This window comes from Chelativorans sp. ZYF759 (assembly GCF_012911015.1).
In the GTDB taxonomy this organism is placed as follows: Bacteria; Pseudomonadota; Alphaproteobacteria; order Rhizobiales; family Rhizobiaceae; genus ZYF759.
The window spans coordinates 1-222387 of the sequence record NZ_WVVV01000003.1; the positions used below are offsets into that span (position 1 = coordinate 1).

At 65.0% G+C, this 222387-nt stretch carries 216 protein-coding genes, 3 tRNA genes and 4 pseudogenes (1 of these 223 only partly in view); 124 read left to right on the forward strand and 99 right to left on the reverse strand.

Annotated elements, in window-relative coordinates; translation table 11 throughout:
• On the reverse strand, window positions 1-190 hold a 190-nt coding region (locus GRZ55_RS23215), incomplete at its 3' end, for a hypothetical protein (protein ID WP_210257243.1).
• Between the two features lie 784 nt (window positions 191-974).
• On the reverse strand, window positions 975-1913 hold the full coding sequence (locus tag GRZ55_RS06110; RefSeq protein WP_169286034.1) for a LysR substrate-binding domain-containing protein: 939 nt from the start codon (window positions 1911-1913) through the stop codon (window positions 975-977).
• Window positions 1914-2024: 111 nt separating this feature from the next.
• Between GRZ55_RS06110 and GRZ55_RS06115 the strand changes: the two genes are divergently transcribed.
• Complete coding sequence (locus GRZ55_RS06115; protein WP_169286035.1) at window positions 2025-3410, forward strand: aminomethyl transferase family protein; 1386 nt, start codon at window positions 2025-2027, stop codon at window positions 3408-3410.
• 2 nt (window positions 3411-3412) lie between these two features.
• On the opposite strand, the gene moaB is transcribed toward GRZ55_RS06115, so the two are convergent.
• The 7 genes from moaB to GRZ55_RS06145 all read right to left on the reverse strand — a co-directional run bounded on the left by moaB (window position 3413) and on the right by GRZ55_RS06145 (window position 8048).
• Window positions 3413-3961, reverse strand: a complete 549-nt coding sequence (gene moaB / locus GRZ55_RS06120) for a molybdenum cofactor biosynthesis protein B (protein WP_169286036.1) — start codon at window positions 3959-3961, stop codon at window positions 3413-3415.
• A 7-nt stretch (window positions 3962-3968) separates the two neighbouring features.
• Window positions 3969-4865 carry a 4-(cytidine 5'-diphospho)-2-C-methyl-D-erythritol kinase gene (locus tag GRZ55_RS06125; RefSeq protein WP_246734564.1) on the reverse strand — a complete coding sequence of 299 codons (897 nt, stop codon included), beginning with the start codon at window positions 4863-4865 and terminating at the stop codon, window positions 3969-3971.
• A complete protein-coding gene (locus tag GRZ55_RS23385) occupies window positions 4852-5037 on the reverse strand; it encodes an NfeD family protein (RefSeq protein ID WP_246734565.1) in 186 nt (61 codons plus the stop codon). Before GRZ55_RS23385 ends, GRZ55_RS06125 begins: the two co-directional genes overlap by 14 nt.
• 73 nt (window positions 5038-5110) lie before the next feature.
• Window positions 5111-5974, reverse strand: coding sequence for a S49 family peptidase (locus GRZ55_RS06130; RefSeq protein WP_169286038.1), 864 nt, complete (start codon window positions 5972-5974; stop codon window positions 5111-5113).
• A gap of 230 nt (window positions 5975-6204) precedes the next feature.
• Window positions 6205-6900 carry a hypothetical protein gene (locus GRZ55_RS06135; protein ID WP_169286039.1) on the reverse strand — a complete coding sequence of 232 codons (696 nt, stop codon included), beginning with the start codon at window positions 6898-6900 and terminating at the stop codon, window positions 6205-6207.
• 122 nt (window positions 6901-7022) lie between these two features.
• Complete coding sequence (locus GRZ55_RS06140; protein WP_169286040.1) at window positions 7023-7817, reverse strand: tRNA1(Val) (adenine(37)-N6)-methyltransferase; 795 nt, start codon at window positions 7815-7817, stop codon at window positions 7023-7025.
• 6 nt (window positions 7818-7823) lie between these two features.
• Window positions 7824-8048, reverse strand: a complete 225-nt coding sequence (locus GRZ55_RS06145; protein WP_169286041.1) for a DUF2007 domain-containing protein — start codon at window positions 8046-8048, stop codon at window positions 7824-7826.
• A gap of 142 nt (window positions 8049-8190) precedes the next feature.
• Here GRZ55_RS06145 and GRZ55_RS06150 point away from each other — a divergent pair, with 142 nt between their 5' ends.
• On the forward strand, window positions 8191-9207 hold the full coding sequence (locus tag GRZ55_RS06150; RefSeq protein WP_169286042.1) for a polyprenyl synthetase family protein: 1017 nt from the start codon (window positions 8191-8193) through the stop codon (window positions 9205-9207).
• A 15-nt stretch (window positions 9208-9222) separates the two neighbouring features.
• Here GRZ55_RS06150 and GRZ55_RS06155 read toward each other — a convergent pair whose 3' ends face one another.
• The 3 genes from GRZ55_RS06155 to GRZ55_RS06165 all read right to left on the reverse strand — a co-directional run bounded on the left by GRZ55_RS06155 (window position 9223) and on the right by GRZ55_RS06165 (window position 11131).
• On the reverse strand, window positions 9223-9765 hold the full coding sequence (locus GRZ55_RS06155) for a nucleoside-diphosphate kinase (RefSeq protein WP_169286043.1): 543 nt from the start codon (window positions 9763-9765) through the stop codon (window positions 9223-9225).
• Between the two features lie 156 nt (window positions 9766-9921).
• Window positions 9922-10326, reverse strand: coding sequence for a nucleoside diphosphate kinase regulator (rnk, locus tag GRZ55_RS06160; RefSeq protein ID WP_169286044.1), 405 nt, complete (start codon window positions 10324-10326; stop codon window positions 9922-9924).
• A 232-nt stretch (window positions 10327-10558) separates the two neighbouring features.
• On the reverse strand, window positions 10559-11131 hold the full coding sequence (locus GRZ55_RS06165; protein ID WP_169286045.1) for a hypothetical protein: 573 nt from the start codon (window positions 11129-11131) through the stop codon (window positions 10559-10561).
• 167 nt (window positions 11132-11298) lie between these two features.
• On the opposite strand from GRZ55_RS06165, the gene GRZ55_RS06170 reads away from it, so the two are divergent.
• Window positions 11299-12318 (forward strand): putative zinc-binding metallopeptidase, encoded by a 1020-nt coding sequence (locus GRZ55_RS06170; RefSeq protein ID WP_169286046.1) that lies wholly within the window; start codon window positions 11299-11301, stop codon window positions 12316-12318.
• Here the strand turns inward: GRZ55_RS06170 and GRZ55_RS06175 are convergent, their stop codons facing one another.
• Complete coding sequence (locus tag GRZ55_RS06175; protein ID WP_169286047.1) at window positions 12319-13239, reverse strand: transglutaminase family protein; 921 nt, start codon at window positions 13237-13239, stop codon at window positions 12319-12321.
• 339 nt (window positions 13240-13578) lie between these two features.
• Here GRZ55_RS06175 and GRZ55_RS06180 point away from each other — a divergent pair, with 339 nt between their 5' ends.
• Window positions 13579-15600 carry a tetratricopeptide repeat protein gene (locus GRZ55_RS06180; protein ID WP_246734568.1) on the forward strand — a complete coding sequence of 674 codons (2022 nt, stop codon included), beginning with the start codon at window positions 13579-13581 and terminating at the stop codon, window positions 15598-15600.
• 6 nt (window positions 15601-15606) lie between these two features.
• On the opposite strand, the gene GRZ55_RS06185 is transcribed toward GRZ55_RS06180, so the two are convergent.
• Window positions 15607-16137 carry a dihydrofolate reductase family protein gene (locus GRZ55_RS06185; protein ID WP_169286049.1) on the reverse strand — a complete coding sequence of 177 codons (531 nt, stop codon included), beginning with the start codon at window positions 16135-16137 and terminating at the stop codon, window positions 15607-15609.
• A 184-nt stretch (window positions 16138-16321) separates the two neighbouring features.
• Here GRZ55_RS06185 and GRZ55_RS06190 point away from each other — a divergent pair, with 184 nt between their 5' ends.
• Entirely contained in the window at window positions 16322-17248 is a 927-nt protein-coding gene (locus GRZ55_RS06190) for a glycine--tRNA ligase subunit alpha (RefSeq protein WP_169286347.1), read from the forward strand.
• 36 nt (window positions 17249-17284) lie between these two features.
• Here the strand turns inward: GRZ55_RS06190 and GRZ55_RS06195 are convergent, their stop codons facing one another.
• Complete coding sequence (locus tag GRZ55_RS06195) at window positions 17285-17992, reverse strand: AprI/Inh family metalloprotease inhibitor (RefSeq protein WP_169286050.1); 708 nt, start codon at window positions 17990-17992, stop codon at window positions 17285-17287.
• Between the two features lie 150 nt (window positions 17993-18142).
• Window positions 18143-19048 (reverse strand): macrolide 2'-phosphotransferase, encoded by a 906-nt coding sequence (locus GRZ55_RS06200; RefSeq protein WP_169286051.1) that lies wholly within the window; start codon window positions 19046-19048, stop codon window positions 18143-18145.
• A 123-nt stretch (window positions 19049-19171) separates the two neighbouring features.
• On the opposite strand from GRZ55_RS06200, the gene GRZ55_RS06205 reads away from it, so the two are divergent.
• Window positions 19172-19744, forward strand: coding sequence for a LemA family protein (locus GRZ55_RS06205; protein WP_169286052.1), 573 nt, complete (start codon window positions 19172-19174; stop codon window positions 19742-19744).
• 155 nt (window positions 19745-19899) lie between these two features.
• On the opposite strand, the gene GRZ55_RS06210 is transcribed toward GRZ55_RS06205, so the two are convergent.
• Together GRZ55_RS06210 and GRZ55_RS06215 are read right to left on the reverse strand one after the other, a co-directional pair.
• The gene (locus GRZ55_RS06210) at window positions 19900-20622 is read right to left on the reverse strand and encodes an outer membrane protein (protein WP_169286053.1); all 723 of its coding nucleotides are present in this window, start codon (window positions 20620-20622) and stop codon (window positions 19900-19902) included.
• A gap of 549 nt (window positions 20623-21171) precedes the next feature.
• The gene (locus GRZ55_RS06215) at window positions 21172-21330 is read right to left on the reverse strand and encodes a hypothetical protein (RefSeq protein WP_169286054.1); all 159 of its coding nucleotides are present in this window, start codon (window positions 21328-21330) and stop codon (window positions 21172-21174) included.
• Between GRZ55_RS06215 and GRZ55_RS06220 the strand changes: the two genes are divergently transcribed.
• Window positions 21320-23248 (forward strand): DUF2207 domain-containing protein, encoded by a 1929-nt coding sequence (locus tag GRZ55_RS06220; RefSeq protein WP_169286055.1) that lies wholly within the window; start codon window positions 21320-21322, stop codon window positions 23246-23248. The two genes, GRZ55_RS06215 and GRZ55_RS06220, sit on opposite strands and share 11 nt — an antisense overlap.
• Window positions 23249-23252: 4 nt before the next feature.
• Here GRZ55_RS06220 and GRZ55_RS06225 read toward each other — a convergent pair whose 3' ends face one another.
• Entirely contained in the window at window positions 23253-23414 is a 162-nt protein-coding gene (locus GRZ55_RS06225; protein ID WP_169286056.1) for a hypothetical protein, read from the reverse strand.
• 210 nt (window positions 23415-23624) lie between these two features.
• Here GRZ55_RS06225 and GRZ55_RS06230 point away from each other — a divergent pair.
• Both GRZ55_RS06230 and GRZ55_RS06235 read left to right on the forward strand, forming a co-directional pair.
• Window positions 23625-24020 (forward strand): annotated as a pseudogene (locus GRZ55_RS06230) (endonuclease domain-containing protein).
• A 41-nt stretch (window positions 24021-24061) separates the two neighbouring features.
• Window positions 24062-26653, forward strand: coding sequence for a glycine--tRNA ligase subunit beta (locus GRZ55_RS06235; protein ID WP_169286057.1), 2592 nt, complete (start codon window positions 24062-24064; stop codon window positions 26651-26653).
• Here GRZ55_RS06235 and GRZ55_RS06240 read toward each other — a convergent pair.
• Window positions 26650-27228 (reverse strand): hypothetical protein, encoded by a 579-nt coding sequence (locus GRZ55_RS06240; protein ID WP_169286058.1) that lies wholly within the window; start codon window positions 27226-27228, stop codon window positions 26650-26652. The genes GRZ55_RS06235 and GRZ55_RS06240 overlap by 4 nt on opposite strands.
• Window positions 27229-27321: 93 nt before the next feature.
• Here GRZ55_RS06240 and GRZ55_RS06245 point away from each other — a divergent pair, with 93 nt between their 5' ends.
• The 3 genes from GRZ55_RS06245 to GRZ55_RS06255 all read left to right on the forward strand — a co-directional run bounded on the left by GRZ55_RS06245 (window position 27322) and on the right by GRZ55_RS06255 (window position 30495).
• Entirely contained in the window at window positions 27322-28344 is a 1023-nt protein-coding gene (locus tag GRZ55_RS06245; protein WP_169286059.1) for an L-threonylcarbamoyladenylate synthase, read from the forward strand.
• Window position 28345: 1 nt separating this feature from the next.
• The gene (locus GRZ55_RS06250; protein WP_246734571.1) at window positions 28346-29761 is read left to right on the forward strand and encodes an FAD-binding oxidoreductase; all 1416 of its coding nucleotides are present in this window, start codon (window positions 28346-28348) and stop codon (window positions 29759-29761) included.
• Window positions 29762-29931: 170 nt separating this feature from the next.
• Complete coding sequence (locus GRZ55_RS06255) at window positions 29932-30495, forward strand: DUF6101 family protein (RefSeq protein ID WP_169286061.1); 564 nt, start codon at window positions 29932-29934, stop codon at window positions 30493-30495.
• Between the two features lie 18 nt (window positions 30496-30513).
• On the opposite strand, the gene GRZ55_RS06260 is transcribed toward GRZ55_RS06255, so the two are convergent.
• Entirely contained in the window at window positions 30514-31113 is a 600-nt protein-coding gene (locus tag GRZ55_RS06260; protein ID WP_169286062.1) for a YdeI family protein, read from the reverse strand.
• Window positions 31114-31120: 7 nt separating this feature from the next.
• Window positions 31121-32071 carry a 4-hydroxybenzoate octaprenyltransferase gene (gene ubiA, locus GRZ55_RS06265; protein WP_169286063.1) on the reverse strand — a complete coding sequence of 317 codons (951 nt, stop codon included), beginning with the start codon at window positions 32069-32071 and terminating at the stop codon, window positions 31121-31123.
• 109 nt (window positions 32072-32180) lie between these two features.
• On the opposite strand from ubiA, the gene GRZ55_RS06270 reads away from it, so the two are divergent.
• The 3 genes from GRZ55_RS06270 to purD all read left to right on the forward strand — a co-directional run bounded on the left by GRZ55_RS06270 (window position 32181) and on the right by purD (window position 34204).
• Complete coding sequence (locus GRZ55_RS06270) at window positions 32181-32426, forward strand: antitoxin (RefSeq protein ID WP_169286064.1); 246 nt, start codon at window positions 32181-32183, stop codon at window positions 32424-32426.
• A complete protein-coding gene (locus GRZ55_RS06275; protein ID WP_169286348.1) occupies window positions 32423-32818 on the forward strand; it encodes a type II toxin-antitoxin system VapC family toxin in 396 nt (131 codons plus the stop codon). Before GRZ55_RS06270 ends, GRZ55_RS06275 begins: the two co-directional genes overlap by 4 nt.
• Window positions 32819-32926: 108 nt before the next feature.
• Window positions 32927-34204 (forward strand): phosphoribosylamine--glycine ligase, encoded by a 1278-nt coding sequence (purD, locus tag GRZ55_RS06280; protein ID WP_169286065.1) that lies wholly within the window; start codon window positions 32927-32929, stop codon window positions 34202-34204.
• 5 nt (window positions 34205-34209) lie between these two features.
• Here the strand turns inward: purD and GRZ55_RS06285 are convergent, their stop codons facing one another.
• The 3 genes from GRZ55_RS06285 to GRZ55_RS06295 all read right to left on the reverse strand — a co-directional run bounded on the left by GRZ55_RS06285 (window position 34210) and on the right by GRZ55_RS06295 (window position 35134).
• Complete coding sequence (locus tag GRZ55_RS06285; RefSeq protein ID WP_169286066.1) at window positions 34210-34557, reverse strand: HigA family addiction module antitoxin; 348 nt, start codon at window positions 34555-34557, stop codon at window positions 34210-34212.
• Entirely contained in the window at window positions 34557-34847 is a 291-nt protein-coding gene (locus GRZ55_RS06290; RefSeq protein WP_169286067.1) for a type II toxin-antitoxin system RelE/ParE family toxin, read from the reverse strand. The genes GRZ55_RS06285 and GRZ55_RS06290 overlap by 1 nt, the downstream gene beginning before the upstream one ends.
• Before the next feature lie 65 nt (window positions 34848-34912).
• Window positions 34913-35134 carry a hypothetical protein gene (locus tag GRZ55_RS06295; RefSeq protein ID WP_169286349.1) on the reverse strand — a complete coding sequence of 74 codons (222 nt, stop codon included), beginning with the start codon at window positions 35132-35134 and terminating at the stop codon, window positions 34913-34915.
• Window positions 35135-35245: 111 nt separating this feature from the next.
• On the opposite strand from GRZ55_RS06295, the gene GRZ55_RS06300 reads away from it, so the two are divergent.
• Both GRZ55_RS06300 and GRZ55_RS06305 read left to right on the forward strand, forming a co-directional pair.
• On the forward strand, window positions 35246-37024 hold the full coding sequence (locus GRZ55_RS06300) for an acyl-CoA dehydrogenase (protein WP_169286068.1): 1779 nt from the start codon (window positions 35246-35248) through the stop codon (window positions 37022-37024).
• Between the two features lie 11 nt (window positions 37025-37035).
• Window positions 37036-37788: a crotonase/enoyl-CoA hydratase family protein gene (locus GRZ55_RS06305; protein WP_169286069.1), complete on the forward strand. Its 753-nt coding sequence runs from the start codon at window positions 37036-37038 to the stop codon at window positions 37786-37788.
• Between the two features lie 74 nt (window positions 37789-37862).
• Here GRZ55_RS06305 and GRZ55_RS06310 read toward each other — a convergent pair whose 3' ends face one another.
• Window positions 37863-38336: a DUF1772 domain-containing protein gene (locus GRZ55_RS06310; RefSeq protein ID WP_169286070.1), complete on the reverse strand. Its 474-nt coding sequence runs from the start codon at window positions 38334-38336 to the stop codon at window positions 37863-37865.
• 141 nt (window positions 38337-38477) lie between these two features.
• Between GRZ55_RS06310 and GRZ55_RS06315 the strand changes: the two genes are divergently transcribed.
• Window positions 38478-39050 carry a TetR/AcrR family transcriptional regulator gene (locus tag GRZ55_RS06315; protein WP_246734580.1) on the forward strand — a complete coding sequence of 191 codons (573 nt, stop codon included), beginning with the start codon at window positions 38478-38480 and terminating at the stop codon, window positions 39048-39050.
• Window positions 39008-39277 carry a hypothetical protein gene (locus GRZ55_RS06320; protein WP_169286031.1) on the forward strand — a complete coding sequence of 90 codons (270 nt, stop codon included), beginning with the start codon at window positions 39008-39010 and terminating at the stop codon, window positions 39275-39277. The genes GRZ55_RS06315 and GRZ55_RS06320 overlap by 43 nt, the downstream gene beginning before the upstream one ends.
• 55 nt (window positions 39278-39332) lie before the next feature.
• Here GRZ55_RS06320 and GRZ55_RS06325 read toward each other — a convergent pair whose 3' ends face one another.
• Window positions 39333-40244 (reverse strand): NAD(P)-dependent oxidoreductase, encoded by a 912-nt coding sequence (locus tag GRZ55_RS06325; RefSeq protein WP_169286072.1) that lies wholly within the window; start codon window positions 40242-40244, stop codon window positions 39333-39335.
• A 392-nt stretch (window positions 40245-40636) separates the two neighbouring features.
• Here GRZ55_RS06325 and GRZ55_RS06330 point away from each other — a divergent pair, with 392 nt between their 5' ends.
• On the forward strand, window positions 40637-41845 hold the full coding sequence (locus GRZ55_RS06330) for an NAD(P)/FAD-dependent oxidoreductase (protein ID WP_169286073.1): 1209 nt from the start codon (window positions 40637-40639) through the stop codon (window positions 41843-41845).
• A gap of 195 nt (window positions 41846-42040) precedes the next feature.
• Here the strand turns inward: GRZ55_RS06330 and pdxH are convergent, their stop codons facing one another.
• Window positions 42041-42655 (reverse strand): pyridoxamine 5'-phosphate oxidase, encoded by a 615-nt coding sequence (pdxH, locus tag GRZ55_RS06335; protein WP_169286074.1) that lies wholly within the window; start codon window positions 42653-42655, stop codon window positions 42041-42043.
• Window positions 42656-42699: 44 nt separating this feature from the next.
• On the opposite strand from pdxH, the gene GRZ55_RS06340 reads away from it, so the two are divergent.
• The 4 genes from GRZ55_RS06340 to GRZ55_RS06355 all read left to right on the forward strand — a co-directional run bounded on the left by GRZ55_RS06340 (window position 42700) and on the right by GRZ55_RS06355 (window position 45756).
• A complete protein-coding gene (locus GRZ55_RS06340) occupies window positions 42700-43152 on the forward strand; it encodes an RT0821/Lpp0805 family surface protein (RefSeq protein WP_169286075.1) in 453 nt (150 codons plus the stop codon).
• Between the two features lie 89 nt (window positions 43153-43241).
• Window positions 43242-44198, forward strand: a complete 957-nt coding sequence (locus tag GRZ55_RS06345; RefSeq protein ID WP_169286076.1) for a DnaJ C-terminal domain-containing protein — start codon at window positions 43242-43244, stop codon at window positions 44196-44198.
• Window positions 44199-44308: 110 nt separating this feature from the next.
• Window positions 44309-45130 (forward strand): enoyl-ACP reductase FabI, encoded by an 822-nt coding sequence (gene fabI, locus GRZ55_RS06350; RefSeq protein ID WP_169286077.1) that lies wholly within the window; start codon window positions 44309-44311, stop codon window positions 45128-45130.
• A gap of 32 nt (window positions 45131-45162) precedes the next feature.
• A complete protein-coding gene (locus GRZ55_RS06355) occupies window positions 45163-45756 on the forward strand; it encodes a histidine phosphatase family protein (protein WP_169286078.1) in 594 nt (197 codons plus the stop codon).
• A 15-nt stretch (window positions 45757-45771) separates the two neighbouring features.
• On the opposite strand, the gene GRZ55_RS06360 is transcribed toward GRZ55_RS06355, so the two are convergent.
• On the reverse strand, window positions 45772-46020 hold the full coding sequence (locus GRZ55_RS06360; protein WP_169286079.1) for a DUF1344 domain-containing protein: 249 nt from the start codon (window positions 46018-46020) through the stop codon (window positions 45772-45774).
• A gap of 172 nt (window positions 46021-46192) precedes the next feature.
• On the opposite strand from GRZ55_RS06360, the gene aroC reads away from it, so the two are divergent.
• Window positions 46193-47290 carry a chorismate synthase gene (gene aroC, locus GRZ55_RS06365; protein WP_169286080.1) on the forward strand — a complete coding sequence of 366 codons (1098 nt, stop codon included), beginning with the start codon at window positions 46193-46195 and terminating at the stop codon, window positions 47288-47290.
• 29 nt (window positions 47291-47319) lie between these two features.
• Window positions 47320-48420 (forward strand): 3,4-dihydroxy-2-butanone-4-phosphate synthase, encoded by a 1101-nt coding sequence (gene ribB, locus GRZ55_RS06370; protein ID WP_169286081.1) that lies wholly within the window; start codon window positions 47320-47322, stop codon window positions 48418-48420.
• Between the two features lie 44 nt (window positions 48421-48464).
• Here the strand turns inward: ribB and GRZ55_RS06375 are convergent, their stop codons facing one another.
• A complete protein-coding gene (locus GRZ55_RS06375) occupies window positions 48465-49685 on the reverse strand; it encodes an MFS transporter (protein ID WP_169286082.1) in 1221 nt (406 codons plus the stop codon).
• Between the two features lie 119 nt (window positions 49686-49804).
• Between GRZ55_RS06375 and GRZ55_RS06380 the strand changes: the two genes are divergently transcribed.
• The 7 genes from GRZ55_RS06380 (at window position 49805) to dxs (ending at window position 55314) form a co-directional block, all read left to right on the forward strand.
• The gene (locus GRZ55_RS06380; protein ID WP_169286350.1) at window positions 49805-50407 is read left to right on the forward strand and encodes a TetR/AcrR family transcriptional regulator; all 603 of its coding nucleotides are present in this window, start codon (window positions 49805-49807) and stop codon (window positions 50405-50407) included.
• Between the two features lie 82 nt (window positions 50408-50489).
• A complete protein-coding gene (locus tag GRZ55_RS06385) occupies window positions 50490-51416 on the forward strand; it encodes a histone deacetylase family protein (protein WP_169286083.1) in 927 nt (308 codons plus the stop codon).
• 2 nt (window positions 51417-51418) lie between these two features.
• Window positions 51419-51670, forward strand: coding sequence for an exodeoxyribonuclease VII small subunit (locus tag GRZ55_RS06390; RefSeq protein ID WP_169286084.1), 252 nt, complete (start codon window positions 51419-51421; stop codon window positions 51668-51670).
• A gap of 72 nt (window positions 51671-51742) precedes the next feature.
• Window positions 51743-51988, forward strand: a complete 246-nt coding sequence (locus tag GRZ55_RS06395; RefSeq protein ID WP_368856595.1) for a type II toxin-antitoxin system Phd/YefM family antitoxin — start codon at window positions 51743-51745, stop codon at window positions 51986-51988.
• Window positions 51985-52377, forward strand: a complete 393-nt coding sequence (locus GRZ55_RS06400) for a type II toxin-antitoxin system VapC family toxin (protein ID WP_169286086.1) — start codon at window positions 51985-51987, stop codon at window positions 52375-52377. Before GRZ55_RS06395 ends, GRZ55_RS06400 begins: the two co-directional genes overlap by 4 nt.
• A gap of 16 nt (window positions 52378-52393) precedes the next feature.
• The gene (locus tag GRZ55_RS06405) at window positions 52394-53311 is read left to right on the forward strand and encodes a pirin family protein (protein WP_169286087.1); all 918 of its coding nucleotides are present in this window, start codon (window positions 52394-52396) and stop codon (window positions 53309-53311) included.
• Between the two features lie 92 nt (window positions 53312-53403).
• Window positions 53404-55314 carry a 1-deoxy-D-xylulose-5-phosphate synthase gene (dxs, locus tag GRZ55_RS06410; protein ID WP_169286088.1) on the forward strand — a complete coding sequence of 637 codons (1911 nt, stop codon included), beginning with the start codon at window positions 53404-53406 and terminating at the stop codon, window positions 55312-55314.
• 13 nt (window positions 55315-55327) lie between these two features.
• On the opposite strand, the gene GRZ55_RS06415 is transcribed toward dxs, so the two are convergent.
• Both GRZ55_RS06415 and GRZ55_RS06420 read right to left on the reverse strand, forming a co-directional pair.
• Complete coding sequence (locus GRZ55_RS06415; RefSeq protein WP_210257260.1) at window positions 55328-55825, reverse strand: type II toxin-antitoxin system YhaV family toxin; 498 nt, start codon at window positions 55823-55825, stop codon at window positions 55328-55330.
• Complete coding sequence (locus GRZ55_RS06420; protein WP_169286089.1) at window positions 55818-56144, reverse strand: type II toxin-antitoxin system PrlF family antitoxin; 327 nt, start codon at window positions 56142-56144, stop codon at window positions 55818-55820. The genes GRZ55_RS06415 and GRZ55_RS06420 overlap by 8 nt, the downstream gene beginning before the upstream one ends.
• Before the next feature lie 105 nt (window positions 56145-56249).
• Here GRZ55_RS06420 and GRZ55_RS06425 point away from each other — a divergent pair, with 105 nt between their 5' ends.
• Window positions 56250-57008 (forward strand): TlyA family RNA methyltransferase, encoded by a 759-nt coding sequence (locus GRZ55_RS06425; RefSeq protein WP_169286090.1) that lies wholly within the window; start codon window positions 56250-56252, stop codon window positions 57006-57008.
• Window positions 57005-58246, forward strand: coding sequence for a class I SAM-dependent RNA methyltransferase (locus tag GRZ55_RS06430; RefSeq protein WP_169286091.1), 1242 nt, complete (start codon window positions 57005-57007; stop codon window positions 58244-58246). The genes GRZ55_RS06425 and GRZ55_RS06430 overlap by 4 nt, the downstream gene beginning before the upstream one ends.
• Before the next feature lie 18 nt (window positions 58247-58264).
• On the opposite strand, the gene GRZ55_RS06435 is transcribed toward GRZ55_RS06430, so the two are convergent.
• Both GRZ55_RS06435 and GRZ55_RS06440 read right to left on the reverse strand, forming a co-directional pair.
• Entirely contained in the window at window positions 58265-58945 is a 681-nt protein-coding gene (locus GRZ55_RS06435; RefSeq protein WP_169286092.1) for a DUF502 domain-containing protein, read from the reverse strand.
• Between the two features lie 84 nt (window positions 58946-59029).
• Window positions 59030-59737, reverse strand: coding sequence for an NAD-dependent deacylase (locus tag GRZ55_RS06440; protein WP_169286093.1), 708 nt, complete (start codon window positions 59735-59737; stop codon window positions 59030-59032).
• 130 nt (window positions 59738-59867) lie between these two features.
• Between GRZ55_RS06440 and GRZ55_RS06445 the strand changes: the two are divergent.
• A pseudogene (locus GRZ55_RS06445) lies at window positions 59868-60044 on the forward strand (antitoxin Xre/MbcA/ParS toxin-binding domain-containing protein); the annotation flags it as partial.
• A gap of 211 nt (window positions 60045-60255) precedes the next feature.
• On the forward strand, window positions 60256-60684 hold the full coding sequence (locus GRZ55_RS06450) for a VOC family protein (protein ID WP_169286094.1): 429 nt from the start codon (window positions 60256-60258) through the stop codon (window positions 60682-60684).
• Between the two features lie 9 nt (window positions 60685-60693).
• On the opposite strand, the gene tldD is transcribed toward GRZ55_RS06450, so the two are convergent.
• Both tldD and GRZ55_RS06460 read right to left on the reverse strand, forming a co-directional pair.
• Window positions 60694-62109: a metalloprotease TldD gene (gene tldD, locus GRZ55_RS06455; RefSeq protein ID WP_210257245.1), complete on the reverse strand. Its 1416-nt coding sequence runs from the start codon at window positions 62107-62109 to the stop codon at window positions 60694-60696.
• Window positions 62110-62221: 112 nt separating this feature from the next.
• Window positions 62222-62662: an invasion associated locus B family protein gene (locus GRZ55_RS06460; RefSeq protein ID WP_246734582.1), complete on the reverse strand. Its 441-nt coding sequence runs from the start codon at window positions 62660-62662 to the stop codon at window positions 62222-62224.
• Between the two features lie 401 nt (window positions 62663-63063).
• Between GRZ55_RS06460 and coxB the strand changes: the two genes are divergently transcribed.
• The 11 genes from coxB to rnhA all read left to right on the forward strand — a co-directional run bounded on the left by coxB (window position 63064) and on the right by rnhA (window position 72239).
• Window positions 63064-63945 (forward strand): cytochrome c oxidase subunit II, encoded by an 882-nt coding sequence (gene coxB, locus GRZ55_RS06465; protein WP_169286096.1) that lies wholly within the window; start codon window positions 63064-63066, stop codon window positions 63943-63945.
• Window positions 63946-63985: 40 nt separating this feature from the next.
• The gene (gene ctaD / locus GRZ55_RS06470; RefSeq protein WP_169286097.1) at window positions 63986-65635 is read left to right on the forward strand and encodes a cytochrome c oxidase subunit I; all 1650 of its coding nucleotides are present in this window, start codon (window positions 63986-63988) and stop codon (window positions 65633-65635) included.
• An 83-nt stretch (window positions 65636-65718) separates the two neighbouring features.
• Window positions 65719-66663: a heme o synthase gene (locus GRZ55_RS06475; RefSeq protein ID WP_169286098.1), complete on the forward strand. Its 945-nt coding sequence runs from the start codon at window positions 65719-65721 to the stop codon at window positions 66661-66663.
• A 1-nt stretch (window position 66664) separates the two neighbouring features.
• The gene (locus GRZ55_RS06480) at window positions 66665-66820 is read left to right on the forward strand and encodes a hypothetical protein (protein ID WP_169286099.1); all 156 of its coding nucleotides are present in this window, start codon (window positions 66665-66667) and stop codon (window positions 66818-66820) included.
• 8 nt (window positions 66821-66828) lie between these two features.
• A complete protein-coding gene (locus GRZ55_RS06485) occupies window positions 66829-67443 on the forward strand; it encodes a cytochrome c oxidase assembly protein (protein WP_169286100.1) in 615 nt (204 codons plus the stop codon).
• 2 nt (window positions 67444-67445) lie between these two features.
• On the forward strand, window positions 67446-68324 hold the full coding sequence (locus GRZ55_RS06490) for a cytochrome c oxidase subunit 3 (RefSeq protein ID WP_169286101.1): 879 nt from the start codon (window positions 67446-67448) through the stop codon (window positions 68322-68324).
• A 106-nt stretch (window positions 68325-68430) separates the two neighbouring features.
• A complete protein-coding gene (locus GRZ55_RS06495; RefSeq protein WP_169286102.1) occupies window positions 68431-68814 on the forward strand; it encodes a DUF983 domain-containing protein in 384 nt (127 codons plus the stop codon).
• Window positions 68814-69572 carry an SURF1 family protein gene (locus GRZ55_RS06500; RefSeq protein WP_169286103.1) on the forward strand — a complete coding sequence of 253 codons (759 nt, stop codon included), beginning with the start codon at window positions 68814-68816 and terminating at the stop codon, window positions 69570-69572. The genes GRZ55_RS06495 and GRZ55_RS06500 overlap by 1 nt, the downstream gene beginning before the upstream one ends.
• Window positions 69573-69770: 198 nt before the next feature.
• Window positions 69771-70799 (forward strand): 4-hydroxy-3-methylbut-2-enyl diphosphate reductase, encoded by a 1029-nt coding sequence (gene ispH, locus GRZ55_RS06505; RefSeq protein WP_169286353.1) that lies wholly within the window; start codon window positions 69771-69773, stop codon window positions 70797-70799.
• 10 nt (window positions 70800-70809) lie between these two features.
• Entirely contained in the window at window positions 70810-71787 is a 978-nt protein-coding gene (locus GRZ55_RS06510) for a homoserine kinase (RefSeq protein WP_169286104.1), read from the forward strand.
• Window positions 71784-72239, forward strand: coding sequence for a ribonuclease HI (rnhA, locus tag GRZ55_RS06515; RefSeq protein ID WP_169286105.1), 456 nt, complete (start codon window positions 71784-71786; stop codon window positions 72237-72239). The genes GRZ55_RS06510 and rnhA overlap by 4 nt, the downstream gene beginning before the upstream one ends.
• Here rnhA and GRZ55_RS06520 read toward each other — a convergent pair whose 3' ends face one another.
• Window positions 72240-72725 carry a peroxiredoxin gene (locus tag GRZ55_RS06520; RefSeq protein WP_169286106.1) on the reverse strand — a complete coding sequence of 162 codons (486 nt, stop codon included), beginning with the start codon at window positions 72723-72725 and terminating at the stop codon, window positions 72240-72242.
• A gap of 74 nt (window positions 72726-72799) precedes the next feature.
• Window positions 72800-73585: a protein-disulfide reductase DsbD domain-containing protein gene (locus GRZ55_RS06525; RefSeq protein WP_169286107.1), complete on the reverse strand. Its 786-nt coding sequence runs from the start codon at window positions 73583-73585 to the stop codon at window positions 72800-72802.
• A 159-nt stretch (window positions 73586-73744) separates the two neighbouring features.
• Between GRZ55_RS06525 and GRZ55_RS06530 the strand changes: the two genes are divergently transcribed.
• Window positions 73745-74344, forward strand: coding sequence for a YqgE/AlgH family protein (locus GRZ55_RS06530; protein WP_169286108.1), 600 nt, complete (start codon window positions 73745-73747; stop codon window positions 74342-74344).
• On the opposite strand, the gene GRZ55_RS06535 is transcribed toward GRZ55_RS06530, so the two are convergent.
• The 4 genes from GRZ55_RS06535 to thrC are packed head-to-tail and all read right to left on the reverse strand — an operon-like array spanning window position 74335 to window position 80538.
• On the reverse strand, window positions 74335-77190 hold the full coding sequence (locus GRZ55_RS06535) for an EAL domain-containing protein (protein WP_246734583.1): 2856 nt from the start codon (window positions 77188-77190) through the stop codon (window positions 74335-74337). The genes GRZ55_RS06530 and GRZ55_RS06535 overlap by 10 nt on opposite strands.
• A gap of 37 nt (window positions 77191-77227) precedes the next feature.
• On the reverse strand, window positions 77228-77821 hold the full coding sequence (locus tag GRZ55_RS06540) for a GNAT family N-acetyltransferase (protein ID WP_169286110.1): 594 nt from the start codon (window positions 77819-77821) through the stop codon (window positions 77228-77230).
• Window positions 77822-77826: 5 nt separating this feature from the next.
• A complete protein-coding gene (locus GRZ55_RS06545; protein ID WP_169286111.1) occupies window positions 77827-79119 on the reverse strand; it encodes a pitrilysin family protein in 1293 nt (430 codons plus the stop codon).
• Window positions 79120-80538: a threonine synthase gene (gene thrC / locus GRZ55_RS06550; protein ID WP_169286112.1), complete on the reverse strand. Its 1419-nt coding sequence runs from the start codon at window positions 80536-80538 to the stop codon at window positions 79120-79122.
• Window positions 80539-80657: 119 nt separating this feature from the next.
• Here thrC and GRZ55_RS06555 point away from each other — a divergent pair, with 119 nt between their 5' ends.
• Window positions 80658-81227 carry a hypothetical protein gene (locus GRZ55_RS06555; protein ID WP_169286113.1) on the forward strand — a complete coding sequence of 190 codons (570 nt, stop codon included), beginning with the start codon at window positions 80658-80660 and terminating at the stop codon, window positions 81225-81227.
• A 13-nt stretch (window positions 81228-81240) separates the two neighbouring features.
• Here the strand turns inward: GRZ55_RS06555 and GRZ55_RS06560 are convergent, their stop codons facing one another.
• Window positions 81241-81930 carry an HAD family phosphatase gene (locus GRZ55_RS06560; protein ID WP_169286114.1) on the reverse strand — a complete coding sequence of 230 codons (690 nt, stop codon included), beginning with the start codon at window positions 81928-81930 and terminating at the stop codon, window positions 81241-81243.
• 141 nt (window positions 81931-82071) lie between these two features.
• Between GRZ55_RS06560 and GRZ55_RS06565 the strand changes: the two genes are divergently transcribed.
• From GRZ55_RS06565 to GRZ55_RS06575, 3 genes are all read left to right on the forward strand, one after another.
• The gene (locus tag GRZ55_RS06565; RefSeq protein WP_169286115.1) at window positions 82072-83202 is read left to right on the forward strand and encodes a site-specific DNA-methyltransferase; all 1131 of its coding nucleotides are present in this window, start codon (window positions 82072-82074) and stop codon (window positions 83200-83202) included.
• A 108-nt stretch (window positions 83203-83310) separates the two neighbouring features.
• Window positions 83311-83715 (forward strand): YciI family protein, encoded by a 405-nt coding sequence (locus GRZ55_RS06570; RefSeq protein ID WP_169286116.1) that lies wholly within the window; start codon window positions 83311-83313, stop codon window positions 83713-83715.
• A 172-nt stretch (window positions 83716-83887) separates the two neighbouring features.
• On the forward strand, window positions 83888-85378 hold the full coding sequence (locus tag GRZ55_RS06575) for a peroxidase family protein (RefSeq protein ID WP_169286117.1): 1491 nt from the start codon (window positions 83888-83890) through the stop codon (window positions 85376-85378).
• Between the two features lie 40 nt (window positions 85379-85418).
• Here the strand turns inward: GRZ55_RS06575 and GRZ55_RS06580 are convergent, their stop codons facing one another.
• Together GRZ55_RS06580 and mutY are read right to left on the reverse strand one after the other, a co-directional pair.
• Window positions 85419-86033, reverse strand: a complete 615-nt coding sequence (locus GRZ55_RS06580; RefSeq protein ID WP_169286118.1) for an HAD family phosphatase — start codon at window positions 86031-86033, stop codon at window positions 85419-85421.
• Window positions 86030-87157 (reverse strand): A/G-specific adenine glycosylase, encoded by a 1128-nt coding sequence (gene mutY / locus GRZ55_RS06585; protein ID WP_169286119.1) that lies wholly within the window; start codon window positions 87155-87157, stop codon window positions 86030-86032. Before mutY ends, GRZ55_RS06580 begins: the two co-directional genes overlap by 4 nt.
• A gap of 47 nt (window positions 87158-87204) precedes the next feature.
• Between mutY and GRZ55_RS06590 the strand changes: the two genes are divergently transcribed.
• The 4 genes from GRZ55_RS06590 (at window position 87205) to GRZ55_RS06605 (ending at window position 92492) form a co-directional block, all read left to right on the forward strand.
• On the forward strand, window positions 87205-87702 hold the full coding sequence (locus tag GRZ55_RS06590; protein ID WP_169286120.1) for a DUF721 domain-containing protein: 498 nt from the start codon (window positions 87205-87207) through the stop codon (window positions 87700-87702).
• A gap of 142 nt (window positions 87703-87844) precedes the next feature.
• Entirely contained in the window at window positions 87845-88537 is a 693-nt protein-coding gene (locus GRZ55_RS06595; RefSeq protein ID WP_169286121.1) for a DsbA family protein, read from the forward strand.
• 57 nt (window positions 88538-88594) lie between these two features.
• A complete protein-coding gene (gene smc / locus GRZ55_RS06600) occupies window positions 88595-92053 on the forward strand; it encodes a chromosome segregation protein SMC (protein WP_169286122.1) in 3459 nt (1152 codons plus the stop codon).
• 40 nt (window positions 92054-92093) lie between these two features.
• The gene (locus GRZ55_RS06605; protein WP_169286123.1) at window positions 92094-92492 is read left to right on the forward strand and encodes a hypothetical protein; all 399 of its coding nucleotides are present in this window, start codon (window positions 92094-92096) and stop codon (window positions 92490-92492) included.
• Between the two features lie 3 nt (window positions 92493-92495).
• On the opposite strand, the gene GRZ55_RS06610 is transcribed toward GRZ55_RS06605, so the two are convergent.
• Window positions 92496-92837, reverse strand: a complete 342-nt coding sequence (locus tag GRZ55_RS06610) for a VOC family protein (protein ID WP_169286124.1) — start codon at window positions 92835-92837, stop codon at window positions 92496-92498.
• Between the two features lie 189 nt (window positions 92838-93026).
• On the opposite strand from GRZ55_RS06610, the gene GRZ55_RS06615 reads away from it, so the two are divergent.
• The 3 genes from GRZ55_RS06615 to GRZ55_RS06625 all read left to right on the forward strand — a co-directional run bounded on the left by GRZ55_RS06615 (window position 93027) and on the right by GRZ55_RS06625 (window position 95551).
• A complete protein-coding gene (locus tag GRZ55_RS06615; protein WP_169286125.1) occupies window positions 93027-94160 on the forward strand; it encodes a sensor histidine kinase in 1134 nt (377 codons plus the stop codon).
• A gap of 168 nt (window positions 94161-94328) precedes the next feature.
• On the forward strand, window positions 94329-94982 hold the full coding sequence (locus tag GRZ55_RS06620; protein ID WP_169286126.1) for an FMN-dependent NADH-azoreductase: 654 nt from the start codon (window positions 94329-94331) through the stop codon (window positions 94980-94982).
• Window positions 94983-95026: 44 nt separating this feature from the next.
• The gene (locus GRZ55_RS06625) at window positions 95027-95551 is read left to right on the forward strand and encodes a MarR family winged helix-turn-helix transcriptional regulator (RefSeq protein WP_169286127.1); all 525 of its coding nucleotides are present in this window, start codon (window positions 95027-95029) and stop codon (window positions 95549-95551) included.
• Window positions 95552-95574: 23 nt separating this feature from the next.
• Here GRZ55_RS06625 and GRZ55_RS06630 read toward each other — a convergent pair whose 3' ends face one another.
• Complete coding sequence (locus GRZ55_RS06630) at window positions 95575-97209, reverse strand: alpha-D-glucose phosphate-specific phosphoglucomutase (protein WP_169286128.1); 1635 nt, start codon at window positions 97207-97209, stop codon at window positions 95575-95577.
• A gap of 45 nt (window positions 97210-97254) precedes the next feature.
• Entirely contained in the window at window positions 97255-97869 is a 615-nt protein-coding gene (locus tag GRZ55_RS06635; protein WP_210257246.1) for a hypothetical protein, read from the reverse strand.
• Between the two features lie 113 nt (window positions 97870-97982).
• Here GRZ55_RS06635 and ppdK point away from each other — a divergent pair, with 113 nt between their 5' ends.
• The 7 genes from ppdK to GRZ55_RS06670 all read left to right on the forward strand — a co-directional run bounded on the left by ppdK (window position 97983) and on the right by GRZ55_RS06670 (window position 109573).
• Window positions 97983-100646, forward strand: a complete 2664-nt coding sequence (gene ppdK / locus GRZ55_RS06640) for a pyruvate, phosphate dikinase (protein ID WP_169286129.1) — start codon at window positions 97983-97985, stop codon at window positions 100644-100646.
• Between the two features lie 146 nt (window positions 100647-100792).
• Window positions 100793-104920, forward strand: a complete 4128-nt coding sequence (locus GRZ55_RS06645; RefSeq protein ID WP_169286130.1) for a HigA family addiction module antitoxin — start codon at window positions 100793-100795, stop codon at window positions 104918-104920.
• Window positions 104921-105258: 338 nt separating this feature from the next.
• Window positions 105259-105945 carry a hypothetical protein gene (locus GRZ55_RS06650; RefSeq protein ID WP_169286131.1) on the forward strand — a complete coding sequence of 229 codons (687 nt, stop codon included), beginning with the start codon at window positions 105259-105261 and terminating at the stop codon, window positions 105943-105945.
• Between the two features lie 72 nt (window positions 105946-106017).
• Window positions 106018-107646: a long-chain-fatty-acid--CoA ligase gene (locus GRZ55_RS06655; RefSeq protein WP_169286132.1), complete on the forward strand. Its 1629-nt coding sequence runs from the start codon at window positions 106018-106020 to the stop codon at window positions 107644-107646.
• Between the two features lie 194 nt (window positions 107647-107840).
• Entirely contained in the window at window positions 107841-108533 is a 693-nt protein-coding gene (locus GRZ55_RS06660; protein ID WP_169286133.1) for a metal-binding protein ZinT, read from the forward strand.
• Between the two features lie 19 nt (window positions 108534-108552).
• Entirely contained in the window at window positions 108553-108744 is a 192-nt protein-coding gene (locus GRZ55_RS06665) for a hypothetical protein (protein ID WP_169286134.1), read from the forward strand.
• A 40-nt stretch (window positions 108745-108784) separates the two neighbouring features.
• The gene (locus tag GRZ55_RS06670) at window positions 108785-109573 is read left to right on the forward strand and encodes a DUF1499 domain-containing protein (RefSeq protein WP_169286135.1); all 789 of its coding nucleotides are present in this window, start codon (window positions 108785-108787) and stop codon (window positions 109571-109573) included.
• Window positions 109574-109575: 2 nt separating this feature from the next.
• Here GRZ55_RS06670 and GRZ55_RS06675 read toward each other — a convergent pair whose 3' ends face one another.
• Window positions 109576-110481, reverse strand: coding sequence for an MBL fold metallo-hydrolase (locus GRZ55_RS06675; protein WP_169286136.1), 906 nt, complete (start codon window positions 110479-110481; stop codon window positions 109576-109578).
• 208 nt (window positions 110482-110689) lie between these two features.
• Here GRZ55_RS06675 and GRZ55_RS06680 point away from each other — a divergent pair, with 208 nt between their 5' ends.
• Window positions 110690-111349, forward strand: coding sequence for a TetR/AcrR family transcriptional regulator (locus GRZ55_RS06680; RefSeq protein ID WP_210257247.1), 660 nt, complete (start codon window positions 110690-110692; stop codon window positions 111347-111349).
• Between the two features lie 6 nt (window positions 111350-111355).
• Here the strand turns inward: GRZ55_RS06680 and GRZ55_RS06685 are convergent, their stop codons facing one another.
• Window positions 111356-112363: an alpha/beta fold hydrolase gene (locus GRZ55_RS06685; RefSeq protein WP_169286138.1), complete on the reverse strand. Its 1008-nt coding sequence runs from the start codon at window positions 112361-112363 to the stop codon at window positions 111356-111358.
• 422 nt (window positions 112364-112785) lie between these two features.
• On the opposite strand from GRZ55_RS06685, the gene GRZ55_RS06690 reads away from it, so the two are divergent.
• Together GRZ55_RS06690 and GRZ55_RS06695 are read left to right on the forward strand one after the other, a co-directional pair.
• Window positions 112786-112860 (forward strand) — tRNA-Gln (locus GRZ55_RS06690).
• Between the two features lie 189 nt (window positions 112861-113049).
• The gene (locus GRZ55_RS06695; protein WP_169286139.1) at window positions 113050-113418 is read left to right on the forward strand and encodes a hypothetical protein; all 369 of its coding nucleotides are present in this window, start codon (window positions 113050-113052) and stop codon (window positions 113416-113418) included.
• A 9-nt stretch (window positions 113419-113427) separates the two neighbouring features.
• Here the strand turns inward: GRZ55_RS06695 and GRZ55_RS23750 are convergent.
• From GRZ55_RS23750 to GRZ55_RS06725, 6 genes and pseudogenes are all read right to left on the reverse strand, one after another.
• Window positions 113428-114426 (reverse strand): annotated as a pseudogene (locus tag GRZ55_RS23750) (recombinase family protein); the annotation flags it as partial.
• Window positions 114427-114483: 57 nt separating this feature from the next.
• Window positions 114484-114747: a hypothetical protein gene (locus tag GRZ55_RS06710; RefSeq protein ID WP_169286140.1), complete on the reverse strand. Its 264-nt coding sequence runs from the start codon at window positions 114745-114747 to the stop codon at window positions 114484-114486.
• A gap of 527 nt (window positions 114748-115274) precedes the next feature.
• Window positions 115275-115724, reverse strand: a complete 450-nt coding sequence (locus GRZ55_RS23755) for a glyoxalase superfamily protein (protein WP_368856590.1) — start codon at window positions 115722-115724, stop codon at window positions 115275-115277.
• A gap of 493 nt (window positions 115725-116217) precedes the next feature.
• Window positions 116218-118266 carry an AAA family ATPase gene (locus GRZ55_RS06715; protein WP_169286141.1) on the reverse strand — a complete coding sequence of 683 codons (2049 nt, stop codon included), beginning with the start codon at window positions 118264-118266 and terminating at the stop codon, window positions 116218-116220.
• Complete coding sequence (locus GRZ55_RS06720; protein WP_169286142.1) at window positions 118263-118601, reverse strand: hypothetical protein; 339 nt, start codon at window positions 118599-118601, stop codon at window positions 118263-118265. The genes GRZ55_RS06715 and GRZ55_RS06720 overlap by 4 nt, the downstream gene beginning before the upstream one ends.
• 240 nt (window positions 118602-118841) lie before the next feature.
• The gene (locus tag GRZ55_RS06725; RefSeq protein ID WP_169286143.1) at window positions 118842-119657 is read right to left on the reverse strand and encodes a hypothetical protein; all 816 of its coding nucleotides are present in this window, start codon (window positions 119655-119657) and stop codon (window positions 118842-118844) included.
• Window positions 119658-120162: 505 nt separating this feature from the next.
• Here GRZ55_RS06725 and GRZ55_RS06730 point away from each other — a divergent pair.
• On the forward strand, window positions 120163-121128 hold the full coding sequence (locus GRZ55_RS06730) for an HNH endonuclease (RefSeq protein ID WP_246734574.1): 966 nt from the start codon (window positions 120163-120165) through the stop codon (window positions 121126-121128).
• Between the two features lie 328 nt (window positions 121129-121456).
• On the opposite strand, the gene GRZ55_RS06735 is transcribed toward GRZ55_RS06730, so the two are convergent.
• The 5 genes from GRZ55_RS06735 to GRZ55_RS06755 form a co-directional block, all read right to left on the reverse strand.
• Window positions 121457-127324, reverse strand: a complete 5868-nt coding sequence (locus GRZ55_RS06735) for a DEAD/DEAH box helicase (RefSeq protein ID WP_169286144.1) — start codon at window positions 127322-127324, stop codon at window positions 121457-121459.
• 7 nt (window positions 127325-127331) lie between these two features.
• Window positions 127332-129491 carry a hypothetical protein gene (locus tag GRZ55_RS06740; RefSeq protein WP_169286145.1) on the reverse strand — a complete coding sequence of 720 codons (2160 nt, stop codon included), beginning with the start codon at window positions 129489-129491 and terminating at the stop codon, window positions 127332-127334.
• Complete coding sequence (locus GRZ55_RS06745) at window positions 129461-132022, reverse strand: hypothetical protein (RefSeq protein ID WP_169286146.1); 2562 nt, start codon at window positions 132020-132022, stop codon at window positions 129461-129463. The genes GRZ55_RS06740 and GRZ55_RS06745 overlap by 31 nt, the downstream gene beginning before the upstream one ends.
• An 85-nt stretch (window positions 132023-132107) precedes the next feature.
• The gene (locus tag GRZ55_RS06750) at window positions 132108-132449 is read right to left on the reverse strand and encodes a hypothetical protein (RefSeq protein ID WP_306785594.1); all 342 of its coding nucleotides are present in this window, start codon (window positions 132447-132449) and stop codon (window positions 132108-132110) included.
• Between the two features lie 31 nt (window positions 132450-132480).
• Window positions 132481-134328: a DNA cytosine methyltransferase gene (locus GRZ55_RS06755; protein ID WP_169286147.1), complete on the reverse strand. Its 1848-nt coding sequence runs from the start codon at window positions 134326-134328 to the stop codon at window positions 132481-132483.
• 582 nt (window positions 134329-134910) lie between these two features.
• Here GRZ55_RS06755 and GRZ55_RS06760 point away from each other — a divergent pair.
• From GRZ55_RS06760 to GRZ55_RS06770, 3 genes are all read left to right on the forward strand, one after another.
• Window positions 134911-134987 (forward strand) — tRNA-Pro (locus GRZ55_RS06760).
• A 120-nt stretch (window positions 134988-135107) separates the two neighbouring features.
• Window positions 135108-135260 (forward strand): hypothetical protein, encoded by a 153-nt coding sequence (locus tag GRZ55_RS06765; protein ID WP_169286148.1) that lies wholly within the window; start codon window positions 135108-135110, stop codon window positions 135258-135260.
• A gap of 285 nt (window positions 135261-135545) precedes the next feature.
• A complete protein-coding gene (locus tag GRZ55_RS06770; protein ID WP_210257248.1) occupies window positions 135546-135809 on the forward strand; it encodes a hypothetical protein in 264 nt (87 codons plus the stop codon).
• A 176-nt stretch (window positions 135810-135985) separates the two neighbouring features.
• On the opposite strand, the gene GRZ55_RS06775 is transcribed toward GRZ55_RS06770, so the two are convergent.
• From GRZ55_RS06775 to betI, 8 genes are all read right to left on the reverse strand, one after another.
• The gene (locus tag GRZ55_RS06775; RefSeq protein ID WP_169286149.1) at window positions 135986-136393 is read right to left on the reverse strand and encodes a hypothetical protein; all 408 of its coding nucleotides are present in this window, start codon (window positions 136391-136393) and stop codon (window positions 135986-135988) included.
• Between the two features lie 103 nt (window positions 136394-136496).
• Window positions 136497-136573, reverse strand: a tRNA-His gene (locus tag GRZ55_RS06780).
• An 89-nt stretch (window positions 136574-136662) separates the two neighbouring features.
• On the reverse strand, window positions 136663-138126 hold the full coding sequence (betB, locus tag GRZ55_RS06785; RefSeq protein WP_169286150.1) for a betaine-aldehyde dehydrogenase: 1464 nt from the start codon (window positions 138124-138126) through the stop codon (window positions 136663-136665).
• 47 nt (window positions 138127-138173) lie between these two features.
• The gene (locus GRZ55_RS06790; RefSeq protein ID WP_169286151.1) at window positions 138174-138320 is read right to left on the reverse strand and encodes a hypothetical protein; all 147 of its coding nucleotides are present in this window, start codon (window positions 138318-138320) and stop codon (window positions 138174-138176) included.
• 71 nt (window positions 138321-138391) lie between these two features.
• Window positions 138392-140041 (reverse strand): choline dehydrogenase, encoded by a 1650-nt coding sequence (betA, locus tag GRZ55_RS06795; RefSeq protein WP_210257261.1) that lies wholly within the window; start codon window positions 140039-140041, stop codon window positions 138392-138394.
• A complete protein-coding gene (locus GRZ55_RS06800; protein ID WP_169286153.1) occupies window positions 140041-140679 on the reverse strand; it encodes a glutathione S-transferase family protein in 639 nt (212 codons plus the stop codon). The genes betA and GRZ55_RS06800 overlap by 1 nt, the downstream gene beginning before the upstream one ends.
• Window positions 140676-142208 carry a choline-sulfatase gene (gene betC, locus GRZ55_RS06805; RefSeq protein WP_169286154.1) on the reverse strand — a complete coding sequence of 511 codons (1533 nt, stop codon included), beginning with the start codon at window positions 142206-142208 and terminating at the stop codon, window positions 140676-140678. Before betC ends, GRZ55_RS06800 begins: the two co-directional genes overlap by 4 nt.
• Window positions 142205-142798, reverse strand: a complete 594-nt coding sequence (gene betI, locus GRZ55_RS06810; RefSeq protein WP_169286155.1) for a transcriptional regulator BetI — start codon at window positions 142796-142798, stop codon at window positions 142205-142207. The genes betC and betI overlap by 4 nt, the downstream gene beginning before the upstream one ends.
• A gap of 181 nt (window positions 142799-142979) precedes the next feature.
• On the opposite strand from betI, the gene GRZ55_RS06815 reads away from it, so the two are divergent.
• Both GRZ55_RS06815 and GRZ55_RS06820 read left to right on the forward strand, forming a co-directional pair.
• Entirely contained in the window at window positions 142980-144011 is a 1032-nt protein-coding gene (locus GRZ55_RS06815) for an asparaginase (RefSeq protein WP_169286156.1), read from the forward strand.
• Window positions 144012-144055: 44 nt separating this feature from the next.
• Window positions 144056-144538, forward strand: coding sequence for a GreA/GreB family elongation factor (locus GRZ55_RS06820; RefSeq protein ID WP_169286157.1), 483 nt, complete (start codon window positions 144056-144058; stop codon window positions 144536-144538).
• Window positions 144539-144558: 20 nt separating this feature from the next.
• Here GRZ55_RS06820 and GRZ55_RS06825 read toward each other — a convergent pair whose 3' ends face one another.
• Window positions 144559-145959, reverse strand: a complete 1401-nt coding sequence (locus tag GRZ55_RS06825; RefSeq protein WP_246734575.1) for a methylmalonyl-CoA mutase family protein — start codon at window positions 145957-145959, stop codon at window positions 144559-144561.
• 156 nt (window positions 145960-146115) lie between these two features.
• Between GRZ55_RS06825 and GRZ55_RS06830 the strand changes: the two genes are divergently transcribed.
• On the forward strand, window positions 146116-147645 hold the full coding sequence (locus GRZ55_RS06830; protein ID WP_169286159.1) for a helicase HerA-like C-terminal domain-containing protein: 1530 nt from the start codon (window positions 146116-146118) through the stop codon (window positions 147643-147645).
• Window positions 147646-147670: 25 nt separating this feature from the next.
• Here GRZ55_RS06830 and GRZ55_RS06835 read toward each other — a convergent pair whose 3' ends face one another.
• Together GRZ55_RS06835 and GRZ55_RS06840 are read right to left on the reverse strand one after the other, a co-directional pair.
• Entirely contained in the window at window positions 147671-148423 is a 753-nt protein-coding gene (locus tag GRZ55_RS06835; protein ID WP_169286160.1) for a L,D-transpeptidase, read from the reverse strand.
• A gap of 179 nt (window positions 148424-148602) precedes the next feature.
• The gene (locus GRZ55_RS06840) at window positions 148603-149265 is read right to left on the reverse strand and encodes a haloacid dehalogenase type II (protein ID WP_169286161.1); all 663 of its coding nucleotides are present in this window, start codon (window positions 149263-149265) and stop codon (window positions 148603-148605) included.
• Between the two features lie 156 nt (window positions 149266-149421).
• Between GRZ55_RS06840 and GRZ55_RS06845 the strand changes: the two genes are divergently transcribed.
• From GRZ55_RS06845 to GRZ55_RS06860, 4 genes are all read left to right on the forward strand, one after another.
• Entirely contained in the window at window positions 149422-150288 is an 867-nt protein-coding gene (locus GRZ55_RS06845; protein ID WP_169286162.1) for a branched-chain amino acid aminotransferase, read from the forward strand.
• Window positions 150289-150394: 106 nt separating this feature from the next.
• On the forward strand, window positions 150395-150994 hold the full coding sequence (locus GRZ55_RS06850) for a superoxide dismutase (RefSeq protein WP_169286163.1): 600 nt from the start codon (window positions 150395-150397) through the stop codon (window positions 150992-150994).
• A gap of 125 nt (window positions 150995-151119) precedes the next feature.
• Window positions 151120-151596, forward strand: a complete 477-nt coding sequence (locus tag GRZ55_RS06855; protein ID WP_169286164.1) for a cytochrome c — start codon at window positions 151120-151122, stop codon at window positions 151594-151596.
• Between the two features lie 12 nt (window positions 151597-151608).
• On the forward strand, window positions 151609-152523 hold the full coding sequence (locus GRZ55_RS06860; protein WP_169286165.1) for a cytochrome c: 915 nt from the start codon (window positions 151609-151611) through the stop codon (window positions 152521-152523).
• Here GRZ55_RS06860 and GRZ55_RS06865 read toward each other — a convergent pair.
• Both GRZ55_RS06865 and msrB read right to left on the reverse strand, forming a co-directional pair.
• Window positions 152498-154606, reverse strand: a complete 2109-nt coding sequence (locus tag GRZ55_RS06865; protein ID WP_169286166.1) for a S9 family peptidase — start codon at window positions 154604-154606, stop codon at window positions 152498-152500. The genes GRZ55_RS06860 and GRZ55_RS06865 overlap by 26 nt on opposite strands.
• Before the next feature lie 147 nt (window positions 154607-154753).
• Window positions 154754-155161 carry a peptide-methionine (R)-S-oxide reductase MsrB gene (gene msrB / locus GRZ55_RS06870; RefSeq protein WP_169286167.1) on the reverse strand — a complete coding sequence of 136 codons (408 nt, stop codon included), beginning with the start codon at window positions 155159-155161 and terminating at the stop codon, window positions 154754-154756.
• A gap of 200 nt (window positions 155162-155361) precedes the next feature.
• On the opposite strand from msrB, the gene GRZ55_RS06875 reads away from it, so the two are divergent.
• The 8 genes from GRZ55_RS06875 to GRZ55_RS06910 all read left to right on the forward strand — a co-directional run bounded on the left by GRZ55_RS06875 (window position 155362) and on the right by GRZ55_RS06910 (window position 162010).
• The gene (locus GRZ55_RS06875; protein ID WP_169286168.1) at window positions 155362-157707 is read left to right on the forward strand and encodes a putative monovalent cation/H+ antiporter subunit A; all 2346 of its coding nucleotides are present in this window, start codon (window positions 155362-155364) and stop codon (window positions 157705-157707) included.
• Window positions 157704-158123, forward strand: a complete 420-nt coding sequence (locus GRZ55_RS06880; RefSeq protein ID WP_169286169.1) for a Na+/H+ antiporter subunit B — start codon at window positions 157704-157706, stop codon at window positions 158121-158123. The genes GRZ55_RS06875 and GRZ55_RS06880 overlap by 4 nt, the downstream gene beginning before the upstream one ends.
• On the forward strand, window positions 158123-158503 hold the full coding sequence (locus GRZ55_RS06885; RefSeq protein WP_169286170.1) for a Na+/H+ antiporter subunit C: 381 nt from the start codon (window positions 158123-158125) through the stop codon (window positions 158501-158503). The genes GRZ55_RS06880 and GRZ55_RS06885 overlap by 1 nt, the downstream gene beginning before the upstream one ends.
• 13 nt (window positions 158504-158516) lie before the next feature.
• Window positions 158517-160118: a Na+/H+ antiporter subunit D gene (locus tag GRZ55_RS06890; protein WP_169286171.1), complete on the forward strand. Its 1602-nt coding sequence runs from the start codon at window positions 158517-158519 to the stop codon at window positions 160116-160118.
• Window positions 160115-160588 carry a Na+/H+ antiporter subunit E gene (locus GRZ55_RS06895; RefSeq protein ID WP_169286172.1) on the forward strand — a complete coding sequence of 158 codons (474 nt, stop codon included), beginning with the start codon at window positions 160115-160117 and terminating at the stop codon, window positions 160586-160588. Before GRZ55_RS06890 ends, GRZ55_RS06895 begins: the two co-directional genes overlap by 4 nt.
• Window positions 160585-160917, forward strand: a complete 333-nt coding sequence (locus GRZ55_RS06900) for a cation:proton antiporter (RefSeq protein WP_169286173.1) — start codon at window positions 160585-160587, stop codon at window positions 160915-160917. The genes GRZ55_RS06895 and GRZ55_RS06900 overlap by 4 nt, the downstream gene beginning before the upstream one ends.
• Window positions 160914-161279 (forward strand): monovalent cation/H(+) antiporter subunit G, encoded by a 366-nt coding sequence (gene mnhG, locus GRZ55_RS06905; RefSeq protein WP_210257249.1) that lies wholly within the window; start codon window positions 160914-160916, stop codon window positions 161277-161279. Before GRZ55_RS06900 ends, mnhG begins: the two co-directional genes overlap by 4 nt.
• Before the next feature lie 308 nt (window positions 161280-161587).
• A complete protein-coding gene (locus tag GRZ55_RS06910; RefSeq protein ID WP_169286174.1) occupies window positions 161588-162010 on the forward strand; it encodes a MucR family transcriptional regulator in 423 nt (140 codons plus the stop codon).
• Window positions 162011-162087: 77 nt separating this feature from the next.
• Here the strand turns inward: GRZ55_RS06910 and GRZ55_RS06915 are convergent, their stop codons facing one another.
• Window positions 162088-162372: a cytoplasmic protein gene (locus GRZ55_RS06915; RefSeq protein ID WP_169286175.1), complete on the reverse strand. Its 285-nt coding sequence runs from the start codon at window positions 162370-162372 to the stop codon at window positions 162088-162090.
• A gap of 325 nt (window positions 162373-162697) precedes the next feature.
• Between GRZ55_RS06915 and GRZ55_RS06920 the strand changes: the two genes are divergently transcribed.
• Complete coding sequence (locus tag GRZ55_RS06920) at window positions 162698-163006, forward strand: helix-turn-helix domain-containing protein (protein WP_169286176.1); 309 nt, start codon at window positions 162698-162700, stop codon at window positions 163004-163006.
• 31 nt (window positions 163007-163037) lie between these two features.
• A complete protein-coding gene (locus tag GRZ55_RS06925) occupies window positions 163038-163844 on the forward strand; it encodes a DUF6456 domain-containing protein (protein WP_169286177.1) in 807 nt (268 codons plus the stop codon).
• Window positions 163845-163850: 6 nt separating this feature from the next.
• Here GRZ55_RS06925 and GRZ55_RS06930 read toward each other — a convergent pair whose 3' ends face one another.
• Together GRZ55_RS06930 and GRZ55_RS06935 are read right to left on the reverse strand one after the other, a co-directional pair.
• Window positions 163851-164282, reverse strand: a complete 432-nt coding sequence (locus GRZ55_RS06930; protein ID WP_169286178.1) for a SufE family protein — start codon at window positions 164280-164282, stop codon at window positions 163851-163853.
• A 62-nt stretch (window positions 164283-164344) separates the two neighbouring features.
• On the reverse strand, window positions 164345-164722 hold the full coding sequence (locus GRZ55_RS06935) for a DUF5330 domain-containing protein (protein ID WP_169286179.1): 378 nt from the start codon (window positions 164720-164722) through the stop codon (window positions 164345-164347).
• 435 nt (window positions 164723-165157) lie between these two features.
• Here GRZ55_RS06935 and GRZ55_RS06940 point away from each other — a divergent pair, with 435 nt between their 5' ends.
• Genes GRZ55_RS06940 through GRZ55_RS06950 form a run of 3 tightly spaced genes read left to right on the forward strand, consistent with a single transcriptional unit; the run spans window position 165158 to window position 168087 of the window.
• Entirely contained in the window at window positions 165158-166954 is a 1797-nt protein-coding gene (locus GRZ55_RS06940) for a HAMP domain-containing sensor histidine kinase (protein WP_169286180.1), read from the forward strand.
• Window positions 166929-167708: a peptidoglycan-binding protein gene (locus tag GRZ55_RS06945; RefSeq protein WP_169286181.1), complete on the forward strand. Its 780-nt coding sequence runs from the start codon at window positions 166929-166931 to the stop codon at window positions 167706-167708. Before GRZ55_RS06940 ends, GRZ55_RS06945 begins: the two co-directional genes overlap by 26 nt.
• 34 nt (window positions 167709-167742) lie before the next feature.
• Window positions 167743-168087: a DUF1491 family protein gene (locus GRZ55_RS06950; RefSeq protein WP_169286182.1), complete on the forward strand. Its 345-nt coding sequence runs from the start codon at window positions 167743-167745 to the stop codon at window positions 168085-168087.
• On the opposite strand, the gene GRZ55_RS06955 is transcribed toward GRZ55_RS06950, so the two are convergent.
• Window positions 168074-169081, reverse strand: coding sequence for a hypothetical protein (locus GRZ55_RS06955; RefSeq protein ID WP_169286183.1), 1008 nt, complete (start codon window positions 169079-169081; stop codon window positions 168074-168076). The genes GRZ55_RS06950 and GRZ55_RS06955 overlap by 14 nt on opposite strands.
• A gap of 169 nt (window positions 169082-169250) precedes the next feature.
• Between GRZ55_RS06955 and GRZ55_RS06960 the strand changes: the two genes are divergently transcribed.
• Window positions 169251-169427 carry a hypothetical protein gene (locus tag GRZ55_RS06960; protein ID WP_169286184.1) on the forward strand — a complete coding sequence of 59 codons (177 nt, stop codon included), beginning with the start codon at window positions 169251-169253 and terminating at the stop codon, window positions 169425-169427.
• Here GRZ55_RS06960 and GRZ55_RS06965 read toward each other — a convergent pair.
• From GRZ55_RS06965 to GRZ55_RS06980, 4 genes are all read right to left on the reverse strand, one after another.
• The gene (locus GRZ55_RS06965) at window positions 169421-169960 is read right to left on the reverse strand and encodes a DUF1254 domain-containing protein (protein ID WP_368856591.1); all 540 of its coding nucleotides are present in this window, start codon (window positions 169958-169960) and stop codon (window positions 169421-169423) included. The two genes, GRZ55_RS06960 and GRZ55_RS06965, sit on opposite strands and share 7 nt — an antisense overlap.
• On the reverse strand, window positions 169953-170525 hold the full coding sequence (locus tag GRZ55_RS06970) for a DUF1214 domain-containing protein (RefSeq protein ID WP_169286186.1): 573 nt from the start codon (window positions 170523-170525) through the stop codon (window positions 169953-169955). Before GRZ55_RS06970 ends, GRZ55_RS06965 begins: the two co-directional genes overlap by 8 nt.
• Window positions 170526-170622: 97 nt before the next feature.
• Window positions 170623-172761 carry a transglycosylase domain-containing protein gene (locus tag GRZ55_RS06975; RefSeq protein ID WP_169286187.1) on the reverse strand — a complete coding sequence of 713 codons (2139 nt, stop codon included), beginning with the start codon at window positions 172759-172761 and terminating at the stop codon, window positions 170623-170625.
• A gap of 257 nt (window positions 172762-173018) precedes the next feature.
• A complete protein-coding gene (locus tag GRZ55_RS06980; RefSeq protein WP_169286188.1) occupies window positions 173019-173492 on the reverse strand; it encodes a hypothetical protein in 474 nt (157 codons plus the stop codon).
• Window positions 173493-173712: 220 nt separating this feature from the next.
• Between GRZ55_RS06980 and GRZ55_RS06985 the strand changes: the two genes are divergently transcribed.
• A complete protein-coding gene (locus GRZ55_RS06985; RefSeq protein ID WP_169286189.1) occupies window positions 173713-174639 on the forward strand; it encodes a manganese catalase family protein in 927 nt (308 codons plus the stop codon).
• Between the two features lie 171 nt (window positions 174640-174810).
• Window positions 174811-175590, forward strand: coding sequence for an alpha/beta fold hydrolase (locus GRZ55_RS06990; protein WP_169286190.1), 780 nt, complete (start codon window positions 174811-174813; stop codon window positions 175588-175590).
• Window positions 175591-175722: 132 nt separating this feature from the next.
• Here the strand turns inward: GRZ55_RS06990 and GRZ55_RS06995 are convergent, their stop codons facing one another.
• The 3 genes from GRZ55_RS06995 to GRZ55_RS07005 all read right to left on the reverse strand — a co-directional run bounded on the left by GRZ55_RS06995 (window position 175723) and on the right by GRZ55_RS07005 (window position 177718).
• Window positions 175723-176025: a hypothetical protein gene (locus GRZ55_RS06995; RefSeq protein ID WP_210257250.1), complete on the reverse strand. Its 303-nt coding sequence runs from the start codon at window positions 176023-176025 to the stop codon at window positions 175723-175725.
• Between the two features lie 212 nt (window positions 176026-176237).
• Window positions 176238-177035: a DUF1828 domain-containing protein gene (locus tag GRZ55_RS07000; protein WP_169286191.1), complete on the reverse strand. Its 798-nt coding sequence runs from the start codon at window positions 177033-177035 to the stop codon at window positions 176238-176240.
• Window positions 177026-177718, reverse strand: a complete 693-nt coding sequence (locus GRZ55_RS07005; protein WP_169286192.1) for a hypothetical protein — start codon at window positions 177716-177718, stop codon at window positions 177026-177028. The genes GRZ55_RS07000 and GRZ55_RS07005 overlap by 10 nt, the downstream gene beginning before the upstream one ends.
• Window positions 177719-177794: 76 nt before the next feature.
• On the opposite strand from GRZ55_RS07005, the gene GRZ55_RS23390 reads away from it, so the two are divergent.
• From GRZ55_RS23390 to GRZ55_RS07080, 16 genes are all read left to right on the forward strand, one after another.
• On the forward strand, window positions 177795-178520 hold the full coding sequence (locus GRZ55_RS23390; RefSeq protein ID WP_246734576.1) for a hypothetical protein: 726 nt from the start codon (window positions 177795-177797) through the stop codon (window positions 178518-178520).
• Entirely contained in the window at window positions 178465-181503 is a 3039-nt protein-coding gene (locus tag GRZ55_RS07010; protein ID WP_246734585.1) for a glycoside hydrolase TIM-barrel-like domain-containing protein, read from the forward strand. The genes GRZ55_RS23390 and GRZ55_RS07010 overlap by 56 nt, the downstream gene beginning before the upstream one ends.
• A gap of 24 nt (window positions 181504-181527) precedes the next feature.
• Window positions 181528-181734, forward strand: coding sequence for a hypothetical protein (locus GRZ55_RS07015; protein WP_169286194.1), 207 nt, complete (start codon window positions 181528-181530; stop codon window positions 181732-181734).
• 184 nt (window positions 181735-181918) lie between these two features.
• A complete protein-coding gene (locus GRZ55_RS07020; RefSeq protein ID WP_169286195.1) occupies window positions 181919-182218 on the forward strand; it encodes a hypothetical protein in 300 nt (99 codons plus the stop codon).
• 85 nt (window positions 182219-182303) lie between these two features.
• Window positions 182304-182969: a response regulator transcription factor gene (locus GRZ55_RS07025; RefSeq protein ID WP_169286196.1), complete on the forward strand. Its 666-nt coding sequence runs from the start codon at window positions 182304-182306 to the stop codon at window positions 182967-182969.
• Window positions 182970-183009: 40 nt separating this feature from the next.
• Entirely contained in the window at window positions 183010-184407 is a 1398-nt protein-coding gene (locus GRZ55_RS07030; protein WP_169286197.1) for an ATP-binding protein, read from the forward strand.
• 96 nt (window positions 184408-184503) lie between these two features.
• The gene (locus GRZ55_RS07035) at window positions 184504-184962 is read left to right on the forward strand and encodes a hypothetical protein (protein WP_210257251.1); all 459 of its coding nucleotides are present in this window, start codon (window positions 184504-184506) and stop codon (window positions 184960-184962) included.
• A gap of 94 nt (window positions 184963-185056) precedes the next feature.
• A complete protein-coding gene (gene ccmI, locus GRZ55_RS07040) occupies window positions 185057-186190 on the forward strand; it encodes a c-type cytochrome biogenesis protein CcmI (protein ID WP_169286199.1) in 1134 nt (377 codons plus the stop codon).
• Window positions 186187-186672 carry a cytochrome c maturation protein CcmE gene (gene ccmE / locus GRZ55_RS07045; protein WP_169286200.1) on the forward strand — a complete coding sequence of 162 codons (486 nt, stop codon included), beginning with the start codon at window positions 186187-186189 and terminating at the stop codon, window positions 186670-186672. The genes ccmI and ccmE overlap by 4 nt, the downstream gene beginning before the upstream one ends.
• A 4-nt stretch (window positions 186673-186676) precedes the next feature.
• Complete coding sequence (locus GRZ55_RS07050; protein ID WP_169286201.1) at window positions 186677-188668, forward strand: heme lyase CcmF/NrfE family subunit; 1992 nt, start codon at window positions 186677-186679, stop codon at window positions 188666-188668.
• Window positions 188665-189138 (forward strand): cytochrome c-type biogenesis protein, encoded by a 474-nt coding sequence (locus GRZ55_RS07055; RefSeq protein ID WP_169286202.1) that lies wholly within the window; start codon window positions 188665-188667, stop codon window positions 189136-189138. The genes GRZ55_RS07050 and GRZ55_RS07055 overlap by 4 nt, the downstream gene beginning before the upstream one ends.
• Before the next feature lie 121 nt (window positions 189139-189259).
• The gene (locus GRZ55_RS07060; RefSeq protein WP_169286203.1) at window positions 189260-190864 is read left to right on the forward strand and encodes a Do family serine endopeptidase; all 1605 of its coding nucleotides are present in this window, start codon (window positions 189260-189262) and stop codon (window positions 190862-190864) included.
• Window positions 190865-190979: 115 nt separating this feature from the next.
• The gene (locus tag GRZ55_RS07065; RefSeq protein ID WP_169286204.1) at window positions 190980-191654 is read left to right on the forward strand and encodes a response regulator transcription factor; all 675 of its coding nucleotides are present in this window, start codon (window positions 190980-190982) and stop codon (window positions 191652-191654) included.
• Window positions 191654-193069, forward strand: coding sequence for a HAMP domain-containing sensor histidine kinase (locus GRZ55_RS07070; protein WP_169286205.1), 1416 nt, complete (start codon window positions 191654-191656; stop codon window positions 193067-193069). Before GRZ55_RS07065 ends, GRZ55_RS07070 begins: the two co-directional genes overlap by 1 nt.
• Window positions 193069-196020 (forward strand): bifunctional [glutamine synthetase] adenylyltransferase/[glutamine synthetase]-adenylyl-L-tyrosine phosphorylase, encoded by a 2952-nt coding sequence (locus tag GRZ55_RS07075; RefSeq protein WP_169286206.1) that lies wholly within the window; start codon window positions 193069-193071, stop codon window positions 196018-196020. The genes GRZ55_RS07070 and GRZ55_RS07075 overlap by 1 nt, the downstream gene beginning before the upstream one ends.
• Before the next feature lie 70 nt (window positions 196021-196090).
• Entirely contained in the window at window positions 196091-196450 is a 360-nt protein-coding gene (locus GRZ55_RS07080) for a hypothetical protein (RefSeq protein WP_169286207.1), read from the forward strand.
• Between the two features lie 12 nt (window positions 196451-196462).
• Here the strand turns inward: GRZ55_RS07080 and GRZ55_RS07085 are convergent, their stop codons facing one another.
• Both GRZ55_RS07085 and pepN read right to left on the reverse strand, forming a co-directional pair.
• Window positions 196463-198802 (reverse strand): PAS domain-containing sensor histidine kinase, encoded by a 2340-nt coding sequence (locus GRZ55_RS07085; RefSeq protein WP_169286208.1) that lies wholly within the window; start codon window positions 198800-198802, stop codon window positions 196463-196465.
• 126 nt (window positions 198803-198928) lie between these two features.
• Complete coding sequence (pepN, locus tag GRZ55_RS07090) at window positions 198929-201574, reverse strand: aminopeptidase N (RefSeq protein ID WP_169286357.1); 2646 nt, start codon at window positions 201572-201574, stop codon at window positions 198929-198931.
• A gap of 119 nt (window positions 201575-201693) precedes the next feature.
• On the opposite strand from pepN, the gene GRZ55_RS07095 reads away from it, so the two are divergent.
• The 4 genes from GRZ55_RS07095 (at window position 201694) to GRZ55_RS07110 (ending at window position 205696) form a co-directional block, all read left to right on the forward strand.
• Window positions 201694-204003 carry a xanthine dehydrogenase family protein molybdopterin-binding subunit gene (locus GRZ55_RS07095; RefSeq protein WP_169286209.1) on the forward strand — a complete coding sequence of 770 codons (2310 nt, stop codon included), beginning with the start codon at window positions 201694-201696 and terminating at the stop codon, window positions 204001-204003.
• A gap of 36 nt (window positions 204004-204039) precedes the next feature.
• Complete coding sequence (locus GRZ55_RS07100; protein ID WP_169286210.1) at window positions 204040-204993, forward strand: DMT family transporter; 954 nt, start codon at window positions 204040-204042, stop codon at window positions 204991-204993.
• Between the two features lie 63 nt (window positions 204994-205056).
• Window positions 205057-205380, forward strand: a complete 324-nt coding sequence (locus tag GRZ55_RS07105) for a type II toxin-antitoxin system RelE/ParE family toxin (protein WP_169286211.1) — start codon at window positions 205057-205059, stop codon at window positions 205378-205380.
• A 1-nt stretch (window position 205381) separates the two neighbouring features.
• Window positions 205382-205696, forward strand: a complete 315-nt coding sequence (locus GRZ55_RS07110; RefSeq protein WP_169286212.1) for a DNA-binding protein — start codon at window positions 205382-205384, stop codon at window positions 205694-205696.
• A gap of 50 nt (window positions 205697-205746) precedes the next feature.
• Here the strand turns inward: GRZ55_RS07110 and GRZ55_RS07115 are convergent, their stop codons facing one another.
• A complete protein-coding gene (locus tag GRZ55_RS07115; RefSeq protein WP_169286213.1) occupies window positions 205747-206550 on the reverse strand; it encodes a helix-turn-helix domain-containing protein in 804 nt (267 codons plus the stop codon).
• Window positions 206551-206676: 126 nt separating this feature from the next.
• Here GRZ55_RS07115 and GRZ55_RS07120 point away from each other — a divergent pair, with 126 nt between their 5' ends.
• The gene (locus GRZ55_RS07120) at window positions 206677-207075 is read left to right on the forward strand and encodes a hypothetical protein (RefSeq protein WP_169286214.1); all 399 of its coding nucleotides are present in this window, start codon (window positions 206677-206679) and stop codon (window positions 207073-207075) included.
• Here GRZ55_RS07120 and GRZ55_RS07125 read toward each other — a convergent pair.
• Window positions 207064-207882, reverse strand: a complete 819-nt coding sequence (locus GRZ55_RS07125; protein WP_169286215.1) for a uracil-DNA glycosylase family protein — start codon at window positions 207880-207882, stop codon at window positions 207064-207066. The two genes, GRZ55_RS07120 and GRZ55_RS07125, sit on opposite strands and share 12 nt — an antisense overlap.
• A 176-nt stretch (window positions 207883-208058) precedes the next feature.
• Between GRZ55_RS07125 and GRZ55_RS07130 the strand changes: the two genes are divergently transcribed.
• Window positions 208059-209774: an electron transfer flavoprotein-ubiquinone oxidoreductase gene (locus GRZ55_RS07130; RefSeq protein ID WP_169286216.1), complete on the forward strand. Its 1716-nt coding sequence runs from the start codon at window positions 208059-208061 to the stop codon at window positions 209772-209774.
• A gap of 99 nt (window positions 209775-209873) precedes the next feature.
• Here GRZ55_RS07130 and GRZ55_RS07135 read toward each other — a convergent pair whose 3' ends face one another.
• From GRZ55_RS07135 to GRZ55_RS07150, 4 genes are all read right to left on the reverse strand, one after another.
• The gene (locus GRZ55_RS07135) at window positions 209874-210887 is read right to left on the reverse strand and encodes an endonuclease/exonuclease/phosphatase family protein (RefSeq protein WP_368856592.1); all 1014 of its coding nucleotides are present in this window, start codon (window positions 210885-210887) and stop codon (window positions 209874-209876) included.
• 32 nt (window positions 210888-210919) lie between these two features.
• Window positions 210920-212419 (reverse strand): AMP nucleosidase, encoded by a 1500-nt coding sequence (locus tag GRZ55_RS07140; RefSeq protein ID WP_169286217.1) that lies wholly within the window; start codon window positions 212417-212419, stop codon window positions 210920-210922.
• Window positions 212420-212473: 54 nt separating this feature from the next.
• Complete coding sequence (locus GRZ55_RS07145; protein ID WP_169286032.1) at window positions 212474-212659, reverse strand: hypothetical protein; 186 nt, start codon at window positions 212657-212659, stop codon at window positions 212474-212476.
• 304 nt (window positions 212660-212963) lie between these two features.
• Window positions 212964-213305: a DUF2147 domain-containing protein gene (locus GRZ55_RS07150; protein ID WP_169286218.1), complete on the reverse strand. Its 342-nt coding sequence runs from the start codon at window positions 213303-213305 to the stop codon at window positions 212964-212966.
• Between the two features lie 359 nt (window positions 213306-213664).
• On the opposite strand from GRZ55_RS07150, the gene GRZ55_RS07155 reads away from it, so the two are divergent.
• Entirely contained in the window at window positions 213665-213922 is a 258-nt protein-coding gene (locus GRZ55_RS07155) for a sel1 repeat family protein (RefSeq protein WP_169286359.1), read from the forward strand.
• Between the two features lie 119 nt (window positions 213923-214041).
• Here GRZ55_RS07155 and GRZ55_RS07160 read toward each other — a convergent pair whose 3' ends face one another.
• Window positions 214042-215991 carry an acetyl/propionyl/methylcrotonyl-CoA carboxylase subunit alpha gene (locus GRZ55_RS07160; RefSeq protein WP_169286219.1) on the reverse strand — a complete coding sequence of 650 codons (1950 nt, stop codon included), beginning with the start codon at window positions 215989-215991 and terminating at the stop codon, window positions 214042-214044.
• A gap of 205 nt (window positions 215992-216196) precedes the next feature.
• On the opposite strand from GRZ55_RS07160, the gene GRZ55_RS07165 reads away from it, so the two are divergent.
• The 4 genes from GRZ55_RS07165 (at window position 216197) to GRZ55_RS07180 (ending at window position 219822) form a co-directional block, all read left to right on the forward strand.
• Window positions 216197-217873, forward strand: coding sequence for a pilus assembly protein (locus GRZ55_RS07165; RefSeq protein WP_169286220.1), 1677 nt, complete (start codon window positions 216197-216199; stop codon window positions 217871-217873).
• A gap of 64 nt (window positions 217874-217937) precedes the next feature.
• A complete protein-coding gene (locus GRZ55_RS07170) occupies window positions 217938-218525 on the forward strand; it encodes a DUF922 domain-containing Zn-dependent protease (RefSeq protein WP_169286221.1) in 588 nt (195 codons plus the stop codon).
• Between the two features lie 158 nt (window positions 218526-218683).
• Window positions 218684-219397: a cytochrome c biogenesis CcdA family protein gene (locus GRZ55_RS07175; protein WP_169286222.1), complete on the forward strand. Its 714-nt coding sequence runs from the start codon at window positions 218684-218686 to the stop codon at window positions 219395-219397.
• 14 nt (window positions 219398-219411) lie between these two features.
• The gene (locus tag GRZ55_RS07180; RefSeq protein WP_210257252.1) at window positions 219412-219822 is read left to right on the forward strand and encodes a thioredoxin family protein; all 411 of its coding nucleotides are present in this window, start codon (window positions 219412-219414) and stop codon (window positions 219820-219822) included.
• Window positions 219823-219837: 15 nt separating this feature from the next.
• Here GRZ55_RS07180 and GRZ55_RS07185 read toward each other — a convergent pair.
• From GRZ55_RS07185 to GRZ55_RS07200, 5 genes and pseudogenes are all read right to left on the reverse strand, one after another.
• Window positions 219838-220733 (reverse strand): annotated as a pseudogene (locus GRZ55_RS07185) (HNH endonuclease).
• A 65-nt stretch (window positions 220734-220798) separates the two neighbouring features.
• A complete protein-coding gene (locus GRZ55_RS07190; protein ID WP_169286223.1) occupies window positions 220799-221260 on the reverse strand; it encodes a DUF2019 domain-containing protein in 462 nt (153 codons plus the stop codon).
• The gene (locus GRZ55_RS23220) at window positions 221241-221477 is read right to left on the reverse strand and encodes a hypothetical protein (protein WP_210257253.1); all 237 of its coding nucleotides are present in this window, start codon (window positions 221475-221477) and stop codon (window positions 221241-221243) included. Before GRZ55_RS23220 ends, GRZ55_RS07190 begins: the two co-directional genes overlap by 20 nt.
• A 120-nt stretch (window positions 221478-221597) precedes the next feature.
• Window positions 221598-222269 (reverse strand): spermidine synthase, encoded by a 672-nt coding sequence (locus GRZ55_RS07195; protein WP_169286224.1) that lies wholly within the window; start codon window positions 222267-222269, stop codon window positions 221598-221600.
• Between the two features lie 34 nt (window positions 222270-222303).
• Window positions 222304-222387, reverse strand: the 3' end of a protein-coding gene (locus GRZ55_RS07200; RefSeq protein WP_169286225.1) for a carboxyl transferase domain-containing protein. Its footprint extends 1524 nt past the window's final position; the window shows 84 of its 1608 coding nt (coding positions 1525-1608); its start codon lies off the right edge, out of view; the stop codon is at window positions 222304-222306.

The following is a 222387-nucleotide window of genomic DNA, read 5'->3' on the forward strand; positions in this document are numbered from 1 at the left end:
CTGCCTCGCCGTTCGCCATGCTCACGGCTCGTTGTCGGCCACCGTTCGTCGCTTTGATCGACAAATCGTTGCCGATCAATCGGCCTGCGGCCGACCGCTCCTCACCCCACAAGGGGAGAAGGGAGTCGCGCTGCGTCAGCGCCGAGACTGATGAGGGGTAAGCCCCGCGCGGCATGTGCCGTTCAGACATGGATCCTAGGGTCTGCGCGACGGCCTTCGGCCTGCTTCGCCCTAGGATGACGAGGGTGGGGTGGCGGGCCGTCGAGGGGAGCGGCGGGTGAGGGGTGGGCGACTCCCCCCGCGCTTCGTCATCCTCGGGCTTGACCCGAGGATCCATGCCGGAACGGGGGAAGAGATGGCGGCTGGGGTCAGAAGCCCCGGGYGGCATGTGCCGTTCAGGCATGGATCCTAGGGTCTTCGCGACGGCCTGCGGCCTGCTTCGCCATAGGATGACGAGGGKGGGGGCGGACCGYCGAGGKGAGCGGCGGGTGAGGGGTGGGCGACTCCCCCCGCGCTTCGTCATCCTCGGGCTTGACCCGAGGATCCATGCCGGAACGGGGGATGGATGGCGGCTGGGGTCAGAAGCCCCGCGCCTCACCGACACTCAGGCATGGATCCCAGGGTCTTCGCGACGGCCTGCGGCCTGCTTCGCCATAGGATGACGACGCGTGGGGGCGGGTCGTCGAGGGGAGCGGCGGGTGAGGGGTGGGCGACTCCCCCCGCGCTTCGTCATCCTCGGGCTTGACCCGAGGATCCATGCCGGAACGGGGCAAGAGATGGCGGCTCGGGTCAGAAGCCCCGCGCCTCACCGACACTCAGGCATGGATCCTAGGGTCTTCGCGACGGCCTGCGGCCTGCTTCGCCCTAGGATGACGAAGGCGGGGTGGGCGATTCACATCCACCGTCCCGGTTGGATCCCGGGTTCGCTACGCGTCGCGGGATGACGGTGGTGCGTGTTTCGGTCGCGGTATCGGTTACTGGTCCGTCCTGTCGCGAAACGCGCCGGGCTTTTCGGGTGCGTCGGCCGGGACCTGGAGGAAGTTCTGCAGCGCCGCGTAGCGCGCCGTTCGCGGGGCGCCGGGTGGGCGGGCAAGGCCGACGGTGGCGACCGGCACGTCGCCCGAAAGCTCAAGCATGGCGATGTCCTGGCCCTCATAGGTCGTGGTGGTTGCCGGTCGCTGGATGAGGACCCCATAGCCGAGCCCGCGGCCGACGAGGCAGCGGACCAGCTCGAAACTGGTGGTGGTGTGGCCGATCCGTGGTTGCAGTGCCAGCGCGCCGAAAATCTCTTCCGTGTTGGGACGCGAGGGATGGACGTCGAGCAGGATCAGCGGCTCGTCGATCAGTTCGGAGAGATGCACGCGGCCGCGCCCGGCGAGCCGATGGTTGCTGGCGACCATCGCATAGGGGCGGAAGCTGGCGACCGCGTCGAAGGCGAGCTCGGCGGAGACATGGGCGCCGTAGATCAGCGCCGCATCGAGCCGCCCCTGCAGGAGCAGGTCGGAGAGAAGCGGCGCATCGGCCTCCGTCAGCTCGAGTTCCAGCTGCGGATGGAGGCGCTGGAATTCCTGCATGATGGACGGCAGGAAAAAGGGCGTCAGCGTCGAATAGCAGCCGATGGTGAAGCGGCCGGCGAGGCTGGTGGCCGCGTGGGCAGCTTCCGCCGCCAGCGTCTCGGCGGTGGAGACGGTCTGCCGCGCCAGGGAAAGCAGGCGCATGCCGGACGGCGTGAGCGTGACGCCCTTGCCCTTGCGCCGCACGAAGAGCTGCAGGGAAAGACGATGCTCAAGCTCGTCGAGCGCCAGCGCCAGCGCCGAGGCGCTGACATTGCAGCTGACAGCCGCGGCCGACAGCGTGCCTTCGGCGGCGATCGCCTCGAAATATTCGAGCTGGCGCAGGGTAAAGGGGAGCATCCCGGTTTTCCTTGGGTGGTAGCTGCTAAAAACACGTTTTACATGAATGACGCGCCGACCGAAACTGGCCCGAGCCTCATTCGAGGAATGACAGTCAGGGAGGAGATCGACATGGTCGCAAATCTGGAACAGGCGATTGAAGAAGCTGGCAGCCCCGTCAGGCTGCTGTGGGAATCGCAGTCGCCGCCGGCAGTGGTGCCGCGTGTGGTGCAGGAATTTTCCAACTGGCGCGACGAGCAGCTGGCCTGGCGCCGCACGGCGGTGCTTTACGACCAGTCGCACCACATGGCGGACCTCAACATCAAGGGCCCGGACGCGCACCGGCTGATCGGCGATCTGGCGATCAACAGCGTGGCGAAATTCCCCGTCGACACGGCCAAGCAGTTCGTCGCCGTCAATCATGACGGCTACATCATCGGCGACAACATCCTCTTCCACCTGGAAGAGGACGAGTATCAGGCCGTGGGCATCCCGCCCTCGATCAACTGGCTGCATTTCCACGCCGAGACCGGCGGCTATGACGTGCGCGTGTGGCGCGACGACAATTCGCTGGTGCGCAAGGGCGATCCGGTGGTCTATCGCTACCAGATCCAGGGACCGGGCGCGATGGAGGTGATCCGCGAGGTCACCGGCGAGGAGCCGCCGAAGCTGAAATTCTTCCACATGACCCGCTTCACCATCGCCGGAAAGACGGTGCGGGCGCTGCGCCACGGCATGGCGGGCGAGCCGGGCTTCGAGATCTGGGGCCCGTGGGAAGACAATGACGCGGTCCATTCGGCGATCCTGGAAGCCGGCCGCAAGCACGGGCTGACCCAGGTCGGCGGCCGCGCCTACCACACCAACGCGCTGGAATCGGGCTGGCTGCCGCGCCCGCTGCCGGCGATCTATACGGGCGAGGCCATGAAGCCCTATCGCGAATGGCTGAAGGCCAATGCCTACGAGACGGTCTCGCCGCTCGGCGGCAGCTTCCACTCGGACAGTATCGAGGACTACTACTTCACCCCGTTCGAGCTCGACTATGGCCGCATCATCGGCTTCGACCATGATTTCGTGGGCCGCGCGGCGCTGGAGAAGATGGCATCCGACGGCACGTCGGGGCGGCGCAAGAAGGTGACCTTCGTGTGGAACGGCGACGATACGGCGGACGCCTTCGGCTCGATCTTCAAGCCGGGGCCGGGCGCCAAGTTCATGAACCTGCCGATGGCGCTCTACGACACCTTCCATTTCGACCGCATCGAGGTGGACGGCCGCACGGTGGGCCTGTCGAGCTGGACCGGCTATTCGGCCAACGAGCGCGCGATGCTGTCGCTGGGCGTGATCGAGGCCGAATTCGCCGAGCCCGGCACGGAGGTGACGCTGGTCTGGGGAGAGGACACGCCATCTTCCAAGCTGCAGGTCGAAGACCATGTGCAGGTGAAGATCCGGGCGACCGTGCAGCCGGCCCCGCTGGTGGAAAAGGCGCGCACGGAGTACCGGTCGAACGCCGGGCTCAAATAGGCCTAACCCTTGCCGCGCCTCAGATGCTCGTCGAGGCGCGGCATGATCTCCACGAAATTGCACGGCATGTGGCGGTAGTCGAGCTGCGGCTTGAGGATTTCGTCCCAGGCGTCCTTGCAGGCGCCGGGCGAGCCCGGCAGCACGAAGACATAGGTGGCGTTCATGACCCCGCCGGTGGCGCGCGACTGGATCGTCGAGGTGCCGATCTTGTCGTAGGAGATGCGGTGGAAGACTTCCGAGAAGCCGTCCATGCGCTTTTCGAAGAGCGGCTCCAGCGCCTCGGGCGTGACGTCGCGGCCGGTGAAGCCGGTGCCGCCGGTGGTGATCACGACATCGATGTCGTCGCGCTTCGTCCAAGCTGAGACGATCTCGCGGATCGCCTCCACATCGTCGGTGACGATGTCGCGCGCGGCGAGCACGTGGCCGGCCTGTGCGATGCGGGCGGCGAGCGTCGCGCCGGATTTGTCGTCGTCGAGCGACCGCGTGTCGGAGACGGTCAGGACGGCGATGTTGACGGGAACGAAGGCGCGGGTCTCGTCGATGCGGCTCATGGTGTCCTCACGGGCTCGGCGTCGTTTGCGTGGCGGTGACGAACCAGCCGGGATGGGCGGCGGATATCGCCTTGGCGGCACGCGCGGCCGCGGCCGCATCCTCGAACAGGCCGAAACAGGTGGCGCCCGATCCCGACATACGGGCGAAGGCGGCGCCGGCTTCCTCAAGCGCGGCCAGCGCCTCGCCGATGGCGGGCGCGATGGTCGTGGCCGCCGCTTCGAGGTCGTTGCGGGTCAGGGCGAGCCAGTCGAGCAGTGACGTCCGCGAAAGGCTGCGGGGCAGCGCGGGCAGGGGGGCGCAATCGCGCCGGGCCAACGCGGCGAAGACGGCCGGCGTGGCGACTTCGACGCCGGGATTCACCAGCACCATGTCCAGCGCCGGCATGGCGTTGACGGGTTCCAGGCGTTCGCCGATGCCGGAGGCCCGCAGCGGGCGGGCGGCAAGGCACATGGGGAGATCGGCGCCGAGCGACAGGGCCGCGTCGCGCAGCCGCGTCTCGCCCAGGTCGAGCTGCCAGTGCCGGTCGAGCGCGCGCAGGGTTGCCGCGGCATCGCTCGAGCCGCCGCCGATGCCGGAGGCGGGGGGCAGGTTCTTGTCGAGCATGATGCGGACCGGCGGGCAGGCGGAAGACGCCAGCCCGCGCAGGAGGTCGCGGGCGCGCAGAACGAGATTGTCGGCACCGGCGGGGATCAGGTGGGCATAGGGACCGATCGTCGAAAATCCATCGATCGGAGCTTCCTCCACGCCGACGCGATCGCCGAAGCGGGTGAAGGTGACGGCGCTGTCGATCAGGTGGTAGCCATCGGCACGTCGCCCCGTGACATGCAGGGCGAGGTTGATCTTGGCGGGCGCCGCCTCGACGGTCGCGACGAAGGCTTCAGCCTCCGCGTCAGTCGCGTTCAAGTCTGTAGACGCCCGTCTCGGGATCCTTGACCAGCGTGCCCTGCGCGCCGGTGCGCGCCTGCTGCTCGTCGCGGCGCACCCGCGCGGTGACACGCTCGGCTTCCTTGAGGAAGGAGCGGTAGCCTGCATAGGCCGCGAGGCCGACAAGGGCGAAGAAAACCAGCTGTGGCAATATCTCTCCTCCGGAACGGGGAAGCCCGAAAAATCAAGATAAGGCTTTCCGCGTCCCTTTCAAAGGCCTCGTTCTACAATCCGTATCGCGCCCACAATGCGCGCTCCTCTGCGGCCGAAATGAGGCCTTCGGCGGCTGCTCCGGCCATCTGCGCGCCAATGCCTTCCACCCCCGGCTGGCCCGACGGGCGGCCGAGAAAGTTCTTCGGATGGGTGATGAGCTTCATCTGCACCTTGTCGCCGAACCGGGCGCGCAGGACCGAGCGCATGTCGCCGAGCGCGTCGACCAGGCCGAGTTCGAGGCCGCGCTTGCCGCTCCAGAACAGGCCGGTGAAGAGGTCGGGATTGTCGGAGAGCTTCGTGCCGCGCCGTTCCTTGACCATATTGATGAAGGTCTCGTGCACCTCGAGCTGCAGCCTCTTGAGATGCTCGACATCCTCCTTGCGCTCGGGCTTGAAGGGATCGAGCACCGCCTTGTTCTGGCCGGCCGTGTGGATGCGCCGCTCCACGCCGAGCTTCTTGATCGCCTCCTGGAACCCGAAGGAGGAGGAGACGACGCCGATCGAGCCGACGATGGAGGAGGGGTCGGCGATGATCTCGTCGCCGGCAATGGCGATCATGTAGCCGCCGGAGGCCGCCAGATCCTCGACGAAGACCAGGACGCGCTTCTTCTTCTCCACCGCCAGGTCGCGGATGCGCTTGTAGATCAGCCGCGACTGGACCGGCGAGCCGCCGGGCGAATTGATGGAGATGGCGACGGCGGGCGCTCCAGAAAACGAAAACGCCTTCTCGATCAGCGTCGCGGTGCCCGCAAGCGAGAGCGCCGGCCGGAGCGGCGAGGATTGTGCCATGATGGTGCCGGAAAGGCGCAGGACGGGCACGATCGGCGCCTCGGCGCGCAGGGACTTGGGCAGGATCGGATTGAGGAAGCGTCTCAAGAGGGGGAAATCTCCATTAGGCGGGTGCCAGTGATGTAGGCGTTCCGGGAGCAAACGCAATGATCACGCGCCCGGTTGCCTCCAGGCACGAACAGGGACGCCTGGGCAGAGACAATTGCCTCGGCTTCCTTGGTGAAGGAATTTTTGGCGTCGCCATGCGGCGCGAGCAGCGGCAGGATTTGCTCGATCCCCGTGGCCCCGAAGAGTGCCGTCAGCCCATCCCCCGGAACTTAGTAATGCGGTGGCAATTGCACCACCGATTCCATTCCGTGCAGGACTCCCGCGATATGCATGGCGATATGTGCCCCAATGGGCGCCAGCGGACTGCGCGTCAGCACGAAGCTCAATGTAAGTAGAGAATTTCCGAAGACCGGCGCCAGCAGTGACAGCCCCTGGAATTCCGCGAAGCCGAAATGATACGCGCCCGCGATCAACGCGCTGGCCACGATACCAAGCAGGCCACGCAAAGCCAAATCGGTCCGCGAACTGCGGGCGTTGCCCAAGGCTCCGACAAAAAGCACGGGCAGCACGTTCAGGAAGAGCGCATCGACCAATCCATACACCACGCCGAACCAGAGCAATGCCCACGCCAGTTCCACACCGGCGGGAGCCTCCGACCCCGGCTGCCCCACGACGTTCTGGACCACATAGAAGCCAAAGAAAGCTGCGCCGACCAAGCCCAGCGCCCACCTGTTTGCAAAGAGCGACGGTCGAACACCGGACGTGCGGAAGAAATATGCCACGAAGGCCCCGACGATCAGCACATACGGGATCAGGAACAGGCCGCGTTCGAGTTGCAGCCAGGTCGAGAAGACGGCTGGGACGGCGAAGCCGACCGCGGCCGCGATGGCAATCCAATACACGGATGCGGAAGCGTCAACTGGCCTAGGGTCGCCGGAGGTTGCCGGGAAAGATATCTGCGCCATGGCCGAACCTCCAGAGATTTGAACTCGACCTACTAAGCAAAAGGCGGTCTCCGCGCCTTGATGGATGTCAAGTCAGGCTGCCGATACGCCGAATGCTTCTGCCATATTCGAGGAGGAAGACGTCAGTCCCCGAAAAGCGCGGCACGGCCAGATCCGATCGCCTCGGCTTCCTCGGTGAAGCGATTGTCTTCCTCGCGGTGCAGCACGAGCGGCGGCAGGGTTGAAAGTCCCGCGCTGGCGCCGCGCCTTCCCCGCGCTACGAAGCGGATCGCGGGTTTGTCGGCGCGGGGCAGGATGGGCCTGATCTCGATGGCGCCGAAAGTCGGGGACAGGGCCGAGACGACCTCGTCCAGCGATTGCGGGCGGGCGATGATGGCGACGCCGCCGCCCGGCTTCACGGTCGAGGCTGCCGTGGCGAGCCAGTCGCCGAGCAGCGCGGCGTCTTCCATCATGTGGGCCCGGCGGCGCAGGGCATCGGGGGAGGGCCGGTCGCTGGCGGGATTGAATGGCGGGTTGAGGATGACGAAGTCGAAGGCAGCGTCGGCCAGGCCCGCCGCGCGCCGCGCATCGCCAGCCAGTCGAACATCGGCCTCCAGCACCGCGCAGCGGGCGGCAAGAGGGGCGTTTTGCGGCAGGGCCAGCGTGGCGCGGGCGCAATGAAGCATTTCCGGCGCGTTCTCGACCAGAACGATTTCGGCTTGGCCGCAGCGCGCGGCGACGGCGAGGCCGGCCGCGCCAGCGCCGGCGCCCAGATCGGCCACACGCCCTGAAAAACCGTCGGGGACGGCGGCCGCCAGCAGCAGCGCGTCGGTCCCCGCGCGGTGGCCCTTGCGGGCGGGCTGGACGAGAAAGAACCGGCCCCGATGGAATGCATCCGTGGTGTAGGCCGCGTCGCCGGCTTCACTGCCCGTGACCATGACGCGTCAGGACTTGTTGAGCTCGTCGGCGATGCCGGCATCGATCAGGATGCGGCGCGCCTGGTCGGCCTCGTCATCGGCGACCAGCACACGGCGCGGCAGGACGCCGATGGAGCCTTCCAATATGCTCATGTTCTGGTCGGCCACCATGAAGTCGATGCCGGCGTCGCGCATCAGGGCTTCGACGAAGGAGATGAGCACAAGGTCGTTGGTTCGCACGATTTCGATCATGGCTGGAGGCTTGCAGGTCACGGCTGCAAAGTAAATGGCGGTGAACCGCGCCAATTCGCCCCCTTGCCCAAGACCGGCCCGCCACCCTACATTCAGGCCGCATCCGGAAGTGCCGCAAAGACCATTGTTCAGGAGAAACCGCGTGGGCGTTGTCGTCAATCTTAAGGGTAAGGACCCTTCCAAGGGCTCTATCGACAGGTTGATCGCGCTGACGCGGGACGACATGGGCAAGGTCAACGAGCTGATCCTGTCCAAGGCCGGCTCCAATGTCGAACTGATCCCGCAGATCGCCAATCACCTGATCTCGTCCGGCGGCAAGCGCCTGCGCCCGATGCTGACGCTGGCTGCCGCGCGCATGTTCGGTTATGGCGGCGAAGGCCATGTGAAGCTCGCGGCAAGCGTCGAGTTCATGCACACGGCGACGCTGCTGCATGACGACGTGGTCGACGAAAGCGATCTGCGGCGCGGCCGGCGCACCGCGCGCATGATCTGGGGCAACCAGGCAAGCGTGCTGGTCGGCGACTATCTGCTGGGCCAGGCCTTCCAGATGATGGTCGAGGTCGGCTCGCTCGAGGCGCTCGACATTCTCGCCAGCGCGGCCTCGGTGATCGCCGAGGGCGAGGTCATGCAGCTTGGCGTTTCCAAGAATCTGGATACGACCGAGGATGACTACCTGGCCGTCATCAAGGCCAAGACGGCCGCACTCTTTTCGGCCGCGGGCGAGGTCGGGCCGGTGATCGCCGGTGCCAGCGCCAGCGACAAGGCGGCGCTGCGCTCCTACGGGACCAATCTGGGCCTCGCCTTCCAGCTCGTCGACGACGCGCTCGACTATGGCGGCAAGGCCAGCGAACTGGGCAAGAATGTCGGCGACGATTTCCGCGAGGGCAAGGTGACCCTGCCGGTCATCCTGTCCTATCGCCGCGGCTCCGCCGAGGAACGCGCCTTCTGGAAGGCGGCCATCGAGGACAACCAGGCCGACGATGCCGCACTGGAGCAGGCCGTGAAGCTGATGCACCGGCACAACTCGATCGCCGACACGATCGCCCGCGCCCGCCATTTCGGCGAGATCGCGCGCGACGCGCTGGCGCCCTTGCCCAAGACGCCTGAAAAGGAAGGTCTGCTCGACGTCATCGATTTCTGCATCAGCCGGGTGAACTGAGGGCAGCGACTGCCCTCAGGCGGCGGACGGGCCCGGGTCGTCACCATCATCCGTCCGCTCGATCAGGGGCATCTTGCGGATGTAGGGCATGCCTCCGCCAACAACCCTCAACCGCGCCCGGCGCGCAGCCGGCGTATCGGCATCGGCCCTTGAGGCCAGTTCCGCCCGCTCCGCCTCCGGCTGGTAGAGAATCTTCTCCAGAACCAGACGTTCATGTCGGCCACCGGCTGTTTCCACCTCGATCGCCTGGTTCTCGGCAAGGCCCAGCAGGGCCAGGCCGCGCGGTGCGGTGATCGGCAGGAACATCCCGACCGGTGCGTCCATCGGCGCGTGCGACAGCACCCGCGTCTCGGCCTCGCCTGCGTCGACGCGGAACCGCAGCCGGCTGCGCAGCGTGGCGACATGTGGCGGGATGTCGTCGCGCATCATGACGATGGCTGTGTCGAGCTTCCGGCGCAGGAGCCGGCCGATGGGTGCGCCCGGATCGGCGAGGCGGTCGAGCATGATTTCGAGAATGGTGAAGTCCTTGGTCGTGAGGATAGAGCTGTCGCATGACATCGCAGTTTCTCCGTCGCTCCCTGAGGGGAGCGCTACGTTTCGAGAAAGGTGGAACCGTCCCCTGGCCGCGAAGGGCACAGGGGATCAGGATCCTGCGATGAGGCAGCCTCCAAACAGCGCAAGGCGCGAGATGGCGGTCATGGCAGCGGGGCCGCTCTATGCGGCGTGGCCGACACTTTCCACCGTCAGGCGGTGAACCCGCCCGTCACGCGCTTCCCAGGTGATGGTCTGGCCGGGCGACAGCCCGATCAGGGCCGCCCCGATGGGCGTCATGATCGAGATCCTGCCGGCTTCGATGTCGGCCTCGCCGGGATAGACGAGCGTGACCGTGCGGGCATCGCCAGCATCGGTGACGTAGCTGAGCGTAGAGCCCATCCGAACGACGTCGTCACGCACCTTGGCGTCGGGCACGAGCCGTGCACGATCGAGTTCGCGCAGCAACTCCTCGGCGACCTCGGGCTGGCGGTCGACCGCGGCCTCCGCGAGGCGTGCGAGCTTTTCGTGCTCCGTCTGCCCGATCACGATGGCGGGCTTGCGAGTCTTCGATTTGGTGAGGACCATGACGATCCCTTTTCGTTGCGGTGCCGGCCGAGCGGCACTTGAGTTCTTCGATGGATGGATGTGTCGCTGTGGCACCGGCATCGCCCGAAAGGGGCCGGCAATCGTCCCTCGACCGGGACGCGACGCGACCGGCCAAGGCTAACTGCCCGCGATGGGGCAGACCTTCAGCATTCTCTTCAGAAAGGGCGCGGTGGCGATCATGTTCAAGAGGTGGGCGGTTCGCCGGCCAAAGTCAAGGCGCGGGGCGGAACAAGTCGCCGGGATCGCGCATCGGCACGGCGGCGCTTTCCATCATTCGCAGGAGACATCCGGCGATGCCGTCCACGGTGATGCCGCATTCGACCTGCAGCTGGCAGCCCTGATCCTTCTGCAGGATCGCGCGCGCGCCGGCCAGCCCGTTGACCTCCAGCAGATGCTCCACCGTCTTGACGCGCAGCCGCACCGGATGCGCCGTGTAGGAAGAGATCAGCCCGCGCAGTTCCGGCCCGACCCGCTTTGCGCGGATCGGCTTGGCCAGCGGGGCGAGAGCCGTGGCGACGTCGCGGACATAGTGCCGCTCGGCCCGGCCCTTCAGGGTACAGCCGGCTGCGACCAGCTCCTCGGCGCAGCAACCCACCAGAAACGAGCCGAAGGTCGCCGCGTTGCCAACCAGCGCGAGCATCTCCGCCCGGTCGGCACCCGCCTGCACCAGCGCGCGCGTGGTGATCGCCATCGATTGCGGATAGCCGGTCCGCACCGTGGACCACAGATGCTGGACGAAATCCGCGGCGGGAGGATAGGGATTGATCGAGACTTCGGCATTCATGCCGCTCTTCTAGAGGTCCTTCACGAGAAGGGCATTAAACTATGTCACTGATGGTTAAATTTGCAGATGTCCCGGGTCGAGACTGAGGTGGTTTGCCGGGGAAACTGGTCGGCAACCTTTGGCCGTCCCGTCCGTTGAACGGTGCACCCGATCAAGGAAATCCCGACATGCGCATCTTCCAGTGCAGCAATTGCGGCGAGGCCGTGTATTTCGACAACACGGTCTGCGTCCATTGCGGCTCGCCCCAGGCCTACGAGCCGCTGGCCTTCGCCATGCGGGCCATCGGCCCGCAGGATCGGCTGTGCGCCAACGCCACCAGCCACGATGCCTGCAACTGGCTTGCGGCGGAAGGCGAGGAACTGTGCGTGGCCTGCCGCCACAATGTCACCATCCCCGACCTTTCGTCGGAGGAAAACCGGCTGAACTGGCGGCGTATCGAGGACGCCAAGCGGCATCTCTTCTATTCGATCCTGCGCTGGCGGCTGCCGGTACCGACACGGCTGGAGGATCCCGAGCGCGGCCTTGCCTTCGAGTTCCTGTCGGATGTCGTGCAACCGGACGGGACGGTGGAGACGGTGCTGACGGGCCATGCCAGCGGGCTCATCACGATCAACATCGCGGAAGGCGACGATGTCGAGCGCGAGCGCCGCCGCACCGCCATGGGCGAGCCCTATCGCACGCTGCTGGGCCATTTCCGCCATGAGATCGGCCATTATTACTGGGACCGGCTGGTGCGGGAGGGCGACAGGCTGGAGGAATGCCGCGCCGTCTTCGGCGACGAGCGCGAGGACTATGGCGTCGCGCTGAAGCGCCATCACGAGCAGGGCCCGCCCGCCGACTGGCGCGAACACCACATCAGCTCCTATGCCACCGCCCACCCCTGGGAGGATTTCGCCGAAACCTTCGCTCATTTCTTCCACATCGTCGACACGCTGGAAACGGCCCGCGCCTGGGGCATTCACCTCAACCTGTCGGCGACGGTGACGGAGGCAGGTTTCGATCCTTACCGCATGCGCGACGTCGACCAGATGCTCAAGGCCTGGGTGCCGATGAGCATGGCGATCAACGCCATCAACCGTTCGATGGGGCAGCCCGACCTCTATCCCTTCGTGATGCCGCCGCCCGTCGTGGCGAAGCTGAGCTTCATCGCGCAGATCGTGGTCCGCGGCGTCACCGTGGACCGCTGATCACATCAGCCGCAGCACGCCGTCGCGCGAGCCGAGATCGAGCGGCGAACGTCCGGGCGGACCGAGCCTGACAGGAGGCCGGGCCTTCGGCCGCGCCGGGGCGGCGAGGGCGGTCGCTGGGACCTCGTCAGCCCAGACGTGGAAGCTCTCCAGCTGATGCGGGCCGAAACTGTGCAGGAGCGGCACATCCATCGCGTCGCGTCCGCGCGCCACGACGATGCGCCCGATGCGCGGCGTGTTGTGGCGGGCGTCGAAAGCATACCAGCGCCCCCCGAGATAGGCTTCGAACCAGGCCGAGAAATCCATGGGCGAGGGGTCGGGCTCGACGCCGATATCGCCCAGATAGCCGTTCACGTAGCGCGCCGGAATGTTCATGCAGCGGCAGAAGGCGATGGCCAGATGGGCGAAGTCGCGGCACACGCCGACGCGCTCCTCATGGGCCTCGATCGCGGTGCGGGTGGAACGTGCATAGCCATAGGAGAAGGCAAGGCGCTGGTGCACGTAGTCGCAGATCGCCTGCACGCGCGCCCAGCCGGGTTCCGTCGAGCCGAACAGGCGCCATGCCAGCCCCCAGAGCAGATCGGTCTCGCAATAGCGGCTGCCGGTGAGATAGCGCAGGCACTCGTCGGGAAGGTGTTCGGGACGGACCTCGCCGGCCTCGGGCGCGATGTCATCGGGCCGGCCGGAATCGGCCACGATCGCTTCCTGGGTGATCGAGAACTCGCCGGGGGGCGCGACCATGCGCAGGCAGCTGTTGCCGTGATGATCGATGAAGGCGCGGCGCGGCACGTCGGGCGAGGTCTCGGCCACCTTCTGCCACTTCAAATCAACGGCGCGCTCCGGGTGAACGTTCATCATGGTGTAAAGGTGGGTCGGTCGCGGGACCGCGATCGTCATGTGATAGCCCACTCGGATCAGCATGATCATTCCTCCCGCAATTTTTCCGAATGAAAGACAAACGTGTTCGCGCCTCCAGTGTTCCCCGGTCGCAATCGTATTTTACCCGGCAAAATCAGGCGATTAACAAATGTAAACCGCCGCTCCTTTCGGCCCTGGCGGTGATCAGCAGCGCGGATGCCGTCTCCCGCCGCAGCGCGGGGATGCGTTGCGGTTGCGCAACATGTCGGCGGTTCGCCCTTTCGTGACCGCGGCCGCATTGATGCGTCTTCGCAAAAAGGCCATGCTTGCGTGACTTAAGGCGAGCAGTGAGTCCGGCCCTGCTCGGCCGGTGGACCTGAAGGGATGGATATGCGGCAATTCTTGGCAGGCGCATCCGCGCTGTTCGGCATTCTGGTGGCGGTTGGCCTGACCGGCACCCCAGCTATCGCGCAGGAACGCCCGGAGCCGGTTCGCGTCAGCTCGTTTGCGGGTGCCTATCTGGCGGCCCGCATCGCCGAGACAGACAACGATCTCGACAGTGCCATCGCCTATTACGAGCGGGCGCTGAATTTCGATCCGGACAATCGCGGACTGCAGCAGAGCCTGATGCTGGCGCTGATATCGACCGGCCAGTTCGAGCGCGCGCTGCCGCATGCGGAAAGCCTGCGCGACGTGCCCGAGGTGGCGCGCTTCTCGCGCCTGGCGCTGGCCGTGGATGCCCTGCACGATGAGGATTACGCGGCCGCGCTCGACCTCCTCGAACTGCCCATGCAGTCGGACCTCGACCGCCTCATCACCGGCGTGGCGAAGGCCTGGGCGATCGCCGGGCAGGGCGGCGGCGAGGCCGCGCTGGAACATCTCGACGGCCTGTCCGGTCCGGAATGGTATGGCGTGTTCATCTCCTACCATGCCGGTTTGATCGCCGAATGGGCGGGCATGGAAGAAGAGGCGCAGGCTGCCTATGCGGCGACGGCCGAGAACGTCGCCGCCGGTTCCGCCGCGCCCGAGACCTTCCTGCGGGCGCTGGAGGCCCAGGCCCGGTTCCAGCAGCGCGCGGGCGACACCGACGCCGCACGCGAGACGCTGGACCTGGCCGACGAGTTCGTGGCCGGTCGCGTGCAGTTCGAAGTGCTGCGCGAGAAGGTCGAGAACGGCGACGACGTGGACCCGCTCGTCGGCGGGGTGACCGAAGGCGTTTCCGAAATCCTGCTCAACCTGGCCAGCGCGCTCAACCGCGGCGGCGGCGAGTCCTTCGTGCGGCTTTACCTTCAATATGCGCTCGCGCTGCACCCGCAGAGCGACAGCGTGCTCATGCAACTGGCCTCGGCCGCCGAGCAGCAGCGCAACCCAGAGCGGGCGATCGCCTATTACGAGCGCGTGCCAGCCGACTCGGCACTGCACCGGCTGGCCCGGATGCAGAAGGGCCTCAACCTCGCCGACCTCGACCGCCACGAGGAGGCCGAGGACATGCTCAAGGCCATCCTCGAGGAAGATCCCGACGACGTGCGCGCCTATCTCGCACTTGGCGGCGTCTACCACTCGCAGGAGAATTACCAGGCAGGTGCCGAACTCTACGATCGCGCCGTGGCGCGCATCGACGAGCCGAAGCCCGAGCACTGGAACATCTTCTACCAGCGCGGCATCGCCCTCGAGCGTCTGAAGGAATGGGAGCGTGCCGAGCCGAATTTCAAGCAGGCCCTGGAGCTCTATCCCGATCACCCGCAGGTGCTGAACTATCTCGGCTATTCCTGGGTCGACATGAACATGAACCTGGAAGAGGGCCTCGACCTCATCAAGCGCGCCGTCGAGCTGCGCCCCTCCGACGGCTACATCGTGGATTCGCTGGGCTGGGCCTATTACCGGCTGGAGCGCTACGAGGACGCGGTGCGCGAACTGGAGCGCGCCGTCAGCCTGATGCCCTACGACCCGATCCTCAACGACCATCTGGGCGACGCCTATTGGCGCGTCGGGCGCCGGCTCGAAGCCACCTATCAGTGGCGTCATGCGCGCGATCTGGAGCCCGAAGAGGATCTTCTGGAACAGATCCGCGAAAAACTGCTCAAGGGCCTGCCCGAAGAGGGCGAGGACGACAACCAGAGGGCCGATGCAGAGGCCGAGGCCGGCGAGGTGCTGGTGGCGGCTGTCTCCCCGATGGATCACCAGACGATGGAGGATTCCGCACAGGAGCCGCTCGGCCCCGAAGTGGCCTCGACCGCGGCGGTAACGGGCGAGGGGCGTTTCCACGAGGTCCGGCCCGGGCAGAGCCTGTGGTCGATCGCCGTCGAGGTGCTGGGTTCCGGGCACCGGGCGAACGAGATCATCGAGCTCAACCCCGAGCTGCGCGCCAATCCCAACCAGCTTCTGCCGGGCCAGCGGCTACGCGTGCCGGCTTCGGTGGACTAAGAGGGCTCAGGCGGGGACGCAGGTCAGCCTGATCGCGTGCTCGCCGATCCGATCGCTGGCGACGAGGCGCAGTGGAGGGCGTGCTGCGGCGAAGAACGGCGTGCCGCCGCCGAGCACGACAGGGTGAAAGTAGAGGCGATATTCATCGATCAGTCCCAGCTCGGCCAGGCTTTGCGCCAGCATCGGGCCTCCCACCTGAATCTCGCCCGCATGTTCATTTTTCAGGCGGCGGACGGCCGCTTCGACGTCATTGGCGACGATGGTGGAATTCGGGCCGACCGTTTCCAGTGAGCGGGAGACGACCCATTTGGGCTGGCGCCGCCAGGCCTGGGCGAACACATGCAGGTCCGGGCCCCATTGCGGATCGTCCTCGTCCCAATAGCGCATGATTTCATAGAGGCGGCGGCCGTAGAGGCTTCCGCTCAGACCGCCCACTTGCTCGGTCCAGTGCCTGAAGAGTACGGGTTCGGGCGCGAATTTGTCGTGGTCCACATAGCCATCCAGCGACAGATTCATTGAGAACACCAGCTTCGCCATATCAAAAATTCCCTGCCGAGGTGCCGAGAAACGCCGCCGCAAGCTTCGCGCGTCATAGGAGGGTGATCATCTCCCCCCCCAACGCCTCCAACTTGACGCCTGCCGGCCGTCATCCTAGGACGGCGCGACTTCGAGCCTCAAGCTCAGAAAGGCGTCTTCCGTGACATCGACCCTGCCTCCCCACATGCAGCCGCAGCGCTCCTTCCAGGCGCTGATCCTCACGCTCAACAGCTATTGGGCAGACAAGGGCTGCGTCATCCTGCAGCCCTATGACATGGAAGTGGGCGCGGGCACCTTTCATCCGGCGACGACCCTGCGCGCGCTGGGGCCGAGGCCCTGGAACGCGGCCTATGTGCAGCCTTCGCGCCGCCCCAAGGACGGGCGCTATGGCGAGAACCCGAACCGGCTGCAGCATTACTACCAGTATCAGGTGATCCTGAAGCCCAATCCGCCGGACCTGCAGGAGCTCTATCTGGGGTCGCTCGACGCCATCGGCCTCGACCCGCTGACCCACGACATCCGTTTTGTCGAGGACGACTGGGAAAGCCCGACGCTGGGTGCCTGGGGGCTCGGCTGGGAGTGCTGGTGCGACGGCATGGAGGTCTCGCAGTTCACCTATTTCCAGCAGGTGTGCGGCATCGAATGCGCGCCGGTGGCCGGCGAACTGACCTACGGGCTGGAGCGGCTGGCCATGTATGTGCAGGGCGTCGACAATGTCTACGACCTGAACTTCAACGGCCGCGAGGGGGCCGAGAAGGTCACCTATGGCGACGTCTTCCTGCAGGCAGAGCAGGAATATTCGCGCCACAATTTCGAGTTCGCCGACACCGAGATCCTGTTCCGGCATTTCGAGGACGCCGAGCGCGAGTGCCAGGCCCTGCTGAACGCCGGCGCATCGGGCGAGGTGGGTGGCCTGCATCTGTGCGTCTTTCCGGCCTACGACCAGTGCATCAAGGCGAGCCACGTCTTCAACCTGCTCGACGCGCGCGGCGTCATCTCGGTGACGGAGCGCCAGAGCTACATCCTGCGCGTGCGCAACCTGGCCAAGGCCTGCGGCGAGGCGTTCCTGCTGACGGATGCGGGCGGCCGGGGCTTCGAGGTCGCGGCCTGACCTGCATCGCCTGACAGGCCCGGCCGGCGGCCGGGCTCAGCAGCGGTTGGTGAACAGGATACCGGCGCCGCCCGACTCGCTCGGCCAGAGCTTGGTGATGTAGGCGTCGGGCACGCCGTTGCGGCCCGGAATGCGGCAGCGCAGCCCGGCCGAGCTGTTGAAGCAGGCATCGATGGAGAAGCACTGACCGGCCTGGAGCTGATAGGCGACCGGGCTGTTGGGGTCGAGGCCGGAACGGGCGTTCACCAGCGCGACGGCCCTGCCTTGCGCAGGATAGCGTGCCGGCGCGCCGATATCGGCCGCTTCCGCGCAGCGGTTCGTTCCCTGGATGACGATGCAGCCCGTCCCGAAGACGGGTGGAGCGGCGGGACGGGCGATGGCCTGGCCCGAGCGCGGCGTCAGCCTTACGGCGCCGCCATCGGCCAGGCGTCCCGTCAGCGTGTTGCCGTCCGCGATCAGCGTGGCAAACGCCCGTCCTGACATATCGTGCAGTTCGATGCGGCCGTCGCCGACCGACCAGCCACTGAGGAAGGCGAGCTGGCCGAGACACATCATGCTGGAAGCACCGAGCCTGCCGCCCATGCCGGCCCCTGCGCGCAATTCGATGGTGCATGGTCCGGCCATGCTGCCGGTGTCGGCCTGCCAAGAGCCGACGAAGCGCGAGGCGTCGTTCTGTCCCCATTGGGCCAGCGCCGCCACCGCCGAGAAGAAGAGCACCACGAGAACGGTGAGAAGTCGAGTCATGTCCAGCCCCCCCGAAACTACATTCGATTAGCGGAAGTCCGAAGTAGCGGCAACGGGAATTATTGACCGGGCAAGCACCGCGTCCCCAACCCTCAAGCAGAGCGACGCTCTGGTTACCTGGCGTGCCTGGAAAAGCAGGGGCGCAGCGGCCTAGGCGGCGCCGAGCTGGGCCTGTGCGGCCGCGCGATGGCCGGCGTCGCCGGTCTCGAGCGCATAGATGCCGTAGGTGACGGCGCTGGCGCGAGTGAGCTTGACGCAATGCTCGGCCATGCGCGGCCAGGTGCGCCCGCCGGCTGCCGCATAGGCCTCGATCAGCGCCGGCAGCGCATCTTCCCCGAAGGCACGGACATGGCCCGCCAGATCGACGGCCGGGTCGGCCACGCGTGCTTCGGTCCAGTCGATGATGCCGGTCGCGCGGCCGTCGGTTTCGACCATCACATGGCCGGCATAGAGATCGCCATGGATGAGTGTGCAGACATCCGGCCAGTAGCTTTCGTCTTCCACCCAGCCCCGGAGCTCGGTCAAAAGCCCCGGCGCCACATCGAATTCGGCTGCCACCCGCGCCAGGTCGTCACGCCATTTCTGGCGCAAGGCGGCGGGCGTGAACACGGGCAGGTCGGCCGCCCTGGCAGTCTCGGGCTCGATGGCGTGTAGGGCGGCGATGGCGGCGCCGAGCGTGCGCGGGTAGAGCGGCGAGTTCCGGTCGAAATGCCAGGTGACCTCGTAGGTCTCGGGATCGAAGGTCAGGCCGGGCTCGCCCGGCAGCATCGGATAGGCGATGAGATCCTCGGCGAAGACCCGCCAATCCGGCACGGCCACGGGCAGTTGGGGCCCGATCAGCGCCAGTGCCCGCGCCTCGATGCGCGCCCGCGCCATGACGTCGGCCCGGCGCGGCAGGCGCAGCACCCAGCGGGTTCCATCCTGCGCCGTGGCGAAGCCGACGCGGAAGTCGAGTCCGATCTCGGTGAAGCCGATCTGGTCAGCCTGGACGCGGATGCCGTGAGCGGCCGCGATCTCGGCGACCTCTTGGTTGGACAGGTTTGTTGTTTCGGACATGAGGGGCTTGCCTGGGTTCGGGCATGGGTTTCAACAGGAAGTCGGACCCCCCAGTCAAGTGCGGGCTAGGAAACCACGTGCGAAGCGGTAATGTCTGCCGGGTCGGAAACGGGGGGCACACGGATGGAATTCGGCGTCGGAACGATCGTCCTGCTTCTGGTCGTGGTCGGCCTGCTGGTCTACGGCATCATTCTCTATAACGGGCTGGTGCGCGCCGCGCAGATGGTCAAGGAAGCCTGGAGCGGCATAGACGTGCAGCTCAAGCGCCGCGCCGATCTCATCCCGAACCTGGTGTCGACCGTGAAAGGTTATGCCGCGCATGAGCGGGCTGCCCTGGAAGAGGTCACGGAACTGCGCAACCGCGCCCAGAGCCTGCCGCGCGACGACGTCGCCGCGCGGGCCGATACGGAAGGCCGGCTGTCGCAGGCCCTGACGCGGCTTTTTGCGGTGGCGGAGGCCTATCCCGATCTCAAGGCCAACCAGAACTTCCTCGAACTGCAAAAGGCGCTGTCGGCGACCGAGGACGAGATCCAGTATGCGCGGCGTTACTACAATGGGGCGGTGCGCAATCTGAACGTGATGGTCGAGAGCGTGCCGTCCAACATCGTGGCGTCGAGCTTCGGCTTCCGTTCGGCGCCTTATTTCCAGATCGAGGAAGCGGGCGATCGCGCCGTGCCCAGCGCGGCGTTTTCCTGAGAGATCGTTCAACCGCCCGCGCTGGCGTTCTGGGCAAAGCTGGCCCGGCTCCGGATCGGTTTCCGCGACTGGATGCACCAGTCTGGACGGAAAATGCAAAAGAGCCCGTCGTGCAAGACGACGGGCTCCAAAATCTGTAAGCAGGCGTCCTGTGATCAGAACCGGACGTTCAAGCCGACGCGGACGGCATGCGCGTCGTAGCGCACGGTGTCGCGATGGACGGCATCGGTGAAGCCAATCTCTTTCTTGCCAAGATCAGTGTAAAGGTACTCGAGCTTCACGCTGAGGGTATCGGTGAGAGCCTGTTCCACGCCGGCGCCGACGGCATAGCCCAAATGCATCTCGCTGCCATTTTCCCGATAGTCGAAGATGTCGCCCGGGCCATCAAATTCGTAGTGTACCCGAGTCCGGCCATATGCAAGACCACCCGTCGCGTAGACAAGAGTGCGATCCATGGCATAGCCGATACGGCCGCGTACGGTTCCGAACCATTCAATCCCGGCCTTGGTGCGGGTTTCGATGTCGAAGGGTCCCCCACCGAAGTCGATCGTCTGGGTCAGTTCGACCGCATTGCTGGTCCGACCTACGTATTGCAGGTCTGCTTCGACGCCCAGAACCAGATTGTTGATCTGATGATTGTAGCCGATCTGGCCGCCGCCCATGAAGCCGCTGTTCCTGATTCGCATGGCGAGGTCATCGTCCATCCAGCCATCACTGCCGCCATCGCCTTCAATGTGGACGCCGAAGGTGCCCCACTTGTAGCCGGCATTGACGCCCGCATAAATGCCGCTCCAGGAGTATGCGTGAGCAGCAAAAGGCGCATCGTTTGTCGGTTCGTATATTGTCACATCGGCGGCGGAAGCAATGGAAGCCGTCATTGCGAGAATTATTACTTGTGTAGAGATACGAATAATTTTGGGTGCCCTCTTCGGAGTAGGCTGATCTATGCGGGTATTAATTTGAGTGCCGCAATCTGTTTTTACCGAAATATTTGGGAATAATTTCGATGTGGCATATAGGCAACAGTATTGCTGGATGGGTGGGCGGGGGATTTCAAGGTCTCACAGTCTTGCAAACCGCCTGCGCACCATCTCGGATGCCCTGGATGGCAACGCGACCCGAGCTGCAGCATCCATGCGCCGGCGGAGGCGATGGTTCTCGCGAAGTACTGTCCATGGTCTTGAGGGGCTGGCTGTCGAGGGCGCCGGCCGACGCGCTTGCTTCGCGACCTCGCTGCTCCCGGGACGCGGTTGCGGTGATGTTGTTGATGGCACCGCCGCACGCCCGTGCCGCGCCGCGGGCAGCCGGACGGAGAGGGTCGCGTCAACCACCTCGCGCAGGACCGCCATTCGCGCCCGCTCGACTGGCTTCGGCCCCGACGACAACGGCGCTATCAACGCCCATTTGCCCCGGCTTACGTCGCTTGCCTAGCGCGCGGCATCGCGGGCATAGACTTGCAGGGTGGCATCAGTCCAAGGCATCGTGCTCTCCATCAAATCTTCGCGAATCCGGCGGAAGAACAAGCTGCCGCTATCACCACTCGATTTCTTCAGGTCAGGCTCCGAGATCATGCCGATGAGAACCATTCGCCTCCTCCTGGTTTTCATTCTCGCCGGCCTGGCCGGCGTGGGAAGCGCCCGGGCGGCGGAAGAGATCCGCGCCTATCATGCCGACATCGCGATCGGGGCGGATGGCACGCTGGAGGTGGTCGAGCGCATCCGGGTCAATGTGGAGGGCCGCGAGATAAGGCGCGGCATCTTCCGCGACATTCCGCTGCGCTTCGAGGACGCGGATGGCCGGCTGCGCGAGGCGGGGCTCGATATCACCTCGGTAACCCGCAACGGCGCGGCCGAGCCCTACACCACCGAGCGCGGCTCCGGCATGCTGCGGGTGCGCATCGGCGATGCCGACGTGCTGATCCCGCACGGCGAGCACATTTACGAGATCGCCTACCGCAGCGACCGCCAGATCCGCTTCTTCGAGGACCATGACGAACTCTACTGGAACGTCACCGGCAATGGCTGGGACTTCCCGATCCTCGAAGCGAGCGCCGAGGTTCGGCTGCCGGGCAATGCCGCGGCAAGCGACGTCACCTATTTCACGGGTGCGCTGGGCTCGACCGAGCAGGCGGCATCCGCGCAACGCCTGGACGGCGGCAACCGGGTGCGCGTGACGGCCGAGCGGCCGCTCGGGCCACGCGAGGGCCTGACCGTCGTCGTGGCCATGCAGAAGGGGGTAGTGGCGGAACCGTCGGCAGCGCAGGAGCGCGCCTGGTGGCTGCGCGACAATGCCGGCATGCTGGCGGGGATCGGCGGGCTTCTGCTGGTGCTCGCCTATTATGGCTGGGCCTGGAGCCGGGTCGGCCGCGACCCGCCGGCCGGCGTCATGGTGCCGCGCTGGGACCCGCCGGACGGCATCTCGCCGGCGCTGACAAACTATATCGACAGGCGCGGCTTTCGCGGCCACGGCTGGGAGGCGCTGTCGGCCGCCGTGCTCAATCTGGCCGTCAGGGGCCTGGTGGAACTCGACGATCTCGGCAGCGACCTGACCATCCGGCGAACCGGGGCACCCGTGCGCAGGGATTTGCCGGTCGGCGAGGCGGCGCTGATCGCCCATCTCGGCGGGGCCGGCGACACGCTGACCGTCGACAAGGCCAATGGCACCCGCGTCCAGACGATGGGCACGGCCTTCCGCAATGCCATCGAGAAGGAGCATTCCAGCCGCTTCTACCGGCACAATTGGGGTTATGTGGTGGGTGGCCTGGTGCTCTCGGCGGTGAGCATCGGGCTCATGCTTGTTGGCGGTGGCTTCGACGAGGAATCGATAGGCCTGATGATCGGGATGACCATCCCTGCGGTCGTGCTCTCGGTGTTCGCGATTTCGCTGGGCAAGCAGATGACACAGGCCTCCACGCTGGGCGCGCGGATCGCGTCAATCGTGGCGCTGGCCTTTGCGGGTTTCGTGTGCCTGACGCTCTTCGGCGGTTTCCTGATCGGCTATCTGATGACCAGTCCCGACCTGTCCTTGCCCATCGCCGTGGGTGGCCTCGTGATGACGAATTTCGTCTTCTTCCGCCTGATGGGCGCGCCGACGCCGATCGGCCGCAAGATGATGGATGGCATTGCCGGGCTGAGGCAGTACCTGACCTTCGCCGAGAAGGACCGCATGAACATGCAGGGCGCGCCCGAAATGTCGCCCGCCCATTACGAGCGCCTGCTGCCCTATGCGGTGGCGCTGGGTGTGGAGAAACCGTGGAGCCAGGCATTCCAGACCTGGCTGGCCGCGGCGGTGGCAGCGGGAGCGGTGGCCGCCTATACCGCCCCCGCCTGGTATCGGGGATCGGGTCTGCGGGCCGACACGATCGGCAGCCGGCTGGGCGCGCTGCCGGCCTCGATGGCTTCGAGCTTCACCGCTTCGCTGCCGGCGCCGAAGAGTTCGTCTTCCGGTTTTTCGGGAGGTTCGTCCGGCGGCGGCGGCGGTGGCGGCGGAGGCGGCGGCTGGTAGGGGATCAGGCCGCCTCGATCATCTCCGCCATCATGGCGACCGGGCTCGAGGCCGGCTTCATCGTCTCCAGCGCGCGGCGCACGCCCTGCAATTCATCGGCAAAGGCCATGTGGGCTGCAAGGCATGCCGACAGGGCGATGATGTGGAGGACGGCTGCGGGTTTCATCGGTCTTCTCGCGGTCCCTTGTTGGCGAAAAGTGTTCGTGAGACCCGTTATGCGCGCGCGGCCCTGAACCGGCCGTGGCCGGCCCGTTCATGCGGCGTTTAGGCGGAGAGGTGACAGGGGGCGGCGGAGGCGGCATCCTTCACGCAGGAGGGTGGGAGAATGCCCAAGCTCGACAAATTTCGCCTTGCCACCGCGTAGCGTCTGCGTTCCTTGATGACCGAAGAAGAACGCATCCTTTGGCATCACCTCTGGCGCATCCCTGTCGAGGGCACGCATTTTCGCAAGCAGGCACCGATTGGGCGGTACGTGGCCGACTTCGCCTCTCACCGCCTGAAGCTGGTGATCGAACTCGACGGTTCCCATCACGGCGACGAGGAGAACCTGGCCGGCGACGCCAAACGGGATCGCTGGCTGGAGAGCCAAGGCTAGCGGGTTCTGCGTTTCTGGAACCACGAGGTCAAAAAGGAACTGGATTCGGTGCTCGATACGATTTATGCCGCCGTGCGCGACCGGAGCGCCCACCTCCCCCTGGATGGGGGAGGTCGCCGCGAAGCGGCGGGAGGGGGTGTTCCGCGGTCGAAGAACGACACCCCACCCCGGCGCTGACGCGCCGACCCTCCCCATCAAGGGGAGGGTGAGGAGCCCCAATGCCCGACCTTCTTCTCGAACTCCGCAGCGAAGAAATTCCCGCCCGCATGCAGCGCAAGGCAGCCGGCGACCTGAAGAAGATGGTCACCGACGGGCTGGTGGAAGCGGGGCTGACCTATGAGGCGGCGAGCGAATACTGGACGCCGCGCCGGCTGGCGCTCGACATCCGCGGCGTGACCGCGCGGTCGAAGGACGTGCGCGAGGAGATCAAGGGCCCGCCGACAAAAGCGCCCGAACAGGCGATCCAGGGTTTTGTGCGCAAGACGGGGCTGGCCTCGATCGAGGACGCGCAGATCCAGAGCGATCCCAAGAAGGGCGATTTCTACGTGGCGGTGATCGAGAAGCCGGGCCGCGGGGCGGAAGAGATCGTGGCCGAGATCATGCCGGCCATCATCCGCGACTTTCCCTGGCCGAAATCGATGCGCTGGGGCGCGGCCTCGGCGAAGCCGGGAAGCCTGCGCTGGGTGCGGCCGCTGCAATCGATCCTGTGCACCTTCGGGCCGGAGACCGAGGAACCGGTGGTGGTCGATTTCGAGGTCGACGGGATCCGTGCGGGCAATGTGACCTATGGCCATCGCTTCCACGCACCGGCCGAAATCACCGTGCGCCGCTTCGACGACTATGTTGCCAAGCTGGAGGCGGCGAAGGTGATCCTCGACGCCGAACGGCGCAAGCGCATCATCTTCGATGACGCCAAGAACCTGGCCTTCGCATCGGGGCTGGAGCTGGTGGAGGACGAGGGGCTGCTGGAAGAGGTCGCGGGGCTGGTCGAATGGCCGGTCGTGCTGCTCGGCGAATTCGAGCGGGAATTCCTCGACATTCCCGACGAGGTGATCCGGCTGACCATCCGGGCGAACCAGAAATGTTTTGTGACGCGGCCGCTGCACCCCTCATCCGGCCCTTCGGGCCACCTTCTCCCACAAGGGGAGAAGGAAGGGCGCGGCGGCGCGGCCGGCTTCCCCTCTCCCCTTGTGGGAGAGGGTGGATCGGCGCGCAGCGCCGAGACGGGTGAGGGGTCCCTCGGCCTCACCAACCGTTTTGTCATCACCTCCAACATCGAGGCGACCGATGGCGGAACGGTGATCGCGCATGGCAATGGCAAGGTGGTGCGGGCCAGGCTGTCGGATGCCGTGCATTTCTGGAAGACAGACCAGGCGGACCTGCCCGACCGGGGCAAGCTGATGGCGTCGGCGGAAAAGCTCGGGCTGGATCTTAAAAAGCCGCTCGACCAGCGCATGGCCCGCCTCGACCAGCTGGGCGTGACCTTCCATGCCAAGCTTGGCACGCAGGGCGAGCGCGTGGAGCGCATCATGCGGCTGGCGGGCGAGATTGCGCCGCTGGTCGGCGCCGATCCGATTGAGGCGCGCCGCGCGGCCCTGCTCGCCAAGGCCGATCTGCAGACCGAGATGGTGGGCGAGTTCCCCGAGCTCCAGGGCGCGATGGGCCGCAAATATGCTTTGCTGCAGGGCGAGGACCCGGCGGTGGCGGCGGCCATCGAGGAGCATTACCGGCCGCTGGGACCATCGGATGTCGTGCCGACGGAGCCGGTGTCCATCGCCGTGGCGCTGGCCGACAAGCTCGACACGCTGGTGGGCTTTTGGGCCATCGACGAGAAGCCGACGGGGTCGAAGGATCCCTATGCGCTGCGGCGGGCGGCGCTGGGGGTGATCCGGATTGTGGTGGAGAATGGGGTAAGGCTCAGGATTGGTGAAGCAGCATATACGGCATATGCCAGCAAGCTTGAGCAGTGGGCTGTTTCGTACCTCGCTCGTTATCGAATCAAACCCGACAATCCGAAGGTGACCGCACTGACCGATTTCATGGCAAATGGTCAGTTTGCAGGTTTGCAGGCGGTCCTAAACAAGGCAAATGCAGGACACCTGCTTTTGGCCGACCCTTCGACCCTCGAGAATCCGCGCGACACGCTCTATCAGGAACTCGTATCGACGATCCGACTATCGTCTGACCTCCTCTCCTTCTTCCTCGACCGCCTGAAGGTGTATCTCCGCGACAAGGGTGCAAGGCACGATCTGATCGACGCGGTGCTGGCGAGTGGGGCTCACCTCCCCCTTGATGGGGGAGGTCGCGCCGAAGGCGCAGGAGGGGGTGAAGGCCACCCCACCCCGGCGCTCCGCGCCGACCCTCCCCATCAAGGGGAGGGTGGGGGTAACGACGACCTGCTCCTCATCGTCCGCCGCGTTCAGGCGCTGTCGGAGCTGCTCGACACCGAGAACGGCAAGAATCTGGTGGCCGGCACCAAGCGCGCGGCCAACATCCTGGCGGCCGAGGAGAAGAAGGGCACGGCGATTGCCGAAGCCGTCGATCCCGCGCTGTTCAGCGATGCAGCCGAGACGCGGCTGTTCGAGGCGGTGAATCAGGCCGAGAACAAAGCCGGCCAAGCGATTCAAAACCAAGACTTTTCGGCCGCCATGGTCGCGCTTGCAGCTTTGCGTGAACCCGTTGATTCATTCTTCGAGGATGTTCTCGTGAATGATGAGGATCAGGCGGTGCGTGCCAACCGGCTGGCGCTGCTCGCGCGCATCCGGGCGGCCACCGGCCAGGTCGCGGATTTCTCGAAGATCGCCGGCTAGAGACGCCGGTCGACCGGCGGCGCCGGTTCCGGACGGGACGAAGCCGACGGGCTTGAGGAGCCGCGTGCGGAACCACCGTTGCTGACGGGAGGCGCGGCTGAAGTCCGGCTGGGCTCAGACGGCCTTTCGGGTGGCGATGCTTGCTGCTGCGCGGGCGCAGCGGCGGCCGGCGCGGCCTGCATGCCCGGGAAGGCCATTCCGACAAGGCCGCCGCGAATGACCATCGGCGAGAGTTCGCGGGCGACCTGACGCGGGGCGGTGTCGATGGGTTTCGTTTCGGGTCCGATGGAAGCGATGCTGCGGGGCGAGGTCGCATCATCCGGGGCCGGCGGCATGGCGGTGATCGAGGTGCTGACCGAGACGTAGCGCGGCGCGGCGATGACCCGGGGCTCCTCGCTTCCATTGCTGGCGGTGATGGTCGCGTCGACCGGCAGGGCAATTTCGCGTGCCTCGTCCATGACCAGGAAGGACGGGCCGCTGCCGGTCTCGATGGGGGCGGGGCTGAGGAAGGATCCGGCGGCGGCGCCCGACAGGATCGTGCCCGTCAGGAGCGTTCCAGCAAGAATGCGCAACACGATATCTGTCTCCGAACATTTCCCGGCCGGCGACCGTCCGCCCACCTTCGACACTGGAAAAATTGGCAAAGCCTAGCGGCTGCGGGTTAACGAATGCTATGGAACGCCGCCGCCCGCCGGGCGGCCCGCAACGAGGGTTCCGTGGCCGATATCCTGAAGACTGATGACGCGCTGGACGCAGCCCTCGCCATCCTGGCGCGCGGCGGCATCGTGGCCGTGCCGACGGAAACCGTCTACGGGCTGGCCGGCGACGCCACGAATGGCGCGGCGGTGGCGCGCATCTTCGAGGCCAAGCGCCGGCCGCATTTCAACCCGCTGATCGCCCATGTGGCCGACATGGCAATGGCCGAGCGGCTGGCGGAATTCGATCCCGTCTCGCGCCAGCTGGCGGCGGCCTTCTGGCCGGGGCCGCTGACGCTGGTGCTGCGGCTCAAGGCGAATTCGCCCATCCACCCGCTGGTCACGGCCGGCCTGCCGACCGTGGCGCTCAGGATGCCCGGCGGTTTCGCGCATGAGCTGATCGCCGCCTTCGGCCGGCCGCTGGCCGCCCCCAGCGCCAATTCATCGGGGCGCATCACGGCCACGACGGCCGAGGCGGTTGCCGCCGACCTGGGCGACAGGCTGGAACTGATCGTCGATGGCGGGGCGACGCCGGTGGGTCTGGAATCGACCATCGTGAAGGCGGAAGCTTCCGGCGTGCGCGTGCTTCGGCCAGGCGGCATCGCAGCGGACGCGATCGAGACGGCGGCGGGCGTGAGGCTGCTGCGCGAGGCGACACACGGCATCCAGGCGCCCGGCATGCTCGCCTCGCATTACGCGCCGGGTGCGGCGGTGAGGCCGAACGCGCAGGACGTTCGCGAAGGCGAGGCGCTGCTGGCCTTCGGGCCGGAGCGGATCGAAGGCGCGGCGCGGGCGGTCGCGGTCATGAACCTGTCGGCGAGGGGTGATCTGCGCGAGGCGGCCGCCCATCTCTTCTCCTATCTGGCCGAACTCGACCGTTCGGGCGCGGCCACCATCGCCGTCGAACCCGTGCCCAGCGAGGGCCTGGGCGAGGCGATCAACGACCGGCTGGCACGGGCGGCAGCCCCGCGTGACGGAACGGATGCGGGGGACTAGCATGGCGGAGATGGACAGCCTCCTTTCCCGTTTCGCGGCCATTGTCGGCGACAACAACGCGCTGAGCGAGCCGGACGATATCAGCCCCTACCTCGCCGAACCACGCGACCTGTTTCACGGGCGCGCCGCGATGGTGCTGCGGCCGGGGACGACGGCGGAAGTGGCGGCCATTCTCAAGCTTGCCAGCGAGACCGGCACGCCTGTGGTGCCGCAGGGCGGGAACACGGGTCTCGTCGGCGGGCAGATCCCGGACCGGGCAGGGCGGGCGGTGATCGTGTCGCTGTCGCGCATGAATGCCATCCGGGAGATCGACGTCGCTTCCCGGACGGCGACGGTGGAGGCCGGCGTGGTGCTGCAGCGCCTCCAGGAGGCGGCCGACGAGGCGGGGCTTCTCTTCCCGCTCTCGCTGGGCGCGCAGGGCTCGTGCCAGATCGGCGGCAATCTGTCTTCCAATGCGGGCGGCACCGGCGCGCTGGTCCATGGCAGCGCGCGCGACCTCTGCCTGGGGCTGGAGGTGGTGCTGCCGACCGGCGAGGTGCTGGACGATCTGCGCAAGCTCAAGAAGGACAATACCGGCTACGATCTCAAGAACCTGTTTGTCGGCGCGGAAGGCACGCTCGGCATCATCACGGCGGCGGTCGTGAAGCTGGTGCCGAAGCCCAGGGGAAGGGAACTGGCGTGGATCGGGCTGGAGAACCCGAAAGCCGCGCTGGAGCTTTTCGGCCGCGCGCAGGAGCGGGCGGGCGCGGCGTTGACGGCGTTCGAACTGGCGGGCCGCAACGCGCTGGAATTCGTGTTGCGCCACCGCGACGGCGCGGCCGATCCGCTGGCCTCGCGCCATCCCTGGTACGTGCTGGCGGAGATATCGTCGGGGCGTTCGCCCGAGGATGCGCGGACGCTGATGGAGGAAATACTGGGCGACGGGCTGGAGCGCGGGCTGCTTGCCGACGCGGCCCTGGCGCAAAGCCTCGCCCAGCAGGCGGCCTTCTGGCATCTGCGCGAGGAGATGTCCTGGGCCCAGAAGCCCGAGGGCGCCTCGATCAAGCACGACATCTCGGTGCCGGTGGCCGCGATCCCCGATTTCATCGAGAAGGCGGGCGAGGCGGTGGCGCATGTCTCGGCCGAAGCGCGCGTCGTGTGTTTCGGGCACATGGGCGACGGCAATCTGCACTACAACGTCTCGCAGCCCGTGGGCGCGGAGCGGGACAGCTTCCTGGCGCTCTACCGCGACATGAACGACGCGGTGCACGCCGTGGTGCGCGCGTTCGAAGGCTCGTTCTCGGCCGAGCACGGCATCGGCTCGATGAAGCGCGACGAACTTGCCCGCACCGCGCCGCCCGTCGCGCTCGACCTGATGCGGCGGGTGAAGACGGCGTTCGACCCCGCGGGGATCATGAACCCCGGCAAGGTGATCTGAGCTTCAGGTCGCATTTCGATAACCATCTGGAAAATCCAGCAAAATTTAACCGAACTTCTTAAGCGCGGCGGTAAGGGTCGGCGCCTAGTCTCACCCCCATAACGAGGCGGAAAAATCCGCCCGCGAGAGACCTGACAGGGCTCTCAGGAGAGACAGGAAGGCGCAGACCTATGAATGCAGGGCTCAAACCCGTGTGGGCCGGCCGCAACATGCGGCTTGATCCGTTCCGGCTGCCGCAGGCGGTCAGTTATGCCACCCGCGACGATTTCGGCGACGTCACCTTCATGATCGACAAGCGGGGCGCGACGGTGAAGCGGATGCTGTCGGGCAGCCGGCTCCCGGCGACGGTGATCCTGCCCGCCAACGCCTTCAAGGGCGTGGCCGCGCGTGCCATCGAGGACGAGGACGGCGCGGTGACGGTCACCCTCGAACTCATGCATCACGACCCCATGCTGAGCGTGCCGCTGCTGGTTGCCGACGATCTCGACGACGTGGCCGCCGACTGGCGCACCTGGGCGGAAGCCTATCGCCTGCCGATGCTGCTGGTGGAGGCCGACGGCGTGGCCCGCCCGCTCGAGGAAAGCCTGGGCGAGGTCAAGGTCGCCAAACCGGTTCAGCGCCGCAAGGGCCGCCTGACGCTTGGCCGTCGCCCCCGCTTCCTGGCGCGGCGCAAGACCGGCAAGCTCGGCCTGCGGCTGATGGTGGACGGCGAGGAGATCATCGCCCGGCGGTGATCTCGGAGACGCGCGCGGCTATTTCAGCTTCTGCGGATAGATCGTCTCGCCGCGCGCGAGCATGGCGACGAAGTCGGCGACCTTCTTCCGGCGTCCGGCTTCGGTCTTCATGTTGTGAAGGCGGAAGGCGAGCGCGAAACGGTTCTGGGCCGAGAGCATTTCCAGCATCGCGCTTGCTGCAGGCTCGGCCTCGATCGCGGCGATGAGGTCGTCCGGAAGAACCATGTCCTTGCCGCTGGCATAGGCCCGCTCCCAGCGCCCGTCCGCCTTGGCGGCCTCGACATGGGCAAGCCCGTGTCCCGTCATCCGGCCTTCCTCGATCAGCCGTGCGACATTGTCGACATTGATCCTGCTCCAGATGCTTTTGCGGCCGCGTGGCGTATAGCGCTGGAGGAAGCTCTTTTCGTCGAAGCCCTTGCGGATGCCGTCGATCCAGCCCCAGCACAAAACGACGTCGATCGCCTCCTTGGCGGTGATAGATTTCAGCCCTGACCCGACCTTGTGGATCTTGATCCAGATTTCGTCGGCCTTGTCGTGGTTTTCGCCGAGCCAGCGGTAGAAGGTGTCGGCATCGACGAATTCGCGGATCTTTGCGGGGTCGACGAAGACTGGGGCCATGGGGATCCTATGGAAGGAAGGCGCCGACCAGCAGCCCGCCGAAGATCAGCCAGCCCACGATCGAGTTCGACTGGAAAAGCTTCAGGCACTGATCGCCGTCGTCGATGTCCAGGACGCGGATCTGATAGCCCATGTGGAGAGCGGCGGCCGCCAGACCGACATAGGCGAGCGCCGGCACGCCGGCTGACCAGAAGGCGAGCGCGAAGAGAACGAGGGCGCCCGTGTAGAGCAGGGCGAGCGCAGGTTTCGTCTTCTCGCCGAAGAGCCGCGCCGTGGAGCGCACGCCGACCAGCGCGTCGTCCTCCTTGTCCTGATGGGCATAGATCGTGTCGTAGCCGATGACCCACAGGATCGAGCCGACATAGAGCAGGGCGGGCGCCATCGCGAGGCTGCCGAAATGGCCGGCCCAGCCCATCCATGCGCCCCAGGAGAAGGCAAAGCCGAGAAAGAGCTGCGGCCAGTCGGTGAATCGTTTTGCAAATGGGTAGATCGCCACGGTCAGAAGCGAGGCCACCCCGACGCCGATTGCGAACCAGTTGAACTGCAGGAGGACGACGAGGCCGACGAGGCATTGCGCCAAGAGGAAGGCCCAGGCCTGGCGGCGCGTGGCCTGGCCGGAGGGAAGCGGCCGCGAGCGCGTCCGCGCGACCTTCTCGTCGATGTCCTGGTCGACGATGTCGTTATAGGTGCAGCCCGCGCCCCGCATGGCGATGGCGCCGATCATGAACAGGGTAAGGTGGAAGGGGAGTTGCCAGGAGAGCATCCCGGCGGGTGCGGCAACGGCAAGGGCTGCCGACCACCAGCATGGCCACATCAACAGCCACCAGCCGATTGGCCGGTCCCAGCGGGCGAGCTGCGCGAAGGGCCAGAGCCCGCGTGGCAGGGCGCGGTAGACCCAATGCCCGGTCGGGGCATCCGCCACGCGCCCGCGCGCCTCTTTCGACTGGATGGTGTCCATGAGGATTCAAGTGGCAGGGGTCAGTGGGGACGTCAAGGCTCCACGAGACTTTGCCAATGCTGGGATTGAGTGCTATATATCAAAGATATGCAGCATCTGGAGATGTGCGATGACGGACACCGCGAAAGTCTTCTGGTCCGGCCGCTCGCAGGCCGTACGCCTTCCACGCGACTATCGTTTCGAAGCGGAGGAAGTGCGCATCAGGAGACGCGGCAGGGCCGTGATACTGGAGCCATTGGTCGAGGACTGGGCATGGCTTGACGGACTGGCAGGCGATCTGGATGAGGATTTCGAGAAAGCGGCGAGCGAAGAGATAGAGGCTCAGGCGAGGCCGGACCTGGACTTCTTCCGCTGATGTATCTGCTCGACACCAATGCGGTGATCGCGGCGCTGAAAGGGCACGCCGGCCTGTTGGCGCGCATTCGCGGCCAGAAGACACAGGACGTCTGCGTATCTTCCATCGTTCTCCATGAACTCTACTACGGCGCCTTTCGAAGTGCGCGGCTCGAAGCCAATCTGCAGCGGGTGGATGCTCTTCAGTTCCAGGTCGTCGACTTTGACAGGGAGGACGCGAGAAAGGCTGGGGAGGTTCGTGCCGTGCTGCCGGCATCCGGTTCGCCGATCGGGCCCTACGACGTGCTGATCGCTGGGCAGGCGCTGTCGCGGGAACTGACGCTCGTTTCACGCAATAGGCGTGAGTTTGTCCGCGTGCCGGAATTGCGCCTCGAAGATTGGGAGACGGGTTAGACTTGATTGGCCGTTGTGCATAACCCTGCCGCGGGGCCAAGCTGATTGACCGGGTCGACATCGCGCCTTAACCGGACGACCAGCAAAGCGCTTGGAGACTCCTTTTCCATGAACATCCTTCTCATCGGCTCGGGCGGGCGCGAGCATGCGCTGGCCTGGAAGCTTGCCGCCTCGCCGCAGCTGACGAAGCTCTATTGCGCGCCGGGCAATCCGGGCATCGCGCGCGAGGCCGAATGCGTGGCCCTGGACGTGACCGATCACGCGGCGGTGGCGGCGTTTGCGAAGGCCAATGACATCGGCCTCGTCGTCGTGGGGCCGGAGGCGCCTCTGGTGGCAGGCATGGCCGACGATCTCGAGGCGGAAGGCATCCGCGTCTTCGGGCCGTCGAAGGCGGCAGCGCGGCTCGAGGGCTCGAAGGGTTTCACCAAGGATCTGTGCGCGCGCTTCAACATTCCGACAGGCGCCTATGGGCGCTTTTCCGATGCGGCGGCGGCCAGGGCCTATGTCGAGGCGCAAGGTGCGCCGATCGTGGTCAAGGCCGACGGGCTTGCGGCCGGCAAGGGCGTGACGGTGGCAATGACGGTGGCGGAAGCGCTCGGCGCGATCGACGCCTGTTTCGATGGCGCCTTCGGCGGCGCGGGCGCGGAGGTCGTGGTCGAGGAATTTCTCGATGGCGAGGAAGCGAGTTTCTTCTGCCTGTGCGACGGGACGAGCGCGCTGCCTTTTGGCTCCGCGCAGGACCACAAGCGTGTCGGCGAAGGCGACACGGGCCCCAACACCGGCGGCATGGGCGCCTATTCGCCGGCACCCGTGATGACGCCGGAGATGACCGCCCGGGTGATGGACGAGATCGTCAAGCCGACGCTGGCCGGCATGGCGGAGCTTGGTTGTCCCTTCCAGGGCGTGCTCTTTGTCGGGCTGATGATCACGGCGCAAGGCCCGCAGCTGATCGAATATAATGTGCGCTTCGGCGACCCCGAATGCCAGGTGCTGATGATGCGGCTGAAGGACGATCTGCTGCCGTTGCTCAACGGCGCGGTCGACGGGCAATTGTCCCACATGAGCGCGCGTTGGCGCGATGACGCCGCCCTGACGGTCGTAATGGCCGCCAACGGCTATCCCGGCACGCCGCAGAAGGGTAGCGTCATTTCCGGACTGGAAAAAGCGGCCGGCGAGGGCACGGAAATCTTCCATGCCGGCACGGCGGAGAAGGACGGACAGCTGGTCGCCGCCGGCGGGCGGGTGCTCAATGTCACGGCGCTCGGAAAGACCGTGACCGAGGCGCGTGACCGGGCCTATGAGGCCGTCGACCGCATCGACTGGCCGCAAGGCTTCTGCCGCCGCGACATCGGCTGGCGGGCGGTGGAGCGGGAGAAAGCGCGCTGATCGCCTCAGGCGACTTTCGCGGGATCGGTTGAGCCGCCGGCGGACCCAAAAGGCTTCACTTTGATTTCGCCTTCCCGCTTGCGTGCCGCGGCAATGTCGTGGCTGTTCTGCATGCGCATGAGCGTATCCATGCGCACACCGAACGCCTTTTCGATGCGCAAGGCCATGTCTGGCGAAAGGGCCGAACGCTCGTTCAGGAAGGCCGACAGGGCAGGCCGCGTAACGCCGAGCGCGCGCGCGGCCTCCGTCACGGTCAGTTCCAGCGGCTCGATGATCTCGGATTTTACGAACCCACCCGGATGGGCGGGGGCATGCATCCGATAATGGGCAGGTTCCGCCAATTCAGCCTCCATCAATGATAGTCCTCATAGTCGAGATCGAGGATTTCGAGTTCGTCCTTGTCGATCCGAAAGGTAAGGCGCCAGTTCTTGCTGACGAAGAGGCTCCATGTGCCTTTCCTGTCGCCGGTTAGGCGGTGCGCTTTCCAGTGCGGCACGTCTGCCAACTCGTCCTCGCTCTCCATGTCCTGGAGGAAGGAGATGATTGTCCTGATCTTCACGACATACTGCCTGGGCAATCCGGCGGGATCATCCTGGAGGATGAGCCGCTTTAGGGCCTTGTGCCTGACACTGCGGATCAGCATAGAGAAATGATAATACACGCTTTGCTAGCGTCAAGTGTAGCGTGTCACTTTACGGGAAAATTGTCTCATCTTTCCTCGAACGGGTCGCGCGCCGGCTTGTCCGGCAGCGATCCTTCCGCCGCGCGCTTCCTGTGGTGCGCCATGGAGCATTGGGGCGAGCAGAGCACACCGCGGTCGCACCAATAGGCGGGACCTTCCTCCAGCCTGCCGTAATGCAGGTGGAAACCGGCGGCCCCGAAGGGCAGGCCACACTCGATGCAGCGATGTCGTTCGGGACGGGCAAGCATCATGTGGCTCCGCATCAGGAGGGGCGCGACACATGCCGCAATTGACGTTTACGTCAAAAGAAATTAGCTCTCGGTCAAGTATGTAAGCGACACGACCGGAGGAGCCAAGTCATGTATCGCGCGCCCGTGGCGGATATCGCCTTCACCCTCAAACACGTGGCTGGACTGTCGTCCGCGCTCCATGCGGGCGTGCTCGGCGATCTGTCGGAAGATCTCGCCGATGCGGTTCTGACCGAGGCCGGACGCTTTGCCTCCGAGGAGGTCGCGCCGCTGCACAAGGTCGGCGACGAGGTGGGCGCCAGGCTCGACAAGGCCGTCGTCACCATGCCGCCGGGCTGGAAGGATCTTTATCACCGCTGGGTGGAAGGCGGCTGGAACGGGCTGTCGGCGCCTGAAAGCCATGGCGGCCAGGCCCTGCCGATGATGCTTGGCGTGGCGGCACTCGAGATGTGGAATTCGGCCTCGATGGCCTTCGGCATCGGCCCGACGCTCACCATGGGCGCGGTGGAGGCGATCGAGAAGCACGCCTCGGACGAACTCAAGGCGACCTATCTCGATAAACTCGTCTCGGGCGAGTGGATGGGCACGATGAATCTGACGGAGCCGCAGGCGGGCTCCGACCTGAACGCGTTGCGCGCGCGGGCAGAGCCGGCCGGCGACGGCACCTACCGGATCTTCGGCAGCAAGATCTACATCACCTATGGCGAGCACGATTTCACCGACAACATCGTGCATCTGGTGCTGGCGCGCCTGCCCGATGCGCCGGCCGGCACACGCGGCATTTCGCTGTTCGTGGTGCCGAAATTCCTGGTCAATGAGGACGGCTCGCTCGGCCGTCGCAACGACGTCTTCTGCGCCTCCATGGAGCACAAGCTGGGCATCCACGCTTCGCCGACCTGCACCATGGTCTATGGCGACGGCTTTGTGGACGGCGAGGAGGCTGGCGCGATCGGCTGGCTGGTCGGCGAGGAGAATCGCGGGCTCGCCTGCATGTTCACCATGATGAACAATGCAAGGCTTGCCGTCGGCATCCAGGGCGTGGCCGTGGCCGAGACCGCCTTCCAGCGCGCGCTCGCCTATGCCAATGAGCGCCGCCAGGGCAAGGCACCGGGCTATACGGGCGAGGGCATGGCGCCCATCGTGCACCACCCCGACGTCCAGCGCGATCTCCTGACCATGAAGGCGCTGACCCACATCGCCCGCTCGATCTGCTACGCGACCGCGCACGCGACCGACATGGCGCGGGCGAGCGAAGGCGACGATGCCCGCCATTGGCAGGAACGGGCCAATCTGCTGACGCCGATCGCCAAGGCGTTTTCGACCGATATCGGCGTCGAGGTCGCCTCGCTGGGCGTCCAGGTGCATGGCGGCATGGGCTATGTCGAGGAGACGGGGGCGGCGAGCCTCTACCGCGACGCGCGCATCGCGCCGATCTACGAGGGCACCAACGGCATCCAGGCGATCGACCTCGTGACCCGCAAGCTGCCGCAATCGGGCGGCGACCACGTCAAGGGCTACATTGCCGAACTGCGTGCCGACATCGAGGCTGTGCGGTCGTCGAACCGTGAGGGTTTCGGCGCCACGGCGGACCGCTGCGCGGCCGCGCTCGACGCGCTGGAAGAAGCGACCGGTCACCAGCAGCAGGCGCTGGCCGAGGGCCGGCTGGAGCAGGCACTGGCGGGGGCCACGCCCTATCTGCGCCTCTTCGCGCTGGCGGCGGGCGGTGCCTATCTGGCGCGCGCCGCCCTTGCCGGGGAAGACACGGCGCGCGTGGCGCTCTGCCGCTTCCATGCCGAGAACCTGATCGACGAGACGACGGCGCTGAAGCGCCGGGTGATCGACGGCGCCGACAGCCTGCTTGCCGCCGGCGCGGCGCTGGCCACCGCCTGAGGAGCGCGACCATGAGCGAGCATATCGAGATCACCCGCAAGGGCGCCGTGCAGATCATCCGCATGAACCGTCCCGACAAGAAGAACGCCATCACGCGCGCCATGTATGCGGTCATGGCGAAGGCGCTGGGCAACGGCGACGGCGATGGCGATATCCGCTGTCACGTCATCCTCGGCGTGCCGGGCGCGTTCTCGTCCGGCAACGACATCGCCGATTTCATGGCGGTCGCCACGGGCGGGGAGGGCGGCATGGAGGTCTATGACTTCCTGACGGCACTCGCTTTGGCGCAAAAGCCCATTGTCTCGGGCGTCGACGGCATCGCGGTGGGCATCGGCACCACCATCAATCTGCATTGCGACCTGACGCTGGCCACGCCGCGCACCGAGTTCAAGACGCCCTTCGTGGATCTCGGTCTCGTGCCCGAGGCTGGCTCCAGCCTCATCGCGCCGCGCGTAATCGGGCGCCAGAATGCCTTTGCCCTGTTGGGCCTCGGAGAAGGGTTTTCGGCCGACCGTGCGCGCGAGGTCGGGCTGATCCATGCCGTGGTGGCGGAGGATGAGCTGGAGGCCGAGACGCTGGCGCTTGCCGAGCGCGTCGCGGCCAAGCCGCCGGAAGCGCTGAAGATCGCGCGCGACCTGATGCTGGGCGACCGCCAGGAACTGGTTGCAAGGATCAAGCAAGAGGGCGAGCATTTCCGAGCAAGGTTGAAATCCGACGAGGCGCGCAATGCCTTCATGGCGTTCATGGCGCGCAAGAAGGGCTGACACCCGGTCCGGAATTCGCGTTGCTCGATGAGGCCTTTCGGGTTCCAGGCGACGGCGCGCCTGAATGGATAGACCTACGGCCTGGATGGTCGGTCAAGGACGATGGCGGCCAGCAACAGCGCCAAGGCCGCGATCGAGAACGCCGTGCGCCAAAGATGCCAGTTCCACCATTGCGCCCGCAGTTCGCTCCAGCCTGCCGGGAGCGTTTCGACGGCCCACCCCATCACGAGCGCATTGATGGGTTGATTGAAGAAGCGGGTGGTGATGCCTGCCGCTGCCATGAACAGCAGTGCCGACAGATAGAGCCAAAACACAAACCCCTTGTCACGCGCCGACCAGATCAGGACGACAGTGAGCCCGATCGAAGCGAAACCCAGCGCAGGTAGCAGTACGTTCAGACCACGTACTGCCCCCTGGTGCATTTCGACAAAGGCCGTCGGCGTGAGCAAAGTGGGGTCGTATCCGCGCCAGATGCCAAACACGCTTCCGGCGACCAACGCGAAGATCAGCGCAGCGAGAAACTGGCACAGCATGAGCCGAGGGTTCATATCGTCCTCCACGCCAATTTCCACACTGGCGAGAATTTCACTACATCGATACTGTATCGAAATATGAGCGATGTAAAGCCACAAAGACGGCCCTATAGGTCGCGCGTGCGGAAAGCCCAGGCCGCCGAAACCCGCGAAGCCATGCTTGCGGCAGCGAATGACCTGTTTCTGCGGAAGGGATGGGTGGCGACCACGATTGCCGACATTGCGGCAGCGGCGGGTGTTTCCAAGGAAACGGTCTATGCGGTCTTCGGCAACAAGAAGGCCCTGTTGCGGGAACTGATTGCGCGCGCCGTCCGCGGCACCGACCCCGAGACGCCGCTGGTCCAGCAGGATGGGATCGTCACAATCGCTCAGGAGACGGACCAGGCGCGCCAGATCGAGCTTTTTGCCGCCGGGATTGCGACGGTGCTGGCGCGGGTGGCGCCGCTGATGGATGTGGCGCGCGCCGCGGCTGAAACCGATCAGGCCATGTCCGAACTCTACCAGGAACTCCAGCGCGGGCGGCTGAACAATCTCGAATGGTTCGCCAATGGGCTCGGGCGCAACGGCGCGCTGAGAGGCGACATGGATCCCGGCGCGGCCGGCCGTATCCTCTGGCGGCTTGCAAGCCCCGATCTCTTCCTGCTGATGCGGCGCGTCGAGCGGGCCTCCGAAGAGACCTATGTCGAATGGCTTTCGACAAGCCTGAAGCTCCTGCTTCTCCCACGCTGAACCGCAGAATCCTGGCCGATGCCGAGGCTGTCTTCGATGCCTATGTCGAGGCCGGCGGCAATCTCGGCGACACGGCCGACGTCCATGCCGGCGGCGGCAACAAGGAAATGCTGGGGGCCATGATCGAGCGATGGTCTACGGCCTGTTCTTGCCGGCCGCGCGCCAGAACCTGGTCTTTGGCGGAACCACCGTCGTCGACCGCAGATAGGGTGCCGCTCCGGGCATAGGCAGGCGTTGCGGGAGCCCGGCACTCAATGGCGTCCCGGCACTATCGGACCGGACTTAACGCGTCTGCCGCTCGGCGCCCGGGACATATTGGCGCCAGTTGTGCTGTTCCCTGAAGCCGAGAACCTCCCGGATCTTGCGGTTTGAAATGGGCGCTTCGAAAGCGTCCATGGGCCGCGCGATGGGCGTGTTCGGCGCCCATTTGGCGAGAAACGTCTCGCTGGGTTCGTTTGCGGTGATCTCGTCGTTGACGGCGTTGAACACCTGGAAGCCGAGACCGTCCCTGGCGATGCAAAGGTCGACAATCTGACCGAGATCGCGTGCGTCGATATAGCTCCAGGCATTGCGCTTGCGGGACGGTGGATCGGCCAGAAAAGCCGGGAAACTGGCATATTCTTCGGGTTCGATGACATTGCCGATGCGCAGGGCATAGATGTCGGCGCCCGTACGTTGGGCGAAGGCCCTGCCGGTCTTCTCATTGACGAGCTTGGACAGGCCGTAGCTATCCATGGGATCGATGTCATAATCTTCTTCGAGCGGGAACTGCCGATAATCCTTGTCGCCCTCGGCAAAACACACGCCATAGGTGGTTTCGCTCGACGCAATGACGATCTTGCGGATGCCGAGTTTGGTCGCCGCTTCGATGACATTGTACGTCGAGACGACATTGCTTCTGAATGTCTCATTGTCCGGTCGCAGCAGGACCCGGGGAATGGCTGCGAAATGCACCACGGCATCAACGCGGGCCGGTCCTTTGCCGGTCTCGAAGCCTTCGAAACCAAAATGCATCGAGAGCGCATTGAAGACCTGGCCGCTGTCGGTCAGGTCGGTGACGAGCGTGTTGACGCCCTCCAGATCGAGTGGGTTCAGATCGAGATTGAGGACGCTGTGGCCTTGCGCCAGGAGATAGGCAACGGCGTGGCGCCCGGCCTTTCCGCTCCCGCCCGTGAAGATAATCCGCTTGCTCATGCCTGTCCCCTCGCTGCGTCGATTGGCTGCCGTCACGCTCAATCTCCTTCCTGATCATTTAGGGCAAGAGCGTGCCGAAGGCGAAAATCCCCTGTTCTTTCGCCATGTAATGCCGTCTCGCTACCTTCTTGTGATTGGCGACATCACGCTTGTATGTACGACGCGATTGCGCTGGCTTTGGGGATTCGATCGGCCCAAATGTGCAAATGGATCGGTTCCGCCATGATCCAGCAGGGATTGTTGTCGCTGGCGATTGTGTCCCCTAGCCCTTGCCTGTTCATATTTCTCTCCGATCCGAGTGCCGCGAGATAAAATTGCGATGTTCCAAATGACGACGAGGCTGGCCCTGTTGGTGCGCTACCTTTCATGGGCACGGGCGGGTGCTGCGTTCCATGCAGCTTGAGACCTTCGATACCGTCATCCTCGGTGCGGGCGCGGCGGGCATGATGTGCGCGATCCATGCCGCTGCGCGCGGCGGGCGCGTGCTGGTGGTGGATCATGCGAAGGCGCCGGGCGAGAAGATCCGCATTTCCGGCGGTGGCCGTTGCAATTTCACCAATATCGGGACAGCTGCGAAGAACTTCATCTCGACCAACCCGCATTTCGCCAAATCGGCCCTTGGCCGCTACACGCAACACGATTTCATAGCGCTCGTCGAAAAACACGGCATCGCCTGGCACGAAAAGACGCTGGGCCAGCTCTTCTGCGACGATTCGGCGAAACAGATCGTCTCGATGCTTCTGGACGAGATGAACCAGGCCGGCTGCGAATTGCGCTTGAGAACCACGCTCGACTCCATCGAGCGCGACGAGAGCGGCTTTGTCGTCACGCTCGGCGGCGAGGGGGCGGCGAAGATCCGCTGCCGGCATTTCGTCGTGGCCTGCGGCGGCAAGTCGATTCCGAAAATGGGCGCCACCGGCCTTGGCTACCAGATCGCGGAAAAATTCGCGCTCGCCGTCACCGGGACCCGCCCGGCGCTTGTTCCGCTCACCTTCGGCGAGGACGTGCTCGCCGGTTTCCGGGAGATCGCGGGCGTCGCGGCCGACGCGGTCGTGTCCTGCGGCCGGACGTCGTTCGAGGAGGCGTTGCTGTTCACGCATCGCGGTCTCTCCGGGCCGGCGATCCTGCAGATTTCGTCCTATTGGCGCGAAAGGCAGCCGATCCGCATCGCTTTCCTGCCCGGCGACGACGTCCGTGGCGCGCTTTTATCGGCCAAGCGAGAGAACGGCCGCCGTGCGATCTCGACCGCGCTCGGCGACATCCTGCCCAAACGGCTCGCCGCCTATCTCGCCGAGACTCATGGCTGGACCGGACCGATCGGCGAGGCGAGCGACAGGAAGCTCGCCGCCATCGCCGCGACCCTTCAGAACTGGGAGGTCTTTCCGATCGGCTCGGAAGGCTACCGCACAGCCGAGGTGACGCTCGGTGGCGTCGATACGGCCGGGTTGAACTCGCGGACGATGGAAGCCAAGGCCGTCGATGGGCTCTATTTCATCGGCGAGGTCGTCGATGTCACCGGCTGGCTCGGCGGCTACAATTTCCAGTGGGCGTGGTCGTCCGGCTGGGCGGCGGGCACGGCGATTGCGGAGCGGGCGGCATGAACGACGCACACCGAACATCTCGCCATCGCCATCGGCGGTTGCCTGCTGAAGGCGCCGAGGCCGTCATTCCCGGGCGCTCGAACCGGAAGGTGCCGATCGACTATGACGAGGTGCCTACAAGGGCCGCTGGCGCATCGAGGCCGCCTTTGCAGGCTGAATGACTTCCGCCGCCCGCCTCAGCTTGCGGCCCGGCCCTTACGGGTAGAGCCTGACCTTGCGCCACAGGTCTCCCTCGCGCTCGAAGCGTACGCGGTCGTGGAGCCGGAACGGGCGGTCGTGCCAGAACTCGATTTCGGACGGCACGATGCGGAAGCCCGACCAGTATTCGGGCCGCGGGATCGTGCCGATGGCGTGGCGGGTCGTGTATTCGGCCACCGATTTTTCGAGCGCGAAACGGGTTTCCAGCGGTCGCGACTGTTTCGAGGCCCAGGCCCCGATGCGACTGCCGCGCGGGCGCGATTCGAAATAGGCGTCGGCTTCTTCCTGCGTGACGATCTCGACGGCGCCGCGCAGCCGCACCTGGCGGCGCAGGCTCTTCCAGTGGAAGCACATGGCCGCCTTCATCGACGCAAGGATCTCGCCGCCCTTGACGCTTTCGAAATTGGTGTAGAAGACGAAGCCCTTCTCGTCGAAGCCCTTCAGGAGCACCATGCGGACATTGGGCAAGCCTTCGGGATCGACGGTCGCCAGCGCCACGGCCGACGGGTCGTTGATTTCCTTCTGCTCGGCGTCCGCCAGCCAGTCGCCGAAAAGCCGGATCGGCTCGTCAGCTTCGGTAAAGTCATGATCCGTTAACTGTGTCTCTGTCATTCTGTAACTCTTGTCGGAGTTCGCCTTTTCGGGGAGATTGCCGATTGTGGCGTCCAGTTCAAGTCGTTGACCTTATTCGGCTCCGTCCGCTCCTGCGCGGCGGGTTGCTTTTCCTCGTGATGCTGGCCTGCGCCGGGTGCTCGGCCCGTGGCATCACCCTTGATACGATTGCGCAGGACCGTTCGATCATAACCGGCTCCACGGGCACCCAGGCACGTCCCGACGAACAGGTCGTCGCCGACGAGGCCACGGTGCGCAATGCCGTCACCTCGGCCGATCTCGAGAGCCTGCCCGTCGGGGGCATGCTGGCCTGGAACAACTCGCGGACCGGTTCGCGCGGGCGCGTCACCGAAATCGAGGAATACCGCGAATCGGGACGGCCGTGCCGCCGCTTCCAGACCACACGCGAGAGCTTCGACGGGATATCGCTCTATTCGGGCGAAGCCTGCCTGCTTTCGGGCAGCGAATGGACACTGCTTTATTTCCGTCCCCTGTAGAATCGCTACGGGCACTGGAATCTCGTTCTCCGAAGCCGCATATCTAGGCTGCATTTCCATGTCTCGAACGCGTTCCCGCAAGGTGCAATATGCGCGACCCATATGAAGTGCTGGGCGTTGCGAAAAACGCCTCGGCAAAAGACATCAAGTCGGCCTACCGGAAGCTGGCGAAGAAATATCATCCGGACCAGAACCCGGACGATCCGAAGGCTCAGGAGCGCTTCGCAGAGGCGACGCAGGCCTATGACATCGTCGGCGACGACAACAAGCGCGCGGCGTTCGACCGCGGCGAGATCGACGGCGCGGGCAAGCCGCGATTCACGGGCTTCGAAGGCGCGGCCGGCGACGGGACCTATGGCGGCTTCCGCCGGACCCAGCGCGGCCCGGGCGGCGCCCATTTCGAATTTCGGGGCGCCGGGCCCGGAGACGATCCCTTTGCCGATCCGGGCGACATCTTCGCCGAGATTTTCGGCAATGCCTTCGCGGGCAAGGCCAAGACCGGGCCGCGTCCGGGCGCGGGGGCCGCATCCGGAGCCGGCCGCACCGCGCCCCCCAGGGGCGACGTGACGGCCACGCTCGACGTCACGCTGGAAGAGGTGGCTTCCGCCGCCAAGGTGACGGCCAACCTTCCCAACGGTCGACGCATCGCCGTGAAGCTGCCTTCCTACGTCGAGGACGGACAGACCATCCGGCTGAAAGGGCAGGGCGATGCGACCCCGCTCGGCGGGGCCGGCGACGCCCACGTGACCATACGCTTCAGGCGCCATCCCCGTTTCCGGGTCGAGGGACGCGACCTGCATCTCGGCGTGCAGGTGCCGCTGGCCGACGCCGTGCTGGGCACCAAGATCCCGGTCGAGACGCTCGACGGCAAGGTCGCCGTCACGATACCGGCCTGGACGAGTTCCGACCGCTCGCTGCGAATCAAGGGCAAGGGACTGCCGCTCAAGACCGGCGGGCGCGGCGACCTCTACGCCAATGTGCGCATCATGCTGCCGGAAGGCGACGCCGAACTGGAAGCGCTGATGCGCAAGCGCCGCGACGCATGACTTCCGCAGGCGTCAGCAGTCCCTCTTCGCCGTACCCTTCCGCTTGAAGCCCCGACCTCGCTATGCGATAGGCTTTGCCGCAAAGAACAACGTGTGCGGAGAAATGTCCCATGGCAGCGGGCGAAGGCATCCTGGCGGGCAAACGCGGTCTCATCATGGGACTTGCCAATAACCGGTCGATAGCCTGGGGCATCGCCAAGGCATGCGCGGCGCAAGGCGCGGAACTGGCCTTCACCTATCAGGGCGATGCGCTGCGCAAGCGCGTCGAGCCGCTTGCCGCGGAGCTGGGCGCCGTGGTCTGCGGACATTGCGACGTCACCGACCTGTCGACCATGGACGCCTGCTTCGCCGATCTCGAGGAGCGCTGGGGCCAGATCGACTTCCTGGTCCATGCCATCGGCTTTTCCGACAAGAACGAGCTCGAAGGCCGCTATGTCGAGACCACGCGCGACAATTTCCTGAAGACGATGGACATCTCGGTCTATTCGTTCACGGCCGCCGCCCAGCGCGCCGAAAAGCTGATGCCGCAGGGCGGGTCGATCCTGACCATGACCTATTACGGCGCCGAGAAGGTGATGCCGAACTACAACGTGATGGGCGTCGCCAAGGCCGCGCTGGAAGCCAGCGTGCAGTATCTGGCGGTCGATCTCGGACCGAAGAACATCCGCGTCAACGCGGTTTCGGCCGGACCCATCAAGACACTCGCCGCCTCGGGCATCGGCGACTTCCGCTACATCCTCAAATGGAACGAATACAATGCGCCGCTGAGGCGCACCGTCTCCATCGACGAGGTGGGCGACTCCGCACTCTATCTCGTGTCGCCGCTGTCGCGCGGCGTCACCGGCGAGGTGCTGCATGTCGATTCGGGCTATCACGTCATCGGCATGAAGGCCGTCGACGCGCCCGACATCTCGACCGTCATCAACGAGTGACCAATGGGCGGCCTCTGGCCGCGGGCCGACCAATGCCGCCGCTTGCCTATTTCGTGCGCCATGGCCAGACCGACTGGAACGCGGAGGGCCGCTTCCAGGGTCAGGCAGACACCGACATCAACGAGCTCGGCCGCAGCCAGGCCGCGCGCAACGGCAGATTGCTGGCGCGGCTGGAGCCGGATCTGTCGACATTCGACTTCGTGGCCAGTCCGCTCAGGCGAACCTGCCAGACGATGCGGCTCCTGCGCGCCGCGGCGGGACTGGAGCCGGCCGCATTCCGCACCGATCCGGCCCTGATGGAGCTGCATTTCGGCAGCTGGCAGGGCAGCACATTGTCGGAAATCGAGACGACCGATCCGTCGGCGGGAGAACGCAGGGAGGCCGACAAATGGCACTTTCTGCCCGAAGGCGCGGAGGCGGAAAGCTACGCCATGCTCTGCGCCAGGGTGGAGGGGTGGCTGGCCACGCAGAACGAGCCCGTCATCTGCGTCACCCACGGGGGCGTGCTGCGCTCGATCTTCCGCCTCTACGGCGGATTGGATGACGAGGGGGCGGCCAAGCTCACCATTCCGCAGGACCGCGTACTCGTCCTGCGCGATTCCATGCTCGACTGGCACCAGGCCTGACGCCCGGCCGGCGCGCTATTCCATGATGTCCATGTCGGTGATCTGACGCTGGCCCTCGACCTGGTCGTAGGCGATCAGCACTTCCGATCCGACATCGATCGCTTCCATGTTGAATTCACCGGGCAAGCGATAGGTCGCTCCATTGTCGAGCGTGATCGTCATGGCTTCGGTGTCGATGGCGGTTATCTGACCTTCGTCGCTGGCTGCGGCTGAAATACCGGTCATGGCGAGAAAAGCGGTAAGGGCTGCAACTGCAAGACGCATGAATCCATCCTCTCGATCGATCGCCGCGCTAAAAGCGGCCTGATGTCCCAATCCGCGACGCATAGCACGGTGATTGTGGCAAAACTACCGACCGGATGGGGCGTGGGTTTGACCCGACCGGGAAAGCCCAATAGAAGCGGTCGAAATCCGCCAGCCGGGCAGTTCACTTTTCATGTCGCACAACACTTTCGGCCACCTGTTCCGCGTCACCACCTGGGGCGAGAGCCATGGCGAGGCGATCGGCTGCGTCATCGACGGCTGTCCGCCCGGGATCGGCTTCACGCTCGCCGACATCCAGGCCGATCTCGACCGACGCAGGCCGGGCAAGTCGCGCTTCGTGACCCAGCGCCGCGAGCCGGACACCGTGCGCGTTCTCTCCGGAGTCCTGCCGGGCAACGACGATGAGCTGATAACCACCGGCACGCCGGTCTCGATGATGATCGTCAACGAGGACCAGCGCTCCAAGGATTATGGCGAGATTGCCCGGCAGTACCGCCCGGGCCATGCCGATTTCGCCTACGATGCCAAATACGGCATCCGCGACCATCGCGGCGGCGGCCGCTCCTCCGCGCGCGAGACGGCGATGCGCGTGGCGGCCGGCGCGCTGGCGCGCAAGGTGCTCCCAGGCGTCAGCATCAAGGCCGCGCTCGTCGCCATGGGCGAGAAGGAAATCGACCGGGCCAACTGGAACTGGGATTTCGTCGATTCGCCCGAAAACCCTTTCTTCACGCCGGACCCTGCCTCCGTGCCGGTCTTCTCCGACTATCTGGACGCCATCCGCAAGGCGGGCTCGTCCGTCGGTGCCGTCATCGAGGTGGTGGCCGAAGGCGTACCTGCCGGGCTCGGCGCGCCGATCTACGCCAAGCTCGACCAGGACATCGCGGCGGCCCTCATGTCGATCAACGCGGTCAAGGGCGTGGAGATCGGCGACGGGTTCGCCTCCGCCCGCAACAGCGGCGAGGGCAACGCCGACGAGATCCGCATGGGCAATGACGGCAAACCGATCTTCCTGTCGAACCATGCCGGCGGCATCCTGGGGGGCATTTCGACCGGCCAGCCCATCGTCGCCCGCTTCGCGGTGAAGCCGACATCGTCCATTCTCACGCCGCGCCGGTCGATCGATGCCGAGGGCCGGGACGTCGAGATCGTCACCAAGGGCCGGCACGACCCGTGTGTCGGCATCCGCGCGGTGCCGGTTGCCGAGGCCATGCTGGCCTGCGTGCTGGCCGATCACTATCTGCGGCACCGTGGCCAGACCGGCCGGGCCTGATCCAATCAACAAGATGCTGGAAAACAACCATGCCATATGACCAGAAACGCGTGGTGGACGCGATCCGTGCCTTCGAGCGCGGCGAGATCGTCGTGGTCATGGACGATGACGGGCGCGAGAACGAGGGCGACCTGATCGTCGCCGCGGTGCATTGCACGCCCGAGAAGATGGCCTTCATCGTGCGCCACACCTCCGGCATTGTCTGCACGCCCATGCCGCGCGAGGAGGCCAGGCGCCTCAATCTCGCGCCGATGGTGGCCGAAAACGACGCGCCGCACGCCACCGCCTTCACCGTGAGCGTCGATTTCAAACACGGCACCACGACCGGCATCTCGGCCGAGGACCGCACGCTGACCGTACGCAATCTCGCCAATCCCAATGCCGGTCCGGCGGATTTCGTGCGTCCGGGACACATCTTCCCGCTCGTGGCGCGCGAAGGCGGGGTTCTCATGCGCTCGGGCCACACCGAGGCGGCGGTCGATCTGTGCAAGCTTGCCGACCTGCCGCCCGTCGGCGTGATCTGCGAACTCGTCAATGATGACGGCTCCGTCATGCGCGGGCCCCAGGTCTCCACCTTCGCGGAGACGAACGGTCTCAGGCAGGTCTCTGTCGCCGACCTGATCGCCTACCGGCAGCGCAAGGAAACCCTGGTCGAGCGGCTCGACAGCTTTGCCATCCAGACGCCGGCCGGCAAGGCGACCGCCTATACCTACCGTCTGCCCTGGGACACGATGGACCATCTTGCCATCGTCTTCGGCGACATCCGCGATGGCGTCGACATTCCCGTGCGTCTCCATCCCGAAAGCGTGGTCACCGACGTCTTCGGCACGGAGGAGACGCTGCACGGCATCATGCGCAACATGGCCAAGGCCGAGCGCGGCGTCATCATCTACCTGCGCGAGGGTTCGGTCGGCGTCGGCCACCACGAGCGCAACCGTCCGCAGACGGCCGATGCCGAGGCACATCAGGAGGCGGTCGCGCGCGAGCAGGAATGGCGCGAGATCGGCCTGGGCGCGCAGATCCTGCGCGATCTCGGCATCTCGTCGATCAAGCTTCTTGCGTCCCGCCGGCGCCATTATGTGGGCCTGCAGGGTTTCGGCATCGAGATTGCCGACACCGAGATCATCTAGCGCAGACTGGTCCGGGCAGCGCCCGGACCAGTCCGCATTCGCAGTCATTCGGCCGGCTGGTCCATAGGGAGGGGTGTTGCCCGGGCTCCTCGGGCGAGCGCATTATGGCCCAGGAGAACGGTCGAGAGTGCGGCCGCTCCCGCGGCAATCCCGACGAAGAAGCCGCTGCGTCCGCCGGCCACATCGACGACCCACCCGGTCACGAAGGCACCGAGCGCCATGCCGATGCCGATGCCGGCAACCACCCAGGTGATGCCTTCGGTGAGCATGAAGGCAGGCACGCGTCGCTCGATGAGGCCGAAGGCGGTGATGAAGACCGGGGAGATCGCGAGCCCGCTGAGGAATACCGTGAGGGCAAGCGTCGGGACGGTGTGGCCAAGGAGCGGCAGGAGCGCCGTTGCCGCGACCACGAACGTGGCGATGGCAAGCTGGCGCTGCAGCGGCATCGTCCGGTTGACCGCTCCCATCACCAAGCCGACGACGAAGGAGCCGGCGGCATAGACGCCGATGACCAGGCTCGCCGCGCCCGGGCGACCGATTTCGTCGGTGACCGCGATGACGCTGACTTCCGTCGCCGCGAACATGGCGCCGACGAAGATCAGAGCAAGCGTGACGAGTTGCACAGGGACGAGCCGGAGGGCCGAACCCGTCTCGCCGTAACCGGCCGGCTGAACGGCGGGTTCGGTCGAGCGCTGAAGCAGGAAGCTCGCCGTACCGACGATGAGGAAGAGCGTACTGGCCAGCATTCCGGCTTCTGGAAAGAAGGCGACGCTCAGTCCGACGGACAGCGAGGCGCCAGCGATGTAGATCAGCTCCTCGGCGGCTGATTCATAGGCGAATGCCGTGTTGAGCTCGGGCCGGTCGCGGAAGAGCTCCGACCAGCGCGCGCGCACCATCGCGGGCAGGCTGGGCATTGTCGCGGCCAGGAAAGCGAACAGGAACAGGGTCCAGACAGGCCAACGCTGGTTGGTGGCGGCAAGAAGCGCGAGAAAGGCGACCGCGGAGATGGCGGCGGCCGGAGCCGCCACCACGGTCTGGCCGTACCGGTCGACGAGCCTCGAGATCTGCGGCGCCACGAAGGCGTTGGTCAATCCGAAGGTGGCGGCGACGGCACCCGCCAGCCAGTACTCGCCATGCGTCTGCGACAGCATGGCGACGATACCGATCGGCGCCATGGCGATCGGCAAGCGGCCGATGAAGGCAGCCGCGGCGAAACCCTTGGCGCCCGGAGCACCAAAGACTGCAGCATAGGGATTTTTTGGCATCGGGAAATCCTCGCCTTTTTGCTGGAGGTCACTTAGATACGTTGCGTATGTGAAACGAGATAATGACATACGACGCGTATGTAAATTGGCATACGGAGCGTATGTTGATTGGTGCAGAGATGGCGCACAGGCCGAGAGCCGAGATGATCGCGGAAACGCGGGGCAAGTTGATCGCGGCAGCCCGCAAGGCATTTGGCGAGGTCGGCTATGCCGCGGCCTCGATGGACGACTTCACGGCCGCCGCCGGGCTGACGCGCGGCGCGCTCTATCATCATTTCGGCGACAAGAAGGGCCTGCTCGAAGCGGTGATCGAGCAGATCGACGCCGAGATGGGTGCCCGGCTGGCAGAGATCTCGGCGGCGGCGGCCAATCCCTGGGAGGGGTTCGTGGCCGAGTGCGTGGCCTATGTCGAGATGGCGCTGGAGCCGGAAATCCAGCGCATCCTCCTCCTTGACGGGCCCGCGGTGCTGGGCGACCCATCGACCTGGCCGAACCAGAGCGGCTGCATCGCCTCGCTGACGAGAAGCCTGCGGCGTCTTCTGGACGAGGGCACAATCGCGGATGCCGATGCGGAGGCGATGGCGCGGCTCCTCAACGGCGCCATGCTGGAGGCTTCGCTGTGGATCGCGAACGCCGACGACCAGGAGGAAACGTCGGGCAGGGCGGTCGATGCGCTGCGGGCGCTCCTTGACGGCCTGCTGAAGTCGAAACGCCAGGCGTGAGAGGCCTACAAACTGTTGACCGCCGCAGCAAAGGCGCGGCGGCAGGATGGCCTTGGCCCGGCGAAGTGATTATATCGGTTTCATGGTCACACGCCTCTATTCCCATCCGCTTTTCCTCGAACACCTGACACCGCCGGGCCACCCCGAGCGACCCGATCGCTTGCGCGCCATCGAAAAGGTCCTGTCGGACGACCGTTTCGACCGGCTCGACCGGCATCAGCCGGAGCCCGCCGGCCGCGAGCATCTGGTGCTGGCGCATCCCGAATCCCACGTGGACAAGGTGATGAACGCGATCCCCGACGAAGGCATCGTGCGGGTCGACGCAGACACGTCCGTCAGTCCGATGAGCGGGGAGGCCGCACTTCTGGGCGTCGGTGCAGCTGTCGCGGCCGTGGACGACGTGTTCGAAAAGCGCGCCGACAACGTGTTCGTCGCCGCCCGCCCGCCCGGCCACCACGCCGAGAAGGTGACGGCGATGGGCTTCTGCCTGTTCAACAATGCCGCCATCGCCGCACGTCATGCCCAGAAGCGGCATGGGGCGGATCGTGTCGCCATCATCGACTGGGACGTGCATCACGGCAACGGCACGCAGGACATCTTCTGGGACGATCCGAGCGTGCTCTACTGCTCGACCCACCAGATGCCGCTTTATCCCGGCACGGGCGCCAAGGACGAGACGGGTGCGGGCAACATCGTCAACGCACCTCTTTCGGCAGGTTCCGGGTCGGACACGTTCCGAGATGCCTTCCGCGACCGCGTCATGCGCTCCATCGTGGATTTCCACCCCGACCTCATCATCATCTCGGCCGGCTTCGACGCCCATCACCGCGATCCGCTGGCCGAGATCAATCTGGACGAGGCCGATTTCGACTGGGCGACGGCCGAACTCATGGAACTGGCCAACCGGCTGTGTAACGACAGGCTGGTGAGCCTTCTGGAGGGCGGCTACGACCTGCGCGGCCTTTCGAGCTCGGTCGGCGCCCATGTCGGACGGCTGATGCGAGGATGACCATGGCTGAAAACCCCGACGACGACATCAAGGCGATGAGCTTCGAGCAGGCGCTGGAGGCACTCGAGAAGATCGTCGACGACCTGGAGCGCGGCGACGTGCCGCTCGACCAGTCGATCCGCATCTATGAGCGCGGCGAGGCGCTGAAGGCGCATTGCGACCGACTGCTCAAGTCGGCCGAGGACAAGGTAGAGAAGATCCGCCTGTCGCGCGAAGGCAAGCCCGTCGGCACGGAGCCGCTGGACGGCGAGTAGGCTTCACATTGACGCTTAGCTGCGTGCATCCTACCTTAGCCAAGGCTGGCTAAGGAGGTCGAGTTGAGCACCGTGAACATGCTTGAAGCCAAGACCCAGCTTTCCAAGCTGGTCGAAGCGCTTGAATCGGGCGCCGAGAGCGAGATCATCATTGCGCGAAACGGAAAGCCGGCTGCCAAGCTGGTGCCGCTCGACACGGCGCCGACGCGCGGGCGGCGCCTTGGATTCCTGGCTGGCAAGTTCCCACCCATGGACCTCGAAGGCTTTCAGGCCATGGACGCCGAGGTCGAGGCGATGTTCCTGGGCGAGGAGAAGTGAGGCTCCTGCTCGACACGCATGTGGCGATCTGGATACTGACCGAACCCCATCGCGTGCCGGCCGGCGTCAGCGAAGAGATAGCCAATCCCGCCAATCTGGTATCGGTCTCGGCTGCCGCGATCTGGGAGATCGCGATAAAGCATCCGCTGGAGCGGCCCGACAGTCCGCCCTTCTCGGGAAGCGAGGCCATCGGGCATTTCCAGACGGCGGGGTTTTCGGTGCTTGAGGTGAGCGCGGCGCATGCTGCCTTTGTGGAACGCCTGCCACCGATTCACTCCGATCCCTTCGACAGGTTGATGCTGGCTCAGGCTCTGATCGAAGGCATGCAATTCGTGACACACGATCGCCGCCTGTCGCGCTATGCAGTGCCGGTGCTGACCTGGACATGAGGTCGTAACCCGCACCATGAGCTTCTTTCCCGGAAAAGACCCAGAGCCCGGCGATGCCTTCGCCTGCGATGCGATCCAGACTCTGATCGTGCCGCGCTCTCACGATGTGGGCGGGTTCGAGGTGCGCCGCGCGCTGCCGTCGACCAGGCGGCGCCTCGTCGGTCCGTTCATCTTCTTCGACCGGATGGGGCCGGCGATCCTGCGTGCCGGGCAGGGCTTCGACGTGAAGCCGCACCCACATATCGGGCTGGCCACCGTCACCTATCTCTTCGACGGCAAGGTACGCCACCGCGACTCGCTGGGCACCGAAATGGTGATCGAGCCGGGCGACGTGAATTTGATGACGGCGGGGCGCGGCATCGTCCATTCCGAACGCATGCCGGAAGAGCTGCGCGGCTCCCCGATGGGCATGTCGGGCCTGCAGACCTGGCTGGCGCTGCCGGAGGACAAGGAGGAGATCGCGCCGCTCTTCGAAAACACCGCCCGCGACATGCTGCCCGAATTCGCCGATGACGGCGCCTCGGGGCGGGTCGTGATCGGCGAATTCTCGGGCCTGAAATCGCCGGTCCGGACCGCCTCCGAGACGCTCTATGTCGACATCAGCCTCGCGCCCCGCGGTCGGGTGCGCATTCCCTCCGCGACCGAAGAGCGCGCCATCTACGTGTTGACGGGTGACGTCGATATTGCCGGCGACGTCTTTCCCGCCGACCGCCTGCTCGTCTTCCGCCCCGGCGACGAGATCGTCGTCTCGGCACCGCGCGGCGCGCATCTGATGCTGTTCGGCGGCGCCGCGCTGGGTTCGCGGCGCTACATCTGGTGGAACTTCGTCTCCTCGTCGAAAGAGCGCATCGAGCAGGCCAAGGAGGAGTGGCGCACCGGCCGGTTCGACATTGTTCCGGGCGACGCGGAGGAGTTCATTCCGCTGCCGGAATAGGCCTCGACGCCGGCTCACGGACGCGCGCGCATTTACACAGCGCCGGTGACGCACTATGTCCTGCTCAATCCCGCGCAGAGACAGGCCCAGCCTTGACCAAGCCAGACACACCCCTTCTCGACACGATCAATCTGCCCGCCGACCTCCGCCGACTCGACGAGCGCCAGCTGCCCAAGGTCGCCGAGGAACTTCGGCTGGAACTGATCGATGCCGTCTCTCAGACCGGCGGGCATCTCGGCGCCGGTCTCGGGGTGGTCGAACTGACCGTGGCCCTCCACCATGTCTTCGACACACCCCATGACCGGGTGATCTGGGATGTCGGTCACCAGGCCTATCCGCACAAGATCCTGACCGGCCGACGCGACCGCATCCGCACGTTGCGCCAGGAAGGCGGGCTGTCGGGCTTCACCAAGCGCGACGAGAGCGAATACGATCCCTTCGGTGCCGCGCATTCCTCGACCTCGATCTCGGCCGGTCTCGGCATGGCGGTCGCTCGTGACCTGAAAGGCGAGAAGCGCAACGTGATCGCGGTCATCGGCGACGGTGCCATGTCGGCCGGCATGGCCTATGAGGCGATGAACAATGCCGGCGCGCTCGATGCAAGGCTCATCGTCATCCTCAACGACAACGACATGTCGATCGCGCCGCCATCGGGTGCCATGAGCCATTATCTGGCCCGGCTAGCCTCTGGCGCGACCTATGCCGGCATGCGCGATCTCGGCAAGAAGCTGACGGCGCATCTGGGCAAGCGGGTCGACCGCGCCGTCACCCGCGCCGTCGAGCATGCGCGCGGCTATGTGACCGGCGGCACGCTGTTCGAGGAGCTGGGCTTCTTCCACATCGGTCCCATCGACGGTCACAATCTGGAGCATCTGGTGCCTGTGCTGCGCAATGTGCGCGATCACGGCACGGGACCCGTTCTCATCCACCTGATCACCCAGAAGGGCAAGGGCTACGCGCCAGCCGAAGCCGCCGCCGACAAGTATCACGGCGTGTCGAAATTCGACGTCATCAGCGGGGCGCAGGCGTCGGCCCCTTCCAACGCGCCCGCCTATACCAAGGTCTTCGCCGAGGCGCTGATCGAAGAGGCGCGCGACGATGACAAGATCATCGCCGTCACCGCCGCCATGCCGTCCGGCACCGGGCTCGATCTCTTCGGCGAGGCCTTTCCCGAGCGCACCTTCGATGTCGGCATTGCCGAGCAGCATGCGGTGACCTTCGCCGCCGGACTGGCCACGGAAGGGCTGAAACCCTTCGCGGCGATCTATTCCACCTTCCTCCAGCGCGCCTACGACCAGGTCGTCCACGACGTGGCGATCCAGAAGCTGCCGGTGCGCTTTGCCATCGACCGGGCGGGCTTTGTCGGCGCCGACGGTGCGACCCATTGCGGCGCCTTCGACGTCACCTATCTGGCAAGCCTGCCGGGTTTCGTGGTGATGGCGGCCGCCGACGAGGCAGAACTGAAGCACATGGTGCGCACCGCCGTCGAATATGGCGAGGGACCGCTCTCGTTCCGCTATCCGCGCGGTAACGGCGTGGGCGTGGAGATGCCCCAACGCGGCAAGGCGCTGGAGATCGGCAAGGGGCGCATCCTGCGCGAAGGCACCAAGGTGGCGCTGCTTTCCTTCGGCACGCGTCTGGCCGACTGCCTGGCGGCCGCCGAGGAACTCGAGGCCTCGGGTCTCTCCACGACGGTGGCGGATGCCCGCTTCGCCAAGCCGCTGGACGAGGATCTCGTCGCGCGGCTGGCCCGCGAGCACGAGGTGCTGATCACGGTGGAAGAGGGCGCGATAGGGGGCTTCGCCACCCATGTCCTGCACTATCTCGCCCATGCTGGCCTGCTCGATCACGGGCTCAAGGTCAGACCGCTCGTGCTGCCGGATGTCTTCACCGATCATGGCAAGCCCGAAAAGATGTATGCCGCCGCAGGTCTCGACCGCGCGGGCATCGTGGGCGCGGTCTTTGCCACACTCGGCCGGACACAGAGCGCGGCAACGGCGTGAAATTCAGCTTAGCCTAGATACTGCCTTCGGCATCGGATCGGACCTTCCCAGCGCGGGACCGTGAAGACCTGCTTTGTGCCAGCAAGCCGTTCCAGTCGTCCGGCGGCCGCCCGCGCGCAAGCATCTTTCGGAACACCGCATAGGCATCGGACTTCGCGCCATAGGCGCGTCTTGTTGTCTCGTCATTGACCCAGGCGATCACGATGATCCTCGCGCTTTCCTGGTATCGGAAGAACAACCGGTATTGCTGGAAGAACTTGGCGCGGAACCAATGCCGGTAGTCGCCGCCGAGCGTGTTTCCCATCCGGAAGTCCGGGTGCGTTGGATCGGAAGGGATGATCTCGAAGGCAAGTCGATGAACGGCTGTGAGCAGCTTGGTCGAGGTGCGCTTTCGGTACCCTTCTGGATCCTTTGCCTTCGCCGCTTCCACCTCCGCCAGCAGAGCCTCATACTGATCAAGGAAAAAGGGATGGAGATAGATACTCCACCCGTTGATCCTGATGTCAGTCATCTGTGAGAGGGGCATCGAGATCGATGTCCACCCCTTCGACCAGCTTGCTGCCGCGATCAACAATCTCGCGCGATGCCGGCACCAGCGCGTCTGGCCGGGCCATCATGTCGCGTTCAAGAAAGGCCAGGAAGCGGCCGATGACGGGATCGGCAGCATCGTCGCCATCGGGCTTTGGCGCAATGGTAACGGTCCCGTCCTCCATCTGCCGGAACATGACTTTGCCGTTCCGTTCAAGCCCAAGCGCCTTGCGGATCGCAGAGGGCACAGTCGTCTGGCCACGTTCGGTGATCGTCGCTTCGATTTCCAGCAGCTTGCCCATGGAGCCTGTTCCCATATTGATCAGCGACTAAGGTAATGCGTTTGCATTGTGCCATCAAGATGGTTCTGGCCTTGCCTGGAGGGCCCGATTGCCGCATCAAGCCCCATGTCCACCGACACCACCACCCGCCTCCGCCTCGACGAACTCCTCGTGGAACGAGGCTTGTTTGCGTCGCGCTCGCGTGCACGCGACGCCATCCTGCGCGGCACGGTGAAGGTTGACGGGCGGACTGAGACCAAACCCGGCAGGACCGCCGCGCCCGATGCGAGCATCGAGATCGCCGATCCGGCACTGGACTATGTCTCGCGTGCGGCGCTGAAGCTCGTTCGCGGGCTCGATGCTTTCGGGATCGATGTCAGGGGCACGCAGGCGCTCGACATCGGTGCCTCGACGGGTGGGTTCACCCAGGTGCTGCTTGAGCGCGGCGCGGCGCATGTGACGGCGATCGATGTCGGCCATGGGCAATTGCATCAGCGCGTTGCCGATGACCCGCGGGTGACCGCGATCGAAGGGCTGAATGCGAGGGACCTCGCACCGAGCCATCTGCCTTATGGCGCGCCGGACGTGATCGTGTCCGATGTGAGCTTCATTTCGCTGAAGCTCGCATTGCCCCCGGCGCTCGATCTTGCGGCGCCGGGTGCCAGGGGCGTCTTTCTGGTGAAGCCGCAATTCGAGGCAGGGCGCCAGGCGATCGGCAAGGGTGGCCTGCTGCGCGATCCGGCGGACGCGGAACGCGTGGCGGAAGACATGCGTTCGTGGCTCGACGCCTTTCCCGGCTGGCGCGCCGTGGGCATCGTCGCGTCGCCCATAGAAGGCGGCGACGGCAACCGCGAATTCCTCCTTCATGGCGAGAAGCACCGATGAGTACCCGCCTGACCGTTCAACGTCTCGGCGCCCAGGGCGACGGCATCGCCGACACGCCGCGCGGTCCCGTCTTCGTGCCCTTCGCCCTGCCGGGCGAGACAGTCACCGCCGCGATCAACAAGGACCGCGCCGATCTGATCGCCGTGATCGAGGCCTCGCCGCAGCGCGTCGAGCCCACCTGCCGGCATTTCGGCACCTGCGGCGGCTGCGAATTGCAACACCTGGAAGAGGGCGCCTATCGGACCTTCAAGCGCGAGACGGTCGTCACGGCCCTGCGCCAGCGTTCGCTCGACGTCGATGTCGAAGGCCTGATCGCCTGTCCGCCCGCGTCGCGGCGCCGCGTGACGTGGACTGCACTTCGAACAGAGGCCGGGATGCAACTCGGCTATCGCAAGGCGCTTTCGCACGAGATCGTGGACATCGAGGAGGATCCGATCGCGGTGCCGGCGATCGAGGGCGCGATCGATCTCGTCCGCGAACTGGCGGGTGTCGTCTGCGCCACGCACGATGCCTTCCGTCTGGCCATCAGCGCGACGGCCTCCGGTCTCGACATCGCCGTGTCCGGGGCAGGCGAGATGTCCGCGGCCAGGCGCCAGAAAGCCACGCAATTCGCCATCGCCAAGCGGCTCGCGCGCCTCTCCTTCGAGGGCGAGATCGTCGTGGAGCCACAAAAGCCGCAGATCCTGATCGACGATATTGCGGTCAATCTGCCGCCCGGCGGATTCCTCCAGGCGGTTGAAGTGGCGGAACTGGCGATGGCCGACCTGGTGACCGCGCATCTTCGCAAGGCCAAGAAGGTGGCGGATCTGTTTGCCGGCATCGGCACGTTCGCGCTCCGGCTCGCGCGCCACTCGTCGGTTCACGCCGTCGAGGGCGAGGCGGCTGCCCTGGCCGCGCTCGACCGCGCCTTTCGCCATGCCGCGGGCCTGAAGACGATCACCAGCGAGCGGCGCGATCTCGCCCGACGGCCCCTGACCTGGAAGGAGCTGAATGGCTTCGACGGTCTCGTCTTCGATCCGCCACGCGCCGGTGCGGAAGACCAGGCGCGCCAGATCGCCCGGAGCGACATCCGCTATGTTGCGGCCGTGTCGTGCAATCCGGCCACGCTCGCCCGCGATCTTTCCATCCTCGTGGAAGGCGGGTACCGCCTGATTTCCGTCACGCCGATCGATCAGTTCCTCTGGTCGCACCATGTCGAGGCGGTAGCGCTTCTGGAAAAGCCAAAGAAGCGGCGTTAGCCAGCGCGCGCCATGCCGTCACTTCATCTCGGCGTCCTGGGGCCGGGTCTCTTCGTCGATCCACTTGATCGGGATCGTGTCGGGTGACATGGCGCCGCCGGAGACGATGAAGGCCATCGCCTCATTCTTGGTCCAGTCGAGCCATGTGAGCCGGCTGGTGGGCACGATCTCCACATATCCGGACGTGGGGTTGGGTGTCGTGGGCACGTAAACGGCCGCCAGCTCGGGCTGGTCGTCGGTCGCGGCAAACACCTTTGTCACCAGGCCGACGGTGCGCATATGCGTGCCGGGAAACTCGATCAGCACGACACGGTTGCCGGAAGGCGTGCCGTTACCGCCGCCGATCGAGCGGACCAGCGTCTGGGTCGCGCCGTAGATCGTGCGCACGACAGGTACGGCCTCCACGATGCGGTCCATGATCTTCAGCATGCGCCGGCCGATCACGACATTCGTTGCGCGACCGACCACGTAGAGAATGATCAGCGCCATGACGAGGGCGATCGCCGACTGGAACCATCCGGCGGCCAGCAGATCGGAGAATTGCGGCGACGTCGGGCGCATCGCGCGGGCGAGCGCCAGCGTCGCCGGTCGCCCGAGCCAGATCAGGATGTCGAAGATGAACCATACGATCCAGACGGTGACCCCGAGGGGTATCACGGTCAGGACGCCCGCGATGATGTGTCTGCTGAAGGATTGCATCCGAGCGCTTTGTCCCTGTTTCTCCACCGCCGGTCGCGGCACCATGGCAACGCGCAAGCAGCGCCAAGGCTCCACGGGGGTGGTTTACGAGGTCTCGAGCAGCCGATCCACGAAGGCCGGCACGATTTCGGTGGCGCGGCCATGAATAGCCTCCGCAAACGAGGCCGCGGTCTCCGACGGTTCCAGGTTGAGTTCCAGGGTGTGGGCGCCGTTCAATCGCGCTTCCTCGACGAAATCGGCGGCCGGATAGACGTGGCCGGAGGTGCCGATGGCGACAAAGAGATCGGCTTCGCCCAGCGCCCGGTAGATGCGATCCATCTGGTAGGGCATCTCGCCGAACCAGACGACGTCGGGGCGCAGGCGCCCGGCGCTCTCGCATTGCGGGCACCTTGAATCCACCGTCATGTCGCCCGGCCAGCGCGAGCGCATGCCGCAGGCTTCGCACAGGGCCGAGCCCAGTTCGCCATGCATGTGGACGAGGCGCCGGGAGCCGGCTGCCTCGTGCAGGTCGTCGATATTCTGGGTCACGAGCAGGAGATCGCCCCTGAACCCGGCTTCCAGCCGCGCCAGCGCGTGATGGGCCGCGTTGGGCTGCACGCCGGCCATGGCCCGCCGCCGCTTGTTGTAGAAGTCGCGCACCCGACCGGGGTCGCGGGCAAACGCATCCGGCGTGGCGTAGTCCTGCCAATTGACCATGGACCAGAGTCCGCTCTTGTCGCGAAAGCTCGGAATGCCGGATTCGACGGAGATCCCGGCGCCGGTGAGGATGACGATGGAGGAGGGGAGGGGCATGGGGAAGGTTCGTTCAGTTGGCGAAAGATGGCGGCACCAGCATGCAGTTTGGACTGTCGGTAGCAACCGGTGACATGCTGAAATAATGGAGGCGAAGGCTATGGTGACTAGAAAAGATCAAGACGTGAAGCGGATTCTGGAGATGGCGGCTGAGATGGCTGGTGGGGAGGATCAAGCCGCGATCTGGTTCAAGCACCAGCCCATCCCAGGCTGGGCGGGCAAGACCGCCTACGACCTCGTCCGCGAGGGAAAGGCCGACAAGGTGCTCGCTTATCTCGAGGCTGCCCGCGCTGGCATTTATGCTTGATGGCGCTCGCCGCCACCTTCACTCTCGCGCGCGATGGGTGGATGCATTGCGTTGTGGCGATGGAATAGTTCGGGCGCGCCGCGGCTCGAGATCATCGACCCCGATCGGCGGATGCCCAAGTCGGCAGCATCATGGCTGTAGTCTTCACTTCCGCCATTGACCACCGCCACGCGACGGCTAGCCTCCGCCCTCGACGTGACAGGAGGATGCAATGGAGACCCATGAACTTCATCGCGGGCGGCTGATCGACCACATCCAACTGGTCGTGCGCGACATTGACGCAAGCCGTCGTTTCTATATGGCCATCTTCGGCGCGCTCGACATCCCGATAGGCGGCGAGGGCCCCGGCTATTTCTGGGTCGACGAATTCGTCGTCTCGTCTGCCGACAGCGAGGCGGCGGCCGGACAACTGACGGGCCGGCACCACGTGGCCTTTCAGGCAGGCGACCGCGGGTTGGTGGAAGCGTTCCACGCAGCGGGTCTTGCGGCCGGCGGCAGGGACAACGGCACGCCCGGCGAGCGCAGCTATCACCCCGGCTACTATGCCGCCTTCCTGCTCGATCCAGACGGCAACAACATCGAAGCCGTCTTTCACGGGGAAGCGAAGCGCAGCGCCGCGTCGGTGAAGATCAGCTTCTAAGCCGCAAACCTACATCTGCGTGCCGCCAACCGTCATCGCGTCCATCCTCAGATGCGGCTGGCCGACGCCGACGGGGACGCCCTGGCCGGCCTTGCCGCACATGCCGATGCCGGTGTCGAGCTTCATGTCGTTGCCGACCATGGAGACGCGGTGCATCGCATCCGGTCCGTTGCCGATCAGCATGGCGCCCTTGATGGGGGTCGTCACCTTGCCGTTTTCGATCATGTAGGCTTCCGTGCAGGCGAAAACGAACTTGCCGCTGGTGATGTCGACCTGGCCGCCGCCGAAGGAAACGGCGTAGATGCCCTTCTTGACCGAGGAGATGATCTCTTCGGGGGTGTGGTTGCCCGCCGTCATGTAGGTGTTGGTCATGCGCGGCATGGGTTCGTGGGCGTAGGATTCGCGCCGGCCATTGCCGGTCGCTTCCATTCCCATGAGACGCGCGTTCTGGCGGTCCTGCATGTAGCCGACCAGCTTGCCATCCTCGATGAGCACGGTGCGGTTGGTGGGCGTGCCCTCATCGTCGATGGTCAGCGAGCCGCGCCGTTCCGTCATGGTGCCGTCATCGACCACCGTCACGCCCTTGGCCGCGACCTGCTGGCCCATCAGGCCCGAGAAGGCGGAGGTCTTCTTGCGGTTGAAGTCGCCTTCGAGCCCGTGGCCGACCGCCTCGTGCAGCATCACGCCCGGCCATCCCGCGGACAGAACGATGTCGAAGGTGCCGGCGGGCGCGGGCGCGGCCGACAGGTTGACCAGCGCCTGGCGCAGCGCCTCCTCGGCGCCATGCCTCCACCTGTCCTCGGCAATGAACGCGCCGAACGATTTGCGGCCGCCCATGCCGTAGGAGCCGGTTTCCTGGCGGTCGCCATCGCCCACCACGACCTGAACGCTGAAGCGGACCAGCGGGCGGATGTCGCTGGCAAAGCTGCCGTCGCCACGCAGGATCTCAACATGCTGCCAGGAGGCGGCGAGCGATGCGGTGACCTGCCGCACGCGCGGATCGCGCGCCCTGAGCCAGACATCGATCTCCTGCAGGAGTTTTGCCTTCTCCTCGAAGCCGGGCGCCGCAAGCGGGTTCTCGTCGCCATAAAGCTTCTGATTGGTCCCGGGCGGCGGTGCAGCGAGCTTGCCCGAATAGCCAGCCTTGACGGCCGATACCGCGTCGGCGGCACGCAGCAGCGCGGCCTCGCTCATCTCGCTCGAATGGGCGTAGCCCGTGGCTTCCCCCGCCACCGCGCGCAGGCCAAAGCCACGGTCGGTGTTGTAGTTGGCGGTTTTCAGACGGCCATTGTCGAAGAGAAGAGCTTCGCTTTCGCTCGCCTCGAGAAAGAGTTCGCCGTCATCGGCACCATGGATCGTGTCGGCCACGATGCGGCGAAGCGATTCTTCCGAAATGTCGAAGGATTCGATCAGTCTGGAGGACAAGGTCGGGCTCCCTTTGATGGCTCTCAGGCGCTGATATAGGTTGCCCGGCGCGAGATACACCCACGCACGAGCGAAAGCCGGCCGAGCAGCCGGGGTCGCGCGAACAAGATCGTCAGGGCAGGGCGGCGTAACCCGCGTCGAAGCCTTCGAGCTCGACGGGAATGCCGATGCCTTCTTCCGGGGTCTGGAAGACGATGAAGGTGGCAAGCTCGCCCTGGCGCAGGCTGGTCAGCAAGGGTTCCTCGAGGATGACCTCCGCGTAGCACCCATCGTCGAAGCAGCGCACGAAATAGGCGCGGCCGATGTCCTGTCCGTCGATATTTAGACCGAGACCGTTGGGCAGAAGCACGCCGAGCGGGGCAAGCACGCGCAGGATCTCGGCGGAGCGGTCGGCCGTCTTGAGCACGACCACCGACAGGCCGATCTCGGGACGGTCGTCGGCCACGACATTCTGCATCATCACGCATTGTTCGCTGCTGGCGCCGGGCGGCGTGTCGCAGATGATGGACCATCCGCCATGGGTCGAGCGCACGCCGCTGGCCTCCTGGGCCATTGCGGGCGCCGTCACGCCGAGGCTGACGAGCGCGGCGATGATCGGCAATGAGCGGCGAAACGGCGTCTGCATGTGTTTTTTCCTTGCGAATCACGAGAATGTACCGTGACAGGCGCGACGCGAAAAGCCGCAGGCTGCGGCCAGGTGTATCGGGGCGTTGCGGCCGCGTCTCCGATTGATCGGCAGTCCCCAGCCCATTCGACGCCGAGTTGAGCCAAAACAAGGCACGGACGGGCAAGTACCGCAACTCGCGCGCAAAAATGCCGCACATCTGTGATCATGGCTTCCTTGCGGTCCCGATAAGAGTATGGTTTGAACGCCCGAAGGCGAGGATGAGTCCGTGCGCCATCCGGCGCCTATTCGCCATTCGCCAAGGATCGACCCGGGAGAGTAAGAGGGTGATGAGAAAGATTACAGCGAGCCTAGCCGCCCTTGGCGCGTTGGTCCCGATGGGATTTGCACATGCTCAGACGCCTGGCGGCCAACCGATGCCGTGGCAGATGGGTCTTCCCCAGCCGGCAACCGCCATCATGCAGGAACTGCGCTGGTTCGAGCAGTTCACGCTGTGGTTCATCATTCCGATCACGCTGCTTGTGCTGTTTCTTCTGGCCTGGTGCATGGTCCGCTATCGTGCGAGCGCCAATCCGGTGCCGTCGCGCACCAGCCACAACACCACGATCGAGGTCATCTGGACCGTGGCGCCCGTGGTCGTGCTGCTGATGATCGCGGTGCCTTCCTTCCAGCTGCTGACCTCGCAGTACACGCCGCCGGATGAGCCGGAGATCACCATCAAGGCAACCGGCCTGCAGTGGTTCTGGGAATACGAGTACCAGGATGCGGAAGAAAACGTGTCCTTTGCCTCGCTGATGCTGCGCGACGGCGATCGCGCCGCCCAGAACAAGGAAGACCGCGCGCTCTATCCGCGGCTCCTGGCCGTGGACAACGAGGTCGTCGTGCCGGTGAACACCACCGTGCGCGTGCTCGTGACGGCAGCCGACGTGATCCATGCCTGGAAGATCCCGGCCTTCGGCATCATGAGCGACGCCGTTCCGGGCCGCATCAACGAAACCTGGTTCCGCGCCGAGCGCGAGGGCATCTTCTACGGGATGTGCTCCGAGCTCTGCGGGATGGACCATGCCTTCATGCCGATCGCGGTACGCGTGGTCTCGCAGGAACTCTACAACGATTGGCTCGTCGCCGCCGCGACGGACGTGCCGGGCGCCAACCAGGCGCTGCGTGCAGCGATCTACGCGGAAAGCTCCGTCGCCCAGGCGGCGGACTGATCAAGAGACGGTAACGAGTTAAGGACAACGGAGCGGGAATATGGCAGGCGCGGCAGCTCACGCCCATGACGATCACAAGCCGACTGGCTGGACGCGGTGGGTCTATTCGACAAACCACAAGGATATCGGCACTCTCTACCTGATCTTCGCGATCACGGCCGGCATCCTGGGTGGCCTTCTCTCGGTCGCCATGCGCTACGAGCTGGCGGAGCCCGAGATCCGTCTTTTCCATGGCCTTGCGGCGATGGTCTATGGCTTCGAGGGCGACGCCGCCATCGACGGCGGCAAGCACATGTACAATGTGTTCACGACCGCCCACGGCCTCATCATGATCTTCTTCATGGTCATGCCCGCCCTGATCGGCGGCTTCGCGAACTGGATGATCCCGATCATGATCGGCGCGCCTGACATGGCGTTCCCGCGCATGAACAACATCTCGTTCTGGCTGCTGCCGCCGGCTTTCCTCCTGCTTCTGATGTCCATGTTCGTCCCCGGCGCGCCCGGCATGTACGGTGTGGGAACGGGCTGGACGATCTATCCGCCGCTATCGACCAGCGGCAGCCCCGGGCCGGCAATGGATCTCGCGATCCTGGCCCTGCACATCGCGGGTGCCTCGTCGATCCTCGGCGCGATCAACTTCATCACCACCATCTTCAACATGCGCGCTCCGGGCATGACGCTGCACAAGATGCCGCTCTTTGCCTGGTCGGTGCTGATCACCGCCTTCCTGCTGCTTCTGGCGCTGCCGGTTCTGGCGGGCGGCATCACCATGCTGCTGACGGACCGCAATTTCGGCACGACCTTCTTCGATCCGGCCGGCGGCGGCGACCCGATCCTGTTCCAGCACCTGTTCTGGTTCTTCGGTCATCCCGAGGTGTACATCCTGATCCTGCCCGCTTTCGGCATCGTCAGCCACATCGTGGCGACCTTCTCGAGAAAGCCGGTCTTCGGCTATCTCGGCATGGCCTATGCCATGGTGGCGATCGGCGCGGTCGGCTTCGTCGTGTGGGCACACCACATGTACACGACCGGCCTGTCGCTCAACACGCAGCGCTACTTCGTCTTTGCGACCATGGTGATCGCGGTGCCGACCGGCATCAAGATCTTCTCCTGGATCGCGACGATGTGGGGCGGGTCGATCCAGATGCGTACGCCGATGATGTGGGCCATCGCCTTCATCTTCCTGTTCACCGTGGGCGGCGTGACGGGCGTGCAGCTCGCCAATGCCGGTCTCGACCGCTACATGCACGACACCTACTACGTCGTGGCGCACTTCCACTACGTCCTGTCGATGGGCGCGGTGTTCGGCATCTTCGCGGCCTGGTACTACTGGTTCCCCAAGATGACGGGCTACATGTACAACTCGCTCATCGCGCGCATCCATTTCTGGCTGACCTTCATCGGCGTGAACGTGCTGTTCTTCCCCCAGCACTTCCTGGGTCTCGCCGGCATGCCCCGTCGCTATGTCGACTATCCGGATGCGTTCGCGGGCTGGAACATGGTGTCGTCCTACGGCTCCTACCTGGCCGCCATCGGCACGCTGGTCTTCCTCTACGGCGTCTTCGAGGCCTTCGCCAAGAAGCGCGAGGCCGGGGCCAATCCGTGGGGCGAGGGTGCAACGACGCTGGAATGGCAGCTGCCTTCCCCGCCGCCCTTCCACCAGTGGGAGCAGCTGCCCAAGGTCAAGTAAGACCTGCAGCGGCTTCGCGTATCAAAGGTCGCCGCGCATGACGCGGCGGCCTTCAAAACAAGAAGAGTTGGAAAAGACCGAAAATGGCGTTGGTCGATAAACACGTGTTTGACGAGCCGGGCTTCCATGTATCGGAAGCCACGCCCGCGGACTATTTCGCGCTGCTCAAGCCGCGGGTGATGTCGCTCGTCATCTTCACCGCCTTCGTCGGCATGGTCACCGCACCTGTCGCGCTCAACCCGTTCCAGGTCGTGATCGCCGTCCTGGCCATCGCGGTCGGCGCCGGCGCCTCGGGCGCGCTCAACATGTGGTACGACGCCGATATCGATCGCGTCATGAGCCGCACGGCTGGCCGCCCGGTTGCCACGGGACGCATCCAGCCAGGCGAGGCGCTGGTCTTCGGCATCGTGCTGTCGGCATTCTCGGTCGTCACCCTCGGCCTCCTGGCCAACTGGCTGTCGGCGGCGCTGCTAGCCTTCACGATCTTCTTCTACGCGGTCGTCTACACGATGTGGCTGAAGCGCTCGACGCCGCAGAACATCGTCATCGGCGGGGCCGCTGGCGCCTTTCCGCCGATCATCGGCTGGGCCGCGGCAACGGGATCGGTGGCGATCGAGCCGCTGATCATGTTCCTGATCATCTTCCTGTGGACGCCGCCTCATTTCTGGGCGCTCGCGCTGTTCAAGTCGGACGATTACGGCCGGGTTGGCGTTCCGATGATGCCCAATGTGGCGGGCCACGCCTCGACGCGCCGCCAGATATTTGCCTACACAGCCGTCGTGGCGTTGGTCGGCATCCTGCCATGGGTGATCGGGCAGGCCAGCATCGTCTACGGCGTTGTCGCCGCGCTGCTCGGTCTTGGCTTCGTGCGCTCTGCCTGGAAGGTGCTGCGCATGGCCGACGACGACGTCGTGATGCGGCCGGCCAAGGCGCTGTTTGCCTATTCGCTGCTTTATCTCTTCGCGATCTTCGCCGCACTTCTCGTCGACAGCGGCGTCGCGCGGTTGGTGGGGGCTCTGGGAGCCTGATATGGAACAAGAATACGTCGTACTGACCGAAGCACAGAAGAAGGCGCAGCGCAGCCGCTCGATGGGCATTGCGCTGGTGCTGGTGGCCCTCGTCGTCATCTTCTACGTGGCGACGATCACCGTCTTCGGACCCGAGATCCTCAGCCGGCCGATGTGAGGGAGATCATGACGACCACACCAGCGACGGACGACAGGAAGAAGCGTTCCAACCTGATGGTGGCCGGCGCCTGCACGGCCTTCTTTGCCGGAATGCTGGGCGTGGCCTTTGCGGCCGTGCCGCTCTACGAGCTGTTCTGCCAGGTCACGGGATATGGCGGCACCACGCAGCGCGTGGAGCAATATTCGAGCACGATCCTCGACAAGGACGTGCGGGTGCGCTTCGATTCCAACGTCCGCGGCCTCGCCTGGGATTTCAAGCCGCAACAGCGCTCCGTGACGCTGAAGATCGGCGAGACGACGCAGGTGCACTATTCCGCCGTCAACAGGGGCATGACTGCCACGACGGGGACGGCGACCTTCAACGTCGTGCCCGAGCAGGCCGGCGCCTATTTCATGAAGATGGAATGTTTCTGTTTCACCGAGACCGAGCTTCAGCCCGGCGAGGAAATGGACATGCCCGTCGTCTTCTACGTGGATCCGGCCATCGTCGAGATCGGTGACATCGGAACCATCACTCTTTCCTACACATTCTTCCCCACCGTGGAGGGCAATCGTCCGCTCGCCGCGCGTGGGACCAGCCAGGATGCGGCGCCGGCTGCCGCGTCGGAAATCGGGGGTTGAACATGGCCGAAGCGCACGCAAAGAACCACGACTATCATATCATCGACCCCAGCCCCTGGCCGTTCTTCGGCTCGGTTGGCGCTCTTCTCATGGCGATCGGCGGCGTCGGCTGGATGCAGGGCCTGAACGGCAACAGCTTCGCCATACTCGGCATCAACCTGGCCAATCCATGGCTGTTCCTGATCGGCCTGGCCGTCGTGCTCTACACGATGTTCGGCTGGTGGGCGGACACCATCAAGGAAGCCCATGAGGGCCATCACACGCGCGTGGTCTCGCTGCATCTGCGCTACGGCATGATCATGTTCATCGCCTCGGAGGTGATGTTCTTCGCGGCGTGGTTCTGGGCATTCTTCGATGCGAGCCTGTTTCCGCACGAGGCCGCGCAGGTCTCTCGCGTGGCCTACACAGGCGGTATCTGGCCTCCGGAAGGCATCCAGGTTCTCGATCCCTGGCACCTGCCGCTCTACAACACGATCATCCTGCTGCTGTCGGGCACCACGGTGACCTGGGCGCACCACGCGCTGCTTCACGACGACCGCAAGGGCCTCGTCTGGGGTCTGGCGCTGACGGTTGCGCTGGCCATCCTCTTCACCTGCGTGCAGGCCTACGAGTACATGGTCGCTCCCTTCAGCTTTTCCGGCTCGATCTACGGCGCAACCTTCTTCATGGCGACGGGCTTCCACGGCTTCCACGTCATCATCGGCATGATCTTCCTGCTGGTGTGCCTGCTGCGCGCGATGGCCGGTCACTTCACGCCCAAGCAGCATTTCGGTTTCGAGGCCGCTGCCTGGTACTGGCACTTCGTCGACGTGGTGTGGCTGTTCCTCTTCGCCACCATCTATGTGTGGGCTTCCGTCGGGGCCGACATCTACCATCACTGACCGCCGGGGCTAGACACCTGGAACTTGGGGGGCGGCCATGGCGACATGGGCCGCCCCTTGCCTTTGGATTGCTCCAATCGAGGTTCATTTGCATCGGATGAATGCCATGCACGACCACCGCCCGCCTGCGCCGCAGGCCGACCCCTTTCGCGCCGGCCTGGCCGGGCGCTGCCCGCGCTGCGGCGAAGGCAAGCTCTTCGACGGATACCTGACACTCAGACCCGGCTGCGAGGCCTGCGGTCTGGACTACGGCTTCGCCGATTCGGGCGATGGGCCGGTCGCCTTCGTGATCCTTCTGATCGGCTTCGTCGTCGTGGGCCTGGCGCTCTGGGTGGAGGTAAATCTCGACCCGCCGCTCTGGGTGCATTTCAGCCTGTGGATTCCGCTCGTGCTGGTGCTTTCGCTTGGCGCACTGCGGCTGTTCAAGGGGCTGCTGATCGCCCTGCAGTACCGCAACAGCGCCGCGGAAGGGCGGCTGGACGACCGCTGATGACCGAGACGGCAGCCAGAAATCCGCGCATGACGCGCCGCGCGACCATCCTGATGGGCATCGCATGCCTTCTCACCCTGGCCGCCCTCCTGGCGCTGGGCACGTGGCAGGTCGAGCGGCTTGCCTGGAAAGAGGGTCTGCTCGCGACGATCGAGGAGAGGGTGGTTGCCGAACCGCGTCCGCTGACGGATATCGAGACGCGGTATGCCACCACGCGCGATGTCGAATACTGGCCGGTGACGCTCAGCGGCGTGTTCCACCACGAGGCCGAGCGCCATTATCTGGCGACGTGGCGCGGCCAGTCGGGCTTCCAGGTGCTGACGCCGCTGGAACTAGCCGACGGGCGTTTCATCTTCATCAATCGTGGGTTCGTGCCCTATGACCGAAAGGACGCCGCAAGGCGCGCCGAGGGGCAGGTCGAGGGTGTGGTGGAGATCGCGGGCCTGTCGCGCACGGCGCCGGAAGAAAAGCCATCCTTCATCGTGCCGGACAACGATCCCGCGAAGAACGTATTTTACTGGAAGGACATTCGGGAGATGACGCTCAGCGCCGGTCTGGACGACGAGACGGTGTTGCCGTTCTTCGTTGACGCGGGGGCGGCCGAGAATCCGGGGGGGCTGCCGATCGGCGGCGTGACGCGCATCGACCTGCCCAACAGCCATCTGCAATATGCGATGACCTGGTACGGTCTCGCATTGACGCTTGTGATCGTCATGGCCGCCTGGGCCTGGCGCAACCGCTTTCCCAGGCGTCCTTGAACGAAATCGTCAGGCAAGACCCAGGAAAGACAGGATTGCAACGATAACGACGATCAGTCCGATGATGTAGATAATGGAATGCATGAGACCCTTCTCCAGTCAGGTGATTGCATGGGTCAATAACCACTGGCGCGCTGGACGGTTCCAAAGCGACTGCAACCCTTGACAGGAGGCGGCGTGCGACGCCATCTGCGACCCATGTCCGAGAATGCAACGAATGGGGCCGAGAGCGGCCGACAGACGCTGACCATCAGGTTGTGCGGCCCGCGCGGCTTCTGCGCCGGCGTGGATCGCGCGATCCAGATCGTCGTCCTGGCGCTGAAGAAATACGGCGCGCCGGTCTATGTCCGGCATGAGATCGTCCACAATCGATATGTCGTGGAAGGACTGCAGGCCCGCGGCGCGATCTTCATCGAGGAACTGCACGAGATCCCCGCCGAGCACAGGCAGTGTCCGGTCGTCTTTTCCGCCCATGGGGTGCCCAAGGCCGTGCCGGCCGATGCAGAGGCGCGCAATCTCTTCTACCTCGATGCGACCTGTCCGCTGGTCTCCAAGGTCCACAAGCAGGCGATGCGCCACCAGCGGCTCGGCCGCCATGTGGTCCTGATCGGCCATGCCGGCCACCCCGAAGTCATCGGCACGATGGGGCAGTTGCCGGAAGGCTCGGTGTCGCTGGTGGAGACCGAAGAGGATGCCGCGCGCATGGAGCGGCCGGGCGAGGGGGAACTGGGCTTCGTGACCCAGACGACGCTGTCGGTCGATGACACGGCAGGCGTGATCCGTGCGCTGCAGGCGCGCTTTCCCGACATCATCGCGCCCTCGGCCGAGTCGATCTGCTATGCGACCACCAACCGCCAGGAGGCGGTCAAGCAGGCCGCTCCCGGCACGGATCTGTTCCTGATCGTCGGCGCGCCGAACTCGTCAAACTCCAAGCGACTTGTCGAAGTCGCGGTGCGGGCGGGGGCCGCCCGGTCGCTGCTCGTCCAGCGCGGCGAAGACATCCCCTGGGAGACGATCCCGCCCGGCGCGGTGATCGGGCTTTCGGCGGGAGCCTCGGCGCCTGAGATCATCGTCGAAGAGATCATCGAGGGCTTCCGCAAGCGTTTCGATACCGAACTCGAACTGGCCATCACCACGGAAGAGACGGAGAACTTCCCGGTGATGCGCGATCTTCGCGACGTCGAACTGACGAGCCAGGACATGGCGTTCCTCAACGGCTCGGCCTGAGGAGGGCCTTATGGCGGTCTATACGGATATTTCCGAGGAAGAGCTCGTCGCGTTCCTCGCGCATTACGACATCGGCGAACTCCTGTCATTCAAGGGTATCGCCGAAGGCGTCGAGAACACCAACTACATGCTCCACACGGCGCGCGGACCTTATTTCCTGACGCTCTACGAGAAGCGTGTCGACCGGGACGATCTTCCCTTCTTTCTGGGGCTGATGCGGCACCTTGCGGGTAGGGGCGTGCGTTGTCCGCAGCCCGTGGAGCGCGACGACGGTGCGGTGGTGGGCGAACTCGCCGGCCGGCCGGCGGCGATCGTGACCTATATCGAGGGCATGTGGCCGCGCCGCCCGAATGCCGAGCACTGCCGCGCGGTCGGCGTGGCGCTGGCGAAACTGCATCTGGCGGGTGCCGATTTCGGTATGGAGCGGGCCAACTCGCTGTCGGTCGATGATTGGCGCCCCCTGTGGAACAGGTCGCGAGACGGGGCCGAGCAAGTCGAGAAGGGCCTCGTCGGGGAAGCGGAAGGGGATCTCGCCCTGCTGGAGCGGAACTGGCCGTCGAACCTGCCGCGCGGGGTGATCCATGCCGATCTTTTCCCCGACAATGTGCTGTTCCTGGCCGGCAGGCCGGGTCTGATCGACTTCTATTTCGCCTGCACGGACTTCCTTGCCTACGATCTCGCCGTCTGCCTCAACGCCTGGTGTTTCGAGAAGGACCATTCCTTCAATCTCACCAAGGGCATGGCGCTCTTGAGGGGGTACGGGTCGGTGCGCCCCTTGTCGTCCGCGGAGGTCGCGGCATTGCCGGTTCTCGCGCATGGCGCCGCCATGCGCTTCATGCTGACAAGGCTCTATGACTGGATCAACACGCCCGCGGGCAGCCTGGTGGTGAAGAAGGACCCGATGGAATATCTGAGACGCATGCGCTTTCACCGCGGCATCGAATCCGCATCGGCCTACGGTCTGGACGAGCAGCGGGCGGACGCGTGAAATCAGTCGAGATATTCACCGACGGTGCCTGCTCCGGCAATCCCGGTCCCGGTGGCTGGGGCGCCATCCTGCGTCACAACGGCCGCGTCCGGGAATTGTCCGGCGGCGAGGCCCAGACCACCAACAACCGCATGGAGCTTCTGGCCGCGATCAATGCGCTCAACGCCTTGAAGGAACCCTGCGAGGTGCTGATCCACACCGACAGCAAATATGTCATGGACGGCATCAACAGCTGGATCCACGGCTGGAAGCGCCGCGGCTGGAAGACGGCCGACAAGAAACCCGTGAAGAACGTCGAACTCTGGCAGGCACTCGACGAGGCCAATCAGCGCCACAAGGTCAAGTGGCACTGGGTGAAGGGGCATGCCGGCCATGAGGAAAACGAGCGAGCCGACGAGCTCGCCCGTATGGCAATGGCACCGTTCAAGAAGAACGGCGGCGCCATCGCCTGATCAGAGCTGCTCGAGCATGGCGGCCGCGCCGCTATTGGTCGCCTTGCCGCGTTCCACCTCGATGTTGAGCGACTTCACGACGCCGTCGTCGACGAGGGCGGAGAAGCGCTGGCAGCGCTTGCCGAAATTCGCCACCGACAGGTCGATCGCCAGCCCGATGGCCTCGGAGAAAGCAGCATTGCCGTCGGCCAGGAAGAGGATGCGGTCCTCCGCGCCGAGAAAGCGCGCCCAGGCCTCCATCACGAACTGGTCGTTGACCGACAGGACGGCGATGCCGTCGACGCCCTTGCCGAGCAGTGCGTCGTAGTTCTCGATATAGCCCGGCAGGTGGTTGTTGCTGCAGGTGGGCGTGAAGGCGCCCGGCACACCGATCAGCACGATCTTCTTGCCCGCGAAGACCTCATCGGTTGTCATGTCCTTGACGCCATCCGCAGCGGGTACCTTGAAGGTCGCTGCCGGCAGCTTGTCGCCAACTCCAATCGTCATGTTAAGCCTTTCTGAAGGGGAGGAAAACGGGAGAGCGCTGACGTAGCGTGCGGCCGGCGGCAAGGCAAGCGCAGCTATTGCGGCAGGGCGAGGGTTCCCGTGACGGCGCCGACATCGGTCACGAGCGTGTAGGCGACCTCGGCCCGGGCAGGCGCGTGATCCGTGTCGGTGAAGGGCAACAGGAACAAGGCGCCGTCGTCGTCCGACCGTTCGGCGGTGCCGAACATATACGCTTCGGAACTGACGACGTGGAGGTCGATCAGTTTCGCGCCTTCGGGATATTCCGCCTCGATGACCATGCGGTCGCCACGCATGCCGACCAGGCGCGCGTGAAAGGTCTCGTCGGCCGCGCGCGGGAGGCTGTCGAAAGCCCGTGTCACCAATTCCTCCGCGGGCAGGCCGTCTGCTGCATCCCTGACCTCGAGACTTGCCTGCACGGGGATGCAGATGGTCTCGCACACGCCGAGAAACAGTTCGGCGGTGAAATTTGACGGTATCTCGCCATCCGGGAGCGGAAAGGACAGGGCAAGCGTCACCGGCCGGTCGTAGCCCACGAAGGGCGCGTAGCCGTCATCGATCAGCCTGGGGGCGGGAAAGCCGATCTCCGGCGTTTCGATCCCGGGGCCCGACGCCACCACCGAAGGCGGGATGCCGGAATCCCCCGGATCAGCCCAATAAGTCTTCCAGCCAGGTTTCAACACGATCTGCAGGGCGCCGCGCAGCACGCCGTCGGTTGCTTCGGCCTCCGTGACGAGACGGATCGAGCCGCCTTCGGTGTGAAGCCAGTCGCTGGCCTTGCCCGCGAAAGCAGGCGAGGCGCCCAGGAGAGCGAGGGTGACGAGCGTGGCGACTTTCAACATGGCGCGGACATTGGGCACTCGCCGCCACGCGCGCAAGAGCGCAGGCAGCGCCCGTCCTTCATATTCATGTGAGCCGCGTTCGAGGTCGCTTTCCGGCGTGTGCCGGGTCGCAACGGCTTTATCGCACGTGCGAAACGCGTTAGCCTCCCGAGGATGAGTATGAAGGACAATCTCCAGGGACCAGCCAGCGCGTTTCTCGACGGGCAGTTCCTGCTTGCCATGCCCGGCATGTCGGACGACCGGTTCGCGCGCTCGGTGATCTATGTATGTGCGCATTCGGAGGAAGGGGCGATGGGACTGATCATCAACCAGCCCCAGCAGCTGAGTTTTCCCGATCTCCTCGTCCAGCTCGGCATGATCGAGGAAGACGAGGCCATCCGGTTGCCCGACGAGACGCGCAAGATCGTCGTGCGGCACGGCGGGCCGGTCGACCGCAGCCGCGGCTTCGTGCTGCACAGCGGCGACTACATGGTCGAATCGTCCCTGGCCGTATCGGAGGGCGTCTGCCTTACCGCGACGGTCGACATCCTGCGCGCCATGTCCACCGGCAATGGTCCCCAGCGCGCGCTCATGGCGCTGGGCTATTCCGGCTGGGGGGCAGGGCAGCTCGAAAGCGAGATCGTCCAGAATGGCTGGCTGACCTGTCCGGCAAGCGCGGATATTCTCTTCGGCACCGACATCGAGCACACCTATGACCGCGTCCTCGCCTCGCTCGGCATCGATCCGGTTTTCCTGTCGAGCGATGCCGGTCACGCCTGAACGGCGCGCGACTGCTCCTTCAGGAGATCGATGACGACCGACCGGTCGACCGGCGGCCCGAACATGTAGCTCTGCACGAATTCGCAGCCCATCTCGCGCAGTTCCTCCGCATCGGCTTCCTCCGAGATGCCTTCGGCCACCACGGCCAGGCCGAGCCCGTGCGCCATGCTGACGATCGAGCGGAGCAGCACGGCCCGCTTCGGACTGGCGTCATCGAGAAAGCTGCGATCGATCTTGATCGTGTCGAAGGGAAAACGTGTCAGGTAGGCCAGCGAGGAATAGCCGGTTCCGAAATCGTCGAGCGACAAGCCGATGCCGAGCTTTCTCAACCGGGCGAGCACGTGAGCCGACTGCTCGGGATTGTCCATGATGAGCGATTCGGTCAGTTCGAGGCGGAAGCAGCGGGGATTGATGGCCGAGCGCGCGATGACGGAACGCACGTCGTTGACCAGATCGCGGCGCAGGAGCTGCCGGCTCGACAGGTTGACCGACACCGACAGCGGTACCTCGCCCACGGCGCGCTGCCAGGCGCTGAGGTCTTCGGCGGCCGTCTGCATGGCGAACAGGCCCAGCTGGTTGATGATGTCGCAGTTCTCCGCGATCGGGATGAACTCGGCCGGCGGCACGCTGCCACGGCGTGGATGATCCCAGCGCATGAGCGCTTCGAATCCGGCAATGGTCCGGTCTTCGAGGCGGACGATCGGTTGATAGGCAAGCTTGATTTCCCCGCGCTCCAGGGCACGACGGAGGTCGGATTCGATCTGGAGCCGGCTCGTGCCGGCCGAACGGAAGGCGGGCCTGAACGGCTCGGCCCGGTCGCCGCCATAGCGTTTGGCCTGTTGCATGGCGAGTTCGGCATCCTTGACCATGTCATCGGCGGCGGCATGCTGGCTGGTCCAGGAGACGATGCCGATCGAGGCCGTCAGCACCATCTCGCGCTTTGCGAAGCTGATCGGCGCGCTGATCGCGGCACGTATGGCATCCGCCATCTCGGCGATCCGCCCGGGCTCCTGCTCCGACAAGAGCATGAGGGCAAACTGATCGCCGGAAAAACGCGACAGCGTGTCGCGCGCGTCGAGCAGGCGGTGCAGCCGCCGCGCGATGGTCAGCAGGATCGTGTCGCCGGCCGAGATGCCCAGGCCATCATTGACCTGCTTGAACCGGTCGATGTCGATGACGAAGACCGACGGCCGCACATTCTGTTCGCTCTGGGCGAGTGCCATAACGGCGTCGAGGCGATTGAGAAAGAGCTCGCGATTGGGCAGGCCGGTCAGATTGTCATGCACGGCATCGTAGAGGAGGCGTTCTTCGCCCTTCTTCTGCTCGGTCGTGTCGACCAGCGTGCCGACGCAGCGCACCACCTCGCCGTCGGAGCCGATGACGGGGCGCGCGCGCAACGTGAACCAGTGATAGTGCCCATCGGCGCCGCGCATGCGGAATGTCTGCGCCACACGACCGCGACGATGCTCGAGGATCATGTCCAGCGTGGTCCGGAAAGTGTCGCGATCATCTGGATGGAGGGCAGGAAGCCAGTTGCGGGCCGCCGCATGGAGGCTTCCCTCGGACAGGCCGAGCTGGCGGCTGACATCGGGCCGGGTGACGATACGGTCGCGCGAGACGTCCCAGTCCCATACCGTGTCGCCCGACCCCGTCAGCGCGAGCGCCTGCCGCTCGACGTCGCTGAACAGACCCTGGTTCAGCGCTCCACCGGCGAAGGCGTGCTGCATCACGGTAAAGCCGATCATGAGCGTGATCAGGATGAGGCCGCCGCTGAGCGCGGGCTGGATGATGTCGTTGTCGAGCTGTCCCGTGACCGTGAGCCAGCAGCCGAACAGCCAGACCAGGATCATCAGCCAGCTCGGGATGAGCATGATCGCGCGATCGTAGCCCCGATAGGCGAAGTAGGTAATCAACCCCACGCCGACCACCGCGGTGGCGGCAAACGAGATCCGCGCCGTGCCGGCCGCGATCGAAGGATCGAAGGTGGCAAGCCCGGCGATGGCAGCCAGAGCCAGCACCCAGGCCAGCACGCCGTAGGAAAAGTGCATGTGCCAGCGGTTGAGGTTGAGATAGGCGAAGAGGAACACGAGCAGACTTGTGGCGAGCGCCACCTCCGTGCCCGCGCGCCACAATTGCTCGTTGCCGGGAGATATCTCCATCACCCGGTTGAGGAAGCCGAAATCGATCGAGACATAGGTGAGCACCGCCCAGGCGAAGGCGGCCGTCGCGGGGAACATGGCCGTGCCCTTGATGACGAAGAGGATCGTCAGGAACAGGGCCAGAAGGCCAGCGATGCCGATCACGATGCCCTGGTAGAGCGTGTAGGAATTGACCGTGTCCTTGTAGACGTCGGGATCCCACAGATAGATCTGCGGCAGGCGCGAGGACTGCATCTCGGCGACGAAGGTCACGATCGAGCCCGGATTGATGGTGAGCAGGAAGATGTCGGCGTCGTCGCTTGCCTGACGATCGAGCGCAAAGCCCTCGCTGGGCGTGATGGAAGCTATCCGTCCCGAGCCGAGGTCTGGCCAGAACATGCCCGAGCCCGCCATGCGGAAATGCGGGGCCACGATGAGCCGGTCGAATTGCTGGTCGGTGGTGTTGGCGATGGCGAAGACGGCCCAGTCGCCCGAAGAGCGTTCGTCCTGGGCCTCCACCTCGATGCGTCGAACGATCCCGTCGATGCCGGGCGCCGTGGAAACCTGGAAATTCGACCCCTGGTTGCGGTAGATCTCGATGACCCCGGAAAGGTCGAGCGCGGCATCGTCGCGCGTGATGCGGATCGGTTCGACGGCGAGCGCCGGCTGGCTGGAGAGGAAGAGGCTGAAGGCGATGAGGGCAAGCAGCCACCGCCAGAAATGAGGAATTGGTTTCGCCACGAAGTCAGCCTCGTTTCGCTTGCCGGTAATCGTCCGCGGTAATCGCGTAGAGAAAGTGATCCCGCCATGCTCCATTGATGCGCAGGTAGGACCGCAAGAGCCCTTCCCGCCGAAATCCGGCTTTTTCAAGCACGCGGATCGATCTTTCGTTGTCGGGGATACAGGCCGCCTCGATCCTGTTCAACCGCATGACATCGAAGCCGTGTTCGAGCAGCAGCCGGATCGCGGCACCCATATAGCCCTTGCCGGCATGTTGCTCACCCATCCAATAGCCGATCTGCGCCGACTGGGCGACGCCGCGGCGAATGTTTCCCATGGAAATGCCGCCGGTCAGCCGGCCGGTCTGGTTCTCGAAGATCAAAAGCGACATCGCCGCGCCTTGTGCATATTCGCGCCCGTAGCGCGACAGGCGCTGGCGCCAGGGCGCGCGCTCCAGTTCATCAAAAGCCCAGCTCGGCTCCCATGGCTCCAGAAAGGCGCGGCTCGCTCCGCGCAGACTGGCCCACTCGCGAAAGTCGCTCATGCGCGCCGCGCGAAGCGTGACGGCTTTCCCCTTCAGGACCGGCGGTGACGGGCCGAAGAGTGCCGAGAAGACCATCGCCGTCAGACGGCGAGTCTGTCGAGAGGCCGCAGCGAGCCCGTCAGCGTTTCGGAAATGGCTTCGTAGGGGGCAAGATTGGAGATCGGACCGACAGCCGTCACGGTCGGCTTACCGCTGAAGAGCCGGCCGGACAGATCGGTCAGCCGTTCCACGGTCAGTCCCGAAAGGCGGTCCATGAGTTCTTCCATCGGTATCGGCCGTCCGTAGAGCAGCAACTGCCGTGCGATCTGGGCGGCACGGCTCGACGGGCTCTCCAGCGACATGACAAGGGCGGCGCGATACTGGGCCCGCGCCCGGTCGAGTTCTTCCTGCTTGATGGACTCGCCGGCGCGCTGCAGTTCCGTCAACAGAACCGGGACCAGCTTGGGAATGTCGTCCTTGCCCGTGGCCGCGTGGATGCCGAACACGCCGGTATCCGAGAAGCCCCAGTGGAAGGCGTAGACCGAATAGCACAGGCCGCGTTTTTCACGGACTTCCTGGAACAGGCGCGAGGACATGCCTCCGCCCAGGATCATCGAGAGGACCTGCGAGGCGTAGAAGTCACGCGCATGATAGGCGCGGCCCTCGAACCCCAGCAGGATCTGCGTGTCCATGAGCTCGCGTTCTTCGCGGTAGTCGCCGCCGACATAATGGGCGTGGTCCGGCATCGGGCACACGGCCTTCGGGCGGAAGGTGCCGAGACGCTGCTCGACCTCGCGCACGAACTCGTCATGCCCGACCCCGCCGGCCGCCACCACCACCATGCGGTCGGCGCCGTAATGGCTCTGGAGATAATCCCTGAGCTGGACGCTGGTGAAGGACCGCACGGTTTCGGGCGTCCCGAGAACGGAACGGCCGAGCGTCTGATGGCGGAAGGCCGTCTCGCTGAAGCGGTCGAAGACCACGTCGTCGGGCGTGTCGTGAGCGGCGCCGATCTCCTGCAGGATGACATGCTGCTCGCGCTCGAGTTCGGCTGGTTCGAAACGCGAATCCGTCAGAATGTCCGCCAATATGTCGACGGCAAGCGGGAAATCGTTCTTCAGAACGCGCGCGTAGAAGGCGGTTGTCTCCACGCTGGTGGAGGCGTTGATCTCGCCGCCCACATTCTCAATCTCCGAGGCGATGGTCCAGGCGCTGCGCCGTCCGGTGCCCTTGAAGGCCATGTGCTCGAGGAGGTGGGCCATCCCGTGCTGGTCGGGTGCTTCGTCCCGAGAGCCGGATTTGATCCAGATACCCATTGCCACGGATTCGATGTGGGGAATGCTATCGGTTGCGACGGTCAGTCCGTTGGACAGCCGGCTTACCTCAACGACCATTTATTGACTACTCCCGATACTCTCCCGGGACGCCTTCGCCAGACGTCCGATGTGATCTTCCAACATTTTCTGGTCCGATGGAAGCGTGGCGAAACGTTCGGCACGCCCCATCAGATCCCCCAGCCATTCCGGCAATGCGGGCTGGTTGCCGCAGGCCTCCCGCACCGCATCGGGGAACTTCGCCGGATGCGCGGTGCCGAGCACCACGGTCGGGGTCGCGTCCCGTGGGCGCTGGCGCGCGACATACATGGCGGTCGCCGTATGGGGATCGAGAAGATAGCCGCATTGGGAGAGCATATGGGAAATGGTCGCCGCGGTTTCCCGCCGGTCCGCGCGGCCCGCGTCGAAGCCTTCGCGGATGGCCGCCAGCGTGGCGGCGTCGATGTTGAAGGCGCCCGACTGCGACAGCCCGTCCATCCACTGGCGCAGCTGGTCGGCGTTCCGGCCGTTGGACTCGTAGAGCAAGCGCTCGAAATTGGAGGATACCTGGATGTCCATCGACGGCGAGGTGGTGGCGACCACGCCGCGCGTCTCGTAGCGGCCGCTCTCCAGCGCCCGCGCCAGGATGTCGTTTTCATTGGTGGCGATCACCAGCCGCTCGATGGGCAGTCCCATCATCCGGGCGGCATGGCCCGCGAAGATGTCGCCGAAATTGCCCGTCGGCACGACGAAGGAGACGGGGCGGTCCGGCGCGCCGAGAGAAATCGCGGAGGAGAAGTAATAGACGATCTGGGCCATGATGCGGGCCCAGTTGATCGAATTGACCCCCGACAGAGCCACCCGGTCACGGAAGGCGTGGTGGTTGAACATGCCTTTGACCAGACGCTGGCAGTCGTCGAAATTGCCGTCGATCGCGATGGCGTGGACATTGGCTTCACGCGAGGTGGTCATCTGCCGCTGCTGGACCGGCGAAACGCGCCCGTGCGGAAACAGGATGAAGATGTCGCTGCGCGCGCGACCCGCGAAGGCCTCGATGGCCGCGCCGCCCGTGTCGCCGGAAGTCGCTCCCACGATGGTCGCGTGCTGCCCGCGTTCGGCCAGCACATGGTCCATCAGGCGCGCCAGGAGCTGCATGGCGACGTCCTTGAAGGCGAGGGTGGGCCCATGGAAGAGCTCGAGCACGAATTCGTTGTCACCCGTCTGCACCAGCGGGCAGACCGCATCGTGACGAAAGGTGGCGTAGGCTTCGCGAACGATGCGCTCGAAGGAGGCATCGTCGATCGCGCCGCCGACATAGGGGCGCAGCAAGGTGATGGCGAGTTCGGCATAGGGCAGGCCGCGCATGCGCCTGATCTCGTCGGCTTCGAAACGCGGCCATTCGGCGGGCACATAGAGGCCGCCATCACGCGCGAGGCCGGCCAGAAGCACATCCGCGAAACCGAGGTGCCCGCCTTCGCCGCGGGTGCTCACATAGTGCATGACGGACTGTCTCCGGAGCCGGGTCTGTTTCCGGCAGTTGAAAAACCGCAATCTGTCGGTCGCAATTTCATTGCGCGGTTGATATAGAACACCGGCATTGCATGAGGGAAGTGCGGTTCATGTCCTATTCTTATCGGGGTTTCAGGGGATCCACCCTGTTTGCGTTGGCCAGCATTGGCCTTGCCGTTTCCGCCTGCCAGTCCGGCAGTCCCCTGGGTGCGCTCGGCATGGGCAGCGAAACCACGGCGCAGGCGCAGCAGGATCTGGTCAATCCCGACGAACTGCGCGCCTTCTGCCCGCCCGTCGTGCTGCGCGAGAACGACGCCACCATCCGCAACTACGAACGCGGTGGCGACGGCGATGCCGCGCGGGTGGTCTATCAGGCCTCCGTCAGCGACATCTCGCGTTCCTGCCGCTATGACGGACAGACCGTGACCGCAACCGTCGCGTTGGCCGGCCGGGTCGTTCCCGGACCGCGTGGACAGACCGGACCGGTGACCCTGCCCATCCGGGTCGTGGCGATGCATGGCAGCAACGTCATCTATTCCCAGACGCATCAATATCAGGTGCAGGTGGCCGACACAGCCGGGGCGACGCAGTTTGTTTTCACCGATCCGAATGTGTCCTTCGTCCTTCCGCCCGATCGGGGCATACGCATCATAGCGGGCTTCGATCAGCCCTCGCGCTGATCGACCCCATACATCAGGCGTCCTCCGACCAGTCCGACAGAGCAGCCAGCACCGACTGCAAATCCGCCAGCCGGTGGATGACCGTCTCCGCGCCTGCTTCCGTCAGCGCATCGGCGTGGCCGGGCTGGCTGTGGCTGGCGCCGGTAAAGCCGATGACACGCATGCCGGCGGCCGTGGCGCCGGCGACGCCGTGGATCGAATCCTCGATCACGAAGCTGCGCTTCGGGTCGGCATTCATGGCGGCGGCCGCGTGGAGAAAGACGTCGGGATGCGGCTTGGGCAGGCGCGAGGGGGTTTCCACCGCCGAATAGATCGCATCGGCGAAAAGCGGCAGCAGGCCGGTGCGCCCCAACGTGAGGCGCAGGCGCTCGCCGCTCGAATTGGAACACACGCATTTCGGCGATCGGATCGAGGCGGCGGCTTCCGCCGCTCCCTCGATGGCGCGTACCTCGCGGGCAAGCTTCTGGTCGACCAGCTTCTCGGCCTGCGCAATGAGGCTCGCCTGCACGACCAGCCCCTGTTCCGCTTCGATCCGCAGCAGGATGTCCTTGAAGGTGAGACCGGCATAATCGCGCGCCAGATCCTCCGCCGTGATCTCGAAGCCTGCCTTGGCCAGTATCTCGGCTTCGGCGCGCGCGGCGATGATCTCGGAATCGACGAGCACGCCGTCGCAATCGAAAATGACGAGTTCGGGAGAAGGCATATCCATGTCCATCGGCTGGGGGCGGCCTGATAACCCGCATGCCGGCGAATGGCAAATGTGGCGGGATTTCATCAATTGTTTACGTCGATCGGTAACCATAACGGCAGGTAAACGAGTTCCTCTGTATTCGAGTATTCGCACATGACCGCCCTGCGTCTTTCCGACGATCATTCCCCCGCATTCTCCGCCGACTGGCTCGACACCATCATCAAGGGTGATTGCGTTGCCGCGCTCAACCGTCTTCCGGAAAAATCGGTGGACGTGGTCTTCGCCGATCCGCCCTACAATCTGCAGCTCGAAGGCGAGCTTCGCCGTCCCGACCAGTCGCGCGTCGACGCGGTCGACGACGCATGGGACCAGTTCGACAGCTTTGCCGCCTATGACGCCTTCACCCGCGCCTGGCTCCTGGCGGTTCGCCGCGTCCTGAAGCCGAACGGCACCATCTGGGTCATCGGCTCCTACCACAACATCTTCCGCGTCGGCGCGATCATGCAGGATCTGGGCTTCTGGGTTCTCAACGACGTGGTCTGGCGCAAGACCAACCCGATGCCGAATTTCCGCGGGCGCCGTTTCCAGAATGCGCACGAGACCATGATCTGGGCATCGCGCGACCGCGAAGCGAAGGGCTATGTCTTCAACTACGAATCCATGAAGGCGGCCAATGACGACGTGCAGATGCGTTCCGACTGGCTGTTTCCGATCTGCACCGGTGGTGAGAGGCTGAAGGACGAGAACGGGGACAAGGTTCATCCGACCCAGAAGCCGGAGGCCCTTCTTGCCCGGGTGATCCTTTCGAGCACAGAGCCGGGTGCGGTGGTGCTCGATCCCTTCTTCGGCTCCGGGACGACGGGAGCGGTGGCCAAGCGGCTCGGGCGCCATTTCGTCGGCGTCGAGCGCGACCAGACCTATATCGACGCGGCCACGAAACGCATTGCCAGGGTGAAGCCGCTCGATGGCAGCACCGTGATTCCGCTGCAGAGCAAGAGATCCGAACCACGCGTTCCCTTTGCGACCATTGTGGAGATGGGGCTGGTGAAGCCGGGCGCGGCGCTTTACGACGCGCGCCGGCGTTTTTCGGCGACGGTTCATGCCGACGGCACGGTCGCCGTCGCGGATGCGGCGGGCTCGATCCACCGCGTGGGGGCGCATGTCCAGGGCCTCGATGCCTGCAATGGCTGGACCTTCTGGCACTACGAGCGTGACGGCGGTCTCGACCCGATCGACGAACTCCGCCGCATCGCCCGTGTCAGCCTGGCCCGCGTCGGCGCATAGACAGGTTGGCTTGAACGGAATTGCGTCGGGTTTGTCGGCGCAGCCTTCCGTGCCCCGTCCTTTGCGCATCGGGCTTGCGAAGCCTCAAACCGCTCAAAGGAGATTACGATGCGTGTAATGGTTCTGGTCAAGGCTACAACCGACAGCGAGAAAGGCAACCTGCCCGACTCGGAACTGCTTGAGGCGATGGGCCGCTACAATGAGCAACTGGTCAAGGCCGGCATCATGCTGGCCGGCGAGGGCCTGAAGCCGACCGCGCAGGCAAAGCGCATCGCCTTCGACGGCGACAAGCGCACCGTCATCGACGGTCCCTTCGCCGAGACCAAGGAACTCGTCGCCGGCTACTGGCTGTGGCAGGTCAAGGACATGGACGAGGCCATCGAATGGGTGAAACGCTGCCCCAACCCGATGCCCGGACCGAGCGAGATCGAGATCAGGCCGATCTATGGCCCGGAGGATTTCGGGGAGGCGCTGACGCCGGAGGCCAGGCGGCTGCATGGGTATGACGCCTAGGGTGGGTTCCAGACCGCCATCATCGGACTGCCTGAGGCCGGGGAAACCCGGCCTTTTTCGTCTGCCGGGCGCCATCCTGGCGAACACAACTTTTTGGCTTATGGCCGAATGAAAAGCACGTTATAATTGCAAAAGATGCGGAGGAGCAACCTGAAGAAGAGGGGCAACCAAGATGACTGCGATGAATCACGGGCTGTCGCGGCTCGATCGACTTCTGTTTGAATGCCTGAACAACCACGCCTTGAATGAACCCGGCCTGCTTCCGCAAACCTTCGGCTATCTGCTTGGGCCCAACGAGATCACCGGCAACCTCTCGAAAGAGGCGATCGTGGACGGGTTTGACGCCCTGGTCGAAACGATGAGGACCACGGAACTGGTCGATGGCCCGGCCGATGCCGGCATGACTTTCTTGGGCCAGTTCATCGACCATGACGTGACGTTCGATGCCACCAGCGCGATCGGCTCCAAGATCGATCCCCGCTCGATCCGCAACATCCGCACACCCGGTCTGGACCTTGACTGCGTCTATGGCGACGGTCCCGGCGCGTCGCCTCATCTCTACTCGCGCGATCTCGAAGGTTTCATGCTGTTCGGGCGCGAGGACAGTCCCCACGACCTGCCGCGAAACTGCGAGGGCATCGCGCTGATCGGGGATCCGCGCAACGACGAAAACATCCTCATCAGCCAGGTGCACGGCGCCTTCATCGCGCTTCACAACATCCTGATGTCGCTTTTCAAGAACGACAGCGACAGCGCGCACGACATGAGCGATTGCGCGGCAATGAACGTGCGCTCGGAAGTCTGGCAGGAGGTCGTGCCGCCCAGGGCGCGTATATTCGAGACCGTCCGGCGGTTCATTCGCCTGCACTACCAGTGGCTGGTGCTGCACGACTTCCTGCCATCCTTCGTGGATCCCGGCGTCATCAAGGCGGTCCTCGACCGCGATCCGTTCGGCGATGGCGCGCCGATCATGCCGGCGGAGTTCTCGGTGGCGGCCTTCCGTTTCGGTCATTCCACCGTGCGGCCGAGCTATGACCTCTCAAAGGCAAAGTCGGGCGTCGACCTGTTCGACCGCGTCATGATCGGGGCAGGGTGGCGCGGACCCGAGATCGATATCGAGATGGGCCGCTTCTTTTCGGCCGGGGGCGCGCCAGCCCAGAAGGCCCTGCCCGTGGGACCGAAAATCGCGGCCACGCTTTTCGACCTGCCGGACCATGTCGTTAAGGACCCGCTGATGTGGGGCGAGCTCAAGATCAAAGTCGAGCGTGCCAAGAAGCTCGCTCTGCGCAACATCCTGCGCGACCGCACCGCCATCCGCATCGCGTCCGGCCAGCAGATGGCGCGCCACCTGCGTATTCCCGAACTGCCGACGCCTGAGGTCCTGAAGGACCACCACATCGACAAGACGCCACTCTGGTTCTACTGCCTTCAGGAAGCAGGCGAGAGCAGCAAGGGCCGCCTGACCGGTGTCGGTGGCGCCATTGTGGCTTCGGTGATCGTCAGGCTGCTCAAGCTCGATCGCGAAAGCGTGCTCAACACGCCCGATTTTGTCCCCTGGAGCGGCTTCGGCGAGAAATTCACCATGGGCGGGCTGATGCATTTCGTGGAGACGCATCGCGACACGATCCCCGAGCGCGCGAAACTCTACTGCAAGCGTCCCTGAGGACGGCGGCGGGGAGGCGGCCATGCCGCCTTCCCGTCGGTCAAGCGGTCGGCAGGCCCAACTCTCTCAAATCCGTCGCCAGCCGCTCCGCCCCTGTGAAATGGACCGCCTGCCAGCCCGCAGCTTTCGCGCCATCAACGTTCTTCGGACTGTCGTCGATGAAGAGCGTGGCGGCAGGCTCGAGCCCGAAGCTCTCGGCATGGAGTTCGTAGATGGCACGATCCGGCTTGAGCAGGCGGACCTCGCCGGACACGGTCACGCCGCGGGGGCGGTTCAGGAACGGGAACCGCGTCCTGGCTTCCGCAAAGGTGTCGGCGGCGAAATTGGTGAGCATGGTGACGTCGTGGCCATCGTCGATCAGCCGCTCGAGTATCGCCACGCTGTCTTCATAGGCGTGCGGAACCATCTCATGCCAGTTGGCGCGGAAGGCGCGGATCAGTTCCGCCTCTTCTGGATGGCGCTCGATGAGAAGCGCCTCGGCGTCGGCCCAGCTGCGGCCGCGATCCTGCTCGATGTTCCAGTCGCCGGTACAGACCGTGTCGAGGAACCATTTGCGCCGCGTTTCGTCCCCGATCAGCCGGCGGTAGGGGAGTTCCGGGTCGTAGTGGATCAGCACCTTGCCGATGTCGAAGACGATGTGGCGGATGTTGCTCATGATGTCCTTCCCGGTTTTGGCGATTTGCGCGTGATGCCGGGGCGGGCCGCCTCCAGCACCTTCTTCATGACGGTAGGCAGCGCTTCTCCCGGCAAGTCCGCGGGCGCCGACCACCAATAGCCCTCTGGCGCCGCTCCATCGATTGCGGCCTGGAATACGCTGAGCTGCAGCGAAAAATGCGTGAAGACGTGGCTGACGACGCCGCAGGGTTTCCAGTCGGCAGCAAAGGGAGCCGAGGACCTATCCGTCCCGCCGTCCTGGCGCGCCGTCCATGCGGTGGTCGGCACCTCGCTCATGCCGCCCAGAAGCCCGGTTTCGGGCCGCCTGCGCAACAGGACCGAGCCGTCGGGGGCGAGGGCCACGAAGGCCGCCCCCTTGCGCGCAGGCTTCTCCGCCTTGGGCGCCTTTTGCGGAAACCGTTCCGGGTCGCCCAGTCGCACCGCCACGCAGTTCTCGCGCACGGGGCACAGAACGCATCTGGGCCGTCGGGGCGTGCACAGCGTGGCACCCAGATCCATCGTCGCCTGCGCGAAATCGCCGGGCCGATCGGTCGGAACCAGCCTGGCAACGGCTGCACGGATCTCGGGCTTGGCGGCCGGCAGGGGCGTCTCGATGGCGTGAAGGCGGGTGAAGACGCGTTCGACATTGCCATCGACGACCGGGGCGGCTCGGTCGAAGGCGATGGCGGCGATCGCTGCCGCCGTATAGGGCCCGATGCCGGGCAGCGTGGCAAGGCCTGCTTCCGTGTCGGGAAAGCGTCCGCCATGCTCGCCTGCAACCGTATCGGCGCACTTCTTGAGATTGCGCGCGCGGGAATAATAACCCAGACCCGCCCAGGCTTTCATCACTTCCTCGGTCGGCGCCGCAGCCAGTGCTTCCACATCCGGCCACCGTTCGACAAAGCTGTGGTAGTAGCTCTTGACGGTGGCCACCGTGGTCTGCTGAAGCATGATCTCGGACAGCCAGACGCGGTAGGGATCCGGCTCGATGCCGTTCGCACGCGCCACCGGCGAAATGCGCCACGGAAGCTCGCGGTGGTGGCGATCGTACCAGGCGAGGAGCCGGGCGCTGACGGACGGGACGTGCGTTTCGCCGGAGGGGCTGTTAGGGTCGGGGTTCCGCATGGGCCTCTCGCCCGCCAAGTCGGGCCTTAATCATTCCGGAGCGTGTCATGGCAGCTAAGTGGTCGAGGGGCAATGCGGTCGCCGTGGGCGATCTTGCCACCGAGCTTCTTGATCCGCTCCTGCGCAAAAGGGCGGGCATGTCGATCGCGCTGCTGCAGTCCTGGGACGAGATCGTGGGCGAGCGGTTGTCCGATGTGTCGCGCCCCGAAAAGATCGCCTGGCCGAGGCGCGCCACCGAGGACGATCCGTTCGAGCCCGCCACACTGATCGTGGCCTGCGAGGGCGTGGCGGCAATGCGCATCCAGCACGAGACGGGCGAGATCATCTCGCGCGTGAACGCGTTCCTGGGCTTCGCTGCCATCGGGCGCATTCGGATCGTCCAGAAGCAGCTTGTCCGCCAGGAGAAACAGCCGCCGGCCCGCACGATCCCGCTCAGCGAGGGCGATGCGACGCGGATCGACAGGCTGGTGGAAGGGATCGAGGACGAGCGTCTCAGGGCATCGCTGGTGCGGCTGGGCCGGGCCATTGCCACGCGCAAACGTTGAATTGACGGGGTCCTGCTCCCACCTTTGTGAAGAATTTGCGCAGATTGGCCATTGGAGACCGGGATATGTTGCCGTATTTGGCCGCTAGTCTCGTTTCTCTATCCGATAAGCGCCAAGATCATACCGACAGCAGGTGATTCGCATGACCACACGACTTCCGCGCAGACAGTTGCTCACCGGGCTCTTCGCCATTCCCGCGCTCGCGGTGCTGGCTTCCTGCGGGGATTCGGGCGGCGGCCAGGCGAGTGCCACCACGCCGGCGGCATCGGGTCCCGTTCCCCCCTCGCGCGGAACGGTCGACATGAACCGCCTGCTGGAAGAGGGCGCATTGCCCGACAAGGTGCTGGGCCAGGAAGACGCGCCCGTCACCATCGTCGAATATCTGTCGATGACCTGCATCCACTGCGCCAATTTTCACAACAACACGCTGCCCACGATCAAGGAACGCTACATCGACACGGGCCAGGTGCGCCTGATCACCCGCGAGTTTCCGTTCGACCCGCGCGCGGAAGCCGGGGCGATGCTCGCCCGCTGCGCGGATACGCGCTATCACGCCATGGTCGATGTCCTGTTCCGCCAGTATCAGAACTGGGTGCAGGTCGATAATGCACGCGATGCACTGCTCCAGATCTCGCGCGTGGCCGGTTTTTCACAGGAGTCCTTCGAGGCCTGCTTGACCGACCAGCAGCTTTTGAATGATGTCAGGGCTGTAAGGACGCGCGGACAACAGGAATTCGGCGTCGACGCCACGCCGACTTTCTTCGTCAATGGCGACAAATATTCGGGGGCGCTGTCGGTTGACGATATGTCGGCCATCATCGAGAGCCATCTGTAGCGTCGCGCTCCGCGCTGCCGGGCGCGCTGGCGCCCGGCCGGCCAATGGTGCGCGACGATGAAATTCAACCGTCTGCGCGTCCTCGGCTTCAAGTCCTTCGTCGAACCGTCCGAATTCGTCATCGAGCGCGGGCTGACCGGCGTGGTCGGCCCCAATGGCTGCGGCAAGTCCAACCTCGTCGAAGCCCTGCGCTGGGTCATGGGCGAGAGTTCCTACAAGAACATGCGCGCGTCCGGCATGGACGACGTGATCTTTTCGGGCTCCGCCACGCGGCCGGCCCGCAACACCGCCGAAGTCACCCTCTTCCTCGACAATGCCGACCGGACCGCACCCGCCGGCTTCAATGATGTCGACGAATTGCAGGTCTCGCGCCGCATCGAGCGGGAAGCGGGCTCCGTCTACCGCATCAATGGCAAGGAGGCGCGCGCCAAGGACGTCCAGCTTCTCTTCGCCGACCAGTCCACCGGCGCCCGCTCGCCTTCGATGGTTGGCCAGGGACGCATCGGCGAACTGATCCAGGCCAAGCCGCAGGCCCGGCGCGCGCTGCTTGAGGAGGCAGCGGGCATCTCCGGCCTGCATTCGCGCCGCCACGAGGCGGAACTGCGGCTGCGTGCCGCCGAACAGAATCTGGAGCGCCTCGACGACGTGGTCGGCGAACTGGAAAGCCAGATCGAGAATCTGAAGCGCCAGGCCCGCCAGGCGACGCGCTACAAGAACGTTTCCGCCGACATCCGCAAGACCGAGGCGACGCTGCTTCATCTGCGCTGGTCGCAGGCCAAGGAGCAGGAAGCCGAGGCGAAATCAGCGCTGGCGGTGGCGACGACGGCGGTCGGTGATCGCGCGGCCCAGCAGATGCAGGCGGCCAAGGACCAGGCCGTCGCCGCCCACAAGCTGCCGGAACTGCGCGAGGCCGAAGCCGCCGCTGCCGCCGCGCTGCAGCGGCTGTCGATCGCCAAGGGCCAGATCGAGGAGGAGGCGGCCAGGCTCGCCGAGCGCCAGACGGAACTCGGCAAGCGGCTGGCGCAGCTCGAGACCGACATCGCGCGCGAGAACCAGATCATCGCCGACAATGCCGAGGTGCTGGTCCGGCTCGAAGAAGAAGAGCGGACCCTCAATGCCGAGCAGGCGGGGGCGGCCGACCGTGAGGTCGAGGCGAAATCGTCCTTCGAGCAGGCGGGTGCGAAACTCAAGGCCAGCGAGGCCGAGCTCGCCACCATCACCGCGCGGCGCGCGGAAGCCGCCGCCGAACGCGGCCAGTTCGAGCGGGCCTTGCGCGAGGCAGCCGAAAGGCGCCAGCGGGCGGAGGCCCGTATTCAGGCTTCCGATGCCGAACTCAGCGACATCGCCGCAAGGATCGCGGCCCTGGCCGACCCGGCCGAAAAGCAGCAGCTGGTGGACGCTGCCCTACAGTCTCTCGAGACGGCCGAACAGGGCGCCAGGGGGGCGGAAAAGACAGTGGCCGACGCCAGGGCCGCGGAAGCCGCAGCGCGGCCGCCGCTCCAGGAGGCCCGCGCCGAATTCGGCCGCATCGAGACCGAGGCGCGCACGCTCGCCAAGGTCCTGTCGGCGGGGACAGGCGACCTTTTCCCTGCCGTGCTCGAACAGGTGAGCGTGGATCGGGGCTTCGAGGCGGCGCTGGGTGCCGCGCTGGGCGAGGATCTCGACGTTCCGCTCGACCGCTCGTCCCCGGTGCACTGGAACAGTATCGCGCCGGCCGCCGACGACCCGATCCTGCCCGACAGTGTCAGGCCTCTCGCCGAATTTGTCCGTGCGCCGGCCGAGTTGTCGCGCCGCCTTCGCCAGATCGGCCTGGTGGAGGAAGGCCAGGGCGAGGCGCTCCAGTCCGCGCTGAAGGTCGGACAGGCTCTGGTCTCGCCAAAGGGCGCGCTGTGGCGCTGGGACGGATACCGCGCGAGCGCGGATGCGCCGACAGCCGCCGCGCAACGGCTCGCCCAGAAGAACCGGCTGGCCGAACTGGAGGCCGAGGTCGAAGGCGCGCGCGCGGCCGTGACGGCAGCCGAGACCATTCTGGCCCAGGCCGAAGCCACGACCAGACAGGCGGGCGAGGCCGATCGGGCCGCCCGCGAGGAGGTCCGCCGCGCGCAGGCGACGCTTGGCGAAGCCCGCGAGGCGCTGGCCCGTGCTGAGAAGGCGGCCGGCGATCTCGTCAGCCGCAGATCCGCGCTGGAGGAAGCCCGCTCGGGGCTGTTCGAGGCGCGCGACGAGGCTGCCGCGGCCGTGGCCGCCGCCGAGCAGGGCCTTGCCGCGGCACCCGACCCCGCCGCTTTGCAGGAAGAACTCGATCGCCACACTTCGGTGGTTGCGACCGATCGCGGCAGCCTCGCCGATGCGCGCGCGGCCCATGACGGGCTCGCCCGGGAGGCCGCGGCCCGCGTGCGCCGGCTGGAGACCATCGTGGCCGACCGCCAGAAATGGCTGGAGCGGGCCGGCAATGCCGACAGCCACATCAAGTCGCTTCGCGCCAGACGCGACGAGGCGGCGCGCGAGGCGGCCGAACTGGAGGATGCACCCAACGAGATCGAACTGCGCCGCCGCGCGCTCATGACCCAGTTGTCGGAAGCGGAGATGCTGCGCCGCAAGGCTGCCGACCGGCTGGCGGAAGCCGAGAGCCGCCAGAAGGAAACCGACAAGGCGGCAACGGAAGCGCTCGAGGCGCTGTCGCATGCGCGCGAGGCCCGCGTCAGGGCGGAAGAACGGGTGATGGCTGGAGACGAGCGGCGCAAGGAGATCGAGGCCCGCATCCGCGAGGTGCTCAACGTTCCGCCTCATCTCGTCAGCCAGCATGCGGGTCTCGAACCCGATCAGCCCCTGCCGGAGATGGGCGAGATGGAGCGCCGCCTGGAAAGACTCAAGATCGAGCGAGAACGGCTGGGCGCCGTCAATCTGCGCGCCGAGGATGAGCAGAAGGAGCTCTCCGAACGCCTGGAGGCCATCATCGCGGATCGCGAGGACATCATCGAGGCAATCCGCAAGCTGCGGGGCGCAATCCAGAGCCTGAACCGGGAAGGGCGCGAGCGCCTTCTGGCGGCGTTCGAAGTCGTCAACGGCCACTTCCAGCGCCTTTTCGCACATCTGTTCGGGGGCGGCACCGCGCAATTGCAGCTGATCGAATCCGACGATCCGCTGGAGGCGGGGCTGGAGATTCTGGCCCGTCCGCCGGGCAAGCGGCCGCAGACCATGACCCTGCTGTCGGGCGGCGAGCAGGCACTGACGGCGATGGCGCTGATCTTCGCCGTCTTCCTGACCAATCCCGCGCCGATCTGCGTGCTGGACGAGGTCGACGCGCCGCTCGACGACCACAATGTCGAACGCTTCTGCAACCTCATGGACGAGATGGCCGAGACCACGGACACGCGTTTTGTCATCATCACCCACAACCCGATCACCATGGCCAGGGTGAACCGCCTGTTCGGCGTGACCATGCCCGAGCAGGGCGTGAGCCAGCTGGTCTCGGTTGATCTCGAGACCGCCGAGCAGCTGCGCGAGGCGAGTTGAGGTCGATGCCCCTGCGAACCGGCAAGGCGAGGAGGCCGTGATGGATGATGCCGAGCAGACCATTGCTGGCGCGCGCGCGCTTTCCCAGGCGCTGAAGGATCTCCACCGCGCCCTGATCCGCGCCGAGGTCGGCGACGATCCGGTCCTGAACAATCCCTACACGATGCTTTTTGCCCTGATCGACAACCCGGCCTATGCGTGGATGGGCAGGCTGTCGCGCATGATCGCCGGCCTCGATGAGCAGATCGTGGAGGGGACGATCGCCGCGGATGGGGCTTTCCAACGCGCCCGCACCGAGGCTGCTGCCCTGATCGGGGAAGGCGATGGCGCCGCGGACCCCGCCTTCCGCCTGCGGCACCTGACGGCTCTCCACAAGGAGCCCGAAGTGGGGCTTGCCACCGGCCGCCTGCGCAGGCTGCTGAAGGAACTGCCGGCCTGAGCTCTACTCGCTCCAGACGGCCAGTTCGTTGCCGGCCGGGTCGACAAAGTGGAACCGCCGACCGCCGGGGAAGTCGAAGATCGGTCTGACAACGCGCCCGCCCGCCTCTTCCACCCGCTTCTGCGTGGCCTCCAGGTCTTCCGAGTAGAGCACGGGCAGTGGCTTCATCTCGGCCGCGGCCGACCCGTCGAACCCACCGTCCAGCCCCTCGTCGAAGGCCGCATAAGAGGCGCCATAATCAGTGAAGCTCCAGCCGAAAGCCGCGCTGTAGAAAGCCTTGACGCTATCGATTGCGCCATTGCCTGACTGAAGTTCGAGATAGTCGAGCTTGCCTTCGCTGCGCATGGCGGCCTCCTGATGTTTCTGCTTTGTTCTTGTATCGCGGCATGTGTACAATGACAAGGCGGCAGGTGGGCGGATGGTGTAGGAACGGCAGGGCAGTCGACAAACCCGTGGGCGTGGCCTCTCGGGCGGCGCCGCGTTGGCCCGGCTTCGCCGTCGATGCTAGTGTGGGCAGAAAGATTGGGGCATCCTTTGCAAGACCGCGTTGATCCGACGTCTTCAGATCGTTGCGAAGAAGACGAGCGCACGGCGATCGTTGAATCCTACGGCATCCTCGACACGCCGACCGAACGAGACTTTGACGACCTCGTCGAAATAGCGGCGCAGGTCTGCGAGGCTCCCATTGCCGTCGTCAATCTGGTCACGGACAAGCGGCAATTCTTCAAGGCGGAAGTCGGTCTGGGCGTGCGCGAAACGCCGCTGGAAACGTCATTCTGCCGCCACGCGCTGCTTGAAGAGGATTTTCTTCAGGTACCGGATGCCGCCCTCGATTCACGCTTCGACGGCAACCCGCTTGTTCACGAAGATCCGATGCTTCGATTTTACGCCGGCGCGCTTGTGAAGAACAGGGACGGTGTCGCGCTCGGAACGGTCTGCGTCCTCGACTACCGGCCGCGCACGCTGGACAGACATCAGGTCCGCACCCTTGAACTCCTCGCCCGCCAGGCGATGGTCCAGATCGAGTTGCGCAAGGCGGTCGTCGAGCGCGAGGAGAGCATCGCCGAGCTGCAGCGCGTGCTGGAGAGCCGTGCCCTGGTCGCCCGCGAGCTTTCCCACAGGATCAAGAACGTACTTGGCCTCGTGCAGGCCATCATCAGCCAGTCGTTCCGCACGAGCGCCGGGATGGACCACAAAGAGCTCGAGACAGTGCTCGCCGGTCGCATCGCAGCCCTGTCTCGCGCCGAAGACAATCTGACCCAGGACGGAGCTCCCACTAAGGACGTCCGCCGTCTCGTGGAGACCGTGCTCGCGCCGCATGGAACCGAGCGGATGACGTTCGAGGGCCCGCAAGTCGCTCTCAGTGACGAACAGCGCCTTGGCCTGAGCCTGGCCGTCCACGAACTCGCGACCAACGCCACGAAATATGGGGCTCTGTCGTCGCCAGACGGACGCGTGGCGGTCAAATGGTCGGCCGGCGCCGATGGCCGGTTCGAGTTCCGCTGGCTGGAGAACGACGGACCGCCGGTTGCCGAACCGGTTCTGAAGGGCTTCGGCACACGCATCCTTTCCAGCATCGTCGGACATTTTTTCTCCGGCCAGACCCGCATCGAGTACAGACCCGAGGGCCTGCATTTCGAGCTTCGCGGCATCCTGCAGGCCGACTGATCCCACCCCGCAACCGATGAAATCGCAGAGACGTGGCCTCGGCCGCGGCTGCCGGGACTGTTTGTACTCCGCAGCCCGGTTCCCGCATTGATGCGCGCAATATCGTCTTGACGAAAGATCATCTGCAACATAGATGATCTGAGCATTAGATGATAAGGAAGCTAGATCATGCCTGCAATATTCCGCCTCGATGCCAGCATTCGGGAGAACGGGTCCGTGACACGCGCCCTCGCCGACAGCCTGGAAACCGTACTTGTGACAAAACTGGGGGGCGCCTCCATCATCAGGCGGGGAATCGGGACCAATCCGTTGCCCGCGACCGCCTGGGCCGACGCTGTTTTCGGGGCCTATACACAGGCCGAGAACCAGACCCCGCGCCAGCGCGAGGCGATGGCACTGGCGCGTGAAATGGCCGACGAGCTGATCAACGCTGATGCCTATATCTTCGCCGTGCCCTTCTACAATTTCGGTGTCTCCCAGCACTTCAAGGCATGGGTCGACATCGTGCTGGGCGAGCCGCGTTTTGCGCCGGGCACCGAGAGCGCCATCGCGGGGCGGCCCGCCCAACTCGTCGTGGCGCGGGGAGGGGGATACGGTCCCGGGACGCCACGGCACGGTTGGGATCACGGCACTGCCTGGTATCGGCGCGTCCTCGAAGACATATGGAAGCTCGACGTGCAGGTGATCGAGTGCGAATTGACACTCGCGGACGTCACGCCGGCCATGGAAGGCCTGCGCCCGCAGGCGGCCGAAAATCTTGCAAATGCGCATGCGCACGCAAAAGACAACGCCATGCACCTGGCGCAAAGGCTGGCCGCCTAGGCTGGTTCTCGACTTGCGTGCCGTCGGGGACTAAAAAGGGCGCCATGAGCAGTTCCCCAAAACCCGCGGCGGCACCCTCTCTGCGAGCCAATCTCGGCTGGGCGCTCGCAACCTTGTTGCGGGCCTATCAAAAACAGGTGGAGGAAGCCCTTGCAGGACTCCCCGGAGGCGCGCGCGCCTTCCTGGTGATGTCGCTCGTTGAAAGGGAAACCTGTCACAGCCAGATCGCCATTGCGGCGCGGCTTGGGCTCGACAAGACCACTTTGACCTATCTGATCGACGGGCTTGAAAAGGATGGGCTCGTCAAGCGCAGCCCCGATCCGCAGGACAGGCGAAGCCGCCATATCAACCTCACGGCCAAGGGGCAGAAGGCCCTTTCCCGGTTCGCAAATGCGGTGGACGAGGTCGAGCAGCACCTGTTGTCGCGGCTAGGCGCCTCCGAGGCGGCGCAGTTCCGGCATCTGCTGGTCACGGCTGCCGGGCTGGAGCATCCCTCCGACGCATCAGCCGATGAGGAGGACGACGTCCATATCTGCAAGGTCACGTTGGGCGCGAACGAGACTCTCTGACGCGCCAGGCGGGCTGCCACCGGTCACGTCACGAGGCTCGGTTCGCGGCGCCCGGTACGTTCCGATATGCCTGCGATCTCGTCGGCCGCGCGGGCGAGATCGGCCAGAACCGCGGAAGTATCGGCCTCGATTGTGGCCGGGTCGTCCGCGAAGCGGTCCATGTAGAGCCTCAGCGTTGCGCCCGACGTGCCGGTGCCCGACAGCCGGAACACGGCCCGGGAACCGTCGGAGAAGAATATGCGGATGCCCTGGTTTGCCGACGTCGAGCCGTCGACGGGGTCGAGATAGGAGAAATCGTCGGCCTGCGTGACCTTCAGACCCGCGAATTCGCGGCCCGAAAGACCAGCCAGGCTGGTGCGCAGGTCGGCCATCAGCGTCTCGGCGATCGCGGCATCCAAATCCTCGAAATCGTGACGCTGATAGTGGTTGCGGCCGAACTTTCTCCAATGCGCGCGCAGAATCTCGGCAACGCCCTTGCCGCTGGCGGCCACGATGTTGAGCCAGAGGAGGACTGCCCACAGCCCGTCCTTTTCGCGCACATGGTCCGAACCGGTGCCGGCACTCTCTTCGCCGCAGATCGTGACCTTGCCGGCATCCAGAAGGTTGCCGAAGAACTTCCAGCCCGTCGGCGTCTCGTAGAGGGGGATGCCGAGGGCTTCCGCCACGCGGTCGGCGGCCGCACTGGTCGGCATCGAGCGGGCGATGCCGACAATACCCTGGCGATAGGCCGGCGCCAGATGCGCGTTGGCCGCCAGCACCGCCAGCGAGTCCGAGGGGCCGACCACGATGCCGCGCCCGAAGACGAGGTTGCGGTCGCCATCGCCATCCGATGCTGCCGCGAAATCGGGCGCCTCCAAGCTGTTCATCAGGTCGAGGAGGTGGCGCGCATGGACGAGATTCGGGTCGGGGTGCAGCCCGCCGAAATCCTCCAGGGGCGTGCCGTTGATGACCGTGCCCGCCGCCGCACCCAGCCGGTTTTCGAGGATCTCACGCGCATAGGGGCCGGTCACCGCATTCATCGCGTCGAACACCATGGTGAAGCCCGATCCGAACAGCCCCCGGATCGCGTCGAAATCGAACAGCTGCTCCATCAGGTCGGCATAGTCGGCCACCGGGTCGATCGTTTCGATTACCATGCCGGACGGCGCCGTGAAGCTGCCCGTGTTTTCGAGATCGACCGGCTTCATGTCGGCGATCAGGTAGCGGTCGATCTCCTGGCTGCGCGCGTGGAAGCGGGCAGTGAGGCCTTCGGGCGCGGGCCCGCCATTGGCGGCATTGAACTTGATGCCGAAATCGCCATCGGGCCCCCCGGGATTGTGGCTGGCCGAAAGCACCAGCCCGCCAAGCGCACCGCGCTTGCGGATCAGGTTGGAGGCGGCGGGCGTGGACAGGATGCCGCCACGGCCCACGACGACCCGGCCGAAGCCGTTGGCCGCGGCGATGGCAATCGCGGTCTGGATGGCCTCACGGTTGTGAAAGCGGCCGTCGCCGCCAATCACCAGCGTGGCGCCCTCGCGCCCTTCGAGGCAATCGAAGATCGACTGGATGAAGTTCTCGAGATAGCGCGGCTGCCGGAAGACGGGGACCTTCTTGCGCAGGCCCGACGTGCCGGGCTTCTGATCATCGAAGGGTGTGGTCTCGACAGTCCGGATGCTCATTCGCGTGCTCGTATCTATTTAGGGGGAGGCGGTGGCCCGAATGGGCTACCGCCGGAACAGGGACTTCAGAAGATAGTGCATCGGGCCGATAACGACCACCGGCAGCAGCGCCATGTAGAGACCGAGATAGACGAGCGGCGGCAGCGGCTGTTCGCCATCCTCGCCCAGACCGTGCACCCAGTTGATGTTGTCTTCGGGCGGGGTGAGCAGCCAGCTGGCCGCGAGCACCACCCAGGCAAGCAGTATCTGCACCCACCAGGCGCGACGATCGTAGCCCTGACGAACGAGCATCCAGATGATGGCCGGCGGGATGACGAGATGGAAGCCGGACAGGACCCGCAGATGCAGTTCCATCTCGTCGTCGAACATGTAGGCGGCCAGACCGATCAGATTGCCGCCCGCCAGGAAATCGACAAGCCAGGCCATCTCGAAGGGCAGGACGCCGACGGCCATGGTGGAATAGACCAGCCGGTTGCCGGTCCACAACGCGATCAGGACGGCGAAAAGCGCGATGTCGGAGAACCAGAGGAAATTGCCCGGCCCGTGGGCCTGCCAGTAGATCGGCACCAGCACGGCCACGAACGCCGTCAGCGGCAGCGTCGCCCAGAGCGGATAGGCAGGATAGCGGTTTGCCGGCATGAAGCCGCAACGGTCGGGCAACGGCAGATGTTCCGGCCGGCAGAATCGGGATTTATTGCTGCATTGCATCAAATGCGGGTGGAGACGCTTCGCGTTTTCCGCTATCGCCAAGCCATCCTTTTGCGGAGGACGACATGGCAAAATGGGTTTACGGCTTCGGTGGCGGTTCGGCGGACGGCAGCGCGGAAGATCGCGCGCTTCTGGGCGGCAAGGGCGCCAATCTCGCGGAGATGAGTTCGCTGGGCCTGCCGGTGCCACCGGGCTTCACCATCACGACCGAGGCCTGCACCTGGTTCTTTGCCAATGGCAACGCCTATCCCGAGGGTCTCGCGGCACAAGTGGATGCCGCGCTTGCCCGGATCGGCGAGATCGCTGGCGGGCGTTTCGGCGACGCCGGCGACCTCCTCCTGGTCTCCGTGCGGTCGGGCAGCCGGGCCTCCATGCCGGGCATGATGGACACCGTGCTCAATCTCGGCCTCAATGACGAGACGGTCGCCGCTCTGGCCGCCGGTTCCGCCGACGAACGTTTCGCCCAGGACAGCTACCGCCGCTTCATCCAGATGTATTCCAACGTGGTGCTCGGCCTCGATCACGAGATGTTCGAGGAGATCCTGGAGGACGCCCGCGCCGACCGCGGCTACGAGCAGGACACGGAGATGTCGGCCGACGACTGGAAAGGGGTCATCTCCCTCTACAAGGGGCGGATCGAGGAGGAACTGGGCAGGCCCTTTCCGCAGGACCCCAAGGAACAGCTGTGGGGCGCCATCGGCGCCGTCTTCTCCAGCTGGATGAACCCGCGCGCCGTCACCTACCGCCGCATCCACAATATCTCCGCCTCGTGGGGGACGGCGGTGAATGTCCAGGCCATGGTGTTCGGGAATATGGGCGAGACGTCGGCGACGGGGGTTGCGTTCACGCGCAATCCCTCGACGGGCGAGAAGGCGCTTTACGGCGAGTTCCTGGTCAATGCTCAAGGGGAAGACGTGGTGGCCGGCATCCGCACGCCGCAGAACATCACGGAAAAGGCCCGCATCGAGGCGGGCTCCGACAAGCCGTCGCTGGAAAAGCTGATGCCGCAGGCCTTTCGCGAGCTGGTGTCGATCGCCGACCGGCTGGAAGGCCATTACCGCGACATGCAGGACCTCGAATTCACCGTCGAGAAGGGCAAATTGTGGATGCTCCAGACCCGCTCGGGCAAGCGCACGGCGAAGGCGGCGCTCAGGATCGCCGTCGACATGGCGGGCGAGGGGCTGATTTCGCGCGAGGAGGCGGTCTGCCGCATCGACCCGGCTTCGCTCGACCAGCTGCTCCACCCGACCATCGACCCGAAGGCGGAGCGCCAGGTGATCGGCCGCGGCCTGCCCGCTTCGCCCGGCGCGGCCACCGGCGAGATCGTGTTTTCGCCCGACGAGGCCGAGGAGATGAAGCGCCAGGGCCGCGCCGTCATCCTGGTGCGTGTCGAGACGAGCCCGGAGGACATTCACGGCATGCACGCCGCCGAAGGGATTCTCACCACGCGCGGCGGCATGACCAGCCACGCGGCCGTGGTGGCGCGCGGCATGGGCAAGCCCTGCGTGTCGGGCGCGGGCTCACTCCGCGTCGACCAGAAGAACGGCACGCTGCTGGCGGCCGGAAAGACGCTCAGAAAGGGCGACGTCATCACCATCGACGGCGGCGCGGGCCAGGTGCTGGAAGGCGCGGTCGCCATGCTGCGCCCCGAACTCTCCGGCGATTTCGCCGCCATCATGGAATGGGCGGATGGCGCGCGCCGCATGAAGGTGCGCACCAATGCCGACACGCCGGCCGATGCCCGCGTGGCCCGCTCCTTCGGGGCCGAAGGCATCGGGCTTTGCCGCACCGAGCACATGTTCTTCGAGGGCGAGCGGATTCTGGCCATGCGCGAGATGATCGTGGCCGACACGGAAGAGGGCCGCCGCGCGGCACTCGCAAAACTGCTGCCCATGCAGCGCGGCGATTTCGCGGAACTGTTCGAGATCATGGCGGGCCTGCCCGTCACCATCCGCCTGCTCGACCCGCCGCTGCACGAATTCCTGCCGCATGGCGAGGAAGAGATCGCCGAAGTGGCGGCCGCGATGGGGATCTCGGCCGAAAAACTCGGCCAGCGCACCGAGGCGCTGCACGAATTCAACCCGATGCTCGGCCATCGCGGCTGCCGGCTGGCGATCTCCTATCCCGAGATCGCCGAGATGCAGGCGCGCGCGATCTTCGAGGCGGCGGCCGAGGCGGCCAAGAAGACCGGCGACCCGGTGGTGCCCGAGATCATGGTGCCGCTGGTGGGGCTGAAATCCGAGCTCGATTTCGTCAAGGCGCGTATCGACCAGGTGGCGAAGACCGTGATGGAGGAGACCGGCACCCATATCGACTATCTGGTCGGCACCATGATCGAATTGCCGCGCGCGGCCCTTCGCGCCCGCGAGATCGCGCAGGCCGCCGATTTCTTCTCCTTCGGCACCAACGACCTCACCCAGACGACGTTCGGCATTTCCCGCGACGACGCCGCCAATTTCCTCGAAACCTACCGCCTGCGCGGGGTGATCGAGCAGGACCCGTTCGTCTCGCTCGATCTCGAGGGCGTGGGCGAACTGGTCGAGATGGCCGCCACCCGCGGCCGCGAGACGCGGCCCGACCTGAAACTCGGCATCTGCGGCGAGCATGGCGGCGACCCGGCCTCGATCGCATTCTGCGAGAAGACGGGGCTGGATTATGTGTCGTGTTCGCCGTTCCGGGTGCCGATCGCCAGATTGGCGGCGGCGCAGGCGGCTTTGGGGAAGGGGTGAGGGTTACCCTCCCCCTTGTGGGGAGGGTCGGACCGCAGGTCCGGGGTGGGGGAACGGCGCATCGAGCAGTGCGCCCGCTGCCGTGTAATGTGTTGCATTACACATTACAAATCGCTACTTTTTCTCAACAGAAGAGGAAGCAGCGAATGGTCAAGCGCGCGACGTCAGCCAAAGCAGAAGCCCCCCCACATCCTGGCCAATATGTGCGCGAGTTCGTTCTAAACCCTAAATCGATTTCAGTGACCCAAGCGGCCAAGCTCCTCGATGTCAGTAGGCCGAACGTATCGAATTTCCTCAATGGCAAGGCGGCGGCCACTGCCGAAATGGCTGCGCGGATCGAGCGGGCATTTAAGATTCCGGCACAGGACCTGCTCGATATGCAGGCATCCTACGATGCGGCGGCCGCCAGATTGAAAGGTGCGCAGTCCAGCGCTACGGCGTATGTGCCTCCATTTCTTGCCTTCACGCGGAATAACATCGAGGATTGGGCGGTTAGAAACATCTCAGCCCGCACGCGCTTTTCGGTGTTTCTGCGTACCTTGGTCAATTCAACAGGGATCAGACTAACCAAGGTAGATTTCCCCGGTAACGACGATGCGGAGCGCCCCGGCTGGGACGGGTTCGTAGAGACGACGGAAGGTACGCGATGGATCCCGGCAGGCATTTCGGGCTGGGAGATCGGTGTAAGCCAAGACATCAAGCGCAAGGCAGACGGTGACTTTGCCAAAAGCATTAAGGCTCTCAGCAAGTCTGAGCGCATGACGATGACCTTCATCTTCGTCACACCGAGAGCGTGGTCAGGCAAAACGACGTGGACAGCCGACGCAAAATCCAAAGGACAGTGGAAGGATGTGCGCGCCTATGATGCACAGGACCTGGAACAGTGGCTGGAGCAGTCACTTGCCGCCCAGGCTTGGTTCGCAAATGAAACGCACCATCCTTCGGAAGGTGTCCGCTCTCTGGACAAATGCTGGGCTGACTGGGCCTCGGTGACGACGCCTCCTTTGTCAGCGACGTTGTTCAAGTCAGGCATCGACGCGGCAAAACGCACGATGCACTCTCGGCTCACCAAAGAGCCGGATGGACCAACGGTCATAGCCGCCGATTCCACCGGTGAAGCATTAGCGTTGCTGTCACAGCTGTTCGGGCAAAGCGGTGGCGATGAGCTGGCTGCTTATCGAGATCAAGTTTTGATATTCGATGTGCCAGGTGTCCTGCCACGGCTAGCGCAGAGCACGCAGAGTTTCATTGCGGTGGTGGCGAGCCGCGAGGCAGAGCGAGAACTGGCTCCATTCGCCCGGGCATTGCACACAATAGTTGTGTATCCGCGCAACGCCGCGGTGGAGCCGCACATCGTCCTTGAGCCCGCGAGCTACGAGACTTTTCGCGCCGCTCTCGAAGAAATGGGTTACAGCAGGGACGATGCCAACCGGCTTGATAACGAGTCGGGGCGATCCCTGACCGTCTTGCGCCGGCGTCTTTCGACGGTTCCTGCCGTACGCACACCCGAATGGGCCGAACCGACTACAGCGGCACGTCTCGTGCCGTTCCTGTTTGTTGGCACCTGGAACTCCGCCAACGAAACGGACAGGGAGGCTCTTTCCCTGCTCTCCAACGATGTCTCGTACGAGACCCTCGAAAAGGAATGCCTTGAGCTGGCGCAGCTCAATGATGCGCCGATTTGGACTATCGGAACCTATCGAGGTGTTATCTCAAAAATCGACCTGCTGTTCGCAATAGCAAGCTCCATCACGGCCAATGATTTGGATCGCTATTTTTCGATTGCGCGAATGGTGCTCGGCGAGGACGATCCGGCACTTGATCTTCCCGAAAGCGAACGGTGGGCGGCGTCCATTCATGGCAAGGCGCGGGATTTTTCGGCCGCTTTTCGCGAGGGTTTTTCTGAAACGCTGGTGTTGTTGGCGGTTCATGGAAACACGCTCTTCAAGAGCCGTCTCGGGAAAGATCTGGAGTTCGAAGCGGAACGCCTTGTGCATGACCTTTTGCCAGCACCTCTCACCTTGCGAAAACTAGAGGCGAACGATCGCGATCTGCCCACCTACGCCGAGGCCGCGCCCAATGCGTTTCTCACCATCATCGAACGCGATCTGAAGTCTGCAGATCCCATGGTACTCGGCCTTCTTCGCCCCGTCGATTCTGGTCTTTTCGGCAGCCATCCGAGCCGCACCGGCTTGCTCTGGGCCTTGGAGGACCTGTCGTGGAATCCGGCCACACTTCCTCGTGCCGCCCGAATTCTTGCGCGGCTCGCAGAAGTTGAGATCAATGACAACTGGATAAACAAGCCGACCCATTCGTTGGGTGCGATCTTTAGGGCCTGGATGCCTCAGACGGCGGCCAGTCACGATGACCGCGTTGGACTCATGAAGACTCTCGCGGAGAGGCATCCGGGCGTCGCGTGGAAGATCTGCATTGAGCAAATCGATACTCGCGGACAAATGGGAGACTACAGCCATAAACCGCGCTGGCGGACGGATGGCTTTGGCTACGGGGAACCTCTTCCAACATGGGGGCCGATCATCGCGTTCAGGCTTGAGATGCTGCGTATGGTCCTCGACTGGCCGCACTATTCGATGAAAATGTTGTGCGATCTCATCGAGTGCATTCATGACCTTGATGACGGCTCGCGCATCAAGGTCTGGGACATCGTGAGGTCATGGGCAACAGACGCATCTGATGACGAGAGGGCGGCAGTTCGTGAAAAGATTCGCGTGACGCTAATGTCGCGTCGCGGCATCCGGCGAGCGGGGACAACCGGACGAGCCATTATGACGGCAGATGCACAAGCCGCGTATGCGGAGTTGGAGCCAGCGAACCTACTGAACCGCCATCACTGGCTATTTCGTGAAGCATGGGTCCAGGAATCGGCGGATGAGCTCGAGGAAGAAGATTTCGACTACCGAAAGCGCGACGAGCGGATCAGGCAATTGCGCGCAACTGCCTTACGCGAGGTGTTTCAGGACCGTGGCGTAAGCGGGATCTTCGAATTGGCCAAGCGGGGCAGTGCAGCGTGGCAAATCGGCTGGTTGCTCGCAACCGATCTCATCCCGGAGCCTGAGCTTCCTAAGGTTCTTTTGGCTGCGTTTCAATTAATGCTCAATTCGGAATCTTGGACAGATAGGAATCTGGTTTCAGGAGCCCTTCATGCAATTCGCGATTCTGAAAAGCGTAAGGCTCTCGTTCGTAGCCTGACAGAGCAGCTGTCCGGCGAAGAAGCCGCCAGGTTGCTGCTGTTGGCCCCGTTCTGCCGAAGTACATGGGAACTTGCGGACACGCTCAATCAATCCGAAAAGGAACTTTATTGGACCGAGGTATCGCCCGATTGGATACATGATTCCGATGATGAGAATAGCGAGGCAATAGAACGCCTGCTGGCGGCAGAGCGACCGCGAGCGGCCTTTTCATGCGTCCGCTATAAGCCATCAAAACTCCAGCCATCGATTCTCTATCGTGTCTTGAAGGCGATGGCGGGGGATAGCAAGGACAAGGCCGGGCAGTACCAAGTGGAGCAATATAGTGTTGAGGAGGCCTTTCGAGCACTCGATGGTGCTTCCGAAGTCACCTTAGAGCAGAAGGCGGAACTGGAATTCGCCTATTTGGACGCTCTCGCTCGCCCTTGGTCAAGCAGGCAGAGACATGGGATCGTCAATCTCGAAAAGTACATTGAGGATCAACCCGGGATGTTCGTGCAGGCTGTCGTCTGGGCCTACAAGCGCAAGGATGGAGGGGAGGATCCGCAGGAATTTCGGGTGGCGCCTGAAAACCGCCAGCACTTTGCCGAGCGCGGGTATAGGTTGCTCGACGCCCTTGAGAGAATACCGGGACAGGATGAGCCTGAAGATCGGCAGGCCGGCAGGCTCGCCGCATGGACAAAGACCGTCCGTGACGCTTGCGCAGATCTGGGCCGGGGAGACATCGGCGATGTTTGCCTGGGAAAATTGCTTTCGAGCGCTCCGGTAGGAAGCGACGGTGTGTGGCCCTGCGAACCTGTTCGACAGGTAATGGAGGACATCCAGTCGGAAAGGATCTCAGAGGGAGCACATACAGGACTGTATAACGCACGCGGTGTGGTCTGGCGGGGCGAGGGGGGCAATCAGGAGCGGGAGCTTGCCCAAAAATATCGCGGCTGGGCTGTCGCTTTGCAATATTCTCATCCATTTGTTTCCTCGACTCTGCTGATGGGCATGGTTCGGACCTACGAGCGCGAAGCATCCCGTGAAGACATGGAAGCTGGGATTCGAAGACGTCTGCGATGAGGCTGCCGGCAGATCGTGAATCAAGATGCAACTTCTGTTCATGTCTCGCGATGAGGCGGATCAGCAACGGCCCACCCCGCCCCAAAACCATACGGCCGGCGTCCGGGGGAGGGGCCGCCGGCCGGCGGGGGCCGTTGCGGAGAGGTTCGCACGGCCGCCCGCGTCAGGAGCAGAGCGCTGCCTTGAGGCGGTCGACATGGGGCGGACTGCTTCCGGCCCCTTGTCCAGCCTTCTCTGCTGGGTCTTCGTTCCCCCACTTATCCACCCCCCTCCCACCTCCGCGATAATCCCTCCCACCCCGGCACTCCCGCCGGGCGTTTTTGCCTCAGGAGGGTTTCATGTCGCGCAACATCACCGATCAGCAATGGGCGTCCGCCCGGTCGATCAGCGAGGGGCTTGCGGCCACGCATGCGCGGATCGCGGGCGTCATGGGGGTGCACCAGACCACCGTCGCGCATCGGGCGCTGGAGGACGGGTGGGCTTCGGTCGACTACCGTTTCGGCAAGGTGCGCCGGGCGCAGGCCTGGGTGCAGGAGCTTTCGCGGCGGCTGAAGGCCGGCGAGGAGGTCGATGTCGATGAGGAGGCAGCCCCCGCCGTCGCGGCAGCGGAGGAGGAGGCCGAACTGGAGCCCTGGCCCGACGAGCCGCCCGCCGCGCGCATCGCGCGCATCGGCGCGGTCCTGACCAGGCGCACCGAGGCGATCCTGCGCAAGGTCGAGGCCGGCCAGCCGCTGGAGACGCGGCAGATCACGGCGCTTTCCAGCCTGGTGGCGCTCTCGGAGCGCATCGCCGACATGGCGCGCGAGGAGATGCGGCAGGAGCAGAAGAAGGGCGACGAAGAACTGGCCGAGATCTACCGCAATATCGAGGAGCGTATCGCCTATCTGGCGCTCGAAGAGGCGCGGCGGCTGGCCGTCGAGGTGCTCGGCCTTTCGCCATACGAGGTGGAGGAAAAACTGCCCTGGCGCTTCGACGAGGAAGAGGAGGACGAGGACGCGGCGGCGGAAGAGGGGGCCGGGCAATAGGGGCGGGCGCATGGCTTGCCAAGGCGCCACTTTGATCGGAGATTGGGCGCGCCGATCTTTGGGAGGAGATGCATGCACGGACTGATGCAGGACTGGCCGCTACTGTGCCACAAGATACTCGACCATGCCGCCAGGCAGCACGGGGGGCGCGAGATCGTCTCGCGTTCGGTGGAGGGGCCGATCGAGCGCACGACCTACGCCGCCGTGCGGGCGCGGGCGCTGAAAGTGGCGCAGCTGCTTGCCCGCCAAGGTTACGGCGAAGGCGACCGGATCGCCACGCTCGCCTGGAACACGGGGCGGCACCTGGAGGCCTGGTACGGCATCATGGGCATGGGCGGGGTCTACCACACGCTCAACCCGCGCCTGTTTCCCGACCAGATCGCCTGGATCATGAAGGATGCGGGCGACCGGGTGCTGTTCGTGGACCTCTCCTTCATGGCGCTGGCCGAGGCGATCGTGCCGCAGGTGCCCTCGATCGAGAAGGTGATCGTCTTCACCGACGCGGCCCACATGCCGCAGACCTCGCTGGAAAATGCGGTTGCCTATGAGGAATGGCTGAAGGGGGCGGACGGCGATTTCGCCTGGGTGACGCTCGAGGAGGGGGCTGCCTGCGGCATGTGCTACACCTCGGGCACGACGGGCAACCCGAAGGGCGTGGTCTATTCGCACCGCTCCAACGTTCTCCACGCCATGATCGCCTGCATGCCCGACGCGATGGGGATTTCGTGCCGCGACGTGGTCATGCCGGTGGTGCCGATGTTCCACGCCAATGCCTGGGGCCTCGCCCAGAGCGCGCCGATGATCGGGGCGACGCTGGTCATGCCCGGCCCGCGCATGGATGGCGCGGCGATCTGGGAACTGCTCGACACCGAGCGCGTGAGCTTCACCGCCGCCGTGCCGACCGTGTGGCTGATGCTGCTGAACCACCTGGAGGAGACGGGCAGGAAGCTGCCGCATCTCAACAAGGTGGTGATCGGCGGCTCGGCCTGCCCGCGCGCCATGACGCGGAAATTCGAGGCCGATTACGGCGTCGAGGTGATCCACGCCTGGGGCATGACCGAGATGAGCCCGCTGGGCACGCTCGGCACGCTCAAGCCCGAGCATGACGGGCTGGCGGGCGAGGCGCGGCTCGACGTCAAGCAGAAACAGGGTTTCCCGCCCTTCGGCGTCGAGATGAAGGTCACCGACGACGAGAACCGCGAGCTGCCCTGGGACGGCAGGACCTTCGGCCGGCTGAAAGTGCGCGGCCCGGCGGTGGCGAAAGCCTATTATGGCGGCGCGGGCGCGGAACAGTTCGACGAGGAGGGCTGGTTCGACACCGGCGACGTCGCCCATATCGACGCGGAAGGCTTCATGCAGATCACCGACCGGGCCAAGGACGTCATCAAGTCGGGCGGCGAGTGGATCTCGACCATCGAACTCGAAAACCTGGCCGTCGGGCACCCGGACGTGGCGGAAGCCGCCGTCATCGGCGTCGCGCATCCCAAATGGGACGAGCGCCCGCTGCTGGTCGTGGTGGCCAAGGCCGGGCGCACGCCGACCAAGGCCGACCTGATCGCCTATCTGGAGGGCAAGGTCGCCAAATGGTGGCTGCCCGACGACGTCGCCTTCGTCGACGAGATCCCCCACACGGCGACCGGCAAGATCCAGAAGACCACGCTGCGCGAACAGTTCCGCGACCACGTCCTGCCGGCGGCCTGAGGGCGCCAGCCGCAGCAGGGCGGGGGCCCGTCAATCGCACCCCTCGACCCAGCATGGCGCCCGGAGGCCTCCGGGCGATCGCCTGTGCCAACAGGCATTTGCCGGAGCCGGTTGCGCCACGCGCGGTGTTCGGCTAGGTACGCGCTGTATGTAATAACATTACATACACATCGTATCAGCACGAGGACATCAGAATGCGTACGCTCATCATCAAGTATCTCGCCATCGCGGCCGCGGGCCTTGCCTTCATTGCCCTGCCCGTGGCGGCCCAGGACGCCCGCGCCGAATCGCAGACGACCGAAAGCGACCATGGCCACGACCATGACGATGGCCATGCCCATGCCCATGACGACGACCAGATCTACAAGGGCTATTTCGACGACAGCCAGATCGAGGCCCGGCCGCTGACCGACTGGGAAGGCGACTGGCAGTCCGTCTATCCCTATCTGCAGGATGGCACGCTCGACCCGGTGATGGCGCACAAGGCCGAGCATGGCGACCAGTCCGCAGGGGAATACCGGGCCTATTACGAGATCGGCTACCAGACCAATGTCGACCGCATCGTCATCGACGGTGACGTGGTGACGTTCCACGAGGGCGGGGAAGTGGTCGAGGGCGTCTATGAAAGCGACGGCTACGAGATCCTGACCTATGCGCGGGGCAATCGGGGCGTGCGTTTCATCTTCAGCAAGACCGAAGGCGACGAAGCGGCGCCGCAATACATCCAGTTCAGCGACCACAAGATCGCGCCCGCCGCGGCCGACCACTATCACCTCTATTGGGGCGACGACCGCGCGGCGCTGCTCGAAGAGGTCACCAACTGGCCGACCTATTACCCGTCCTCGCTGAGCGCGGACGAGATCGTCAGCGAGATGATCGCCCACTGACGCCGACGGCGAACCGAATGTGAGCCTGACCCTTGCCCGCCATGGCGCCTGGTTCTTTCCAGATGGCGATGGCGGGCAAGGGGGGCGCGTGGCAGGCGCGCGCTCGCCCGTCAGGCCGCAAGCCTGCTGCCTGACGCCGGACCCGGCCGCGCCACCTCCGCTGGCCGGGCATGGCGCCGGCCGCTTTGACCCGGCCGGCGCGACCGTCTAAGGACGGTTTTGAGCAAGGCGGCGGTACGGCGGTCTCATTCATGGTGGCATACCCTTTCCAGCGGGAATCGCGGCGCGCGCGCTGGGCCTGGCGGCTGGCGAGCTTCGCGCTGGCGCTGCTCGTCGTGGCTGGCGCTTCCCATCGCTTCGAACTGATCGAGACGATGCCCTTTCTGGTCGTCTTGGGCCTGGTGGCGCTTCTGGCGATCCTTGCCCTGTGCGTCGCTTTCGCCGCACTTGCGCGCCTGTGGCAGGTCGACGAGATCGGCATCGGCCGCGCCTTCGCAGCAGCCTTCCTGGCGCTCGCCACGCTTTCGCCCTTCGCGATCGGCACGGTTTTGTGGCTTACCCACCCGATGATCTCCGACGTCTCCACCGACCTTGCGGACCCGCCGGCGCTGCGCCAGGCGGAGAGGGCGCGTTCGGGGATGATGAACCCGGTGGCGCCGATCCCGCCGGAAGCCGCCGAGTTGCAGCGGATCCATTATCCCGCCGTGACGGGACGGCGCTATGAGCGGGAGCGCACGATCGTGGAGCAGGCGGTGCGCCGGCTCATCGAGCGCGAGGGCTGGCGCGCCACGCGCCTGCCGGACCCGCGCATGGAGGGCTCGGGCGTGACCATCGAGGCCGAGGCCCGCACGCTGGTTTTCGGCTTCGTTTCGGACGTCGCCATCCGCCTGCGCGAGCGGGCGGGCAGGACCCAGGTCGACCTGCGTTCGGCCTCGCGCTACGGCGACCACGACATGGGCGACAATGCGCGCCGCATCACGGATTTCCTCGAAAGGCTGGACGAGGAGATCGAGGCCTTTCCGGTGATGCCGGCCGGCTAGTTTCAGGCCGGGTGGTAGACCGCCGACAGGCTGGGCTCGCCCTCGCAGGCGACCATGGCCTTGCCGACCAGATCCTCCAGATGGGCGAGCACCGACAGCGCGGCCGCCCCGTGCAGCCGCGGATCGGTGTCGCGGTAGATCGCCCCGACCATGTCGGGGATGGTGCGGTCGCCCGCGCGCACGCGCTCCAGAATGGCGCGCTCGCGCATCCGACGATGGGCCTTGAGCCCGCGCAGGAAGGATTGCGGCTTTTCCAGGCGTCCGCCATGGCCGGGCAGATATAGGCTGTCGTCGCGTTCCAGCATGCGGTCGAGCGAGGCCATGTAATCGGCCATCGCGCCGTCGGGCGGGGCCACGATCGAGGTCGCCCAGGCCATGACATGATCGGCCGAGAAGAGAATGCCGGTCCCCTCCAGCGCGAACACGCAGTGGTTGGCGGTGTGGCCCGGCGTGTGGATGGCCCTGAGCGTCCAGCCGTCGCCCGCGACGCACGCCTCGTCGGCAAGCGCGCGGTCGGGCTGGAAGGCGGTATCGGCGCTCGCGTCGAGCGGGTTGATTTCACCCAGATGCAGCGCGCGCGCCGCACGGTGGGGTCCCTCCGCGCAGATGATCGCGCCCGTCTTCGCCTTCAGTCCGGCGGCGAGGGGGGAATGGTCGACATGGGTGTGGCTGACGAAAATGTGCGAGACCGGCCGCCCGGCGATCGCTTCCATCAGCGCGTCGAGATGGGCGGGGCTGTCGGGGCCGGGGTCGATTACGGCCAGCGTGTCGGTGCCGACGATATAGCTGTTGGTGCCGTGGAAGGTGAAGGCCGAGGCATTGGGCGAGGTGACCCGCACGACCCCCGGCGCGACCGGCACCGCCTGGCCATGGGCGGGATCGAAGGCGGTCCTGAATTCGAGGCTCATGGGCTTCCCGTCATCGGCTGGGCACTGGCTGCATGGTCGCGCCCCGGGCTTAGGCAAGGATCGGCGCCGGCGCAAGGCTTGAGGGATGGCGCGGTATATCGTGCGGATCGCGAGATCATGCTCACATTGGCGCCCGGCATTCGGGTGATCGCCTCCGGGACGTCCAGCGACAGCCGGCCGAAGCGCGGCAGGAGCATCCGGCAGACTGGTGCCGGACTTCGACGCCGCTCACCGTGCGCCCTCGCACCGGGCAGTTCGCTGGTGTAGTCTGGACCAGATGACGCAAAATGCCCCAAGCCGGACAGCCGTCAATCGCGACGCGCTCATTTCCGCGGCGCGCCGGAACCTTTCCGAACAGGGACTTGCCGGGCTGGGCTTCGATCGCATCGCAGCCTCGGCCGGCATGACCCGAAAATCTGTCTACAACCATTTCGGTTCGCGCCAGGGACTGTATGAGGCGCTGATGGACGATATCGGGCAGCGCGCGGATTTCCAGCGTCTGTTGCCAGTCTGGCAGGAAGCCGATCCGGCAAAACTACTCTGCGCGTTCTTCACCCAAATCGTTCGCTCCTGGGAGGCCGACCGGGTCATGTTCCGCATGATGATTGGGCTTTCGGCCGCCGATCCGGAGCTGGGAGCGGCGGTAGAGGCCAGGATCGGCCGGGTGCATGGCATTGCCGCGCAACTGACCCAACGGCTTGCCGCGGCGCCGGGGCTGGCGCAGGACTGGACCCTTTCGGATGCGACAGCAGCCATTTTTGCCCTGGCGAGCTTCAGCTCCTTCGACGCGCTGGCAAACGACATGGCCACCGCCAGCGCGGCGCGACGGCTGACTGCCCTGGCGCGCGTACCCTTCGACTGGGGCTGATGGCACTCAGGGAGCCAGACCCTGAACCTGGAGCCAGTCGAACGTTGCGCCGAAAAAGGTCGGCGCCGCGAGCGACAGGTTCAGGGAATGTCCGGCCCCGTCCACGATCAGATGCCAGTCGGTCCCAGCAAAACGGGCCGCGCAGTCCTGGCCCTGACAGGCGATGGCGTCATGCCGGCCAAGAACATAGAGCGCCGGACCAGTGAAGGCCGGGCGGTGGCTTCCGCCCGACATGACCGACGTGAGTTCGGCCTGCGACAGCATGTCTTTCCAGGCTTCCTCGAGTTCGGCAATTTCGGGGTCAACCATGCCTTCGGCATGGAAAAGCCGTGTTCGCACGCCCGGAGCCGTGGTCATGTAGCCCTCCGCCCAAGGCTCGGTCGCGAAGCGCGGATCGGAGACCGCCCGCACAAAAGGGGGGCCGTCGCCCTGGGGCGGGCCGCCCTGCTGATCGTCGTCATCGTGGTGACCGGCTGGAGTGTTCGGAAGGCCACTGACGATCAGCGCGGCGATTCCCTCGTGCCTGGCCGCGACATGCTCGGCAACAATACCGCCCATCGAATGCCCATTCAGGATGATCGGTCCCGGTTGCATCCCCAGATCCCCATCCTCAAGTGCCAGGATAACCCCAATCACCGCTTCCGCCCCCATCTCGAAGGTCAGACGGCGTCCGTCGGGGCGTGTGCTGGCACCGTAGCCGAGCCGGTCGAGGTTGACGGTGACATAGCCGCGTCTGACCGCGGCAAGTACGTAGGAGTAGCGCTCGGGGTCATGCGGCCAGTCCCAGTAGCGATGGTCATAGGCACCGCCATGCAGCAGGATCTGCACCGGAAGCCCATCGGCAAGGGGGCGGGACGAACAGACCGTTGCATGCAGTTGTGCGTCGTCCACGCTTGCGACCGAAGGGGTGAACATGACGTCCCTGCACTGCAGATCCGCCGCTCCAGACTGCGCAAATGCTGCTGCGCCGAACAAGATGGAGGCGGCGCAGAAGGCCAACAGACGAATGGACATTGCGGTCACCCTTGTTAGAAGATGAGCCACTAATTACACATAGTGTATAAAATTGCCAGCAGCCAGTTTCGGCGCCTCGCTCATGAACGCACCTGGCGATCCCGCCGAATGGTGGATTGAACAAATGCTTCAACCGATTGCCTGGCCTGCCATTCAGCCGCAACAAAGAGCCGCCGATCCCAGTCGTCAGCGGCGACGTGTTTCGCGAAGGACAAGCGCGCGCCGGCAATCATTGCGCCGGGAGACAGCGCGGCTGCCAAACGCCGTTGATGTGGGGAATGGCGGCTTCACCCTGAAGCGGAGATTCAAACAACGTACCGCCGGAGCGGCGGCGCAAAATCACGTCCGGAATGGATTGCGAAGGCGCTCGGCCTTGCCTATACAAACCCCGTTCCCGCGGCGCCTCGGAGCGCCGGCGCGATTGGGGCGTAGCCAAGCGGTAAGGCACCGGTTTTTGGTACCGGCATTCCCTGGTTCGAATCCAGGCGCCCCAGCCAAATATCATTTTCGCCCACATCGTGCGTTTCGAGCGGTCCGTTCTGGGCGGCCTCTTGGGTCGCTTTAGCAATGGAATCAAAGGGTTCACGGAACGTCACCGTAAGCTCACCATCGTCCCAACCGCAGTTCGATAGTAAGAAATTTAGCAGCTTTCGCTGCTCTTTCGGCTCCTGATTTCGGAAGAGGTTTTGGGCGTTGCGCGCCAATTCGAGCAGTTGGACCCCTTCCACCACGTAGCTTGCTTCCGCAGCTTTGTGGTGCTCGATTTGTCGAAGCAACTGCATCTGCTCTTCGCGCCATTCATGGGTCATGCTGGCATGGAGGTCGGCATCGACCACTCCATCCAGCTTATCGAGGTAGACAGCACGCAATCGTTCCTGGAGCTTTGCGTACTGCTTCTCAAGCCGCCGGATCGTTTCCTGATGTTCCCGCCTGCTATCATCATTGCTGACTTCAAGCGCTCTGCGCAGCCATTCCAAAACCGCTTCGTCGAAGGACAAAAGACCGAGATGCTCAACGAAGACGTCAGAGAGCCTTTCTTCCTTCACATAAACTGATTTGCACGCATTCCTGCCTCGAACGCATTTTTCCTTGAATGCGCTTGGCTTGTAGTACGTATATTTTTCCTTCTTCGTTTCGGCGGTAATCGCGCCTCCACAGTGAGCACAGGAAATCAACCCGATGAAAGCGTGGTTCCTGTGGCCTCTCTTGGAACTGCTGCGCGATCTGTCGTTGAGTACGGACTGGACCCGTAGCCACAGGCCTACTGTAATCAGCGGCTCGTGGCGACCCTTGCAGTGCACGCCATTCCACATGTATTCCCCTGCATAGATCATTCTCCGGAGGATCACTTCGATCGTGCTGGTAGGGACCTTGCCGCCGCTTCTGCGATGGCGAAAGCCGGCGGCGTAGGCGAGTTCCGCGACCTGGTCCATCGAAACGTCCCCTGTAGCATACCATTCGAATATCTTCACGATGAGCGGTGCGATTTGCGGGTCAGGAACGATCACGCGCTGCTTTTCTGAATTCTCGACATTGAGATAACCGAGCGGAGCTTTGGTCGGCCAATAGCCCTGTTCGGCCTTCTCCTGCATGCCTTTCTTCACCTCTTCAGAAAGATTGTCGATGTATTGCTTGGCCATCAAGAGCCGAATTCCATGCATGAATTTTTCGGTCGACCTGGAATCGTTCGAAATGATCGATCCCTCTTTGAAGAAGTGTATTTCTACGTCAAGTTCGTCAAGCTTTAGGAAGTCCTTTATGTTTCTGTATAGTCGATCTGTTTTCTCGACGATTATGATTCGAATAGATGGATTTTTTCGTAGAAATCTCACCATACGAGTGAATTCAACACGACCCGTACATTTGGCTGTCTCTACATCAACGAATGTCTCAACCACTTCAATGGTATTCTGGAGGGCATAATCGTCCCCAGTTCGCAGCTGTGCAGGTATAGAGTATCCCTCTTTTTCCTGTTCGCGCGATGAGACGCGCGCATATTTGACGGCACGCTGCAAGTGACAGTCTGTCAGCGGCTTGCGCCCCTTTTGATTCTTCTTTTTCATTGCGAATACCTCCCACTTTGTCCGGGACCGCGATCCCAAAAATGCTTGTTCGCTTGCTCAAGCCCGCTTTTGCACGAGAGCCGGAGCGGCAAGTGATGTGTTTTCAGGCCCGTTGTGCGGAGTGGCGGAATCTTCCCGGACGTTGTCGTTGGCGGCGACAGGCTGGGAGTTCCCGGCCCATCCTGCCAGCACTTTGAAGAAGCCGGTCATCGTCGCTTCGATCTGAATGGCTTCGTCGTCGGATAGACATCGACCCAGCCGGGCGCTCCAGAAATCCCTGGTGGACGCGTGATTATCGTTTACTGCCTTAGGTGCGGTCATTCTGATGTCACGGCCGCAAGACGACCATGCTCTCGTGAGCGCTCCCGGCTTCTCTCCGGTGATGCCACTCCAGAAGGTTGTAAGAACGTCTCCGTCGCGGAGATCGCTTGTTAGAGCGGTGGATCAGGGGTCTTGTCTTGGTTGTGCAGCCACTGTGAAGCTATGCGACTTCCCACCACTAATCAGGATTTGACGCTTCCCGCCGCCCTGTATGCGGCAAGAGACACGATACTCGAAAAAACCGTGGTCCAGGCCGGACACAAGCAATTTCCCTATGTGTGCCAATGCGGCCTGGAGTTGGCCTTCGTCGTAGTGCTGCCGCGCTGTCGGCGTCGTACGTTCATCCATGCTAGGGTCCTCCCGAGGGAGGAAGGTTGTCATTTGCGGGGGAGAGTTGCCCCCGGCGATACCTGCCAGCCATTTCGCCCATGTGCCGCGCATCCATCACCCACATCCGACGATTTGTCGCGTTTGTGGCTTTGCGCAGGCGCCGCGCGACACGAATTGGCCGCTTCTGGCCGACGGTTCTAGGCACGGACTTCACCTCCATTACCCTCGAGCCCTGGATCCACGCGAACCGGGCGCATGGCCCGTCTGGCGTCGTAGTCAATGGCCCTGTACAGTTCGGCTCCGTCTGCGGGCGCTATGTTGAGTCTTGAAATGAGCGTCGCCTGCTGGCTGGCCGCGATCTCGTCTTCATCGAGCCGGGAGAGGCCAGGACGCGTATGTCCCGATCGCTCTCCAATATTGGCACGGAGATCAGGCCAGTGGCGGTATCCGTTCATTATGGCAACGATATCGAGCGCTCGGCGATGATTGAGGTCAATGCCCAGCTGCCGGGCCCGTCGTTTCAAAGTCTTGGCCATCTTCTTTGGTAGGGTGTCAGTCCGAAACCACACCCGCCCCGGCATCCCGTTGCCAAAAGAGGGCCGCTGTGGACCATCAGGCGGGCTAGGGTTTCTCTGTACGTCAAACATTCTCCTGCTCCCTTGTTCTCCGTCTCCGCTTTGGTCCTGTTGTCTCAGGCCCGTGGCTAGCTCGGCTGGCTCAACTGCCTAGCTCGACATCTCTGGCCGGTTATGAATGCAGCCTTTTTCTAGTTTCGCAACCCCATCACATGGATCGTTGTTTTCATGGAGCTCATGATCTAAAGCCAAAATGCAACTTTTAGGCGTCTAAATCTGACAACCATAACAATAGGCAGATAGGATCACTTATTTCATACTGAATCCTTCAACCAAGCATTCTTGAGCGTGACCGAATTCTTCGCACTCCATGCGGTTTCGGGAGCGATCATAGGATTATGGTCTTATCGAATCCTTTGGGGAGAGTCCGACAAAGGATTCAATGAGCCAAATTCAAGCCAGGATCGAATGTCGCGTGGCCCGCGAAGGCGGTGATCGGCATTTTGCAGATAGGCCATCGCGAATCCTTGACGTGGCGTCTGCATGCGCACGGGTAACAGCAGCCTCATTCGCAACCCCTCTCGGGCGCATTTGACGCCCTGGTTGTAGAATTTTTCTTGTCCGTCTGTTCTCTGGACCGTCGTTTTTGCCCCTCCGCTACTATGCTCTTAGGTTCTGATCGGTCGCCGATCAGCGCGACCACTTCTCTCCGCGATGGTTTCAGCAGGTTGTCGATGTCCTCTGAGGAGAGGAGCCTGGTTGCCAGGAGGGCCTCTGCCAGAACCATGGCATCACGACGCCGCTCTCTGATAACGACGCGTGCCCTTTCCATCTGCTCGGCAAGGACCTTTTCCACCCGGTCACGAAGGCCAAAGGAGGTGTGAAGTGTCGTCAGCAGGTCGAGTTCCTGGTCAAAGGCGAGCAAGGCGAGACCTTGCCCAAGTCCGTATGACGCCTCGAGCTGGACGGCAATCATGGTGGCCTGGTGGAGATCGCTGCCCGGCGCTCCACCGCCGCTGGCCGAGCGGTCGCCCAGGATGATCTCCTCGGCAGCAAGGCCGCCCAGGCGCACGCAAAGTCGATCGAGGAGCTGGTCGGCCGTCCTTTCCCAGAGGGAATTCTCGCGAATCCGCACGCCGCCGGCAGCACTATAGCCGGGCCTCATCTCGGTCTCGTGCCTGATTTCCACGGACTGAACATTCAGCCCCAGCGCCAGCGCGACAACGACGTGCCCCGCTTCATGAATGGCAGCTCGGCGAAGCATGGCTTCGGGAAGCCGCGCCAACGGCGGCAATGCGGCCTGGAGATCATCGATCGACAGGTCCCTGCGCGCTCGCCGCGCCCTGCGGCGGCCATCACGTACGATCTGCTCGAGGTCGGCGCCGCTCCTGCCCTCTGTACGGGCAGCGACGGCGGACAAGTTTGCACCGTCAAGGTCGCCACAGAGGTGCCAGCGCAGGATTCCCTCGCGTGCCTTGGCGTCCGGAAGGGGGATGACCACATGCCTGTCGAGCCGGCCGGGTCGCAACATCGCGGCGTCGATCCGGCTAGGATGATTGGTTGCACCCACCACGACAACGCCCTCGACCTTGTCCGCGCCGTCGACGCACTCGAGCAGCGCGGCGATGACCTCCGTGCAGTACTGCCGGTGGCGGTCATCGAGTGTCTCGCGGTCGCCCAGCGCATCGAGTTCGTCAAGAAACACGATGGCGGGTACGCTACTGCGCGCCTCATCGAAGGCACCGCGCATGGCCTTGAGCATGTCGCCAAGATGGCCTCGGGCCTGCCAGCGGCCGATGGAGCCGAGCACCAGATGCGCGCCGCAGCTGCCAGCAAGCGCCTTGGCGAAAGTCGTCTTTCCCGTGCCGGGCGGCCCGCTCACGAGAACGCCGCGGTCGACATGCGACCATGGTATCCTGCCGGCCCTCCAGTCAGCCAGATCCTGCGCGAGGTCCAGGCCCCATTCCCCTGCCTCGCCAAGGCCGTGCAGATGCTCAAGGCGGATCGCGGTTTCCCGGGGCTTGCTCTCTTCAGGCTGAGGGACAGCCAGAATACGCATCGCCTCCAGGGAGCGGCGTAACGGTCGCCCTCTCCTAAGCATGAGGCTGGTGAGCGCCAGCGGCATGGCTGCGATCTCTGCGGCCTCCTGCGCTGTCGCTGTCTGGCCGAGACACAGCCTGATCGCCGCCTCCACGTGACGGACGTCCGGACGGTCCAACTCGATGACCGCGTCGGCCCCATGACTCAGTTCAGTGGGAATTTCCATTCGGTGTCGCACAAGCACGATGGCGCGCTCGAACCGAAAAACCGCTGCCGCATCCGCGCCTGTAAATCGCTTGCGCCACTCGTCGGCCCAGGACGTCAGGAGCAGCGTGTCGGTGTCGCCGAAACGTCGCTCGTAATACCGTCTACCCTCAAGGGCCAACTTGGCCGCCTTGCCATAAGACTCGGTATCGGCTTCCGGAGGCAGGACCAGCACCAGCACTATCGGACCATCCCGACGCAGCTGCGGCTGCCCCCGACACGCCTTCATGATCGAGCACCAGGCCAGGAAGCGGCCGACAGACTTGGTCAGTGTCGTGCGCATCCTGGCCGTCATCTTGCTGCTGCTCATTTCGGCCTCCGCGCATCGGGAAGAATCTGGCTGTCGAGAAGGCCGAGATCGACGAGCCAGTCGGCGATCACCCAACACGCCGGTTCGCGCGCGAGCAGTTGGCGGAAGAGCAGCTCAACGACGACGTCGGGAAGCGATGCCCCTATTGGCCTGACCATGCGCACGAGGCGGATCACCATGCCGACCACGATGGCGGGATCCTCAAGCGGAGCGATGGCGCAGTCACAGGACGAAATGGAGCCCTGCTTTGACAGCTCGATGCAGCCGGGCGCATGGCCGAGCGCGGCGAGCAGTTCCGGTGTGCCGCGCAGAGGCCGCGGTGCCACGGTGGGCATTGGTGGTGGCAGGATTCGAGACCCACCTTCGGAAGGAGGAATTGGCGTCGTGGCGGTCGGATCAGGACGCTCATGAAGGTGCTGCCTTGTGCGCATCCAATCTGTCCGGAGACGCCGGGGTGAAGACCTTGGTTTACCTGGTGACATGGCATGGCTCTCCCGTGCATCGGGCGCCTCGGCGCCGATGCCAGATGTGATTTTGAAGGATTCACGAACCGGCGATCAGCTCGCCGGCGGGCGTCAGTGCGTGCGTCGCAGGCGCGCGAAACCGAAACGGGTATCCTGGTCCGGACGCGGCATTGGAACCACACGACCATGCCATGGCGCTTCGGCCGCCAAAGGATTCGACGTACCCGCCGCAACACCTTCAGAGAGCCGTGTAGACGCCAATGGGTCCTCCTGCTGGCGTCTGGACGTCGATTCTAAAACGTCACGGCAGCGCCGTTCTAGCTCGGCCTGGACCAGTCGGGAAAACATTGCCCGGAGCCACCTGATGGAGTCGGCGGCGCCATCCACCTCGATGAGATCATCGATCTCGGAAAGCCCGAAGACGCCTCTCGGATGATCCGACATCTCGTCGGAGCCGTCGATGATGGCGGCGGTTACCTCGACCAGCATCGGACCCTGTCGTTCGGCCAGCCATCCGGACGCGATGGAGGAGACCGCCAGCATCCGGAATCGCAGCCGGTCGATTTCGCCCTCGCGATATGAGGACAAGCTGCGCTTGACGTCGATCACCATTCCGGTGTGTCGACGCCGATGGGCGATGAAGAGATCGGGGGTGTAGGTCTGGGAGGTATGCACCTCGGAGGGCAGCCTGATGCCCCTGATGCTCTCAGGCAGGTTCCTCTTCAGAAGCTCAACTGCCGAGGGAACGATCGGCAGGGGCTGGACCGGCAGGACCTTCAAGTCAGGGTTGGTGCCGGCCAAATAAGATATGGCTAGTTCCAGCAGCCTTCCTTCCTGGTAGACGCTGGATCGCAGCAGCGAAAACAATTCGGCATAGGAGCCGAAGGTGTCGTCGGGTCTGGCCTCCGCTGCGAGTGCTGCTGACATCGCCCTGTGGGCAAGCTCATCGAGCCCCGTGTCCGGAGGCGGTGGCCGGGAGGCACCGCTGCCTTTGCTTCGGATGACATCCTCTCGGGTCGGCGCTCCTTGTCGATGCCATCTGTGTTGGCCGGTTCGTTCCCCTTCCGCTGAAGGAGAGATGCTTCTATCAGTCGTCATAGCCCAACGCTCCTATCCGAGTTCTTGGGTCAGGCCTTCGTCTGGTGTACCAGCACCGGGCGGAGGCCGATTTCGATTGCGCTCCCCTCGGGAAGCCGCGCCAACCGATCGGGATCTGCTACAGATCTCAAGGCGCCTGGCGCCGGTATGGTTAATTCACCCCTCCTGCCTGCCGGTCCACGTGGTTTCGATATGGCTGAAGCAATCCCAACTCGCGAAGGTGAGAATACGCCATGATTGACGACCATGAGTCTGCACTGCATCCCGAGTTGATCACCCGCCCCTTGACTCTGTGAATTCTTCCTCATTCTGATTTGGAGGTTGAAACTGAAGGATGCATGATCGACTGGTGCGATATTGGTGGGTCAATCATGCGCAGACGGTGCGCCAGGAAATCGCAGGAGGCTATCTCTGGTCTCCCGTCACCGAGGCCAATGGTGCGCGCAGTCGCTTCTACGACAATATGCGACTGGCCGGGCCAGGGGACATCGTCCTGTCCTATGCGGACGCCCGAGTCGGGAGAGTCGGCATTGTCGCCGACTTCGCGATCAGCGCGCCCAAGCCGGAGGAGTTCGGATCAATTGGCGCCTATTGGAACTCGGTGGGATGGCTGCTGCCAGTCCACTGGCTTGAGAGCGCGCTGTCAGTCCGTCCCAAGGACTTCCTCTCTCAACTAGCTCCACTCCTGCCAGCCTCGCACTCACCGATACAGCCACGGACTGGCAACGGCAATCAGAAGGCCTATTTGACAGAGGTCGACCGCACTGTGATCGACGTCATCTTGGAAGCTGCAGAACTGCGCCTGTCCGACCTCTTCACCACGCCGAGCAACACACTATCCGATTTCGCGGCTACGCTCGATGACCTGGTGGAGCGGCGCATCCTGGAGGATAAGTCGCTAGACCAGACCGTCCGCGAACAGTTGACCCGAGCGCGCCGTGGCCAAGGTTTGTTCCGGAAACGAGTTCTCGACGTCGAGCCGGTCTGCCGGATCACTGGCATTGAGAAACCCAACCTGCTTGTCGCGAGCCACATCAAGCCTTGGCGAGCTTGCGGCACAGCCGTGGAACGGCTGGATGGCTTCAACGGCCTGATGCTGGCACCGCACGCGGACTTCCTCTTCGACCGCGGACTGATTGGATTCGAGGACGACGGCCGCCCGCTCTTCTCGTCGCGGCTCGAAGACGCGGACGCTGCCAAGCTCGGACTTCACACAGTTCAGCGGCCGCCCCCAAGGCCGTTTCGTAATGAAAGCAGAGCCTATTTCCAGCACCACCGCAGCGCCGTTTATCTGCCCTGAGAACCTCTTTCGAGAGTCTCTTAGCCTGAACTCGAGCGCTGCCTCCTCGAAGTGCGCGAGCACCGCGCCCGCATTGAGCAGCGCCGAGGGTCGCGCGCGGCAGATGGGCGGTCGCTTCGCGAGATCGTCTTCGAAGACGAGAAGACCCGGATCGCAGCCGCCGCAGTTCTTTCCGCCCGCCTATCCGAACGCGATCTGCTCTTCGGCGCGAGGTCGCCACTAGTGTCGCTACCTGGGTCGAAGCCGGGGTGGGTGAGCGCCGATGAGCGCTAAGGGCAGCGCCGCGCTGGTTCGCCTCGCTGGTGCTCCAGGCCCGAGCGTGAGTTTGTTATGCTCCGTTTCTCACGAGATCGATGGCCGCCAGAGGCCGTCGAGCTAGCTCGAAGGTATCGACCAGAGCGACCTCGTCAGATATTCTGAGGCGCTCTCTCAGCCCTTCGAGAGACCAGAGAGGATGAACCACGACCGCCCAGCGCGTCCCGTCTCGGTCCACCGTAAAGCTTGGAAGCTTCAGGCTGCCGATCGACCGACGAAGACGCCCAGGGACATAGCTCTCCACCTCGTCCGCCATTGCGGCGGCCATCCGCGGCCAGTCCTCAAGTTCGAAATAATCGGAGAAGCGACCGTCCAGGCCGCACATGAAACCGGCGTCAGAAAAGGCACGCAGGTACGAGATCCCTAAGCGCCAGTCGAGCAGGCCGTGATAGTTCCGGTTGTCGTAACGCTGCAAACATAGATAGCACGACGTGTCGCAGGACTTCCGGTGATCGTGGGTGTCGCTCTTCGCCTCCAATGCGTTGCGCGGCCACGCGTCCCGATCGCTAAGCATGCTGCGGATCAGCAAAGGCACCGCACTAGCGCCCGTCTGCAGATGGCGGCAAAAGCCCGAGCCGTTGGCGAGGCTGTCAGCGATCTGGAGGAATGGTCTCATGCCGCCATCCTGTCCGCTGGCCGAGCGCGGCGCCAGAATCTCAAATTCTTCAGGGGCGACATCAAGATCCAGAGCGGCGCGCTGTACCACCATCTGGGTCGCACTTATGGCGGCCGCCCGGATGCTGGTGAGTTCCGGCCGGCGCTCGCCGAAGGGCGCGGAATCGATCTCCTTGATCCGCAGCGCCGAGTTAAGGCTGCGCGGCGAGATCTGGAGAGCGTTCGTTCTCTTCGAAGACGCGAGCCATCCGTGGACGAGCGGATCGCCCGACAGCGTGAAGCGACGATCGTCGACAAGATCGCCCTGAACAGCCTGGTCGAGCAGCACGGTATCGACCTCTTTGCCGAACACGCGCCGCTTCGGGAAGCCTCTGACGGGCTGCGTGTCGACGACTTCACGCACGGAAAAGCCGTAGGGTTCGCCCTCAGGGACTTCCGGTCCTGGATTGACGGTGTGGATTTCGGTCGCTTCCTGGAAGTAGACGTCGAAATTCCCGGTCGTATCCGGATCACGTAGCGTGCCGATGCTCGACAGCTTCAGGCTCCGGCGCCCTCCGACCCTGACGTCGTCCTGACGCGGGGAGAAGTCCGTGCGATATCCCGCCGGGCTTATGCATGCACGCCGATTTGCCTCGTCGATAGACGAGCCGCAGACGGCGCATTCTGGAAGATCACGTTGCCAGTTGCCGCATGCAGAGCAGTAGCCGAGGACGTACCTGTCCTTGTACCAGTTGCCGTAGGGCTCGACGTCCGCTTCCTTTTGGAAGGAAAGATCGGGAAGCTCTCCGGTGAAGCCTACGGCGAGATGGCGCTCCTTGTCCCGGACGACCACGCTGCCGGGGGCGAAGTCGAAGATCGCCATGTCCTGATCGCGGTCGATCGTGTCCCAGCCATCAAATTCGCCGTTTCGCTCGCGATTCATCTCGAGATAGAGATTTCGGCTGCGTGTGGGCATTCCGTAGAGCGGGAACAGGCCGGTCTCGGCCATTGCGGACGCCAACCCCGTGGTTTGGAAGCCGAATTCCTCCTCCATGCCGGCGATGGCACCAAGGAGCGCGTCCCGAGAGACGATTTCCAGCAGACCATCCTCGTCCACCGAACATGAGGAGGCGAGAAGGCTCGCAAGCTTTCGACGAGCCTCGTCCGTTCGGCCCAAGGCATCCGAGAGGCGGCTCGGCCAATCGTCGTCGGAGGCGAAATAGGTGGAGCACTTCACGAACTCGCCGTGGAAGTCCCCCGGCACCAGATCGTCGCCCGCCCATTCGTCGCCTGCCTCTCCGCGCAGGAGGTCGAAGGCGGCTATCATCCAGAACTTTCGAAGAAGCCTCGCCGGGATGTCGGTCAACCCGTTGGTGAGGAAAGGCGGCGGCGGTGCGTCGCCGGTGATCGCGACAGGGTTCCGGAAGTAGTGCAGGTCGTGGGACCGGCTGCGGCAGACCGTAAAGACCGAGGAGAACGCCTGGCCACGGCGTCCCGCTCGGCCGACGCGCTGCTGATAATTGAACCGCTGCGGCGGCATGTTTGCCTGATAGACCGCTTGAAGGGCTCCGATGTCGACACCGACCTCCATCGTCGTCGTGACCGAGAGGAGGTCGATTTCGTGCGCGCTTCGCCTCAGATCGAAGGCGCCGGCACTCTCGCCTTCTCTGGTGACGAAGATCCCCTTGAACTGCTGGAGGCGTTCGCTCGGATCTCCGGTCTGGCCGGTCAGTTCCTGGCAGCGCAGGCGGAAGGGTTCACCCGCGCCCTTCATAGCACGGACGACGCGCGAGCCGAGGAAATTGGCGTCCCGCAGTTCATCGACTACGCCAGATGCCTTCTGCGTTAGAGGCTCCGCGCAGCGCGTGCATCGTCCGAAGCCCTTGTGGAGGTGAACTCTCGAGCACTTCTCGCAGCGCCAGAACGGATCGCCGGTACGCGTCGGGCGAAGGAACAGCTTGCGGACGTCGATCTTGCCGTTGCGATGACCGGCCGCGTCGATCTCCCGCAGGAACTCCTCCACCACGAGAGCAGCGGCCGCGTCAGTTCCGAAAATGGATCTCGAGAGTTCGCGAACGCGCTGGCTTCTCGCAACGTCCGGCCAGCTATCCCAAGGCTTGGCGTCCTCGACCTTCATGAACCGGTTCGGCACGATCCTGTACGCATCTCCGAACATCCGGAGCAATGCGTCCTTGCGGTCCAATTCGTCCGTGTAGGCTTGCATCCCGTAGAAGCTCGGCCAGCCGAGTCCGGTCTCCTCGATCGCGAAGTAGGTCTTGCTGAACAGGAGGTCCGTGGCTTCCGGGCTTTGCTGAAGCTCGAGTTGCGAGCGAGCGTCATCGAGATTTTTCGCATCGCTCGCGTCCGTGCTCTGCTTCCAGCGGTAGGTTCCGTCCTCGTGACGATAGAAGTTCTCCTCCCATCGCCTCTTGCCGAGCAGCCTCCGCTTCGTGTCTGCGCCCTCGATGGGATTGGCACCCAGGCCGACGAGCGTTGAAAGAAGCGGTCTCAGCTTTCCATGCTCGCGATCCGCGCCCTCGTTGAACTCGAAGAGGTGCTTGAGGGGGACTGCAACCGGAAAATTTGCGGCATCTCTTCTCCTCTCGAGATCGTTGATACGCTTTCCGATCTGCTCAAGGTCGCCCAGACGCTTTTCTGCGAATGCCCTACCCGCTTCTGCCTCGGCCGCCTCGAGCGCGATCACATCGTCTGCGGTGAAGGATTTGCCCTCTGCGATGCGTTCGGCGTTGATGGCTAGAAGCTCGCGACGGAGGTCTCGTTGGTGCGCCTCTTCCAGTTCCATAGCAAGACTGGCCGAATCCCGCCGGCTGTCCGAGAATGCGACAAGCTTCCCGTCCTTCCTGTCGCCACCCTGGATCTTGAGGGCTCCGACGAGTTCGCTCGCCAGCAACTGGGAGAACTTGTTGAAGCCGGTCCGGAAGCTACGGATTGGGGACAGTCTTCCCTCTCGCCGAAGAGCGTTTTCGGACAGTCGTCGGGTCGAGTAGTCCGCGCCGCATTTCGGGCAGCAGTAGGGAACGGCGGTTCCCGGAGAGTCGTCGAACCGTTTGTGCGTATCCCTGCCGCTGGAACGGTGGGAGAGAAGGTAGCCCGGCACCTGACCGGCTACCTCGGCGACCGAGACCACGCCGGTTCTTTGATCCAACGAAGCCCTCGTCCAATGGTACTTCGGATCGTCTGGCAAAGGCGCGACAAGGCTCGGCCAGAACACGGCGTACTCGGCGAAGCTGGAGTCCTCGAACCGGCCGGTCGATGCCGTTTCCGGTAGACTTTCAAGCGCCTGAGGTGTCGGAAGAAGCGACACCTTGTTGGTCTTCGCCCCGTCGCCGCCGCGACGTCCACCGACGAGGAGCGTACCGCAGGCCTCGCAGTAGAGCATCTCGAAGCGTCGAAGCCGCTCGGCCCCTTCTCCCGTATCGAAGCCCACGCCGCGCTCGACGTCGGGACTGGCCCACTTGAAGCCCGTGCCCTCGATCACGGTGAGCGAGCCAAACAGCCCCTCCAGGCTCCGGAAGAAGAAATGTCCGCGAAAGCTAGGAAGCTCGGCAAAGACCCGCTTGGAAGGCCTGAGAGCTTCCGGCACGATCGAGTTCGGCATGTCCGGGATCGCGCGAAGCAGCATCAGTCCGCGGACGACGCGAGGATCTTCCGATACGCAGACCTTCTGCGCTATCACCGTCACGGGTGCCGGTCGTTCAGCCAGGACTCCTCCGAGAAGCCGGCCCGCGGTCGAAACGGCAGCCTCCAAGGACGCCTGACCCTTCAACCCCGAAAGCCGCTCGGCGGCGGTCGTGACCGCGGCACCGCATCGTGCGAAATCGATGAATTCCCGATCGAATTCTTCCGCAAGTTCCACCAGAGACGGGGCATCGACTTCCGCCGTGGTCGGGCTGGAGGGCTTGATCGCCTCGCCCTTCACAATCGACTCCTTCCAGATCTGCTGGACGGGAATCTTCTGTTCCGCTCGCCGGTGAGTGCCGGACGAGCCGAACATGTCCGTCAAATACTTCAGGCTGCGCTCGGCGACCGCACCCTCTTCGACAGGCAGCGAAGCGGACGATGCGAGGATGCGAAGCTTGTGGCGGTGCTCAGGTTCGTCCAGACCGAGCCTCTGTAGAAGGATCCGGACGAGAGCGGATACTTCCGCACCGCCCGAACCGCGGACCAGATGCAGTTCGTCCATCACGAGAAAGAATCTGGCGTCGGCGTTCCCATGCAGCCACTCGCGAGTCTTTTCGAGAATGCTACGGTCGATCTCACGCGTGAGCAGAGCGCTCATCATCGCCTGGTTGGTCACGAGAATGTCGGGGGGATAGGCGTACATATCCCATCGGCTGTACATCTCCGCCCCGTCGAGCGACTGGAACAGGTAACGGTTCTCGTCGGCGCCGGGATCCACCGCGAGGCGGTTCTCGTCGTCCTCTCTGACTCTCGTCTGGAGCGTGTCGATTTCCTGAAGCTTCGCTCGAAGCTCTCGGACCTTCCGCTCCCTCCGCTTCTTCTCGAAGTCTTCCGCCGGACGCGGGTGTTCGAGGAAGCCCGTAACCGGCGTCGCTCCTGTGTATCTACCGAAGTAGATTCGGTTTCCTGCGAAATGGGCCTCGTGGACCGAGCGGGCGGCCGGCGAGTCCAATGCCTTCCTCAGCCGTGTCAACTGGTCTTCAACGAGCGCGTTCATCGGATACAAAACGAGAGCCCTGACGGCAGCAGGTCGGCGTTCGCCGGCGCGCTGGAATGCGAACTTGTTGCCGTCCTCCCACCAGCGCGTCCCCAGTTCACGAGACGGGGCCTGCCACGCGACCGCTTCCGATGCGATCTGCGCCAGGACCGGCAACATCATCGACTCGGTCTTTCCCGAGCCGGTGCCCGACGTCACGATGCCCGGATGGCCGTCGATCCGTCCTCTTGCCAGCATCTGCAACTGGTGCGCATACGGCGCATAGGCGCCCACCCGACGGCCTTTCTCATCGAGCACGCTCTCGAAGAGCCCAGAGAGGACGAGATCAACGAAGGCACGCCGATGCGCGAGCGGCATGTCACCGAGATACCGGTCACCGGCCGATCCGACGAGTTCGTCGATCTGAGTCTCGGCCGGCTTGTATCGTGGAACCATCTCGAGAATCGGATCCAGCGAAAGCGTGCCCGGCTTCTCCAGGATCTCCCGGCGGATTCGTGACACCTCGGGATCATCGATCCGGAAGGCGGTCTCGATATAGGAGATGAGAAACTGTTTCGAGCGCTCGAAGCCGCCGATCGGATCGTACATTCGATTTTCAGCCTTTCAGGATATTGATCGTTTCCGCGATCAGTTCGTCGTCGGATCGTTCCGACCGCCGTTTCCAATGGAGTGCGGCCTCGAATCCTTGCCTGATGTCGTCGGCCTCCAGATCGAGGTACGCGACCGCAGTTGTGAGGAGCGAATGGCCGTCATGAGCGATCGACGTGTCGAACGCTGATCCGCAGGCCGCTCTGCAAACATTCAGCGCCGCATGCATCAGCCCTTCCGGAATGATACGAGTTCCGTCCTTCGCGCGCGTCCACTGCATCGACTTGTATGCTTCGGCGTCGGGCAGAGGCGATGTTGGAGCGTCGCCGGATGGTCGGTTGGCCGTAAGCGGCACTAGATGGTCCCAGAGGGTTTCGGGGATTCCGATCCTTCCGCCGTCCTCGGCCAGTGTAGAGATCACCAGAAGGTTTCGCGGAAGGGGATAGCCGTCCTTGCGATCGGCGAGCGCCTGCAGCCAGAACTGACACGGCGCGTAGTTGATGTTGCGCAGCAGGACCGGAACTAGAACGTCGGCGTTTTCCGTCGCCTCCTCGATCGCGTTCCTGAGAGGGGTGAAGAAGTCGCCTTTCCGGCCGACCAGGTCGGCGAACGAAATCATTGTCGGATCGCAGTGAACGACGTAGTGTTCTCCGCCGCCCACGGCGTTGCAAATCGCTTCTGCGGCGGCGTCCCGATGAGGCCCGACGAACGTCGGTACGCGCCACGTCATCGAGGCGACGAACGCGATCACCAGGTCGGCAAACTGCACGTGAGCGTCGTAGGCCCACATTCGCAGACTGCCGGCCCGGTCCTCGGGGTTCGAGGCGCTCGGACGAGATCTGCGCTCCGTTCTCTCTGTCTCGGCATTTGCCGAAGCGAGCGCAGACGCGATACGCGCTAGCGAACCGGGACCTTCGAGGAGGCGATCGACTATGAGGTCGATGTCCGGAGACGTCTCGCGCAGCGTACCGCCGGATTCGAGCGAGGAGACGCGGGTCGCGAGATCCACCGCACTCTCTCCGAGGTACGCGATAACGGCCTCCTCGACGTTGGACTTCATCTCTGCTTTGGCTGATGCCGTGGCGTCGGCATAGGCCCGGCTTCGTTCCCTCGCCAGGGACAGATCGCGTTTCGCGTTCTCCAGAGCCCGCCGGGCGTCGGCGAGTTCTGCCTCGGCCTCTCGCCGGGGGACGACGAATTCCTCTTCGATATTCACTAGCGCTTCCCGACGGGCGTTCTCCATCGAGGACCTGAGGTCTTCGGAGAAGGCGGGGTCGTCACGCAAGAGTTTGGGTATCGCTTCGACAACTGGGGTACGGTCCACGATGTCTGCCAGTGTCGCTTTCGCAACCTCCAACTCGTCGGCGTCGAGCCCCCCCCGTGATAGCGAGCCGACCAGATTCGCGGCTCTCGCCAGAACCTCTCGGTCGCTCGCGTCGAGTCGTCCGGAGGAAGCCGTCCTCTCCAACAGATCGCGCAGCGCCTGATCCTTTTCCGTTCTAGTCCTGATATCGACGGGGCGGCTCTGGACGCTCGGATCTTCCATGAAAATTCGCAGACTTCTGCCGGACAGAACTATGTCGTGGTGTCGTCCGGTGAGCGCGAACGCGGGGAAGCGCTCTGTCCGTCGGATCTGTGCGAAATACCGCCCCGACTGAATCGTAAGCGCGTCGCGTCTCACGAAGAGATCATGGCCGATTCCGAGGTAGTCCGCCTCGATGTCGGAAGGCGCGGAGATTCCGTCGAGCCGCAGCGTCGAAGCCGGGCTCTCCCCAGAGCGATCGGGAAGGAGGGCGACGACGAGCTTGGAGACGGTGCGGGGGGTACGAGGCGAATCGCCGTCGGGCAGTGCGAAAGACGCCGACGGCATGGAAACCGACGAATGGAAATGCTTCGTTCCTCCTGGTCGCGCGAGCAGCACCGGCGATTCGGGGGCCGGATTTTCGGCCGAAGGCTTCTTCCCCGTGTCGAGTTCGATGTCCCAGAAGGTTCCGGGGCTTTCGTTCTGTAGGACCGAGGATCGAACCGTAAAGGGTGCCGAGGAAACGAGGCCGTGGTCATTGCCGGAGGCGTCCGACGCGCGGATCGGCTCGACGATCACGGCGTCGAAAGGCGCGCGATCCCGCAGCCTGCAGATTATCTTGTTTCTCGGGGTTCTCGTGAGCATGTCCGCAAGCCTGAAAGGTCGTGAGTCGCCCACAATTTCCCGTCGTGCCAGATCGGTCGACGATCTTTTGCGAGCCGGACCCTTGTCTGTTCCATCCATGGAAGAATGCCTAATTCGCTTACCTTCGGATCGGATTTCACACACAGCGCGGGATAAATCCCCGAGAGCACGAGAGCAGATTCTTGAGAGGCCGGATAGACGCAGGCCCATCCTTCGTCACTCGCCTCGAGAGCGCAATTGCGGAGATGCACGGTGGCCAGCCACCGCACCCATGCCGACGGAAGCCGGTAGCGGTAGTGAGTCGTCCGGATCTCATCTCCGGACGCCTCGAAGGCAGCAATTTCTCGCAAATCCAGGTATCGTAGGAGGGCGAGGTTCGCGGATCCGAACGTTTCTCGCTGGCCCGCCTCATGCTCGATCACGTATCGCGCATTCGTGTCTCTGGCCGGACGATCCATCCGCACGAACCGCGGCCAAGGCTCGTCCTCGTAGTTCCCGCCGAATCGGACTTCCGTGGAATCCCAGGTACCCGTCCGTTCGAAATCGTCACCGACGGTAATATCCGACCACTCGTTCGATTTTTTCCAGACGGTCGCCACCCGAAGTTCATCGAGATCGCTGGACTTGAGGAACTCTTTGAGGGCCTCCCTGTCGCTCGAACCGACCCACAGTTTCGGGAGGCTCCACATCGTCCGCCCGAGATTGCGCTCGAAAGTCAACCCGAAGGATTCGGCTTTCCGACGGATTGCTTCCTCCAGTAGGACTGGCATCGGCCCCTCGATAGAAACACCCTCAAGCCCCCCCTTGCTTCGGGGGCGATAGCTGGGGCGTCTCTGGACCAGCGTTCGCGCAGGCACCTGCGACACGTATGGGACGTCGAACCATCCGCTGTCGATGAACAGCCGGATGAGCGCCCACACGTCGGGCGCGCTGTCGGTGGACGCGACCCGCGACGCCATGTCCACGGCCGCTTGAAGCGTTATCGTCCGTGCGCTGCGGGCATACAAGGCTTCCTGTAACGCAATGATTCGAGAGTCTGGCTCGACCCCTGATCCAAAGGATTTAGTTGGCAGCGACTTCGGATCTTCCGGCTGCGAATCGTGAAAAATACCGTCTTCCGGTACATGACGCGACTGATCAATGAAGCGAATATCCTCGTCGGCATGGGGGTACGCGTTTCCGCGAAGCGTGACTGTTGCCGTCTCATTTGCGACCTGCGCCCGTACTGGCCCGTCCCACACCCCCCGGGGAAGGCTCGCGATCCCTTCGCCGATCAATGTGCTCTCGTGCGTTTGTCCTTCGATGACAAGAACGGGCGTCCGGACTCCCGGATAGACGACGTGGGGGGTCATCGGCCACCGGCCCAAATACGTTCCCCGAGCACCGACGCGGACCTTGTCCACGAAGCGAAGAGACCGGTTCTGCGGGACAACGTTATCGATGTTCTTCCTCGGGCCCACCTTACAAAGGCGCCAAGACAGATAGCGGACTTCCCCACCGATCTGGATCTTGCTCCGCACGAGCGGTGTCAGACTCCCAAGAGCCGCTTCCGAGATCAGGCACTCGCCCGTGCGGTCACCTTCGCACACGGTCCATGACGCCAAGCCGGATCGTTGGAGCGTCAGCATGCCGACATTCGCGGCCTTGGCGATTCCACCACGGAGCTTACGGCATTCCTGTCGAAGTTCTCGATCGGACTGGAGCGTACGCGACCTTCCGTCGGCAAGGACTTTCTGAGCTTCGATCTCCCCGAACTCGTCGTAGGACAAGACAATGCTCGTGCCGATTTCCTTCTCCGCTAGCACGCGGGTCCAGGCACTCATGAAGGGAAGTTCCCTCGCGGCCTCCTCATCGACATTCGCCGCAATACGCCAGGTTTCGAAGGCGCGGCGGAAAGCTGGCGAAGTGCGGTCGAAGTAGCTGTCTCCGGCGATCCGCCGGCTAATCGACCGAAGGTCGGTCCGGGAGTAGCCGTCGTCTCGAACTCGACGCAGGAGATCAAGGTCCTTCTTCGTAGGAAACGCAAGGCGCTTCGTAATCCCTACGTGCGTTTCGTTACCGTGATCGGGAAGTTCGAGCAGGATGTCCCGATGCTCCTTGAGCCATCGCGCCAATGCGATCCACATATTGTGGAGGCCCACAAGAACCTGAGGGGACTGCCGCGCAAGAGCGGCCGTCGCCATTCTCCTGATGTCGCCCTCGTCCTTGTCCTTCGAAATGGTGATCTGCAGCCACAGGAAAAAAATGAGAATGCGAACGAAGTTGGGTCGCGCCTCGCTTTGCCCGAGTGAGCGAGACGCTGCCTTGCCGACTGTCCGGAACGCAGGGCTGACTTCGCCCTTCAGATAGTCGTCCAACAGCGTCGGGAGCACGGAAAGGAATTGGCGGTGGGCGCCCTCCAGATCGGGAGCCCCGGAGAATTCGATAATCTTCCCGTCATCGATCTCGATCGCGTCAATTCGGCCGTCGACCGCGGCATTAAGGAAAAATGTCTCAAGACACCAATCCTCCCATTCGACCGCAGACGGCATCCGCTTCCCCCTAAGCGTGTGCGACCTTATCCCCGGTCGGTCGTCCTGTATACTATGATTCTAGGAAGCGATTTGCTCAAGTCCTTTAGCAGTTGGTCGAAATCTCTTGTCTGGCACTCCCACACAACGACGACGGACCACCCGTCCTCGGAGAGTTTTCTCTCGGCCCGCCGGTCACGCTCGACGTTCCGAGCGAACTTCGCTTCCCAGAACTTGGTGCGGGTTTTTGGCGTGGAAGATTGGCGGCAGCCGGGTGTCGGTGCCAGAAGCAGCCGTGAACGAAGATCGCGACCTTCCGGCGCCTGTTGACGATGTCAGGGTTGCCCGGCAGGTCCTTGCCTTGCAGGCGATAGTGAACGCCGAGGCGCCGCAGGGCGCGCCTGACCGCAAGTTCGGGGGCGGTGTTGCGCCGGCGGATTCGCTTCATCAAATCCCTTCGGCGCGGATCGACGGGCGGTTCAGCCAATTCTCTGCTTTCGGGAGGTCCTTCTTCCCTCCCGAAGTGGTTTCTTGACCGCGGCGATGCAAGTCACGGTGAGACACGCCGCGCCTGGTTCCCTGGCATGACCGTCGAAGCCGAGAGTCATCTCGGTCCTGAGGCGACCGGACCAGCGAAGGTTTACCGCGCGACCGCCTTTGTCCGACACGACGTCGAGAGGTGCGCCAGGGCAACCCTCGTCTTTCAGCAGAGCCGCGATGAGGCAAATGCGTCCCCGGACATAAGCGAACGGTACGTCGATCGCGAAGCGGCCGCCGGTTTCCGACATCGCAGAGAGCAAGCGAACGATCGAGCAGTCCAGTGGGTCCAACTTCTTCGCTGGTCCGGCGACGATCGGAACCGAGAACGTGATGTCCTCCGCGGCCGGCATTAACGCTCGTGCGATGCCTTCCCGGTCCTCGCCTTCGCTTCGGAACAGGCTGGTCAAGGGTTGCAGGGCAATGCCGTCCCGTGCCGCACGGCGCTCACGACGCCGATAGCGGAGCGGGCCGTCGTCCTTGCGGTGCCCGTTCCGCGCGACCTCGGCGCGCTCCATCTCCGGTCCCCACCCTTTGGGCCAGTACGTGCCTCCGCCGTAGCCGTCCTTGCCCAGATTGGAATCCGTCCTGCGCCCCATGAAGCGACGCACTGCCTTAGGCAGGCCGTTGTTCGCGTTGACGGCATCGATCGTCAAGCGCGGCGGCCGGCCTTCTGCACCGGACGCGAGGTGTCGGACGACCTGCGCGAAGCCGTAAGGCGGAACTGCATTTCCCACCTGCCGGTATTGCGCCGTCTTCGGCCCCGTGAAGACAAAGTCGTCGGGAAAACCTTGCAGTCGCGCCCCCTCGCGAATGGTCAGCGGACGATCCTCGCGGGGATGCGTGAAGCAGCCGGACGTGATGTTCGCGAAGCCTGCCGAGATCGTATAGGACGGCGCGCTGTCGTGCAGCCGGCCGTAGAGGGTCGCGTAGTCCGTCATCCTCACGCGGTGAAATCGTTCCGGCAGAATGTCCTGCGGAATATCCTTCCAGCTACCGCCTTGGGGCACGGACGCGATTCGGGCTCGATTCAATTGGCTGACCTGCGAGCAGGCGTGGTTCTGCAGTTCGGTGCTTTCTCCGCGGAGCGACGACTGGTATGCGCTGAGCGGCTTCGACGGATACGGAAGAGGTGGATGATTCTCCGGCCGGGCAGGGACGGAGTAGAGATCCTCAATCGCCTCCGACACCGTTCGATAACGGGGCAGTCCATCGGCTCCGTCTTCCGAGAACGTCGGGCGCGGAAAGCTGATCGGGGCGTCCGAAGTCGTCGCCACGAGGAGAAACCGGTTGCGGAGTTGGGGAAGACCATAATCCGCGAAACTGACGACGTCGGCTGCCACCTGGTATCCGCGCCCGGAGAGGAACTGGAACAGTTCTCTGACGATGGCCAGGTTGTTGCCATAGACGATCCCCGGAACGTTCTCGAGAACGATGTTGCGGGGCTTCAGCCCCAGATCGATGAAGCCGTCGAGGAGGCGCGCGAAATGCACGAAGAGCGCGTTCCGCGGATCCCCGGGATGGAAGATGCCCATCGTGCTGACAGCCTGGCAGGTCGGCCCCGCGAAAAACCAGTCGATCGCGGAGATGTCCGCCTTCTCGATTATGCTGGCGGCAGAGACCTCGGCGACGTTCCGGCACTCGATGACCGCGTCCGGATGGTGCTTCTTGAACGTCTCCGTGGCGTACTTGTTGATGTCCAGCGCCCATCTGACATCGAGGTCGGGAAGCGCCATCGCGGCTCCCGTCGACATGCCCCCACAACCACAGTAAAGGTCGATCGCCTGCATCGATGTCTTCAACTCAACATACCCGAATCGTCCTTGCACCATAACCGAGAACGACTTTCGCGATAGCCGAATTGAACGGCGCGGCTACGAAAGCGGCAAGGGATCGATCTCGGTTCTGATGATCGGATGGCTTGGCTCATAAGAATGTGACCATCCTCGAATTGGCCGCGACGGCTCACTGGTTGGCCGAGGGCGCAGGCGCGATAGCCGTCGTGCACTCGCCGGGCCAAGCTGCCTGCGCTAGTGGTCTGACTCCGACGCTTCGAACCCCGCCCCGGTGATGCTTGGACGCCCTTCGTTGATGTTGCTGGCGCAAGTTCGCATACGTCCAGCGTTGCCAAACATCCGATCCAGGGCCGCTATGTCGGCGAAAAGAAATAGCCGACCTCCTGTAGCATGCGAACTTCAGCCACACTCGGGGCAGCGCAAAAAGTTCGATAGTTGCCCAAGAAGGCCAGCCACTCTTCCCTTGATCCTGCGAGTCCCGCCGGCATGCGCGCCCTGTTGCGAGAAGCCGGTATCTGTCGGCCAAAACCGGCTTGCGGAATGCCCGGCGCTTGGCTATAAGCCCGCCTCTGGTTACGGAGTGTAGCGCAGCCTGGTAGCGCACATCGTTCGGGACGATGGGGTCGCAGGTTCGAATCCTGCCACTCCGACCAGAAAAATCCCCCATAGCCATCCTCCCCCCAATTTCCTGCGCAAAAACCTGCGTGTCGCGGGCGGGCGGAACCGTTGGTGGCGCCATTGTGTTTGTAGGCATCGCAACCGGAGATACCGACATGCTTCGCTTCCTAACCCTGGCCACCGGCGCCTACGCCCTGTGGCGTCGTTTCCGCTCCACCTCGCCGGCCAAACGACCGGTGCCGCCCCAGTCGGCCCCCCGCGCCGACCGGCAGCCCGCCCAGCCGGCGAACAAGACGGGCCGCAGCTAGCAGGCTGTGGCCGACAGGCTGGAACGCCGCGCCGCATCATCTCGCGCGACCGTGCGCGGTGAGGCGGCCGGACAAAAGCAGTTCCGCAACAAAAAGGCGGTGCCCGCAGGCGCCGCCTTTTTCCTGCCTGAGGCAAGCAATCGCAGGTGGCTTGTGGCGTGACGAGAGGAGCCCGCGCCGGCATGTCGGCCGAAGACAAAGTCGCCCGGCCCGTGCAGCAGAATGGAACCGGACCCCCGTTTGCCCGTTTTCAAGCACCTGAATGGAGAACAAGGAGACTTTCAAATGCAGGAACGTGAGAGAGAGACGATCGTGACGACTGGTGGCGGCGGCGGTGGCGGCGGTGCGATTGCCGCGATCGTTGCGGTTCTGGCCATCGTCGTCATCGTGTTCTTCTTCTTCGGCGGAAACTTCACCGGTGGCGGCGCGGGCAGCGACGTGACCATGGACACGCCGGACGTCAATATCGAGGCGCCCGAGGCGCCGAACGTCAACGTCGAAGCGCCGAGCGCGCCCGACACCAACGTCCAGACCGGCGCCACCGACTAAGGTGTCTTGCCCCGGGACGCGCGGGCCGCAGCGTTCGCGCGGGAACATTTGTCCCCGGGGGCCGTTGGACGATCGCGCGGCGCAATTTCGATTGTGCTGGCGCGTTCCCCTCTGGAGGTTCACAGCCTTCAATTCAGCCGGGCTTCGCGCCCGGCTTTTTTTTGAGGCGACAGGGCCTACTCGTCCTCTTCGGCCGAGATCCCGTATTCCTCGATGAGCCCCGGATTGAGCAGCCTGGCATGGTGGGCAAGCAGCACAAGACCGGCATCGAGCCCGTCGCCTTCCTCCAGCGCCGTGCGCATGCGCGCCTCCACCGCCTCCAGCCGCTCGATGCCGTTGGCGCCGGCAAAACCGTTGGCGCCGAGCACGCAGAAGGCCAGCATGTCGGCCACATAGGGGTAGGCATGGTCCGGCGGCTCGCCCCCCTGGGCGTCCTTCATCAGATTGACGGTGGCGAGCTTGACACCTTCCGGCACCAGCATCGGGTGGAGGTCGGCCGCGCGCAGGGCCTTGTCGAGTTCGCGCAGATCATGCGAGCGCCCGAACCTGCCCATGAATCCGAAGGAAGAAGACCTGCGTGCCATGATCGCCTTTCGTGAGCCAAACTATCGGGGCCATCGCCGCGCGGCAATGGCGGCACGCGCACCTGCGAGACGTCGAAACGGGGGATAAACGGGTGTCGGGAGATGGTACGGTTGGGTGGGCTCGAACCACCGACCTCCGGATCCACAATCCGGCGCTCTAACCAACTGAGCTACAACCGCACGAGCCGTTATGGCGTGGCTATTACGGGCAATCCGGCCCGATTTCAAGGCGGATCGTCGACAAAAATCCACGCCGCGGCGCGGATCCGTCAATAGGGGCTGTCGACGTCGCCGGTCTCCACATAGACCGACTTGATCTGGGAATAGTGAGCCAGCGCGGCAAGGCCGTTCTCCCGTCCGATGCCGGATTGCTTGTAGCCGCCGAAGGGAATTTCGACCGGCGTGAGATTATAGGCGTTGATCCAGCAGATGCCGGCCTGGAGTTCGCCGACCACGCGATGGCCGCGCGCGAGATCGCGGGTGAAGACGCCGGCGGCAAGGCCGAATTCGGTGTCGTTGGCGCGTGCGATCACTTCGTCTTCGGCCTCGAAGGAAAGCACCGACATGACGGGGCCGAAGATTTCCTCGCGTGCGATGCGCATCTCGTCCTTTACATCGGCAAAGACGGTCGGCTCGAGATAGTAGCCGTTTTCCAGGCCCTGCAGGCGCGGCACGCCGCCGCCGCAATGGAGCCTGGCGCCTTCCTCGCGGCCGATCGCGATGTAGGAGAGCACCTTCTCGTGCTGGGCCTTGCTGACCAGCGGGCCCATCTGGGTGGAAGGGTCGAGCGGATCGCCGATCACGATGCGGCGCGTGCGCATGGCAAGCCGCTCGAGAAACTGGTCGTGGACCGCCTTGTGGACGAAGACGCGGGTGCCGTTGGAGCAGATCTGGCCGGCGGAGTAGAAATTGCCGAGCATGGCGCCGCCGACGGCATTTTCGATGTCGGCATCGTCGAAGACGATGAGCGGCGACTTGCCGCCGAGCTCCATCGTGGCGTGCTTGAGCCCCTTGCCGGCGGCCTCGGAGATTTTCCGCCCGGTGGGCACGGAGCCGGTGAGCGAGACCTTGGCGACGGCCGGGTGCGAGATGAGGGAGGCGCCCACCTCGCCGGTGCCCTGCACGACGTTGAAGAGCCCGTCGGGCAGGCCCGCCTCGGTGTAGATTTCGGCCAGTGCCAGGGCGGTCAGCGGCGTGGTCTCGGACGGCTTGAAGACCATGGCGTTGCCCATGGCGAGCGCGGGCGCCGATTTCCAGGCCGCGATCTGGATCGGATAGTTCCAGGCGCCGATGCCCACGCACACGCCCAGCGCCTCGCGCCTGGTATAGGCGAAGGGGCCGCCGAGATCGACGAATTCGCCGTTGAAGGTGGCAACCGCGCCGGCGAAGAATTCGAGCGCCTCGGCCGCCGATGCCGCGTCGGCCACGAGGGTCTCCTGGATCGGCTTGCCGGTGTCGAGCGTCTCGAGGCGGGAGAGTTCGTCATTGCGCGCCACGAGCAGGTCGGCCGCCTTGCGCAGGATACGGCCGCGCTCGACCGGCTTGAGGGCCGCCCAGGCGGCCTGCGCCGTGCGCGCGGCCTCGACCGCCAGTTCGACGATGTTGGGCGTTGCCGCATGAAGGCGGGCGATCGTCTCGCCGGTCGCCGGATAGACGATGTCGATGGGCGCGCCCTGATCGTCCTCCACGTAGCGGCCATTGATGTAGTGCGATGCCTTGGGCTGTGCCTTCATGCTTTGCTCGTGTCCTTCTCTTGCCGCGATCGGCTGGGTTGGGGGTCTCAGTTCTCCTGAACCGAGATACCGGATTCATCGAGCCTGATCTCGACGCCGCTCGGCCGGGTCTGCTCGTAGACGAGATAGGCGATCAGGCCGACGACGATGACCGCCAGGGCGCCGAGCAGGAGATAGAGCTGGTTCTGTTTCATCTGGAATTCTTCCTCGCTTCCGAAACCGACCTATAACGAAGTATCGGGCCGGGCGATGCAGCAAAAGTCGATCATCGATCCGCCACTTCCCAGCGCGGGTTGATCCACGGTTCCTGGTTGGAGGGCGGCAGGGGCGTGCGGCCCAGTATATGATCGGCCGCCTTCTCGCCGACCATGATCGACGGCGCGTTGAGATTGCCGTTGGTGATGCGCGGGAAGATAGAGGAATCGGCCACGCGCAGCCCGTCCACGCCGATGACGCGGCATTCGGGATCGACCACGCTCATGGCGTCGTCCGCCCGGCCCATGCGGCAGGTGCCGCAGGGATGGTAGGCGCTCTCGACATGCTCGCGGATATGGGCGTCAAGCGCCGCGTCGCTCTCGACATGCGCGCCGGGCGAGATCTCGGCCCCCCGGAAGGGGTCGAAGGCCGGCTGGGCGAAGATCTCGCGGGTCAACCTTATGGCGTGGCGGAAGTCGCGCCAGTCATCCTCGTGCGACATGTAGTTGAAGCGGATCACGGGCTTCTCGCGCGGATCGCCCGAGCGCAGCGTCACCGAGCCGCGCGACTTCGAGCGCATCGGTCCGACATGGGCCTGGAAGCCGTGGGTGGGCGCGGCCGCCTTGCCGTCATAACGGATGGCGACGGGCAGGAAGTGATACTGGATGTCGGGATAGTCGACGCCGGCGCGCGAACGCACGAACCCGGCCGCCTCGAAATGGTTGGAGGTGCCGAGGCCCGATTTGAGGAACAGCCATTCCGCGCCGATCAGCGCCTTGGAGAAAAGGTTGAGCTTCGAATAGAGCGTGATCGGCTGCCGCGATTCCTGCTGGATGTAGAGCTCCAGATGGTCCTGAAGATTGGCGCCCACGCCCGGCCGGTCGGCGACGGTCTCGATGCCGTGTCCGGACAGATGCGTGGCCGGCCCGATGCCCGACAGCATGAGCAGCTTGGGGGAGTTGATGGAGGAGGCGGCGAGGATGACCTCACGTCGTGCCTTAACCACCTGAATCTGTCCGCGAGCTTCGATCTCGACGCCGGTGGCGCGGTGATTCTCGATCACAACGCGCCGCGCCAAGCCGCTGACGAGATTCACGTTCTTGCGCTTGAGGGCAGGGCGCAGATAGGCGTTGGCGGCCGACCAGCGGCGACCCTTGTGGATGGTCTGCTCCATGGCGCCGAAGCCTTCCTGCTTGGCGCCGTTGTAGTCGTCGGTCAGCTCGAAACCGGCCTGGCCGCCCGCCTCGATGAAGGCCTTGTAGAGGGGGTTCTTCATGGGCCCGCGGCGCACGTTCATCGGTCCGTCGGTGCCGCGCCAGCCGGGCTCGCCGCCTTCGGCATTCTCCATGCGCTTGAAATAGGGAAGCACGTCGGCGAAGCCCCAGCCGGCCGCCCCTTCCTCCTTCCAGTGGTCGAAGTCGCGCGCATGGCCGCGCACATAGACCATGCCGTTGATGGAGGAGGAGCCGCCAAGCACCTTGCCGCGCGGCGTGGCGAGCACGCGGCCGCCCAGATGCGGCTCGGGCTCAGTGGACAGCCCCCAATCGTAGATGCCCATGTTCATGGGGAAGGAGAGGGCGGCAGGCATCTGAATGAAGGGACCGACATCGGTCCCGCCATATTCGATGACGATGACCGAATGCCGCCCGTCTTCCGACAGGCGATGGGCGAGGGCGGAGCCGGCGGAGCCGGACCCCACGATGACGTAATCGGCTTCCATCATCTGGCGCGCAGGCTCTCAAAGGAGACCATCACATGGTCCCGGAAGGCCGGCCTCTCGTTGAGACGCGCGTAATAGGCGTCCAGGTTGGGGGTGGACGCGCGTTCGAACTCCATTGTGTAGTAGCGGTAGAGCGGCGTGCCGACGATGATGTCGGCAAACGAGACATGCTCGCCCCCCAGGAAGGGCGCTTGCGCGAGGCGTTCGTCGAGCATGCGGGCGAGCGGCTTCATGCGCTCGGCGCCGGCGGCGACGGCGGAAGGATCCCGGTCGGCCTCGCGTACCCGCACGAGCGGTACGAAGAGGTCCATCAGAAGCACATGCGAAAAGGCGGTCTTGATCCACTCCGCCCACATGTCGAGCGGCGCGCGTGCGGCGGGATCGGCCGGCCAGAAAGCCTCGCTGCCGTAGCGGGCTCCGAGATAGCGCACGATCGCCGCGCTTTCCCACAGGGTCAGGTCGCCGTCGACGAGGGTCGGCACCAGCCGGTTGGGGTTCATACGGCCATATTCGTCGCTGTCGGTGCGTCCGAAGGCGCCGCCATAGTCGAGACGTTCATGCGCCAGTTCGAGTTCGGCCAGCGCCCACATCACATACTGGACGTTCATCGATGTCGCACGGCCATAGACGGTAATCATGCCTGTTCTCCTCTCGGGAAGCGCTGGCGGTCCTCCAGCACGTTCAGATCCATGTGGTTGCGCATGTAGCGTTCCGACGCCTTCTGGAGCGGCTGGAAGTCCCACGGATAGTAGGCGCCGTTGCGCAGTGCGGGATAGACCACCCAGCGGCGCGCCTGGCTCTCGCGCACTTCCGCGTCGAAGCGCGTCATGTCCCAGCGGGTGCGCACCATCGCCATGAATTCGGCGACCCGATCGGCGTGGGCCGGGTCGGTGGCGAGATTGACACGTTCGGCGGGATCCGATTCCAGATCAAAGAGTTGCGGCGGATCGATCTCGCAGTGGACGAATTTGAAACGCCCGTCGCGGATCGCGACCATCGGCGCGATGGAGCCTTCGGCGGCGTATTCCATGAGCACGGGCTCGGTACGTTTGCCGCCCTGGATAAGCGGGACCAGCGTCTGGCCGTCGGTCCAGGGCATGATGGCGCTCATGTCGATGCCGGCAAGGTCCGCAAGGGTCGGCAGGATGTCGAGATTGGAGACGGGCTGGTCGATGCGGCCGGCCGGCACGCCCTCGCCGGCGATCATCAGCGGCACGCGCGCCGAGCCCTCGTAGAAGCACATCTTGAACCACAGGCCGCGCTCGCCGAGCATCTCGCCATGGTCCGAGCAGAAGAGGATCAGCGTGTCGTCGAGCATGCGGGTGCGCGTCAGCGTGTCGACCAGTTCGCCCACCTTGTCGTCCAGATAGGAGATGTTGGCGAAATAGGCCTGTCGCGAGCGGCGGACATCTTCAGGCGTGATGTCGAAGGAAGGGTAGTCGCTGGCGTGGTAGAGGCGCTGCGAATGCGGGTCCTGTTGATCATGCGGGATGAAGCCCACTTCCGGCTCCAGCCGGTCGCAGCCGTCATAGAGGTCCCAGTATTTGCGGCGCGCGACGAACGGGTCGTGCGGGTGGGTGAAGGAGACGTTCAGGCACCAAGGGCGACGACCCTCGTCCTGGCTCTCGCGCGACAGCTGGTAGAGCTTCTGGTTGGCGAGGAAGGCCACCTCGTCGTCATACTCCATCTGGTTGCTGATCTCGGCCACGCCGGCGCCCTTGACCGAGCCGAGATTGTGGTACCACCAGTCGATGCGCTCGCCGGGCTTGCGATAGTCCGGCGTCCAGCCGAAATCGGCGGGATAGATGTCGGTCGTCAGGCGCTCCTCGAAACCGTGCAACTGGTCGGGACCCACGAAATGCATCTTGCCCGACAGGCAGGTGTGGTAGCCCGCCGCGCGCAGGTGGTGCGCGAATGTGGGGATCGAGGAACCGAATTCCGCTGCGTTGTCGTAGACGCGGGTGCGAGAAGCCAGTTGCCCGCTCATGAAGGCGGCGCGGCCGGGCGCGCAGAGGGGGGAGGCGGTGTAGTTGTTTGCAAACCGCGCGGAGCGCGCCGCCAGTGTCTTGAGATGGGGCGCGTGCAGGAACTCGGCCGGGCCATCGGGAAACAGCGTGCCGTTCAGCTGGTCGACCATGATGATGAGGATGTTCGGCTGGGCGCTCATGCGGATGGGGTTTCCCTTGCGATCTTGATGGCCAGATAGTCTTCGACAAGCGCGATGGCCGAGCGGGCGTCGGGCTCGCCCTGCTTGAGGGCGCGGCGGATGTAGAGGCCGTCGATCATCGCCGCGATGGCCTCGGCCGCACGCAGGGCTTCAAGCCGCGGCATGAGCTCGACCAGCGCGCTGGCCAGGTTGGAATGCAGCCGGCGCGCATAGACCCGCAAGAGACGGCGCATGGCATCGGAGCGCTGCGCCTCGACATAGAAGGCGAGCCAGGCGGCGATCGTCTCGCTGCGGAACTGGGACGGCGAGAAATTGGTCGCCACGATGGCGCTGATGCGCGCGCGGGCGCCGTCCGCCCGTCGCAGGGCGGCGACCGTGTCGCGGCCGAGCTCGGCCAGGAGGTGGCGCATGGTGGCGGCCAGAAGGTCTTCCTTGCCACCGAAATAGTGGTGGGCAAGCGCCGGCGAGACGCCGGCCCGCCCCGCGATCTCGGACATGGTGACGTCCAGCGACCCGCGCTCCCCGATGGCGAGGATCGCGGCGTCGATGAGCGCGCGGCGGCGCAGCGGTTCCATTCCGATCTTGGGCATCAGTCAATCATCTCCAGGGTGGAAGATAGTTTTTATTGACTGAGCAGTCAATCAAGCGAGCAGGTCCGGGAGTCCCCGGAACGTGAATCGGGGGACTTTGCGGACCGCGCGGTCCGCACAAATCCTTTGCCTTCACCCCGGCCGCGGCCTAAGGGCATCGGCTTCAGAAAGGGCGAGACAAATGGCCAATCCGGTTCTGGTGGAGGCAATGCGGGGCGATCTGGTGGAGAGCCGGCATCGCGGCGCGGTGTGCGTGCGCGATGCGGACGGCGCTACACTTCTTTCGCTGGGCGACGTCGCACGGCCGGTATTTCCGCGCTCGGCGATCAAGGTGATCCAGGCGCTGCCGCTGATCGAGAGCGGCGCGGCGGACGCATACGGTTTCGGCAACCGCGAACTGGCGCTGGCCTGCGCGTCGCATTCGGGCGAACCGGCGCATGCCGCGCTGGCCGAAAGCATGCTCAAGCGGGCGGGGTTCGATGCCGGTTCGCTCGAATGCGGTGCGCACTGGCCCATGGGCGAAGCGGCGGCGCGCCAGCTGGCTCGCGAGGGTGGGCAGCCCTCGGCGCTCCACAACAACTGCTCGGGCAAGCACGCGGGCTTCGTCTGCACCTGCGCGCATCGTGGTATCGATCCTCGCGGCTATGTGCGGCGCGACCATGACATGCAGATATCCGTGCGCGAGGCGATGGAGAGCGTGACCGGCGCACCACATCGCGAGGAGGCCTGCGGCACGGATGGCTGCTCGATCCCGACCTATGCGGTGCCGCTCGACGCGCTGGCGCTGGGGTTCGCGCGCATGGCGAGCGGGGTCGGTCTCGGCAACGAACGGGCGAAGGCCGCGCGGCGGCTGATGGATGCCTGCATGGCCGAGCCCTTCTGCGTTGCCGGAACGGACCGCGTGGACACCAAGCTCATGCAGGGCGCCGGCGGGCGGATATTCGTCAAGATCGGCGCGGAAGGCGTCTATTGCGGTGCGGTTCCGGAACTGGGGATCGGCATCGCGCTCAAATGCGACGACGGCGCCGGAAGAGCGGCAGAGGTGATGGTTGCGGCGGTGCTGGCGCGCCTCTTCAAGGACGACCACGCGATGGCGCGCCACCTCGATGCTCTGGCGCACCCGGAACTGACCAACTGGAAGGGGAACCGTGTCGGCGCGCTCAGACCGGCAGGCGAACTGGCCCGCAGCGACGGCAGATCGGCAGCCGGCTAGCGGATTTGCTTGTTATTGGAGCGTTTCGGCCCTACCTTTCCTGAATGAGCAGCGCTTTCAAACGCGAACAGGACGACGACTTCTCGACGAGTGACATCGGCGAGCGGCCTGTCAGCACATATCGCAATCTCGTGACCCGCAGCGGGATGATCCAGATCGATACCGAGATCGCGACCCTGCGCGAGGAATTCGCCAAGGCGGAGGCGCAGGCCGATCGCGAGAAGATTGCGCACGTTTCGCGCGACCTGCGCTACTGGAACGCGCGCCGCGAAACGGCCGAGCTTTCCGAGCCCGGACCCGACGAGACGGTTGTCCGTTTCGGCATGATCGTGACGCTCAAGGACGAGGACGGCGAAAGCCACGTCTGGAAGATCGTCGGCGAAGACGAGGCCGACACCACCCATGGCAAGATTTCCCATGCCGCCCCTGTGGCCAAGGCGCTGTTCGGCAAGTCCGTCGGCGACGTGGTCGAGGTCAATGGCAAGGAATGGGAACTGACCGCGCTCGAGATTCCGCAGAAGGACTGACGGCCCGCGGGCCCGGCAGCCTAGTTTTCGACGGTTTCCGGATCGTCCGACGGCGGCTCGTATTGTTCCATCAGGGCAGGAAGCAAGGGACGGCAGCTTGCCGGCGCTTCGCCGTCGGCTTCGGGTGCTGCGGCTTCGAACAGGCCGGCGGGAAGCTGGTCTCGATGACGGCAGGCGCCCTTGGCGGCGCGCGCCTGCAACACGCGCTCCTGCAGCTTGCCCGCTGTGAGGCTCTGGAATATCCCGCCCTCCGCGTCAATCTTGCGGAACTCCTCCCAGGCGGCCTCGCAGAGCGCGGCAACCTGTGCGTCGAGCCCGGTAACACGCGGCCAGGGGTCGGCCACGAAGGCCGCGTAGCTCTCGCGGGCGACCAGCAGCTGGCTCTTCAGCGCCATGTCGCGGGCCTCCGCCCGCAAAAGCCCCCGTTCGATGCCGGCCGGCAGCAGCGCCAGCGAGTCCACGCCGCCCACGATGGCACCGAGCCCGGCATAGGCGTTGCGCAGCAGGTTCGCCTCGGCATCGCTCGCCGACAGCATGCGGTAGGAGGATTCGGCATGGACGGCGGCACGCGACGGCGGGATGGAGCAGGTCTCCTGCGCCTTCACCCATAATTTGCGCAGCGCCCTGACCTTGATGATCGACATGAACTGGTCCTGGTCGACCGAAAGCGCGAAGCCGATATGGGGCGCGGCGTACATGAGCGGCTGGCGAGCGTCCTCGAACATGCGCAGATGGGCGACCGCCGCGGCCAGCATGATGCCGAGTTCCTGCGCCTCGGTGGCGCCCGCATTGTGCGCCACGCGCCCATCCGCCTCCAGGAGGACGGCCGGCAGGCCCATGGCGAAGAAATGCGCCAGCGACTGCGGCAGCGATGCCTGGAGCGCTTCGATGGACATGTTGAAGGTGCCCGTGCCGGCAAGCACGGCAGCCGGATCGAGCCCGAAGGACATGCTGACGCGCTGTGGGTCGACCTTGCGCTCAGCAAGCACGGCGGCGAGCCAGTCGACCGAGGCACGGCCCATGGGATGGGCATCGATGCGCAGATGGATCTTGCCCAGCGGAATGCCGGCAAGCACCGTGTCGAGCGCCGCGGGGTCGGCCGGAAGACCGCGGCCGAACGCGTTCAGCGCGCCGGAAAAGACGAGGGCGAGCCCGGTGGCGCCGGCCTCGATGTCGCGGCATGCCTGTTCGTTGGCCTGCCGGGGGTCGGGATGGTCGATACGCTGGAGCATGCGCCAGGAAGGCCGCGTGCGGCGCAGATAGGCAGACGGGATGGGCTCGGGGGCAAGCGCAGACGCAGCCTCGCCGCGCTGCAGCACGGACCGGCCGAACGGCGCGGTGCCGGGCGAATCACGCTCCCGGTCGAGCCATTGTGACCGCTCGACGGGCGGAAATCTCGTATTGATGCTGGCCGCTTTCATCTGGATCCCCAATACCATCTCAAGTGTATGGGCCTTCGGGCCGTCCCGCAATCACAAGACAGGTCGATTTTGCCTCCGTGTTGCTGATTGTCGCAGCCTGGGGCGCGCCTTATAAACTGCTGGAAGGCCGTCGGGGCGCAGCGCGGGGGAGCAGATATGTGGCAGGACGATACGATATTCCTCGGGGCAAGCCGTGCGCCCGACAACAGCGTGACCGGGCGCGAGGAGCTGCTGCTGGGCAAGGCCAATCGCCACGGCCTTGTGACCGGGGCGACGGGCACCGGCAAGACCGTCACGCTGCAGATCCTGGCCGAGGGGTTTTCCAATGCCGGGGTGCCGGTCTTCTGCGCCGACATGAAAGGCGACGTGGCCGGTCTGGCCATGGCTGGCGAGCCGAAGGATTTCCTTTCCCAGCGCGCTGCCGCCATCGGGCTCGATGACTACGCGTTCGAAGCCTTCCCGACGATCATGTGGGACGTGTTCGGGGAGAAGGGGCATCCGGTGCGCGCAACGGTCACCGAGATGGGGCCGCTGCTCCTGTCGCGGCTGATGGGCCTGACCGACGCGCAGGAAGGCGTGCTCAACATCGCCTTTCGCATCGCCGACGAGGAGGGGCTGCTGCTGCTCGACATGAAGGACCTCCAGTCGATGCTGGCCAGCGTGGCCGAGCGCGCGCAGGAGATCAGCGCGCGCTACGGCAACGTGACACGTGCATCCGTGGGCGCCATCCAGCGCGCGCTGCTCGTGCTCGAGCAGCAGGGCGGCGACCGCTTCTTCGGCGAACCGGCGCTGGAGGTGACGGAATTCATGCGCACGGCGCGCGACGGGCGCGGCGCCATCAACATCCTGGCGGCCGATCGGCTCATGTCGAGCCCGCGCCTCTACTCGACCTTCCTTCTGTGGATGCTGTCGGAACTGTTCGAGAAGCTGCCGGAGATCGGCGACCCGCAAAAGCCGCGGCTGGTGTTCTTCTTCGACGAGGCGCATCTGCTCTTCAGCGACGCGCCACGGGCCCTGATGGAGCGCATCGAGCAGGTGGTCCGCCTGATCCGCTCCAAGGGGGTAGGGGTCTACTTCGTCACGCAGAACCCGCTCGACGTTCCCGAGACGGTGCTGGCGCAGCTTGGCAACCGCTTCCAGCATGCGCTGCGCGTCTATTCTCCGCGCGAGCAGCGCGCCGTGAAGACGGCGGCCGACACCTTCCGCCCCAATCCGGATTTCGACAGTTTCGAGGCGATCACGAAGCTCGGCACCGGCGAGGCGCTGGTTTCCACGCTTCAGAGCGACGGCTCGCCTTCGATCGTCCAGCGCACGCTGATCCGGCCGCCATCCTCGCGCATCGGGACGCTGAGCGATGGCGAACGGTCTTCCATCGTCTCGCAAAGCCCGGTCGCCGGCCGCTACGAGCAGACGATCGATCGGGAGTCCGCCTATGAGCTGCTGAAGAAGCAGGCCGAGGAAGCCGCCCGAACCCGCGAGGCGGCGAAGGCGCCGGCCGAACAGCCCGCCGCCGGCGGTGGGTGGTCGCTGCCCGATTTCGGCCTGGGCACGGGGGGCCGCACGACCGGACGGGCGTCCAACCGCCAGGGCGTGGCGGAGGCGGCGATCAAATCGGTGGTGCGGTCGGTGGGATCGGGCGTCGGCCGTGCGATCGTGCGCGGCGTGCTGGGCAGCCTGAAGCGCTGAGGCGCTTCAGGCAAAATGGCCGGGTTTACGCGAAGCTCATGCCGGAGCTCACGAGGATAGGCGACTGCTCGGGGACCCGATCGTAGAGATCGATCACGTCCTGGTTGATCATGCGTACGCAGCCCGACGAGACCGACGAGCCGATCGACCACCATTCCGGCGAGCCGTGGATACGATAGAGCGTGTCTTTGCCATCCTGGTAGATGTAGAGGGCACGCGCGCCGAGCGGATTGCCGAGACCGGGCTGCATGCCGCCTTCCCAGCGGTTGGTGCCGGGCACCTGGCGGGCGCGGTAATCCTCGAGCTCGGGCTGGCGGTCGATCATCTCGTCCGGCGGGAACCAGCGCGGCCATTCCTGCTTCCATTCGATCACACCACGGCCGGCCCAGTCGAAGCCGGCGCGGCCGAGGCCGACGCCATAGCGCATGGCCCGCCCGTAGGGCTGGACGAGGTAGAGGAAATGATTGGCCGTATCGACGACGATCGTGCCGGGCGCCTCGCCGGTCGGATCGTCGACCATCTGGCGGATGAAGCGCGGATGGATACGATCCACCGGGATTGCCGGCAGCTCGAAGCCGCCATCCCAAATCGCGCCGTACATCTCCTGGAAGGCGAGGGGGCGCGGCGCCGGCTCTGGCCGCCGCGGCGGTGGCGGCGGCGAAGCCGGCGGCCGGCTCGTCGTGCAGGCCGCCAAGGTCGATGCCGCCAGTCCAGCCGTCACGCCCAGAAGGAAACGCCTGCGATGAAGGCGGGCGGACTCCCGTTCGATGGATGACACGTTTTTCCCCTTGCAGAATGAATGGACAGGGGCGGGTACGCGGTTTGCTTTCGCGGCGCCCGCGGGCTGAGCAACCACGACTGGTCGCCAAGTCACCGGCACGCGAAGGCAAGACCAAGGCCCCCTTTATGGCAGCGAGTGCTATGCGCCTCCAGAGCGGCGCGCAAGTGACAAAATCGTCAAGCCGCGTCGAGAAGGCCCTGCAGTGACGGAAGGATCACATCGGGGAGATGGTCGGGATATTCGTCGGGCTGTCCCGCCCGGTTTATCCACACCGTCCGGAACCCGAAAGCATGGGCGCCGGCGACGTCCCAGCGATTGGACGACTGGAAGGAGACGGCGCTGGGATAAAGCCGCCAGGCGGTCGTGACCAGATCGTAGACGGACGGATCCGTCTTGAAGCGTCCGACCGTATCGGCCGAGAAGATCTCGTCGATAACCGTGTCCAGCGCGGCGGCGCGCACGGAACCTTCGATCATCGCCGGCGAACCGTTGGAGAGGATCGCAAGCCGGACCCCTTGTGCCTTGAGCGCCTTCAGAACCGAAGGCACCTCCGGGTAGCAATCGAGGCGCCAATAGGTGTCGAGCAGCCGCTGGCGCAGGGCGGGATCGGCGCTGGGCACCTTTCTGAAGGCGTAGTCGAGCGCATCCTGGGTCAGCTGCCAGAAATCGCGATAGCTGCCCATGAGGCTGCGCACCCAGGAATATTCCAGCTGCTTGGCACGCCATATGTCGGACAGAAGCTGCCCGTCGGGGCCGATCTCGCCGGCATGGCGGCGCACGGCGGCGTGGATGTCGAAGAGCGTGCCATAGGCGTCGAAGACAAAGGCGGCGTGTTTCATGGCAGGTCAGGTCCGGTTTCGCCGGGACTTGACCTGAGCGCGGCCATCCGGTCAAGCATCAGGCTGGACCTGCCGATAGACGGTCCTGCCAATTGACGCGGGCGCATGGCGCCGTTTCGATGGCGCCCAAGACAACAAGCGAGCGGAAAAAGTGCTATGGCTTTGGTGGAACCTGCCCAGACGGTGACCTGGACCTATGTCGACGGCGACTGGCATGAAGGCAATGTCGGCGTGGTCGGCCCGCGCAGCCACGTCATGTGGCTGGGATCGAGCGTGTTCGACGGCGCGCGCTGGTTCGAGGGCGTGGCGCCGGATCTCGACCGCCATTGCGCGCGCGTCAATGCGTCGGCCCGGGCGCTGGGCCTGGAGCCGACCGTCGAGGCCGACGAGATGGTAGCGCTCACCTGGGACGGCCTGAAGAAGTTCGACGGCAACACGGCCGTCTATATCCGTCCGATGTACTGGGCCGAACATGGCGGCTATATGGGCGTGCCCGCCGACCCGGCCTCGACGCGTTTCTGCCTGTGCCTCTACGAGGCGCCGATGATCGGCTCCAACGGGTTCTCGATCACGGTCTCGCCGTTCCGCCGCCCGACCATGGAGACCATGCCCACCAACGCCAAGGCCGGCTGCCTCTACCCGAACAATGGCCGGGCGATCCTGGAGGCCAAGGCGCGCGGCTTCGACAACGCACTGGTGCTCGACATGCTGGGCAACGTCGCCGAGACGGGTTCGTCCAACATCTTCATGGTGCGAGACGGCGAAGTCTTCACGCCGGCCCCCAACGGCACGTTCCTGTCGGGCATCACGCGCTCGCGCATCATCGACCTCTTGCGCCAGTCCGGACGCACGGTGACGGAGAAGACGCTGTCGGTGAAGGACTTCATGGAAGCCGACGAGATCTTTTCGACGGGCAACCATTCCAAGGTGGTTCCCATCATCCGCATCGAGGGGCGCGACCTGCAGCCGGGCCCGGTGGTCAAGGCCTCGCGGGACGCCTATTGGGAATGGGCACACGCCTGAGGCATGAGCCCGCCCGCACAGAGTGAGGCGGGCGCATTGTCAAATGACGAGGGGGCACCTATGTCCCCCTGCATACCGTCAACCTTTATGCGAGGGAGTATTGAATATGGCCTTTGAACTGCCGGACCTGCCCTATGATTACGAGGCGCTTCAGCCCTACATGTCCAAAGAGACGCTGGAGTACCATCACGACAAGCACCACAAGGCCTATGTCGACACGGGCAACAAGCTGGCCGCCGAAGCAGGCATGGACAACCTCTCTCTCGAAGAGATCGTCAAGCAGTCGCACGGGAAGAACCAGCCGCTGTTCAACAATGCCGGCCAGCACTTCAATCACATCCATTTCTGGAAGTGGATGAAGAAGGACGGCGGCGGCAACAAGCTGCCGGGTGCGCTGCAGAAGGCCTTCGATTCCGATCTCGGCGGCTACGACAAGTTCAAGGCCGATTTCGTGCAGGCCGGCGTCGGCCAGTTCGGCTCGGGCTGGGCCTGGGTCGCGGTCAAGAACGGCAAGCTCGAGATCATGAAGACGCCGAACGGCGAGAACCCGCTGGTGCATGGCGCCACGCCGATCCTCGGCGTCGATGTGTGGGAGCATTCCTATTACATCGACTACCGCAACGCGCGGCCGAAATATCTCGAGGCCTTTGTCGATCATCTGATCAACTGGGACTATGTCCTGGAGCTGCACGAAAAAGCCTCCTGAGCAGGCTTCTTCGCCGATCAAAGAACCCCGGAGCGATCCGGGGTTTTTTCTTGCCCGCACGCGGCATAACGAAACCGTGAACGGGGTCCGGGCATTCGTGACTTTCGTAACGTCAGAGAGCGTCCATGATCGGCGCTGAGATCGAGACCCGAATGGAGACCTTCATGCGTATCGCCCTGCTTGCAGCCACAACCCTCGTCCTGACCATGTCGGCGGCCGGCGCCGACATCATCGAGGAGCGCCAGGCCATCATGAAGGAGCGCGGCGACATCATGCGCGTGCTGGGCCCGATCGCCCAGGGACAGCAGCCCTTCGACGCCGACACCGTGCTGGCCGCGCTGGAGCGGATGAACGAGAACGCGCTGGGCGACAGCATCATGGACTATTTCCCGGAAGGCACCGAGACCGGCGGCGACACGCGTGCCACGCCCGCCGTCTGGGAAGACAGCGAAGCCTTCGTGGAGATCGAGACCACCTACAGCGCCAACATCCAGGCCGCCGTCGACGCGGCCCCCGGCGATCTCGATGAATTCCGTGCCGCCTTCGGGCCCATTGCCGCCCAGTGCGGGGCCTGCCACGAGCGCTTCCGCACGCAGCAATAGGGCGCCTCTCCCATGAACAGGGCGACGCGGTTCTCGCTGGCGCTGCTGGCGCTCGCCGGCGCGGCAGGCGTCGCCGCGTGGGTGATGACCGCGCCTGCAACGCTCGATGCCGCCGAACTGGCCACGCTGCCGCAAGGCGATGCGGAACGGGGCGAGCGGGTGTTCTGGGCCTCGGGCTGCGCCTCCTGCCATGCGCGCGAGGGCGCGACCGGCGACGACATGCTGGAACTGGCCGGCGGGCTGGAACTGGAGACCGATTTCGGCACGTTCGTGGCGCCCAACATCTCGATGCACCCCACCGATGGTATCGGAGACTGGTCGGCCGCCGATCTCGCCAACGCGATGCTGCGCGGCGTGTCGCCGGATGGACGGCACTATTATCCGGCTTTTCCCTACGCCTCCTATGCGCGCATGGAGATGGGCGACGTGGCGGACCTCTACGCCTTCATGCGGACCCTGCCGGAGGTGGAGGGCAGGGCCAGCGGCAACGCGCTCGCCTTTCCCTACACGATCCGGCGCGGTGTCGGCCTGTGGAAGGCGATGCACCTCGACGAAGGGCCGGTCCTGGCTCTCCCGGATGAAGACGACACGGTGGCGCGCGGGCAATATCTGGTCGAGGGGCCAGGGCACTGCGGGGAGTGCCACACGCCGCGTGACTTTACGGGCGGGCTCGACACGAGCCGGTGGCTGGCCGGCGGGCCGTCAATGGAAGGGCCGGGTCGCATTCCCAACATCACGCCGAGTGCGGACGGCATCGGCAGCTGGAGCGAATTCGAGATCGCGGCCTATCTGGAGAGCGGCTTCACGCCCGACTTCGATTCGGCCGGCGGGCGCATGGCGGCCGTGATCCGCAACCTGGCACGACTGCCGGAGGAGGACCGCCAGGCCATCGCCGCCTATCTCAAGGCGATACCCGCGCAGCCGTGACGGCGATGGCGAAGGCGTAGTTGAGGGCCACTTCCTCGAGCCGCGCGAAGCGGCCGGACGCGCCGGCATGGCCGGCATCCATGTTGATCTTGAAGAGGACCGGGTTGTCGTCGCTCTTGGTCTCGCGCAGCCGGGCGACCCATTTGGCCGGCTCCCAGTAGGTCACGCGCGGGTCGGTGAGACCGGCCACCGCCAGGATCGGCGGATAGGCTTTGGCCGCCACGTTGTCGTAGGGCGAATAGGCGGCGATCGTCCGGTAGTCGGCCTCCGACTGGATGGGATTGCCCCATTCGGGCCATTCGGGCGGGGTTAGCGGCAGGGTGTCATCAAGCATGGTGTTGAGGACGTCGACGAAGGGGACTTCGGCGATGATGGCGCCGAACTTCTCGGGCGCCATGTTTGCGATCGCCCCCATCAGCATGCCGCCGGCCGAACCGCCCTGGGCGACGATGCGGTCGTGGCTGGTGAAGCCCTCGGCGGCCAGATGATCGGCGGCGGCGATGAAGTCGGTGAAGGTGTTGGTCTTCTTCTCGCGCTTGCCCTCCTCGTACCAGGCAAAACCCTTGTCCTTGCCGCCGCGGATATGGGCAATGGCGTAGACGAAGCCGCGATCGACCAGCGACAGGCAGTTGGTGTTGAAGGAGGCGGGAATGGCGATGCCGTAGGAGCCGTAGCCATAGAGCAGGCAGGGCGCGGTGCCGTCGAGCGGCGTGTCCTTGCGGTAGAGGATAGAGACCGGCACCTCTTCGCCATCGGCGGCCTTGGCCATGAGACGGCGGGTGACATAGTCGGACGGCTCGTGGCCGGAGGGGATTTCCTGCACCTTGAGGAGCGTGCGCTGGCGCGTGCGCATGTCGTAATCGAAGACCTCGCTCGGCGTCGTCATGGACGCGTAGGAGAAACGCACGACGTCGCTGTCATATTCGGAGGAGCCGATGAGGCCGAGCGAATAGGCCTCCTCGTCGAAGTCGATGGCGTGTTCCTCGCCGGTGGCGCGCTCGTGTATGACGATGCGCGGCAGGCCGTCCTTGCGCTCGAGGCGCACAAGGAAGTCGGCATAGCCGATGATCGACAGGATCAACCTGCCGGGCTCGTGCGGGACGAGTTCTTTCCAGTTCTCAGGCGCCGGGTCGGCGACGGGCGCCGTCATGACGCGGAAATCCTTGGCGCCGCCGGAATTGGTCAGCACGAAGAAGACGTCGCCGCCTTCCTCCAGATCGTACTGGATGCCGGTCTCGCGGGCCGCCACCAGCATGGGTTCGCCGTTGGGCCGGTCGGCCGGCAGGACACGGTATTCCGTCGTCTCGTGATCGTTGATGGAGATGAAGATCCAGTCGTTGGTGCGCGCGCCCGACACGTTGACGAAGAAACCCGGATCGGCCTCCTCATAGACGAGGCGGTCGCCCGTCGCGTCCTGACCGAGCCGATGGTGGAAGATGCGCGAGGGACGGTGGTTGTCGTCGAGGCGCGTGTAGAAGAAGCCCTGATTCGTGGCATCCCAGCTGCCCGAACCGCCGGTGCCGGGAACGATGTCGTCGAGCTCCCCGCCGGTGTCGGTGTCGCGGACACGCAGCGTGTAGAACTCCGAGCCATTGTCGTCGTAGCTCCAGACGAGTTTCCGGTGATCGGAGGAATGGTCCACGTCGCCGATGCGGAAATAGGACTTGCCTTCGGCCTCCTTGTCGCCATCGATGAGGATCGTCTCCTCGCCGCCTTCGCGCGGGGTGCGGAAGAAACGCGGCTGCTCTCCGCCCGTGCGGTAGGACATGCCGTAGGCGAACGGCCCGTCCTGCATGGGCACGGAGGAATCATCCTCCTTGATGCGGCCTTTCATCTCGGCAAACAGCGCCTTGCGCAGTTCCCCGGTGCCGGCCAGCACCTGTTCCTGATAGGCGTTTTCCGATTCCAGATGGGCACGGATGTCGCCATCGAGCACGGAGGGATCGCGGAACACGGCCTGCCAGTTGTCGGCCCTCAGCCAGGCATAGTCATCCGTGCGCTCGACGCCGTGACGGATGTCGCTGACGGGGCGTCTGCGGGCGGCGGGCGGCTGGGCTGACAGGTCGAGAAGCGTCTTGTGCATGGCTTGGCTTTCGGAAAATTCCGGGATTGGTCCCGACAGGCTGGTCGGGCCGAATGGCGATAGCGGAACGGGGTGCGGGTGAAAACCCCCGGGCCTGCCGGCACAAGGGCGCACGAGCTGGGAAAAGGCGAGGGACGGGCGTCGCGCTCAGTCCCGATCGAAGGCGAGGGCGTGGCCGTTCATGCAGTAGCGCAGGCCCGTCGGCGCGGGTCCGTCTGGAAAGACGTGACCGAGATGGGCGTCGCAATCGGCGCAGCGGATCTCGGTGCGGGTCATCATGAAGGACTTGTCGGTGTGTTCGGCGACCGCCCCGTCATCGACCGGTGCGAAGAAGCTCGGCCAGCCCGAGCCGGATTCGTATTTGGTCTCCGAACGGAAGAGCGCGTTGTTGCAGCAGACGCAGCGGTAGAGGCCGGGTTCCTTGTTGTCGAGCCAGGGCCCCGAAAAGGCGCGTTCGGTGCCGTGCTTGCGGGTCACCTGGAACTGTTCGGGCGTCAGCTGCTGCTGCCATTCGGCATCCGACTTGCGGATCTTGACGGTCGTGTCGACGGACATGAAAGAACTCCTGAAGAGGGTTTGCGGTATATGTAGGTCGCGCTCGGCGCGGCGCCAACATAGCCGCGAAATCGGCGGTGCGGCGCCGATTTCGGAGCCTCCGTGTCGCATTTTCCTTGTCCGGCGCGGTGGGACGTTCTATGTCACCGCGCCAGAAACATCCTTCAACATTCCATCCAGGGACATCGACAGGACGGTGCATGAGCACTAGCGGGGACTCGCTTACATTTCTGGCGCTCATCTTGCCATTTCTCGGCGCCGCCATCGCACCATTCCTGACGCGGGCGCTCGGGCACAATGCGGCATGGGTGCTTGCGCTCATTCCACTGTACCTGTTCTTCCACTTCGCGGGCTTCGTGCCGGAAGTGGCCGCAGGCGGCGTAGTGGCCGGCGGCTATCCGTGGATCCCGTCCTTCGGCGTCGACTTCTCCTGGTATCTCGACGGCCTTTCGCTCACCTTCGCGCTGCTGATCACGGGCATCGGCACGTTCATCGTGCTCTATGCCGGCGGCTATCTGAAGGGTCATCACCACCAGGGGCGCTTCTTCTCCTTCATCCTCATGTTCATGGGTGCGATGCAGGGGCTGGTGGCGGCCGATTCCTTTCTGATGCTGTTCGTGTTCTGGGAGCTGACGTCGATCACCTCCTTCCTTCTGATCGGCTTCGACCATTCGCGCGAAGCCTCGCGCCGCGCCGCGATCCAGGCGCTGGTCGTGACGGGACTGGGCGGCCTCGCCCTGCTGGCCGGCCTGCTGGTCATCTGGAACATCACCGGCGCGACGAGCCTTTCCGAGCTGCTGGCGACCGGCGACGCGCTGCGCGGCAGCGGGCTCTATCTCCCGGCCCTGCTTCTGGTCCTGGGCGGCGCCTTCACCAAGTCGGCGCAGTTCCCGTTCCACTTCTGGCTTCCCAACGCGATGGAAGCGCCCACGCCCGTGTCGGCCTATCTTCATTCGGCCACGATGGTGAAGGCGGGTGTCTATCTCCTCATGCGTATGAACCCGGTCATGGGCGAGACCGTCTACTGGGAGACGATCCTGCCGATCTTCGGCGGCGTCACGCTGCTGGTGGGCGCGCTGCTGGCCGTGCGCCAGACAGACCTGAAGCTGATGCTGGCCTACACGACGGTCGCCTCGCTCGGCCTGCTGGTGATGATGACGGGCCTCGGCTTCGAACATGCCATCGAGGCGGCGGTGCTCTACCTGATCGCACATTCGCTGTTCAAGGGGGCCATGTTCATGGTGGCCGGCCTCATCGACCACGAAGCCGGCACGCGCGACGTGACCAAGCTGGGTGGGCTGCGCAAGGCGATGCCCATCACCTTCGCGGCCGCGCTCCTGGCGGCCATCTCCATGGGCGGGCTGCCGCCGATGTTCGGTTTCCTGGCCAAGGAAGAGATCTATTACGCGCTCGGCTTCGAAGGCGGCTGGATGACGCTGTTCACGCTGGTGGCACTGCTCGGCAACGCGCTGATGTTCGCCGTCGGATTCGCGGTGGCGCTGAAGCCCTTCCTCGGTCCCGAGGTGGAGACCCCGAAACACGCCCATGAGGGCCCGGTGCTGCTGTGGCTCGGACCGCTGTTCCTCGCCTTGACGGGCATCGCGGCCGCGCTCCTGTCGAGCCAGACGCATGCGCTGTTTTCCTCGCCCATGGCGAGCGCGGTGGCGGGCGAGCCGACAACGGTGACGATCGGGCTCATCCCCGGCATCGGCATGGCGCTGCTCCTGTCGGTCATCACCGTCATCCTCGGGATCGTCATCTATCGCGGCCTCGGCTTCACGCGCGATCGCATCGCCGGCACGCTTGCCGCAATCGGCTGGGGACCCGACCGGGGCTTCGACCAGGCGATCTCGGGCATCATCCGGCTGGCGGTCGCGGTCACCCGCGTGATCCAGAACGGCCGGCTCGACACCTATGTCACGATCACCTTCGTGGCGATCGCGGCGGGCCTTCTCATTCCCATCATCTTCCTCGACGGCCTGCCGTCCTGGCCGACCATTCCGATGCTGCCCTTCTACGAGTGGGTCATCATTGCCATCGCCGTAATCGGCCTGGGCGTGGTGGTGCTGACGGCCGACCGCCTGACGGCGATCGTGTCCATCGGCATCCAGGGCTTCGCCGTGGCGCTGATCTTCCTGCTGATGGGCGCGCCCGACCTTGCCTTCACGCAGTTCATGGTCGAGACGCTGTCGGTCGTCATCCTGGCGCTGGTGATGACCCGGCTGAAGCTGACGCAGTCGGACCACCGTCCCCTGGGCGAGAAGGCTCTCGACATCTCGATCGCGGGGCTCTGCGGCGTCGGGATCACGCTGGTGCTGCTGAGCGTCACGCAGGTGCCGTTCGATCCGACGCTGAGCGAGTTCTTCGCGACCTATTCCTACGCGATCGCCCATGGCCGCAACATCGTGAACGTGATCCTGGTCGACTTCCGCGCCATGGATACGCTGGGTGAGATCGCGGTGGTGATGGTGGCCGGCCTGGCGATCCTGGCACTGGTGCGCATCCGCGTGAAACGAACCAAGGAAACGACGGAGGCCCGGCGATGAACACCGTGATCTTCCGCACGGCCGCTCCCTACATCGCGGCGCTGATGGTGATCTTCTCGATCTTCGTTCTTCTGCGCGGCCATAACGAGCCCGGCGGCGGTTTCATCGGCGGCCTGATGGGGGCTTCGGCCTTCGCCATCTACGGCATTGCCTGCGGCGTGTCGTCGGTTCGCCGGGCACTCTACCTGCACCCGATGACATGGTCGGCGATCGGCCTGTTCCTGGGCGCGGCCGCCGGTGTGATGTCGGTCTTCTTCGGGGTGCCGTTCCTGACCGGATTGTGGGCGCCGCCCGAGATCTTCGGCATCGAGGTGGAGCTCTCCTCGATCCTGCTGTTCGACATCGGGGTCTATCTGGTGGTGCTGGGCGCGATCACCTCGATCGCGCTGGCACTCGAGGAAAGGGAAGAGGACTGATGGAAGCCATTCTCGCCGTCCTCGTCGGCATCTTCTTCGCGGTGTCGGCCTATCTTCTGATGTCGAAGCACCTGATCCGCATCCTTCTGGGCGCGGTGGTGCTGAGCAATGCCGTGAACCTGCTGATCTTCACGGCCGGTCGGCTGACGGTGCGCGACGTGCCGCCCTTCATTCCGCTCGGCATGCTGTCGCCGGAAGGCGCGACGTCCAACCCGCTGCCGCAGGCGCTGGTGCTGACGGCGATCGTGATCGCCTTCTCGATCTTCGCCTTCCTGCTGGTGCTGGCCTACCGCGCCTACCAGGAACTCGACACCGACTATACCGACGACATGAGGCTGGCCGAGCCGGAAGGCGACGACCTGCCCCCCTTGAGATACTGAGGCCCACCCGGACATGGATTCATACGTGGACATTTCCGAGGCGATGGTCGTCGAGCCGATTTCGCTCGTCGACTGGCTGATCGTGGTGCCCGTGGCCGTGCCGCTTCTTTTCGGCGCGCTGCTGCTGGTCTTCCGCAAGGCGCCGCAGACCCAGGCCATCGGCGCCGTTATCGGGCTCTCGCTGGTCTTTGCCGCCGAGATCGGGCTGCTGATGCGCGTGCTGGCCGAAGGTCCGTTCTCGCTGACCATGGGCGGCTGGCTCCCGCCTTTCGGCATATCGCTGGTGGCGGACGCGCTGGGAGTGACCCTGGCGCTGACGGCCACGCTGGTGGCACTCGTCTGCGCGCTTTACGGCGTACGCGACATCGATGCCTCCGGCCGGCGCTACGGCTTCTACACTTTCCTCATGCTCCTGATGGCAGGCGTTGGCGGCGCGTTCCTGACCGGCGACGTGTTCAACCTCTATGTGTGGTTCGAAGTCTTCCTGATCTCCGCCTTCGGCCTGATCGTGCTCGGCTCCGAGGCCCGCCAGCTCGACGGCGCGGTCAAATACGCCGTTCTCAACCTCATCGCCACGACGCTGTTCCTGATCGGCACGGGCCTGATCTACGGCAGCTTCGGAACGCTCAGCATGGCCGACATCGCGCGCAAGGCGCCCGAAGTGCGCGAGGTCGCCCCGCTGGCCACCATCGCGGTCATCTATTTCATCGCCTTCGGCATGAAGGCGGCGGCATTCCCGCTGCATTTCTGGTTGCCGGCGTCCTATCACACGCCGCGCATCGTGGTGGCGGCGCTGTTCGGCGGCATTCTGACCAAGATCGGCGTCTATGCGCTCCTGCGCACGCTGATGATGCTGTTCCCGCCCGAGCGCGACATGATCTCCGACCTGATCGGCTGGGTGGCCGTGGCCACGATGATGTTCGGCGTCATCGGCGCGCTGGCGCAGTCCGACATCCGCCGCCTGCTGGGCTGGATCGTGGTCTCGGGCATCGGCGTCATGCTGGCCGGGCTGGCACTGGGCAGCCAGACGGGCCTTTCGGGCACCGTTCTTTACGCGATCCATTCGATGCTGGTCATGACCGCGCTCTACATCCTGGCGGGGGTCATGCGGGGGCTGGGCTCGAGCTACAATCTGCACGAGGCGGGCGGGCTCTACCGCAGCCATCCCGCGCTGGCCGCGATCGCGCTGATCCTCGTTCTGGCGGCCGCCGGCCTGCCGCCCGCATCCGGCCTGTGGCCGAAGGTCTATCTGGTGAAGGCCTCGCTCGACGAGGGCGTGTGGTGGCTGGCGCTGGGCATTCTGGCGAGCGGCCTGCTGACCACGCTGGCGCTCGGCCGCGTCTTCGCGCTGGCCTTCTGGCGCAGCCGACCCGAAGGCGTCGCAGCGCTCGAAGCGCCCGTCGGCCAGCCGGTAGCCGGCTATGCGCTGCTCGGCATTCTCCTGATTCCGATCCTGGGCATCGGTCTTTATCCCGAGCCGGTGATCCAGCTCACGGACATGGCCGCCCAAGGCCTGCTGGAACCGAGCGGCTTCATCGAGGCGGTCTTCCCCGAGGAGGCTGCCGTCCCGGACGTTCCGGCTGGTGAAGTCGAAACCGAGGAGGTCGCCGAATGACCCTGCTTCTCGTCAACGTCCTGCTGGCGCTGGCCTGGACGGCGGTGACCGGCAGCTTCACCCTGATGAACATCGCCTTCGGCTTCGTGCTCGGCGCGCTGGCGCTGCACATGATCCGCGCCCAGGTGGGTTCGCTCGGTTATGTCGACCGTGCCACGAAGCTTCTGTCGCTGGCCTGGTCCTTCGTGTGGGAACTGATCGTGGCCTCGTTCCGCGTCGCCGTCATCGTGCTGAGCCCGCGCATCGACATCAAGCCGGGCATCTTCGTCTACCCGTTGACGGTCGACCGCGACTTCGAGATCACGCTGCTTTCGAGCCTCATGACGCTGACACCGGGCACGCTGTCGGTCGACGTGTCGGAGGACAGGCGCTTCCTCTACGTGCACGCGCTCGACTGTTCGGACCCCGAGACCATGATTCGCGACGTACGCCACGGTTTCGAACAGAAGATCCTGGAGGCATTCAGATGAACTCGGCTCAGGACTTCCTCTCCTTCGCGGAATATGCGGCGCTGGTGCTGTTCAGCCTGTCCTTCCTGGCGACGATCTACCGCGTGATCGTGGGGCCGACGCTGCCCGACAGGATCATCGGACTGGACATGCTGGTCATCGTGGCGGTCGGTTTCATTGCCGTCATCGGCATCCGGACCTCCTTCACGCTGTTCGTCGATGTGGCGATCGCGCTGGCGCTGGTGGGCTTTCTGGCGACCGTCGCCTTCGCCCGCTTCGTGTTGAGCCGGGGTGCGCTGTGGGCGCGCCTGCATGAGGAAGACAAGACCCGCCGGGGAGACAAGACATGATCGAGTCCGTCCTCACCATCATCGTCGGCCTGCTTCTGATCTTCGGCGGCGGATTTTCCCTGGTGGCCGCCATCGGCCTCAATCGACTGCCCGATCTCTACAGCCGCATGCACTCCGCCTCGAAGGCCGGCACCCTGGGATCCGGGGCGGTGCTGATCGCGCTGGCGATCCACACCGACGACATCGCGACCATGACGCGTGCACTGGCGGGCTTCGTCTTCCTGCTGCTGACGGCGCCGATCGCCGCGCATCTTCTTGCCAAGGCCGCCTATGAGGCGGGTTACAGAATGTGGTCCGGTTCGGTGCGCGACGACATGCACAAGACCCCCGAGCCGCCCGCTCCCGCATCTTCGCAGAACTGAGGCGAGTTCTCACAGGGACGATCAGAAGTCACGTGGCGGCCAAGAACAGGCCTCCGGGTGACTTGCTGGTATGTCGCCACAATTTCGCGTAATGATTGAAAAAATCGTAACAGAGTGTAACAGAACGCGAGCGTTAACTTTTATGTTTGCGATATATTATTTGGCTCGAAAAAAACATTTAGAATTGACTTGCATTTCAGTAGGGCTAAACGATATGAGCTAGGTGGACTCGATGACCGTGCGCGCCGAATGTGTGATCCGGTGGACGAACCAAGAACAATAGCTGTAGTCACGTTGGGATATTCATCATGGAAATGACCGAGAACGCCGCGCAGAACAAGGATATGCTGATCGAACTGACCGCCGATGTAGTGGCGGCCTATGTCAGCAACAATCCGGTGCCAGCAGGAGAACTGCCGAGCCTCATCGCGGATGTTCACACAGCATTGGGCAAGGTCGGATCTGCTTCCGAGCAGGCACCGGCGGATAAGCTCAAGCCGGCCGTCAATCCAAAGCGCTCGATCACCGACGACTACATCATCTGTCTTGAGGACGGAAAGAAGTTCAAGTCGCTGAAGCGCCACCTGATGACCCATTATGGTCTTACGCCCGAGCAGTACCGCGAAAAGTGGGGTCTCGACAGCAACTACCCGATGGTTGCACCCAATTACGCCGCGGCGCGCTCGCAACTTGCCAAGAAGATGGGCCTGGGCCGCAAGCGCAAGAAGTAACGCTCAGCCCGAGACTTGTTTCGATACGGCGCCCCTGTGGCGCCGTTTTCGTTTTCAGGCGGGGAGGCCGGTTCCGCCTAAGGGTTCCCGGCCGACGATTTCAGCTCTCCCAGCGCCTCGCAAAGCGCGATGTGCCGGTTGAGGTCGTAACTCCAGTGGCGGGCCCAGCCGCGCAGGCGCTCGCGTTCCACCAGTCGTTCGAGCCGCACGATCATGCGGCGCAGCTCTTCCGCCGGCCCGTCGAGCGCCTCCTCGAGATCGCAGCCGGTGGCCAGACGAAAGGCAACGAGCCGCGCGGCCTGCCTTCGAAGGGCCGCCTTGCGCTCCACATGCGCCAGCACCTCGCGTTTCAAATCCCTCATCGACGCTCTCCTCGTCTTTCTCGTCGCGCGAGGATCGGGCAGCCGGAGGAGGGTGAGGATAGATTCACCGCGCCATCTGTGATTATTCCAGAAATAAGGGATTGAAAACAATCGGTTGAGGCGGTCTCGCCTCGCCAGGTGTTCGTGTTTTGTTCACATTCGTTGCTTGCCTTGGTATAAGAAATTATTCCTTGGCAGGAGGCGAGAGATGGTTGTGGCAGCGCAGTCGGTTCACCCCGAAGAAGAACCGCAGGAAACGGCAGGAAACCGAGACACGCGCAGGGGCAAGGCCCGAAGATCCTGTGCCCTGCGCGAGGAGATTGTCATGGCGCGTTGCGATGCCGCAATCGCGATCATGGCGGCGTTGTTCGATCTGCCGAGCCGGGAGCTGCGGCGGCCCGGTCGTTCCACCATCGACATTGCACGGGTTCGCCAGATCGCGATGTATGTCGCCCACGTGGTGCTTCAACTCACCATGGGCGAGGTGGGCCGCGGCTTCGGGCGCGACCGCACCACGGTTCTCCATGCCTGCCACCTGGTCGAGGACATGCGCGACGATCCCGAATTCGATCGCATCGTGGCTACTGCCGAACGGGTGACAAAAGCCGCCTTTGAGCCCAAGAGCGCCGGCTGACACCTTTCCCTAGAAACCGCAGGAGGCATGAATGACTTCGGACGAGATCGCCGGGGACCCAAGGGTACTGCGCCTGATGCGCCTGTTGCGACCGGGGCCGGCGCGCCTCTCGTCTGCCGCCGGCGGCGACAGCCTCCTGGTTTCATGCGGCGAGCGCGGGACCCTGGCGATCTGTCGGTCAGCACTGCGGGCGGCCGCAAGCGCCGGGCTCCTGCAGGTCAAGGGCGGCGGGCTGGTTGAACTGACACAGCACGGCCATGCGGTTTTCGGCAGCGCACGAGCCGATGCGCTGTCTGCCGCACCGCGCCAGGAAGTCACGACAGACATCACCGGGCCCAACGGACATGACCGCGTCCGCTTCAACCAGGCCGAGTCGCCGCTCACGCACATCGCCGCGCGCAAGGACCGAAACGGGCGGCCTTTCCTGAGCCCCCACGAGATCGCGGCGGGCGAAAGACTGCGGGCCGACTACGAACGCGCCTGCATCCTTCCGCGGCTCGGCATCAACTGGGAGCAGCCGATCGCCAAGGGCAGGGCGGGTGCCGCGCGCGCCCTTGGCCCCGAGCTCAATGACGGCGTTCTTGCAGCCCGCCGGCGGGTGGAAGAGGCGTTCGGCGCCGTCGGCCCCGAACTGGCGGGCGTGCTGGTGGATGTGTGCTGCTTCCTGAAGGGCCTGGAACGGGTCGAGGCCGAGCGCGGCTGGCCGGTCCGATCCGCCAAGATCGTGCTCAAGACGGCGTTAAGCGCGCTCGATCGGCACTACCGGCCGTCGGCAAAACCGCGCGGCCGGCTCGTCCACTGGGGCAGCGCGGACTATCGTCCCCGCATCGATGGCTGAAGGCGATCAGGAGGCGGGCTGGGCGAGCGCGCGGTCGGCTTCCTGACGGATACGGCCGATCATGGAGCGCAGCCCGTTGGCACGCTGCGGCGTCAGATGCTCGTCCAGGCCCAGATCGCGCAGCAATCCCTCTGCATCGGCACCGGCAATCTCGCTTGCCCGTCGGCCGGAATAGAAGGCGATCATGATGGCGACCAGACCCCGCACGATATGGGCATCGGAATCGCCGACGAACTCGATGACGGGGTCAACACCCTCGCCGCGCGAGGCATGCAGCCAGACCTGGCTGACGCAGCCGGGCACCTTGTGCGCGCCGTCCCGGAATTCTTCGGGGAAGGGCGCAAGCCCGTTGCCGAGATCGATGACGTAGCGGTAGCGGTCCTCCCAATCATCGAGGAAGGAGAAGTCGTCGCGGATGGTTTCGATCTGTGCCGTCATGATGGAGGCATATAGGCAAGTGACGGCTCCGCGTCACCCCAAAAGCGGCGCGGCGGCAGGGCTCAATCCCTGCTGGCGGCCAGTTCCAGCGGCTCGGCGTTCACGACTGGTCCCTCGATCGAGCCGGTCATGATCTCGCGGTCGGCGATGTCGCGCTCGAGACGATCGACCTGCGGGGTGTCGTCCTCGATCCAGGCATAGGCCATGCGCGCGGTCTCGCGTGCCTTGAGGCCGATGGTCTGGAGCGCGGAACGACCCGTCTCGCAGACATCGGGCTTGCGCTCGCACATGCCGGCAATGTCGTCCACCGCGCCCTTGGCGGCAAAGAAGGCCTGGATCGGCCCGACCGTATCCACCCGGCCATCGGCATCCGAAACCTCGAACGGAATGAACAGGAGGACGAGCGAGAACCAGAACGCCGTCTTTATCAGGAAGCCCATTTCCTAACCCTCTTTCCCCGCGGACCAAAACGCGATTTTCCCCCAGTCCGCTCAGTCAACGCAGCCACACTGCCAGCGATCCGAGAATCGTCGGCTTCCGAGAGCAGTCGGCTTTGATTCAAATTCGAAACAAATGCCGAAGAACAGCATTCGAACCAAATGCCGTCCATTTCGCTCGAGTGGGGGTGAAGGCGTAACTCACGGAAAATAAACGTAAAACGGAATCTCGGCCGGAAGTCGACAGGCGCATGGACAGGCCGTTCAGCCACCATGAAAAACGTTAACCATATCGTCCGATAGGTTGCGAGGCGGGCATGTCGGCGCCGCTGAGGGGGCCACGGCGGCCCTGCCTTATCCATTCCTTAAACGCTGAATGCGACCTTGCGGGTCTAACAATCGATCCGCCAAGCGGACCTACAGTACGAGTGCGTTGAGTTGATTCTGGGAACCGAAATACGAGAGGAATTCCGGCAGGCCGTCGAGGCCGGCTGCGACCTCCTCGTATCTCCGAGCGGGCTCGCCGCGCGCGATCAGGAACGCCAGCGCAGGCTGGTGGCGAGCCTTCTCGCCGCGCCCTTCATCCTGTCGGGCGCGTGGATCGCCTCGAGTGCCGGCGACGGCGTCATGCATCTGCTGGCGGGTATCCTGGTCATCTTCGCCGGCTCCTTCTCCCTGGTGCTGATGCTGGCGGCCACCGGACGCGCGGTGGAAACCGCAAAACTGTCGCTCGGCCTGGCCACACTCGCCACCGCATGGATCATCGCCGCGGGCGGCGGGCTCATGTCGCCGATGGCCGCGCTTTCCGTCGCGCTGCCCATCGAGGCCTATCGCGTGGCGCGCGACCGCAAGGCGATGCATTGGGGCTTGGCCGCGCTTGCCGGCGTTGTGCTCCTGCAGCTGCCCTTCGGCGCGCTGGCTGGACCCGTGGCGGCGGTTTCGGGCTGGCACTGGCTGGCACCGGCGCTCTATGGCGCGCTTCTCTTCGTGCGCCCGATGCAGGGTGAAGGCGAGGTGCGGAGCGCCGCGCAGAACATCGACCACATTCTCCTGGAGCGGATGGGGGGTGCGGTGTTGTGGATCGGGCCCGACGGCCACATCACGCAGGCCACCCCGCGCACGGAAGAGGTGCTGGGCCTGGCGCCCGAACTCGTCGTGGAGGGCGGGCTTTTCGATCGCATCCGCATTCCCGATCGTGTCGCCTATCGCTGTGCCCTTGCCGATGTGCAGACCGGCGTGGCGCGGCGGTCCGTGGAGCTGATGCTGCGCGTGCCCGGCGACGACGAGGGCGAACCGGCCGTCACGCACCGCCCGTTCGAAATGGAACTGATCCGGTCACCACAGGAAGATGGCTCGGTCATCGCGATCCTGCGGTCCGCCGAGGCTACCGCGCAATTGCGCGAGGAACTGGCACGCGCGCGCGACATTGCCGGTTCCACGGAACTCGCCAAGGGCCGGTTCCTGGCGACCGTCAGCCATGAACTGCGCACGCCGCTCAATGCCATCATCGGCTTCTCCGACCTGATGCTCCACGAGAGCATTTCGGGCCCGCTCGACCCCAAGAAGAAGGAGCATCTGGGGCTGATCCGCGACGCCGGACGTCACCTGCTCTCCGTCGTCAACTCGATCCTCGACCTGTCCAAGATCGAGGCCGGCACCTACCGGCTGCAGCCGGAACGCTTCCAGTTCGCCACGGCGGCTTCGCTCGGCAGCGCGCTGCTGGAGCCGCAGGCGGTGGCCAAGCAACTGAAACTGACGACCCGGATTTCCGATCTGGTGGGGGAGGTCAACTGCGACCAGCGCGCGGTGCAGCAGATCCTGATCAACCTTTTGTCCAATGCCATCAAGTTCACCCCTGAGGGCGGCGCGGTGACGCTCGAGGCCCATCTGGATCGTGGACGACTTGTCATGCGGGTTTCCGACACGGGCATCGGCATGTCAGAGGAGGAACTGGCGGGAATCGGCCAGCCCTTCACCCAGGTCAGCAACGCCTATACGCGGCAGTATGAGGGCACGGGACTGGGTCTTTGCCTGGTGAAGGGGCTGGTGGAACTGCATGGCGGGGCGATGACGATCGAAAGCGCGCCCGGCCTGGGAACGGCAGTGACGGTCACCCTGCCGCAGATCGCGATACAAGAAGAAGCAGACGACAGGGAAGCAGGCATTGGCTCGGGCAAAGAAGGCGAAACCCAAGACGCAGAGGAAGAGCATGAGGCGATCCTCCGCATCGCGTGACGCCGGGCTTTCCGGACGCCGGGTGCTGGCCGGTGGCGGCACCGCGCTGGCCGTCATCTTCACCTTCGTGGCAGCCAATGCCATCTGGTACCAGCCGCACGCCCACATGTCCCCGATCCTGTCGACACGCACAAACCAGCTGCCCGCGCCCGCCCAGCCGACGGCAGACAGGACGGCGCCGGCGGGTGACCGCGACGTCGCAGCGCGGGAGGAGCCCGAAGAGGTCCCCACCACGGTGATCCGCCTGGAACGCGAGGTGCCGGTGCCCGCCGCAGGCGACCCGCTAGTCGCCGACATCCAGAAGGTGATGGCTGAACTCGGGCTCTATGACGGCGACGTGGACGGTCTGGCCGGGCCGATGACGCGCGCGTCGATCGAAGCCTACCAGAAGATGATCGGGCTCGAGATTACCGGGCAGATCGACGAGACGCTGATAGCGAAGCTGGGCATTTCGGGTGCCACGCAGGTGCCCGCCCCACCTGCGGCCCGACCGGACCGCGAGGATGTCGCCCGGCCGGCGACCGACACCGTGCAGACCGCTTCGCTGTCGGAGGAGGTGGGTGATGCGCTGGTGAAGCGTGTCCAGGCCGCCTTGCGCGCCTTCGGGAATGACGACATCGAGATCGACGGTGTCGCGGGACCGCGGACCCGGGCTGCCATACGCGAGTTCCAGTCGCTCTTCGGATTGCCGGAAACGGGCGAGCCCGACGGCGACGTCTATGCCAAGATGCGCGAGATCGGTCTCGCCGACTGAGCGAGAACCACAATCCCAGCCTCGGGAGGACAGCTTGCGCCTAACGTCCGACTTCTGGATTTCCGCCTTGATCCGCCGTGCCTTCGGCGCGGGCGGCTATGCCGCGGTCGTGCGCCGCGGCGCGACCGAAGCAGGCGCGATCTTCATTACCAACCGATCCCGCGATGGCATGTACCGTCTCTACGGACCGGCTGCCCAGACGAGTTACGACGAAGCCGGTCCGCAGGAGCGGCGTTTCGCGCTTCTGCTGGAGGGCGAGGAAGAACTGATCTCGACCCGGCTCGAGAAAGAAAGCCGGTTCGATCCCGATCTGTGGGTCGTGGAGATCGAAGCGGAAGAGGCGGCCGTCATCGAATGGCTGCCGCTCACGACACCCTGAGAAGCGCGTTGGACGAACTCGCCGCCTGATCCTGATTGGCGGCCGGCGGGATCTCGGCATCCGCCCACTCCACATCGTCCCTCCGTTCCATGAAGCCGGGTATGGCGCTCATCTTCCAGTCACGCACCGTCTCGCGCGCGCCGTTGACGGAGAGCGAGGCGAAGCGGTCGAGGAAATGGCGGATCGCCTCGGGATGGACGTAGACCGATCCGAACACGCAGGCGGCAAGCAGGAACGCCTCTTCCTGCCGCAGGTCGAGCGCGCGCAGGGCGATAGGCAGGTCGTGACGGCCCAGATCACCGACAAGGGCTTCGCCCTGCACGAAGGAAATCCCCAGCGTGCGGGCGAGCGTGTGGGCAAAAACATCCTTCAGCCCGGTCAGGGCAGCGGAACGAAGCTTGTCGTAGGCGCCGGGCGTCGTCCGCCAACGCGCCAGCGCGGGCAGAGGGCTCTGCGGCGCGGTCGTCGTGGAGGGCATCTGTTGCGCCTTTGCGGGGCCCATCATCTCGCGCAGTTTGCGGCGCGTTTCCTCGGCCCTGTCGGTCTCGGGCGGGTGCTCATTGGCCCGGGCCGATCGGTCGAGCTTCTCCAGCGCGGAAATCAGCTTGGCGATGCGTGGATTGAGATCGGAACGGGCGGCAATCGCGCGGGCATGGTTCATGCCATGACGACCGATCAGCGCGATGAGGTCAATGTCGCAGAGCTCGCGCGAACGCATGAGCAGGGGCGCTGCGACGGAAACCGGTTCGTCGCACAGACGCCGCACGAGAGAGGGCGGTGCCTCCGTGACCTCCGACAGCGCGGCCGCGACGTATCGCCGGGTCTCGAGCGATGCCTTTTCGATCAACGGCAGGGCGAGGTCGTCCAGCTGCGCGATCTCGCGCCGGGACGGGCGGGGCAGCGAGCAGAAGGCGTAGACGGCAGCCCGCAGCAATCGTTCCTGGCTTCCACTGCGCCGGTAGGCCGGCAGGCGGCTGAACTCGAATACTGACACGGTGACAACTCGCTACTCGTTACACACGGGACGAGCACGACCGCACGACGCCCCTCCGTCAAATTAGACGAGATGCGTTAGCAAGCTGTTAACCGTTGGGAGCCGTTACTCGGCCATGTGCTGCGTTCTGCTCGATTCGGCAACAGCGAGAACCAGAATGACAATGGCAATGATTCTTCCATTCCCCGCCCACAAGGGCGAAACCCGCCGGCCCCCCTGTGGCGAGACGGCGGAGATCATTCTTTTTCCGGGCATCCGCTATGAAAGGCGCGAGGGCGAGGAAGCGCTTCCCGCCGGCAAGAAACGCCGCAAGAGCGCCGACGACCGCGTGCCCGCGGCTCAGTAGGGATCGCAGGACACGCTGCGCAGATAGTCGCCCACGCGCGATCGCCAGCTCTCGTCGGGCAGGAAGCTGCGGATCACCGCCGTTCCCGCCTCAAGATCCGCCTCCACAAAGATTGACGTCGCGAAATCCTCCGGAAAGGCGTGCCTGAGATCCAGCATCTGCACGGGCTTAAGGATGACGATATCGAGTTGGCCCTCGCTTGCGGTGCGGTCGTTGAGACTGAAGATGTTCTGGCCCATCCGGTCATAGACCGACAGGGACCAGAACAGGACCCGGTCCGGCGCGTGGATGCGCACCGGCCCCTCGTCGAGATCGAACCGGCATGCCGCGGCCAGGAAGAGAGGGTCCGGATTGGCCAGCAGGCGGTTTGCTTCCTCTCCCTCGATCATGAGGGTTTCGTGGACCTCTCCCAGTTCCGCCATGCGGGACCAGGCATCGCGCTCCGCCAGATAGGGCAGCAGAAAGAGGATGGCGATGTGAACGATGCCCGCGCCCACCACACCGATCAGCAAGGCATAGGCAAATCTAGTCACAGGCCAACCGCCGAATAAGGGGGAGCTGGACATCGACCGCGCGCGCGGTCGTGGCGACGGCCGTGTCGTAGAGCGCCAGAACCAGCGCGAACTCGCCGGTGCCGGTGAGGCGCAGCCAGTTGCCCGGGTGGGGATCGCGCGACACGGGAATGTCGAAGGAACCGTCCTCGCGCCGCAGGATGGCAAGGGAATTCAAGGCGCCACCGGCCGGGACCAGTCCGCCATTGCCCTGTCGTGCAGCATGCAGCGTCCACAGTCGGGACGGAGGGATCGGGCCTTCCACCTGGTAGGTGCAGGACGACGACAGCGGCTGCCCGAGCGTGTCGCGCGCGGCGGTGAAGGCGATCCCTTCGGCCTGGCCGAGGGCCAGATAGCCCTGGCGCGCGAAACGCGCACGCGAATAGGGATCGGCCGCCGGGGTGCCCCGGTCGGGGAAGGCCGTCCACGCCCCGACATCGACCGCGCCGAAGCCAAATCCCCTGTCGATCATCATCCAGGCACTGGCCGCGCCGCCGCCAATGGCGATCGACAAGGCAAAGGCGATCAGGAAGATCTTATGGATCATGTTTTACAACCACCCGCCTGCTGCCCGAGGGCCTTCCGGAACAAACGCGGCCATGCAGGATCGATCCGGACGCGCGGCCTAGCCTCGTAGCCGCCGCTCACAAGGAGGACAAGGCCTCAGGTTCACGGGGAAGGGCAACGGGGGGTGCTTCGCGGAACATCTCGTTGATGGACTGCAGGAGCCGCGTGGTGCGCGATGACATCACGGGCGGACGATCGCTGCGATCGCCGTCCTCGCCAGCCGCGCCATCCTCGCTCGACGCCACCTCCACCTCGACCGGCGCATCCACGCCGGGAATGGGCTTCAACTCGACGTTCTGGTGGGCGTAGGTCATCAGGCGCTGCCAGGTCATGGCGGGCAACGAGCCGCCGGTCATGCGGCGCGTCGGCGAATAGTCGTCATTTCCGAACCACACGGCGGCCGTGTAATTGCCGGTGAAGCCCACATACCAGCCGTCGCGGTAGCTTTGCGTGGTGCCGGTCTTGCCCCCCGAGCGGATGCCCTCCAGCGCCGCACGGCGCGCGGTGCCCCATTCGGGGATCTGGACGAGGATCGAGTTCATCGCCGCGACGGCTTCTTCCGAGACCACGCGGTGCGGGGGCGGAGCGTCGCGCTGGCGGTCGTAGATGATCTCGCCACCATGCGTGGTGAGCTGCGTGATGCCGTGGCGCATGCCGGCATAGCCGCCATTGGCAAGCGTCCCATAACCCGTCGCCTGGTCCAGGACGGTGATGCCGGAGGTGCCGAGCACCATGGTGCGGTGGTTGCCGAGGTCGGATTCGACGCCCATGGCCACGGTCATGTTCTTGACCGTCTCGACCGACAGATGATCGCGCGTGAGGCGCACGGGCACGGTGTTGATCGAGCGCACCAGCGCGCTGGTCAGGTTGATGTTGCCCGAAAAGCTGCGGTTGTAGTTCTGCGGCGACCAGCCGGCCCAGGTGATCGGCGCATCGGGCACGACCGAATCCGGCGTGAAGCCGTCTTCCATCGCCGCCGTATAGACATAGGTCTTGAAGGACGAGCCGGTCTGGCGCAGGGCGCGGGTGGCGCGGTTGAACTGGCTGCGCGCATAGTCGCTGCCGCCGACAATCGCCCTGACGGCGCCGTTGTTCTCCAGCACCACGATGGCGCCTTCGGACGCGCCATAATCGCTGCCATACTGGCGCAGATGGTATTCGAGCGACTCCTCGGCTGCCTTCTGGATGTCGAGATCGATCGTCGTGCGCGCCACCAGCGCCGTCGGCCCATTGCGCGGCGCCACGCGCTTGACCTCCTCGAAGGCCCAGTCGAGGTAGTAATCGGGACTGTCGCGCCCGCCGCGATCGACGGCCGTGGCCGGATTGAGCCGCGCGTGAAGCACCTGGCCCTCCGTGGCAAAGCCCGAATCCACCATGTTGGACAAGACGACATTGGCACGCCCGCGCGCGGCGGGCAGGTTGATGTGGGGCGCCAGATGCCCCGGCGCCTTGAACAGGCCCGCGATCATGGCGGCCTCGGCAAGCGTGACGTCCTTGATCGGCTTGTCGAAATAGAAATCGGCCGCCGCCGCGATGCCGAACGTGCCACCACCCAGATAGGCGCGGTCGAGATAGAGCTGGAGGATTTCCTTCTTGGTGAGGTTCATCTCCAGCCAGAGCGCCAGATAGGCTTCCTTGATCTTGCGCTCCATCGAGCGCTCGTTGGTCAGAAAGAGGTTCTTGGCGAGCTGCTGGGTGAGGGTGGAGCCGCCCTGGACGACGCCATTGGCGCGCACATTCTCGCCCAGCGCGCGGCCAAGCCCGATGAAGTCGATGCCGAAATGCTCGAAGAAGCGACGGTCCTCGGTGGCCAGCACCGCGTTGATGACGTGATCCGGCAGTTCGTCGACGGCCACGGAATCGCGCTGGATGATGCCGCGCTGGCCGATCTCGTTGCCGTAGCGGTCGACGAAGGTGACGGCATAATCGCCCTGGGAGAGCCAGTCGCGCTGGGTCTCGTCGAAGGCCGGGATGGCGAGCGCGACCAGCACGATCGTCGCCGCCGTGCCCATGGTGAAACCTTCGGAGGCGAGTTCCACCACGCCGCGCCGCCAGCCCGACACGCGGAAGCGGCGGAAGAAGATGGTCACGCTCTCCCACCATTCTCGTGCCCGAAAGCCGGAATCGTAAAGGCTGGAATCGATCCAGGCATCGAATTCGAGAAGCTTCGATGCTTTCGGTGCCTTAGAGGGCTTTGTCTCGAACGGATCCTTCATTCAGATAGCTGCCCATGCCCGCGCGTCCCTTGCGCATTCCCCAGCCGGCCGGAAAGCGGACCTGTCCCTGTCCATCATCCGGCAAGCTCGCGAAATTACTCCCAATCCCACCGATGCCACAAGGCGATAAGCGGGAAACACTGTGTGATCGTTAACCGGAGGATGCAGGCCATGTTCCCGCAAAGCCACTTTGTGCGCGGGGGTGGTGCCGATCGGCAACAGGGGAGGGGAGCGTTGCGCGCCCCCCTCGAAGAGGGTCAGCGTCGTGCGGTGCGCATGGTCATGCGGGCATCGCAATATTCGCCGTCATGGGTGCCGACCCACACGTCGAGCCAGCCATTGGACGGGCGCGTGAGCGTGATCAGCGGGTCGAGATTGCCGTTGTCGTCGTCGTCATAATACCAGTTGGCGCGGCCGGTATTGATCAACAGGATGCTGTCGCATTGCGAGACGACGGAGATCGACAGGCGGTAGCCGTCCATCGCCGACAGGTCGAAGGTGAAATCCGGCTGGTCCATGACATAGCCCTGGCCGCGATCGGTCTGCGGACGGACCGAGCTGCAACGGGCGATGTTGGTGTCGCCGCCGGCGGTGACGTTGAAGCTGCGGCCGCCGGTGAGATCGTGGCCCGAGAGCCGGTGGGTCTCACCCGAGAGCGACCAGTCCGGGCAGGCCCAGGACGCGGTGGTCAGGAACAGAAAAGAAGACAGAGAAAGCAGAATAACTCGCATCACAAAACTCCCCAGCCCGATGCGGACGCCGAAATCTACGCCTGTCGCTGCCCTTCGGCAACGACGATTTTTGGGGCGATCGCGTTCCTCCATGGCGCGGGCGGAAAGGGTTTGGCCGCCGTTCCCCGCGCCCGTGGCGGCGGCGCGATCCTGGCTGCGGAACTCTGACAGGTCGAGGAGGTTCGGAGCCGGGGGGCATAGCCTCGGAAGGTTTGCCCAAATGTTCTTACGTGTCGACAAGCTGCAGATCGATCTGCCTCAGCCCGCTGCCCAGGACCCGAACGCCGCGGCCGCGCTCCAGGAACTGCTGGGCGGGAAATATGGCGAGATGTCCACGCTCGGAAACTATCTCTTCCAGAGCTTCAATTTCCGCTCCAAGAGCAAACTGCGCCCCTTCTACAGCCTGGTGGCGGCGATCACGGCCGAGGAACTGGGCCATCTCGAGCTGGTCTCGAACGGCGTCTCCATGCTGGCCAACGGGCCCGACGAGAAGGATGCCGACATGGAAGGCGGCGGCGACATCTCGGACGCGCCCTACGACATGATGAAGGACGCCAGGCTGGCGGCCGCCTTCTATTCGCATGGCGGCGGCGCGGTGCCGGTGGATTCCAACGGGCTGTCCTGGAACAAGGATTTCATCACCACGACCGGCAACGTGATCTTCGACCTGTTGCACAATTTCCATCTCGAATGCGGGGCGAGACTGCACAAGCTCCGGGTCTACGAGTCGCTGACCGACCCGACGGGCCGCGAGGTGTGCGGCTACCTGCTCGTGCGCGGCTCGGTGCATGCCCATGCCTATGCGCTGGCGTTGAAGAAGATCACTGGGGTGGAGATCGAGAAGATGCTGCCGACGCCCAACATCCCGCTCGGCAACATTCCCGAGGCACAGAAATATCTCGACGAGGGCTCGCACCGGCGCCTCTACACCTTCAGCCCGGACGATTATCAGGAGATCGCCGGGATCTGGGGCAATGGCGAGGTGGCGCTGCCCGACGACCCGCCCGGCGAACTGGAGGTGGTGGAAGGCATGCCCGATGGCGGCAAGATCCAGGAACTGGTCGGCGAACCCAACGCCTTCACGCCCGACTATGCGCCGGAGGAAATGTTCGAGATCGCGCAGAAGCTCTACAAGAAGTCGCGCTAGCGCGGTTTCGAAGACAGGGGGCGGGGCCTCATCCTTCGAGGCTCCGCTTCGCTGCGCACCTCAGGATGAGGCCCGGGGCGGGTGCGACCACCTGCCTGGCGTTGTCCCAGATCAACGTCCGCTGGCCGCGTTGCGACTAGGCCTGCGGACGCAACTTGATCGGGGGCCAGCATGTTCGACCAGGGCGAAACACTCGATATCGGCGACACGAGACTTTTCGTGTCGGAGGCGGGCAAGCCCGATGGCGAGCCGATCCTGCTGCTGCATGGCGGCTTGGGAAGCCGGCATGATTTTGAACCCCTCGCCGCGCTTCTGGGCGACGACTTCCGGCTGATCGCGCTGGACAGCCGCGGGCATGGGCGCTCGGGCCCGGGCGGGGCGGCGATGACCTACCGACAGCTGGCCGAGGATTGTGGGGCCGTTCTGGACACGCTCGGCCTGCCGAACGCGGGCATCATCGGCCACAGCGACGGCGGTATCGCAGCCTTGCGCTTCGCGGCCTCCCGCCTCGTCCAGCCGCGTTTCGTCGTGGCGGTCGCTGCCCATTGGGACCTGCCGGAAAGCGACCCAACGCGGGATATCTATGCCGGCGTGACCGCCGAGGAATGGCGCGAGATGTTTTCGCAGCAGGTCGAGCGCTACGAGACGGAAAACCCCGAACCCGATTTCGCCCGGCTGTTTGCGGCGACGAAAGCCATGTGGCTGGGCAGCGATGCCGACGCCTATCCCGGCGAGAGCGTGCGCGCCATCGCCTGCCCGCTGCTGGTGGTCCATGGCGACGAGGATTTCCTGGTCTCGCGGCAACAGGCTTTCGATCTTGCCGGACGCGTCGAAGGCGCGCGCCTCTACAACCTGCCTTTTGCGTCCCATACCGTGCTGGAGGACAGCCCGGGCGAGGTGGTTGGGGTGATCAGGGCGTTTGTGGRGSGGGKGGGGGCGGGGGTAGAGTAGGGGGGTATTTGAAGTTGCGTGGCGCGTGGGGCGGTGAGACGCCAGCCTTTTTTCCTTTGAAGGCAGACCCCTCTCTGTCCTGCCGGACATCTCCCCCACCAGGGGGGGGAGTGGGGGCGGGGACGCCGCGCCTTATTTCCGCATGCGCTTGATGCTCTCGTAGAGGTCGGGCAGGGCTTCCGCGAAGGGTCGGGCTATTGTGAGTTCCTCCGCCGACAGTGGTCGCTCCAGTTCGGGATCGGGACCGATGAGTTCACCCGTCGCGGTGTCGACCCACCAGCCATCCTCGTCCTGATGGACGCCGCCTGCTGCAATGAGTGTTTTCATGCGCTGGTCATAGACTGTCCAGCGCCGCAACATTTCGGCGTCGTCCTGCTCGGTGGCGCCGAGATCGACTGTAATGAAGGTTGGCCATTTGTCGGTCACGACGCTCATCTGCTTGGGGTGCCCTGCCTTAGCGCAGCTAGGATAGAGACTAGCGAAACTGTGAGGCTCATCGGCTCGCACTGATCTACGGCAAGCGCGCCCTTTCGTCCGATTAGTGAGGCCAATTCCCTTGACCGAATAGGCTTGAAGCCCAAGTGCCCTGCGGGCAGACAAGGCGAAGCCTTCAATGGTCAGAACGTCGCATCTAGGAACGCTCCGTCTCAGTGAACGGTCGCAGCTTCGTTGCCGACGACTACCCGAGCTATTCGTTGAATCGTGTCGCTCGGGCCACTGCGATATCGAGGTACAGCATCAAGGCGATTGTCAGCCTGCAACCGAACTTTTTGGGTGACCGATGTGTCAGTTTCTAGGACAGCGATCACTGACAGCGGCAAATGCTTCTCGCTATCTGCAACTATGCGCAACAGCATCGCCTGCCAAAGCTTGGCATCGTTCGTTGCGATGAAGAGCGCAACCGGATCGCGCTTGTCGGGATAAAACACCATGTCCGGCGTGAAACCGCTCAAGTCGTCTGAAACTGGCTGTCCTTCCACATAGCGAATATGGCGTTTATCCATTTCGTCGCGGATTGCTGTGCGGACATCATCCTCAAAGGTATTCTTGACGCGCTCGATCGTCAAAAGGATCAGATCATTGAGTCGAAGAAGAAGAGCAGAAAATTCTAGTATAGCTTTCGACAAGTGCGCTTCGGATACGCCGTCCTTGAAAATCTCCCCCATTTCCTCGTCATAAGCTGCTCCGTGCTCTTCCAAAATTTGCGCGAGAGCGTCTCTGCGGGTGGCGGCGTCCATTGTCGCGCCTTCGGCTTCGAGAAGCGCGATTGTCAGGGCGTTATCTACTATGCGATACACGCCAGCCTTGGGCCCGAGCGCGTAGATTCCGATTGGATCACCGGAAATGAAATTTTGGTAGGGCGTGCTTATGGCCAATCCACCGCTAAAGGCGGATATCTGGACGTTCTCACAGAACGCCGCGCATATTTGCTCCTTCAAACCCATGGCATCGCATCCATCACAAACATATCAGGCTGATGGGGTATACCGACAAGACTGCACGCAATCGCTGTGGCAACGGTATCACTCATAGCATGGCCATCGTTAAGCATTTTCTTGTGGCGATGATAAGACCTTGCAGCCGGTATGCGCTTCGTTCCTAGTGGCTTCACGATTCCTACTGACAAGCCATCGGTGTCGCCGCAAACGGAATGAACATGCCAGCCGGGATGAGAGGCGTGGAATTCCCATCTTGCCAGTATCCTGCAGTCGCTGCTGACATCCTCGCCTAGAGCGACAATAAATTCTGGAACCAGGGTGTGATACGCGACCATCAACCTATAACTCCGGCCTTGGCCGGCAAAGGTTATGATCTGCCATCGCCAGCGGCGGGTTAGGGGAAAAGGCTTTCCTCTCTTTCTACTAAGAGAGAAATCCTTTGCCTTCAGTTTGTCATCGCTCCACTCAGAGAGCGAGACATTCGATTTTCGAGATTGAATTACCCCTGTCACCCGCATGACATATTTATGCTGGTTCTCACTCCGCCACGCAAGCCACCCGATTAGTCGGGCGTATGTTCCACTGCAGTGATTTAGGAATAAATCCCTTGACACCGTGACGGTGGTTTGATAGGTTCTCGCTACGGTCGGAGAACTGCGCAGAGACGCGCGGGCTTCGGCCTTTTTCATGGGTTTTTCGGGCAGGTCGGTCGCTGGCGGTTTCGTCGGGCGGGGCTTTGCCGTGGGCCGGGCGAGGAATTTTCCCATGCATGAAGAGACAAGCAGGCGCCGGCCGATCACGGCCGCGCAATGGGCGCATGCGCGCGCCGTGGCCGAAGGCGCGCCGCCGACGCGCGACCGGATCGCCGGCATTCTCGATTGCAACGTCACCGCAGTCTACGAGCATGCCCGCGCCGAGGGCTGGAAGCGGCTCGACTTCCGCCGCGCCGATGCGCGTGCCGCCCATGCCGACTTCATCGATCTGGCCAGCCGGCCGGCCGACGGCGCGGGCGAGGCGGATGCGGCGTGGACCGATGACGCGGGGGGCGACCCCGCGGCGCTTGCGGCGGTGGGGCCGGCCGAGACGGAAATCACGGTGGGCGCGGCGGGCGACGACATGATGGAGCTCCTGCGCCGCGGCACGGCGCTGCTCGGGCGCCGGCTGGCCTCGCTGCTGGAGCGGGCCGAAAAGGGCGGGCGGCTCAACCGGGCCGAATTCGACGGGCTCGCCGCCATGGCCCGCGTGATCGAGCGCTGGGAGGCGCTGGCGCAGGAACAGACGCGACAAGAAGAAAAGAAGAGCGATGAGGAACTCGCCGAAATCTACCGCAACATCGAGGAGCGCATCGCCGAACTCGCGCTCGAGGAAGCCGAGCGGCTGGTCGCCGCGGGATATCGACCCGGACTGGGTCTCGGAAGCGCAGCGGAGCTGGATCCTGCAGGGACGGGCGGCCCAGCAGACGATCTGGTGCCGGACCGAGGGCCGGCGTGAGGGCTGGCTGGTCATTGGCGGGCGCGGCGCGGGCAAGACAAGGCTCGGGGCCGAATGGGTCAACGCGCTGGCCAACGGCTACTCGTCGATGGTCGCGGGCCGGGTGGACCGTATCGCGCTGATCGGCGAGACGCTGGCCGACGTGCGCGAGGTGATGGTGGAAGGCGCGTCCGGCATCGTGTCGGTCGCCAGGCTCGGGCGGCCGCGCTACGAGGCCTCGCGCAGCCGCGTGGTGTGGGAAAACGGTGCGGTGGCGCAGGCCTTTTCGTCCGAGGATCCCGAGAGCCTGCGCGGGCCGCAATTTGCGGCGGCCTGGTGCGACGAGCTCGCCAAATGGAAGAACGCGGAGGCGACCTACGACATTCTGCAGTTCGGGCTCAGGCTTGCGCCCGGCCCGGTGCAGCTCATCACCACCACGCCGCGTCCCGTGCCGCTGGTCAGGGAAATGCGCGGTGTCTCGAGGCTGCGGGACGGAGCCGGTGCGTTTCCCTTCGTGGAGGAACTCTGCGCGCTGGCCGGCGGCGTGCGCGCGGTGCTGGGGCCGGCCACGCGCATTACCTATGGCGCCGACTGGTCGGAATATTTCGGCCACCAGCCGGCCGACGGCAGCGGCGACGTCCATTTCCATCTCGACGCCTTCTGGGCGCATGAGGAGGTGGCGGCGGTCGCGATCCACAATTACATGCCGCTCTCGGACTGGCGCGACGAGGACCATGGCGGCGGCAATCCGGACGGCTTCGTCGAGCCCTATGACCGGGTGGGGCTGAAGAGCCAGATCGCCGCTGGCGAGGGCTTCGACTGGTTTTATGCCAGCGCGGCCGATCGCCTGGAGCGGCAGCGCAGCCCGATCGCCGACGGCGGCTACGGCAAGCCCTGGGTGTTCCGCTACAAGGATCTGGTCGCCTGGTGGGAGAACGAGCATTTCGACCGGCCAGGCGGCGTCGAGAGCACCACGCCGACGGCCTGGGTGCCGCGCTCGAAGCCGATCTGGTTCACCGAACTCGGATGCCCGGCGGTCGACAAGGGCCCGAACCAGCCGAACGTCTTTCCAGATCCCAAATCGTCGGAGAACGCGGCGCCGCATTTTTCAAACAAAGGTCGATCCGACCTTTCGCAGCGGCGCTTCATCGCGGCACACCAGAGCTACTGGGATCCCGGCCATCCGGCGTTCTCGGAAGGTGGCAATCCCGTCTCCGAACTCTATTCGGGACGGATGGTGGACCCTGGCAGGATCACGCTCTGGGCGTGGGATGCGCGGCCGTTTCCGGCTTTTCCCGCGCGCGGAGACGTATGGGCGGATGGCGATAACTGGCAGCTCGGCCACTGGCTGAACGGGCGGCTTTCGGGGATATCGGTGTCGGATCTGATCGATGCGGTCCTATCCGACCACGGCCTGCCCGCGGCCGATACGCGTGCCGTCGCCGGCACGATGACGGGATATGTGACGGAAGATCCGACCACGGCACGTGCCGCGCTGGAGCCAGTGGCGGAGCTGTTCGGGCTGGAAGTCCATGAGCGTGACGGGCAACCGCTCTTCTTTTCGGAAGGCAGAGGCGAGCAGGCGATCGAACTTGCCGAACTGGTCCTCCCCGACGATGGCCCGGTGCGCGAGCGCACCAGACTGCCCGACCACGACCTGCCGGCCGAGGTGGAGCTTGGTTATCGCGACCTCTTTCTCGACCACCAAAGCGCGGTGGCGCGGGCGCAGAAATGGAGCGGGCAGGGAGGCGGGCGCGCGGCGCTCGCCTTGCCGGCAATCATGGATGCCGGGCAGGCACGGGCGCTGATCGAGGATTGGCTGTCTCGCAAATGGGCCGCGCGGGAGACGACACGACTTGCGCTGGCGGTGGCGCGTCGCGAGGTGGTGCCGGGTTGCGTATTCCGCCTGCCGGGCGAGACACGCGAATATATGGTGACGCGCATCGATGACGGGCTTTCGCGGCAGGTGRGCGCGCGGCGCATCCGCCGGGCGGCACRGGCGCCCTGGCGGCCCGCCGCGCCGCCAGCCGGCGCGGGCGCGGCAATGCTTGTTCCCGTCCCGCATGTCCTCTTTCTCGACCTGCCCATGGGGCCGCAGGAAACGAGCCCCGAAAACCAGTTCCGGGTGGCGCTGCGCGCAAGGCCGTGGCGGAGCCATGCCGTGCTGGCCTCGCCCGAGGAAACCGGCTTCGGCGAGCGCGCAACGGTGACGGCACCGGCGACGCTCGGACAAATTGAGGCCGAACTGCCCCCAGGCTTCGAGGGTCGCATCGATCCGTTCGGCGCGGTGGTCGTGAGGCTCTTGGAGGGCGAGCTCGAAAGCGTCAGTCGGCTGCGCATGCTGAACGGCGCCAATGCGGCCGCGATCCGCTCGGCTTCGGGCGCCTGGGAGGTGCTGCAGTTCCAGACCGCCGACGAAATCGCGCCGTCGCTCTGGCAGCTGACGGGCCTTCTGCGTGGCCAGCTGGGCACGGGTGACGCGATGATGGCTGGCGCCGGGACCGGCGCCGATTTCGCGCTGCTCGGCGAGGCGGTCGTCCCGGCGGGTCTGCAAGGTTCCGAGATCGGGCTGGAGCTCAACTGGCGCGTCGTTCCTTCCGGCGGCGATCTGGACGGCCCTGTTGCCGCGCAAGCAATGGAGGTCGGCGGCGTGCGCGCGCTCATCCCGCTTGCGCCGGTGCATCCGCGATTGCGCCGCGAGGGCGACGATGCCGTCTTTTCCTGGATCCGCCGGGGACGGATCGATGCCGATGGATGGGCGGGGACCGACATCCCGCTCGGCGAGGCGCAGGAGGCCTATCTGGTGACGGTCGGGCTGCCGGACGCGGCCCCCATGCGGGAGTGGCAGGTGCACGAGCCCCGGCTGGCCTATCCGGCGGCGGCGATCGAAGCCGATTTCGGCGCCGTGCCCGAGGAGATCGAATTGAGCGTGCGCCAGATCAGCCAGGCCGTCGGGCCGGGCCTGCCGGCGGTCAGCCGGTTCATGCTTTCGCATCTGTTCTGAGACAGTCCAAGAAGGAGAAACGACATGGAACAGTCAAAACCCTGGTATCGCTCGCGCACCATCTGGGCATCGCTGGTGACGGTGGCCGCCGCACTTGCCGCGATCGTCGGCATTCCGTTCGCCGAGGCCGATCAGGCGATGCTGACGGAGACGATCCTCCAGACGGTGACCGCCGTGGGCGGGCTTGTGGCGCTGGTCGGCCGGCTGGTGGCGAGAAGCCGGATCGGGTAGGGACGATGGGGGACGAGCGCCCCATATTGTGGTGCGCGGTGAATTGTCCTTATCTTGCCGGGCGAACCGATTGGGCGGCTCCAAGGGGGCGAGGTCATTGCGGCGGGACCGGCTGTTCCCGCGCCGGGATTGGCCTCGAATTCGTTCATGTGCTGTTCAGCCGATCCGGGGTAGAAGTCCGACCATGAACACGAACCGTCTCCTCTCCTGTCTCCTGGCGCCGATCCTGCTGGTCGCCTCGGTCCTGCCGTCGCTGGCCACCGTGCCGCGCGTGACGGGACCCGAGACGCCTGCACCCTTCGTCAACGTGTCGGGCGACTGCCGCGCCGCGGGCCAGCAGCTCGCTTCCGAGCTTGGCGGGACGCTTCACAGTGCGTCCGCCGAGACCCAGAACGGAGAGGCGGTCTGCGTGATCGTGGTGATCGTACCGCCGGCTTCCTCGGGCGAGCATCCGCAGCTGGTGCGGCGCACGGTTCCGCGATAGGCGACAGCTCCTGCACCGCTTGTGCGGGCCTGCCGATCCTGTCAAAAGACGTCATCCAATCGGTCCTGCTTCGGGAGATGATGACATGCGGGTACTCGTTGTCGAGGACGACAAGGACCTCAACCGGCAGATCTGCGACGCGCTGACCGATGCCGGCTATGTCGTCGACAAGGCGTTCGACGGCGAGGAAGGCCATTTCCTCGGCGATACGGAGCCCTATGATGCGGTCGTGCTCGACATCGGCCTGCCGCAGATGGACGGCATCTCAGTGCTCGAGAGATGGCGGCGCGACGAGCGCAAGATGCCGGTGCTGATGCTGACGGCCCGCGACCGCTGGAGCGACAAGGTGGCCGGCATCGATGCCGGCGCCGACGACTACGTCACCAAGCCGTTCCACATCGAGGAAGTGCTCGCCCGCGTGCGCGCACTCATCCGCCGCGCGGCCGGACATGCCTCGAGCGAGCTGACCTGCGGGCCGCTCCGGCTCGACACCAAGAGTTCGAAGGTCGATCTCGACGGCAAGCCGCTCAAGCTGACCTCGCACGAATTCCGCCTGCTCTCCTATCTCATGCACCACACCGACGAGGTGATCTCGCGCACCGAGCTCGTCGAGCATCTCTACGACCAGGATTTCGATCGCGATTCGAACACGATCGAGGTCTTCGTGGGACGACTGCGCAAGAAGATGGGCATCGATCTCATCGAGACGGTGCGCGGCATGGGCTACCGCATGCGCCGGCCCCAGGCCTGAGGATGGGCGATCACGGCATCATCGCGGGGGCGCCGGCGGCATGAAGCGGCAGCTGCCCGTTGGCCTGCGTTTCGATTCGCTCTCCTTCCGGGTCGTGGCTTCCTCGACCATCTGGGCCGTGCTGACGCTGGTCATCGTCGCCACGATCATCTCCACCTTCTACCGGCAGGCCAGCGAGCGCGGCTTCGACAGCGTGCTTTCGGCCCATCTGTTCAGCCTCATCGGCTCGGTGGGGGTGGGCGAGGACGGCAGCCTGCAGGGCAGCCCCAATCTCGGCGATTTCCGCTTCTCCGAGCCCGGCACGGGCTGGTACTGGTCGGTCGAGCCTGCCGGTGGCGACATAAGGGGCATGCTCAGCTCCCCCTCGATGTCGGAGCCCATACCCTCGCCGTCGACCGAAGACGTTCCCTTCGATGGCGATTTCCAGCGCCGCTACCTGACCGATGGGCCCGCCGGCGAGATCATCGACGTCATCGAGAGCGAGTTCCTGCTCGACGGCCAGGGCGGGATCGCGCGGTTCCGCGTCATGGGCAATTACAGCGAGCTCGAGCAGGAGATCGACGCCTTCGGCAGGCAGCTCTACCTCTACCTGGCGGTGTTCGGGCTCGGCATGATCGTCATCAACGCGCTGGCGATCCTGATCGGATTGAGGCCGCTGGCCAGGGTGCGCAAGGCGCTCGCCGACATCCGGGCCGGCTCGGCGCAGCAGCTGGACGGCAGGTTCCCGGCCGAGATCGCGCCGCTCGCCAGCGAGGCGAATGCGCTGATCGAGAGCAACCGCCGCATTGTGGAGCGTGCCCGCACGCAGGTCGGCAACCTTGCCCATTCGCTCAAGACGCCGCTTGCGGTGATGATGAACGAGGGCAGGGCCATGGAAGGCCCGAAGGGCAGGCTGATCGCCGAGCAGGCCATGCTGATGCAGCAGCAGATCGAACATTATCTGCAGCGTGCCCGCTCGGCGGCCCAGCGCGACGTCGTGGTCTACCGCACGCCGACCCGCGAGACGCTCGCGCGCATGCTGCGCGTGATGGCCAAGCTCAACCCCGCCATCGACCTCGATCAGGATCTGCCCGACCGCGAACTCGTCTTTGCCGGCGAGAAGGAGGATTTCGAGGAACTGTGCGGCAACCTGCTCGAAAACGCCTATAAATGGGCACGCGGCCAGGTCCGGGTGTCGCTGGCGCCGCTGGCGCGCCGGGAGGGCGGCCCGGCAATGCTGGAGCTGACCATCGAGGACGACGGTCCGGGCATCCCCGAAGATCAGGCAAACCTGGCCCTTAAGCGCGGCCAGCGGCTGGACGAAACCAAGCCGGGAACGGGGCTCGGACTGGCCATCGTCTCGGAACTGGTGGCCGAATATGGCGGCGAACTGCTTCTTGATTCAGCGCAAATCGGTGGGCTCAGGGTCCGCGTAAGACTGAAGCAGGTGCAAGATTGAACGGGAGACGGATTGTAGTCGCAGCGGGTTTCGGACAAAATTCCGCCCAACAGCTTCCATAGTTGGGCGGACATGCAAAGGGACAACACAGTCGATATGCGCTCGGCGCGACGCGGTTTCGCGGCGGTCGGCATCCTTCTGGCGGCGCTGACGCTGACGGGATGCGTGGCCGCGCAAACGGAGACCGCCAGCCAGACGGCGATCGGGGCCTTCGCCGGCACGACGCCAGCGCCGGCCAGTACGGCGGCGCTCCTCGAGGCGCTCGGCGACGGGCTGATCGGGCGTGAGATCGGGTCGGAGCTCCGTCGCGAAGAGCGGCGCAGCGCACTCGCCGCCGAATACCAGGCGCTGGAATACGCGCAGGTGGGCGAGCAGGTGATCTGGCGCGGCTCGAGCGACCGCTTGGTCGGCGAGGTGACGGCGGCGGCGCCCTATCGGGTCGGCTCGCAGAACTGCCGGCAATATGTCCACACCGTGCGCAGCGGGGAAACGTCCCGCACGGCGCGCGGCACCGCTTGTCGCGAGCCCGATGGCCGCTGGTCGCTGCTGATCTGATCGCTCATCAAGTTTGCGACAACATGACGGTTTTGGCCAAAAAGCCGCATGGCTGACCATTGGCCGGGCACCGCGCAAGAGTTATTGAGACACCATGTTTTTCTGGATCATAGCCGCGACGCTGACACTGGGCGCCTGCATGGCCATTCTGGCGCCGTTCTCGCGGCGGCACGAGAAGGCCGCGCGCGACGAGGACCATGATCTCGAGGTCTATCGCGACCAGCTGGCCGAGCTCGAACGCGACGCCGCACGCGGGCTGATCGCGGCCACCGAGGCCGAGCAGGCACGCGCCGAGATCGGCCGCCGGATCCTGCGGGTCGCCGCCGAGCGCAAGGAACGTCCGGCGCGAGGCGAAGGAACCAGCTTCACCCGTATTGCCAGCCTTGCCGCCGTCCTTGCCGTGCCGCTGCTCAGCTGGGGCATCTATGCGGGCCTGGGATCGCCCGGCATGCCGGGACAGCCGCTGGAAGCCCGCCTGGCGCAGGACACGGGCGAGGCGTCCATGGCCCAGCTCGTGGCGCGCGCCGAGGCGCATCTTGCCGAAAACCCCGAGGATGCGCGCGGCTGGGAAGTGCTGGCGCCCGTCTATCTGCGGATGGGACGCGGGGGCGACGCGGTCGTGGCCTACCGCAACGCGATTCGCCTCGACGGCGAGACCGCGGCGCGCCAGACCGGCCTTGGCGAGGCCCTGGTGGCGACAGCGGGCGGGACCGTCACCTTCGAGGCCCAGCAGGCCTTCGAGCAGGCTCTGGCGCTCGAACCCGGCAATGCGCGCGCCCGGTATTTCGTGGCGAGCGGCTACCTGCAGGATGGGCGAACCGACGACGCCGTGTCGATCTGGCAGGCCATGGCGGCTGAACTGCCGGGCGATTCCCCCTGGCGGGGAGCGGCGGTCGAAGCGCTGCGCGAGGCCGGCGTCTCGGCAGATGCCGTCCCGGGGCCGTCGCAAGAGCAGATGCGCGCCGCCGCCGATATGGATACCGACGACCGCACCGCCATGATAGAGGATATGGTCGCAGGCCTCGATGCGCGGCTGCGCAGCGCGCCGGACGACCCGGAGGGATGGCAGCGGCTGGTGCGCTCCTATGTGGTGCTCGGCCGTCAGGACGAGGCGCGCGACGCCCTCGATCGCGGGCTGGAGGCCATGGGCCGCGAGAGCGCGCAGAGCGACGAACTGGCCTCATTCGCGCTGGCGCTTGGAATTTCGCCGACGGAGCTGGAAGAATGAACCGGAAGCAAAAAAGACTGTCCGTGATCGGGGGCGCGCTGCTGTTCCTCGGTGTCGCGACCGGGCTGACGCTCTACGCCCTCGGCAGCCGGGCGTCGTTCTTCTACCTGCCGACAGACGTCGTCGCCAAGGGCGTCGCGCCCGGCGAGCGCATCCGCCTGGGCGGGCTGGTCGGCGTCGGGTCGATCGAGCGGCGGCAGGGCCTCGAAGTGGTCTTCGACGTCACCGACGAGGTCGAGACGGTCCAGGTGATGTATAACGGCATCCTGCCGGATCTTTTCCGCGAACAGCAGGGCGTTGTGACCGAGGGCGTTTTCGGGGCCGACGGCACCTTCGTGGCCGACACGGTGCTGGCGCGCCATGACGAGACCTACATGCCGCGCGAGGTTGCCGAAAGCCTCAAGGAACTCGGCATGTGGCAGCACGCGGGCGATGGTGACGCCCAGCCGGCCAACGGCGCCGCCACCGAAACGGGGTATTGAGGCCATGACCGTCGAAATCGGGCATTTCGCCCTCGTCCTTGCCTTCGTGCTGACGCTGGTTCAGTTCACCGTTCCGCTGGTCGGCGCGCGCATTGGCGACGAACGCATGATGGCCGTGGGCGGACCGACGGCGGTCGCTGCCTTCGCACTGACGCTTCTGTCATTTGCCGCGCTGACCTATGCCTACATCGTCTCCGACTTCTCGGTGGTGAATGTTTGGGAGAACTCGCACTCCCAGAAGCCGATGCTCTACAAGGTCACCGGCGTGTGGGGGAACCACGAGGGCTCGATGCTCCTGTGGATCGTGATTCTCGCGGCCTTTGCCGCACTCGTGGCCTGGTTCGGCCGCAACCTGCCGGCGACGCTGCGGGCCAACGTGCTCGCGGTGCAGGGGCTGATCGGCGCCTCCTTCATGCTGTTCATCCTGGCGACGTCGAACCCCTTCACGCGCCTTAATCCCGCGCCGATGGAAGGCCGCGACCTCAACCCGCTCCTCCAGGATATCGGGCTCGCCATCCATCCGCCGCTTCTCTATCTCGGCTATGTGGGCTTCTCGATCTGCTTTTCCTTCGCCTGCGCGGCCCTCATCGAAGGACGGATCGACGCCGCCTGGGCGCGCTGGGTGCGCCCCTGGACGCTGGCGGCATGGCTGTTCCTGACCGGCGGCATCGCGATGGGCTCCTACTGGGCCTATTACGAGCTCGGCTGGGGCGGCTTCTGGTTTTGGGACCCGGTCGAAAACGCCTCCTTCCTGCCCTGGCTCGCCGGCACGGCCATGCTGCATTCGGCGATCGTCATGGAAAAGCGCTCGGCGCTGAAGATCTGGACGGTGCTGCTGGCCATCATGACCTTCTCGCTGTCGCTGCTCGGCACGTTCCTGGTGCGCTCGGGCGTGCTGACTTCCGTGCACGCCTTCGCCACCGATCCCACCCGCGGCGTCTTCATCCTCGGCATCCTCGTGTTCTTCATCGGCGGCTCGCTGAGCCTGTTCGCGCTGCGCGCCAGCCGCCTGACAACGGGAGGCCTGTTCCACCCGATCTCCCGCGAAGGGGCGCTGGTGCTGAACAACCTCTTCCTCTCGACCGCCACCGCGACCGTGCTGATCGGCACGCTCTATCCGCTGCTGGTCGAGGCGGTGACGGGCGACAAGATCTCGGTCGGTCCTCCCTTCTTCAACATGACCTTCATCCCGCTCATCATCCCGCTGCTGATCGCGGTGCCCTTCGGGCCGCTTCTGGCGTGGAAGCGGGGGGATCTGTACGCGGCCTGCCAGCGCCTGTTCGCCGCCTTCGCGGCTTCGCTGGCCGTGGTCGTCGTGGTCTGGTTCTTCGTCGACGGCGCATCCGTCGCGGCAGCGCTCGGCATCGGCCTGGCCTTCTGGCTGATCTTCGGGCCGCTGACCGATCTGGCTCTGAAATCGGGCGTCGGCAACGTCTCGCCGGGCATCGCCATGCGGCGCTTCGCGGGCCTGCCGCGCTCCGTCTACGGCACGGCGCTCGCGCATATCGGCGTCGGCCTCACGGTGCTCGGCATCGTGGCGGTGACGACGCTGGAGGTCGAGCGCATGGCCGGCATGCAGCCGGGCGACACGATGGAAGTGTCGGGCTACACGCTCCGCTTCGACGGAATCCGGCCGCACCAGGGGCCCAACTTCACCGAGGACCAGGGCGTCTTCACCTATTTCAATGCCTCGGGCCGCGAGATGGGCACGATCATCTCGTCGAAGCGTCTCTACACGGCGCGCCAGTTCCCGACGACGGAGGCCGGACTGCGCACGCACGGGCTGAGCCAGCTCTACATTGCGCTGGGTGACCGCCTGCCGGACGGCTCGATCGTGGTGCGCGCCTGGTGGAAGCCGCTGGTTCTCCTGATCTGGCTCGGCAGCGTGGTGATGATGATCGGGGCCGGCTTCTCGCTCGCCGATCGCCGGCTTCGGGTGGGCGCGCCCTCGGCGCGCAAGGCGCGACCGGCGGGAACCGTGGAGGCACCCGCATGAGGCCGTTCGTCTCCCGAACCCTTGCGCCGCTCCTGCTGGCACTGTCGCTTCTGGCTTCACCCGCGCATGCCGCGCTCGATCCCGACGAGCTTCTCGACGACCCGGTACTGGAAGAACGCGCGCGCGGGCTCTCGGCGGAGCTGCGCTGCATGGTCTGCCAGAACCAGTCGATCGACGATTCCAATGCCGAGCTGGCGCGTGATCTTCGCGTCCTGGTGCGCGAGCGCATCCTGGCTGGCGACAGCGACGCGGAGGTGATCGAATACGTCGTATCCCGCTACGGCGAATTCGTGCTCCTGCGCCCGCCCTTCACGCTGCGCAACGCGGCCTTGTGGGCCTCGCCGGTGCTGCTGATCCTCGGCGGCGGCGGCTTCATCTTCTTCGCCACCCGAAACCGCCGTCGCCAGGAGGTCGCCAAGCTGAGCGAGGAAGAGGACCAGAAGCTGAAGGAGCTTCTGGAGCGCGGCTGAGGGCCGACTGCCGCAACATTACGAAAGTTTCATGCGGCGGAAACAGCGCTGTAATGTCGGAGACCCTAATGGGTGGTGCAGCACACACGCCAACCCAGACCAATCAGGGGTTTCATCCACCATGCAGAACAATTCCACCGTGACGTTGCCTCTCCGCAAGCGCCTTCTGACGGCCGCAGCAAGCGCCGTCGTTGCCAGCGCCATCGGCTTCGGTGCCGTCGCCTCGGGCGCGCTGCCCGTGCAGGCCGATCCGGTCCGCGTCGAGAGCAACCAGATGAGCGGCTTTGGCGACGTGGTCGAGCAGGTCAAGCCCGCCGTCGTCAGCGTTCGCGTTGAAAGCCGGGTAGAACCGGCCTCCGATCGCGGGACGGGCGGCAATTTCTCCTTCGACTTCCCCGGGCTCGACGATCTGCCCCAGGACCACCCGATGCAGCGCTTCTTCCGCGAGTTCTGGGGCGATCGCGGCGGCATGGAGCGTGACCGCGGCCGGGCCGAGCGCCCCCGTGGCGAAGGTCCCCGCAGCGAGAGCCCCCGTGCGGAGCGTCCGCGCGGCGACGGGCAGCGCGGCTTCCGCGCGCGTCCGACCTCCCAGGGCTCCGGCTTCTTCGTCTCCGCTGACGGCTATCTGGTGACCAACAATCACGTGGTTGCGGGCGGCCAGACCTTCACCATCGTTCTTGATGACGGCACCGAGCACGAGGCGCGCCTGGTGGGAACCGACGAGCGCACTGACCTCGCCGTACTCAAGGTCGATGGCGAGAACGACTTTACCTATGTCGGCTTCGCCGACGAGAGCGCGGTTCGCGTCGGCGACTGGGTGGTGGCCGTGGGCAACCCCTACGGGCTTGGCGGCACGGTGACGGCGGGCATCGTCTCGGCGCGTGGCCGCGATATCGGCGCCGGCCTCTATGACGACTTCATCCAGATCGACGCCGCCGTGAACCGCGGCAATTCCGGTGGTCCCGCCTTCAACCTCAATGGCGAGGTCGTCGGCGTCAACACCGCGATCTTCTCGCCTTCGGGCGGCAATGTCGGCATCGCCTTCGCCATTCCCGCTTCGCTGGCCGGTGACGTGGTCACCAACCTGATCGAGCGCGGCCAGGTTATGCGCGGCTGGCTCGGCGTGCAGATCCAGCAGGTTACCGACGACATCGCCGATTCGGTGGGCCTGGGTGCCGCTGGCGGCGCGCTGGTGACGGAAGCCCAGGCCGATGGCCCGGCGCGGGAAGCCGGTGTTCGCGCCGGCGACATCATCACCGCCGTCGATGGCCGCAACGTGGACTCGCCGCGCAGCCTTGCCCGCGTGATCGGCAGCATCGCCCCGGGCACGGCGGTCGACGTCACTCTGTGGCGCAACGGTGCCGAGGAAGTTGTCAGCGTTGATCTCGGCGAGCTGCCGGGTGTCGAGCGCCAGGCACGCGCCGAGCCGCAGCTGGAGCTTGGCGAGAGCGATGACCCGATGGGCGATTTCGGCCTGACTGTCGCCCAGGCCGATGACGGCCAGGGTCTCGTCGTGACCGACGTCGAGCCCGGCAGCGCCGCCGCCGAGCGCGACATTCGCCCCGGCGACGTGATCATGGCCGTCAACTCGATCGAGGTCGGCTCCACGCAGGACGTGGCGCGTGCCCTGGAAGAGGCCACCGCCGCTGGCCGGCGCGCGGTGCTGGTTCAGATCTCGCGCGACGACGCCAACATGTTCGTGGCGCTGCCCGTCTCCCGCGGCTGACGCGGCGCGGCAGGCAGGGAAAGGTCCTTCGGGGCGGCGATCTCTCCGAGGTCGCCGCCCCTTCATTTTCGGCAGGCAGCTGCCAAAGCCAGATCCTTTCGCCTATAAGATGCACATGAAACTTTTGATCATCGAGGACGACCGTGAGGCGTCCGACTATCTCGAGAAGGCTTTCGCGGAAGCCGGCCATCAGGCGCATCTCGCGCGCGACGGCGAGACCGGCTACGCGCTGGCGGGCGATGGCGACTACGACGTGCTTGTCGTTGACCGCATGCTGCCCAAGCGCGACGGGCTCTCGGTCATCGCCGCGCTCCGCGCCAAGGGCATCGAGACACCTGTCCTCATCCTGTCCGCCCTGGGCGAGGTCGATGACCGCGTCACCGGATTGCGGGCGGGCGGCGACGACTATCTGACCAAGCCCTACGCCTTTTCCGAACTGCTCGCCCGCGTCGAGGTTCTGGGGCGCCGCAAGGGCAGGGGAGACGTGGAGACGGTCTACCGGATCGGCGACCTGGAGCTCGACCGCCTGTCGCACTCCGTGCGCAGGGCCGGCCAGGAAATCGTGCTCCAGCCGCGCGAATTCCGCCTGCTGGAATATCTCATGCGGCATGCCGGCCAGGTCGTCACGCGCACGATGCTGCTCGAGAATGTCTGGGACTATCATTTCGACCCCCAGACCAACGTCATCGACGTGCATATCTCGCGCCTGCGCTCGAAGATCGAAAAGGGTTACGACAAGCCCGTGCTGCACACGGTGCGCGGGGCGGGCTACATGCTGAAGGCGGGCTGATGACCGCCCGACTGCCCGCCATCTTCAAGACGACCGCGACCCGGCTGTCGGCGCTCTATCTCCTGCTCTTCGCCTTGTGCGCGATGATCCTCGTCTTCTACACGACCTCGCTGTCGGTGCGCATGCTGACCGGCCAGCTGCAGGAGACGATCTCCGATGAAGTGCCGATTCTCGGGCGCGCCTACCAGCGCGGGGGCGTGCCGCTTCTGGTGCGCTTCGTCGAACAGCGCTCGCGTCAGCCCGGTGCCAATCTCTACCTTCTGGCGGATCCCCAGGGCCGCATCCTGGCCGGCAATGTCGAGGCGCTGCAGCCCGGCGTTCTCGATATCGAGGGCTGGTCCGACACGCCTTTCCTCTACAGCCGGTTCGCCGCGGCCGAGGCCGAGGCCGAGACCGCCAATGAAGGCCACCGCGCGGTGGCCTTCGTCATGCGGCTGCCCAACCAGATGATCCTGTTGGTGGGGCGCGACCTGGGAGAAGCGGAGCGCCTGCGCTTCGTCATGCGCCGCGCCCTGATCCTGGCGCTCGGCTTCATGGGGCTCGGCGCGCTCATCATCTGGTATGTGGTCGGGCGGCGCGCGCTCAGGCGTATCGACCGCGTGTCGGATGCCGGCCGACGCATCATGGCGGGCGACCTCACCGGCCGGCTGCCCATCAGCGGCGCGGGCGACGAGTTCGACCGGCTGTCGGAGAACCTCAATTCCATGCTCGGCCGCATCGCCAGCCTCAACGAAGGGCTGAAGCAGGTTTCCGACAACATCGCCCACGACCTCAAGACGCCCCTGACCCGCATGCGCAACCGCGCGGAAGCGGCGCTGGCCGGCGACAAGCGCTCCGGCGAATACCGAAAGGTGCTGGAAGCCACGATTACCGAGGCCGACCAGCTCATCCGGACCTTCAACGCGATCCTGATGATCTCGCGGCTGGAAGCGGGTTATTCGGCCGAGCAGACGGGCAGCATCGACCTCACCGCCATCATCGCCGACGTCGTCGACCTCTACGAGCCGCTGGCGGAGGAAAACGGCGTCGCATTCGTGGCCGACGCGGCCGCCAACGCGTCGGTGACCGGCAATCGCGAGCTGATCGGGCAGGCGCTCTCCAACGTCGTCGACAATGCGATCAAGTACAGCCAGGGCCATGGCGAGAACCCGACGGTGAGGGTTGCGCTTCGCCGCGTCGCCGATGCCTGGCGCATCGACGTCGAAGACAGCGGGCCGGGCATTGCCGAGGCCGACCGGGCACGCGCCACCGAGCGTTTCGTCCGCCTGGAGGACAGCCGGAGCCAGCCCGGATCAGGGCTGGGGCTCAGCCTTGCGAAGGCAATCATGGGATTTCACGGCGGCGGGCTTGAACTGTCGGGCCGCGATCCGGGATTATGCGTCTCGATGACGTTCCCGGATCGCAAGGCGGATTGATGAAGCAGGAAGACGGTTCGAGCTGGTTCGGCAGGCCGGTCGGCGCGTTGCAGCCCCTCGACCGGGATGCCGCCGAGGACATTCGCGCCGACCTCGCGGAAGCGGCGGAGGAAGGCGAAGCGCCCCGCCTGGCCGGCTTGATGTCGGGCGGCGCGCCGCTGGCGGCCTTCCTGGCGGCGGCGGGCAATCTGTCGCCCTTCCTGCGCGATGCGGTGAGACGCCGCCCGGTCATTCTGGAACGCCTGTTCGAAACCCCGCTCGACGACCGGCTGGCGGAGCTGCTGGCGGAGATCGCGGCGCTCGCCGGCAAGGCGCATGGCGAGGGCGAACTCATGGAGGCGCTGCGCCGGGCGAAAGGTGAAGCCCACGCGCTGATGGCGCTGGGTTCGCTCGGCGGCATCCACGATACCCAGACAACCGTCCGGCTGCTGAGCTCACTTGCCGACGCCTGCATAGGCGCGGCGGTCGACTTCCTGCTGTCGGAGGCCTGTGAGGCGGGCAAGCTCTCGCTGCCGGATCCGGCCCGGCCCGCCGAAGGTTCCGGCTGGATCGTGCTCGGCATGGGCAAGCTCGGGGCGGCCGAGCTGAACTTCTCGTCCGACATCGATCTGATCGTCTTTTTCGATCCCGAGGCCGCGGCCATCAAGGACCCGTTCGAGGCGGGCGACCTTTTCGTGCGCCTGACCCGCCGGCTGGTGCGCATCCTCAATGAGCGCACGGCTCACGGCTACGTCTTCCGCACCGATCTGCGGCTGCGTCCCGATCCCGGCTCCACGCCGCTGGCCATCCCCGTCGAGGCAGCGCTGCATTATTACGAGAGCCGCGGCCAGAACTGGGAGCGCGCGGCGATGATCAAGGCGCGGGCGCTTGCCGGCGACATTGCCGCCGGCAATGCCTTCCTGAAGGAGCTCAGGCCCTATGTCTGGCGCAAATACATGGATTTCGCGGCCATTGCCGATGTCCATTCGATCAAGCGCCAGATTCACGCCCACAAGGGACATGGCGACGTCGCGGTGCGTGGCCACAACGTCAAGCTGGGTCGCGGCGGCATCCGCGAGATCGAGTTCTTCGTCCAGACGCAGCAGCTGATCGCCGGCGGCCGCTTCGAGGAACTGCGCGGCCGCGAGACCGTGGCGATGCTCGCCAAGCTTGCCGAGCGGGGCTGGATCACGGACGAGGCGCGCGACGCGCTGTCGGCGCAATACTGGTTCCTGCGCGACGTCGAACACGCGCTGCAGATGGTGGCCGACGAACAGACGCATGTGCTGCCGGAGGACGACGAAGGGCTGGAGCGCATCGCGCGCATGCTGCGTTTCGCCTCGGTCGATGCGTTTGCGGACGCCTTCAAGACATCTCTGCAACTGGTGGAGGGCCACTATGCGGCCCTGTTCGAGACCGCGCCGCAGCTTTCCAGCGGCGTCGGCAATCTCGTCTTTACCGGTGATGTCGACGACCCCGACACGATGCGCACGCTTGCCGAAATGGGGTTCGAGCGACCGAGCGACATCGCGCGCATCATCCGGACATGGCATTTCGGCCGCTACCGCGCCACGCAGTCGGCCGAGGCGCGCGAGCGGCTGACGGAACTGACGCCCGCACTTCTGCAGGCCTTCGGCCAGACCGACCGCGCCGACGAGGCGCTGCTGCGCTTCGACGAGTTCCTGAAGGGGTTGCCGGCCGGCATTCAGCTCTTCTCCCTTCTCCAGACCAATCCCAAACTCTTGCGGCTGATCGCCAACATAATGGGTTCGGCCCCGCGACTTGCCGCCACCATCACGCGGCGAGCGCATGTGTTCGACGGCCTTCTCGATCCCGGGCTGATGAGCGAGCTGCCCAACAAGGCCTATCTGTCCGCGCGGCTCGAAGCTTTCCTGGGCGCCGCCACGCTGCATGAGGAGGTGCTCGATCGGTTGCGCATCTTCGCCGACGAGCAGAAATTCCTGATCGGCATCCGCCTCCTGACGGGCGCCATCGACGCCACGCGGGCCGGAAAGGCGTTTTCCGACCTGGCCGACCTGACGATCGGCGCTGCCCTCGAGGCGGTGATCGAGGAGTTCTCGCGCCGCCACGGCCGGGTCGCCGGGGGCAGGGTCTGCATTGTCGGCATGGGCAAGCTCGGCAGCCGCGAACTGACCGCCGGATCCGACGTCGACCTGATCCTGCTTTACGATCACGATGCCGATGTGGAGCAATCCGACGGAGAGAAGGGGCTGGACCCCGCGCTCTATTTCGCCCGGCTGACGCAGCGCCTCATCGCCGCCGTCTCCGCGCCGACGGCGGAAGGAACGCTCTACGAGCTTGATCTGCGCCTGCGCCCCTCCGGCAACAAGGGACCCGTCGCCACCCATATCGAAGCGTTCCGCAAGTACCAGCGCGACCAGGCCTGGACCTGGGAGCACATGGCGCTGACGCGGGCGCGCGCCGTGGCCGGCGACACGTCGCTGCTGGCGGAGGTGGAGGCCGACATCGCCCAGATCCTCGCCTTGCCGAGCGACTCAAGCAAGATCGTCAAAGACGCATGCGAGATGCGCAACCTCATCGAGGAGGAAAAGCCGCCGCGCGACGAGTGGGACGTCAAGCTCGTGCCTGGCGGGCTCATCGACCTGGAATTCATCGCCCAGGTGGCGACACTGACGGGTGCACTCGAGGGCGACGAGCGCACGACATCGACCGTGGCCGCGCTGGCACGTCTTTCTTCCGATTTCTGCGACGCGCAGACGCGAGACGAGCTTGTCGAGGCGCACGATCTGTTCTTCGGGCTGACGCAGCTCCTCCGCGTCTGCCTGACGGGGCCATTCGAACCCGAGGACGTGCCGGAGGGCCTGTCGGACCTGCTCCTGCGGGCCACCGACCTGCCGGAAATGGCCGTGCTGCGCGCGCATGTGATCGAGACATCTAAGCGGGGCAGGGCGCATTTCGACAAATTGCTCAGGCATGATGTGAGAGTTTGAATTCCCGCGCGGATTCCGCTTTCCGCTTCGGCGTTCGCATCTTGCCGTTCAGCGAGTGAAGGCACGCAGCATGAAGGCAAACTCGAGAAATCTGGCTGGACTGGTGGGGCCTGTCCTAGTGGCGCTGGGCGCCACGGAGGCGATGAACATGGGCATGTTTGTCGAGCAGACTGCCCCTGTCGTCTATCTGAACGGCACTCTCCTGTTCATCGCGGGACTGGCGCTGGTGCGCGCGCACAATCACTGGATCTTCGACTGGAGTGTCTTGCTGACGATTGTGGCCTGGTCCGCCCTTTGCCTGGGGCGGTATCGCATGATGATCCCTGCCGGCGTTCAGGCAGGCGACCATGTCGCCACATATGTGATGCTCGGCGCGATCCTCGTTGCAGGCGCGGTCCTGTGCTGGGCGGGGTACGGACGTCCAGACTGACAGGGACTTGCGTCAGGCAGCCTCGCTGAGCGGATTTTCCGCCTTGCGCCGGATGGGGACGCGTACCGAGACGATGGTGCCGATATTCTCCTTGGAGCGGATCTTCAGCGCGCCGCCATGCAGTTCGGCCAGCGAGCGCGAGATGGCCAGCCCGAGGCCCGAACCGGTGTGGTTCTTGGAGAACTGGTTCTGGACCTGTTCGAAGGGCCGGCCCAGCTTCTTGAGCGCGTCCGCGGGGATGCCGCAGCCCGTATCCTCGATCGACAGCACGATGGCGCCCGCGACCTTGCGCGCCCGCAGCGACACCCGGCCGCCCTCGCCGGTGAACTTCACCGCGTTGGAGAGGAGGTTGATCACGATCTGCTTGACCGCACGCCGGTCGGCGTAAATGCGCATGGAGTCGGGGATCTTCGTCTCCACCATGATCGATTTTTCGGCAGCCTGCAGGGCGACGACACGCACGGTCTCGCGGATCAGCGGGCAGAGATCGATGCTTTCCCGGTCGATCGAGAACTGGCCGGCCTCGATCTTCGACATGTCGAGAATGTCGTTGATGACGCCCAGCAGATACTGGCCGCTGCCGTGGATGTCCTTCGTGTATTCCTCATATTTCTCGGCGCCGAGCGGCCCGAAGAGCTGCTGTTGCATGAGTTCGGAGAAGCCGATGATGGCGTTGAGCGGCGTGCGCAGCTCGTGGGACATGTTGGCGAGGAATTCCGACTTGGCCTGGTTGGCCGCCTCGGCGCGCTCGGTTTCCTTCATGTATTTGCGGTTGAGCTCCATCAACTCCGCCGAGCGTTCGCCCTCGGCTTTGCGCGCCAGGCTGAGGTCGTGGATCGTCGCCATGAGGCGGCGTTCGCTGTCGACCAGCTTCTCCTGGTGGAGCTTCAACTGGGTGATGTCGGCGCCGACCGCCACGATGCCCCCGTCGCGGGTCGGCAGTTCGTTGACCTGCAGCCAGCGCCCATCGGCAAGCTGCCGCTCATAGGTGGCCGCGCCGCTCGGTCCGTTGGCGCTGGCTAGCCGGCGCTCATGGGCGTATGGCGCCATGCGCTGGGCGATCTCGTCGCGTTGCCGGCCCGGGACCACATCGCGGTCGGAGAGGCCGTTATCCTGCTGGAACTTGGTGTTGCACATCACCAGCCGCCCCTCGGCATCCCAGAGCACGAAGGATTCCGAAATGCTCTCGATGGCGGTGCGCAGCCGCAGATCGGCCACCTCGGAACGCTGCGCCAGATGGCGCTGCTCGGTGATGTCGACGGCAATGCCGATCAGATGGATGTCCGGGGCGGTGGGATCGTTGACCTGCGCCTTGGCGCGGATCCAGATCCACTGGCCGGCGGCGCTGCGCATGCGGAAGACGCGATCGACCTGCTGGATCTCGCCTGCCAGGATGCGGTTGGCGAGATCGAACATGTCGAGGTCGTCGGGATGGGTTATCTCCGACACCGCACCGAAGGAGAGCATGGCGTCGCAGGGCTCATAACCCAGCATCTCGTACATGGAACGCGACCAGTACATGCGCCCGCGCTCCAGGTCCCAGTCCCACAACCCGCATCGCCCGCGTGTCAGCGCCAGATCGACGCGCTGATGGGCCTCGAGATAGATGCGGTCGGCGCTCTGGGCGCGCGAGACCTGGCCGAGATAGGCGTAGAGGATGATGACCAGCACGGTGGCGGTAAGCACGAACAGCGTCAGGTTGAGCGATACCGATCGGCGCCATTCGGCGAGCAGCCCCTCGTGCGAAAGCAGCACCGCCGCCGCGCCCTTGCGTTCGTCGGCGAACTCCAGCGCGGCATGCCAGGTCTCGCCACCGAGCAAGACCTCCATCACCCCGGCGCGGGGGCCAAACAGGAACAGCGGCTGGCCGCCATGCAAGATCGAATCGAGCGGCTGGCCGACATGCTGCTTCATCGCACCCGTGGCCGCCACGATGACAAAGGCCGGATCGGTCAGGACGACGCTGTGCTCGTCACCGAAGCCGGCCTTGCGGGCGAGTTCCGTGGCGAGCGTATCGGCGTCGGTGCCTTGAGCGATCAGGTCGGACTTCGCGCTCGCCAGTGATGCGGACAGTTGCGAGGCGGCAAGCGCCAGCATGGCCTTGGAAGCGTGTTCGCTGTCTTCCTTCATCGCCATCAGCGACATGACGCGCGCCGCGGCCACGACCAGCAGGAAGATCACGATCAGCGCAGGGATCGACCGTCGCAGAAGCGGTTCTGCAGCCAGGAGCCGCTTATAGGCCGGAGCCGCGATGAAGCGTGCGTTGCCGGGCGGCGTGTTGGTGGCCCCAGAGCCCCGCAACCCGGCAAAGTTCCACCCCCCGGGCGCGCGCCACGCGTCCGCCTTGGCCATATAAGGCTCCTGTTTCCGTTATCCCCGTCCTTGATCCGGTAAGAAACGCCGCATCCGAATCATCCATAAGGAATCACTGCTGATTCGCGCTGTCCAGTGGAAAAATGAACAAAGCGTTGCCGTCGCTCAGGCGAGCGTGCGCTCCACGATGTCGCGCAGATCGGTGGAGAGATCCGCCGGTTCAGACAGCGTCAGGAGCGCCGCGCGCGCGGCCGCCTGCCGCGTGGGTTCCAGCGACCGCCACGACCGCAATGCGGTGGCCATGCGGGCCGAAACCTGCGGGTTCTTGCGGTCGAGCGCGAGGATGGTCTCGACGAAGAACCCGTAGGCCGCCCCGTCGGGCCGGTGGAAGCCGGTCTGGTTGGCATTGGCGAAGGCGCCGATCAGCGCGCGCACCCGGTTCGGATTGGACATGGAAAAGGCGGGATGACGCGTGAGCGCGCGCACCCTGTCCAGCGCTTCCGGGCCGGGAATCGTGGCCTGGACGTGGAACCACTTGTCCATGACCAGCAGATCGCCCCCATGGCGCCTTTCGAAGTCGGCCAGCGCCTCTGCCGCGGCTGCCGAGCCGGGGAAGCGGTGGACGAGCACGACGAGCGCGGCGTGGCGGTCGGTCATGTTGTCGGCCTGGGCGAACTGGCGGGCGGCAAGGGCCGGATCGCCGCTCGCCACCGAAAGATACTCCATCAGCGTGTTGCCGAGCGCGCGGCGCCCCGCGCCTTCGGCATCGGGACGGAAGGGGCCGTGCGGGCGCAGCGCCCCGCGTACCGCCTCGAAGACCGAGGCATGGCGGCTGCCGATGACCTCTGTCAGCGCAAGGCGGGCGGCCAGTATCGCATCGGGATCGATATTGTCGCCGATCTCGCGGGCGATGTCCGTCTCGCCCGGAGATGCCAGCGCCAGGGCGCGGAAGGCCGGCTCCAGGGACGCGTCGCCGGCAATCTCGCCGTGAAGCGCGATCACGGCGTCGTCGAATTCCGGCCGCTTGCCGCCGCGGACCATCCGGCTGGCAAGGATCGACTCGTCGAGCATCAGGCCGTTGATCGCTTCCCAGCGGGCGAAGGCGTCCTCGTCGCTGCGGGCAAGCAGCAGCCGGTCGGCGCGGGAGCGCTGGAAGGCGACGGTCACGGGGGCGGAAAAGCCGCGATTGACCGAGGCTACCGGGCGCTTCTTCAGGCCGGAAAACCGGACCGTGTGGCGGCGCTTGCGCAGGTGGATCACGCCATCCTGCACCAGTGCGCCCTCGACGGCCTCGAAGGAGAGCGGCACACCGTCCTCGCCCACGAGCCCGAAGGCAAGCGGGATGTGCATCAGCCGCTTGCGGCTTTCCGAGGGCGTGGGCGGCACCGCCTGCTCGATATCGAGCAGATATTCGCCCGCCTCCGCGTCGTGGCTGTCGGAGATGGTGAGGTTGGGCGTGCCGGCCTGGTGGTACCAGAGCGCGAACTGCGCGAGGTCGCGCCCCGAGGCATCCTCGAAGGCCTTGAGAAAGTCCTCGATGGTGACGGCCTGTCCGTCGTGGCGCTCGAAATAGAGCTTCATGCCGGCGCGGAAATCGTCTTCGCCCAGCACCGTCGCGATCATGCGCACCACTTCGGCGCCCTTCTCGTAGACCGTGGCGGTGTAGAAATTGTTGATCTCCCGATAGCGGCGCGGCCGCACGGGGTGGGCGAGGGGGCCCTGGTCCTCGGGGAACTGCAGCGCGCGCAAGGTACGCACGTCGCCGATCCGCTCGACAGCCCGCGACCGCTGGTCGGCGGAGAATTCATGGTCGCGGTAAACCGTCAGCCCTTCCTTGAGGCAGAGCTGGAACCAGTCGCGGCAAGTGATTCTGTTGCCTGTCCAATTGTGGAAATATTCATGTGCGACGATCGCCTCGATATTGGCGTAGTCGGCATCCGTGGCGGTGTCCTCGTCGGCAAGGATGTACTTGTCGTTGAAGATGTTGAGGCCCTTGTTCTCCATCGCGCCCATGTTGAAATCCGGCACGGCGACGATGTTGAATACGTCGAGATCGTATTCGAGCCCGAACACGTCCTCGTCCCAGCGCATGGACCGCTTGAGAGCATCCATGGCGTAGGTGGCGCGCGCCTCCTTGCCGTGTTCGACGAAGACGGCGAGATCCACCTTGCGGCCGGACGCCGTGACGAAGCTGTCATCAAGACGGCCGAGGTCGCCGGCCACCAGCGCGAAGAGATAGGCCGGCTTCGGGTGGGGATCGTGCCAGACGGCGAAATGGCGGCCCTCGTCGAGCGCTCCCTGTTCGACGGGGTTGCCGTTCGACAGCAGGACCGGCGCTTCCGCCAGGCCTGCCTCGATGCGCACCGTGTAGACGGAGAGGACGTCGGGGCGGTCGAGATAGTAGGTGATGCGGCGGAAGCCTTCGGCCTCGCACTGGGTGCAATAGACGCCGCCGCTTCGATAGAGGCCCATCAGCGTCGTGTTGGATGCCGGCGCGACGACGGTCTCGATGGTGACGCGAAAACGACGGGAAGGCGGCGCCTGGGTAAGGACGAGGCGATCGCCATTGGCCGACAACCGCGAAGCGGGCGGCGCCTTGCCGTTGACCTCGAAGCGCAGCATCTGGAGGCCGTCGCCATCGAGCACCAGCGGCGCGTCGAGCGGCGCACCCTCCCGGCGCTCGACCTCGAGCTCGGCGACCACACGGGTTGCGTCGGGCGCCAGCGAGAATGTCAGATGCGTTCTCGGGATGAGGTAGTCGCTTGGCCGGTAATCCTCGATCCTGTACACACTTGCCGTGTCGGCAGCCATCTTGAGCCTTTCGCCCATTTCGATATCGTCTTGAGTCGGAACGCCGCTATGTACACGATGCGCGCTTACGAAAACACTCATGCCGGGCCGCGCGGACCCGAAAACACCCGAGGATGGACATGAACGTGATGACGCCGAAATTCGGGATGGGTGCGTCCGTCCTGCGCAAGGAGGATGACGCCTTCATCCGGGGTGCGGGGCGCTACACGGACGACCTCCAGAAGGAAGGGTTGCTGCATGGATACGTGCTGCGCTCGCCCGTTGCCAACGGCACGTTCTCGATCGCATCCGTCGACGAGGCGCGCGACGCGCCGGGCGTCCATCTCGTTCTGACAGGTGCCGATCTCGCTCACCTGAACGATCTGAAATCGGGCGCCATGCAGAAGCAGCCCGACGGCAGCCGGGCAACCACTCGCGACCTGCCCATCCTGTGCCGCGACCGGGTGCGCCATGTCGGCGACGCGGTGGCTTTCGTGGTGGCCGAAACACGCGCCCAGGCGCAGGATGCCGCCGAGCTGATCGACATCGATTTCGACGGCGAGGACGCCATCGCCGAGACCGCGCGCGCGCTCGATGCGGATGCGCCGCTCGTCTGGCCCGAGGCCGGTTCCAACAAGGCCTTCACCTATCAGCTTGGCGATCCTGCCAAGGCGGAAGAGGCATTTGCGAAGGCCGCGCGGGTCTCGCGTATCGAATTCGTCAACAACCGCCTCGTCTCCAACTACATGGAACCGCGCGCGGCTGTGGGCGAATGGAAGGACGACGAGGATCGTTTCGAACTCGTCACCGGATCGCAGGGGGTCTTCTCCATCCGCCGCATCGTGGCCGGTGTGTTCGACCTCCCGGAAGACAAGGTCCACGTCCTGACCCATGACGTGGGCGGCGGGTTCGGCACCAAGATGTTCGTCTACCGCGAGTATCCGCTGGTGCTGGAGGCCGCCAGGCAGCTCGGCCGTCCCGTGAAGTGGACGAGCGACCGCTCCGAGCACTTCATGGCCGACGCGCATGGCCGCGACAACGTCCAGACGGCCGAGATGGCCATGGACGAGAACGGCCGCTTTCTCGCCCTGCGGGTCCGCACGATCGCCAATATGGGCGCCTATACCCACCAGTTCGGTCCTTTCATCCCGCATGTCGGCGCGACGATGTCGACGGGCGTCTACGACATCCCGGCCTTGGACGTTTCGATCGACGGCGTCTACACGAACACCGTGCCGGTTGACGCCTATCGCGGTGCCGGCCGGCCGGAGGCCGCATTCCTGGTGGAGAAGCTGGCCGACCAGTGCGCGCGCGACCTGGGACTTGCACCCGACGAAATCCGCCGACGCAATTTCATCAGGCCAGAGGCCTTTCCCTATCTCACCCCCACGGGCCGCAACTACGATGTCGGCGAGTTCCAGGGCCATATGGAGCTGGCGATGGAGCGGGCCGGCTGGGCAGGCTTCGAAGAGCGGCTGGAAAAGGCGAAGGCCGAAGGAAAGTTCCGCGGCATCGGCATGGCGACCTATGTCGAGGCCTGTGCCTTCGCCGGTTCGGAGGCCGCCCACCTGAAACTGCAGGCGGACGGGACCGTCACGCTCTATATCGGTACCCAGTCCAACGGCCAGGGGCACGCCACCGCCTATGCGCAGTTCGTGGCCGACAGGCTCGGCCTCGGCATCGACCAGATCAACGTGCGCCAGGGCGACACCGACGAGCTCGAGAAGGGCGGAGGCACGGGCGGCTCGCGCTCCATCCCGCTGGGCGGCGTCTCGGCGGCGCGCGCCGGCGACGATCTGGCCGAAAAGCTGAAGAAGCTGGCGGCCGACGAACTGGAAGCCGCTCCGGCCGACATCGAACTGGTCGCCGGCAGCGCGCGTATCGTGGGCACCGACCGCAGCGTGGATTTTTCCGCCCTTGCGGCAGCTGCCAAATCGGAAGACGACATCAAGGGGTTTGGCGAATTCGTCCAGGACGAGGCGACCTATCCCAACGGGACCCATATCTGCGAGGTCGAGATCGATCCCGAGACGGGCCGCACGGAGATCGTGGGTTACACCATCGTCGACGATTTCGGCGCGACCGTGAATCCGTTGCTTCTGGCCGGCCAGGTGCATGGCGGCGTGGCGCAGGGCATCGGCCAGGCGCTGATCGAGAACACCTTCTATTCCGAGGATGGCCAGCTGGTGAGCGCGACCTTCATGGATTACGGAATGCCGCGCGCCGACGACCTGCCCTCCTTCGGCTTCGAGACGCGCAACGTGCCCTCGACCACCAATGCCATGGGGATCAAGGGCGCCGGCGAAGCGGGCACGATCGGTGCCGCGCCGGCGGTGATGAATGCGGTGACCGACGCGCTCTACCGTGCCTGCGGCATCCAGCACATCGACATGCCTGCAACGCCCCAGCGCGTCTGGCAGGCTATTCGGGACGCGGGGCCGAGAGCGTGACCGCAAGGACGATCATCATCGGCGCGCGGGCCTGAGATGGCCACTGCCGCGGGACCGGACCTGACCGGTCGCAACCCCCTGCGGGGCATCCTGCTCAAGGTGATTTCGGTCGCCGTCTTCGTGGCGATGGCCTCCTTCATCAAGGCTGCCGGCCAGGTGCCTGCCGGACAGATCGTGTTCTTCCGGTCCTTTTTCGCGATCTTCCCGATCCTGCTGGTGCTCTTCTTCCGCCACGAGCTGCGCGGCGCGTTCTCCACCGCCCGACCGGGCAGCCATGTCATGCGCGGCCTCGTCGGCGTCACGGCGATGTCGCTCGGCTTTTTCGCGCTTACCCGCCTGCCGTTGCCGGAAGCCGTCACGCTCAACTATGCGCAGCCGCTGCTGGTCGTCGTCTTTTCGGCGATCTTCATGGGCGAGACCATCCGCATCTTCCGCTGGAGCGCGGTGGCGGTGGGGCTGGTCGGCGTCATCATCATCTCCTGGCCCAACCTCACCCTGTTTACGAGCGGCGAGGGGATGACCAACGACCAGTCGCTGGGTGTCATGGCGGCGCTGGGCTCGGCCGCGGTCTCGGCGGTCGCCATGCTGCTCGTCCGCCGGCTGGTGGCGGTCGAGCGCACGGCCACCATCGTCCTGTGGTTCTCGCTGACGGCCTCCATCTTCGCCCTCGCCACCATTCCCTTCGGCTGGATCGCGCTGTCGGTCTGGCAGGTGACGTTCCTCGTGGCCTCGGGCGTGTGCGGCGGACTTGGCCAGATCCTGATGACCGAAAGCTACCGTCACGCGCAGATGTCGACCATCGCGCCCTTCGAATACACCTCGATGCTGCTGGCCATCGCGGTCGGCTTCTTCATCTTCGGCGATCTGCCGACGGTACACATGCTGGTGGGCGGCGCCATCGTGGTCGGCGCCGGCCTCTTCATCATCTGGCGCGAGCACCGGCTGGGACTGGAGCGGGGCAAGGCGCGCAAGGTGAGCCCGCCGCAGTAGATGCCCGTCATGTTGCAGTATGGTGACGTATAAGATACCATTCGTGCCAGGTGGGAGTACCCCATGCGGGTCGTCGAATATCTGGATGAACGTGGAGTCAGCCCGTTTGCCGCGTGGTTTTCAAAGCTTGGCGCCGGTGCCGCGACCAAGATTGCCGTTGCGCTTGAACGGATGAGCCTGGGCAATCTCGAGAACGCCAAGGGAGTCGGTGCGGGCGTCATGGAGCACCGGATCGATTCCGGGCCGGGCTATCGCATCTATTTCGGGCAGGACGGCGCGGAGCTTGTCATTCTGCTGGCCGGCGGAACCAAACAGCGTCAGCAGCGAGACATCAAGGTCGCGCAGGCACGCTGGAATGACTATCGGCAGAGAAAGAAGAGGAAATGAGATGGCTCTGACGCGGGATTTCAGGGAAACAGTCAAGGCGCGTGCCGGAACGGACTCCGAATTTCGTCGCGGCCTGCTGACCGAGGCGCTCGAGCTGCTGATGTCGGGCGAAGTCGATACCGGCAGGGCGGTGCTGAGAACCTACATCAACGCGACGGTTGGTTTTGAGGTGCTGGCGGCAGAAACGGGTATTCCATCAAAAAGCTTGATGCGGATGTTTAGCGACAAGGGAAACCCTCGTGCTGACAACCTCTTCAAGGTTATCAGTGCGCTTCAGGAACTGACTGAGATCCATCTGCAGGTGAAGGCCGCATAGAACTGACGCAGCCGCGATCGGACGCACCTCTGAAGGTCTTTCGGGCTCGCCTATGACCTTGTGAGGTCCCGAAGACGGTTGGCCGTCTCCGGATCGGCGGGAAAGAAGGACTCGATGGCCAGTTCCGACAAGGTCACGTCGAGCGGCGTTCCGAACACCGTGACGGTGGAGATGAAGGATAGGATCTCGTTGCCCAGACGCAGACGCAGGGGAACCGCAATGTCCCTTGCCGGGTCGTGGTGGTGCGCAGGGGTGGGGCGCGGGCCCGGATAGGCGGACAATTCGCGCTCCAGTTCAGCCAGGCCGGCATCGGCGACGGCCTCGATCTGCTGGCGCAGCCGACCGATCAGATGTCCCCGCCATTCCGCCAGGTTCACGATGCGCGGGGCCAGACCTTCCGGGTGGAGCGCCAGCCTGAGCACGTTGACCGGCGGCTCCAGCAATTGCCGGTTGGATACCCCTTCCAAGAAGGGAGCGATCGAGGCGTTGGAGGCCACCATGTCCCAGTGGCGGTCGACGGCAATGGCCGGGTAGGGCTCGTGGCCCTTGAGCACGATACGGATCGCATCGAGCGCGGGACGGAAGCGGGCATCCTCGATCGCCCTTTCGGGAAAGACGGGTGCGAAACCCGCCGCGGCCAGGATGTGGTTGCGCTGGCGCAGCGGTACCGAGAGCGTTTCCGACAGCCGCATTACCATGTCGCGCGACGGTGCGGACCGTCCGCTTTCGAGGAAGCTCAGATGTCGCTGAGAGATGTCGGCTTCGAGCGCGAGACCCAGCTGGCTCAGCCGCCGACGCTCACGCCACGCGCGCAGCAGCGCACCGGCCGTGGGGGAGGAGGTGTTCGTTCTCATCGAAGCCAAGCTAGCCGAATTCGGGGCGCAATCCCATTACCTGCGAGGTAATCGCCTGGCGCAGGTTCCGAGGTCATCCTTGATGCACGGTCTCATCGACCGGTTGTGTCCAAAGGAGAATTCGCGATGCTCAACATATCCCCCTTCCTTCGATCCGTGCTGCTGGTCGACGCGGCCGCCAGCGGCGCGATGGCTCTTCTGCTTGCTGCGGGGCCCGGTTTCCTTGGTCCGTTTCTCGGGCTGCCGGTGTCGCTTCTGTTCTGGGCGGGTGTCGTCCTCATCCCGTGGACCGCGCTGCTCCTCATGCTCGCCCGGCGAACGAAGACCTCGCGGCTGCTCTTCTACGACGTGGTCGTCATCAACGCGCTATGGGTTGCGGCGAGCCTCGGCATCCTGGTCGGCGGTCTCGTGGAGCCCAACCTGCTCGGCACCGCCTTCATCATCGCTCAGGCCCTTGCCGTGGCTGGCCTGGCCGTTCTTCAACTGGCCGGCATGCGCCGCCGGGTCGAGGAGCTACCCGCCTGAGGTCAGCTTCGCCCTGATCTCCAGGAAGTCCTGCCATGCGAGCTTCTTGTGCGCCGGGTTTCGCAGCAGATAGGCGGGATGCAGCGTCGGCATGGCGGTGACTTCGCCGCCTGCCCTGGTCGTGTAGACCTGCCACTTGCCGCGCATGCGCATGATGCCCTGCTGCGCGCCCAGAAGCAGCTTGGTGGACGGATTGCCGAGCGTCACGAGAATCCGCGGCGCCACCAGCTCGATCTGCCGCTCGATGAACGGGCGGCAGATTTCGGTTTCGATGGGCGATGGGTCGCGGTTGCCGGGCGGGCGCCAGGGGATCACGTTGGAGATGTAGGCCGACTGCCGGTCGCGGCCGATGGCCGCCAGCATGCGGTCGAGAAGCCGACCCGACCGGCCGACGAAGGGCAGGCCCTCCAGATCCTCGTCGCGGCCCGGCGCCTCCCCGACCAGCATCAGGTCGGCCTGCGGGTTGCCGTCGGCGAAGACGAGGTTCTTGGCGGTGAGCCTGAGATTGCAACCGTCGAATTCGGCAAGGATGGCGCGCAGCTCCTCGAGGGTGGACGCCTGGCCGGCGAGCTCGCGTGCCCTGGCGGCCTGCGCCTCATCGGGGACCGCCACGGCCGGTTCGACGCGCGCCGGCGCAGCGGCCCGCTCGACCGCGGCGGCCGCACGTTCGGCGATCGGGCGTCTTGCCTCGTTCGCGGCCCTGTGTCCCTCGGCGAAACGATCGACCGGTGCCTCCAGAAGTGCCTCGTCGGCACCTGCGTCGGCATAGAAGCGCAGAATGTCTTCCAGTTCGGGGCGGGGGATCATCGCTCCATTATAGGAGCCGGCGCGACATGACGCCACCACGGAATGGTGTTTACGTTTACGTCAACGGAAGTTAGTCTGGGGCAAAGCATATCCGTCGTCGTGCGTCGAGGTTTCGCAAGCCCGACAGATCGGTTATCAGCGACGGACAGGATCAGGCACCGACCGAGGAGGCAGGGATGGACGAGATGGAACGCGAGAGCATGGAATTCGACGTGGTCGTCGTGGGCGCTGGCCCTGCCGGTCTCGCCGCGGCCATCCGGCTCAAGCAGCTCCAGCCCGAATTGTCCGTCGTCGTGCTCGAAAAAGGCGGCGAGGTGGGCGCTCACATCCTCTCGGGTGCCGTGGTCGATCCTGTCGGCATCGACAAGCTCATTCCCGACTGGCGCGACGATTCCGATCACCCGTTCAAGACGCCGGTGACCGACGACCAGTTCCTGGTGCTAGGTCCGGCAGGCGCGCTGCGCGTGCCGAACATCTTCATGCCGCCGCTGATGAACAATCACGGCAACTACATCGTGTCGCTCGGCAATGTCTGCCGCTGGCTGGCCGCCCGCGCCGAGGCACTTGGCGTGGAGGTCTATCCGGGCTTCGCTGCGGCCGAACTCCTGTACAATGAAGAGGGCGCCGTCATCGGCGTCGTCACCGGCGACATGGGCGTGGAGCGCGACGGCTCGAAGGGGCCGAACTACCAGCCGGGCATGGCGCTGATGGGCAAATACGTGCTGATCGGCGAGGGCGTACGCGGCTCGCTGGCCAAGCAGCTGATCGCCAAGTTCAACCTGTCGGATGGGCGCGAGCCGCAGAAATTCGGAATCGGACTCAAGGAGTTGTGGCAGGTTGCTCCCGAAAAGCACAAGCCGGGCCTGGTGCAGCATTCCTTCGGCTGGCCGTTGAAGTCCAATGTCGGCGGCGGCTCCTTCCTCTATCATCTGGAGGATAACCTGGTTGCCGTCGGCTTCGTCGTGCATCTCAATTACAAGAACCCCTATCTCTCGCCCTTCGAGGAGTTCCAGCGTTTCAAGACGCATCCGGCGATCGCCGAGACCTTCGAAGGCGGCAAGCGGATTTCCTATGGCGCGCGCGCGATCACCGAGGGTGGCTGGCAGTCCGTGCCGAAGCTCACCTTCCCCGGCGGCGCGCTGATCGGCTGCTCGGCCGGTTTTGTGAACGTCCCGCGGATCAAGGGTTCGCATAATGCCATGCTTTCCGGAATGATGGCCGCCGAGCATATCTCGTCCGCCCTCGCCGAGGGCAGGGCGCATGACGAGATCGCCGGCTACGAGGCCGAGTGGCGCGACAGCGAGATCGGGACGGATCTGAGGCGCGTGCGCAACGTGAAGCCGCTCTGGTCGCGCTTCGGCACCTGGCTCGGCGTCGGCCTCGGCGGGCTGGACATGTGGCTGAACCAGCTGACCGGCCTCTCGCTCTTCGGCACGATGAAGCACGGCAAGCCGGACTATGCGGCAACGGAGGCGGCCTCGAAGCACCAGCCCATCGACTACCCCAAGCCCGACGGCGTGCTGACCTTCGACCGGTTGTCCTCGGTGTTCCTGTCGAACACCAATCACGAGGAGGATCAGCCGATCCACCTTCAGGTGCGCGACATGGAGCTGCAGAAGACGTCGGAGTTCGGCGTCTATTCCGGCCCGTCGACGCGCTACTGCCCGGCCGGGGTCTATGAATGGGTCGATGGCGACGGCAACTCGGTCGCCGGTGGCCCTGGTGCCCGCGACAAGGGCGGCGAGAACAGCGCCGGGGCGAACGATGCCCGCTTCGTCATCAACGCGCAGAACTGCGTGCACTGCAAGACCTGCGACATCAAGGATCCCAACCAGAACATCAACTGGGTCCCGCCCCAGGGCGGCGAAGGGCCGGTCTACCCGAACATGTGAGGAAACCGGCCCGTCTCGGGCCGCCCGGCAGGAATGCCGGCGAAGGGCCGGTCTACCCGAACATGTGAGGAAACCGGCCCGTCTCGGGCCGCGTTGCGCTCACGAAGCGAGATCGGCGCGCAGTACCTCCCGTCGCGGCTCGCCGCGGGGGACCGAGAAATCCATGAGGATCGGCAGGTGATCCGACCCGGCGTCCCCCTGCCGCCCGATCGCGTGCGGTGCGACGCCCCCCTTGGCCATCAGATGATCGATCGGCAGGCCGACATGGCGGCGGAGCCAGTCCGGCATGCTGAGGAACAGCCAGGTGGGGCCGACGCCTTCGACGACACGGAAGCCGGTTTTCGCGGCTGCGTGCCGCACCGTCCAGCTCCAGGGCGCGGCGTTAAAATCCCCAGCGACGATGCCCGGGCCGCGCAACCTCGCCAGATGACGAACCACGCGCGGCAGCGCGTCGGGCTGGTCGAACGGCCATGGCCAGCCCAGATGCAGCGCGGCCACGTTGATTGTCTCGCCCGACAGGTCGACACGCGCCACCGCCATTGCGCCGCGTTCGTGGCATTCGGGTTCGCCTCCATCCACAAAGGGCCGCCGCGACAGGATCGCCACGCCCCCGATGCGCGAGGGCGGGGGGCATATGATCCGATGCGGGTAGGCATGGGCGGTGACCTCGAGACGCTCGCGCCACATATCGGAGACTTCCGTTAGGGCTACGATGTCGGGCTGCGTGCGGCCGATCAGGGACAGGACTTTTTCGGGCGTGGGGTTGTTGAAGCGAAGGTTGAGATGCAGCAGCCTGTAGGTTCCGCGATCGGCGTAGGGAGCCTGCGTCGACAGCCGCTGGTCGGCAGCCTCGAGCCCCGCGCCCTGCCATGTCAGGACGCTGGCCGCGCCGGCGGCGAAAACCAGCAAGGCGCCTGTACCGAACCTTCGCAAAACCAGCAGAATCGCACCGCCTGCCGCGGCCAGGACAACGAGATGCATCCGGAAATGGGCGAAGGAATCGAGCGCTGGATGAAGGTGACCCAGGAAGCCGATAGCGAGCATGGAGACCAGGCCGAGACCGCAGAGCCCCGCCAGGACGCGCGCGACGCGGCCTTCAGATCTGTCGGGCACGCTTCAAGACCGCGCCCCGCGCAACACAGTCCTCATTGGAACGCCGTTTCCGAGAAACTTCTGAGCTTGCGCGAATGCAGCCTTTCACGCGGCATCTCGGCCAGTTTCTCCATTGCCCGGATCCCGATCGAAAGATGCTGCGAGACCTGGCGTTTGTAGAACTCGGTCGCCATGCCGGGCAGCTTCAACTCGCCATGCAAAGGCTTGTCGGACACGCACAGCAACGTGCCGTAGGGCACGCGGAAGCGGAAGCCGTTGGCCGCGATGGTGGCCGATTCCATGTCGAGGGCGATGGCCCGGCTCTGCGACAGACGCTGGACCGGCCCGCGATGTTCGCGCAGTTCCCAGTTGCGGTTGTCGATCGTGGCGACCGTGCCCGTGCGCATGATGCGCTTCAGCTCGTAGCCGGACAGCCCCGTGACTTCGCCGACCGCTTCCTGCAGCGCGACCTGGATCTCGGCCAGCGCCGGGATGGGCACCCAGACCGGCAGGTCGGCATCGAGCACATGGTCCTCGCGCACATAGGCATGAGCGAGCACGTAGTCGCCCAGCGCCTGCGTGTTGCGCAGGCCCGCGCAGTGCCCGAGCATCAGCCAGGCATGCGGGCGCAGCACCGCGATATGGTCAGTGATGGTCTTTGCGTTGGAGGGACCCACGCCGATATTGACCATGGTGATGCCGGAATGGCCGGGGCGCGTCAGGTGGTAGGCAGGCATTTGCGGCAGCCGCACGGACTGGCCATCGGCGCCAGGCGTGTCGCCGGCCTTGGTCACGATGTTGCCGGGTTCCACGAAGCTCTCGTAACCCGCGCCGCCTTCCGCCATCAGCTTGCGCGCATAAAGGCAGAACTCGTCGATATAGAACTGGTAGTTGGTGAACAGGACGAAGTTCTGGAAATGCGACGGGCTCGTCGCCGTGTAGTGCGCGAGACGGTGAAGCGAATAATCGACCCGCTGTGCGGTAAAGGGCGCCAGCGGGGTAGACTCGCCGGGCAGCGGCTCGAAGGTGCCGTTGACGATGTGGTCGTCGGTGGCGTTGAGGTCGGGCACGTCGAAGAGGTCGCGCAGGGGCTGGTCGACGATCTTGCTGGCCGCGCTCGGAAGATGCGTGCCTTCCAGGAAGGCGAAATGGATCGGAATCGGCGTTTCGGATTCGCCGACGGTCACCGGCACGCCGTGATTGCGCAGGATCAGCCCGATCTGGTCGAGCAGATAGTCTTCGAAAAGGTCGGGGCGCGTGACGGTCGTCGAATAGTGGCCCGGCGCGGGCATGTGCCCATAGGCGAGGCGGGAATCCGCATGGCTGAACGATGTCGTCGTGATCGCGATCTCGGGATAGTAGGCCCGGTACCGGTGTCCCGGCGTCGCGCCGTCATCGAGGCTGGCGAAGGCGGCGCGCAGGAACTCGGTGTTGCGCGTGTAAAGTGCCTGCAAGGCGGCGACCGCCTCGCGCGCGTCATTATAGGCGCGGCGTTCCACCGGCGGGGGGCTGCTGACGGGCGTGTGCATCTGGGGGAGGATTCTCTTTTCCATTCCCCATGTTAATGCGTCCTGCCTCCGCTTTCGAGACCAAATTGTCGGTCTGGCTCAGCGAAAAGGCCTCTCCTGCCACGTGCGCGGGGGCAGGCAGCTGAACCCGATCGCCGATCCGCAGCCTGACGCCTGATGGTTGAGCGAGTGGGCCGGGGGGCTCGACTGGGCAACGAGCATGGCCAGGCCCATGCCGAAAATGGCCGCGATCAGGCACACTATGGTGAAACGTCTTGCAAGCATCGATCCCTCCTTCATCCTGGAAGGGTAAATGCGCGTTTGCGACTGAACCCGTGCTGATGGTCACATTCATGTGGCGTTCAAAGACCTTAACGCCGGTCCTGCCACGGCGACACCGTCATGCGGGAAGAGCAGGCACCACGGCCTCGACCTGTCCGTTGATTGTGTCCGGCGCATCCAGCCCATGGACCAGCACCGCAAGAACCTCGCCGACCCCAAGGACGCGCAGGAGATCCTTTTTTGGGTCGGCGCACGCGCCTGACGGCTTTCGAGCGCGGGCCGGATCATCTCCGGCCCGCGCAGGTTGCTACTGGCGTGTCCAGGTCTGGGTGCGGCAGAATATGGCCGCCACGCAGCCCTGCATGGCAAGCGTATTGCCGGTCACGGTCGCGTTGCCGCTATAGGTCCGTTCGTCGGCCGGGTCGGTAATGGTGCCGCGATAGCGGCCTTCGCCCTGGGGCGTCATCTTGCCGATCTGCTTGCCGCTGTGATCACCGCTGGTCAGCGTCACGCAGACCTGGTCGCCGCAGGGCGCGATGCGGGCGATGGCGCCTGGCTCCGTGCGCCAGTTGCCGACGATCGGTTCCGCCATCGCGGTGCCCGACAGGGCGATGAGCCCCGCAAGCGCCAGGCATATTCTCGACTTCATGCTGTTCCTCCCGAAAGGGCGCCGATCAGGCGCCCGCAAGCTGCGACATCGACACTATTCCAGCTCGTGCAGGTGCGAAAGCGGGTCTCCCAGCGTCATCGACCACAATTCTAGGTTAGCGAATGGTATCCGCGCGAGCGGGCTTTCGAACGACCCGGATTGGACGAACCCGCTGGGGAGCGGGATTCCTATCCTTAATGATTTCCGTGATTTACGGAAAATTCGAACTTTGTTTGCGGCAAATTAAGCACGCCATTTAACGGCGGATTCAAGCCCGCCGGGCATCCTGCGAAACATCACACGGCAAGAGAGACACGAAAAAATTCGGCTCTCGGAGTTTGGACAGGGAGTTCAAAAAAATGGCTCGTTACGAGATGCTCGATGCCGGTATCGGCAACACTGCGCAGGCCGATATCCTCTTTCAGCTCGGCATGATGTACGCAACCGGGCGCGACTGCCCGATCGATCTGGTCGCGGCTCACAAATGGTTCAATATCGCCGCCATCAAAGGCTCGGACCGCGCCGCCGAGCTGCGCCAGGAACTGGCCTCTTCAATGGCCAAGCCGGACATCGCCAAGGCGCTGCGCGAAGCGCGCGAATGGATGGCCGTGCACTGAATTCACCCGCAAGCGGGGAAGGTTCGGGGAACAGGCGAAGTCTGGCGCGGGGACGCCATTGGGGACGGAGCCTGGAACGGAGGCCGCGTCGGCTTGGGGAAGCCGGCGCGGCCGTTTCGTTACTCTTCCTCGAAACGAACCAGCACGCTGCCTTCTGCCACCTGTGCGCCTTCATTGGCGATTTCGGCGATGGTGCCGTCATGGGGCGCGGTCATGGTGTGCTCCATCTTCATGGCCTCGAGCACCAGGAGCGGCTGGCCCTTCTCCACGCGGCTGCCAGCGCTGGCGCGCACGATCTTCACCAGTCCCGGCATCGGCGCGCGGATAGCGTCCCCGCCGATCGCCGCGGTCTCGGCGCGCACGAAGGGATCGTCGAGCGCGAAATGATGGGCATGAACGCCTTCGAAGATGCTGACATGGCCGGGCCACAGGGCGGTTTCATTCGACGCATCGCTCAACGGTAGCGTGAAGGTTCCCTCCTCAAGCTGGATCCGGGCATGGCGCGCGTCGGCCATCGATACGCTGGCCGCCACGCGCTCTTCGCCCACGAACAGATCGATGGACTTGGCCGGCGCGTGGAAATGAGCGTATCCGGCGAGCGTGTCCCAGGGATCGGCCGCGCCCGGCCGAATGGCGATGCCGGCCGCAGCCAGCACGGCCCTCGCGATGTGGCGCGGCTCGGGCGAGGGGAGCGCGGTAAGCGTGGCCTGGCTGCGGGCAATAAGACCAGTGTCGACGTTGCCGGCGGCAAAATCCGGATCGGCGGCCAGCGCCGCCAGGAATGGCGTGTTGACGATGGAACCGGCGACCTTCGTGCCCGCGAGCGCCGCCCCCAGCGCCGCGAGGGCGGACGGCCGGTCGGCCGCGTGGACGACGAGCTTGGCGATCATGGGATCATAGAAGGGCGAGATCGCATCGCCCTGCCTCACGCCGGTCTCAACCCGCAACTCGGCCCCGCCGGGCAGGGTTTCGGGAAAGCCAAGATGGTGCAGCGTGCCGATTGCCGGCAGGAAGTCGCGTGTGGGGTCCTCGGCGTAGATCCGCGCCTCGAAGGCATGACCGGAGAGATTGATCTCCTCCTGCGCCAGGGGCAGAACCTCGCCGGCGGCCGCCCGTAACTGCCATTCCACCAGGTCGATGCCGGTGACCATCTCCGTCACGGGATGTTCGACCTGCAGCCGCGTGTTCATCTCCATGAACCAGAAGCGGTCGGGGCGCAGGCCCTCGGTGGCGTCGACGATGAATTCTATGGTGCCGGCGCCGGAGTAGGAGATCGCCCGTGCCGCCGTGACGGCCGCCTCGCACATGGCCTCGCGCATCTCCTGGCTCATGCCGGGAGCGGGGGCCTCCTCGATCACCTTCTGGTGGCGGCGCTGGGCGGAGCAGTCGCGCTCGAAGAGATGGACCACGTTGCCGTGATTGTCGCCGAAGACCTGCACCTCGATGTGGCGCGGCGTGGCGATCAGCTTCTCGACCAGGACGCGGTCGTCGCCAAAGGCGGCTTTCGCTTCCCGTCGCGCGGAAGCCAGCGCATCGGAGAACTCCTCGGGCGTATCGACGCGGCGCATGCCCTTTCCGCCGCCGCCCGCGCGCGCCTTGATGAGCACGGGAAAGCCGATCTCGCTGGCCTTGCCGGCCAGCACGACGAGTTCCTGGGCCTCGCCGTGATAGCCCGGCACGACGGGCACGCCCGCGCGGTCCATCAGTCGCTTGGCGGCATCCTTGAGCCCCATGGCGCGGATCGCCTTTGCCGATGGGCCGATAAAGACGAGCCCGGCGGCCTCGACGGCTTCCACGAAGTCGGGATTCTCGGAAAGGAAACCGTAGCCTGGGTGGATGGCCTGCGCGCCGGTGGCGAGCGCAGCCTCGATGATGCGCTCGGCGACGAGATAGCTTTCGGCCGCCGGTGCCGGCCCGATGCGCACGGCCTCGTCCGCCATCGCCACGTGAAGCGCCCCGGCATCGGCATCGGAATGGACCGCGACAGTGGCGACACCCATGCGGCGGGCAGTGCGCATGACGCGGCACGCGATCTCGCCGCGATTGGCGATGAGGATTTTTGCAAACATGAACGGCCTCCCGTTTCCTCCAGCTATAGCCATCTGTGCGCCGCTTTCCAGCCCCGGTCAGAAGACCGGCACAAGCGCGCGGCGCGGGCTGACCACGAATGGCTAACGAAGGCTTGCCGCGGGAGGCGATTTTTCCGCCGATTGATTAACAGAACAACCATTCAGGGCATGGCATGATCGAAGGATCACGCACGGGAACATCTCAATGCTCAGGTCATTTCTTCGCTCCACCAGCGGCAATTTCGCGATGATGTTTGCCGGTGTTCTTCCGGTCATGCTCGGCGCCGTCGGCATGGCGGTGGACACCGCCAACCTTATGAACGTCAAGGCGCAGCTCCAGAACGCGGCCGATGTGGGCGTGCTGGTGGCTTCGCGCGAGGGCGCGACGCAAACCCAGCGCAGGAACCTCTTCACCCAATATCTGCACGCCAATGCGGGCGGCAAAGGCGTGACGATCGCATCGTCGGACGTGGAGATCGAGGCGGGCATAAACCACCTGCGCGTCGACGGCAGGGTGACCGCCAATGTCGATCTGTTCTTCCTGCATCATCTGGGGGTCCAGCAGGTATCCGTCGTGGCCTCGACCTTCCGCTCGACCAAGAGCATGGAGATCGCGGTGGTGCTCGACAATACCGGCTCGATGGGGCAGGCAGGCATCAACGCGCTGAAGAAGGCCTCGCATGCGCTGGTAGATGCGGTCGAGACCGGGCGTGCGCCGGACCAGGATGTGCGCATCAGCCTGGTGCCTTTCGTCACGGCGGTCAACATTCTGGGCGAGGGCTACGACCCCGCCTGGATCGATATGACGGGTCGGTCACTCTATAATGGCTGGAACTTCCTCGACGCCAACCTGCGCAACCGACGCCGAAATGGCGAGCGGCTGGACAGGCTGCCCGAGGGGTTCGGCAGCAACGACACCGGCACCGGCTATGGCGGGGGACAGGCCTGCAACAACAACGGCGTGTCGGCCGAAGCCATCGCCAAGCGCGAGCGGTGCCTGGCCGACAACTATCCGCACCACATGTATCTTTTCGAGCAATCGAAGACCCCGTGGAAGGGTTGCGTGGAAGCGCGGCCCTACCCCTACAACTTCACGCTCGAACCACCGCACCCGACCAGGCCGGACACGCTGTTCGTGCCGTATTTCGCGCCCGACGAGCCAGGCGCGCGCATGAATCAGGGCGGCAACAATTCCGGTTCCTACAATAATTCATGGATCGAGGACCGCGTTGCGGGCACGGAGGCCGAACGTCAGCGCGCGACGCTGAAATACATTGCCCCGGCGTCGATAAGCATCAACGACAACGGACCGCTGACCATCGGGCCGAACCGGGCCTGCCCGACGCCGATCGTGCCGCTGACCACGGATTTCTCCAAGATCCGCAGCGGCATCAACGCCATGAACTACTGGAACGGTTCGGGCACCAACATCGCCGAGGGCCTGGCCTGGGGCTGGCGGGTGCTGTCTCCCACCGCCCCCTATACGCAGGCGGGAGCCTTCGATCCTGCCGAACGTCAGAAATTCATGGTGCTCATGACGGACGGCCGCAACGTCTCCTTCGGGTCCAGCGGCACGATCAACCGTTCCGACTATGGCGCCTACGGCTTTCTTGCCAACGGGTTCATCGGCGGCACCAACAACCAGGGAACGGCCGAGGGTATCCTGAATGGCTGGACGGGCGACATGTGCTCGGAAATGAAAAAGCAGGGCATCGAGATATTCACGGTCGTCTACAACGAAACGGCTGCCTCCGTGCAGACGCTGTTTCGCACCTGCGCCACGCGGCCGGAAAATTTCTACATGACCAACAACACGGCCGCTCTCGAAAGCGCTTTCGCCAATATCGGTCGCCAGATGTCGCGGCTGCGCCTGACCAACTGATCGATTGAAGGCAGGGCCTCTTGCCACTATCGTGCGGGCCGCATCGAACCGGCCCGCATTCTGTATGAAGACCATCCTCCTGCTGTTTTTCGCCTTGATGGCGCTGGTTCCCCCGGCCTCGGCCGACTGGCGCCCGGTCGAGCGCATCGAGCATTATGCCGTCACCGGCGCGACCGGCATCGATCTCTACCGTTCGATCGGCGAAAACGGGCCTTCCGTGGGGATCGGCCGGGCGATCGCCTATACCGATTTCGACCTGCTGTGGTCGCGCGACTATCGGCAGCAATCCGACGGCTCCTGCGTGCTGGCCTCCGCGCGGCCCTCGCTCACCATCACCTACCGCCTGCCGCGCCCGGCCGGACCGCTGCCGCCCCATACGCAACGGCTCTGGGACGTCTTCATCGCCGGCGTGGAAAAGCACGAGCGCGTGCATGGCGAGATCATCCTCGACATGACGCGCCAGATCGAGGCGGTCTCGGTGGGACTGCGCGCCGAAAACGACCCCGGCTGCCAGAAGGTCCGCGCCGAACTGCAGCGCAAGCTGGTGGGGATTTCCGAGGAACGCCACGCCCGCAATCGCGAATTCGACCGGGTGGAACTGAGCGAAGGCGGCAATGTGCACCAGCTGGTGCTGGCGCTGGTGAACGGGTAAGGGCTTGCCTGACGGCCACGGGTTCGTGATCCGGGCCACCTGATCATTCACCTGTTCGTCAGCTGTGTAACGAATGCAATCCCGGTCGCGAATAGACCCGTAGATGCTCTTGCGCGCCTTCGACTTGCGGTGTGCGATCTCGGGGAACGCTCGCGCTCATGGATATGATCCTTGCCTATCTTGCCGGTCTGCTGACGCTGATAAACCCCTGCGTCCTGCCGGTGCTGCCCATCGTGCTGGCAACGAGCCTCGACGGGGATCGTCGCGCGCCTCTGGCCCTGGCAGCGGGGATGAGCCTCAGCCTGGTTGCGCTTGGCACCGGCGTGGCGGCGATTGGACCGGCACTTGGGATCACGCCGGAGCGCATCACCGAGATCGCCGCCATCGCGATGGTGGCTTTCGGGCTGGTGATGCTGGTGCCCGCTTTCGGCCGCTCCTTCGCCTTCGCGACTGCCGGGCTTGCCAGCCGTGCCGACGCGGGCATGAACCAGACCGCAAATCGGGGCCTTGGCGGCCATCTGGCGGGTGGTGTTCTGCTCGGCGCAGTCTGGAGCCCCTGTATCGGCCCGACCCTTGGTGCAGCAATCGCGCTCGCCAGCACCGGCGAGCGGCTTGGCCATGCAACCGCCATCATGAGCGCCTTCGCGCTCGGTGTCTCCACGCTGATCGTTCTCGGCGCCTATGCCGCCCATGGCTGGATGCGCCGCAACACCGGCCGGCTTGCCGCCTTTTCCGCGCGAGCCAAACCGCTGCTCGGCATCGTCTTCGTGAGCGTCGGGCTGGCGCTCTATTTCCGCCTCAACCACATCGTCGACGCCTGGCTGATCGAGGTTTTGCCCGCCTGGCTGGTCGACCTGTCCGTAGCGCTGTGAAAGGAAACTCAACGATGATCAACCGCAGGACCATTCTGGCCGCCGCTTCCGTTTTCGCTCTGCTTTCCGGTAGCGCCCTGGCTGCCGACAAGAATTTCTACACGCCCGGCACCGCGGAGCGGCAGATGGACGCCGGCGAATTGGTGCTCCTGGATTTCTGGGCAAGCTGGTGCACGACATGCGCGGCGCAGGTTCGCGTGCTGGATCGGCTGCGCGCCGAGAACCCCGAATACGACAGAGCCATCAGCTTCATCACCGTGGATTGGGACCAGCATGCGCAGGGCGATCTCGCACGCCAGCTTGCGATACCGCGCCGCTCGACCCTGGTGGCAATGAAGGGCCGGACGGAGATCGGCCGCATCGTTGCAGGCACAAGAGAGGCCGATATCAAGGCGCTGCTCGACGCAGCACTCGCGGCGAGGTGAGCGCACCCGCCGGCCTCACTGCGTGAAGCAATTCTCCCTGTGCCAGGCGAGGAAATGCGGGTGGGGGCGCAGGGCAGCGCGCTCAGGTGCCAGAGCGCGGCGGGTCGGGTTGATCAGGCCGTTGAGGCGGTCGGGGTCGTTGACCTGCCGCGACACCATGATGTCGAGATCGTCGGACAAAGAGATCAGCCCGCGATCGAACATCCAGTGGACGGTGCCCGAAAGGGCGATGCCGTTGCGTACGGTGTCGGGGCCGTTGTGCTCCACCGGGCGGATATGGGCCGCTTCGACCTCGGCACGGCCACCACCATTGATCAGCTTGAGCCCGGTCACGGCGCAGCGCTCGTCATAGGCCGACAGCACGATGCGGCGAAAGACACGGTCGCGCACCGGCCGCGATGTCAGCTGGATGATGCGTTCGCGCTCCTGCTCGAACTGGAACGGCGCCTGTTCTTCGGCGAATTCGTAGGGAGCGGTTTCGCCGATGCGCGGCAGAAGATCGTCGAGTTCGCCAAGCCCCGCCTCTACGATGCGGTGGAAATCGGCTGGCGAGAGCTGCCGGACCGCTGACTGCGCCCGGCCCGAAATTCGGCCCTCTTCATTGAGGACGCCTAGCTCCATCAAGCCATCCGGACCGCGGAAGGGGACATGATTGGCGAAATCGAGATAGGTGCCGTCCTCGATCAGGGCCAGATACATGCCCGGCGCCTTGGGGTCGGCAATGACCTCCTGCACCCGCGCTACGGCGAAGTAGCCGCGCGTGTTGCCACCTTGCTTGGCTCCAGATAGACGATCCAGTCGCCAACGCAGGCCTGCACCCGGCTCAGATATTGCGGCGGGAACTGGTAGCGCTCGGCTGGATCGTCGTCATAGATCGAGTCGGAGCGATGGATGAAGACGGCGAAGGTCATGCAGAATTCATAGCTGCGCGCTGTCTAAAGGTCTTGCGGATTTGTTCGGATCCTCCGGCACCCCCTCATTGCCAGGCGCTGTAATCGCGGTAGGGCAGGTCGACGCCGAAGGCCCGCAGTGGATCGATCAGCTTGTTCTGGTCGAAGTCGCGGATGTCGAAATGCTCAAAAAGGGTTTCCTTCGCACCGAGCTTCAGCTCGATCCGCTCTTGCGGCGACAGAGGGGGCTCGAACGGCTCGACCAGAAGGCGTCCAAGCACTGGAATTGCCCTATCGGGCGCCCAGGTCAGAACCCTGTGCGCCGCCCGTAGGCGGATGAAGGGTGACGGGCTGTTCAGCAGCCTTTCCAGGGCATTCCGCCCGGGCAACGTGCGAGCGAGCGCATCGGCATGGGTCTTCATTCTCGTGAAATGCCTGTTGGCGGCGGGGATGTCTTGCCCGCGAATTGCGCTTTGCTGCAGTCCCTGATGCTTCGCAAATCCTTCGACGAGCGCTTCCACCGGAAGATTAGAAATGGCTTGGGTCATATCCAAACTCCGTCAGCGTCTCCACGATGAGATCCAAGCCCTCGTTGTATTGTTCGCCGAAACTCAAGCGCTCAACCCCGAAGCGCCTCACCATGCCCTGAAATCTCTCGGTCTTCGAGCTCATTTTGTCGCTGATACTCCTGTGCACTTCCGCAGGGAGGCTGATGAGATTGTCCGTGCTGTGGATTTGCTCGGGGGAGAAGATGTAACGAACCAACTTGCTCCCGCTCTCCGCAGGCAACCGAACTGGTGGGGAGACAATTCAGCCTTTCCACCCGAAGACAACTTTGAAGCAGCGACGCGTAGGATCAGCCAGGATTCCTGGCAGCGTCGTGGCCTACCCCTTCCGCCCCACCCAAACCACATGCCGCGCGCCGCGCTTCGTAGTGCCGGCGCGCACCGCGATTTCCTCGACCTCCAGCCCGCTCGCGCGCAGGCGGCGGGTGAATTTGGCGTCCGGGCCGGCCGACCAGACCGACAGCACACCGCCGGGCGCAAGAGCCGCGCGGGCGGCGGCGAGGCCAGCGGTGCTGTAGAGCGCGTCATTGCCGGCGCGGCTGAGGCCCTCGGGGCCGTTGTCGACGTCGAGCAGGATGGCATCCCACTCGGCTTTTGATGCCCGGATGGTCTGGCCGACATCCTCCTCCAAAATCGTCACGCGCCTGTCGTCGAGGCTGTCGCCATGTAGCGCTGCGAGCGGCCCGCGCGCCCATCTGACCACCGCCGACACCAGTTCGACCACCGTGACCCTGGCTGCGGGCGGCAGGAGGGGCAGGGCGGCACGCAGCGTAAAGCCGAGGCCGAGCCCGCCGATCAGAATGCGCGGGGCCGGGGCTTTCAGCCGCTCGATGGTGAGGCGCGCCAGCGCTTCCTCCGAGCCGCTGAGGCGGCTGTTCATCAGCTCGTTCGTGCCCAGCATGATCGAGAATTCCGTGCCGCGGCGTTTCAGCCGCAGCGTCTCGGCGCCACCTGGGATGGTCGCGGTGTCGAGCGTCTCCCAGGGGATCATGGGTGGGGCTCCAAAGAGGGCAGGGGCGCGACCCTCACATCCTGAACACGCCGAACTTCGTGTCCTCGATTTCCGCGTTCAGCGCGGCAGACAGCGACAGGGCCAGCACCTCGCGGGT

Excerpts from the sequence above, each read along its gene's own strand:
- rnk (WP_169286044.1), bottom strand. The coding sequence starts at position 10,326 with ATGGTCCTCACCAAATCGAAGACTCGCAAGCCCGCCATCGTGATCGGG.
- ccmE (WP_169286200.1), top strand. The coding sequence starts at position 186,187 with ATGAACCGGAAGCAAAAAAGACTGTCCGTGATCGGGGGCGCGCTGCTG.
- GRZ55_RS06560 (WP_169286114.1), bottom strand. The coding sequence starts at position 81,930 with ATGCCTTCTCCCGAACTCGTCATTTTCGATTGCGACGGCGTGCTCGTC.
- GRZ55_RS07125 (WP_169286215.1), bottom strand. The coding sequence starts at position 207,882 with ATGATCCCCCGCCCCGAACTGGAAGACATTCTGCGCTTCTATGCCGAC.
- GRZ55_RS07095 (WP_169286209.1), top strand. The coding sequence starts at position 201,694 with ATGAACGTGATGACGCCGAAATTCGGGATGGGTGCGTCCGTCCTGCGC.
- GRZ55_RS06190 (WP_169286347.1), top strand. The coding sequence starts at position 16,322 with ATGCAGCCGCAGCGCTCCTTCCAGGCGCTGATCCTCACGCTCAACAGC.
- GRZ55_RS06145 (WP_169286041.1), bottom strand. The coding sequence starts at position 8,048 with ATGATCGAAATCGTGCGAACCAACGACCTTGTGCTCATCTCCTTCGTC.
- GRZ55_RS07055 (WP_169286202.1), top strand. The coding sequence starts at position 188,665 with ATGAGGCCGTTCGTCTCCCGAACCCTTGCGCCGCTCCTGCTGGCACTG.
- GRZ55_RS06970 (WP_169286186.1), bottom strand. The coding sequence starts at position 170,525 with ATGATCCATAAGATCTTCCTGATCGCCTTTGCCTTGTCGATCGCCATT.
- GRZ55_RS06320 (WP_169286031.1), top strand. The coding sequence starts at position 39,008 with ATGGCTTTCGACAAGCCTGAAGCTCCTGCTTCTCCCACGCTGAACCGC.
- GRZ55_RS07165 (WP_169286220.1), top strand. The coding sequence starts at position 216,197 with ATGCTCAGGTCATTTCTTCGCTCCACCAGCGGCAATTTCGCGATGATG.
- GRZ55_RS06510 (WP_169286104.1), top strand. The coding sequence starts at position 70,810 with ATGGCGGTCTATACGGATATTTCCGAGGAAGAGCTCGTCGCGTTCCTC.
- GRZ55_RS06935 (WP_169286179.1), bottom strand. The coding sequence starts at position 164,722 with ATGGGCTTCCTGATAAAGACGGCGTTCTGGTTCTCGCTCGTCCTCCTG.
- GRZ55_RS06790 (WP_169286151.1), bottom strand. The coding sequence starts at position 138,320 with ATGAAACAGAACCAGCTCTATCTCCTGCTCGGCGCCCTGGCGGTCATC.
- GRZ55_RS06910 (WP_169286174.1), top strand. The coding sequence starts at position 161,588 with ATGGAAATGACCGAGAACGCCGCGCAGAACAAGGATATGCTGATCGAA.
- betA (WP_210257261.1), bottom strand. The coding sequence starts at position 140,041 with ATGGAAGCCGATTACGTCATCGTGGGGTCCGGCTCCGCCGGCTCCGCC.
- GRZ55_RS23390 (WP_246734576.1), top strand. The coding sequence starts at position 177,795 with ATGCATGAAGAGACAAGCAGGCGCCGGCCGATCACGGCCGCGCAATGG.
- GRZ55_RS06155 (WP_169286043.1), bottom strand. The coding sequence starts at position 9,765 with ATGTCATGCGACAGCTCTATCCTCACGACCAAGGACTTCACCATTCTC.
- GRZ55_RS06570 (WP_169286116.1), top strand. The coding sequence starts at position 83,311 with ATGCGTGTAATGGTTCTGGTCAAGGCTACAACCGACAGCGAGAAAGGC.
- GRZ55_RS06165 (WP_169286045.1), bottom strand. The coding sequence starts at position 11,131 with ATGAATGCCGAAGTCTCGATCAATCCCTATCCTCCCGCCGCGGATTTC.
- GRZ55_RS06605 (WP_169286123.1), top strand. The coding sequence starts at position 92,094 with ATGGATGATGCCGAGCAGACCATTGCTGGCGCGCGCGCGCTTTCCCAG.
- coxB (WP_169286096.1), top strand. The coding sequence starts at position 63,064 with ATGAGAAAGATTACAGCGAGCCTAGCCGCCCTTGGCGCGTTGGTCCCG.
- GRZ55_RS07170 (WP_169286221.1), top strand. The coding sequence starts at position 217,938 with ATGAAGACCATCCTCCTGCTGTTTTTCGCCTTGATGGCGCTGGTTCCC.
- GRZ55_RS06325 (WP_169286072.1), bottom strand. The coding sequence starts at position 40,244 with ATGAGCAAGCGGATTATCTTCACGGGCGGGAGCGGAAAGGCCGGGCGC.
- GRZ55_RS06750 (WP_306785594.1), bottom strand. The coding sequence starts at position 132,449 with ATGAAGCGAATCCGCCGGCGCAACACCGCCCCCGAACTTGCGGTCAGG.
- GRZ55_RS06745 (WP_169286146.1), bottom strand. The coding sequence starts at position 132,022 with ATGCCGTCTGCGGTCGAATGGGAGGATTGGTGTCTTGAGACATTTTTC.
- GRZ55_RS06430 (WP_169286091.1), top strand. The coding sequence starts at position 57,005 with ATGAGTACCCGCCTGACCGTTCAACGTCTCGGCGCCCAGGGCGACGGC.
- GRZ55_RS06845 (WP_169286162.1), top strand. The coding sequence starts at position 149,422 with ATGGCTTTGGTGGAACCTGCCCAGACGGTGACCTGGACCTATGTCGAC.
- GRZ55_RS06200 (WP_169286051.1), bottom strand. The coding sequence starts at position 19,048 with ATGTCCGAAACAACAAACCTGTCCAACCAAGAGGTCGCCGAGATCGCG.
- GRZ55_RS06620 (WP_169286126.1), top strand. The coding sequence starts at position 94,329 with ATGCCTGCAATATTCCGCCTCGATGCCAGCATTCGGGAGAACGGGTCC.
- GRZ55_RS07080 (WP_169286207.1), top strand. The coding sequence starts at position 196,091 with ATGAAGGCAAACTCGAGAAATCTGGCTGGACTGGTGGGGCCTGTCCTA.
- GRZ55_RS06290 (WP_169286067.1), bottom strand. The coding sequence starts at position 34,847 with ATGCTGATCCGCAGTGTCAGGCACAAGGCCCTAAAGCGGCTCATCCTC.
- mnhG (WP_210257249.1), top strand. The coding sequence starts at position 160,914 with ATGATCGAGTCCGTCCTCACCATCATCGTCGGCCTGCTTCTGATCTTC.
- GRZ55_RS06930 (WP_169286178.1), bottom strand. The coding sequence starts at position 164,282 with ATGACGGCACAGATCGAAACCATCCGCGACGACTTCTCCTTCCTCGAT.
- GRZ55_RS07020 (WP_169286195.1), top strand. The coding sequence starts at position 181,919 with ATGAACACGAACCGTCTCCTCTCCTGTCTCCTGGCGCCGATCCTGCTG.
- GRZ55_RS07065 (WP_169286204.1), top strand. The coding sequence starts at position 190,980 with ATGAAACTTTTGATCATCGAGGACGACCGTGAGGCGTCCGACTATCTC.
- GRZ55_RS06385 (WP_169286083.1), top strand. The coding sequence starts at position 50,490 with ATGGTCACACGCCTCTATTCCCATCCGCTTTTCCTCGAACACCTGACA.
- GRZ55_RS06380 (WP_169286350.1), top strand. The coding sequence starts at position 49,805 with ATGGCGCACAGGCCGAGAGCCGAGATGATCGCGGAAACGCGGGGCAAG.
- ribB (WP_169286081.1), top strand. The coding sequence starts at position 47,320 with ATGCCATATGACCAGAAACGCGTGGTGGACGCGATCCGTGCCTTCGAG.
- GRZ55_RS06405 (WP_169286087.1), top strand. The coding sequence starts at position 52,394 with ATGAGCTTCTTTCCCGGAAAAGACCCAGAGCCCGGCGATGCCTTCGCC.
- GRZ55_RS06655 (WP_169286132.1), top strand. The coding sequence starts at position 106,018 with ATGCACGGACTGATGCAGGACTGGCCGCTACTGTGCCACAAGATACTC.
- GRZ55_RS06330 (WP_169286073.1), top strand. The coding sequence starts at position 40,637 with ATGCAGCTTGAGACCTTCGATACCGTCATCCTCGGTGCGGGCGCGGCG.
- GRZ55_RS06625 (WP_169286127.1), top strand. The coding sequence starts at position 95,027 with ATGAGCAGTTCCCCAAAACCCGCGGCGGCACCCTCTCTGCGAGCCAAT.
- GRZ55_RS06545 (WP_169286111.1), bottom strand. The coding sequence starts at position 79,119 with ATGGTCGTTGAGGTAAGCCGGCTGTCCAACGGACTGACCGTCGCAACC.
- GRZ55_RS06915 (WP_169286175.1), bottom strand. The coding sequence starts at position 162,372 with ATGAGGGATTTGAAACGCGAGGTGCTGGCGCATGTGGAGCGCAAGGCG.
- GRZ55_RS06630 (WP_169286128.1), bottom strand. The coding sequence starts at position 97,209 with ATGAGCATCCGGACTGTCGAGACCACACCCTTCGATGATCAGAAGCCC.
- GRZ55_RS06830 (WP_169286159.1), top strand. The coding sequence starts at position 146,116 with ATGTGGCAGGACGATACGATATTCCTCGGGGCAAGCCGTGCGCCCGAC.
- GRZ55_RS06675 (WP_169286136.1), bottom strand. The coding sequence starts at position 110,481 with ATGAGCCTCGAATTCAGGACCGCCTTCGATCCCGCCCATGGCCAGGCG.
- betC (WP_169286154.1), bottom strand. The coding sequence starts at position 142,208 with ATGAGCGCCCAGCCGAACATCCTCATCATCATGGTCGACCAGCTGAAC.
- GRZ55_RS06440 (WP_169286093.1), bottom strand. The coding sequence starts at position 59,737 with ATGCCCCTCCCCTCCTCCATCGTCATCCTCACCGGCGCCGGGATCTCC.
- GRZ55_RS06595 (WP_169286121.1), top strand. The coding sequence starts at position 87,845 with ATGACCACACGACTTCCGCGCAGACAGTTGCTCACCGGGCTCTTCGCC.
- GRZ55_RS06450 (WP_169286094.1), top strand. The coding sequence starts at position 60,256 with ATGGAGACCCATGAACTTCATCGCGGGCGGCTGATCGACCACATCCAA.
- GRZ55_RS06305 (WP_169286069.1), top strand. The coding sequence starts at position 37,036 with ATGAGCGAGCATATCGAGATCACCCGCAAGGGCGCCGTGCAGATCATC.
- GRZ55_RS07180 (WP_210257252.1), top strand. The coding sequence starts at position 219,412 with ATGATCAACCGCAGGACCATTCTGGCCGCCGCTTCCGTTTTCGCTCTG.
- GRZ55_RS06435 (WP_169286092.1), bottom strand. The coding sequence starts at position 58,945 with ATGCAATCCTTCAGCAGACACATCATCGCGGGCGTCCTGACCGTGATA.
- GRZ55_RS06260 (WP_169286062.1), bottom strand. The coding sequence starts at position 31,113 with ATGGCCCCAGTCTTCGTCGACCCCGCAAAGATCCGCGAATTCGTCGAT.
- GRZ55_RS06610 (WP_169286124.1), bottom strand. The coding sequence starts at position 92,837 with ATGCGCAGCGAAGGCAAGCTCGACTATCTCGAACTTCAGTCAGGCAAT.
- GRZ55_RS06945 (WP_169286181.1), top strand. The coding sequence starts at position 166,929 with ATGAGGCGATCCTCCGCATCGCGTGACGCCGGGCTTTCCGGACGCCGG.
- GRZ55_RS06245 (WP_169286059.1), top strand. The coding sequence starts at position 27,322 with ATGCTATGGAACGCCGCCGCCCGCCGGGCGGCCCGCAACGAGGGTTCC.
- ccmI (WP_169286199.1), top strand. The coding sequence starts at position 185,057 with ATGTTTTTCTGGATCATAGCCGCGACGCTGACACTGGGCGCCTGCATG.
- GRZ55_RS06670 (WP_169286135.1), top strand. The coding sequence starts at position 108,785 with ATGGTGGCATACCCTTTCCAGCGGGAATCGCGGCGCGCGCGCTGGGCC.
- GRZ55_RS06205 (WP_169286052.1), top strand. The coding sequence starts at position 19,172 with ATGGAATTCGGCGTCGGAACGATCGTCCTGCTTCTGGTCGTGGTCGGC.
- GRZ55_RS07050 (WP_169286201.1), top strand. The coding sequence starts at position 186,677 with ATGACCGTCGAAATCGGGCATTTCGCCCTCGTCCTTGCCTTCGTGCTG.
- GRZ55_RS07140 (WP_169286217.1), bottom strand. The coding sequence starts at position 212,419 with ATGGAAAAGAGAATCCTCCCCCAGATGCACACGCCCGTCAGCAGCCCC.
- GRZ55_RS06475 (WP_169286098.1), top strand. The coding sequence starts at position 65,719 with ATGGCGTTGGTCGATAAACACGTGTTTGACGAGCCGGGCTTCCATGTA.
- GRZ55_RS06195 (WP_169286050.1), bottom strand. The coding sequence starts at position 17,992 with ATGACTCGACTTCTCACCGTTCTCGTGGTGCTCTTCTTCTCGGCGGTG.
- GRZ55_RS06880 (WP_169286169.1), top strand. The coding sequence starts at position 157,704 with ATGAACACCGTGATCTTCCGCACGGCCGCTCCCTACATCGCGGCGCTG.
- GRZ55_RS07130 (WP_169286216.1), top strand. The coding sequence starts at position 208,059 with ATGGACGAGATGGAACGCGAGAGCATGGAATTCGACGTGGTCGTCGTG.
- GRZ55_RS06645 (WP_169286130.1), top strand. The coding sequence starts at position 100,793 with ATGGTCAAGCGCGCGACGTCAGCCAAAGCAGAAGCCCCCCCACATCCT.
- GRZ55_RS06345 (WP_169286076.1), top strand. The coding sequence starts at position 43,242 with ATGCGCGACCCATATGAAGTGCTGGGCGTTGCGAAAAACGCCTCGGCA.
- GRZ55_RS06185 (WP_169286049.1), bottom strand. The coding sequence starts at position 16,137 with ATGGCGAAGCTGGTGTTCTCAATGAATCTGTCGCTGGATGGCTATGTG.
- GRZ55_RS07190 (WP_169286223.1), bottom strand. The coding sequence starts at position 221,260 with ATGACCCAAGCCATTTCTAATCTTCCGGTGGAAGCGCTCGTCGAAGGA.
- msrB (WP_169286167.1), bottom strand. The coding sequence starts at position 155,161 with ATGTCCGTCGACACGACCGTCAAGATCCGCAAGTCGGATGCCGAATGG.
- GRZ55_RS06825 (WP_246734575.1), bottom strand. The coding sequence starts at position 145,959 with ATGAAAGCGGCCAGCATCAATACGAGATTTCCGCCCGTCGAGCGGTCA.
- aroC (WP_169286080.1), top strand. The coding sequence starts at position 46,193 with ATGTCGCACAACACTTTCGGCCACCTGTTCCGCGTCACCACCTGGGGC.
- GRZ55_RS07000 (WP_169286191.1), bottom strand. The coding sequence starts at position 177,035 with ATGGGTTTGAAGGAGCAAATATGCGCGGCGTTCTGTGAGAACGTCCAG.
- GRZ55_RS07160 (WP_169286219.1), bottom strand. The coding sequence starts at position 215,991 with ATGTTTGCAAAAATCCTCATCGCCAATCGCGGCGAGATCGCGTGCCGC.
- GRZ55_RS07075 (WP_169286206.1), top strand. The coding sequence starts at position 193,069 with ATGAAGCAGGAAGACGGTTCGAGCTGGTTCGGCAGGCCGGTCGGCGCG.
- GRZ55_RS06310 (WP_169286070.1), bottom strand. The coding sequence starts at position 38,336 with ATGAACCCTCGGCTCATGCTGTGCCAGTTTCTCGCTGCGCTGATCTTC.
- GRZ55_RS06985 (WP_169286189.1), top strand. The coding sequence starts at position 173,713 with ATGTTCTTACGTGTCGACAAGCTGCAGATCGATCTGCCTCAGCCCGCT.
- GRZ55_RS06225 (WP_169286056.1), bottom strand. The coding sequence starts at position 23,414 with ATGAAACCCGCAGCCGTCCTCCACATCATCGCCCTGTCGGCATGCCTT.
- betB (WP_169286150.1), bottom strand. The coding sequence starts at position 138,126 with ATGAAGGCACAGCCCAAGGCATCGCACTACATCAATGGCCGCTACGTG.
- GRZ55_RS06575 (WP_169286117.1), top strand. The coding sequence starts at position 83,888 with ATGACTGCGATGAATCACGGGCTGTCGCGGCTCGATCGACTTCTGTTT.
- GRZ55_RS07060 (WP_169286203.1), top strand. The coding sequence starts at position 189,260 with ATGCAGAACAATTCCACCGTGACGTTGCCTCTCCGCAAGCGCCTTCTG.
- GRZ55_RS06765 (WP_169286148.1), top strand. The coding sequence starts at position 135,108 with ATGCTTCGCTTCCTAACCCTGGCCACCGGCGCCTACGCCCTGTGGCGT.
- GRZ55_RS06360 (WP_169286079.1), bottom strand. The coding sequence starts at position 46,020 with ATGCGTCTTGCAGTTGCAGCCCTTACCGCTTTTCTCGCCATGACCGGT.
- GRZ55_RS06895 (WP_169286172.1), top strand. The coding sequence starts at position 160,115 with ATGACCCTGCTTCTCGTCAACGTCCTGCTGGCGCTGGCCTGGACGGCG.
- GRZ55_RS06500 (WP_169286103.1), top strand. The coding sequence starts at position 68,814 with ATGACCGAGACGGCAGCCAGAAATCCGCGCATGACGCGCCGCGCGACC.
- purD (WP_169286065.1), top strand. The coding sequence starts at position 32,927 with ATGAACATCCTTCTCATCGGCTCGGGCGGGCGCGAGCATGCGCTGGCC.
- GRZ55_RS06565 (WP_169286115.1), top strand. The coding sequence starts at position 82,072 with ATGACCGCCCTGCGTCTTTCCGACGATCATTCCCCCGCATTCTCCGCC.
- GRZ55_RS06590 (WP_169286120.1), top strand. The coding sequence starts at position 87,205 with ATGGCAGCTAAGTGGTCGAGGGGCAATGCGGTCGCCGTGGGCGATCTT.
- GRZ55_RS06520 (WP_169286106.1), bottom strand. The coding sequence starts at position 72,725 with ATGACGATTGGAGTTGGCGACAAGCTGCCGGCAGCGACCTTCAAGGTA.
- GRZ55_RS06270 (WP_169286064.1), top strand. The coding sequence starts at position 32,181 with ATGACGGACACCGCGAAAGTCTTCTGGTCCGGCCGCTCGCAGGCCGTA.
- GRZ55_RS06210 (WP_169286053.1), bottom strand. The coding sequence starts at position 20,622 with ATGACGGCTTCCATTGCTTCCGCCGCCGATGTGACAATATACGAACCG.
- GRZ55_RS06995 (WP_210257250.1), bottom strand. The coding sequence starts at position 176,025 with ATGAGCGTCGTGACCGACAAATGGCCAACCTTCATTACAGTCGATCTC.
- GRZ55_RS06960 (WP_169286184.1), top strand. The coding sequence starts at position 169,251 with ATGATTCTTCCATTCCCCGCCCACAAGGGCGAAACCCGCCGGCCCCCC.
- GRZ55_RS06375 (WP_169286082.1), bottom strand. The coding sequence starts at position 49,685 with ATGCCAAAAAATCCCTATGCTGCAGTCTTTGGTGCTCCGGGCGCCAAG.
- ppdK (WP_169286129.1), top strand. The coding sequence starts at position 97,983 with ATGGCAAAATGGGTTTACGGCTTCGGTGGCGGTTCGGCGGACGGCAGC.
- GRZ55_RS07115 (WP_169286213.1), bottom strand. The coding sequence starts at position 206,550 with ATGAGAACGAACACCTCCTCCCCCACGGCCGGTGCGCTGCTGCGCGCG.
- GRZ55_RS06580 (WP_169286118.1), bottom strand. The coding sequence starts at position 86,033 with ATGAGCAACATCCGCCACATCGTCTTCGACATCGGCAAGGTGCTGATC.
- GRZ55_RS06855 (WP_169286164.1), top strand. The coding sequence starts at position 151,120 with ATGATCGGCGCTGAGATCGAGACCCGAATGGAGACCTTCATGCGTATC.
- GRZ55_RS06980 (WP_169286188.1), bottom strand. The coding sequence starts at position 173,492 with ATGCGAGTTATTCTGCTTTCTCTGTCTTCTTTTCTGTTCCTGACCACC.
- GRZ55_RS07195 (WP_169286224.1), bottom strand. The coding sequence starts at position 222,269 with ATGATCCCCTGGGAGACGCTCGACACCGCGACCATCCCAGGTGGCGCC.
- GRZ55_RS06140 (WP_169286040.1), bottom strand. The coding sequence starts at position 7,817 with ATGGTCACGGGCAGTGAAGCCGGCGACGCGGCCTACACCACGGATGCA.
- fabI (WP_169286077.1), top strand. The coding sequence starts at position 44,309 with ATGGCAGCGGGCGAAGGCATCCTGGCGGGCAAACGCGGTCTCATCATG.
- GRZ55_RS06755 (WP_169286147.1), bottom strand. The coding sequence starts at position 134,328 with ATGCAGGCGATCGACCTTTACTGTGGTTGTGGGGGCATGTCGACGGGA.
- GRZ55_RS06295 (WP_169286349.1), bottom strand. The coding sequence starts at position 35,134 with ATGCTTGCCCGTCCCGAACGACATCGCTGCATCGAGTGTGGCCTGCCC.
- ispH (WP_169286353.1), top strand. The coding sequence starts at position 69,771 with ATGTCCGAGAATGCAACGAATGGGGCCGAGAGCGGCCGACAGACGCTG.
- thrC (WP_169286112.1), bottom strand. The coding sequence starts at position 80,538 with ATGCACTATGTGAGCACCCGCGGCGAAGGCGGGCACCTCGGTTTCGCG.
- GRZ55_RS06685 (WP_169286138.1), bottom strand. The coding sequence starts at position 112,363 with ATGTCCATTCGTCTGTTGGCCTTCTGCGCCGCCTCCATCTTGTTCGGC.
- GRZ55_RS07145 (WP_169286032.1), bottom strand. The coding sequence starts at position 212,659 with ATGCTTGCAAGACGTTTCACCATAGTGTGCCTGATCGCGGCCATTTTC.
- GRZ55_RS06890 (WP_169286171.1), top strand. The coding sequence starts at position 158,517 with ATGGATTCATACGTGGACATTTCCGAGGCGATGGTCGTCGAGCCGATT.
- GRZ55_RS06710 (WP_169286140.1), bottom strand. The coding sequence starts at position 114,747 with ATGACCGCACCTAAGGCAGTAAACGATAATCACGCGTCCACCAGGGAT.
- betI (WP_169286155.1), bottom strand. The coding sequence starts at position 142,798 with ATGCCCAAGATCGGAATGGAACCGCTGCGCCGCCGCGCGCTCATCGAC.
- GRZ55_RS06720 (WP_169286142.1), bottom strand. The coding sequence starts at position 118,601 with ATGCCCACCGTGGCACCGCGGCCTCTGCGCGGCACACCGGAACTGCTC.
- GRZ55_RS06460 (WP_246734582.1), bottom strand. The coding sequence starts at position 62,662 with ATGGCCCAGGAGGCCAGCGGCGTGCGCTCGACCCATGGCGGATGGTCC.
- GRZ55_RS06860 (WP_169286165.1), top strand. The coding sequence starts at position 151,609 with ATGAACAGGGCGACGCGGTTCTCGCTGGCGCTGCTGGCGCTCGCCGGC.
- GRZ55_RS06735 (WP_169286144.1), bottom strand. The coding sequence starts at position 127,324 with ATGTACGATCCGATCGGCGGCTTCGAGCGCTCGAAACAGTTTCTCATC.
- GRZ55_RS06235 (WP_169286057.1), top strand. The coding sequence starts at position 24,062 with ATGCCCGACCTTCTTCTCGAACTCCGCAGCGAAGAAATTCCCGCCCGC.
- GRZ55_RS07035 (WP_210257251.1), top strand. The coding sequence starts at position 184,504 with ATGCGCTCGGCGCGACGCGGTTTCGCGGCGGTCGGCATCCTTCTGGCG.
- GRZ55_RS07110 (WP_169286212.1), top strand. The coding sequence starts at position 205,382 with ATGGCTCTGACGCGGGATTTCAGGGAAACAGTCAAGGCGCGTGCCGGA.
- GRZ55_RS06135 (WP_169286039.1), bottom strand. The coding sequence starts at position 6,900 with ATGGCGCAGATATCTTTCCCGGCAACCTCCGGCGACCCTAGGCCAGTT.
- mutY (WP_169286119.1), bottom strand. The coding sequence starts at position 87,157 with ATGCGGAACCCCGACCCTAACAGCCCCTCCGGCGAAACGCACGTCCCG.
- GRZ55_RS06925 (WP_169286177.1), top strand. The coding sequence starts at position 163,038 with ATGACTTCGGACGAGATCGCCGGGGACCCAAGGGTACTGCGCCTGATG.
- GRZ55_RS06850 (WP_169286163.1), top strand. The coding sequence starts at position 150,395 with ATGGCCTTTGAACTGCCGGACCTGCCCTATGATTACGAGGCGCTTCAG.
- GRZ55_RS06815 (WP_169286156.1), top strand. The coding sequence starts at position 142,980 with ATGGCCAATCCGGTTCTGGTGGAGGCAATGCGGGGCGATCTGGTGGAG.
- GRZ55_RS06540 (WP_169286110.1), bottom strand. The coding sequence starts at position 77,821 with ATGGTCTTCTCGGCACTCTTCGGCCCGTCACCGCCGGTCCTGAAGGGG.
- GRZ55_RS06775 (WP_169286149.1), bottom strand. The coding sequence starts at position 136,393 with ATGGCACGCAGGTCTTCTTCCTTCGGATTCATGGGCAGGTTCGGGCGC.
- GRZ55_RS06485 (WP_169286100.1), top strand. The coding sequence starts at position 66,829 with ATGACGACCACACCAGCGACGGACGACAGGAAGAAGCGTTCCAACCTG.
- GRZ55_RS07100 (WP_169286210.1), top strand. The coding sequence starts at position 204,040 with ATGGCCACTGCCGCGGGACCGGACCTGACCGGTCGCAACCCCCTGCGG.
- GRZ55_RS06215 (WP_169286054.1), bottom strand. The coding sequence starts at position 21,330 with ATGGTTCTCATCGGCATGATCTCGGAGCCTGACCTGAAGAAATCGAGT.
- GRZ55_RS06800 (WP_169286153.1), bottom strand. The coding sequence starts at position 140,679 with ATGATTACCGTCTATGGCCGTGCGACATCGATGAACGTCCAGTATGTG.
- GRZ55_RS06900 (WP_169286173.1), top strand. The coding sequence starts at position 160,585 with ATGAACTCGGCTCAGGACTTCCTCTCCTTCGCGGAATATGCGGCGCTG.
- GRZ55_RS06115 (WP_169286035.1), top strand. The coding sequence starts at position 2,025 with ATGGTCGCAAATCTGGAACAGGCGATTGAAGAAGCTGGCAGCCCCGTC.
- GRZ55_RS06740 (WP_169286145.1), bottom strand. The coding sequence starts at position 129,491 with ATGCTCACGAGAACCCCGAGAAACAAGATAATCTGCAGGCTGCGGGAT.
- GRZ55_RS07120 (WP_169286214.1), top strand. The coding sequence starts at position 206,677 with ATGCTCAACATATCCCCCTTCCTTCGATCCGTGCTGCTGGTCGACGCG.
- GRZ55_RS06770 (WP_210257248.1), top strand. The coding sequence starts at position 135,546 with ATGCAGGAACGTGAGAGAGAGACGATCGTGACGACTGGTGGCGGCGGC.
- GRZ55_RS06820 (WP_169286157.1), top strand. The coding sequence starts at position 144,056 with ATGAGCAGCGCTTTCAAACGCGAACAGGACGACGACTTCTCGACGAGT.
- pepN (WP_169286357.1), bottom strand. The coding sequence starts at position 201,574 with ATGGCTGCCGACACGGCAAGTGTGTACAGGATCGAGGATTACCGGCCA.
- GRZ55_RS06555 (WP_169286113.1), top strand. The coding sequence starts at position 80,658 with ATGTCCTATTCTTATCGGGGTTTCAGGGGATCCACCCTGTTTGCGTTG.
- GRZ55_RS06175 (WP_169286047.1), bottom strand. The coding sequence starts at position 13,239 with ATGCTGATCCGAGTGGGCTATCACATGACGATCGCGGTCCCGCGACCG.
- GRZ55_RS06525 (WP_169286107.1), bottom strand. The coding sequence starts at position 73,585 with ATGTTGAAAGTCGCCACGCTCGTCACCCTCGCTCTCCTGGGCGCCTCG.
- GRZ55_RS06355 (WP_169286078.1), top strand. The coding sequence starts at position 45,163 with ATGCCGCCGCTTGCCTATTTCGTGCGCCATGGCCAGACCGACTGGAAC.
- GRZ55_RS06650 (WP_169286131.1), top strand. The coding sequence starts at position 105,259 with ATGTCGCGCAACATCACCGATCAGCAATGGGCGTCCGCCCGGTCGATC.
- GRZ55_RS06975 (WP_169286187.1), bottom strand. The coding sequence starts at position 172,761 with ATGAAGGATCCGTTCGAGACAAAGCCCTCTAAGGCACCGAAAGCATCG.
- GRZ55_RS06255 (WP_169286061.1), top strand. The coding sequence starts at position 29,932 with ATGAATGCAGGGCTCAAACCCGTGTGGGCCGGCCGCAACATGCGGCTT.
- GRZ55_RS06885 (WP_169286170.1), top strand. The coding sequence starts at position 158,123 with ATGGAAGCCATTCTCGCCGTCCTCGTCGGCATCTTCTTCGCGGTGTCG.
- GRZ55_RS06110 (WP_169286034.1), bottom strand. The coding sequence starts at position 1,913 with ATGCTCCCCTTTACCCTGCGCCAGCTCGAATATTTCGAGGCGATCGCC.
- GRZ55_RS06715 (WP_169286141.1), bottom strand. The coding sequence starts at position 118,266 with ATGAGCAGCAGCAAGATGACGGCCAGGATGCGCACGACACTGACCAAG.
- GRZ55_RS07025 (WP_169286196.1), top strand. The coding sequence starts at position 182,304 with ATGCGGGTACTCGTTGTCGAGGACGACAAGGACCTCAACCGGCAGATC.
- smc (WP_169286122.1), top strand. The coding sequence starts at position 88,595 with ATGAAATTCAACCGTCTGCGCGTCCTCGGCTTCAAGTCCTTCGTCGAA.
- GRZ55_RS06315 (WP_246734580.1), top strand. The coding sequence starts at position 38,478 with ATGCTTGCGGCAGCGAATGACCTGTTTCTGCGGAAGGGATGGGTGGCG.
- GRZ55_RS06220 (WP_169286055.1), top strand. The coding sequence starts at position 21,320 with ATGAGAACCATTCGCCTCCTCCTGGTTTTCATTCTCGCCGGCCTGGCC.
- GRZ55_RS06170 (WP_169286046.1), top strand. The coding sequence starts at position 11,299 with ATGCGCATCTTCCAGTGCAGCAATTGCGGCGAGGCCGTGTATTTCGAC.
- GRZ55_RS06840 (WP_169286161.1), bottom strand. The coding sequence starts at position 149,265 with ATGAAACACGCCGCCTTTGTCTTCGACGCCTATGGCACGCTCTTCGAC.
- pdxH (WP_169286074.1), bottom strand. The coding sequence starts at position 42,655 with ATGACAGAGACACAGTTAACGGATCATGACTTTACCGAAGCTGACGAG.
- GRZ55_RS06420 (WP_169286089.1), bottom strand. The coding sequence starts at position 56,144 with ATGGGCAAGCTGCTGGAAATCGAAGCGACGATCACCGAACGTGGCCAG.
- GRZ55_RS06480 (WP_169286099.1), top strand. The coding sequence starts at position 66,665 with ATGGAACAAGAATACGTCGTACTGACCGAAGCACAGAAGAAGGCGCAG.
- GRZ55_RS07015 (WP_169286194.1), top strand. The coding sequence starts at position 181,528 with ATGGAACAGTCAAAACCCTGGTATCGCTCGCGCACCATCTGGGCATCG.
- GRZ55_RS07105 (WP_169286211.1), top strand. The coding sequence starts at position 205,057 with ATGCGGGTCGTCGAATATCTGGATGAACGTGGAGTCAGCCCGTTTGCC.
- GRZ55_RS07150 (WP_169286218.1), bottom strand. The coding sequence starts at position 213,305 with ATGAAGTCGAGAATATGCCTGGCGCTTGCGGGGCTCATCGCCCTGTCG.
- GRZ55_RS06920 (WP_169286176.1), top strand. The coding sequence starts at position 162,698 with ATGGCGCGTTGCGATGCCGCAATCGCGATCATGGCGGCGTTGTTCGAT.
- GRZ55_RS06425 (WP_169286090.1), top strand. The coding sequence starts at position 56,250 with ATGTCCACCGACACCACCACCCGCCTCCGCCTCGACGAACTCCTCGTG.
- GRZ55_RS06660 (WP_169286133.1), top strand. The coding sequence starts at position 107,841 with ATGCGTACGCTCATCATCAAGTATCTCGCCATCGCGGCCGCGGGCCTT.
- GRZ55_RS07070 (WP_169286205.1), top strand. The coding sequence starts at position 191,654 with ATGACCGCCCGACTGCCCGCCATCTTCAAGACGACCGCGACCCGGCTG.
- GRZ55_RS06490 (WP_169286101.1), top strand. The coding sequence starts at position 67,446 with ATGGCCGAAGCGCACGCAAAGAACCACGACTATCATATCATCGACCCC.
- ubiA (WP_169286063.1), bottom strand. The coding sequence starts at position 32,071 with ATGGACACCATCCAGTCGAAAGAGGCGCGCGGGCGCGTGGCGGATGCC.
- GRZ55_RS06495 (WP_169286102.1), top strand. The coding sequence starts at position 68,431 with ATGCACGACCACCGCCCGCCTGCGCCGCAGGCCGACCCCTTTCGCGCC.
- GRZ55_RS06415 (WP_210257260.1), bottom strand. The coding sequence starts at position 55,825 with ATGACTGACATCAGGATCAACGGGTGGAGTATCTATCTCCATCCCTTT.
- GRZ55_RS06865 (WP_169286166.1), bottom strand. The coding sequence starts at position 154,606 with ATGCACAAGACGCTTCTCGACCTGTCAGCCCAGCCGCCCGCCGCCCGC.
- GRZ55_RS07085 (WP_169286208.1), bottom strand. The coding sequence starts at position 198,802 with ATGGCCAAGGCGGACGCGTGGCGCGCGCCCGGGGGGTGGAACTTTGCC.
- ctaD (WP_169286097.1), top strand. The coding sequence starts at position 63,986 with ATGGCAGGCGCGGCAGCTCACGCCCATGACGATCACAAGCCGACTGGC.
- moaB (WP_169286036.1), bottom strand. The coding sequence starts at position 3,961 with ATGAGCCGCATCGACGAGACCCGCGCCTTCGTTCCCGTCAACATCGCC.
- GRZ55_RS23755 (WP_368856590.1), bottom strand. The coding sequence starts at position 115,724 with ATGTTTGACGTACAGAGAAACCCTAGCCCGCCTGATGGTCCACAGCGG.
- GRZ55_RS06285 (WP_169286066.1), bottom strand. The coding sequence starts at position 34,557 with ATGGAGGCTGAATTGGCGGAACCTGCCCATTATCGGATGCATGCCCCC.
- GRZ55_RS06390 (WP_169286084.1), top strand. The coding sequence starts at position 51,419 with ATGGCTGAAAACCCCGACGACGACATCAAGGCGATGAGCTTCGAGCAG.
- GRZ55_RS07175 (WP_169286222.1), top strand. The coding sequence starts at position 218,684 with ATGGATATGATCCTTGCCTATCTTGCCGGTCTGCTGACGCTGATAAAC.
- GRZ55_RS06725 (WP_169286143.1), bottom strand. The coding sequence starts at position 119,657 with ATGTCAGCAGCACTCGCAGCGGAGGCCAGACCCGACGACACCTTCGGC.
- GRZ55_RS07005 (WP_169286192.1), bottom strand. The coding sequence starts at position 177,718 with ATGAAAAAGGCCGAAGCCCGCGCGTCTCTGCGCAGTTCTCCGACCGTA.
- GRZ55_RS06300 (WP_169286068.1), top strand. The coding sequence starts at position 35,246 with ATGTATCGCGCGCCCGTGGCGGATATCGCCTTCACCCTCAAACACGTG.
- GRZ55_RS07155 (WP_169286359.1), top strand. The coding sequence starts at position 213,665 with ATGGCTCGTTACGAGATGCTCGATGCCGGTATCGGCAACACTGCGCAG.
- GRZ55_RS06875 (WP_169286168.1), top strand. The coding sequence starts at position 155,362 with ATGAGCACTAGCGGGGACTCGCTTACATTTCTGGCGCTCATCTTGCCA.
- GRZ55_RS06530 (WP_169286108.1), top strand. The coding sequence starts at position 73,745 with ATGAAGGACAATCTCCAGGGACCAGCCAGCGCGTTTCTCGACGGGCAG.
- GRZ55_RS06730 (WP_246734574.1), top strand. The coding sequence starts at position 120,163 with ATGCATGATCGACTGGTGCGATATTGGTGGGTCAATCATGCGCAGACG.
- GRZ55_RS06250 (WP_246734571.1), top strand. The coding sequence starts at position 28,346 with ATGGCGGAGATGGACAGCCTCCTTTCCCGTTTCGCGGCCATTGTCGGC.
- GRZ55_RS07030 (WP_169286197.1), top strand. The coding sequence starts at position 183,010 with ATGAAGCGGCAGCTGCCCGTTGGCCTGCGTTTCGATTCGCTCTCCTTC.